We start from the raw sequence: 230,686 nt of genomic DNA, 5'->3' as shown, positions 1-230,686 counted from the left end.
TGCTTTAATCAGCCCCACATGGACACCAGCAGCCTTGGCCACAATATAAGCCTGATAGGCTTTATTGGTCTCCTTAATCAATTCCCCGCCGGATTGACGGGCAGATTCCATCTGATATTGCCGGTCACAGGTAAGGATGTCCTCACCGGTTAATTTGTCAAAATCAATATTCAGGCTCTCAAACGTATCGCCCTCAAAGTTGACAGGCCGGGCGAAAGTGTATACTTCCGCTCCGGTCTCCTCCAGTTCTTTTGTTCCCATCGTGCACTCTCCTTATAGACCAAGATTCTGTTTGGTAGCCGCAAGGTAATCCACATCGTATACTTTATGAATATAGTTGTACTTATCAATTTCCAGTACCTGGACACCATCCAGGGTGACCTTCAGATAGTTAACCGAGAAGTTGTTGGTAGTATCCATTGCTGCTCCAGTCTCCAGATTACCGAGTGTCAGGCCGAGCGGTCTCGCCCGGACGGTAACCTTAAACGGCACCTCGCGGTATTCACTTGTCGCGGTATCAAACGTCTGAATGGAAGCACGCAGGTCCAACGTGTGGACCTTCGGTGCCAGCAGAGAGGCTGCCGCCTTCTCGATCGTGCGCCATTTAAGCGCCAGACTCATCGCTCCTGTGTACCCTGGAGAAGGCGCCGCCATTTCTCCGGCAATCCCGCCCCCTTTGATGGTATCTACCAGGTAAGTAATTTCCGGCAAAGTCGCGGTTGCTGTTCCCAAGTAATCGACGGCATTCAAATACACCGAATAATCAATAACCCGTTCTGATCTGTTTGGCATGATTGCTCCTCCTTCTACGCTACCAGCGCAGCCAAGTATGTTGTGTCGTATTCAAGCAGGAATGAAATTTCCTGTGCTGGTCCAGGCGGCGTAAGATGCAGGTGGAATGTAATTTTACCCGCCATCAGATCTGTCACCGGGTTCTCGGATTCATTGAACTCTACCCGTCCGCCCAACAGTGCTCCTGATGCCGTGAGGCCATTCAGCCAAATGTTAACGGAATCCGTAACCGCTGCTACCAGCCGCTTGTTCATCGGGTCATCCACCTTCTGCATGTAGGTCAGAATCAGACTGTTGCCAATCCAGTTGAACATCCGGCGGACCGGAATAAAGCTGTCTTTAGGATCGGTTACGCCTGGATATGCAGCGGTGTTGTTCCCCCAGCTTTTCCAGCCGCTTGTTCCCAGATTAAGTGCGGTTACAATGCCTGCACTGTTCAGGAAGCTGGCCTGGTCAATTCCGAGGAATTGGCTTGTCCCGTCAGATAGTGCAGTGCCATCCGCCTGTAGAGGCTTATTAGAAGGCGATACAAAAGGGATACCTCCATTATCGGCATCCGCCGCGGCAATAAGGCCGGCAAGCTGAGTGGAGAAATGATATTTCTTCTCCCCAAGCGTCAGCATCGGATAGGCGGCAACTTGCAGAGCACCCGTGTAGTTATTGTTGGCTTTCCATGTACCGGCCTCTGTATAAGAGCAGGATGGATCAATATCCGTCAGCGCAATCGCCTTGAAATTCCCATTGATATTCCCGGCTTTCGCCTTCATCACTGCACCAACCGCAGGCAAATGCGACCAGCCCGGAGCCAGCAGCAGATCCGGAAGGATACCGAAACGCGGGTAAGCTTGATGAACCAGCTCAAAACCGGTATATTCACCGGAAGATGTTACGCCCCCAATGATATCCTCAGCTTCTACAGCACCAGGGTCCAGCTTGTCATATCCAATAGAAAGTTGATCAATGCTGGATGCAATTGCACCAGAAGCCTTCGTTGTGACTAACACATGTCCATTCTGATCAAAAGCAGCTGTATAATCCTTACCGGATACATAAGTAGAAGTACCATCTGAAGATTTAACAATCAGTGTAGGCAGTAGTACCCCCTCAGCCTGCAAAGTTGCCAACTGGTTACTGACAACTACCGCTGCTGGAGCAACCGTTGTTTTGTGGATAGCCGGGTCAAGCACATTAACCAGAATCATGGGGGCTCTTTCGTACAAGGCAAAATGAGAATACACTAACTCGCTCAGCGTATATTTTGACCAGTCGTCACTATATCCCAGAGCTGCCACGGCTTCTGCGTAGTTATTCACAAGCACTGGAGTATTAACAGGTACAGCTGAAGTTGCCATATGGAGGGGAGCTGTACCCACCGCAAAGGGAATACCGCTTGTTGCTTTTGCGGGAGCCAGAACCGAAGTTGATTGTTCAATAATGCTTACACCATGTTTAAATGACATTGATTAGATCCCCTTTCCTAGAAGCCTTTGATAGACTGTATATTCTGCGGTTCCTGCTTGAAGAATTCGCTCCTGCACTGCGGTCATTTCCTCAACCGGAACAATCAGTTCAGCCACATCCGGCTGTTCAGCCATCAGGGGCGTTAAATAAGATGGAATGCCCGACCGGAATACGGTCGCTTGCAGCAGTTGGCCGCCACGCAAGTTAGGACCCAGATAAATTTGTATGGGCTCCTGCCCGGTTTGAGGTTGGTCATTATTTTCAATAGAATTCACAATACTACCTCCTGTCGAATTTGGGGCAATGCCCAGGTTGTTGTAAGTTCGCCCCTCCACACTGCTGAAGGGTGCTCTTCGTCAAGCTTCCATGTCCAATTGGCTTCCAAACTGAATTTCTGCTCAAGAACTCGTTGGCGCAATAGCAGGATACGTACCCGCTCCATCAGATTAAGCAGCATAATCAAGCCAGTATCATCTTCGGAATGGGTTCCAAACTGAAGTTTAATTTGAATTTGCCCGTGACCGGAATCTCCCTCACCCTCAGCAGGCCGAAGCATAATAACCGGAGATACCGGATTTACGCTTGTATTCGGCGGAAGATATCCCAGCAGAACTGGGGGCACGGGCTGCGTATCATCAGCCAATTCCTTTTGCAGAAATTTCTGGATTGCCATAAGTAACAGCGTAATGGTCACTTTCGCCCTCCTTGTATTTAGAACTCATTTCTGAACCGTGCGGGTCGCACGTAACGGATTCATGATGATTAACCTTCCTTCTATTTATTAGGGGCTTTCACTAGACAAACCCATTATTTATATTTCGTGCAGCGTGCTTCATCTGAGAAGTGAACCAAATTCGTCTATTACGGAACTGATCTTTTTTTGCGCACGCTGGATATATTCACTTACGCTGCCTGCCGAAATCATGAGCATTCCAGCAATAGCCACATGCGAGAATCCTTCACCGTTAGCCAGCATATAACACTCCCGCTCCCTTCTGCTTAACAGCCCGAGAACATGTTCCAGTTGAAAGCGCTGATCCTCCGATATGCCCTCTGAAGGGATCGCCTTGAAACGGCCAGTGAAATTTTGCATACGAATAGGCTCTAAGAGAATTTCCCGCTCGTAACCCGCACGCCGTTCAATTCCCCGTTTATTCCCCGGCCGGCGACCACTGCTCAGCCACTCAATCACATACTTGCAGTCACTGACCATTCCGGCGATCACCTTCTTATCATCCGCGTCCGCACCTTTGTACAACTGTTCTACACCTTTTAATGATCTTTGGTATTCCGGAAGCATTCTTAGACCGTAATCAGAATGGAGTAATATCCTATCCTCCTGCTCAATCATGCTCATGTTGATTCCCCTCTCTCATAAAAATTCCGCAAATAAATACTCAATTTCGTATTTTTTATTTATATTATGCTCAATTTCGCATTATGTCAAGCATTTCATCCTCTTAAATACGAAAATGCATATTTACTTTTCCCTTCAATCTCTCTAAAATAAAAGAAGATAATACGAAGTAGCGTATATCGGTTATTATGAGGAGGACTGTGTGTGCAGCGGGCTGAAGTCTTAAAGCGATTAATTGAGGAAACCGGCCTGAACACCAAGGCTTTTTCAGAAAAGGCAGGAATTCCTTATACTACGCTGAGGTCCATTCTAATGCGGGGTGTCGGAGGAGCTTCTGTTGATAATGTTCTTAAGGTATGCCGTGCCTTAGGGATCACTACCGAAGAAATGGATCGTCTGGCCAATGGATCAACAGAAGGAGACTCTGCTTCACCAATGTCTGAGCTGTCTGAGTTCGAAGCTTTTTTAAACAATCCGGAGCATGGGCTATTTTTCAAGGATTATCTGGATGCACCGGATGAGCGTAAGCGGGAAATGTTAACCTTCTGGCAATTTATCAAAGACCAAGAAAAGAAAAAAGCCGACTCTTAGACACCAATTAAAAAGTAGAACACATCGTGGTTTCAGCCAACGGGCTGATTCCGCATATCCATATATACGAACATACATTCTATTTCGGAGGTATAATATGTTTATTCATTATACAAAAACACATTTGGAGCATTTCGTGGAGAACCTCTACATAACCCATTCGATTCTGCAACCGGAGGACATCACAATTCCTAAGTTATCAGAAGAGTTAGATGTGCTTGTTAATTATGCGTCGATTACAAGCCGTGCTTATGAGTCCTCATTAGGTGTACGTTATATACTTCTGGATAATCGGGATTCTCCTATGAAGCAGCGGTTTAATTTTCTGCATGAGCTATGCCATATCCTGAGACACGCCGGCAATCAGACGGTAATGCCTGTCCCCTTCATCAAAGCACAGGAGGAGGATGCTGAGAAATTCGTTCTTTATGCCACCATGCCCTTTTTTATGCTTCGAACGTACAGTTTATCCGATGAATATTCTATTGCAGTTCAGCAGATTTCAGAGCTCTTTGGTGTACCCATAGATATGGCCAAAAGCCGGTTTGATCAAATCTTACGTCGGGAGTATGAAGGAGAAATGTGGCCTAAGAGGAGAAAAGAGCATCAGTATGCCTTTTATCAAGCTGAAGAGGAATGGTGCCAAGCTTCGGATCAGCCGGCAGTCTTTGCTTATTATGATCCTCACAGCACTTTGGATGGCCCCGATCAGCTTATTGTCTGTCTTGATCAGCACACGTTATCTACACGAACTGAATGGAGGATTCCTTTAGAGGAGAGATTTCAAGAAATTGAGCTGGATGCCCTGAGGAATTTAGAACTTGCGCCAGCCGCAAAGGGAGATCTGATCTGCTTCGATGGACAGCTTACCTTACAGCTTCACCAGCTTGTACACAGGTATGGTTCATCCAAACGAAACTTTGTACTCCAAATGAGAGATGTTGAACAGATCTTTGAAGCGGATCAGAGTACGGTGCGAAGATTTTTGTGAGCAGATATAAACAGTTTCTCCCCTGGTTAAATGTAATAATCTTCCACTGAAAAACCTGGCCGCTCCTCCGATGTAAATCAAAAAGCCCTAGATCACTGGGCTACCGACTGACAGAACATAAAAAAAGCTCCCAACCATAAAGGCCAGGAGCTTCCATTCCTTGAACAAGGAAATCTTAACGTTTCGAGAACTGTGGAGCGCGACGAGCAGCTTTGAGGCCGTATTTCTTACGTTCCTTCATACGTGGGTCACGTGTCAGGAAGCCGGCTTTCTTCAGCGTACCGCGATATTCAGGGTCTACTTTGAGCAATGCACGGGAGATCCCGTGACGGATTGCGCCAGCTTGACCGGAAATGCCGCCACCATGTGCAAGCACGATTACATCGTAGCTGCCCAGAGTTTCAGTCAGGTTCAAAGGTTGTCTTACGATCATTTTCAGTGTTTCAACACCGAAATATTCGTCCATCTCACGTTTGTTAATGACAATGCGTCCTTCACCCGGTACAAGGCGAACACGTGCTACCGAATGTTTACGACGACCTGTCCCATAGTATTGTACTTGTGCCATGAAACTGTCCTCCTTTATTCTTATCCGCGAAGTTCGTAAACTTCAGGTTTTTGTGCTGCATGTGGATGTTCAGCGCCTGCATATACTTTGAGTCTCAGCTTCATGTGATTACCTTGACGAGTCTTAGGAATCATGCCATGAACTGCGAATTCAATCATACGCTCAGGTTTGGTCTTGATCAGGTCTTCTGCAACAGTAACCTTCAAGCCGCCTGGGTGCATCGAGTGACGGTAGTATTTCTTGTTTTGCATTTTCTTACCTGTGAGGTGAATCTTCTCAGCGTTGATAACAATTACGAAATCACCAGTATCAACGTGTGGAGTGAATTGCGGTTTGTGTTTGCCGCGGATTAGGGCAGCGGCTTCGCTTGCCAAACGGCCAAGTGTTTTGCCTTCGGCATCAATGATGTGCCAATTGCGTTCAACTTCGTTCGGCTTCGCCATGTAGGTGGTACGCATGAATGTTTCCTCCTTGTTCTCGTACGAAAATCATCTGTTTCGTATATCTTGTTTCGCGATTGAATTACAATTTAGTGAGTTAAAAATACTTATTTGTTGGCATTTCCTTGATCGGGGCTGTGGGATAGCCATCAAGAAAACACAACTTTTATATTACAGTATAAACATGACAAGCGCAAGCGATTTTTAAACATTCAGTACTAATTTTTATAAAAAATATAGTGCCGGCCGTTTAGTCCTCCATCTCGTCATATTCCACACTCCAGAGTGCCAGCCCCTTAGACACAGCCGTAGGTCCGGCCGCTGCACGATCACAAGCCGCAAGTATTAGAGGTATTCTATCTGCGCTGATTTTACCTTGGCCCACCTGCATAAGCGTCCCCATAATAATGCGTACCATATGCTGCAAAAAGCCACTGCCTGTAATATAGGTATGGATCACTCCCTGGTCAGAAGAGCCTGGGCGGCACATGCTGCGGTCTACTTCAAGATAAGCCTCATAAATGGTCCGCACATGCGAAGTCTTAGTGGACTTCCTGGAGGCAAACGAGGTGTAATCATGGGTACCCAGCAGCGCGCTTAGCCCCTGCTCCATCGCAGGAACGTTCAGCTTCATCGGATGATGATGCTGCCAGCGCCGCTGAAACGGGTCCGGGAACCGGTTGCCGTTAATCGTGTACCGGTAGGTTTTACGCTTCGCCCCTCTACGGGAGTGGAACGAGAGCGGAACCTCAGCGGCCTCTGTAACCACGATGTCCTGCGGCAGCCTGGCATTCAGAGCCAGACACCAGCGCTCCAGCGGAATCTGGGAGGAGGTTATGAAGTTAAAAGGTTGGCCATAAGCATGCACCCCCGCATCAGTCCGTCCTGAGCCCGTGATTTTGAGCGTCTCACCGGTCAGATGCTGAATAGCATGCTCCAGCTTGTCCTGAATCGTATTGCCCTGAGGCTGGGTCTGAAAGCCATCATAGTGGGTGCCGTCATAATTGACTTTCATCAATAGATTGCGCATTTCATTCTCCTCTTTCAAAAAAAAGAGCCCCGGCGGGAGCTCCTTCTACTCTATACAAGGTGATTCCCGCGGTTATTTGCACGGCAGGGTAATATGCCCTGCAGTACAATAACGTTAAATACGTAAAGCGTACATCCGGAAATCATAGCTTGTGAAACTACGCGCGGTCTACCAGTTCAAGATAAACCATAGGCGCAGCATCGCCACGGCGAGGTCCCAGCTTCAGGATACGAGTGTATCCGCCTGGACGCTCTGTGTAACGTGGAGCAATGTCAGAGAACAATTTTTGGATTGCATCTTGTTCACCATCTACAGTCTCACGACGAACAAATGCAGCTACTTGACGGCGAGCATGAAGATCGCCCTTTTTCGCTTTAGTGATCAGTTTCTCAGCGATGGAACGAACTTCCTTCGCTTTGGCTTCTGTTGTCTGAATACGTTCGTATAGGAACAGATCCGTTACCATATCGCGGAACAAAGCTTTACGCGCGCTGGAATCACGGCCCAATTTTTGGTATGCCATTTGTTTTCCCTCCTTCACTCAAGTCTCAAGAACTCCGGGGTCCTATTCTTCTGTACGAAGTCCCAAACCAAGTTCCTCAAGCTTCTCTTGAACCTCTTCCAAAGATTTGCGGCCCAAGTTACGAACCTTCATCATATCTTCTTCAGTTTTCGTAGTCAGCTCTTGCACAGTATTAATACCGGCACGTTTGAGGCAGTTGTAGGAACGGACAGAAAGATCAAGCTCCTCGATCGTCATCTCAAGTACTTTTTCTTTTTTGTCTTCTTCTTTTTCAACCATAATTTCGGCGTCTTTCGCTTCATCCGTAAGACCTACGAACAGAACGAGGTGCTCGTTCAAAATTTTGGCTCCAAGGCTAACGGCTTCTTCCGGTCGGATACTGCCATCTGTCCAAATTTCCAGCGTCAACTTGTCGTAGTTAGTCACTTGACCAACACGGGTATTATCAATACCGTAATTCACACGTGAAATAGGAGTGTAGATAGAGTCAACTGGAATTACACCAATTGGCTGATCGTCGCGTTTGTTCCGGTCCGCTTGGACGTAGCCGCGACCACGGCCTGCAAAAATGCGCATGTGCAGTCTCGCGCCAGGTCCCAGCGTTGCAATATGAAGATCCGGGTTCAGGATCTCAACATCGCTGTCCGCACGGATATCACCTGCGGTAACGATGCCTTCTCCTTCAGCATCAATCTCGAACACTTTCTCTTCATCCGAATGAATCTTCAGAGAAAGAGCTTTAAGGTTCAGGATGATTTCCGTCACATCTTCCATTACGCCGGGAACGGTCGAGAACTCATGCAGAACGCCGTCAATTTGGACCGAAGTCACTGCGGCTCCCGGAAGGGAGGAAAGCAGAATCCGGCGAAGCGAGTTCCCCAGAGTCGTGCCATATCCACGTTCCAGCGGTTCAACTACGAATTTCCCATAGGTCCCATCATCATTGGCTTCTACGGTCTCAATCTTCGGCTTTTCGATTTCTATCACGAGTGTACCCCTCCTTCAAACGTCGCTCCTATATGAAACAGTCACCCCATCAGGTGTATCATGTAGTATGCCTAAACACCTATTATTAGCAGATGCGTCAGAATTATACCACAATCACAATTCTGATTGTACTAAACGCGGCGACGCTTCGGCGGACGGCATCCATTGTGAGGAACTGGAGTAACGTCTTTAATGAGGTTTACTTCAAGACCAGCGGCCTGAAGGGAACGGATGGCTGCTTCGCGGCCCGCGCCCGGTCCTTTAACCATAACTTCAACGGACTTCATGCCGTGTTCCATAGCTGCCTTAGCAGCTGTTTCGGCTGCCATTTGCGCTGCAAATGGAGTCGATTTACGGGAACCTTTGAATCCTTGACCGCCGGAGCTTGCCCAGGAAATTGCATTTCCGTGAGGATCCGTGATCGTAACGATAGTGTTATTGAACGTGGAACGGATATGTGCCACGCCAGACTCGATATTTTTCCGGTCGCGACGTTTCGTACGTACGACTTTTTTCGGTTTAGCCATTGTCTCTTATCACCTCTTCTTATTTCTTTTTGTTTGCTACAGTACGACGCGGGCCTTTACGGGTACGAGCATTGGTTTTGGTACGTTGACCGCGAACAGGCAATCCACGACGGTGACGAACACCGCGGTAACAGCCGATCTCAGTAAGACGCTTAATATTCAAGGAAATTTCACGACGAAGGTCACCTTCAACCTTAACCTCTTTGTCGATCGTTTCACGCAGTTTGCTGACTTCATCTTCCGTCAAATCACGGACACGTGTGTTAACGTCAATGCCTGTTTCATTAAGAATTTTCTGGGAAGTCGTTTTACCGATTCCGAAAATATAAGTCAAGGCGATCTCAACGCGCTTATCACGTGGCAAATCCACTCCAGCTATACGAGCCATTTTACGCTACACCCCCTTCTTAACCTTGTTTTTGTTTGTGTTTCGGATTTTCGCAAATTACCATAACAGTCCCTTTGCGGCGGATGACTTTGCATTTTTCGCAAATGGGCTTTACAGAAGGTCTTACCTTCATGTTAATTACCTCCTCAAAGTTTTGCGAAGCAAAACTTTTGTTGTAGTTCCCATCTATTTACGGTAAGTTATACGGCCTTTTGATAAATCATAAGGCGATAACTGCACGACCACTTTGTCTCCGGTTAGGATACGGATAAAGTGCATCCGCAATTTCCCGGACACATGGGCAAGTATTTGATGACCGTTCTCAAGCTCAACCTTAAAAGTTGCGTTAGGCAACGGCTCAATGACCGTTCCTTCTACCTCAATGACGTCTTCCTTAGCCACAGTTAGTCTCCTTTCTCATTAGCACTTTGTCCAGCGGGCTGGCCATACTTCATCACTGCAAACCGCAGCTTTCCGTTGGTGACCCGGCCGGTTTCTTCCAAACTGTCTACAATCTCACTGCTGATGAAGGGTATGAGCTCCAAGTGCTGAATATTCTTCTTCTTTGGACTGTCAAACTTACGTTTGTCCCCATCAGCAATATATACAAATCTGCTATCTACAACTGCGATAACAACGGCAGCCTCTCCGGCATCCTTGCCTTTGAGAATTCTCACGATTTGACCAACCTGCGGGCTGCTCCCAGTATTCACGTGAAGATCACCTACGCATTCAGTTTTGTGAAAATCTCCATGCCGTCCGGTGTAACTGCTACTGTATGCTCGAAGTGAGCGCACAGTGAACCGTCTACCGTAACGACCGTCCAGTTATCATCCAGTGTTCTGACATAACGTTCTCCAGCGTTAACCATCGGCTCAATGGCGAGTACCATACCCGGCTTCAGACGTGGTCCGCGGTCCGCTATGCCATAGTTCGGAATTTGCGGTTCTTCATGCAGTTCTGCCCCAATGCCATGACCAACATACTCGCGGACAACGGAGAATCCGGCGTCTTCAATGTATGCTTGAATTGCATGGGAGATTGTAAACAAGCGCACATCCGGTTTGACTAACGCCAGTCCAGCGTACAGGGAGCCTTCCGTGACATCCAGCAAACGCTGAGCCTCTTCGGAAATGCTGCCCACCCCGTAGGTCCAGGCGGAATCACCGTGATAACCACGGTACTCTGCACCGATATCCAGCGTAACGATGTCGCCTTCTACCAGTTTGCGTTTCCCTGGAAATCCGTGCACCAATTGTTCGTTGACTGAAGCGCAAATGCTGGCAGGAAAACCGTTGTAGCCTTTGAAAGACGGCAAAGCACCCTGACTGCGAATGTACCCATCGGCGATTCTGTCGAGCTCACCTGTAGTAATGCCTGGCTGGATAGCTTCAGCAATAAGACGGTGACTCTCGGCAACAATTCGACCAGCTTCCCTCATAAAGACAAGTTCCTGTTCGGATTTGCAAATGATCATTACATTAACCCCGCAGCATAGATACGATTTCAGAAGAAACGACATTGATTTCGTTTTCTCCGTTGACCTGACGCACAAGACCTTTATCGTCATAAAATGCAAGCAGCGGCGCTGTCTTGTTATCATACTCATCCAGACGCTTGCCTACACTTTCTTCGTTGTCATCCGGACGCTGATACAATTCTCCGCCATCAATGTCGCAGATGCCATCTTGCTTCGGCGGGTTGAAAATTAAATGGTAGGATGTTCCGCATACTGAGCAGATCCGGCGTCCGGTAAGACGCGCCATCAGCAGTCCGCGGTCCACATTCAAGTTAACAACGTGATCCAGTGAAGTTCCAAGCCGGCTGAGGATTTCTCCCAGCGCTTCCGCTTGCGAAAGGGTTCTTGGAAAGCCATCCAATAAAAAACCTTTTTCGCAATCGGACTGCTGCAGCCGTTCTTCGACGATTCCAATAGTCACATCATCAGGTACAAGCAAACCTTGATCGATGTAAGATTTAGCCTTCAGCCCGATCGGCGTTCCCTGCTTGATTGCCAAGCGAAAAGCATCACCGGTCGAAATATGCGGAATACCAAGTTCTTTAACAACAACTGCGGCTTGTGTTCCCTTGCCTGCCCCAGGAGGGCCCATGAATAAAATGTTCACGATTCTCTTCTCCCCCCGAAAGTTCGCCACCAAGCAAGAAACAGCACAATAGGTACCGGGAAGTTTAAAGCCTTAGGTACTTCTCCGGAACCTATCGCCTATTTATTGATGAAGCCTTTGTAATGGCGTTTGATCAATTGGCTCTCGATCTGCTTCATGGTATCCAGTGCAACACCGATAACGATCAACAGTGCCGTACCACCAATCTGCACTTGCTTCGGTAACCCGGATAACGATCCAAATAATACTGGCAATACAGAGATTAATGACAGGAACAGCGCACCGGACATGGTCAGACGCGACATTACTCTAGTCAGATACTTCTCAGTTGCCTTACCTGGACGTATACCTGGAATGTATCCGCCATTCTTTTTCATATTGTCAGCCATTTGCTGCGGGTTCATCTGGACAAACGTATAGAAGAATGTGAATCCGATGATCATGACTACATACAGCAGCATGCCGAGCGGCTTGGTATGATCCAGATTGGCCGAGACCCATTTAGCCCAAGTGTGGGTGGACCAGAAGCTCGATAAAACGATCGGGAATTGAAGCAGCGAAACGGCGAAGATAACAGGAATTACACCAGCCGCATTAATTTTAAGCGGAATGTGCGTATTCTGTCCACCGTACATTTTGTTACCGACTACGCGCTTGGCATATTGTACAGGGATTTTACGGATACCTTGTTGAACAAAGATCACCCCGACAATAATCGCAACAACCACGATCAGTACAATAACGACTTTAAGAATATTCAGGAACATCTGACCCGGCTGGATGAAGCTTGATTGCGCCGTAGTGGTGATATATCCCGGAAAGGCGGCGACGATTCCCGCAAAAATCAGGATCGAAATCCCGTTTCCTATACCCTTTTCAGTGATCTGCTCACCTAACCACATCAAGAACGATGTACCCGCCGTCAATATGATCGCAATAAGCAGGTAATCCGCAAAGGTTGCATTTGGAATCATCTCAGTGCCATAAATCCGGTTAAACCCGATAGATGTGGCAAACGCTTGAATCAAACCTAGCACTACTGTGCCGTAACGCGTAATTTGCGCCAGCTGCTTTTTCCCGTGTTCCCCTTGCTTAGCCCATTCGGCAAACTTAGGGACAACATCCATCGAAAGCAATTGAACTATGATGGATGCTGTGATATACGGGTAAATGCTGATCGCAAAAATCGAGAAGTTTTTGAGCGCTCCGCCCGAGAAGGTGTTCAAAAGACCCATCAAAGCGTCTCCGCCCTGATTTGTTGATTCCAGTACTTCTTTGTTCACACCGGGAACCGGTACAAACGAACCGATGCGGTAAATGATCAGAACGAACAGGGTAAACAGGATCTTTTTGCGCAAATCTTCAACATGCCATATATTCTTAAGCGTCTTGAACATTAGATCACCTCGGTTTTACCGCCGGCAGCTTCGATTTTCTCTACCGCAGATTGAGAGAACTTATTTGCTTTGACAGTCAATTTAACAGCCAGTTCACCGTTGCCGAGAATCTTGATGCCGCTCTTAGTGTTGCTGACAACACCAGTTTCAAGCAAAAGCTCAGGAGTTACTTCTGTTCCTTCTGCAAAGCTATTCAGATCTTCCAGGTTCACAATCGCGTACTCTTTACGGGTAGGATTGACGAAACCACGTTTAGGCAGACGACGATAGAGTGGGTTTTGTCCACCCTCGAAGCCTGGACGTACACCACCGCCGGAACGGGAGTTTTGACCTTTATGACCACGGCCCGAAGTTTTACCGTTACCGCTACTTGGTCCACGACCAACGCGGTTGCGTTCTTTCCGTGATCCAGGAGCTGGAGCAAGTTCATGTAACTTCATCGTTTGCACCTCCTTATGTTTGTTAATTTATGCGAGGCTGTTTAGCCTTCAATTTCAGTAACGGACAGCAAGTGGCTCACTTTGTTGATCATCCCGCGAATTGCAGGAGTGTCGTTGTGAACCACGGACGAGTTGGTTTTGCGCAGGCCGAGCGTCTTAACAGTAACACGTTGTGTTTCTGGACGTCCAATTACACTGCGTACGAGGGTAATTTGCAATTTAGCCATTGACGTTCCCCTCCTTAACCGCGTAATTCTTCGACAGATTTGCCGCGAAGCTTCGCGACCTCTTCAATGCGCTTCAGACGGGAAAGACCCTCTAAAGTAGCATTGACCATATTCATGGAATTCGAAGAACCCAAAGATTTTGTCAAGATATCGCCAACGCCTGCCAATTCAAGCACCGCACGAACCGGTCCACCAGCGATAACGCCGGTACCTTCGGATGCTGGTTTCAGCAGAACGCGTCCTGCGCCGAAATGTCCAGTAACCAGGTGAGGAATCGAAGTTCCTACGATTGGAATGTGGATCAGGTTTTTCTTGGCGTCTTCAATGCCTTTACGGATGGCATCCGGAACTTCGCCGGCTTTACCGATACCAGCACCAACGTAGCCGTTGCCGTCGCCCACAACAACAAGTGCACTAAAGCTGAAACGGCGTCCGCCTTTTACAACTTTTGCAACACGGTTGATGTGTACAACTCTTTCTGTCAGTTCTAAACTGTTCGGATCTACACGCAAGTCGTTAACCTCCTTTTAGAAATATTCTAGAATTCAAGACCAGCTTCGCGAGCTGCGCTAGCCAGAGCCTGAATCCGTCCATGGTACAAGTATCCACCGCGGTCAAATACAACCACTGCATAACCCTTTTCTTTAGCGCGCTCAGCGATCAGTTGACCCACTTTGCTTGCAGCTTCAACGCTGCCGCCATTTCCGATTGTAGCACTCAATTCCTTATCAAGTGTGGAGGCAGATACGATAGTAACGCCAGTCACATCATCGATCAGTTGAGCGTAGATGTGTTTCGAAGAACGGAACACATTCAAACGTGGACGCTCAGTAGTACCCTGGATCTTCTTACGAACACGCAGGTGTCTTTTGAGACGAGCCTTGTTTTTATCCTCTTTTGTAATCATGACTTCCCTTTCACTCCCTTCAGTTTGCCGTAAACAGCTTCACTTTAAGATGCACGGGGTATCTTACAATTAAGGTAGAGCTGGTTATTTCTTCTTACCAGCTTTACCTTCCTTGCGGATGATACGCTCGCCTTCATATTTGATACCTTTACCTTTGTATGGCTCAGGTTCACGTACGGAACGGATTTTGGCAGCGTAAGCGCCAACGCGTTCTTTGTCAATCCCTCTAACGATGATCTTCGTGTTCGCAGGAACATCGAACTCGATACCCGCTTCCGGTGTAATTTCAACCGGGTGGGAGTAACCAACGTTCAATACGATTTTATCTCCGGATTTGCTTGCACGATATCCGACCCCAACCAGTTCCAGAGATTTCGAGAAACCTTCAGTCACACCACTCACCATGTTGTTGACAACGGAGCGGGTTGTGCCGTGAAGTGAACGATGCAATTTGTTGTCCGACGGGCGAACAACAGTGATTTCGTTATTTTCAACTGTAATCTTCATGTCTTTATGAAGCTCACGAGTCAAAGTGCCTTTAGGACCTTTTACTGTAATAACGGCGTTGTCCAAAGTGACATCTACACCGCTAGGTACTGCGATTGGTTTGCGACCAATACGAGACATGTGTTGCACCTCCTTATCTTGTGACGTTTATTACCAAATGTAGCAGACAACTTCTCCGCCGGATTTAGATTGACGAGCTTCTTTGTCGGTCATAACTCCCTTAGATGTGGAGATAATCGCGATTCCAAGGCCACCGAGTACACGAGGTACTTCATTGCTCTTGGTGTATACGCGAAGACCTGGTTTACTGATTCTTTTCAGACCAGTGATAACGCGTTCCTGGCTTGGGCCGTATTTCAGGAAAATACGGATAATCCCTTGTTTGCTATCTTCAACGAATTCAGCATCACGGATGAAGCCCTCACGCTTCAAGATGTCCGCGATTTGTTTTTTCATAGTAGAAGCAGGCATTTCTACTGTCTCGTGACGCACAGTGTTGGCGTTACGAATACGAGTAAGCATATCTGCAATAGGATCAGACATAGTCATGTGTGTAAACCTCCTTCCCGTTTATAAACTTCTTACCAACTTGCTTTTTTCACGCCAGGAATCTGGCCTTTATAAGCTAATTCACGGAAACAAATTCTGCAAATTTTAAACTTTTGCAGTACCGAATGTGGACGACCGCAACGCTCGCAACGTGTATATGCACGTACTTTGAACTTAGGCTCGCGTTGTTGTTTAACTTTCATTGAAGTCTTTGCCACTTAGACTGACACCTCCTAAACATTTTCGGAGAAATGGATGATTCTTATTTTGTGAAAGGCATTCCCAGCTGATTCAGCAGCTCACGGGATTCCTCGTCCGTCTTAGCAGTCGTTACAATAACGATGTCCATACCGCGAACCTTATCCACTTTGTCATACTCGATTTCAGGGAAGATCAATTGTTCTTTAAGACCCAGTGTGTAGTTACCGCGGCCATCGAAGGCTTTGCTGGAAACACCACGGAAGTCACGAACGCGTGGAAGCGTTACGTTGATCAATTTATCCAGGAAGTAGTACATACGCTCGCCGCGCAGTGTTACTTTAACCCCGATCGGCATATTTTCGCGCAGTTTGAAACCGGCGATGGATTTCTTTGCTTTAGTGATAACCGGCTTTTGACCAGAAATCAGTTGCATATCGTTAACTGCAGCGTCAAGCACTTTGGAGTTTTGAACAGCGTCACCTACACCCATGTTGATGACGATCTTCTCGATCTTAGGCACTTGCATAACTGTTGTGTAGTTAAACTTCTGCATCAAAGATGGTGTAATTTCATTCAGATAACGTTCTTTCATTCTTGCTGCCATGAAGATTTACCTCCTTTCATTAGGACTGTATTAGTCGATAATCTCTCCGGATCTTTTTGCTACCCGAACCTTCTTACCGTTATCTAGTACTTTATAGCCGATGCGCGTAACTTTCCCGCTCTTCGGATCAATGTGCATTACGTTGGACACATGGATCGAAGCTTCCTGCTCGATGATTCCGCCTTGCGGATTCAGCTGGTTAGGCTTCTGGTGTTTCTTCACCATGTTCACGCCTTCTACCAGGACGCGGTTTTCACGAGGATAAGCAGCGATGACACGGCCTTTTTTACCTTTGTCTTTCCCGCTGATCACAAGCACCACATCATCTTTTTTCACGTGCAGTTTATTGTTATGGGATTCCAGAACTTTTTTAACTCTAGGCATTGATTACACCTCCTATAACTACCTTTTCAAGTACAACCGAGTATCACTCGGATTTTTAGATTACTTCCGGTGCCAAGGAAACGATCTTCATGTAGTCCTTGTCGCGAAGTTCGCGAGCAACTGGTCCGAAGATACGTGTTCCGCGCGGGCTTCTGTCGTCTTTGACAACAACAGCTGCATTTTCGTCGAATGCGATGTAAGATCCATCTTTACGGCGTACCGAACGTTTTGTACGAACAACTACCGCTCTAACAACATCACCTTTTTTGACAACGCCGCCTGGTGTTGCTTGTTTAACGGAACAAACGATCAGATCGCCGATTGCTGCTGTACGGCGTCCAGTACCACCCAGTACGCGGATACACATCAGTTCCTTCGCACCAGAGTTGTCAGCCACATGCAAACGTGTAAATGGTTGAATCATTATTATTTTCCTCCTTCCGGAAAGGGATCTGCTTCATGTTTTAGATGATTACCGCTTTTTCAACCACTTCAACCAGTCTCCACCGTTTGTCCTTCGACAATGGACGAGTTTCCATGACTTTCACGACATCACCAATTTTAGCTACATTCTCTTCATCATGTGCCTTGAATTTCTTCGTGGACTTGATGCGTTTGTGATACAGATTGTGCTTTTTATAGGTTTCAACAGCAATTACGATGGTTTTATCCATTTTGTCGCTGACTACTTTACCGATCAGCACTTTACGTGCATTACGCTCTTCGCTCATAATTAGCCTCCTTCCTGATTACGGATTATGCATCCGCCGTCACTTAACTAATCCCAAGTACTCTTTGATGGATAACGGTTTTAGCACGAGCTATTTCCTTACGCACATCACGAATCCGAGTCGGGTTATCCAGTTGGCCTGTTGCCAATTGGAAACGGAGATTGAAAAGTTCTTCCTTGAATCCGGCGATTTTCTGTTCAATCTCAGCAGTGGTTAAGTTGCGAAGTTCATTAGCTTTCATTTGCTTCACCACCCAATTCTTCACGTTTCACAAACTTAGTCTTTACAGGCAGCTTGTGAGCGGCAAGACGCATCGCTTCACGAGCGATTTCTTCCGACACGCCTCCGAGTTCGAACATAATCTTACCCGGTTTAACTACAGCTACCCATTTCTCAACGTTACCTTTACCACTACCCATACGAACCTCGAGAGGCTTCTGAGTGATTGGCTTATCCGGGAAAATCTTGATCCAAACCTGACCGCCACGTTTGATGTAACGTGTCATTGCGATACGTGCAGCTTCGATCTGACGGTTAGTGATCCAAGATGGCTCCAGTGCCTGCAAACCGAATTCGCCGAAGTTAAGCTCGGTTCCGCCTTTTGCCATACCCTTCATGTGACCGCGTTGTTGCTTGCGGTGTTTAACGCGCTTTGGTACCAACATGATTAGTTGCCTCCTTCCTGAGCAGCTTGTTTCTTAGCTGGGGGAAGAACTTCTCCACGATAAATCCATACTTTTACGCCGATACGGCCGTAAGTTGTATGTGCTTCAGCTGTTCCGTAATCGATATCAGCACGAAGCGTATGAAGTGGAACTGTTCCTTCGCTATAACCTTCTGAACGGGCAATCTCAGCGCCGCCAAGACGTCCGCCAACCTGAGTTTTAATACCCTTTGCGCCGGAACGCATAGTTCTTTGAATCGCTTGTTTCAGAGCACGACGGAACGATACACGACGTTCCAGCTGTTGTGCAATGCTTTCAGCAACAAGAATAGCATCCAGTTCAGGGTGTTTGATTTCATTGATGTTGATGTGTACTTTCTTACCGCCGGCGATAGCTGTAACTGCGCTGCGAAGTACTTCTACTTCTGCTCCGCCTTTACCAATTACCATACCTGGCTTGGCAGTGTGAATTGTAACGTTCACTCGGCTTGCCGCTCTTTCGATCTCGATGCGGGAAACAGAGGAATCTTTCAACTTGCCTTTAAGGTATTCCCGGATTTTGACGTCTTCCATTAAAAGAGTACCGAAATCTTTGCCTGCATACCATTTTGATTCCCAATCGCGAATAATACCGACTCGGAGTCCGACTGGATTTACCTTTTGACCCACGTGTTATCCCTCCTTATTTCTCAGATACCACCAAAGTAATGTGGCTGGTACGTTTATTGATCCGGCTTGCGCGGCCCATGGCGCGCGGGCGGAAACGTTTCATTGTAGGACCCTGGTTAACGAAAACTTCGCTTACGAATAAGCTGTTAACGTCCATAGAGTAGTTATGCTCAGCGTTCGCAATCGCCGAGTTCAGTAGCTTCTCAACAACCGGAGAAGCGGACTTCGGAGTGTGGCGAAGAATTGCAATTGCTTCCCCCACTTGCTTGCCGCGAATCAAGTCAACAACCAGTTTCGCTTTACGAGCGGAAATCCGCACCGATCTTGCATGTGCTTTTGCTTCCATTGTTTTCCCTCCTCTCAAACGAAGACGTTAATTATCTTCTGGTTTTCTTATCGTCACCCGCGTGGCCTTTGTAAGTACGTGTTGGCGCGAACTCGCCCAACTTGTGACCTACCATATCTTCCGTTACGTATACAGGCACGTGTTTGCGGCCGTCATATACACCAAACGTATGTCCGATAAACTGAGGGAAAATGGTTGAGCGACGGGACCAGGTTTTTACTACGACTTTCTTGTCTGTCTCGTTCAAATCCTCAACTTTTTTCAGCAGGTAGCCATCGATGAACGGCCCCTTCTTTAAACTGCGACCCATGTGTGAATCCTCCCTTCATCCGGTTCTTCAAAACCGCGAATCGACGCTTCGCGCTTAACTAACTTGCCTGAAGCGTCTTATTTTGTGCGGCGACGAACGATATATTTATCAGATGCTTTGTTTTTCTTACGCGTTTTGTAGCCGAGGGTTGGTTTGCCCCAAGGTGACATTGGCGATTTCCGTCCGATTGGAGCGCGGCCTTCACCACCACCGTGTGGGTGATCGTTAGGGTTCATGACAACACCGCGTACTTCAGGACGACGTCCGAGCCAGCGGCTGCGTCCGGCTTTACCAATCTTGATCAGTTCGTGATCTCCGTTACCTACGGCTCCGATAGTCGCACGGCAAACGCTGAGGATTCTGCGAACCTCACCCGAGTTCAAACGAACAGATACGTATTTGTCTTCTTTACCCAGCAGCTGAGCTTCAGTACCGGCAGCACGAACCAATTGTCCGCCTTTGCCTGGTTTCAACTCGATGTTGTGGATAACTGTACCTACCGGGATGTTGATCAACGGAAGGCTGTTACCAATTTTGATATCCGCAGCAGGGCCGGACTCAACTTTATCCCCAACTTTAAGGCCTTTAGGAGCGATGATATAACGTTTCTCTCCATCAGCATAGTGGATCAAAGCAATATTGGAAGTACGGTTCGGGTCATACTCAATTGTAGCAACGCTACCTGGTATGCCGTCTTTAGTCCGTTTGAAGTCGATGATACGGTATTTACGTTTGTGTCCGCCGCCATGGTGACGAACCGTAATTTTACCTTGGTTGTTGCGTCCAGCATGCTTGAACAGCGGGGACAGCAACGATTTCTCTGGCTGGTTTGTTGTGATTTCTTCAAACGTAGACACAGACATGTTGCGTCTTGCCGGAGAGGTCGGTTTGTACTTTTTGATTGGCACTATAGTTTCCTCCTTACTTTAAGAGTATTATTCTACCGCTTCAAAGAACTCAAGCGGCTTGCTGTCCGGGCTAAGCTTCACGATGGCTTTTTTCCACTCCGGAGTATAACCGGAATATTTGCCATAACGTTTCAGTTTACCAGGTACGCGCATTGTGTTCACACTAACGACTTTTACTTTAAAAATAGCCTCGACAGCTTTTTTGATTTCGGTCTTGTTAGCACGGATATCCACTTCAAAAGCGTACTTCAGTTCGCTCATGTATTCGGATGTGCGTTCCGTAATCACTGGACGCTTAATTATATCACGAGGATCTTTCATTACGCGAACACCTCCTCTACCTTCAGAACTGCTTCTTTAGTGATGATCAGTTTGTCGTACGTCAGTACGTCAAGAACATTGATGCCGTCAGCCGCTACGAATTTCACCCCAGGGATGTTACGAGCGGAAAGTGCTACATTGTCATCATAGCTAGGAGCTACGATCAGGGCTTTGCTGCCCACTTTAAGGTTGTTTAGAATCGCTGCGAATTCTTTCGTCTTCGGAGCATTCAGAGTCAAGCTATCCAATACGATAATGTCATTCTCAAGTACTTTTGAGGACAACGCGGATTTGATGGCCAACCGGCGAACCTTCTTAGGCAATTTCCAGGAATAGCTGCGTGGTGTTGGTCCGAAGACTACGCCGCCGCCTTTCCATTGTGGAGAACGAATGGAGCCTTGACGAGCACGACCTGTACCTTTTTGTTTCCAAGGTTTACGACCGCCGCCACGCACTTCAGAGCGTCCTTTTACTTTGTGTGTACCGCGACGAAGGGAAGCTCTTTGCATAAGTGCAGCTTCATGCAGCACATGTACATTCGGTTCGATACCGAAAACTGAATCACTCAGTTCAACTTCGCCAACTTCGTTACCACTAGTATTGAAAAGTGTTACTTTTGGCATTTCATGTTCCTCCTTTCTTCAGTAATTATTTCTTAACGGTTTCTTTAACTTTCACGAAGCTGTTTTTCGGGCCCGGAATAGCGCCTTTAACCAGCAGTACATTACGTTCTACGTCAACCCGGATGATTTCAAGCTTTTGAACCGTTACGGTCGTGTGACCCATATGTCCTGGCAGGCGTTTGCCCTTAGGAACACGGTTAGCCTGGATGGAACCCATCGAGCCTGGTCTTCTGTGGTAACGCGATCCGTGTGCCATTGGTCCGCGGCTTTGTCCCCAGCGTTTGATGTTACCCTGGAAGCCTTTACCCTTCGAAGTACCTGTTACGTCAACAAACTCGCCTTCAGCGAAGATGTCAGCCTTAAGCTCTTGTCCAACCTCGAGTGACCCGAGGTCAACACCGCGAATTTCGCGAACGTAGCGCTTAGGTGTTGCATTTGCCTTTTTGGCGTGACCCTGTTCAGGCTTGTTGGAGCGACTTTCCTTTTTATCGGAAAAGCCCAACTGCACTGCTTCATATCCGTCGATATTCAGGTCTTTCTTTTGCAGTACCACACAAGGTCCAGCTTCGATAACAGAAACCGCGATTACGTTACCTTCTGGAGTAAACACTTGAGTCATACCGAGTTTTTTTCCTAAGATACCTTTCAATGTTGACACCTCTTTTCTTTTCCTGGTTACTTAATGAATTACAATTTGATTTCGATATCTACACCGGACGGTAGATCCAAGCGCATCAAGGCATCCACAGTTTGTGGTGTTGGGTTCACAATATCGATCAAACGTTTGTGAGTCCGTTGCTCAAACTGTTCACGGGAATCCTTGTACTTGTGTACCGCACGGAGAATGGTAATGATTTGCTTCTCAGTTGGCAGCGGAATCGGCCCGGATACACCAGCACCCGAACGTTTTGCTGTTTCAACGATTTTCTCTGCGGATTGATCAAGAATTCTGTGGTCGTATGCTTTCAAGCGAATACGAATTTTTTGCTTTGCCATTTTAGTCCCTCCTTCTATCGCCCAATTTATTATCGGACATACTCCGTGAAAATTTTCCGACGTCGACCTCATGGCAAAGGGGCCGGGTGTGTCAGTAACCTCTCACATCATCGCAACGTCTCAGAACAACATTTATTATTATATCTAATAGGCGGCTATATTGCAAGAGCCTTTGCAAAACAAATCACCTTTTCCAGAAAAAAAGTTAAAAAAAACAGGGTTTTATCTGAAAATTATTAATCACTGATTTCAGCGAGCTGAATTAGAGCCTCCATCTCCAGAATATTCACGGTTCTTTTGTGCATAGCGATGATCTTCAACGCTTCCAGCTTGTTCAGTTTACGGCTTAGGGTCTCGGCAGTAGTGCCGATCATCGCTGCCACTTCTTTTTGCGCCGACGGGAGATCTACGGAATATCTCAGGTTTTGCATGGTCACTGCTGGTTCTGGTAGATTCCTCGTATATAAGTAGACCAGCAGCCGGGCTAACCGCTTTTCCACTTCAAACATATGCAGTGCCCCTGCTGATTCTTCGGCCAGATGCAGCTGCTCGCTAACAGACATCAGGAAGCTGAACGCGAGGCCCGCATTCTGCTCCAGCAGAGGAATAAAATCCTTCCGGTGCATCTGGCAGACCACTCCGCTCTCAATAATCTCCGCCGTTACATCATTATTTTTATTGTGAAGCAGGGCAAACTGCCCGAAATAATCTCCGGGAAAAAGAAAGCGGACAATATGCTGCTTGCCTTCTTTACTGTTCTTCGTCAATTTGATCAGACCGCTCTTCACCACATACAAAGCTTCAGAAGGCTCGCCTTCTCTGCAGACCTGGCTGCCCTTTTTATAGGAATGGGATTCTGTAATTGATTCAATGATAACCAATTCTTCATCGGATAAACTCCTGAATACCGGAACCTGGCGCACACAGGCATGAGAGCTGCACTTATTACAATCCATACATCATTCCTCCTCTACTGTCGCTTATCCCACCATATCAATGATCGAGGCACTATCGGGTGACTGGACGCACAGTTTTTCATTAAACTTGATCTATATCAAGGATTAATGTGCCGGCTGTCTATACAATAGGTTCATAGAGAGAAAAGGAGTTGATGGGCTTGCAGCAATACACTTTTGATGATATGCGCCAGATGGATCGGACAACTCTGGGCAACATGGTACCCCTTGAGCTATTCCGGACCATCCGCCTTATTGGAATGAACCAGGGATTGCCGTTAGGCGGAAAGGGAACGACTGTTACTATTGGCAGAAAGATTGGCGAGAGCCTGCCTGTCCATTCCGTGGAAGAGCTGCTGCAGTTCTTTGAAGAGCTCAAAATCGGAATTCCCCGGATTGTTCATTCCGATGAGCACAGAATTAATATTGCAGTTGACGATTGCTTCTGCAAAGGACTACCTTCGCTTGAAGATGAAAGAATGGTCTGTGATCTAGAGGGAGCTATCATTGAAGGTGCTCTGTGCCGAATTCTCGGCCGCAAGGTTTCAGTGAAGGAGATCAAATGTAATGTCACCGGTCATGAACACTGCGAGTATGAAGTTAAGCTTTAAACAATATTTTAATGAAAGCAGGGATTTATAATGGAAAAGAAAACATTAGCTGAGGCAGTGCAGTATCAAGAGGAGCGCTTTACCAAAAAAATCATTTTCCAAAAAGGGGATAGTGTTGTATTCGTGCTAAACTTCATGCCTGGGCAAAAGCTGCCTGTTCACAAGCACCCCGGAGCAGATGTATATATCCTCGCCTTACACGGTGACGGTACAATCCATGTTAATGAGGAAGAATTCTCCTTCATCCAAGGAGAGACCATCTACATTGCAGGTGACGAGTCATTCGCTTATACGAATAATAGTTCATCCCCGTCCAGTCTGCATGTCGTTCTGTCCAAGCTGCCTAATGCTGAGTATGCGAAAGAAATCTAATTCAAAATCTTTGTGATAACAACAAAACAGGCCCCCTTCAAATGAAGGGGGCCTGCCTTATGTTCAGTCTATCCTAACGGATAGAGCCTGAATTATTTCTGGATGGAAGCTACGGAACCGGCACCAACTGTACGTCCGCCTTCGCGAATGGAGAATTTAGTACCTTCTTCAATAGCGATTGGGGAGATCAGTTGAACAGTTACGGTGATGTTGTCACCAGGCATAACCATTTCAGTACCTTCTGGCAGGTTGATGATGCCAGTTACGTCAGTTGTACGGAAGTAGAACTGTGGACGGTAACCAGTGAAGAATGGTTTGTGACGTCCGCCTTCTTCTTTAGTCAGAACGTAGATCTGAGCAGTGAACTCAGTGTGTGGCTTAACAGAGTTCGGCTTAGCCAATACTTGGCCACGCTCGATCATGTTACGGTCTACACCACGCAGCAGTGCGCCGATGTTGTCGCCCGCTTGTGCGGAATCAAGCAATTTACGGAACATTTCCACGCCAGTAACTACAGACTTCTTAGTTTCTTCGTGAATACCAACGATTTCGATTTCTTCTCCGACTTTAACTGTTCCGCGTTCTACGCGACCAGTTGCCACAGTACCGCGGCCAGTGATGGAGAATACATCTTCGACAGGCATCAAGAAAGGCTTGTCAGTCTGACGTTCTGGAAGCGGGATGTATGTGTCGATCGTTTCGAACATTTCAACGATCTTCTGTGCATACTCGCCATCAGGGTTCTGCAGAGCTTCACGAGCAGATCCACGAACGATTGGAGTGTCATCGCCTGGGAAGTCGTATTCGCTAAGCAGATCGCGAACTTCCATTTCAACCAATTCAAGCAACTCTTCGTCCTCTACCATGTCGCATTTGTTCAGGAATACAACGATGTAAGGAACGCCTACTTGACGGGACAGCAGGATGTGTTCACGAGTCTGTGGCATAGGGCCGTCAGCTGCGGATACAACCAGGATTGCTCCGTCCATTTGCGCTGCGCCAGTGATCATGTTTTTAACATAGTCGGCGTGTCCAGGGCAGTCTACGTGAGCGTAGTGACGGTTAGGAGTTTCATATTCAACGTGAGCGGTGGAGATAGTGATACCGCGTTCGCGTTCTTCAGGAGCCTTATCGATTTGGTCGAATGCTACAGCAGCACCACCGTATTTTTTGGACAATACAGTTGTGATTGCAGCAGTCAGAGTTGTTTTACCATGGTCGACGTGACCAATAGTACCAATGTTAACGTGCGGTTTGTTACGTTCAAACTTTGCCTTTGCCATTTGAACAGTTCCTCCTTATTGTGGGGTCCATATATTTGAGCCGTCCGCCTATTTGCAGTTCTAAGGTGACTTAAGTGTTATACCCGGACGGCAAGTTAAAAATTAAGCTTATTCTCCGCCTTTGTTCTTGGCTACGATTTCTTCAGCAATGGATTTAGGTACTTCTTCATAATGAGAAAGTTCCATTGAGAATACGCCGCGTCCTTGAGTACCGGAACGGAGTGTTGTGGAGTATCCGAACATTTCGGAAAGAGGCACCTTTGCACGGATAATCTGCGCACCACCACGGGAATCCATACCTTCGATCCGACCGCGACGGGAGTTCAGCATACCCATTACATCGCCCATGTATTCCTCAGGAACAGTTACTTCCACTTTCATGATTGGCTCAAGCAGGACAGGCTTACACTTGTCTTTAGCTGCTTTGAGGGCCATCGAGCCGGCAATTTTGAACGCCATTTCGTTGGAGTCAACATCATGATAGGAACCATCTACGATGGTAGCTTTAACGTCTACAAGCGGGAAGCCTGCAATAACGCCGTTTTTCATTTGCTCTTCAATACCGGCAAGTGCAGGAGCGATGTATTCTCTAGGTACAGAACCACCGACAACTTTACTTTCGAATTTGCTGCCAGTACCCGGCTCGAGAGGTTCAAATTCAACCCATACGTGACCATACTGACCGCGACCGCCGGATTGGCGAACGAATTTACCTTCAACGCGTGCTGGTGCTTTGAATGTCTCACGGTAAGCAACCTGTGGTTTACCCACGTTGGTTTCTACCTTGAATTCGCGGCGCATACGGTCGATGATAATATCCAGGTGAAGCTCACCCATACCTGCCAGGATTGTTTGGCCTGTTTCTTCATCAGTGTGAGCACGAAGAGTAGGATCCTCTTCAGTCAACTTTCCGAGAGCAACACCCAATTTATCTTGGTCAGCTTTGGTTTTTGGTTCAACTGCGATTTCGATAACCGGATCAGGGAAGTTCATGGATTCCAGGATAACCGGATGTTTCTCATCACAGAGTGTATCGCCAGTACTTGTGTCTTTCAGGCCAACGGCTGCCGCGATATCACCGGAATATACAATGGAGATTTCTTGGCGGCTGTTCGCATGCATCTGCAGAATACGGCCGATACGTTCACGTTTGTTCTTAGTAGCGTTAACTACATAAGAACCGGATTCCAGGATACCGGAGTATACACGGAAGAACGTGAGTTTACCCACATAAGGGTCTGTCATGATTTTAAATGCCAGTGCAGCAAATGGTTCTTCATCCGAAGAGTGGCGAACCGCTTCTGTACCGTCCTCCAGATGACCTTGAATAGCCGGTACATCCAGTGGGGATGGCAAGTAATCAACAACAGCATCCATCATGAGCTGAACGCCTTTGTTACGGTAGGAGGATCCGACAATTACAGGGAAAACCTTAACTTCACATACGCCTTTGCGCAGTGCAGCTTTGATCTCGGCCACAGTGATTTCTTCGCCTTCCAGATACTTCATAGTCAGATCTTCGTCAAGTTCTGCAACCTTCTCGATCAGTTCAGTACGCAGAGTCTCAACTTGCTCCAAGAATTCAGCAGGAATATCAGTAACTTCGATGTTCTGACCCAGGTCATCCTTGAAGATGTGAGCTTTCTGCTCAACAAGGTCAATGATTCCTGTGAAGTCGTTCTCGGCACCAATAGGCAGTTGAATGGCAACTGCATTGGCTTGCAGGCGGTCACGCATGCTGTCGATAACGTTCAGGAAGTCTGCACCGATGATATCCATTTTGTTCACATATGCGATCCGGGGAACGCCGTAACGGTCAGCCTGTCTCCATACGGTTTCGGACTGAGGCTCAACGCCCTCTTTCGCACTAAATACACCAACTGCTCCATCCAATACACGAAGGGAACGTTCAACTTCAACAGTGAAGTCAACGTGCCCAGGGGTATCAATGATATTGATGCGGTGACCCTTCCAAGCAGCGGTTGTAGCAGCGGAAGTAATCGTGATTCCGCGCTCTTGCTCCTGTTCCATCCAGTCCATTGTAGCAGCGCCCTCGTGAACTTCACCGATTTTGTGCGTACGGCCTGTGTAGAAAAGAATCCGCTCTGTGGTAGTAGTCTTACCAGCATCAATATGTGCCATGATCCCGATATTACGTGTATTTTTTAAGGAGAACTCTCTTGACATGAAATGGATCTCCTTCCAAAATAGAAGTTATTTGAACGACTGCAATCCTACCAGCGGTAGTGAGCAAACGCTTTGTTCGCTTCAGCCATTTTGTGTGTATCTTCACGTTTCTTAACGGAAGCGCCTGTGTTGTTGGAAGCATCGATAATCTCAGCCGCCAAACGCTCTTCCATAGTCTTCTCACCGCGGTTGCGTGAGTAGTTTACAAGCCAACGTAATCCCAAAGCAGTACGTCTTTCAGGTTTAACCTCAATAGGTACTTGGTAGTTAGCACCGCCGACACGACGAGCTTTAACTTCCAATACAGGCATGATATTCTTGATGGCTGCTTCGAAAACTTCCATCGGCTCTTTACCTGTACGTTCTTGAATCAACTTGAACGAATTGTACAAAATGCTTTGAGCGACACCTCTTTTACCACCCAGCATAATACGGTTGATCAAACGAGTAACCAACTTGCTATTATACAATGGATCTGGCAATACATCTCTTTTAGTAACTGGACCTTTGCGTGGCATGGATATCCCCCTTTCTTATATGGTTATTATTCTGATAAGCTCATCTTATTTCTTGACTTTAGGACGTTTCGCACCATACTTGGAGCGAGCCTGCATCCGGTTAGCAACACCTGCAGTATCCAGTGCACCACGAACGATGTGATAACGAACTCCTGCAAGGTCCTTAACTTTACCTCCGCGCAGCAATACTACACTGTGCTCTTGAAGGTTATGTCCGATACCCGGAATGTAAGCAGTCACCTCAAGACGGTTCGTCAAACGAACACGGGCATACTTACGAAGTGCTGAGTTTGGTTTACGTGGAGTCATTGTGCCTACACGAGTGCATACACCGCGTTTCTGCGGAGCGCTCAAATTTGTAGCCTCACGCTTGAGGGCGTTGAACCCTTTTTGAAGAGCGGGAGATTTGGATTTTTCGATTTTGGCTTGACGGCCTTTACGAACCAATTGATTGATAGTTGGCATGTTGTGCCACCCCCTTCCTGAAATGATAGTCAATTTACAAACATTAAGTCCACAGACCCAGGTGGTTCATAAAAAGACAAATGAAAAGTCCTTGCTGCCGAAGTGTACCCCGGTACAAAAACGTTCTCTTGCTGCTATTGTTTTAAGACGGCTGCCATCGCAGCACCAACTTCTATACCGCAGGCCTTGCCCAAATTCAGCATCGTGTCCACATACGTGACCTTCACACCTTGTTTGTTGCAAAGCATTACAATTCTGGAAGTAAGCCGTTGATCTCCGTCCTCTGCCACATAGACTTCTGCGGCTTGGCCCAACTCCACCGCCTTGACGGTTTGCTTGGAACCGATCTTGACCTGAGCATCCTGTAACCCTCTGTCATCAGTCATGAATCATTACCTCCACTGAATAAGAATGACAAGACTACTCACGCACCTTAGACATATTAGCATCCTGAGCACATGATGTCAAGAAAAACGACAATAAATTTATTAATAATCACAGCAGACAGCCGCGTCACACCCGATTTCTGCGTGACGCGGATACTGCTTGCCATGAGTATTCAATTATTCAGCGGGTACCGGCTCCAAAGCTTCTTCATTGCTTTCAGCATTCGGGTCGCTCAGCTTCACATTACGGTAACGATTCATGCCTGTACCTGCAGGAATCAGCTTACCGATGATTACATTCTCTTTCAGACCGAGCAGTTTATCCACTTTACCCTTAATAGCTGCATCTGTTAAGACGCGGGTAGTTTCCTGGAAAGATGCCGCAGACAGGAATGAATCAGTTTCCAGGGAGGCCTTGGTGATCCCGAGCAGAACCGGTTTGGCAACTGCTGGTTCATTTCCGGCAAGAATAGCTTCCTTGTTGGCTGCTTCATATTCATGAATATCCGCAAATGCACCCGGCAGGAGACTGGTATCTCCGGCATCGATAATACGGATTTTGCGCAGCATCTGCTTGATCATAACTTCAATGTGCTTATCATTGATTTCAACGCCCTGGTTACGGTATACACGCTGTACTTCTTGCAGAATGTAGTTCTGTACCCCGCGGATTCCTTTGATACGCAGCATTTCTTTAGGGTCAATAGAACCGTCTGTTAACTCATCGCCGGCCTCAATCTCCTGGCCTTCGCTGACACGCAGACGGGAGCCGTAAGTGATGGAATACGTCTTGGACTCTGCTTCACCCTGGACTTCGATTTCGCGGCGGTCCTTGGTTTCACGAATTTCCTTAACTACCCCGTCAATCTCACTGATTGTAGCCTGCCCTTTAGGGTTACGGGCTTCAAATAGCTCCTGGATACGCGGCAAACCTTGCGTGATATCGTCTCCGGCTACACCACCGGTATGGAATGTACGCATAGTAAGCTGTGTTCCTGGTTCACCGATGGATTGTGCGGCAATAATACCGACAGCTTCCCCGATTTCCACGAATTTACCTGTTGCCAGGTTACGTCCGTAGCACTTCTTGCAGACACCGTGACGGGCACGGCAGCTGAGTACAGAGCGGATCTGCAGCTTGGTAACACCAGCATTCACGATCTCTTCAGCCTTATCCGAGTCAATCAGATCGTTACGGTGAACGATGATTTCCTTCGTCTCCGGATGACGGACGGTCTCGAAGGAATAACGGCCTTCAATACGGTCGTAGAGATCCTCAATGACTTCCTTACCATCCTGAATCCGGCTAACCATGAAGCCTTTATCAGTACCGCAATCTTCTTCACGGACAATAACATCCTGCGCTACGTCAACCAGACGGCGTGTCAGGTACCCGGAATCCGCTGTACGCAGCGCTGTATCGGCCAGACCTTTACGCGCTCCGTGAGTAGAGATAAAGTACTCGAGGACGGTTAGGCCTTCACGGAAGTTCGCTTTGATTGGCAATTCAAAGATCCGGCCCGAAGGTGTTGCCATCAGACCACGCATACCACCAAGCTGGGTGATCTGCGATTTGTTACCACGCGCCTTGGAGTCGACCATGAGCATGATGGAGTTGAAGCGGTCCATCGATTTAAGCAATACGTTAGTCAGATCATCCTTGGTCTTCGACCAAATCTCGATAACGCGGTCATACCGCTCATCATTGGTAATCAGACCGCGGCGGTATTGATTCGCAACCACATCAACCTTAGCTTCGGATTCCTTAAGAATGGTAGCTTTTTCCTCAGGCACGATAACATCCGATACGGCAACCGTAACACCGGAACGTGTAGAGTACGTAAAGCCTAGTTGCTTAATTTTATCCAGAATCACTGAAGTCTTGGTGGTGTGATACGTCTCAAAGCAGCGGGCGATAATGAGGCCCAGATATTCTTTACCTACAGCACTGGCCTCCGGAGCAGCCATGATCAGTTCGCGGACATCCGCACCCTTTTCATAGATAAAGTACTTCTCAGGAGTTCCCTGCAGCAGGTTAGTTTTGGTAGCTTCGTTGATATACGGGAAGCTGCTTGGATAGATTTCGTTGAAGATAATCTTACCCACAGTCGTGATCAGCAATGCATTCTGCTGCGCTTCTGTGAAGCTGGTTTTTCCCAGAGCCTTAACAGGAATGGCAACACGTGCATGCAGACCAGCAGTTCCGCGCTGATAAGCAGAGACTGCTTCATTCACGTTACGCAGGATCATCCCGGTACCCTTTTCTTCCTTGTTGTCCATGGTCAGGTAGAACGTACCAAGGACCATATCCTGAGAAGGGGTAACGACAGGTTTGCCGTCTTTAGGGTTGAGGATGTTACCGGACGCCAGCATGAGAATACGGGCTTCTGCTTGAGCCTCAGCGGACAGAGGAACGTGTACCGCCATCTGGTCACCGTCAAAGTCGGCATTGTAAGCCGTACATACGAGCGGGTGAAGACGGATTGCGTGACCTTCTACCAGAATCGGTTCGAACGCCTGGATACCCAGTCTATGCAGCGTAGGGGCACGGTTCAGCAGAACCGGATGCTCTCTGATTACCTCTTCAAGCACATCCCATACTTCAGGACTTACGCGCTCAACCTTACGCTTCGCGCTCTTTATGTTGTGGGCAAGCCCTTTGTTAACCAATTCTTTCATTACAAACGGTTTGAACAGCTCCAGTGCCATCTTCTTAGGAAGACCGCATTGGTACATCTTCAGGTAAGGTCCTACGACGATAACCGAACGGCCGGAGTAGTCAACACGTTTACCGAGCAAGTTCTGGCGGAAACGTCCCTGTTTCCCCTTCAGCATATGGCTAAGCGATTTGAGCGGACGGTTACCTGGTCCTGTTACAGGACGGCCGCGGCGGCCGTTGTCAATCAGCGCATCTACAGCTTCCTGAAGCATACGTTTCTCATTCTGAACGATAATGTCAGGAGCGCCGAGGTCCAGCAGTCTTTTCAGACGGTTGTTCCGGTTAATTACACGGCGGTACAGGTCATTAAGGTCAGACGTAGCAAAACGGCCGCCATCGAGCTGAACCATTGGACGAAGCTCCGGAGGGATAACCGGGAGTACATCCATGATCATCCAGTCAGGCTTGTTGCCGGAGTTGCGGAAGGCCTCAATGACTTCCAGACGTTTGATCGCCCGGTTGCGGCGCTGGCCCTGAGCGGTACGCAGCTCTTCTTTGAGGAATTCCAGTTCTTTATCGATGTCGATATCCTGAAGCAGCTTTTTGACGGCTTCTGCACCCATGCCGGCCTGGAATCCGTAGCCGTATTTCTCACGGTAGCTGCGGTATTCTTTCTCGGACAACAGCTGCTTCTTCTCCAGCGGAGTTTCCCCTGGATCAGTTACAACATAAGATGCAAAGTAGATAATCTCTTCGAGCGATCTAGGAGACATATCCAGCGCCAGACCCATACGGCTTGGAATACCTTTGAAATACCAGATATGAGATACAGGAGCTGCCAGTTCAATGTGGCCCATACGTTCGCGGCGGACTTTAGCGCGGGTAACTTCCACGCCGCAGCGGTCGCATACTACGCCCTTATACCGGACGCGTTTGTATTTACCACAGTGACATTCCCAGTCCTTTTGCGGTCCAAAAATACGTTCGCAAAAGAGACCCTCTTTTTCCGGTTTCAATGTACGATAGTTAATGGTTTCCGGTTTTTTAACTTCTCCGCGGGACCAAGAACGAATTTTTTCCGGGGAAGCGAGCCCGATTTTCATAAATTCAAAATTGTTAACGTCCAACAAGGAGCAACCCTCCTTAACCTATATCCTGATTTAGTCCCACAGCCCTCTCTTGACACTGAAGTCAACAGAGGGCATGGTCCTTTGTGTAATCAAATTAGTGACTTGCTGGTGAACTACTCTATGCCGACTTCTGCGCCCTCCAAATTGAGGCTCAGCTTATCGCTTGACGTCTCGTCCTCATCGTCCAGTTCCTTCATCTCGATCTCCTGCTCGTCGCCGCTGAGGATTTTGACATCCATACCGAGCGACTGCAGTTCCTTGATCAATACCTTGAACGATTCCGGCACACCCGGTTCTGGAACATTTTCACCTTTGACAATGGATTCGTACGTTTTCACACGGCCGACCACATCATCGGATTTCACGGTCAAAATCTCTTGCAGTGTATACGCCGCGCCGTAAGCTTCAAGCGCCCACACTTCCATCTCCCCGAAACGCTGTCCGCCGAACTGAGCTTTACCGCCCAGTGGCTGTTGTGTAACGAGTGAGTAAGGACCTGTAGAACGGGCATGAATCTTATCGTCAACCATGTGCGCGAGCTTGATCATGTGCATGACACCGACAGTAACCTCGCGCTCGAAGCGCTCGCCTGTACGTCCGTCATACAACACAGTCTTACCATTACGCTGCATTCCGGCTTCTTCCATCGTATCGAACACGTCATACTCACGGGCTCCGTCGAATACCGGAGTAGCCACGTGGATACCCAGACGCAGTGCAGCCATACCAATATGGACTTCAAGCACCTGTCCGATGTTCATACGGGAAGGAACGCCCAGCGGGTTCAGGACAACCTGTACCGGCGTACCGTCCGGAAGGAACGGCATATCTTCTTCTGGCAGGATACGGGCAACGACACCCTTGTTACCGTGACGTCCGGCCATCTTGTCACCTTCAGAAATCTTACGCTTCTGGGCGATATAGACACGAACCAGTTGATTCACGCCAGGAGGCAGCTCATCGCCGTTTTCGCGTGTGAATACTTTGACGTCAACGATAATACCATCACTACCATGCGGAACGCGCAGGGAGGTATCACGAACCTCACGGGCCTTCTCACCGAAGATCGCATGCAGCAGGCGTTCCTCAGCAGTCAGCTCAGTTACACCCTTCGGAGTAACCTTACCTACCAGAATATCGCCGGCATTGATTTCCGCACCGATACGGATAATTCCGCGCTCATCCAAGTTGCGGAGCGCCTCTTCACCGACGTTAGGAATATCACGTGTGATCTCTTCAGGTCCGAGCTTCGTATCACGGGCTTCGGATTCGTATTCCTCGATGTGGATCGAAGTGTATACATCTTCCTTCACCAGCTTCTCACTCAGCAGGATCGCATCCTCGTAGTTGTAGCCCTCCCAAGTCATGAACGCAACGACTACGTTGCGGCCAAGCGCAAGTTCGCCCATTTCTGTGGAAGGTCCATCTGCCAGGATATCACCTTTTTTGACGATATCCCCACGTTTCGCCAGTGGACGCTGGTTAATACAGGTACCCTGGTTCGAACGCATGAATTTGTGTAATTTATATTTAACGATATCGCCTTTAACTTCCTTGCCCTCAACTGCCTCAACACGGCGCAGCCAGATTTCATTGGCAGAGGAGCGTTCGATAATACCGTCATATTTGGAGACAATACATACGCCGGAGTCTTTAGCAGACTTGTGCTCCATCCCTGTCCCTACAAGCGGAGCCTTAGGAATAAGAAGCGGAACGGCCTGACGCTGCATGTTCGATCCCATCAGTGCGCGGTTGGAGTCATCGTTCTCAAGGAACGGAATGAGCGCCGTTGCGACGGATACGACCTGTTTTGGCGAAACATCCATGTAGTCTACACGGTTGCTAGGCATAGTAGTAATGTTGTCTGAATCTTTGTTGTATCGAACGATAACCTGGTCTTCCTTGAAAGAGCCATCCTCATCGATCAGTACATTCGCCTGTGCAACTACATAGTTATCTTCTTCATCGGCAGTCAGATAATCGATTTGCTCAGTTACCTTGCCTGTCTTCGGATCTACCCAACGATACGGAGCCTCGATAAAGCCGTATTCATTGATGCGGGCGAAGGTGGACAAGGAGTTAATCAGACCGATATTCGGACCTTCCGGAGTCTCGATAGGACACATACGGCCATAGTGACTGTGATGGACGTCGCGGACTTCAAAGCCTGCGCGTTCACGGGTCAGACCACCAGGTCCAAGTGCAGACAGACGGCGCTTATGCGTAAGCTCGGCAAGCGGGTTCGTCTGATCCATGAACTGGGACAGCTGAGAGCTGCCGAAGAACTCTTTGATGGACGCGATAACCGGACGGATGTTGATCAGTGCCTGCGGCGTAATTGCATTGGCATCCTGAATCGACATTCTCTCGCGGACTACGCGTTCCATACGGGACAGACCGATACGGAACTGATTCTGCAGAAGCTCACCTACAGAACGCAGACGGCGGTTACCCAGATGGTCAATATCATCCGTGTTGCCGATACCATGCAGCAAATTAATAAAGTAGCTGATTGAGGATATAATATCAGCCTGAGTAATATGCTTAACCGATTTATCAATGTTGCCATTGGCGATCAGTTTGATGATACGGCCTTCTTCGATTGGCGAGAATACGTCAATGGTCTGAAGCGGAATATCTTCGCTGTCCATTACACCGCCGGTTACACGGTAGTTTTTGGCAGCCATACTCTTCTCGAAATAAGGAATCAGCTCATCAAGCAGGCGGCGGTCCACCATTTGGCCGGATTCTGCCAGGATTTCTCCGGTAGACTCATCAACCAAAGGCTGTGCCAGACGCTGATTGAACAGACGATTCTTAATATGCAGCTTTTTATTGATTTTGTAACGGCCTACATTGGCCAAATCATAACGTTTCGGGTCAAAGAAACGTGCGACGAGCAAGCTCTTGGCATTATCAAGTGTAGGTGGTTCGCCCGGACGCAGACGCTCGTAGATTTCAATAAGCGCCTTCTCCGTGGAATCCGTGTTGTCTTTATCCAGCGTGTTGCGAATATATTCATCATTGCCAAGCAGTTCCAGAATTTCAGCATCACTGCCGAAGCCCAGAGCACGCAAGAGGACTGTTACCGGGATCTTACGAGTCCGGTCGATACGGACATACATGATGTCCTTAGCGTCGGTCTCAAGCTCCAGCCAGGCTCCGCGATTCGGAATTACTGTGGCGGTGTAAGTTTTTTTGCCGTTCTTATCCACTTTTGTGCTGAAATAGACGCTTGGAGAGCGAACCAACTGGCTGACAATAACCCGTTCCGCACCATTGATAATAAAAGTGCCGGTTTCCGTCATCAGAGGGAAATCTCCCATGAACACTTCCTGCTCTTTTACCTCACCGGTCTCCTTATTGATGAGACGCACCTTCACACGCAGAGGAGCTGCATATGTTACGTCCCGCTCTTTAGCGTCGTCAACCGTGTACTTCGGTTCACCCAGGCTGTAATCAATGAACTCTAGCACCAAATTCCCTGTGAAATCCTGGATCGGCGAGATGTCCTGGAACATTTCCCGCAATCCTTCCTCCAAAAACCAATCATAAGATTTTTGTTGGATCTCGATCAGGTTCGGGACCTCGAGTACCTCGTTAATTCTCGCATAGCTCCGCCGAGTGCGTCGACCATACTGAACAAGATGTCCTGCCAACTTTACTCACCCCTCATGTCTACTCACTTAAAAATTGATTGCGAACCCTTGTTTGGACCCGTATAATGGAACCATATCACAAGGATTCAGCCATAAATACAGAAAAGCCCCTTATCGAAATCTTTCGAAAAAAGAGCACATCTATCCACGGCCAAAATACTCCTTATCCAGTAGATTTGCCCAAAACGTGCGTATTATACGTCACCAGGCTACAGTTCATGCGCTATTATCTATTGCCCCGGCGACCTTCGCCGTGACAGGAACATAGAGAACGGAATTCGCAAAAACCTGCCGTGCGGCATGCGCTTACCGGGCGACAATATATCACTTGACATTTCAGCAAACTAAAGACATGGAGCCTAGCTTAATACTGACATTTTATAATAATACCACTGCGGACATCGCATGTCAATGAGTATTATTATTTATTTCTGAGCTTTTAAGATTCTATAGCCCTTGTCTTTCCCCACTTCTTCTACCACCGGAAACATACTCTCCAGCTTGGCAACCGCCGACGGCGCACCCTGCTTCTTCTGAATGACAACCCACAGACAACCGCCCTCATTCAAATGCTCATACGCCTGTTCAAAAATCGCATGCACTACGGCCTTACCGGCGCGGATCGGCGGGTTGGTTAGAATCACATCGAAGGTCTGCCCCTCTACTACCGATAGCACATCACTTTCCATCACCGTAACATTGCGGATTCCATTATGCTGCGCATTCTCGCGGGCAAGCTCTACCGCACGGCTGTTGATATCAATCATCGTCACATGTCCCTTGGAAGCGAGATACGCCGCACTAATCCCTATAGGCCCGTAACCACAGCCCACGTCCAGTACCTTCGCATCCTCCGGAATTTCCATCGCCTCAATCAGAACACGACTGCCATGATCAATATCCCCTTTAGAAAACACACCGGCGTCGCTGGTAAAGCGGAGGCGTTTGCCTCTCAGCTCCGTATCGATGCTCCGTCTGTCATGACGCGCTTCCGGCTGCTGCGAGTAATAATGCTGCGACATACCATCCTCCCTTTCACGTTGAACTACAAATACCTGCAAGGCTCCCTTATAGAGCAACCCCCTTGAACAAGTTCAAGGGGGTTGCAGGAACCGGAGAGAATAACTTCTGCTCCGGGGCAGTACCTATTGAATCAACTTATTTTACTTCTACAGCTGCGCCTGCTTCTTCCAATTTTGCTTTAGTAGCTTCGGCTTCTTCTTTGCTTACTTTTTCTTTGATTGCTTTTGGAGCGTTATCTACAACTTCTTTAGCTTCTTTCAAGCCAAGACCTGTGATTTCGCGAACGATTTTGATTACGTTGATTTTGGAAGCGCCAGCGCTTGTCAAAATTACGTCGAATTCGGACTGTTCAGCTTCAACAGCTGCTACAGCGCCGCCAGCTGCTACTGGAGCTGCTGCAGTTACGCCGAATTCTTCTTCGATTGCTTTTACCAGGTCGTTCAGTTCCAGTACGCTCATGCCTTTAATTTCTTCTAAGATAGTTTCTTTGCTCATGATTGAACCTCCATTATATTTGAATTGGTTTGTGGTCTTGATTATGAAACCAGAAGCAAAGGCTTACGCGCTTTGTTCTTCTTTCTCAGCAACAGCTTTAACTGCAAGCGCGAAGTTGCGCATTGGAGCTTGAAGCACGCTAAGCAGCATGGAGAGCAAACCATCGCGGGATGGCAGTTCAGCCAGTGCTTTCAGTTGGTCCGCATCGATAACTTTACCTTCTACAACGCCGCCTTTCAGTTTCAAAGCGTCGTTCTTCTTAGCGAAGTCATTTAGAATCTTAGCTGCTACTACCGCATCAGTCTCGCTGAATGCGATCGCTGTAGGACCAGTTAGGACAGCGTCCAGATCAGTCAGCTCAGCTGCCGCAGTTGCACGGCGAAGCAATGTGTTCTTCAGGACTTGGAACTCAACGCCAGCTTCACGAAGCTGCTTACGCAGTTCAGTCACTTGCGATACGTTCAATCCGCGGTAGTCTGCAACAACAGTGGAGACACTGTTCTGCAGTTTGCTAGTAACAACATCAACCGCATCCTGTTTTGCTTGGATTACTTTTGCATTTGCCAATTGTATACACCTCCTGAAAATTTATGTCACGGCGATTCTTCCGGAGAAACCGCGCCGTTCCTACGCAGGCATTAGAAAAGCCTCCGCAGATTCACGAAGGCTTGATAAAACGGAAAGTTAATCAGGCGAGCCTGGCACTTTTTGTTTCTATCACAACACCTCGGTAGGAAATTAAGCCCTACGGCACCTACTGTCTACGGTAAGCATATTCACATTTAAGATTGATCACCTTAATGTTCACAACTGTTATAGACTATCAAAGATTACTCTAGGAGTCAACCTTTAATTATCTGAAAGCAGCTGCGTTCACACGAGCACTAGGTCCCATTGTGGACGAAATAGCGATGCCTTTAAGGTATACACCTTTGGCAGCAGCCGGTTTCGCACGGTTCAGAGCGTCCATAAGAGCTTTAAGGTTCTCGTTCAATTGTTCAGCGTTGAAAGACACTTTGCCGATTGGCGCGTGAATTTGGCCCGCTTTGTCAAGACGGTATTCGATCTTACCAGCTTTGATTTCTTGAACAGCCTTGGTAACGTCGAAAGTAACTGTACCTGCTTTAGGGTTAGGCATGAGACCTTTACCACCGAGCAGACGACCCAGTTTACCGACTTCACTCATCATGTCAGGTGTAGCTACGCAGACGTCGAATTCGAACCAGCCCTGTTGAATCTTGTTGATCATGTCAGCATCACCAACAAAATCAGCGCCAGCAGCTTCCGCTTCCTTCGCTTTTTCACCTTTTGCAAATACAAGCACGCGTTGTGTTTTGCCTGTGCCGTGAGGCAGGACAACAACACCACGAACTGCCTGGTCTTGTTTACGCGGGTCTACACCCAGACGAACTGCTGCTTCAACGGTTTCGTCGAATTTGGCAGTTGCCGCCTTTTTCACAAGCTCTACAGCTTCTGAAGGCTCGTAAGTCGCTTCGCTGTTGATCAGCTTCGCGGATTCTTGGTACTTCTTACCATGTTTAGCCATGAAATGTTCCTCCTTTGTGGTATTAGCGGAAATTCCTCCCACATATTGCGGTCATGAATGACCGGTTCATCGAATACATATTAGTCTTCGATTGTGATTCCCATACTGCGGGCAGTACCTTCAACCATACGCATTGCAGCTTCAACAGATGCAGCGTTCAGATCGGGCATTTTGGTTTCAGCGATTTCACGAACCGCTGCGCGGCCCAGCTTCGCTACCTTTTTCTTGTTTGGTTCGCCGGAGCCTTTTTCTACTTTTGCAGCGATGCGAAGCAGAACAGCAGCCGGAGGAGTTTTGGTGATGAAGGTAAACGAACGGTCTTCAAACACTGTAATTTCAACCGGGATGATTAGACCAGCCTGGTCGGCAGTACGAGCGTTGAATTCCTTACAGAATGCCATGATGTTGACACCCGCTTGACCTAACGCCGGACCTACTGGAGGCGCTGGATTCGCTTTCCCTGCAGGAATCTGCAGTTTCACCATTTTAATAACTTTTTTAGCCATGAGTGACACCTCCTTGCGTAAATAGTGGTATTCGAATGCTAAGCAGCATTCTCCCACAAGAAACCCTTGTGCTTGTTATATCTTCTCCACTTGAGTGAAATCCAACTCCAGCGGGGTTTCCCGTCCAAACATGTTGACATGCACCTTGATCTTGCTTTTGTCAGCCAAAATTTCTTCCACAGAGCCCACAAAATTCGCAAATGGACCGACCATAATACGTACGGATTCCTTAATTTCGAAATCAATCTTCGCTTTAGGTTCAACCATGCCCATATGCTTCAGAATCTGTTCAACCTCTTCGGGTAGCAGAGCGGTAGGCTTAGAGCCCGAACCAGTTGAACCGACAAATCCGGTAACGCCCGGCGTATTGCGGACAACATACCAAGAATCATCAGTCTGAACCATTTCGACCAAAACGTAACCAGGGTAAACTTTACGCATGACAGTTTTTTTCTTGCCATCCTTGTTTACCAGCTCTTCTTCCATAGGAACAAGAACGCGGAATATTTTGTCTTCCATGCCCATGGACTCAACGCGTTTTTCCAAATTGGCCTTGACCTTATTCTCATACCCGGAATAGGTATGAACAACATACCATCTTTTTTCCATATCAAGCCACCTGGGACCTCTCTAAATAATCGCTTCAATCACAGCGGAAATACCGATGTCCAGAACCCAGAAGTAAAGAGAAATAACTACAATTGTACCGAGAACGATCAATGTATAGTTCTTCAATTCTTTACGGCTAGGCCAGCGAACCTTTTTGAGTTCACTCCAGCTCTCAGTGAAAAAGGAAAACAAAGACTTGAAACTACGTTTCACGCCGACTACACCTCCAAAAGACTATCTGGTTTCGCGATGAGGAGTTTGCTCGTTACAGAACTTGCAAAATTTCTTCATCTCCAAGCGGTCGGGGTGATTTCGCTTGTTTTTGGTTGTTGCATAGTTTCTTTGTTTGCAACTTGTACAAGCCAAAGTGATAATTACCCGCATGATGTGCACCTCCCGAAGACGTACTTCTAATCATCAAATTAGAAGACGTAGATATTGATTCAAAAAAAAGCCGCGAATTTAGGCCTACCTAAAACACTTTAGCATAATATCAATGTCTGTGTCAACGAAAGTTTCCCCCATCGCACTGGGTAATTCCGGGTGCTGTAGCCTTATGCCATAAGTCATCTTTGATCCTGCTTCTTCCTTTGCCACTAGCTGTCTTCCATAATCATTATGCTGCAATTCGCTTGTGTATAAACCTGCCATCCACCAACGCTTCGCCTATCGCAAATTCGCCGTATCTAAATCTAGCGGACACTAAAAAAAGACTCGAGTTCCGAGCCTTCCTAGTCATTATATCATTAATTGTCACGCACTTCCAGATATCTTTCCAATTTACGTTTCACTCGCTGCAAAGCATTGTCAATGGACTTCACATGCCGCTTCAAATCCTCGGCAATCTCCTGATAGGAACGTCCGTCCAGATAGAGCATCAGAACCTTGCGCTCCAGATCACTCAGAATCTCGGCCATCTTATCTTCCAGTCCGATGAACTCCTCCTGGTTGATAATCAGCTCTTCCGGGTCCAGCACCTGACTTCCGCATATCACATCCATCAATGTCCGGTCGGAGTCCTCATCATAGATGGGCTTGTCTAACGAGACATATGAATTAAGCGGGATATGCTTCTGGCGGGTAGCGGTCTTAATGGCGGTTATAATCTGACGGGTAATGCACAGCTCGGCAAAGGCCTTGAACGATGACAGCTTGTCACCCTTGAAGTCACGGATGGCCTTGTATAAGCCAATCATGCCTTCCTGCACAATGTCTTCACGATCTGCCCCGATCAAAAAATAGGAACGAGCCTTGGCACGCACAAAATTACGGTACTTGTTAATTAAATGCTCCAATGCGCCACTGTCGCCACCACGGAAGATCTCGACAATTTCTTCATCACTTATGAAATCATACTCGGACAGCATTAATTCCTTGAGGTCGACACTCACCAAGAATCCCCCCGGCTGCAACGCAAGACACATCGTTACTTCTCGAAATATAGGAACAGTATATATTATGTTACCTTACACCGTCAACCGGATTTGTCCAAAAACAATCTTCAATAACATATTATGTCATTTTGTTGCAGGGGGCAACTGCTATTCCTGTCCTACTGTCTGCGCCAGTCCTCCAGCCGTTTACGCGTCTCCGGCGGCAGCTTGTCTTCCAGCGAGTGACGGGTCCCGCTCACGCTTCCCGGCTCAATGGCCTTCTTCACCTGCTTCTGGCTCTCCTCAATTTCAAGCCTAAGTTCCCTGGCCGAAATCCGGAGTGCGCCCTGGGCAAAAACGACATGCTGCTCCACAAAATCGCTGGTGGCTACCGAGATCTGTCTGCGGCGGTGCGTGAATTCCCCAACGAGCCGTTCGATGCATTCATCTGCCGTTTCCTTCTCCTTGGTGAAGAAGACCTGGATTTTCCCTTGTTCAAACGATCTGCCCAGTCCCGGCACACGGTAAGCATCGAACACAGCAATGACGCGCAGCCCGGAGAATGCCTGATAATCGGCCAGCATATCGAGCAGCCGGTCGCGTGCCCCCTGCATACCGGTCTGCGACAATGCCGCAAGCTCCGGCCAGCCGCCGATCATGTTGTATCCGTCCACGAGCAGGATATCGCGCCAGTCTGCCATAGTTATCCCTGTTCTTGGCGGCGGCGGAGTACCTCGTACATGATTACACCCGCTGCCACCGAAGCATTCAGAGAGTTGATTTTTCCGGCCATCGGCAGCTTAAGCAGCACATCGCATTTCTCACGGATCAGGCGGCCCATCCCTTTATTCTCATTGCCAATCACCACGGCTACCGGTCCGGTGACAATATCCGATCCGAACAGATTCTGATCGGTATCCACATCCGTGCCGACTACCCAGACTCCCAGCTCCTTCAGCCGGTCAATGGTCTGTCCGAGATTTGTTACGCGGGCCACGGGCACATATTCGACTGCACCAGCCGAGGTCTTGGATACGGTGGCAGTAATCTGCGCGGAGCGGCGCTTCGGCACAATGACTCCGTGCACACCTGTGCAGTCAGCCGTACGCAGGATAGACCCGAGGTTATGCGGATCTTCAATTTCGTCCAGCAGGAGCAGAAACGGCGGTTCTCCCATGGCTTCAGCAATTGCCAGAATATCAGCAACCTCCGTGTAGGCAAAAGGCGCCGCTTGCGCCACCACTCCCTGATGCTGAACGCCCGGTGCGAGCTGATCCAGCTTGCGCTTGTCCACATGCTGAATGACAATGCCCGCCTTGCGCGCTTCCGCAACGATTGGTGCGGTCAGGTGCTTTTGCGCAGTCTCGGCGATCCAGATTTTGTTGAGTGTCCGTCCCGCTCTAAGGGCTTCAAGCACCGAATGTTTGCCGGCCAGTATTTCTTCTTCCGTTCTCAATTCTTCCATTGTTTTATCTCCTGTTCTGTATACTCACTTGGGGCGGTGCATCATATATTCGATACTGCTGTGAACAAGCTCCTGGATTCTCGCCTGCTGTCCGGTGTAATATAAATACCCGATCATGCATTCAAAAGCGGTGGCGTGGCGGTATTCCAGCACATCCGCATTTTTGGGAATGCTGCCGGATTTGGCGTTGCGTCCCCGCCGTACCACATCCTTCTCCTCCTCGGTGAGCACCGGGTCCAGAAAAGCAAGAATGGTGCTCTGCGCTTTGGCGGAGACCAGCCCGGTCGCTGACCGGTGCAGATGCTGGGGGCGCAGATTGGGCAGCGAGATCAGATACTGCCGGACTGCTACTTCGTAGATGGCATCTCCCGCATACGCAAGGACGATAGGCGGCAGCAAATGGGCCGGCTTGGAGGGTTCATACGGAAACCAGGCGCGGTTCAGATCAAACAGCCCGTTCATTTACGCCGCCACCGCATTCCCTGTGGAGTATCTTCCAGCAGAATCCCGAGCGCGTTCAGTTCATCGCGGATTTCATCCGACCGGCTCCAGTTCTTATTCTTGCGCGCTTCCGCACGCTCCGCAATCAGGCGTTCCACCTCTTCGCTCGCCACTTCTTCCTCTGCCTCTACCGTTAGGCGAAGCACCGCATTCATCTCGGCAAAAGCCTTCAGCAGCACGGCGAAATCAGCCGGATTCGCCTCAGGATCAGCAAGCGTAAGGTTCGCCAGGCTCACCCAGTCGAACACCGCCGTAATAGCATCCGGCGTATTGAAATCGTCCTGCATCCGGGCATGGAAGTTGCTAAGGATAGCGGTCAGCCGCTCCGTAACCTGCAGACTTGCCTCACCCTCTGTCCCCTCCGCCGCCAGCTCAAGGCGGTGCTTCACATTGCCTTCGGCCAGAGCGATCCGCTCTACGCTTTTCTCAGCAGACAGCAGTGCCTCCTCTGTGAAGTTCAGCGGATTACGGTAATGGCTGGATAGCATAAAGTAACGGATAGCCCCCTGCTTGAACCGCGCACGGATATCCTTCACGAGTAGACCGTTCCCGAGCGACTTTGACATTTTCTCATCGCCGATATTCAGAAAAGCATTATGCATCCAGTAATTCGACAACGGTTCACCCGTCAGCGCTTCAGTCTGGGCACATTCGCATTCATGATGCGGGAATTTCAGATCCTCTCCGCCGCCGTGAATGTCGATCGTCGTCCCCAAATATTCGCGCACCATCGCCGAGCATTCAATATGCCAGCCGGGACGGCCCTCTCCCCATGGACTGGACCAGTGTACTTCGCCCGGCTTGGCTGCCTTCCAGAGTACGAAATCCTCCTGGTTTTCCTTGCGCGAATCCACCTCGACACGGATACCGAAGCGCAGCTCCTCCAGATTCTGGCGGGACAGCTTGCCGTAATTGGCAAATTTGCCGGTACGGTAATACACATCTCCACCGTTCTCATACGCATAGCCTTTGTCTTCAAGCTCCTTAATGAACTCGATAATCGTATCCATGCTCTCCGTAACACGCGGATTCAACGTCGCCGGCTTCACGCCAAGCCCCGCCAGATCCTCCTGGTAGGCGGCAATGAACATTTCCGCAACCTCGGCTACGGTGATGTTCAGCTCCTCTGCTTTGCGGATCATTTTATCATCCACATCGGTGAAATTCGTCAGATAGCGGACCTCATTCCCAAGCGCCTCCAGGTAGTTGCGCACCATGTCAAAAACGATGACTGGTCTTGCATTCCCGATATGCATATAGCCGTAAACCGTGGGTCCGCAGACGTACATCTTCACCTTATCCGGCTCCTGCGGTACAAATTCTTCCTTCGTGCGCGTCATTGTATTGTAAATGTGCAAAGCCATTCTTGTCCCAACCCTTTCTATTGTCCCCGGATTCCTGAAATGCCGGTGCTCTTAAATTTCGTAATCGCCGATATATTGCTGGCTTTCGAGCCGCCGCTGTTCCTGCTTCTGCTTATCTTCAGCACCCATCTGTTCTCTTAGCTCCTCGATTTCCTTCTGCAGGAACTTGAGGGAATCAATCAGCGGGTCTGGCATCTTGGTATGATCCAGCCGGTCGGATACACGCTCCCCGTTACGTTTGACCACACGCCCGGGATTGCCGACTACCGTACTGTTGTTAGGCACTTCACGCAGCACGACTGCGTTAGAGCCGATATTAGAATTATCGCCGATTCGGAAGGAACCCAGTACTTTGGCACCAGAGCCGATGACTACATTATTGCCGACGGTAGGGTGACGCTTGCCCTTCTCTTTGCCGGTTCCCCCAAGTGTAACGCCCTGATAGATAATAACATCATCGCCAATCTCACAGGTCTCACCAATGACAATACCCATTCCGTGGTCAATAAACAACCGGCTGCCGATAACCGCGCCCGGATGAATCTCCACTCCCGTCATGAACCGGCTCATCTGCGAGACCATGCGTGCCAAGGTAAACCAGCGGCGTTTGTAAAAAGAGTGGGCCATCCGGTGTGCCCATATCGCGTGAAGCCCGGCGTAGGTGAAGACGACCTCGAACCTGCTGCGGGCGGCGGGATCATTGTCGAATACTGCCCGAATGTCCGACTTGATATGCTTAAACATCACGGTTCTCCTCTTCTCTGAGATGCTATATTTCAACAAAAAACGCCCCTGCAGCATGATAGCTGCAGAGACGTTTAACCGCGGTCCCACTCTGCTTGAACATTCGAATACGTGAGAGCTGTTAAACTTCGCAGCCCCTATATCCGGTGTTCCTCTTGGTGTCTGTAACGGCGACTGCCCGGCACAGTCTACAGCCCCGCACAGGGACATTCAACCATGCAGCTCCCAGGTGCATCTTCAGCGGCAGACAAATGAATAACTCCCAGCCTTCAAGGGCATTCGCCCTTAAGCGGTTATTCTCTCTGGCAATTGTCCGGATACGCCTACTTTTCCTGATCCCAGCTATTCTTAATATTCTTCTATCTTAGCGAAAAGACACAGAACTGACAAGGGTCTTCTCCCCTTGTATGTCCCTGCTCTAAGCGCCTTTGATTTGTGATTTCAGGCGTTCTATCACCCGGCTGCGGCCGAGCAGCGCAATCGTTGCATTCAAGTCACGGCCATGCATCTGTCCGGTAAGAGCGACACGAATCGGCATAAACAGCGCTTTGCCTTTGTGTCCGGTCTCCTTCTGCACTTCCTTGATCAGAACAGCCATATGCGGAGCGCTGAAGTCTTCGGCAGCCTCCACTTTGGCCAAAAATGCGGACAGCACTTCGGGAACCTGGGCTTCGGCAAGCACCCCTGCCGCTTCGGTCTCCAGCTCCAAAGACTTGCGGAAGAATAGCTCGGAGAGCGCGACAATATCCGATGCGGCTGTCATTTGCTCCTGGTACAACGCAACCAGGCTCTCCGCCCAGCTCTGCTGCTCCTCACTGAGCGCCTCAGGCAGACGGCCCGCCTTCTGCAAATGAGGAATCGCGAGTGCCGCAATCCGCTTAGGATCGGCATGCTTGATATAGTGATTGTTCAGATGCGCCAGCTTGTTCGTATCGAACACTGCCGGGCTTTTCGACAAGCGGTCTGCCGTAAAGATCGAGATCAGCTCTTCCTTGGTGAAAATCTCTTCTTCTCCCTCAGGCGACCAGCCCAGCAGGGTGATGAAGTTGAACAGAGCTTCCGGCAGGTAGCCCAGCTGATCGTACTGTTCAATAAACTGAATGATCGATTCATTCCGTTTACTCAGCTTCTTATGGTCATCGCCGACAATCAGCGTCATATGGCCAAAGAGCGGAGCCTCCCAGCCCAGTGCCTCATAAATCATGAGCTGGCGCGGGGTATTGGAGATATGATCTTCTCCGCGCAGCACATGGGAGATAGCCATCAGATGGTCGTCCACCGCTACGGCGAAGTTATAGGTCGGAATACCGTCCTTCTTCACGATGACGAAGTCGCCCATTTCTTTGCTGTTGAACGAAATGCTGCCTTTTACGATATCATTGAAGGTATAAGTGCGGTCTTCCGGCACGAGAAAACGGATGCTGGCCACGCGGCCCTCCGCCTCAAAGGCCAGGCGCTGCTCCTCGGTCAGGTTACGGTGTTTGCCGGAATAACGCGGGGTTTCGCCGCGTGCCGTCTGCTCCTCGCGTTCGGCCTCCAGCTCTTCCTCTGTGCAATAGCAGCGGTAAGCCAGGCCGCGGTCCAGCATATCCTGCCAGTAGACACGGTATAGATCCAGACGCTCAGTCTGGCGGTAAGGCCCGTATTCGCCCCCAACATCCACACTTTCATCCCAATCGATTCCCAGCCACTTCAGATACTTCAGCTGGCTCTCTTCCCCTTCTGCAATGTTGCGTTTAAGATCCGTATCTTCAATCCGGATAATGAATTTGCCGCCCAGATTGCGGGCGAACAGATAATTAAACAAGGCTGTTCTGGCATTTCCGATATGTAAATGTCCCGTAGGGCTCGGTGCGTAACGCACCCGAACTTGATCCGCCATGGGTTTCCCTCCGCTTCATATTGGTTAAAATTAGGCCTTTACTTGCGCTAAAGCCATCTCACGATGATATCACATCTTGCAGCAGACAGACAATAGATTGGGCGGCAATTCCCTCTCCGCGCCCCGCGAAGCCCAGCTGCTCAGTCGTTGTTGCTTTTACATTCACCTTCGCTACGTCAGCGCCCAGCGTGCGGGCAATAATCTCCGTCATCTGCGGAATATAAGGTGCCATCTTCGGTTTTTGCGCAATGATGGTTGAATCGATATTCCCCAGCCGGTATCCGCGCTCACGCGCAAGTGCCCATACCTGCTCCAGCAGCTTCAGGCTGTCAGCATCCTTGAAGGCCGGGTCTGTATCCGGAAAATGTCTGCCGATGTCCCCAAGGCCCAGTGCTCCCAATATAGCGTCGCTTACAGCATGCAGCAGCACATCCGCATCGGAATGCCCCAGCAGCCCCTTTTCATACGGAATGCTAACCCCGCCGATAATACACGGCCTTCCCTCGACCAGCTGGTGTACATCAAATCCTTGTCCTACAGCAATCATCTGTGTTCCTCTCCCCTGCTTCTTACTGTGAATTCAGCGAAATCCAGGTCCTCCGGCGTCGTGATCTTAATATTCATATAGCTTCCTTCTACAACTGACACGGTAATCCCGCTGCGTTCCGCCAGACTGGAATCATCGGTTCCGACAAAACCGTCCCGCTCTGCCTGCTCATAGGCCGACAGCAGATCGGACAAACGAAAAGTCTGCGGGGTCTGAATCGCCCACAGACTTCGCCGGTCCGGCGTTGACAGCACCTTGCCTTCACTGTCTACCTGCTTAATCGTATCCTTAACCGGTACTGCAAGCACCGACGCTCCGGCGGACTGCGCCCGCTCGTAGCAAGCCTCTATCTCACTATCCTGCACGAATGGCCGTACCCCGTCATGAACCATGACCCAATGGGTCTTAAGTTCCTCCAGTCCGCGGCGAACCGAATGCTGGCGCTCCGTCCCTCCGGGAATGACTGCAACCACCTTATCCAGCTTGAAGGCTTGTACCCATTGCTTACAGCGCTGCATATCCGCTTCCCCGGTGACAAGCACAATCTCGGAGATTAGCTTATGCCGCTGGAACACCTCCAGGGTATGCACGATAATCGGCTTGCCCTGCAGCAGCAAATATTGCTTGCTCTCTGCCGTTCCCATCCGGGTTCCTCTGCCTGCCGCTACGATAACGACGCCAACACTGTTTGACATGCTTTCGGCTCCTGTCTTTCTTTCACGTATACTCCCATCATAACGTGTTTGGCTGGCATTTCCAAGCCCGAAAGGACACTGCCGGAAGCCTTGACTGAACTTATTGTGCTTTTTCCAGAAGCTTCGGTTTGGCAAAAATCATCCGTCCTGCCGATGTCTGCAGCACGCTCGTCACCAGAACCTCCATCGTAGTGCCGATATAATCCCGGCCGCCCTCCACCACAATCATCGTGCCATCGTCCAGATAGGCTACGCCTTGTCCATGCTCTTTGCCGTCCTTAATGACCTGAACAATGATCTCTTCGCCCGGCAGAACCACCGGCTTCACTGCATTTGCCAAGTCATTAATATTCAGCACCGACACACCCTGCAGCTCACACACCTTGTTAAGGTTGAAGTCGTTGGTAACGACCTTGCCGTGCAGTACTTTCGCCAGCTTGACCAGCTTGCTGTCCACTTCCGAGATCTCCTCGAAATCCCCTTCATAGATCAGCACCTTGACGTCCAGTTCCTTCTGAATCTTATTTAGAATATCGAGCCCTCTGCGCCCGCGGTTACGCTTCAGCAGATCCGATGAATCCGCAATATGCTGCAGCTCCTCCAGTACGAACTCAGGAATAACAATCGTGCCTTCGATGAAGCCCGTTTTACAGATGTCTGCAATCCGCCCGTCAATAATCACACTGGTATCGAGGATTTTATGCTCCTGAGTTCCACGCTCCTCAGGTTCAGCAGCGCGTGCCCAGCGTCCGGTGTTCCAGAGCGAAGCCAGCTCCTCCTTCTTTTCCAGCCCGATCCGCAGGCCCATATAACCCAGAGCAAGCGTAGCAGCTACCTGCAGCAGCTCCCCTGCTTTGCCCAGCCAGGACATAGCGGGGTACAGCAGCAGAGACAGCAGCAGACCTCCCGTAAGCCCTGCTGCGCCTGCAGCAAGCTCATTCATCGGGATACCCGAGCAATACGCAACCATCTCCCGCAGCTTTGAACTTGCCCATTCCGCGCATAAAGTCCCCGCAATCAGAAAAATAATGGCACCCAGCACCGCAAACAAAATGCTTCCTTCCATAGGCAAGCTATCCTCCAGTTTCCCAAGGCCTACCGGGAACCCTCTTTCTGCCGCGTGATATAGCGAATAACCGGACCAGGCTCCACAACACCCGGCAAGTATTAAAACAAACTTTTTCCACATAACCTCGCACCTCCTTTTATTCATCCATCAATCCTCTATACCTCACCAGTATGTTCCAATTTTTAGGACAATAATCCGAGGGAACGTTATTTTTTCTGCAAGCCCGGAATTTCCATTGGACTCTGTTGCCGTAAACTGCTATTCCTGGTTGAAAATGAGGGAGGCCCTGGCATATAATGAACTCAATTCGAACCCAGGGGTGAATGGAAAATGAGCGCACCAAGTTTACAGGCCTTTCAGGATCAAGTCTCCGAACTGCTGCTCCGTCACCGTAGTCTTCTGGATGTCATGTCCAAGAATGGACAGAGCAGTGCTTCCGTCAACCGGGCCGTCGTCAAAGCCATTACCGAATGCGGCTGCATTCAGCTGCATGCCACCAAGCAGGTCTTCGAGCCCACTCTAGGACTTGAGCAAGCCAAAGAGCTTGCCGGGACTCATCTGGCAGGAGAGCTGTGTGAGAACTGCCGGGAGGTCATTGGCTCCGAGCTGGGCCGAGAGCTGTTCTACATGTCTGCACTCTGCAATTTGCTTGCTATCAACATGGACGAGGTTGTCGCCAAGGAATCGCAGAAATGCGCAACACTCGGGTTGTTCAACTTGTCCTGAGCAGACCGTCCGTGCTCTCCTTCATCCATTCCGCCAGCTCCGAAGGCCAGTATTCCGTATACTTCCCTTCCCGCAGGCAGCAAAAAGGCATTGCACTCTCCTGATATTCAGGAAAGGCAATGCCTTTTGTACTTACCGGTCTATGAATGAAATAAGTTCTGAAGAAGAGCTAACCGTTCTTGGAATGATATACCTTATCTTCCGCGCGTCTTCTGCGGCGGCGTTGCCGCCGGACCTTAAATAATCCTAAGCTCTGTCTAAAGCCATACAAGGCATACAGCGCCAGCAGTCCAAAGATCAGCTTGGCAATCTGTTCAGGGAAGACCACCGCAACAGCTACAGCGATCACGATAACTACAGGTGCGCCTATAACCGCTTTTTTGGGAAAACCGATCTTCTTGAAATTGGGATACTTCACTGTGCTGACCATCAGATACGACAGCAGGAGAGTAGCCACAATCATGAATGGTGCAGATACATCCTTATGGAAAAGTGCAAGAGTGGCCAGAACACCACCCGCAGCAGGAATCGGCAATCCTACGAAATATCCCGGAATCCCCGGGCGGACATTGAACCGGGCCAGACGCAAGGCTCCGAATACAGGGAAGATCGCTGTGACCGTCCACCCCAGTGCAGGATTCAGCTCCTGCAGACTTGTTAAATACATAATCAGCGCAGGTGCGACTCCAAACGAAACTACATCAGATAAAGAATCCAGCTCCTTGCCGAATTCACTTTCACATTTCAGCGCACGGGCCATACGGCCATCCAGCCCATCGAGCAGCATCGCGATAATCACCATGATAGCGGCCATGCTCAGCTTACCGTCAAACGCCATCATGATACCAAACATTCCAAGCATCAGATTACCAATCGTAAAAAGACTTGGAATTGATTTTTGTATCATTTCTTCACCTCAATTTTCCTACTTGTACTGCATGGGACTGCAACATTACGTGATTGTATGGTATTTACATTTGTCTGTCAATAAGAACTTGTTTCTGGAGCCGCTTCAGCCCGTCCTGAATATTACGTGCGCGAACCTCGCCAATGCCGTCTACTTCATCAAGCTCAGCTATGCTTGCCGTCATCAGGTTAGGCAGCATTTCGAAGCGTTCCACCAAATTGTGGATGATCACATTCGGCAGCCTTGGGATCTTGTTCAGCAGGCGGTAACCGCGCGGAGTCACAGCTTCTTCGGAGGAAATGGCTGTTGAGGAATAGCCCAGCAGACGGGCAATATGGTTGTCATCCATCAGTTCATCATCGCTGCTGCGCTTCAGCCCGGCAATGATCTCACGGATCTTCTCCTCCTGCTCTTCTCTGGCATAGTCTCTGTACAGCAGCCATGCTTCTTCCTCTGTATTTCCAACCAATTCTTCCATCTGCATACTGATCAGCCGGCCTTCATTGCCAAGCTCGTTGATGTAACGCTTAATTTCCATTTTGATTCTCAGAACCATCTCCACGCGCTGGATTACACCGACGACCTCGGCCACCGTCACAATCCCTTCATATTCGGAAGCGGACAGGTTGGTCAGCCCTTGTGTCAGCACGGCTTTGTACTTCTCCAAAGTCTGAATCGCCTGGTTGGCCTTGGCCAGAATGGCGCCAATTTCCTTGAGCGCGTAACGAATGGAACCCTGATACAGTGTAATAATATTCCGGCGCTGGGAAATGGAAACGACGAGCTTGCCGGTCTGCTTCGCTACACGTTCAGCCGTCCGGTGCCGGATTCCTGTCTCGATCGAAGAGATGGAGGAATCCGGGATCAGCTGCGTATTGGCGTACAGAATCCGCTTCAGATCCTCGCTCAGAATAATCGCTCCGTCCATTTTGGCCAGCTCGTATAAATAGTTTGGTGAAAAATCGCAGTTAATGGAGAAGCCGCCATCGACAACCTCCATAACCTCCGGACTATATCCGACAACAATCAGTGCCCCGGTCTTCGCTCGAAGCACATTCTCCAGCCCTTCCCGGAAAGGTGTTCCGGGTGCAGCCATTCTAAGCAGATCATTCATATTATCTGATGGATTATATTCTTTCATGTCCCTGTGCCCCCTAATCTAACGCGACCGCTAGTGCCTGTGCTACTGTGCTGACGCCTATAATCTGGATATCCTGCGGATGCTTCCATCCTTTCAGACTCTTCTCGGGCATAATGACCCGCCGGAAGCCAAGCTTGGCCGCCTCTTTCACCCGCATCTCTGCGCGTGATACCCCTCTCACCTCACCAGTAAGCCCTACCTCCCCGAAAAACACATCATACGGCTTGGTCGGAAAATCACGGAAGCTGGAGGCAATGCTGATGGCGACAGCCAAATCCACCGCCGGCTCATCCAGCTTCACCCCTCCCGCAACGTTGAGGTAAGCGTCCTGATTCTGCAGGAACATGCCCATCCGCTTCTCCAGTACAGCAATAATCAGCGCCATCCGTTGATGATCCATACCTGTGCACATTCTGCGGGGCGAAGGGAAATGTGTCGAAGCAACCAGCGCCTGCAATTCAACAAGAACGGGTCTTGTGCCCTCCATGCTGGCGACCACCGCTGACCCGGCCACTCCAAGCGGGCGCTCGGACAAGAACAGCTCCGACGGGTTCTCCACCTCAGTCAGCCCGACTTCCCCCATTTCAAAGATCCCGATCTCGTTGGTGGAGCCGAAGCGGTTCTTCACCGCCCGCAGCAGACGGTACGTATGATGGCGTTCCCCTTCAAAATAAAGGACACAATCCACCATATGCTCCAGCATACGCGGGCCGGCAATAGCCCCTTCCTTGGTTACATGCCCTACAAGCACCGTAGCAATTCCCCGGATCTTAGCAATCCGCATGAATCTTGTCGTACATTCCCGCACCTGTGCTACACTGCCCGGCGCACTGGTTACTTCCGGCATAAATACAGTCTGTATCGAGTCAATGACCAGAAATTGAGGCTGAATCTGCTCAATGGCTTCCTCAATGCTCTCCATATTCGTCTCACACAGAACATACAATTCCGCAGACAGCGCTCCGAGGCGGTCGGCCCGCAGCTTGGTCTGCCGCACAGATTCTTCCCCCGAAATATACAGCACGCGCAGCCCTTGTGTAGTCAAGGCATGCGAGGTCTGCAGCAGAAGTGTCGATTTCCCGATTCCGGGATCGCCTCCCACCAGCACCAGCGAGCCGGGCACGATCCCGCCGCCAAGCACGCGGTTAAGCTCTCCGATGCCCGTCAGAATACGCGGCTCCTTGTCACTTTCTATATTTATGATCGATTGCGCCTTTTCTTTACTCTGAAAAATAGGTGCATTCATGCCTTGTGTTTTGACGACGCTTTCCGTTTCCTCTACCATCGAGTTCCATTCCTGGCACCCCGGGCACTTCCCGAACCATTTCGGCGATTCATAGCCGCATTCGGTACAGAAAAATTTTGTTTTAGGTTTAGCCATGTGCACTCCTTACCGTCCGAACTTGCTAAAATTGCGGATATTTTACTCTTATTCAAAGTTTACCATTTCTGCACACTGAACGGAAGGACACTTAAGATCTAGTTTTCATTTGCGTCTTCTTTTAGGCGTGTCTAGGTATGCCTGAGGGGCGGAAGCAAAAAAAGCTCCCGCCCCTCTATACGGAGGAGCGGGAGCTTTGTTTCATTTTACGGAACAATTATTCAGTTTCGACTGTTTTCTCCAGAGAGACCTCGGCCCGTGCTTCAACGGTGGTTACGACCAGTTCGCCGTTCACCTCATCAATGTTAAGGGAATCCCCTTTCTTGATGTTTCCTTTGAGCAGTTCTTCGGAGAGACGGTCTTCGATATGCTTCTGAATCGCCCGGCGGAGCGGACGGGCACCGAAGGCCGGATCATAACCCTCTTTGGCCAGGAACGCTTTGGCGCCATCGGTGAGCAGGAAGTCTACATCATACTCACGCAGACGCTTGCGCAGCTCGTCGGACATCAAGGTAACGATCTCTGCGATATGCTTCTCCTCCAAAGAGTGGAACACGATGATCTCATCGATCCGGTTCAGGAACTCAGGCCGGAAGCTCTTCTTCAGCTCTTCCATAACCTTGCCCTTCATATTGGTGTAATCGGCGCCTGCATCTTGAACTGCCGTGAAGCCAAGCGTCGAATTCTTCTTGATCGCCTGTGCCCCGACATTGGAGGTCAGGATAATCAGGGTATTGCGGAAATCGACCACGCGGCCTTTGGAATCGGTCAGACGGCCGTCTTCCAGCACCTGCAGCAGAATGTTAAACACTTCAGGGTGGGCCTTCTCGATCTCATCCAGCAGTACAACCGAGTAAGGCTTGCGGCGCACCTTCTCTGTCAATTGTCCGCCTTCTTCATACCCAACATACCCTGGAGGCGCTCCGACCAGACGGGAAGTGGAATGCTTCTCCATGTACTCGGACATGTCGATGCGGATTACCGCATTCTCGTCACCGAACATCGCTTCGGCAAGTGCCCGCGCCAGCTCGGTTTTACCAACCCCGGTAGGTCCGAGGAAGATGAAGGAGCCCATCGGACGTTTCGGGTCCTTCAGTCCTGCACGCGCCCGGCGGAGTGCCCGGCTGACCGCCTTAACGGCCTCATCCTGGCCGATAACACGTTCATGCAGCAGAGCTTCCATATTCAGCAGACGGTCCGTCTCTTCTTCCTTCAGCTTACTGACCGGAATGCCGGTCCAGCTGGCAACCACCTGTGCGATATCCTCAGGTGTAACCTGGGAATCGGTGCGGCCCTGCTTTTCTTTCCACTGATTCTTCGTAGTATCCAGCTCTTCACGAATCTTCTGCTCAGTATCGCGCAGTGCAGCAGCCTTCTCGAACTCCTGGCTCTGGACTGCGGAATCCTTCTCCTTGCGGATATCATCCAGACGCATTTCGAGTTCCTTCAAATTCGGCGGAATGGTGTAAGAATTCAGTCTTACCTTGGAGCCCGCTTCATCAATCAGGTCAATGGCCTTGTCCGGCAGGAACCGGTCTGGAATATAACGGTCCGACAGCTTGACAGCTTCCACAATGGCTTCATCCGTAATTTTCACCCGGTGATGGGCTTCATAGCGGTCGCGGAGGCCGAACAGGATCTGAACAGCTTCTGCAGGAGAAGGCTGATCCACCGTGATCGGCTGGAAGCGGCGTTCCAGGGCAGCGTCCTTCTCAATATATTTGCGGTATTCATCAAGCGTTGTAGCACCGATGCACTGCAGCTCACCACGGGCCAGGGCGGGCTTCAGGATGTTGGAGGCATCAATCGCGCCTTCCGCACCGCCTGCTCCGATCAGCGTATGCAATTCATCGATGAAGAGCACGATATTGCCTGCTTGGCGAATCTCATCCATAATTTTTTTGAGGCGGTCTTCGAACTCACCGCGATATTTCGTACCGGCCACTACAGAACCCATATCGAGGGTCATGACACGTTTGTCGCGCAGTGTCTCCGGAATTTCATTGTTGATGATCTTTTGAGCCAGACCTTCGGCAATCGCCGTTTTACCGACCCCGGGCTCACCGATCAATACCGGATTATTCTTGGTCCGGCGGCTGAGTACCTGAATGACACGCTCAATTTCCTTGCTGCGGCCGATCACAGGGTCGAGGTTACCGTCCTTGGCATATGCCGTAAGATCGCGGGCCAGTCCGTCCAGCGTCGGCGTGCTGACATTAGCCGGAGCCCCGCTGTGACTGGAGGTCGCTTCACTGCTGCCCAGGAGCTGCAATACCTGCTGTCGGGCCTTGTTCAGGCTGATGCCGAGATTGTTCAGCACACGGGCTGCTACGCCTTCTCCCTCGCGGATCAGACCGAGCAGGATATGCTCTGTTCCTACATACGTGTGACCCAGCTTGCGGGCTTCGTCCATGGACAGCTCGATGACCTTCTTGGCACGAGGAGTATAAGCGATGTTGGTCGGTTGTTCCTGACCTCTGCCAATCAGCGTTTCCACTTCATCCTGTATCTTCTCCAGACCCAGACCAAGTCCGATCAATGCCTTAGCGGCAATGCCGTCTCCTTCACGAATCAGTCCGAGTAAAATATGCTCTGTCCCAATGTTGTTGTGTCCCAAACGTACGGCTTCTTCCTGCGCCAGCGCCAGCACCTTTTGTGCGCGTTCCGTAAATCTTCCAAACATCATATCTCCTGCACCTCCACGGATAATAAATATCTATAATTAATGTTGTGATCCCAGTGTCTCCCGGAGCAGCTTCGCCCGGTACATATCGCGTTCAGTAGGCGACAGCTCGTCACCGAACAGCTTTTGCAGAAAGCCCGGCTGAGTCTTAACATTCAGCTCATTGAGCACTGAAATCGAAGGCCCTTCCAGAATCCCCAGATCTACACCAAGCCGCAGATCGGAGAGCCGCTGTGCCGATTCTTTCAGTTCCATCACAGCAGCATAGGCCAGAATTCCGTAAGAGCGCTTGATACGGTCAGTAATCCGCAATGCGGAATCCGCCAGCAGGCGTTCACGCGCATTCCGCTCATGCTCTATAATCTGGGTGACTACGCTGTGAAGATTCTCAATAATCTCATTTTCGGTCTGTCCCAGCGTAATCTGGTTCGAGATCTGAAAGATATTCCCTACTGCTTCGCTGCCTTCACCATAAATCCCTCTAACGGTAAGCCCCACCTGATTGACTGCGGATAAAATGCGGTTGATCTGATGCGTCATCACCAAGGCCGGCAGATGCACCATAACCGAGGCTCTCAGCCCTGTTCCCACATTGGTGGGACAGCTTGTTAAGTAGCCTCTGCGGTCATCGAAGGCGTAATTGACAGCAGCCTCGAAAATATCATCGATGGCGGTTGCCCTTACCCAGGCTTCTCTGACCTGCAGCCCCGGGAACAGGCATTGAATGCGGAGATGATCCTCCTCATTGATCATAATGCTGACCGACTCGTCCTCATTAAGAATGACTGCCCCGCCTTTGGAATCATCCGCCAGGTTAGGACTGATAAGGTGCTTTTCTACCAGCACTTTTTTGTCCAGCTCACCCAGCTCATCCAGTCTCAGCAGTTCAAAGCTGCCGAAATCTGCAGAGGCATCGCCCTGAAATACAGGGGCAAGCTGCTCCAGCACCTCCTCCGACTGCTCTGTTGTAGCGAGCAGCGGGAAAGGAAGGTGCTCCAGATTACGGGCGATACGCATACGGCTGCTGATGACAATCTCCGAATGACTGCCGCCGCAGCGCATCCATTCACTAAGTGCTTGTTCGGTATACCGGAGACTTGACATGCCTGATCCCCCCTATATATCAAAGACTTTACTCTTGTGGCAATTCTTTTTCAAGCTTGCGGATTCTGTCCCTCAGCTCAGCTGCGGTCTCGAACTCCTCCTGCACAATACTCTGCTGTAATTCCTGCTTCAGCTCGTCAATCTGACGCTTGCACATAATCTGTGCGCCAGCCCGCTTGGGAAGCTTGCCGACATGTGCTGTACTGCCATGCACCCGTCTGAAGAGCGGGTCAAGCGTACTGTCGAAATACTTATAGCAGGAGCTGCAGCCGAACCGTCCCAGCTTGCTGAACTGTGAATAGGTCATGCCGCAGTTTTCACAATGCAGACCCTGCACACTTTGTGCTGCTGCTGATTTGCCCTTGCCCGAGCCTTCCAGATCCAGGAGACCGGAAAGCAAGCTGTGGATTGAGAAGCCTCCCGCAGTTCCGGGAATCAGTTCACCCTTCTCCCGCGCACAGCTTTCGCAAATATGAAATTCCGTCTTCTCCCCGTTCACGATCTTCGTGAAGTGGAGTGTAGCCGGTTTGACGCCGCATTCCTGGCATAGCATGAGCGGTGTCCCTCCTTACCATTTGACAAATTATTTGCCCAATAAAGAGATTAGCATAGCCTTCATAAGCTTGGCACGAATCTCATCCCGGTACGGCAGATTAACCGTCAGGCATTCCCGGGAAACCGCAGACCGCATCAGACACGCTTCACGTTTGGAGAGGAAACGGGCCTCCTCCAGCTGATAAATCAGCCCTTCGGCAGAATTCTGATCAATATCATTCCCTATCGTGGAGTTCAGATGTGCGTATAAGGCCACATTCTGAGGCAGCTCATAGCGCTGAATCCGGATATATCCGCCCCCGCCCCGTTTGCTCTCCACCACATATCCCTTTTCCAATGTGAAGCGTGTACTGATGACGTAATTGATCTGTGACGGGACACAGGAGAACTGGTCCGCCAGATCATTGCGCTGAATTTCCACCGTACCTTCGGGACTTTCATGCAAAATATTCTTCAGATATTGTTCAATAATATCGGAGATATTACGCATCACTCATCCTCCAGTGTGTAAGCATTGGTTAAATCTGTGCTGCGCCAACGCCTGCCGCCCAGTGACATGCTCTTAAGAACTTAACCCGGGCAATGCAATAAGAATCGGCTGTAATAGCCTCTGCACTGCGCTTTTCTCTAAATGTTACATTCCTGAGAACGATCCTATCCGGCCTGCGTTGACTTTGACTTTCTTTGACTTTTTCATATTATAACATATTCTCACTGAATTCCAAGGGGTTACTCTTATTTTTTACTTTTTGGCTGTAATGTATTCCGGTTGCCTGCTTAGTTCACTGAATTGGGGCGTTATGTATAGGAAAGCTCCTCCGCTTCCAAGGGAAGAAGAAGAGCCGTTCGCTGTCAGAAAAAATCGAATAATGCCGTCTCGGCCTGCGGAATCAGCGCTTCAAGCCAAGCAGTCGCCTCAGCAGTCCCGGATAATTGTCCGTACTTTGCCGCCTGAAGCGGACGTTTGTATCCCATCAGCAGCACAGTAAGCGTGCCGATACTGCATTCCAGGTCAGCCTCTGACCGCTCGCCCTGAATCTGGATAAGCGTCGCCTCCCCGTGCTCCGACACCGTCCACCGCCATAACCCGTTGTTCCAGGGCGCATGCTTATCTTCAATATAAAGCACCCGCTCCCGGTCACCCTCCGGCACATTGAAGGTCACGTTCTCCACAAAAGCCTTAGCATTGACGATTCGCGCCATGAAGTATGGATAATTCTCCTGTGCAATCCGCGGATCAGGAAGGAGGAAGGGCAGAATATCGTCAGCAGGCACCAGCTTCAGCTGTGCAGCCGTTATCATGGAGTCATGATTGGCAAGGAAGGTCCACAAGCCCTGGCGGGCAAGCTCGTTCCCATAGATGAACTCATCTATGACCAGCTCCTGCTGCACTATTTTATACAGCACATAGCCTTCCGGTTGACCCTCCTCTGAATAAAACACACAGGAATGCGTATCGTCATCAAGCACACTTTCCTTCCACCAGGTCTCAGTGCGCTGGAGAGTCCCGTTATACCTCATGGCGAATTGGCCGTACAGCTGCTGGAATACTGCAAGATCAGGAGTATCGCGTTTCACGCTGCCCTTAATCTCCTTCTTGTGCGGGAACTTCCCTACCGGAAGAGTGTACTTCTTATATTCACAATAGATCTCCCATCCGAATTTACGGTAAAAGGGAATCAAGAATGGATGCAAAAAGGACAATGTCTGACCGGCTTCGTTCATTGTCTGGAGCGCATGGGTCAGCAGATGGGCCACATACCCCTGCCGGCGGTTCTCCGGCCAAGTAGCTACACCGGCGATGCCCCCCATAGAAACGGGCTTGCCTTGTATATATACCTGTAACGGAAGAAGCGTCAGCTTCGCACCGATGCTGTCCCCTTCAAAAATCGCCCAGGTTTGTTCCGGTTTGAATTTTTCCTTGGCACGTACTCTATCTTCTGCTGAAACCTTATATTTAAAAGCATATTCGGACAAGCTCAGGCTGTCCTCAAATTCTCCTGCACGTAATTGCCTGATTTCCATTCTGTTCCCCCCGTTACATTTCATAAATTAGCTCCAGTTATTTGCTTAATAGAGAGTATAACAAGCGAAGCCGCCAGATGCTAATAGAGGCTTGTCATCAGCTGCAAAAAGAATAGTTATCCACAGCCTTTGCACAGCAACGCAAAAAACCGGAAAGAGATTCTTTCCGGCTGAAATGAGTTATCCACGAATACGTTTTATCTATCCACAATATTCACTTTTTATCCACAAAATCGGTGTATTACTTATGTTTTTTCTTGACTCATCCACAATATTATGCGTTATGTCCCCATAATCCGGGGATCAATTTGTTCCTGCAAAGGTATCCACATGTGCGCAACTTTTCTGTACTTACTGAAATTTATCCACAGCTTTTCCACAGCCCTGCCCGCACGCAAAAAAACCACTGTCGATTGCTCAACAATGGCTAATGTGTGCTTGGCAACGTCCTACTCTCCCAGGACCCTTCGGTCCAAGTACCATCGGCGCTGGAGGGCTTAACGGTCGTGTTCGGGATGGGTACGTGTGGAACCCCTCCGCTATCGCCACCAAACGGGCATTTACAGCGTAAATGCTTCAGGAATTTGATTCCTGAAAACTGAATCCGAAACGAATCTGCGTGATAGAAATTTTGGATAAGCCCTCGACCGATTAGTATTGGTCAGCTCCATGCATTGCTGCACTTCCACCTCCAACCTATCTACCTCGTCGTCTTCAAGGGGTCTTACTAATTGGGAAATCTCATCTTGAGGGGGGCTTCACGCTTAGATGCTTTCAGCGCTTATCCCGTCCGTACGTAGCTACTCAGCCATGCTCCTGGCGGAACAACTGATGCACCAGCGGTACGTCCATCCCGGTCCTCTCGTACTAAGGACAGCTCCTCTCAAATTTCCTGCGCCCACGACAGATAGGGACCGAACTGTCTCACGACGTTCTGAACCCAGCTCGCGTACCGCTTTAATGGGCGAACAGCCCAACCCTTGGGACCTACTTCAGCCCCAGGATGCGATGAGCCGACATCGAGGTGCCAAACCTCCCCGTCGATGTGGACTCTTGGGGGAGATAAGCCTGTTATCCCCAGGGTAGCTTTTATCCGTTGAGCGATGGCCCTTCCATGCGGTACCACCGGATCACTAAGTCCGACTTTCGTCCCTGCTCGACTTGTAGGTCTCGCAGTCAAGCTCCCTTATGCCTTTGCACTCTGCGAATGATTTCCAACCATTCTGAGGGAACCTTTGAACGCCTCCGTTACTCTTTAGGAGGCGACCGCCCCAGTCAAACTGCCCGCCTGACACGGTCCCCGTACCCGATAAGGGCACCAGGTTAGAACCTAGATACGATCAGGGTGGTATCCCAACGGCGCCTCCGCAGAAGCTTGCGCTCCTGCCTCCACGGCTCCCACCTATCCTGTACAGATCGTACCCAAATTCAATATCAAGCTGCAGTAAAGCTCCATGGGGTCTTTCCGTCTTGTCGCGGGTAACCTGCATCTTCACAGGTATTAAAATTTCACCGGATCTCTCGTTGAGACAGCGCCCAAGTCGTTACGCCATTCGTGCGGGTCAGAATTTACCTGACAAGGAATTTCGCTACCTTAGGACCGTTATAGTTACGGCCGCCGTTTACTGGGGCTTCGGTTCACAGCTTCGGATTGCTCCTAACCGCTCCCCTTAACCTTCCAGCACCGGGCAGGCGTCAGCCCGTATACTTCGCCTTACGGCTTCGCACAGACCTGTGTTTTTGCTAAACAGTCGCTTGGGCCTTTTCACTGCGGCCCCCTCGGGCTATTCACCCTACCGAGGCACCCCTTCTCCCGAAGTTACGGGGTCATTTTGCCGAGTTCCTTAACGAGAGTTCTTCCGCGCGCCTTAGAATTCTCTTCTCGCCTACCTGTGTCGGTTTGCGGTACGGGCACCTTCTCCTGACTAGAGGCTTTTCTTGGCAGTGTGAGATCATGACCTTCGCTACTGTAATTTTCGCTCCCCATCACAGCCCAGCCTTACGGTGTGCGGATTTGCCTACACACCAGCCTCACTGCTTAGACGGACATCCATCAGTCCGCGTCACTACCCTCCTGCGTCACCCCATCGCTCATAGCGGATTACGGTGGTACAGTAATTTCAAACTGTTGTCCTTCGACTACGCCTTTCGGCCTCGCCTTAGGTCCCGACTTACCCTGAGCGGACGAGCCTTCCTCAGGAAACCTTGGGCTTTCGGCGGATCAGATTCTCACTGATCTTTTCGTTACTCATACCGGCATTCTCACTTGTATGCTGTCCAGCGCTCCTTACGGTACACCTTCAACCCACATACAACGCTCCCCTACCCCAGATGCAAAGCATCTAGCCATAGCTTCGGTGGTGTGTTTAGCCCCGTTACATTTTCGGCGCAGAGTCACTCGACCAGTGAGCTATTACGCACTCTTTCAATGGTGGCTGCTTCTAAGCCAACATCCTGGTTGTCTGTGCAACTCCACATCCTTTCCCACTTAACACACACTTGGGGACCTTAGCTGATGGTCTGGGCTGTTTCCCTTTTGACAATGGATCTTAGCACTCACTGTCTGACTCCCGGCAAGAAGTAAATGGCATTCGGAGTTTGACTGAGCTTGGTAACCCTTGCGGGCCCCGCACCCAATCAGTGCTCTACCTCCACCACTCCATTCACCGAGGCTAGCCCTAAAGCTATTTCGGGGAGAACCAGCTATCTCCGAGTTCGATTGGAATTTCTCCGCTACCCCCACCTCATCCCCGCATTTTTCAACATGCGTGGGTTCGGGCCTCCAGTGCGTGTTACCGCACCTTCACCCTGGACAGGGGTAGATCACACGGTTTCGGGTCTACGTCCACATACTAAATCGCCCTATTCAGACTCGCTTTCGCTGCGGCTCCGGCTTCTCACCTTAACCTTGCATGTTAAACGTAACTCGCCGGTTCATTCTACAAAAGGCACGCCATCACCCATAAAAAGGGCTCTGACTTTTTGTAAGCACACGGTTTCAGGTTCTATTTCACTCCCCTTCCGGGGTGCTTTTCACCTTTCCCTCACGGTACTGTTTCACTATCGGTCGCCAGGTAGTATTTAGCCTTAGCAGATGGTCCTGCTGGATTCATACGGGGTTTCACGTGCCCCGCACTACTCGGGATCCGTCTCGGAGAGAATACCATTTCGGCTACAGGGCTTTTACCTCTATCGCGGGCCTTTCCAGACCTCTTCGCCTACCATATTCCTTTGTAACTCCATGTGAGACGTCCCACAACCCCAAGAGGCAAGCCTCTTGGTTTAGGCTGTTCCGCGTTCGCTCGCCGCTACTGACGGAATCACTATTGTTTTCTCTTCCTCAGGGTACTTAGATGTTTCAGTTCCCCTGGTCTGCCTCTGCGTATCCTATGTATTCAGATACGAGTAACTGCGAATTACCACAGCTGGGTTTCCCCATTCGGACACCCCCGGATCAAAGCTTGCTTACAGCTCCCCGAGGCAGTTTCGTTGTTCGCCACGTCCTTCGTCGGCTCCTGGCGCCTAGGCATCCTCCGTGTGCTCTTAGTAGCTTAACCAATCGCTCCGGTATTGGCTCATTCGCTCATCTTGTTTTGAATAGCGCACCCGGATTACTCCGTATGCTAGATTATTCAAAGCTAAAAGTCGCTCACCATCCAAAACCATCGCTTAGCATTACTAATTATTGAAACTTGTTTACACAAGTTCAGCTTAAAGGAATGTTCTAAAACGCAAATTCGTTTCGGTATCCAGTTTTCAAGGATCAAGTTGTATCCAATATTTTAGACATACAAATAGATGAAGTTTGTTGGTGGAGCCAAGCGGGATCGAACCGCTGACCTCCTGCTTGCAAGGCAGGCGCTCTCCCAGCTGAGCTATGGCCCCGCAAATTCCATCAAAACCGAACAAATGGAAACGCTCAAGGCTTTACGAAGTAAAGCCTGCTTCAGGAAGTTAACTTCCTGAAGACTTTTATTTGAATGTCTTCATTGCAGAAGACGATTCTCCATAGAAAGGAGGTGATCCAGCCGCACCTTCCGATACGGCTACCTTGTTACGACTTCACCCCAATCATCTACCCCACCTTCGGCGGCTGGCTCCCTTGCGGGTTACCCCACCGACTTCGGGTGTTGTAAACTCTCGTGGTGTGACGGGCGGTGTGTACAAGACCCGGGAACGTATTCACCGCGGCATGCTGATCCGCGATTACTAGCAATTCCGACTTCATGCAGGCGAGTTGCAGCCTGCAATCCGAACTGAGACCGGCTTTGCTGGGATTGGCTCCACCTCGCGGCTTCGCTTCCCGTTGTACCGGCCATTGTAGTACGTGTGTAGCCCAGGTCATAAGGGGCATGATGATTTGACGTCATCCCCACCTTCCTCCGGTTTGTCACCGGCAGTCACTCTAGAGTGCCCAGCTTCACCTGCTGGCAACTAAAGTCAAGGGTTGCGCTCGTTGCGGGACTTAACCCAACATCTCACGACACGAGCTGACGACAACCATGCACCACCTGTCTCAACTTTCCCCGAAGGGCACCTGATGCATCTCTGCTTCGTTAGTTGGATGTCAAGACCTGGTAAGGTTCTTCGCGTTGCTTCGAATTAAACCACATACTCCACTGCTTGTGCGGGTCCCCGTCAATTCCTTTGAGTTTCAGTCTTGCGACCGTACTCCCCAGGCGGAGTGCTTACTGTGTTAACTTCGGCACCAAGGGTATCGAAACCCCTAACACCTAGCACTCATCGTTTACGGCGTGGACTACCAGGGTATCTAATCCTGTTTGCTCCCCACGCTTTCGCGCCTCAGCGTCAGTTACAGCCCAGAAAGTCGCCTTCGCCACTGGTGTTCCTCCACATATCTACGCATTTCACCGCTACACGTGGAATTCCACTTTCCTCTTCTGTACTCAAGTCACCCAGTTTCCAGTGCGACCTCAGGTTGAGCCCAAGGTTTAAACACCAGACTTAAATAACCGCCTGCGCGCGCTTTACGCCCAATAATTCCGGACAACGCTTGCCCCCTACGTATTACCGCGGCTGCTGGCACGTAGTTAGCCGGGGCTTTCTTCTCAGGTACCGTCACTCCGGTAGCAGTTACTCTACCGGACGTTCTTCCCTGGCAACAGAGCTTTACGATCCGAAAACCTTCATCACTCACGCGGCGTTGCTCCGTCAGGCTTGCGCCCATTGCGGAAGATTCCCTACTGCTGCCTCCCGTAGGAGTCTGGGCCGTGTCTCAGTCCCAGTGTGGCCGTTCACCCTCTCAGGTCGGCTACGCATCGTCGCCTTGGTGGGCCGTTACCCCACCAACTAGCTAATGCGCCGCAGGCCCATCCCCAAGCAGCAGATTGCTCCGCCTTTCATTCTCTCCTCAGGAGAAGAAAGAAATTATCCGGTATTAGCTACCGTTTCCGGTAGTTATCCCAGGCTTGAGGGCAGGTTGCCTACGTGTTACTCACCCGTCCGCCGCTAAGTTTGAAAGGAAGCAAGCTTCCTCTCAAACTCCGCTCGACTTGCATGTATTAGGCACGCCGCCAGCGTTCGTCCTGAGCCAGGATCAAACTCTCCAAATTGGTATTTAGAAAGAGCGATTGCTCATTTTGAAACTGACGATTCATTGAATGAATCTTGTAAAAATTAAAGCGTTCCATTTGTTCAGTTTTCAAAGAACTTGCTCCCGGCATTTCAACATTAAGTCTCTTGCGCAGGAATTAGATCATATCATTTTATTTCGTTTGTTGTCAACTTATTTTTCTTCCGCCGCTCATTTCAGCGTCGGTGTCTCATAAGCACAAGAGATAATATATCACGTGTTCCAAGCCTTTGCAAGCTTTTTTTTAAATGAAGATTAGTCCCCCTTTTTTTGAGCTAATAATGAATAGTTGACCGCTGCCCTGCACAAATTGATTCCCATAATACTTCATTTGTCGTTACAATAGAATTTATCTTCATATCCATTGATAACTAACTTATTAGCTGTTTCTGAAAGGAGTTCAAATGTCCAACAAGACCCTGCCTCAAGCACCTCCCGTCCCTTTGGGGGAATCACGCAATCTGCAGCAGACTACCATTTACCGCATTTTGCTCGCTGTCAGCTTTGTTCATTTATTCAACGATTCCATTCAGGCATTGATTCCGGCGATGTTCCCTGTACTAAAAGATAACCTGGTGCTCTCCTATGCCCAGATCGGCTGGATTGCGTTCGCGCTGAACCTCACCTCTTCGGTGATACAGCCTATTATCGGCTTCGCCGCTGACCGTAAGCCCCGGCCGATTCTGCTGCCGCTGGGGATGTGCTGCACCTTTGCCGGAGTGTTCCTGCTCGCTTTTGCCGGTAATTATGTATTAGTGATTGTGTCCGTAATGCTTGTAGGCTTCGGATCAGCTGCGTTCCATCCGGAAGGCATGCGCGTGGCTCATATGGCTGCCGGTCAGCGCAAGGGGCTGTCGCAATCCATATTTCAGGTGGGCGGCAACGCCGGTCAGGCCTTGGGTCCTCTATTAATGAAGTGGGTATTCATTCCCTTCGGTCAGATGGGTGCTCTCGGCTTCACCGTCATCGCCGCTGCCGGAGTCGCCATCCAAGCCTATGTGGCCCGCTGGTACCGAGAGATGCTGGATGCCGGATACACCTTCCGCAAAAAGTCGGCAGCCCGCTCCATCGACCCTGCCCGCAGCAAACGTATTCTGATTACAACGGTTATTCTGGTCTTCATCGTATTCGTGCGATCCTGGTACGGCGCCTCCATCGGCGGGTATTATGCTTTCTATTTAATGGACAAATACGGGATGACACTGGATAAGGCACAGATCTATATCTTCATCTATCTCGCTGCCGGCGCTGTCGGTACTTTCTTCGGGGGCCCGCTGGCAGACCGCTTCGGCCGCCGCAATCTTATTCTGGTGTCGATGATCGGGACGGTACCGTTTGCGCTGGCCCTGCCTTTTGTGAACCAGTTCTGGGCGGCTGTGCTGCTGATTATCTCCGGGTTCATTCTGCTATCCAGCTTCTCTGTCACTGTGATCTACGCGCAGATGCTGTATCCGGGCAATATCGGGACGGTCTCGGGTCTAATAACCGGCCTTGCGTTCGGGCTTGGCGGAATTGGTTCTGTCGTGATTGGGCATCTGATCGACACGATTGGAATCGCCACGGTGTTCGTGGCCTGCGGCTTCCTGCCGCTGCTCGGCCTGCTGGCTCTGCTGCTGCCCGGTGACAAGAAGCTGGAGGAATGGGCTGCCGAATAAACACAACTATTCATAGCATCGAAAGAACCTTGGAGAACATAGCAGCCGCAAGCCCGCTGCCGGCAGTCATATAGTTGTCCGGATCAGAGTGGTCGAAGCCCATCCATACCGCTGCGGTCCATCTGGGGGTATAGCCTACAAACCATAAATCCCGGTTGGCTTTGCCGGGAACTCCCGGCAGATCCAACTGCGTGGTTCCTGTCTTACCGGCGACCGTAACCTCCATTTGCGCCCGTCTGCCCGTCCCTTCACTCACCGCCTGACGGAGCATTCCGGTCATATCCGCTGCGGTTCGCGCCGAAATGACCTGCTGCGGCGCAGAGACATGCGAGTAAACTACCCGGTCCTGCGTATCCCTGATGCTACGTACCAGATATGCCTTGTTATGAATACCTCCATTCGCAAAGACAGTGTATGCTTGGGCCATCGTGAGAGGGGAGACGCCGCCATGCAGACCTCCAAGGGCAATAGCCAGATGATTGTCCTCTACCCCGAGTTCCACCCCCAGCTTGGCAGCAAACCCGCGGGCGTAGCTGACCCCCACCTGATGCAATAGCCATACCGCAGGGGCATTAATGGACTGCTTCAGGGCTACCCTCATGCTCACCTGCCCACGGTATACTCCGTTCAGGTTAGCGGGCCTGTAGCTGCCATAGGCTGTTTTTACGTCAGGCAGGAGACTGTCCGGCGTATATTTGCCGCTCTCCAGCGCCGGTCCATAATCTATAATGGGCTTGAGCGCGGAGCCTGGCTGCCGGGAAGGCGTCACGGCTCTGTTCAAACCGCCTATACGCGGGCTTCGCCCGCCCAACAGTGCGGCCACTTCACCGGTCCGCTGGTCCATGATGACCATGGCTGCTTCTGCTCTCTGGTTTTTGCCATCCGGCGGAAATGCCTCTTCCTGTGAGAAGGCCCGCTCCATAGCCCGCTGCGCCTCAATATTCATGCCCGTAACCAGTGTATATCCTCCTGTGCTTAGCTCCTTTTTCGATAATCCTGTCTGCCGCATCGCTTCCTGAATTGCTGCATCCATATAGGACGCCCCGACAATCTCAGTCTTATCCTTAACCGGAGGTACGTAGGTGCTCTTCATTGCTGCCGTCATCTGCCCGGTTGTTATCAGCTTGTGCTGCTGCATTATCCGCAGGACCAGATCCCGTCTGCCTGCTGACAATTCAATGTTATCTGCCGGGTTATAGATGGAAGGCCCTTTAGGAATAGCCGCCAGTGTCGCGATCTGTCCAATCTCCAACTGCTTCAGATCAGTTATACCAAAATAACGCTCCGCTGCAGATTTCACCCCATATTGCCCTTGCCCCATATAAATTTGATTAAGATACAGCTGCAAAATCTCATCCTTCGATAACTGCTTCTCCAGCGCCAACGCTATTGAGGCCTCGTTCAGCTTACGCAGCAGATTCTGCCCCCGGTTCAGATACAACCCCCTTGCCAGCTGCTGAGTGATGCTGCTTCCGCCCTCCGATACCCCCATATGTACGGTATTGTTGACTAATGCACGGGCTATTCCCTGGTAGTCCAGACCTTTATGGACGTAAAAACGGCGGTCCTCTACAGCAATAAAAGTATCTATGAGCAGCTGCGGCATTTCTTCTAGCCCTGCTTTGATTCGATAGCCCGTTTCAGGCAGCGGTATTCTCCGCAGCACTGTTCCATCAGAGGCCATAATGACACTTGATTCCGGTAAAATCATCTTCTCCGGATAACGGTCCAGCATCAGCTTTCCATACTGACTCATATAAATCATTCCTGCTAGCATGAGAATGGCAAGGAAGACTGTCAGATCAAAAACGGTATAGCAGATACGTAGCAGTAATCTCCGTCTTGTTCCCATACTCATACCTGCCGAGTCCAATGCTCCAGAAGCTTTTCCAGTCCCAACGCCTCGTGCTTAGCCATCACCAGATGCTGCAGAACTGTACTGGGGATGGTACAGACCTCTTCCTCTGACTCCGCTACTGTCTGTTCCAGCGTGCGGATCAACGCCCTCGTCCGCAAAATAAGCGCTATGCACTCTTGTGCATCCGGCTCCGGCATTTGTATTTGCGGTGCAGGGGCCGCTGCTGGACGCAATCCGGCCTGATGAATCCGGCGCAGACTAGCGGCCAGCCATCTGAATTCCCCACCCGATTGCACCTCAAGGTCCATAAGCTCACAGGAGCCGTTAACCGCCAGTTGTTCTGCGGCGCGCAGCAGCGCGGTGGTATCATTGGCTGCTTTTTGTGAACGGAGCAGGAACAGCCCTGCACATACAACGGTGAACATCATGAAAGCCGCCGGTCTTGTGCCGATATGATTGATGATCCAATGCATGGAACGGACAAACAGCGCAGTCGATTCCGGCGTATACCATGAATAGAGCATAGTAAAAATCCCCCGCATAAGCAGCAACAGCAATGCACTAAGCAGAGTGCTACCGCAGAATATGTAGAGGTAAAGTGTGCGGATCGTGTGTATTTTTGACATCAGCCAATTTCTCCTGCCTCCCCGGGTCTCATCCCATAGCCCAAGGATATCGGCTAAATCTTAAGAAACACCATTGCCACTTCTTAAGAAATACTGAAGATTGTCAGGAGGATACCGGAAATCGGGTAACAAAGTCAGTCCGGGATCTGGTGCTGTGAGCCGTAATCTCCCCATGATGCCTTTCCACAATTCCCTTGGCAATCGCCAGACCTAATCCCGATCCCCCGGTAATCTGCGATCTGGAGCGCTCCGCCCGGTAGAACCGCTCAAAAATATGTGGAAGATCCCCCTCCGCAATCATCTCGCCGAAATTGCTGATCCGCACAACTGCATCGTTACCTTCACGGCTGAGTCCAATCTCAAGACGTTTTCCGTCCTTCCCGTACCGGATCGCATTGGCAATCAGATTCTCATACGCACGTACCAATTCATAAGGAGCCGCTTCAATCCATAGCGATTCGGTATCATCCTGCAGCTCATAAGTCATGCCTTCACGGGTCAGTGCCGGAACCGATTCCTCCGCAAGCTGGCGCATAAATGCTTTGAGATCGAGCCGCTCCAGCACTAACGGCAGTCTGCTGCTGTTAACCCGCGTGTATTCAAACAAGTCGTCTATCAGCTTGCGCAGCACCAATGACTTCTGATAGGCAATCCCTACATAGTAACGTATCTCCGTCTCTTCCCGGCAGCGGTCCTGCTCAATATATTCTAAAAACCCAAGCACTGAGGTCAACGGCGTGCGGAGATCATGTGATACACCGGTAATCAGCTCGTTTTTAGACTCAACAGCCTTGCGTTCTTCCAGCAGCGAATGCTGTAGCCGCTCAGACATAATGTTGATATTCTCTGCAAGTACCCCCAGCTCGTCCGACGTTCGAACCTCAATCCTGTGCGATTCATCAAGCTTCGTGATCTGCTGGATACCGCTGGTGATCTCTTCGAGGTACGAGACGATTTTACGCGTATAGATGAAGAAGAAAATCAGGAAGCTGGCAATCCCGACAGCAGTCATCAGCGGCGCTGAACCGATATGGTTGATGATCCATTTCAAAGTAAGCGAGTACAGCGCGGAGGGCTCCGCCGGCTCAAGATAAACTAAGGAATTGACCAGCCGATAGCCGGCCAAAAGCAGAGCTGCCCCTGACAAAATGCTCAGCACAAAGGCCCAGATAAACTTCCAGCGGATGGTGCTTATATATTTGGTGTTCACTACAGTTCCCCTCAGCTTTCAGGATGGATGATCCAGTTTGTAGCCAATGCCCCATACGGTCTGCACATAACGGGGCTGCTTTGCATCCAGCTCGATTTTGTCGCGGATATTGCGGACATGCACCATCACGGTGTTGCCACCATCCAGAAAAGGCTCATTCCACACTTTCAGATAAATCTGCTCCATACTGAGCACCTGTCCCTGATGCCGCGCCAGAAGTTCCAGGATAGAAAACTCGCGGGGTGTCAGCTTCACCTTGCGATTGTCCACACTTACCTCATGCCGAAGTGTATCTATCAGCAAATCTTCAAAGATCAATTCGTGCTCATTCGTTCTGGCAGAAGTACCGCGATTCAATTTATGGTAACGGCGCAGCTGCGATTTGGCCCGCGCCACCAGTTCCAGCGGATTAAACGGCTTGCCCACATAATCGTCTGCACCGATGCTGAGTCCAAGGATTTTGTCCATATCGGCATTCTTGGCGGAGAGCATAATAATCGGCATGTTGCGTTCTTCACGAATCTTCATGCAGGCGGCAATCCCATCCATTTGTGGCATCATCACATCCAGTATAATGAGATCCACCTCTTCCTTGCCAAGGCATTCAAGCGCCTCCCTTCCGTCAAATGCCTTAAGCAGCCGGTACCCCTCATTGCGAAAATAGATATCCAGCAGTTCCACAATTTCCACTTCATCATCCACCAGCAGTATCGTTTCTTGGTTCACGGGCATTTAATCCTTTCCTCAGCTCTTTCCATTAGTCTATAAGAAAAAGTTCAGCGAAGGCAACCATACGGCCGGGCTTAATCGGGGTAATATTATTCAGCGGTGTTTTTTTGCGGTACAATTAGTTAAAACTTAAATTAATAATGATGTTGGACACTTATTCATCAACGGGAGGGGCTGCAGATGAAAAAAATATTGACCGGCATCCGCAAAGGATACGGCAAGAAGCTCGTCTCGATTCACCAGTGGAATGCCTGGCTGGTCTTAATTCTTGCCGTTAGCGGTCTGATGCTGGTGGGCGGCTTCTGGAGAGAGCTCCTGGGCGAAGGCAGAGTGTGGCTGAAATGGGGTCACATCGTGTTCGGTCTGGCGCTGTTGATCCCTGTGGTCTATTATCTGCTCCTGGCGGCGAAGCACTGGAAGCGGCTCAAGGGTAAACCTGCGCAAAAAGCCAACGTCCTCTTCGTGCTGACGCTTTTGATCGGCTGGCTGGTCTCAGGGGTTGTGCTCTGGCAGTTCAGGCTTGCCGGGCCGAGAGCAGCGAATACTGCGTTATTCATTCATGATCTGCTGACCTGGGTCGGCCTGCCAGTCATCATCTATCACTCCATTACCCGGGTGAAATGGTTGAAGGAGCCCAAGAAGCGCACAATTGTGGCAGAAGCTGTACCTGTAAAAGAGACCTCTTCTCCCGCAGGACGGACGCGACGCGCGGCTCCTTCTGAAGCCCAGCCTATGTATTCACGCCGCGGGTTCATTAAGGTGGCGGTAGGCGCAGGGCTTGCCGTCACGCTCGGCCCTACTTTTGTCCGCTGGATCGGTAAATCCCTGCAGTTTCCGGGTACAGCCGACTATGCTGCAACCAATGCCAATGCATTGATTCCCGACCCTGTTCCGCTGGCAGAATCAGCACCCCCTATCGGCGGGGGAGCCGAGGGCAGCTTTCGCGTATATACGGTCACGGCCATTCCCGCGTTCGATAACTCCAACTGGTCTTTTACCATTGATGGCCTGGTGGATAAGCAGCTGAGCTGGAACTGGGAAGAGTTCATCAAGCTGCAGCGCGAGGTGCAGGTCAGTGATTTTCACTGCGTGACAGGCTGGTCTGTGTACAAAAATACATGGGAGGGCCTCCCCCTCTCGAAGCTGCTCGATATGGCCGGTGTGCAGCCTGGGGCCGTCATGGTCAAGTTCTACTCAGGAGACGGTGTCTATACGGACTCCCTCACTCTGGATCAGGCGAGGATGGACGATATCATGGTGGCCGTGATGCACGATGGCAAACCAATCCCCAATCAGCTCGGCGGGCCGGTTCGTCTCGTTACTCCGCAAATGTATGCCTATAAATCAGTCAAATGGCTGAACCGCATTGAGTTAATCAATGAAGATTATGTCGGGTACTGGGAACAGCGGGGGTACGATAAGGATGCCTGGCTGCCGGGTGCGAAACGGGTATAATGTTAGCTTCTGCCCTCTATTCAGAACAAAAACCTCCTTTCCCAATTAGGGAATTGGAGGTTTTTTTGTTCTTGCTTAATGGATCAGAGGCTTTTGAAGGAAGCGTCGTACAGGCGGAACATGGTTTTGTAGCCGGATTCGTCAATCTTGATTCCGACATCCAGACGCCCCGATATTTCCAGCGGACCTGAGGTGTGGCGGAGCTTGCTGCCTTCAGGAACAAACACGATCATAATCTTGTTCCAGTAGGTCTCATCCCCATTATCGAACGGACATTCTGCACCTGGTTCGGGAATAAGCAGGAACCAGTTTTTCTCAAAAGAAAGAACCTCACCCATGAATCCCTTAATGGTAACCTGCTGTCCGCTGAGATCCCAGAAGTGCTCTGAGGGCCGGGTCTGATCGTCTCCGTCAAAAAAACCGTTCCAGTCTATGGCTGTATTCCCTGTGGAGGCAGCAACCACGGTAGCCGTTGCTGCCGCAGACGGTGAAGGCGATACGCTCAATGCCGGAGCAGATCCAGCCTTGACGGGTTCTGCTTCATCTCTGCTCCCCCTGGTATCCTTAGACACTCCCGCTGGGCGGGGGCTTTGTACAGAAGATGAGGCTGCCGGACTCGGAGTAGTAGTTACGGTCTTCCCAGGGGTCTTCCGGGAAGCCGTCTCAACAGGTGCAGCAGCAGGCGATGGAGACGGCTTGAACGTAACCGTCACCTTGGATCCGGCATCCGCACCTTTGGATGGAACAGCAGACGCAGCAGCTCCGCCCTTGGCAACTGGAACAGTGGCCTCCGGAGAAGGGGCCTGCGGGGAAGGGGATGCGGATATCTGTGCTTCCACCGTGACTTCCGCAGTGCTCTGCGGAGCTTCCGCCACCGCCGCAAAGGACTCCCCGTTCCCATTAGTAGCAGTATTCTGGCCGCATGCCTGAAGCAGCAGCATACCTGTCACAGCTCCTGACAGCAGAAGCATTCTTCCTTGTAGTCGTATCAATTGAACGTACCTCCTATGATTTGAACAAGGCGAGCGGATGCATCCGGTACATCCGGAAGGCCGGTCCAAGCGAGGACAGCAGACCTATAGCCAGCGCCCCAAGCACAATAAGCCAATGCTCCGGTGTCCAGTGATAGGGCTCGATTTGAATGCCCGCCTGCGAGAACAGCATATCCCTCAGCAGATAGGCACCTAAATGACCGGTCACAAGCCCCGCGATAAGTCCGGTTGCCGTTACCAGCAGGCCTTCTGTGGTCAAGGACAGCCATACGTAGGCCCGTGATTTTCCGAGAAGACGCAGAATTCCGACATCCTTGGTCCGCTCCGAGGCTGCTGCAACAAGCGATAATAGAATCGCAATACCTGCGAGCAGCACACATATGGCCGTCAACATCCCAAGCAGCCGGGAGCCCTGATCCACTGCATTCAACACATCGGACACAGCCTTGCTGGTATACACCGCCTGAATACCGCTGCTGCCATCGAACGCCTGCTTCAAATCATGGGCCCCCAGCAGACTAGCCGGCTTAACCAGCACTGCCGTAATCTCCCGCTCCTCAGGCGCCAGCCCATGTACAGCCCAGGCATAGTCCACCGTTGTAAAGACCGCACGGTCATCCGGAGTATGGAGTTCTGGAAGAATACCCGCTACCCTGTACCGAAAATCTCCATGGGCATGCCCGCCTGATTCTCCGGCTGCATGCTCCTCCTCATGACCCTCCTCATGCTCAGGAGCTGAGGATTCGTGGTCTTCTCCCTGCACCAGTCCATGCGCCCCCGCAAAGGTATCGCCTATCTTCAATCCCAGCGACCGGGCGACGTAAGAGCCTACAATCGTCTCTCCAGTATCGGCATACATCTTGCCTTCCTGTAGTCTGCTGCCGCCGTAACGGGTGAAGAAGTACCCGGAATCTATCCCGACAATTGGATAGCCCTTGTAGTTGTCGCCCGTGGTCATTGCATAAGCGGCTTCCACAGACGGGTCCTGCCGTGCCTCATCCAGCACAGCAAGCGGGATATTCCCGGTTGGTGCGCCGATATGATAAAAGGTATTGAGTACCAGCTGTGTCTCACTGCCCGCTGCGCCTATGACAAGATCAAAGGGCCCATAGCCTTTCTTGGCCCCCTGCTCTACACTCTGCCGGGACAAAACAAGCAAGACAATAAAGGCCACTGTAATGGCCACGGCGCACACGGTAAGCAGAGACAGGAACCGCCGGTGCAGCACATTGCGGAGGGTGAGCCAGAACAGGCTCATAGTGAAATCCCCTCCTTGTCCATCCCGCTGAACGAAGACCGCTGACGGGCTGATACCTCCCGGTGCACTTGGTTGATATCCTGAATGTTCAAGCGGTGCGGAAACCGTTCAGCCATATTGAGGTCATGGGTTACCACGATTAAGGTGTGTCCATGCGCTGCGCTAAGCTCCAAGAGCAGAGAGGATATCTCATCGGCCGTCTCCCAGTCCAAGCTGCCTGTCGGTTCATCTGCCAGCAGAAGCGGCGGGTGATTGACCATGGCTCTTACAATGGCAACGCGCTGCTGCTGCCCGCGTGAGAGCTGGGATGGCAGATGCCTTCCGCGGCCCCCCAGGCCCACCTGCTCCAGCCAGCCGTCCACTATGCGCCGTCTCTCCTTTTGCGGAAGCCGGGCCGTCATGGCAATCTCGACATTCTGCCGAGCGGTCAGCGAAGGAATCAGATGGAAGTCTTGAAGCACATAGCCTATAGCAGAAGCACGGAAGGCATCGCGCTTCGCCTCAGTTAACTCGTGAAGCAGCTGCCCATCTACGGTAATTCTGCCGCTGTCTGCACTCATAATGCCGCTGATCAGATGCAAAAGCGTGCTTTTACCGGACCCGCTGGGTCCGGTAATGGCTACACGCTCTCCTTTTTCAACATTCCACCGGGGGATATCGAGGATCGGCACAGCTCTGCCGTCCACTGTGAATTGTTTGGTCAAATTCTGAATCTGGAGCAATAGGAGCCACTCCTATCTGAGCACAATGCGTTCGGACAGCGCATCCCAGGTTAAGGTCGTGCCCTTCAACTGGTTGAACGCACTAAGCGGAAGGTAGAGTACGTTGTTATCCACATCCACCGTGTATGCGGCCGCTTTACTGTTCAGCTTCGCTGTTTTACCGGTCAGGTCGACTTCAATCGTATTCTTTCCAATAGTAAGCTTGGCAGCAGAAGTGCTCCCTGTATAGGTTCCTCCAAGCGCCTTCACCAGAGCCTGAGCCGGATAGAGCACTTCATTGTCGCGGCTGATTTTGAATTTCGGATAAACATATTTCGACTGCAGCTCTGCGGAACGCTTGTTCAGATCCAGTCCCAGTATTCCCGCTCCCATAGTTGCGATCTGCGTGTTGTCAATCTGCCCCTTTACCTTGTCAGCAATCGGGCCATACGCCCACACCCCAACATCCACCGCAGAGTGGCCGTGACCCGACCAGCCGACCAGCAGGCGCTTGGAAATCACTGCATTATATGCGCCTTCCCGTTTGTACGAAGAACCGTCACCGTTCGTAATCTGGGTAACTTCCTCATCCGTCAGATCTGTAATCCAGGTGTTTGCGGTTACGATTTTGCGGATCTCTTCCGGTGTCTGCGCTGCTTCAAGATCCGCTGCCAGCGTCTCAGAGGAATGCTTCTGCTTGTTCCACAGATCGATGTTGATCTCATAGATATTGTCACGTGAGAGTGAGAGGCCGCCTGTCTCATGGTCAGCCGTAACCACCACGGAGGTGTTGCCGTTTTTCTTCGCAAAATCAACGGCTGCCTTGAAGGCTGCGTCGAAGTCGAGTGCTTCCTGCACGAGGGTCGGCAGATCGTTGGCATGACCGGCATGGTCGATACGCCCGCCTTCAATCATCATGACGAAGCCGTCTTTATCCGTGGACAGAATATTCAGTGCCTTGGAGGTCATCGCTGCCAGGCTCGGAATTTCCGGAGTGCGGTCTGGAGTATAAGCCACATGGGAGTTGCCGAACAAGCCTAAGACCTTGGTATTCTTGGAAGTGAGTGCATTTAAGGCTGTGGTATTCTCAACGACCGTGTAGCCTTTGGCTTTGAAGTCAGGCAGCAGGTTCTTATCCGTACGCTTGCCCTTCTCATCCTTGGTCAGGAAGAACTGCTTCCCGCCGCCCATCAGCACATCCACTCCGCTCTCCAGATACTGTGAGGCAATCGCCGATTCATTGTCACGGTTACGGACATGGGATGCGTATACGGCTGGTGTGGCATGGGTGATACGGGCAGTGGTCACAAGGCCGGTGGCCTTGCCCGCGCTCTCCGCAGCTTCGATAATAGAAGCAAAGGGCCTCGAGACATCCTCATTCGAGACGCTGATGCCCGCGTTATAGGTTTTATGGCCTGTAGCAAATGCAGTACCGGCTGAGGCGGAGTCTGTGACGATCCCGGATACGATTTTACCGCTGTCCTCTCCCCGGTCTGCATATGTAGTAGCTTGTCCCACGTAGTATGGATCGAGGTTCAGGTGCTTGACACCCTTGGTATATTGCTGAAAATATCTTGCCGCAGACACTTGGGCCGGGCCCATGCCGTCGCCGATCAGAACGATAAGATTCCTAGACTGGGCCTTGGCAGCACCCCCGGAATTAGCCGGGCTCTTGGCCGCACCTGCAAGGGTTGCTCCTGATACTACGGCTGCGGCCAATCCTCCAAAAATCATGCCCCTCATTAACTTGTTCATCATATACCCCTTCCTCATTGTGACGGTTCTAATCCCAAGCTTACCTTGGAAAGATTAACTAACTGTCAAAATAAGTATGGAGTTGTATTAAATTATCAAGTGTTCACACGTACATAAAAAAGCCCTGTACCCCACCGCCGTCAGGCAAAGGAGTTACAGGACTCTCTATACACTCTATCCGTTGATCGTTCTCACTTTACAACTCCAGCAAGCGAATCAGCTCATCTTCATCTTCGATGACCTTGACCCCTAGTTGCTGCGCCTTGGCCAGCTTGCTGCCCGCCTTCTCCCCGGCGATGACCAGGTCGGTCTTCTTCGAGACGCTGCCGGATACCTTGGCTCCCAGAGCTTCCAGGCGTTCGGCAGCTTCTTCGCGGGTCATTTTGTGCAGCGTACCTGTGAGTACAACGGTTAAACCGCTGAAGTAAGAGTTGGTAGCAATTACACGCGGAGCTTCTGGAGCCTTGGCCTCTACCCCCAGCGCCCGCATACGGTCAATGCTGACCACTACGAACGGATCGGCAAAATAGTTCACGATGCTCTCCGCCACAATCCCCCCGATATCCGGCAGCCCGGCCAGCTCCTCCGCTGTAGCAGACATGACGGCTTCCAGGCTGCGGTAATGGTCGGCCAGCATTCTTGTTGTAGCTTTGCCGGTATTAGGAATGCCGAGCGCATAGAGGAAGGATGCCAGATCTCTGCCCTTGCTGTCTTCGAGTGCCTTCAGCAGATTCGCTGCCTTCTTCTCTCCGAACCGTTCCAGCTTCACCAGCTGGTCGAAGGTTAGCTCATACAGATCCGCAGGCTCCCGTACACTAAGCTCCTCATGCAGCTGAGCCGCCGTCTTCTCACTGAACGTCTCGATATCCATGGCATCTCTCGATGCAAAATGAGTAATCCGGCTGACAATCTGCGGCTTGCAGTCAAGCTTGTTGTTGCAGAACAGATGAGCGCCGCGCATCTCCAGCGGGAATCCACAGGCCGGGCACTCCTCAGGGAATAGGATCTCCCCGCCGTCACTCTCTTCTGTCACCTTGCCCAGAATCTCTGGGATAACATCATTGGAGCGGCGGATGAACACCCGTGTGCCCAGTGCGAACTTCAAATTCTTGCGCTCAATATCGCCCACGTTGTTAAGGGTGCAGTTCTGCACCGTAACCCCGGCTAGTTCTACAGCCTCCACCCGCGCGAGCGGAGTCACTTTGCCGGTACGTCCGACATTCCAGCTTACAGATTCCAGAATGGTTGTGGTCTCTTCCGCCTCGAATTTATAGGCAACGGCCCAGCGCGGGAACTTGTCGGTGTACCCCAGCGCCTCGCGGATGCGGAAGTCCGTGACCTTAATCACTGCTCCGTCAATCAAATAATCCAGACCGGAACGGCTCTCTTCAATCTCTGCCAGCTGCTCGGTCACATCATCGAAATTGCTGAAGTAGTTGAGGTAAGGGTTAACCTTGAACCGGTTGCTGCGCAGGAAATCCATCATCTCTTGGTGATCGCCGAACTGTACGCCCTCTGCATACCCCACATTATAAAAGAAAGCATTCAGCCTGCGGTCGGCCGTCATCTTGGGATTCAGGTTGCGCAGCGCACCCGCAGCACCATTGCGTGCATTCTTCAGCGGCTCTGCTGCGCGGGTATTATAATCCGCCAATACAGACAAATTCATAATTCCCTCGCCCTGCACTTCAATAACGCCTTCCTTGAACGGAATATTCAGCGGAACGGACTTGATCGTCTTCACCTGAGCCAGAATTCCCTCACCTGTCACCCCGTTGCCGCGGGTAGCTGCTTGTACAAGCGCCCCGTCACGATAGGTCAGGTTCAGCGTCAAACCATCGAACTTCAGCTCCACGGCATAACACGGCTCCGGCAGCGGATTGTCCGGGTTCTTGGTGTTATAATCATTCACCAGCTTCAGCACACGGGTGTTCCAGGTACGAAGCTGTTCAATGTTCTGTGCCTTATCCAGACTCCACAGCGGTGCCAGGTGGCGGTGCGGTGTGAACCCCTTCAGCAGCTCCCCGCCTACCCGCTGGGTCGGAGAATGCGGCAACACAATTCCGCTCTCCGCTTCCAGTGCTACCAGCTTATCGTAGAGAACATCGTATTCCTTGTCGCTGATCTGCGGGGTATCCAGCGTATAGTAGTGATAATTGTATTGATTCAGCTCGGCAACAAGTTCTTCCATCGTGAACATAATATCCATCCGGCACATCCCTCCGTCAAATGGGTTTCCTACGGTTAGCGTGATCCAAAAGCACTGCCGTTAATCGCAAGCTTGATTTATTCAACTTTGGTGATCGGCGCAAAGCCGGCCAGCAGGCGCTTGACGCCTACCGGGGCCGGGAAAGCAATCTGCAGCTCCGTATCGTTGCCGCTGCCCTTCACGGCTACAATGGTGCCGATGCCCCATTTGCCGTGGGACACCTTGTCGCCCGCCTTGAAGCCTCCGGCCTCCGCAGCCGCCCCGGCCCCGCCCGTCGTGCGCTGCGCGCCTCCGGTCGTGACCACAACACGGCCCGCGCCAGGTACCGCGCTTGCCGAGCTGCCGCTGCCGAAGCTGGCGGACCCGCCGCCTCCCGGCGCGTTCCCGGCAGCAGCGGTGCGGCTGCCGAAGTTCCCCCGGCCGCCTCCGCTTCCGCCGAAGCCCCGGCCGCCATAGGCACCGCCTGCCTCCGCGCCTCCGCGCCGGAAGCGGTCCGATTCACGGACGGTATCTTCCTTCAGCTCCTCCGGAATCTCCTCCAGGAAGCGGGACGGCGCATTCGCGTTCGTCCGCCCGAACAACGTGCGCATCCGTGCGCAGCTGAGGAACAGCTGCTTCTCCGCACGGGTAATGCCCACATACGCCAGCCGGCGTTCTTCTTCCAGTTCATCATTGTCCTGGAAGGCACGGCTGTGCGGGAACACCCCTTCCTCCATCCCGATGATGAAGACAGTCGGGAACTCCAGCCCCTTCGCGCTGTGCATCGTCATCAGCACCACCGCATCACTGCGTTCCTCATCATCGTTCACGCTGTCGATGTCCGCGATCAGTGCCAGATCGGTCAAGAAGGAGACCAGTGACTTGTCTTCATTATTCTTCTCGAATTCCATCGTAACAGACAGGAACTCGTCAATGTTCTCCAGGCGTGAACGGGACTCCAGCGTATTCTCATTCTGCAATTCAAGGCGGTACTGGGACAACTCCAAAATCTTCTCCGTCAGCTCTGTCACCGAGAGGAATTCCACCATCCGGTGCAAGGCTTCGATCATATCGTAGAATTCCACCAGCGTATTGCGGGTCCGTCCGGCGAACCCTAGATCATCCACTGTCTGCAACGCCCGGAAAATCGAGACGCCCTGAGAAGCAGCCGCTGCCGCCAGCTTGCCAACGGTTGTATCCCCCAGCCCGCGCTTAGGAACATTAATAATTCGCGTCAGACTGATATCATCATCAGGATTAGACAGCAGGCGGAGATACGCCAGCAGATCCTTGATTTCTTTACGGTCATAGAACTTGATCCCTCCGACAATCTGGTAGGGAATATCCGATTTGATCAGAATTTCTTCTATTACACGGGACTGGGCGTTTGTACGGTACAGAATCGCATGGTTCTGGTAAGCCTGTCCCTGCTTCACATTCTTGGTGATCTCCCCGGTGACGAAATATCCTTCGTCGTGCTCGGTGTCACCGCGGAACACCTTGATCTTCGCGCCTTCATCGGAGTCGGTCCACAGCTTCTTCGGCTTGCGGCCCGTATTGAGGGCAATCACGCCGTTGGCGGCATTCAGAATGTTCGAGGTGGAACGGTAATTCTGCTCCAGCAGAATCGTCTGGGCTTCGGGGTAATCCTCTTCGAAGTTCAGGATGTTCGAGATATCCGCCCCGCGCCAGCGGTAGATCGACTGGTCACTGTCCCCGACCACGCAGATCCGGTGGTGGCCTTCAGCCAGCATCCGGCAGAGCATGTACTGCGCCCGGTTCGTATCCTGATACTCATCGACATGAATATACTTGAACTTCTTCTGATAGAAATCCAGTACATCCGGCTTCTCCTTGAACAGCTCGATCGTCTTCATAATCAGGTCATCGAAATCCAGAGAGTTGTTGCTTCTCAGCCGGTGCTGGTATTTGGTGTATACCTTAGCTACCAGGCCTTCAAAATAATCGCCAGCCTTCTGCTCATACTGCGCCGGTGTAATCAGCTCATTCTTGTTCGTGCTAATGACGGCCTGGATGGCCTTCGGCTCGAACTTCTTGGTATCAATGTCCAGATCCTTCATACAGTTGCGGATGACAGACAACTGGTCAGTCGAATCCAGAATGGAGAAATTCGAGGTGAAGCCTATCTGATCAATATCCTTCCGCAGAATCCGCACACACATGGAGTGAAAAGTGGATACCCAGATATCCCGGCCCTCCGGCCCCACCAGCTTGGAGACACGATCCTGCATCTCCCGGGCAGCCTTATTCGTAAACGTAATCGCCAGAATCGCCCAAGGCGGTGCCTTGCGGTTCGCGATCAGCCAGGCAATCCGGTGGGTCAGCACGCGGGTCTTGCCGCTGCCTGCGCCAGCCATGATGAGCAGGGGGCCTTCAGTTGCTTCTACAGCCTGACGCTGCGGGGGATTCAGACGGCTTACGGCGTCTTGTATGTTAACAAGTTGCATGTGTTACATGCTCCTTTCTGAATTTAAGCTATATCAAGAGGCACTTAAGGTTTGAACTCTAAGCTTGGTCGTCACTGCGGTGAACATTTGGACTTCCGGCCGCTGTTGTCACCTGATTTCCTTGATTTATCCGCTCTTCGCGGTTGAAATCCGTTGACAAAGGCGGTCGCTATCGCTCCTACAGTTCCAAATTTCCCCTCCGCTTCTTTTTGCTTTTCGTTAATTTCTTCAGTGCTTCTTGTATACGCTAAAGATCTATCAATTCTACCAGTCCATCTGCGGGGTATCCCGTACAGCCTGGACCGTCAACAGCGCTTGTTCCACATTACTATAAATAATATTGCCGACCACTACTGTATCACATAGCGCGGCTACATGCATGGCTTCCTCTGCACCTGTAATTCCGCCTCCATAGAAAAGCTGGCTGTGCTCAACCACTTCCCTGACCTCGCGCACAATCTCCAGATCTCCATAGCGTCCGCTATATTCAAGATAGACCACCGGCAGGTTCATCAGCTTGTCTGCAATCTGCGCATAAGCTCCCGCACCAGCCGCATCCAGCGAACAGTCCGCACCGGTCAGGCGTGCTACCGAGGAATCGCTGTTCAGCACAATATAGCCCTCTGTCAGCAGCAATTCCCATGGGATCAGACTGCCGAAGCGTTCAATGGCCCGGCGGTGATGGCCGAGAATCCATGAAGTATCGTCAGTGTTGAGCACCATGGGAATCATATACAGGTCAAAACCGGGCACAGCGGCCTCCAGATCCGAGATTTCCAGTGCACAAGGCAGATCATACTGCCGGATTCTCTCAAGCAGACTCACTGTATTCTCATAAGTCACGCCGGTAGAGCCGCCTACGAGTATCGCATCGGTTCCCGACTGGCAGACAGCGGCCAGCTCCTTATCACCAAGCACACGGTCCGGGTCCAGCTTGAATACATGCCGCCACGGCCTGATCATTTGCCGCATCTCGTTCATCTTTGCCCATCCTCATTGTTCATCTAAGTGAATATACACACTCCTGCGCACGCAAAATCCGTATCTCTAGTCTAAGTCAGCACGAAGGGGGGTGTCAATTTAAAAGAGAACAAAATGCGAACATTTTTTCGCATATTTGCCTTAGCCTTCTCCTCAATCAGCGGAGACCCTTGATCCGGTTCAAATCATTTTCCGGGACAAAATCAGTGTAGAATCCGTAGACGCCTATCCGGGAGAGCTCCACAATTTCCTGCTCATCGTTTACGGTATGCACATAGACCCTGGCGCCTGCTTTTTTCAAGTTACGTACGAAGCTCTTGGTAGCCCTGGTTGTTGGCATGGTGATATCCACGCCAGTCTGCTTGACGAATTCAATGATCACCTCGTCGCTGTCCTCTGTCTGGTATAAGGTAAAGATGATCTCAGGAAAAGCGTACACCTGCTTCACAACCTCCAGCATCTCCCGGCTGTAAATCTGCGGAACAATCCGCTCCAGCAGCGCAGGGTCCTTCTTCCGGGCGGCTTCCACAATCAGCTCAAATTGCTTCGTTACCTGCTCCGGTTCCAGCTCCTTCGTGTCCGTTACAATATACGTGTCCGGGTAGAGCTCCATCAGGTTGACGATTTTCTCAATATCCAGCGGAGAGTAGAGCTCCAGCACCGGGCTGTTCATCACTTCATCGTGAGTCAGCACCTCCCCCTGCTTGTCAGGAGGCAGTACCTCCTCTTGCCCCAGCTTCTTGCTCATCCCCGTAGTCCATTCATGGCGGGCCACCAGCTGTTCATCACTGGTCAGCAGCAGGTCCGCCTCAAAGATCCGGGTCCCCTGCTCATAGTTCGCAATAAAAGCGTCCTTGGTATTGGTATACGCCTTGTCATTGATTCCGCCCATGGCATGGGCAATGACTCTGTGGGCCGCGAAGCCTGTAGCTGGCTGTTTTTCTTTTCCTCCAAGCATCAATACAAGCAAAAGTGTAACAGCCCCGATCATAGTAATAGAAGCAATAAGCTTTGTTCTCTTCATGATGGCAGTCTCCTTTGCAAGTAGTAGAGAGTCGGCTGAAAAAAGCAAAAACGGCTGTGTCATCCTCAAGGGGCAGCAACCGTTTTTTAGCGGAGAATAGAATATAGATAAGACCGTGTATTAATAAGCGTTCTTAAACCCATTACGAATAGTCTTGGCAATAATCCGGATATCGAACAGCAGAGACCAATTCTCGATATAGAAAATATCATGCTTGATCCGGTCCTCAATCGAGGTATCCCCGCGCAGACCGTTACTCTGAGCCCAGCCGGTAATCCCCGGCCGCACATGATGCTTAACCATATACTTCGGAATCTCGCCGCGGAACTGCTCTACAAAATAAGGGCGCTCCGGCCGGGGACCAACCACACTCATCTGCCCGAACAGCACGTTGAAGAATTGCGGCAGCTCATCCAGACTCGTTCGGCGGATAAACGTACCAAAGCGGGTCCGGCGCGGATCTTCCTTCGTGCTCCAGCCTGTGTCCACCTCACCGTCCGTCTGCATTTTCATGGAACGGAACTTGTACATCATGAAATTACGGCGGTTCAGCCCCACCCGCTCCTGCTTGAAAATCACCGGTCCCGGTGAAGTCAGACGCACTCCGAGCGCAACAATCAGCATCACCGGAGACAGCATAAGAATGGCGAACAAGGCGAACACAATATCAAACGCACGCTTTGCCATTTTGTTCCCGGCCATATCCAGCGGAATATCGCGCACATTAATCATCGGCATCCCGGCAAAGTTATCGAAATACGGACGGGCCGGCAGGTAATCGAAGAAATCGGGAATAATCAGCGTCCGCATCCCGGCTTTCTCACAAGTTGCAATAATAGCCGGGTATTTCGAGTGGGCATCCAGCGGCAGCGCCAGAATCACCTCATCGACAGGAAGCATCTCCAGCATAGCCTCCAACTGATCCACTGTACCCAGAATCGGCTTATACCGCTGCTCCTCAATGCCATCCCACTGATGGAAGTCATCCAGGAACCCGATAGCCTCATAGCCCAGCTCCGGATACTGCTCCAGGTTGTTATAGAATCTTTTACCCAATGTGCCTGCACCAAGAATCAGAACGAACTGGCGGTTGAAGCCTTTTTCACGCAGTGACTTCAGCATCTTCTTCAGCACATAACGGTACAGCATAATGGATAGAATATTGAAGCCCATGTAGATCGCCAGGTATTGCCGGGAGATATCAATCTCCCTCAGGAAGAACATCAGGCCCAGCAGGATAAAGATGCCCATGGCATGAACCTGAAAAATCTTGATGAATTCATCAATGAACCGCTTCTTCCGCTTAGGCAAGTATAGAGACACTACAATACCGATCAGTACGGCTATGGCCCCATAGATAATACTCCAGTACCCATAGGATTCTATAGGCAGCGTCCGGTAGGATTCCAGTAAGCCGCTCTTGAACTTCAGCCACCAGGCCGCAAGGAAGGACAACTGGATCACGATAAAGTCGGCTACCATATATAGTTGGGTCAAAAACTTTTGATTCCGGCGAATCATAATCTCACCTCAGCCTTCGATTCATTGCGGATACCGGCTTCCCCGGGAACATTCAAACTCTGTGCGGGTGTAGGTACCTTACGAGGGGCAATCAATGCGTTGCGCAGCAGCGACAGAGTGAACTTAACGCCGACGCCCGCATAGACCGCTCCATTTATCATACTGTTGTAGCGGCTGCTATAATGCTTCTTATGAAATAAAATCATGGCCCGGTGAAACTCATACACAATCTTGAATGGTCTGCGGCGCGCGCTGCCACCCTTCAGATGTACGATGGACGTCTGCGGATAATAATAAATCCCCCAGCCCGCTTCCTTGATCCGGTAACACCAATCCAGATCCTCTCCATACATGAAAAAGGTCTCATCCAGCCCGCCCACCTGCTCAATCGTCTCCCGCCGCAGCAGCATGAACGCTCCAACCAGACAATCTACCGGATATTCATCGTCCGGGTCCAGATAACCGAGCTGATAGCCGTTAAACTTCGGACGGTCCGGGAACAGCTTGCTGAAGCCAAAGGCATAATAAAAGGACGCAGACGGTGTCGGAAACCCTCTCCGGCAGGCCTTATCCAGCGACCCATCCGGCAGAATCACCTTACACCCGGACGCGCCAAGATCCGGACGGCTATCCATGAACGCAAGCATGGTCTCCAGCGTATCCTTACGGATCACTGTATCCGAATTGAGCAGCAGCACATAACGCCCGGAAGCGACCTCCATCCCCTGGTTATTCCCCTTGGCAAAGCCTACATTCTCCGAATTGGCGATTAACAGCACCTCCGGGAACTCCTTGCTTATCATCTCCACCGAGTTATCCTGGGAGTTATTATCTACTAGAATAATTTCATAGGAATACCTTGTCTCCGAATCATACACCGACCTCAGACAATCCATCGTCAGGCGGCATGTGTTGTAATTTAGAATCAATATACTAACATCTACATTCACTGCTATACTCTCCTGACAAATATATTGACATTCCCGAAGTTTAAATATTGGGATTCTTAAGTGATTAAACCGAAGTGTATTTCTACTATCGGAGTATGACCTTAAGGTGAGGCTATGTCGTTAGCCCTCCTAAGACAGTGCGTTTAGCATCTTAGGCTGATCGGCTATTACCACCAATCACAGGCGCGTGAATGATATTCATTGCACCGACTTTATCACGATGTGTGTGAAACCCGCATAGGCATGAATATTTTCTATCTGTCGCTTTATTTAGTGCAGAGCAAGAAGGACATTTTTGAGATGTATACGCAGGATCTACGTATTCCACTTTTATTCCAGCCATATTTGCTTTGTACTCAATAAATTGTGCTAAGCGATAGAATGACCATGTATGCAAGTTTTTTTCGTTTTTACGACTTGTTCTTGTCGTTTTCCTGATATTCGTTAACTTCTCTAAGTGGATGACAGACACTTGATTCTTGATGGCAAAATTGATAATTTGCCTACTTGCTTTGTGGTCTTTATCTTTCATCCATCTTTGTTCTTTATTATCAAGTCTACGAATTGCATGTAGTTTTTTCTTCTGTCCTAATACTTTTCTCACACTACGAAACTTGCGTTTCCTATATTTATTCTCTCTACCATTCCCAAAAAAAACTGTCTTTCCTCCGCTAGTAACTGCCACGGCAGGGACCTTCAACCCCAAATCGACACCCATTACATGTTCGCCTGTTGTTATCTCTGTGGGAACTTCAAGTGAAACCTGCGCAAACCACTTTCCTGATTTTTCAACAATTCTCATTAGACCACATTTTGCATGTTGAAGGTACTTCTTATCCCTTTCTGTCAAAACAGCAGGAAAAACTGTCTTCTTCACTATATTATTTATAATTATTGGAAAAGCAATGGAAGAATCCCTAATGGAATAGTTTTGATTGTTGATATAATAGGTTGGCTTCTTTAAAATTGGGCGCTTCCTGTCTTTCTTTACTTTCTTGAATATGCTCTTAGCATCACGAATAGCTTGATTAATCACAGCAGAAGGAAGTGTAGCTTCTACATGTTTTGTCGTGAGCTTTGGGAATGCCCCTTCTTGCTCTGCTTGTTCAGTTAATAAATTTATAACTCGAATATATTCTTTACTCAAGGTTTTCAATTCGATGGAGCTATTTGGAAAGAATCTAATCTTTATGGTGACTGACTGCAAGGTCCTCTCCTCCCATCATGTTATTGTTCGACGTAATATTTCAAAAAGCTTATAATCTATCGACAATTATTATAACATGAAAGGCACATCGATAGGCGGAGCCTGTTTAGGTTTTTTTTACATACTTAGTATGATTTATATCAACCTTGTTTGCGCTTGACCCTCTCCTGAATATATCGGCGCTTGCGCTTAAGGGCAGCTCTCTGTGCGAAAAAGGATCTCCAGGCTCCCAGCAGCTTTGGCTCCTTCAATAGGGAGTAGCCGTGTGCGGCAATCTCATAAGGAAGAGAATTTAACAGAGTAATCAGCAGCGTGCGGGAGGGCTCGTTCTTGTATATCATTTTATACCGATTAATGTAGGAAATCCGCTTGATGAACATCGCCTTGCCGCTCCGGCCCGACGTCTTCCACCCCCGCTCATGGTAGCCTATCGCTTCCGCATCATAGTAGGCCTTCCAGCCGAACAATTCCGCACGCCAAGCCACATCCACATCTTCCTTATACGCAAAAAAATCCGCGTCGAAAAACTCCCCCTCCACGCTGATATCCTCAATCATCCGCCGCGCGTACATCGCCGCTGCACCGGAGACACCGAATACTTCACCAGACTCATTCCACTGGTCAGCAGGCTCTCCCGCTCCACGATCAAACGCCCGCCGCGCCTTATTCATCCGCAGTCCGGTACTATCCACGAGCGAATGGTCCGCCTTCAGCAGCAGCTTGCCTGTGGCACTCCCGATCCGTGGATCAGCCTCCATCCTGGCGACCAGCTTGGAGATATAGTCCGGGGCCAGCGTAAGGTCCGGGTTCAACACCAGCACATAATCCGTCGTAGTCCCGGCAATCGCCTGATTGTGTGCGGGGGCGAAGCCGGTGTTATGTTCATTTTCCAGAAGGACTAGGTTAGGGATAGAAGGGCTCTCCGAACTTCCTGCATAGTTGGCTGAAGCTGTGGTACGTGATGAGATTACTGCTGCGTCTACGGAGTGTAACGGATCGATACGCATACGCGCTGATCCCTGAGTAAGCTCATGATAGAACGCCCTAACCTTCTCCGCCGATCCATCCGCGGACGCATTATCCACCACCACAATCTTTTTGACCGGATAATCCTGATTGAGCACAGCCGACAAGCATTCCGCAATATCATCTGCGCTGTTATAAGTAACAATATGCACACTAACCGTTTTAAGTTTCATGGGGTACCTCGAATTCCATATATTCATTGTTTGAGCCTGTTACTCCCCATTATAACGAAAAGAGAGGTGCCGGGCTATGGAAGGTTGCTCAATACAAGAACCCCCTAACCATTAAGATGGATTAGGGGTTCTTTAACATATCCTGTAACTACTTCAGCTCCAGCAAAAAGTCTCTCAGCCCTTCACGCCATGGACGGATATCCCGGAACCCGTTGGTACGGATCGCCAAATGCTCCATCACCGAGTTACGCGGGCGCGGCGCTGGACGGGGGAACTGCTCCGTAGCACAAGGCTCAAGCTTCGCCGTGAACTTTAGACCGAGTAATTCTTCAGCTTCAGCGAAGATCGCCTGAGTGAACTCATACCATGTGCAGGAATCACTGTTCGAGGCATGGTAGACTCCATACTTTTCCGTCTGGATCAGCTCCAGCAAGAATCTGGCCAAGTCCACAGTGTAGGTAGGCGAACCTTTTTGGTCGTCGACAACCTGCAGCAGCGGCTTTTCCTGTCCCAGCTTCAGCATCGTTTTGACAAAATTATTACCATATTTGCCGTAGACCCATGAGGTGCGTACGATGAAATACTTGGAGGATAACGACTGGACCAATACCTCTCCAGCACGCTTGGACTTCCCGTAGATACTCTTAGGATCGGTATTATCATATTCATGGTAAGGCTGTTCTCCCATGCCATCGAACACATAATCCGTGCTGATATAGACCAGCTTAGCCCCTGCCTTCTCAGCAGCGAGCGCCACATTCCGGCTTCCTGTGGCATTAATAAGGTACGCTGCATCCACATCAGTCTCAGCTGCATCCACAGCCGTATGAGCCGCACAATGAATGACCGCGTCGGGAGCGAACGCACCAATCGTCTCTTGGCACTGGTCCAGATCGGTAATATCCATCTCCTGACGGTCACAGCCCAGCACCTCATACCCCTGCCCTTGAAGCAAAAGCATAAGATCCTGCCCAAGTTGCCCGCCAGAGCCTGTGACAAACACCTTCATCTTCGCCATTACAGAGAATCCCCAAGACGGGTACCGTACTGGAGTGCGGCATATTTCTGGTATTCGCCAGACTGAATGCGGGTCCACCATTCCTTGTTATTCAGATACCACTGAATAGTTTCCTTAATGCCGGTTTCGAATGTGTGCTTAGGCTTCCAACCCAACTCATTCGTAATCTTCGTTGGATCAATCCCATAACGGCGGTCATGCCCGGGACGATCCTGAACATACGAAATCAGCGAATCCGGCTTACCGAGCTCTTGAAGCACCGTATTCACGATATGCACATTCGTCCGCTCATTGTTGCCCCCAATGTTATATACCTCACCATTCACACCTTCATGGATAACCAGATCAATTGCGCTGCAGTGATCCTCAACATACAGCCAGTCACGGATATTCATTCCGTCTCCATACACAGGCAAAGCCTGATCTGCCAGCGCACGCGAGATCATTAGCGGAATCAGCTTCTCCGGGAACTGATAAGGACCGTAGTTATTCGAGCAACGGGTAATGTTCACCGGCAACCCAAAGGTTTCGTGATAGGCACGCACCAGTAAATCTCCGCCTGCTTTACTTGCAGAATACGGGCTGTTCGGCGTCAGCGGTGTTTCTTCCGTGAACAGATCTGTAGCACCAAGCGATCCATAGACCTCATCCGTGGACACTTGAACGAACTTAGTCACACTATATTTCTTAGCCGCATCCAGCAGCACTTGAGTACCCAGCACATTCGTCTTCACAAACACTTCCGGCTCCAAAATACTCCGGTCCACATGCGACTCCGCCGCAAAGTTAACCACCACGTCTACACCGTCACCGATTAGCTTATCCATCGCCGCTACATCGGTAATATCCGCCTTCACAAACGTATAGTTCGGATGATACTCAACAGATTTCAAGTTCTCCAGATTCCCCGCATACGTCAACGCATCCACATTGACGATCTGATAATCTGGGTGTTGCTGCAGCATGTAGATTACGAAGTTGCTGCCGATAAAGCCGGCTCCGCCGGTGATTAGGAGTTTCATTTGTTGACCACCTTTTAGTAGTAATGATAATTGAAACGCTGTAGCGTAGCTTACAACTCAAAGTTCAGTTCTGCATCCTTGAGAAGTGGAAGACGCCGGTCTTTGTCGGACAACACCGGATTCGTAGCCGGCCAGTCAATCCCCAGCGCCGGATCATTCCATAGTATGCCACGGTCATGCTCAGGGGAATAATATTCGTCCACTTTGTATAGTACTTGGGTGTTGGGTACGAGCGTGCAGAATCCGTGGGCGAACCCCCTAGGCACGAGTAGTTGACGCTTGTTGTATTCGCTGAGAATGACCCCGACCCATTGCCCGAAGGTAGAAGAATTGCGGCGTACATCCAGGATGACATCATAGATCGCACCACTTAGCACACGAATAAGCTTCGTCTGTGCCTTAGGGTTTAACTGGTAGTGCAGCCCGCGGAGTACGCCAACCTCTGCTGAGAGAGATTGATTGTCTTGAATGAAGTTAAAGTTAACCCCAGCTTTATGCATGATTTCTTCGTTATAGCTCTCCATAAAAAAACCCCGGTTGTCGCCATGGACAACCGGTTCGAGTAGGCTCGCGCCTTGAAGTTTTAAAGGAGTGACATTCATAATGGAGCTCCTCCTCATATCTAAAGTTTCAGCTTACCAAACGCTTCATCAAAAATAATATTCTGCGCCAGCTCATTTGCTCTAGCCAACGATGCATGGGTACCCGCGTCAGTCCACCAGCCATTCAGAACATCATAGGTAAGCTGATTCTTCATAATGTATGCATTATTTACATCAGTTATTTCAAGTTCACCGCGACCGGAAGGAGTCAGTGTCTTAATAATTTGAAAAACCTGACTATCAAACATGTATATGCCGGTGACCGCATAACTGCTCTTTGGAGCCTGCGGCTTCTCTTCGATTGAAAGAATCTTACCCTCTTGCAGCTCAGGAACACCGAAACGCTGGGGATCTGGAACCTTTTGGATAAGGATTTTCGCTCCTTTTCCTTGCGTACGAAAGTTCTGGATGTATGGAGTAATGTCGTCTTCAAATACATTGTCACCAAGAATAACAACGCTCTGCTCTTGCCCGACGAATTGCTCCGCCAACCCAAGGGCCTGTGCGATGCCGCCTGCTTCGTCTTGGACTTTGTACGTAAATGAGACATTCATAGTAGTACCGCTTCCTAACAAGTTCACCACATCACCCATGTGCTCCTTACCAGTTACAATCAGGATGTCATGTATACCAGCCTGCTTGAGCTTATAGATGGAGTGAAAGATCATAGGATATTTACCAACAGGGAGCAGGTGCTTATTGGTTACTTTGGTTAAGGGATACAGGCGGGAGCCTGTGCCTCCGGCTAGGATTATGCCTTTCATAGAATACTATCCCCCTGACACCATAATGTTCCTAATCTGAAACAATTATTTATTGAGTACTTTTAACTGAATTGATTTTGGTTCATTATCCAAATTCAATTCTTCTTTTACTAAATATAATGGTCTACGCTTAGACTCATTATAAATTCTACCAATATACTCACCTATAACACCCAAAGTAACCAATTGCACCCCACCAAAAAACAGAATGGCAACCATCAGAGAAGGATAACCTGGCACAGGGTTACCTAAAGTTACAGTAGCTATAACTAGATAGGAGGCATAGACTAATGCCATAACAGCAATAATAAGACCTAGATAAGTAGCTATTTGTAATGGTGCAAATGAAAAAGAGGTAATTCCTTCAATTGCAAAATTCCAGAGTTTCCAATAATTAAAACTACTTTTCCCTGCATATCTTGCTTCTCTATAATAAGTTATACTTGTTTGTTTAAAACCAACCCAACTAAATAATCCTTTCATGAATCTGTGTTGCTCAGGAAGTTGATTCAATGCTTCAACCACTTGCTTTGTCATTAATCGAAAATCACCAGTATCTGCTGGAATCTCAAACCTTGTCATTTTCCCCATAACTCTATAGAAGGTATGTGCAGTAGCCTTTTTCAACCACGTTTCCCCATCTCTTTTCAGACGAGTAGCATAAACTACATCATACCCTTCTTTCCATTTCTCAATTAGTAATGGTATTACTTCGGGGGGATCTTGTAGATCAGCATCAATAGGTATCACAATATCCGCCTTTGAATAATTCAACCCTGCAGACATTGCAATTTCTTTACCAAAGTTCCTAGATAAGTTAATAACTTTAACACGAGTATCAATCTTTGACAGGAGACGAAGACGCTCCATTGTGTCATCCTTGCTTCCATCATTTATGCATATTATATCGTAGGTATAATTATTACTCTCCAAAACCTCAGTGATTTTCTCATAAAAAAGAGTGACATTCTCCCCTTCGTTATACATTGGGACTATAATTGATAGATTAAAGCTATTTGCTTGCATAATTATACCTCTCTTTTAAAAGCATTTTAGAATATAAGACTTTTACTTCTAGTTTTATTAGCAAAATACTAATTACTATCTAAATCAATTTAATCATCTAAGAGTTGATATATTAATTATACAAACAGCTTATTATGAAATAAAAAACAAAAAGTCTATATTCTATTTTTCCACAGAATCAATCCTTAAATTTTCAACAGCAACTCCTAATATTCTTTGGTCTTCACTCATATTTAAACTTTGAGGAGACGACGCATTAGGTATTACCATTACAATTTTAAGTTGATTAGTAATAATACTTTTAGGAATATCAAATCGATATATATCATTATCCTTAATACTTATCTCTTTAATTTTATGATTATTTGCATACACAATTAATTTTTGTTCTTTTATGTCTCCTCCAATAAGTGGCGACATTTTTATTGAGAATACTAGATCTGTTTCAGGCTTATTCAGAATAAATTCTAAATCAGATTGCTTTCCTTCAGTCCATGTACTTTTTTCTTCAGTTAAGCTCCAACCTGCACCTTTAAATAGACTTGAATTTCCACCTGCACCAAATTCTACAACAGTTCCAACTTTATATTTAAAGCTATATAAATCCATATTCAAGTTGTTAAGTTGTGGGTCTAGTGCTCCATTCGGAATGTATAAATTATAACCATCAACTGATAAAAATAAATCATTGTCTTTTTTAATTTGAAAAGATTGTTTGACTAAAGAATCATTAATTATATATATACTATTAGATTCCCAAATACCTTTTTTAAGATTGTCCATTAATTTTTCATTATACGCTTCTTTCTTTTTAAAGTCTTCCCTTGCAGTATAAACAGCATTTATCGTCATATTTTTTTTTGCCGCAAGCATTGAGAAAGCAACATAATCTTTGCTGACCTCTGCAGGAACAAAGATAATATTCTTATACCTATCGTTGTTCAACTTCTTCCATACATCATCTTTCAAAGGACTTTCCCATGTTACCTCACTGGAATACATTGTATGAAATTCATTGAATTTCCCCGTAAGATCTGCAAATTGAATTGATAATGCTAAAGCTAGAAAAATCAATGCTCCCCTAGTTCTCATTGTTTTTAATAATGAAGACAATATAAATATAATCAACAAATAATATACTGGCCAGAAAAACCTTCCAGTTGCTCTTATTATACCGCATAGTTTTAATACTGCTTCAGGTAATGGGATAACAAATAATGTTCTACCCGAAAAGGTTATAACGTTACTTAATGAAATTATTGTAAATATTATCGCTAAACCTATTAAACCCTTTTTCCCTCTAATACTTATTTTCCCTTTAGTAAGAGTTATATAAATTGAGCAAATTAGCAGGATTAAAACTCCAATTCCCAGATAATTAAAACCTTCAGATTGTTCAGGTGTTACTGTTAGTTGATCTTTCAGAAAATAATGTGACCACCCTAAAGGATTAAATAACGAATTGAGATTCATTGAATAAATACCAAAACCATACATTGATCCCGATGAACCTAAATAAAAGTATCCTATTAACCAAAGCGTAGTTAAAATAAGAATCCCTGCAGAGAAAAAGTATAAAAACGTCATTCTCAAATTTATTACTTTGGTAAATAGCATTTCTAATACTTTTATTACAAAAATTAAGAAACACATAATAAATAGATATGGATGTATTAACAGGCTAATAAACAATAATAAAAGCCATTTCCGATGCTTATAAAATGATCCAAAAAGATATAAAGAAGCCAAAATTATCCAGTGGCCCATTAACGCTTCATGCCCATACGCGCGCATTAACATTATTGGACTCATAATAAAAAACATTGTTCCAAGTATTTGTAATGATATGTTTTTGGTTAAATTCTTCATCAGTAGTAGGCTAAAAACTCCCTGAAGAACATAACAGGTCAAAATCCAAATACCTAAATATTGAAAATTTTCTGGAAGAAGCCCATTTACCATCTTAAATGGAAAAGCAAAAAGGGGCACAGAGTCCATAAAAGTAATAGTAGTTCCAATGGGAGTATTTAATGAGCTTATAACTGATGGTGGAAAGGTCCATGGATCATTTCTAAAAAAGTGCCATCCCAGAAAGTGCTGCGCAGGGTCAACTTTAGTTAGAAGCCAGTTAAGGGCTGAGGTATTTAATACTTTTGGACTTAAAACAGTCAGAAAAAAAATTGCTCCTAATCCGCCACTAATTATAACTCCGATAGATTCAAACCATCTTTTTTCTAGAAAATCTTCTTTAAAAAAAACAAAAAAAGTACTTATTAATAAGGCAAGGCCGAGAGATGTATATATTGCCCCATACTTCAAACTAAATACTAGAACCATAAATAATACAATAAGAGCGGAAAACACCCTTTTTTTATATAACATATTAAAATTCATATTTCCTCCAAGGATTTTGATTGAAAAGTTATTTTTTTATGACCAAAAAAACCCAATATAGTATAGAATCCTGAGGAAATAAAAATACTCAAGTTCTTTTCTAACCATAAATTACTAACATAATGCTCTAAGTACTTTTCAACATAAAAACCTAGTGAATAAGCAACTATAAATGAAAATAAAGAAACTAATACAAATTTCGTTAGACTTTCCTTGTTACTGCCTGTGTAATTGAATGTGAAGCTTTTATTTAGAAAAAAGCTTACTATAACACCAATTAAATTACCCAAGGAAATAGAAATTAAATAATTTAATTTTAATATGTTAAATAATAAAAGAACAGTTGATAGTCCAACAATAGTATTTATAACACCAACGATTATATATCTTAAGAAGGTGTACAATTTTACCTTATCCATTCTATACTCCCAACTCAAAAATTTATTTCCATTAATTAAGTCATTCTTAAATCCTATCGGACACATAAAAAGGTGATAAAAGATTATTCTATCAAAGACCGTTAAAACTTAAATATCCCCTTTATTCCAAAACTTCAAATAGATAAGCCGAAACATGATTAATTTGACTTTGATCTGATATATTTAAACCAAATTCTATAAGTCTTTGTGAGAGGAGATCACAATAGTTGAGTTTAAAAAGATCTTCCTCATCAATGCCCTCAAATTTCATAATCCCATTCAGTATGCTATAAGTGATTTTTTTCCGGTTTAAATAATTCAAGGCATAAAGGGAAGATTTCAAAGAATAATTTTTTCGTTCTTTTTCATCCTCAAGCAAAAACCTCAATTTTTTTTTAATTTCATTCACTTCTTTTTCTTCATCTGCATAACTTATCTTGATGATTGTGTCATCTGGCAACTCTGAAAACCATCCAATATCTGTAACTAATGTTGGTTTACCAAATAATAGGGCGCGAATCATACTAGCTGATGTTTCACCCATATAAGGAAATCTTAAGTTTACGACTATATCAGAAAGTTTCATCAAATCATCAAACTCTTCAATAGTTGTAAATCCAGTTTGAATAACAACAGATTCAAGTTTATATTTTTTTATATACTTATTAATATAATCTCCTTCTCCAACTAATAGATATTTTAAATTCTTAGTATCCATTTGAGAAAGTGCAAATAAAACTTGATGTATTCTTTTAGATTCAGCAACAAAACCGAATGAGGAAATAACTAAGTCGTTGGCATTAATTCCATATTTACTCTTCAAACGATTTACTTCTTCAGTTAAAAGCTTATCATTGTCTGCAGGACCGATTTGGGGGATTACCCAACAGTTTGCTGTACTAGAAACTTTAAGAATTTCGTTTCTTGAATATTCAGAATGAACCATTATTCCTTTTGCATGTTCTATCAATGTTTTATTTAATGGTAACTTTTCAGGTGATTTAAACTGCAGAGGGGGAATATCTTCGCTTAAAATCGACTTCATAAAAGCCGCATCCTTAACCCCACCATTACTTTCAGCTTCATTGATTAACAATTGAGGGTCGTCTAAAGTTTCCAGAAAATATCCAGTTATCAAATAATAAAGAACTAGATCATGTAAGATTACGTACCCATTATACTTTAGAAAAACGTCATAAATATGTGAGTGATAATAAGGGTTATTGCCGATGTTATAGATTACAGCATCATACTTTGGTAAGTTTGATAGTAAATCCGGATACGTAATATAATCGTAGATTTCATAATTCGATTCCAAACCATAAGGTACAAAACCTGAAACCCATATATCAACAATTGCTTTTTCAGATAGTGCTTCCACTAAATATTCTGAGTAATCAGATATCCCACTTTTCAAGGGATTAAACGGACTAAAATATGCTATTCTCATGTTATTAACCTTTCGATAACATAATTCCAATCAACTTTTAATTCCTCCAATAATCGCTTCCCATTTAAGCCTAGTTCTCTAGCTTTATGTTTGTTCTTATATAAAAAATCAATTTTCCCAGCCAACTCTTCAGGCCTTTCTTCCATCACAAATCCTGTATGTTCATTCTTCACAAATTCCAGTGGTCCACCTGAGTCGAAGTGAGTTAGCACTGGTTTCATAGCAAAAAAAGCCTCAAGTGTAACATATCCGTAGTCTTCTTGATAGGGCCCATTATAAATGGCAAGTGCATTGGCGTAATATTTTCTTTTCTCTTCCTCTGTAATAAAGCCTACAAAAACAACTCTATTTTCAAGTCTGTTTTCTTTAATGATGCTCTGTATTTTTTGCTTATAACTTTCATCCAATGCCCCAGCCAAAACAATTTTAATATTATCATTGCAGTATTTTAGAGATTCTATTAAGATATGTTGTCTTTTGATTTCAGTTATTCGCCCAGGATAAAATATATAATCATCAAAGTCATTACAATAGAATTCTTTGTGATTTGAAGGCGGATGATATAAAGGGATAGAGTCTAAACCATTATACTTCTTTAATCGATCAGTAACTGTATTAGAAATTGTATATAAACCTTTACTTTCGGCAAGGAATTTAGTGTCATTTTTCACAATGATATCCTTAACCCTAGATCCATCCTCCATCTTATCCAAGTCTCCGTATTCAGTCCCCCATAATTCATAGGCTTGTCGATGTTGATGTAACATCCATGTTACTTTATGATGATGTTTAACGTAATACATTGGAAATTTTAAAGCGATAAGTTTATCGATCTTCACACCATTTACCTCGGTTAGATCTATCATCCTAGAAGAAAGAATACTATCCATAATACTTGATGCTGGATACCACTTAAATGGCATGGTTATTATATCAGCTTCATATCCGCGCTCCGTTAATTCTCTTAACAAATTTGAGGCTAGATATTCAGCCCCCCCTGTAATAAAAGGGATCTGCACAGTAGCAATCGCAATTTTCATATTTATGCTCCTATACGTAGATAATTATCAATATAATCTTCAAATTTCATCTTCAATACATCTAATGAAAATCTTTTTTGAAAATTCTCAATCCCTTGAAGTACAAGGTAGTTATAGATCTCTTGATCATTTGCAATAGTATGAATCACTGAGGCAAGGTACTCTGGATCGAATTTGTCTGTTACGATTTGGTTTTCTCCTACTGTTTCTTTTACTGCTGCACGGTTCAAAGCAACAATAGGCTTTTCAAAATACTGAGCTTCTATTAGAGGAACTCCAAAACCTTCGTGTTCACTTAAACAAAGAAAAATATCACAACCGACAAAAAAGGATTTTAACGTTTCGGCAGATATCTTATTTGTAAAAATAATGTTTTTATCTAACTGATTTGATTGGATCAGATTCTCTATTTCTTGATTATAAAGATTTATTTCTTGATCATATCCACCAATAATCCAGAATTTAATATTCATATCATATAATTTCCTGTAAGAGTTTACTACATGACAAATATTTAAATGTCCTTTATTAGGAGCCACTCTGCCAACAAATAAAACATTAATACATCCATTACTTTTCAAAAAAGAAATCATTTCTTCTTGTTCCTTTACTAAAGAAGATAAGATCTCTATTTTGTGAAAGGGTGCTAATATTGATGTTTCCTCAATATTAACACCTAAATCTAAAAGTTCTTTATTATTGTATTCAGAATCACTTAAGAAGGAGAATTTCGGATTTCTCACTAGCCGTTTAGTTTGTTCTCTACCCAATGTAGTAAGCTTTGTATAATTATCACTGTATTTTTCAAAAAAAATGGGCGGCGTTATATTATGATACTTCATAATCAATTTACAGTTAGATTGATTTATTATCTCCTCGCCAAGCTTCCAATATATACTGTGATGATATATAAGTACTGTTGATTTTTCGTTGATTTTCTTCTTTAAAAGTTCATAATTTAGATTAACAATATCCTCAGTTGAGTTGAAATTTTCGCAAAACACCCACACACTTATACCTTTATTTTTAATGATTTTGTACATCTCTTGTATATCATGTCCTATAGCATCGCCATCACTAATAGTTTGATGTAGAATAATAAATTCCATTGAGAACAATCCACCATTTTCTTTATTAGAATACTTATCTCCATGCAATTAATGCATAGTCTTGATACCCGTACAACATTCCATATAAATCCCCAATTGCTCGGTTGATCTCTTCTGAGTTCTCAATATTTCCAATCTGTGGAACATTAATATGCTCCACTGGACTAACATTTTTCCTCTCAGTTTTATGAAAACCAATTTCCTTAATTACAAAGTCTAATGTTTCAGGATGCACAGGTTTCGTGTGAGTCGGGTCTATATAAAACCAGTTACTCATGGCGTAAACGCTTTGAGCATTTATAGTTTCTATAATTACTTTACCTCCGGGTTTTAAAGCATTCAACATAAGACCCAATAATTCTGTATATTGTTCAAAGGTCAAATGTTCTATAACTTGGCACATAGAAATACAATCATAGGTCTGAGGAGGAACAGCTGCTAAATAATCAATTGCATCTGCATATTGAACATTGAACCCTCTATCAATGCAATACTCTACCATATCTTCATTGATATCTATGCCATTCACACTTATTCCATTATCAGTAAGTAGCTCAATGAACTCACCTCTACCACAACCTATATCTAGCACCTTATCAGTAGGAAGAATATATTCTAAATATTGCTTTTGACGCTCTTTAATTGAACTTCTTGATCCTCTAAATCTGTTTTCGAACAACAAATAATCCATGCTATAATTATTTTTTTGTTCTATAAGGGTACTTTCCTCTGGTAGTACTTTATTATGAATTAGAGCCGGCCCTTCTATAGAAGATTCATTTTTCTTCAATTTCCTTCTGACAAAGCTCAACATCTCGTTAGTACTTTCAATCTTTTCATAAATATTTTGTTCTTTTTCACCTAAGATGTTCTTAAGTTGTTGTTGATTATTATGTTCTATAGAAAGTTGCTCTTTCAAAGCTGCTATGTGATCTAAAGCAACAGAAAGCTCTTTTGTAAGCCCCTCTATCTTGAGGTTCAGGAGAGAATCACTTGTATTTTGTTGAACTATGAAATCATTGATTGTCTGTGCCAATGTAGCACTGTCAGCAGTTAATTGTTTTTTTTCTCTAATCAATTGCTCATTGGATTTTACTAATTCATCAATTTTCTCAGCTATTAAAGCATCATTGAGGGAAACTCCATCTAAAATTTCTTTAGTGAACTTTGAACTTTCTTTCATAAAATTCAAAGTTCTTGTTACGCTTGCATTAAAACTTTTTTGTTTGAAAAATAAGGGGTTGATATACCATCGTAGAAATTTGCGAATGATTTTTTTCCCTGAAACGATTATTTTACCAAAATTACCTCGATGACTTGTAATCATGAATTCAGAATCAACATTCCAGCCTCGATTAACTTGTTCTAGTTCAGTAGCTAACTGCATCTGTAACTGATGATACTCAGTTGATATAGTGTGTGTAGATTCCATCTTCTTTGTACTCTTAGCAAAACTAAAATTATTATTGATTCTTGATAAAACATCCTCAAAGGTCAATTCTTTTCTTGACATATTAATCACCCTTTACGAAAATTCACGGTTGTCTCGAGGTAGCTAACACCGTTAAAATAATTTTCTTTTCCTGAAATAACCTGAAACGTTGCAGCATGATCATACCAATCATAATTTTTTGTTAAATGATCACTTTGATCATGCACTGCCACTGTAATGTTATAGGTCCCAGGGCCTAGATTAGCATCAAGATGAAATTCAGCAATGATTTTTTCATTTTCTCGGCAGCTTATAGACTCATTATTTAAATAATAGGTATTAGTGCCAAATATATCATTTCCGAGACGATCTCTTATTATAAAGCCTACTGTAGGCTTGTTCACCTTTTTGTTACAAATCATTTCAACCCTTAACGTTATTTCATCTCCAACCTGAACTGCAGACACCTGCTTTTCAGCCAATAATATCTTAACTGCAGAAATACTAATATCTTTATTTCCAGATCGAGTTATTAACTTTTTATTATGCCCAATACTTTGGTTGATTTCATTTTCAGCTTCTCGCTTCGCGATGATTGCATTATAATAGTCAAGGATTTCGTCAGGGTGACCATCTTTAATCGCAACTCCTTGATCTAAAAGTATAGCTCGATCGCATAAATTTTTCACCGCTGAAGGATCATGTGATACAAATAGTAAGGAGGTGCCTTCTTCCCTGAATTTCCTAATCCTACTAAAACATTTGTGTTGAAAATAACTATCACCTACCGATAAGGCTTCATCAACAATTAGAATATCCGGTCTAACCGCTGTTGCTGTCGAGAATGCTAGCCTTACAGCCATACCACTTGAATAGGTCCTTACTGGTTCATTGAGATAATCACCTATCTCTGCAAAATCAATAATATCAGGTAATAAATTATCAATTTCCGCATTATTTAGACCCATTATTTGACCTAACATATAAATGTTTTGAATTCCAGTAAAATCCGGATGAAAACCAACGCCAAGTTCAAGAAGGGCTGCAATTTTACCTTGCACTGTTACGGTTCCATTTGAAGGATACGTTGTGCCGGTGAGAATCTTTAGTAGAGTACTTTTCCCAGCCCCATTATGTCCAATGAAACCAACTGATTCACCTTGATGAACTTTAAAACTTATATTTTTCAACACTTCTAAAGGTTTATGCTCATTTTTTCCTGTAACCCATTCTTTTACCCTTGCCCACTTACTAGGGTATCTTTTATATGTTTTAGATAGATTATTAACACTAATGATTTCCATCACAATTCATCCACCATTTCTTTATCCAGTTTTTTAAACGTGTAATATGCGATAAGTAAAAGAGCTATCGCTATTCCGGTAACAGGTAAAAGACTGGAGTAATTAGGCGCCTTATTGTATAAGAATATAGAATGGAACCCTTCAGTAATAGGAACCATTGGATTCCATTTATAGATTCCTTGCATCCCCTCAGGTACAATTGATTTGGCGTACACAATTGGAGTTAACCAAGACCAAAATTGTAGTACAATGCCTAAAAAATGTCCCACATCCCGGAAGAACACATTTAAGGTTCCAACAATAAGGCCTAATCCTAAAGCAAACAATTGTTGTATTATCAAAAGAGGAAATACGTTCAATATTTCCCATCCAGGCAACTCACCAATAATCAATAAAAAAATAATATATAGAATAGAAATTATCAAAAAGTTTATAGTCACTGAAATAACAATAAAAATTGGCAAGGAGGTCCTTGGAAAACTGACCTTCTTTAGCAACGAACCCTGATCCAAGAAAATGCTCTGAAGACGTAAGAGGGTTTCATTGAAATAATTCCAAGGAAGTAAACCGGCACACAAATAGATACTATACGCTAAAGTATTATTTTCACCCGGAAGGCGAGCACCCATTATTTGAGAAAATATCAACGTATATACAAGTATTATGGCAAGAGGTTGTATTACGGACCAAACTGAACCCAACACAGAATTTAAATACCTAGATTTAAAATCTCTCTTAACCATACCTAAAATAAAATTCCTATAATTCCATAGCGACTTGAAAATTTCCCTCACCTCCACCGATATAACAATTTACATATTACGATAATAGTTCAATATATTAAGTAATGACTCTTTCAAATCCATTTTAGGATGCCATTGGGTATCCCTTGATATTTTTTCGTTAGAGCCTACAATAAATTTATGTTCTATCGGTCTAAATTTAGATGGATCAACCTTAACTTCAATATGGGATTTTGACAACGCAACAAATTCAAATAATAATTCCTGAATTGATACCCCTCTACTGGAACAAACATTATAAATCTCACCGACACACCCATCTTGCATTAACATATAGTATGCATTCACAATATCTTTAACATCTGTAAAATCCCTAACCGAATCTAAGTTGCCTACCTTAATAGCTAAATCCATCTTACCCTTCTCAATATCCACAATTTGTTTTGCGAAGTCTTGTGTTACAAAACCTTCTGATTGTCTTGGCCCAATATGATTAAATGGTCTCACATGGATGGCTTGAATTTGATATGCTGCAACATATTGTAGTACAAGTTGACAAGCCGATAGTTTACTAACCCCGTATGGATTTTTAGGGTTTGTCACATGCCTCTCATCAATAAATTCCAGCACTTCAGAGGAACTGCCATATTCCTCTGAAGAACCAATGCTAATAAGTTTTGAATAAGGTGAGTGTTCTTTAATAGCATTCAAAATATTAAGAGTTCCAATAGTATTATTTAAAATTGTAGCTTGAGGATTTCCCCAAGCCAGTTTCACATTGCTTTGGCCTGCAAGGTGGATTACATGCGTTGGTTTATAGTCTTTTACTACCTTATCAACGTCGTCAGTATTTAATATATTCATATTTACAATATTCGCATTATCCATTGAATTTCTTGCAGAACCAAGAAATTCAATGTTGTTATGAATCAAAAAATCCATCATGTATTGACCGACAAAACCAGTTGATCCAGTAACTAATACTTTCATATTACTTAACACTTGTACTTGCTTTAATTTTCTCCATATCACTATCAACCATCATTTTAACCAGTTGTTCAAACCCAACCTCAAGCTCCCAGCCCAGTTCTTCTTTAGCCTTTGTACAGTCACCTAGCAGCAGGTCCACTTCAGCAGGTCTAACAAACTTTTGATCCACTACAACATAATCTCTCCAGTTCAAACCAACGTGGCTAAATGCGATTTCTACAAGCTCTTCAATAGTATGAGTCTCGCCAGTCGAGATCACGAAATCATCAGCTTTATCCTGCTGTAGCATCAGCCACATTGCTTTAACATAATCACCAGCAAAACCCCAGTCTCTCTTAGCATCCAGGTTACCCATACGAAGTTCAGTCTGGAGACCCAGTTTAATTCTGGCAACAGCGTCTGTAACTTTGCGGGTTACGAATTCAATACCACGGCGTGGCGACTCATGATTAAACAAGATACCGGAGCAAGCATACATATTATAGCTCTCTCTATAGTTAACAGTGATCCAGTGACCATAAACCTTGGCAACACCATATGGACTACGCGGATAGAATGGTGTTGTTTCCTTCTGTGGCGTCTCGACCACTTTACCGAACATTTCACTGCTTGAGGCTTGATAGAATCTTGCTTCCGGCTTAGTCAAACGAACAGCTTCGAGCATATTAGTAACTCCAATACCTGTTGCCTGTCCTGTTGCTACAGGTTGAATCCATGAGGTTGCCACAAATGATTGAGCAGCCAGGTTGTAAACTTCATCAGGATCAGAAATTCTAACAGCATTAATCAATGATCCAAGATCCAGCAAATCCCCATCAATAAACTCTATATCATTTTTAAGGTGCTCGATGTTCTCCATAATCGGCATACTCGTTCTACGGCGCAAGCCAAACACCTTATATCCTTTAGACAGTAGAAGCTCTGCCAAATATGATCCGTCTTGTCCTGTGATTCCTGTAATTAGTGCACGTTTAGTCATTTTCAAAATTCCCCTTTATGTTATATAAATTAGAGATTAAACATTAGTTTAATCAAATTACAAATATTGCTCAAGCTTCTGCATACGCAGTTCTTTTAGCAAGAGTTTAACTTCTTGGGCTTTATCCTTAGTGCAGATCAAAGTAACATCTTCAGTATCAACAATAATTAAATTCTCAATCCCTAAGGTAGCAATCAGTTTGCCATTGCTTTCTATAATACAGTGTTTAGTATCAAGATTTAATATATTTCCCTTTATAACATTTCCATTCTCGTCCAGATCACTGATCCGTTCCAGCGCCGTCCAGCTACCCACATCATCCCAGCCGAACACACACGGGATTACATAAATATTATTGACCTTCTCCATAATGCCATAGTCTATCGACTGATCAGGCATCTTTAAAAATTCCGAGCGGATAATTGCATCCCGATCTTTTGAACCCAGAACCGTTTTCATCGTTTCCAAGATATCATGCATGTCTGGCATCAGCTCTTGTATGTAGCTTCTAATCGTTTCAATCTTCCAGACAAAAATCCCGCTATTCCAGTAAAAATTACCTGATTCCAGATAAGACTGGGCTGTAGCCAAATCAGGTTTCTCGACAAAATTATTCACCTTATGAACGAACAGTTCATTAATTTCCTGTGACTGATTACTGCTTTCAATGTAACCATATCCTGTCTCTGGATAGGTTGGCTGAATACCAAGAGTCACAAGATTACTATTTTCTTGAGCTACCTCAACTGCAGTTTCCAATATCTTAACGAAGCCTTCTTCGTTTTCAATAATGTGATCAGAAGGGATAACAATCATTGTGCTGTCAGGAAAGCGATCTTCAATAATAATAGACGCTAGTCCAATACAAGGCGCTGTATTTCTGCCCACCGGTTCAATGATAATATTCTCATGAGGTAAATGCGGAATTTGAGCCTTAATTAATTCAGCGTAAAGTTCATTAGTGACAATGAAGATTTGATTGATCTCAATCAGTTTTTCTAATCGGGCAATAGATTGTTGAATCATTGATTTACTACCTGATATATTCAAAAATTGTTTGGGAAGATTGGTCCGGCTCTTAGGCCAAAATCGTTCCCCTTTGCCACCTGCCATAATAACTGCTGTAATTGTCATTTCATCCTCCAAATTTCCACAAAGAAATGTAATCCAATCTTTGCTTAATCATTTCTCCCACTGCTTTAGGGGAGTAATTCTGTTTTATATGTTCTTCAGCTTTAGACGATATCTCTGCATAAAAGTTCTTATCGTCACAAAGTCTACGCATATAACGGCTCGCATGTTCAACATCAGGATCAGCCCAGTGCTGATTCGCCTTGTATGGGCCATGATCGTGGTTAAGCTGTTTCAGGGAATAGTCAACCAGACATGAGTTATTGTGGCTCATAAAATCAGTATTGGAGGACCAGTTCGTGCCTATAACTGGCTTACCTAGAAACATCGCCTCTGCCAGACCAAGACCAAAACCTTCACTTCGATGAAGAGAAACATAGCTGTCTATGACTGAAATCAAAGCATTTGTATCATTCCTGGATAAGGTTTTGTCGACCAAATAAATATTCTTATACGACCCAATCAAGTGATATAGTTCTTCAAGTTCCTTTGAGCCTTCCTCCGCACTGTTCACCTTAATAACAAGACCAACAGATTCATCATTAGAATTAAATGCAAGTTGAAAAGCTTTAATGGAGGCTTGGGGATTCTTCCTCTCCTGATAGCTCTTTAAATCATACATGGAGAGAAATAGAAAGGTTTGCTCCGGTAACCCAAAATAGCCTCTATCACGCATATCAGCAATATTCACTTCAATACTGTGAGGTATTTTAACTACTGGCACCGGACTTTTCATTGCAATGGAATCTACTACAAATGTCGAAGGAGCCCATATCTCATCTACCAGATTAAAGCTTTCCTTCCACTCGTCGGGGAAATCTGGAAGCTCCCAATGCCAGAACCCTATATTGTATCGATCCTTAAAAATCGAGTTCCCGTAATGAGCGTATATTTCAATCATTTGTTCGGCATTAATATGAAACACATTGAGATTAAATTCGGGTTCCTCTATTTCCTTGTGCATCCAAGTCGTATCACTCATACGCGCCGAGTTAGTGCCTGTGAAATTTATTATCCCAAAAGGTATTTCGACAGCATTTATACTTTTAGCGGCGATTCTGCAAGATTCTCCAATGCCCATTTCCGCCCTTGAATATCCCACTAGATTAATACCTGATACATTTCCCTTAATAGAGCTTGCATCACCATTTTTATCGATCGGAAAAGCAGTTTTAAGCAGTTTCTGTTTGATACTTTGTCTCTTTTCGAAGGGGAAAATCTTAACTGCAATTGGTTTTAATTTAACTGCAAGTCGGTAAAGCCTTTTATAGAGCAGGGATTTAATACTACTCATATCTAACAATCAACCTTATATTGAATTTCATTCATAAAGCCCCCATAATATGTCTAGGTGAAATCACCACGTAACTACAATATAAAAACCACAAAAAAACGAGCAAAGTAGCCCTGTGATAATTCTATATGCTAAAATATCCTCGTACCTACAGATAAAGGAGATTAAAAACGTGTCGAAACCAGTATACGGTAAAAATGCGGTTCAGTCGAGAAATGTTGAAAAGATATCCAGTTACATATGGGCGTTAGCGATAGGGTTTATTGTTTTTTTGGTCTGGGCCCCGTTTCAAGTGGGATTATTTAATGGGCAGCAGATTGACTTTGAGAAGCCGGTCTATCTGTCTTCACTCCTAAGCAGCCTGTTGCTGCTGGTGTGGGTAGGCCTATACTTCACCAAGTTCAAAATGGAGGGACAGCGTGATGCGCTGGCTGTGGCCTCGCTGCTGTTGCCTGCTACCTACGCGTTGTCGCTTATTGGCGCTGCTTCGCATTATATGGCGATGAATCTGCTGTTTGTACAGAGCATGTATGTCGCAATATTCATTATAGCGTTATATTTGCTCCAGCAAAAGCAACTAAATGTTGTCATTCAAAATGCGATTCTGGCGATTGCTTATTTCATCGTCGGTTTTGGTCTGCTGAACTGGCTTGGCAGTTGGAAATTCGCTGGTGGGCTGGTAGGCTGGTTCTCCAATACGGTGCGTGGTGGTAAATATTTGGATGCCGTCATGACGGACTCTAACGGGCTGCGTCTGACCTCAATTTTCCAGTATGCCAATACTTATGCTGCCTTCCTCATGGCCTTCCTGTTCGTGGCGGTATATGCCCTGGTCCGCTCCAAAAAGTGGTACGGCACGCTAACGCACAGTTTCATGCTGGTTCCGATTATTGTATCTCTGCTGCTGACCTTATCCCGTGGGGGACTTGTCATGCTGCCTGTAGTGTTCATCCTGCTCCTGTTGTTCCTGAAGCCTGCGCAGCAGATTCTCTGGATTATTCATCTTGCCCTGTCTGGCCTCGCGGCCCTGCTGGTTACTAACCCGTTGACTACTCTTGGAACGGAGCTGAACACGGCGTATACCTCATCGGCAGCACTTAAGGCTTGGGCCTACCTGCTTGGGGCCTCTGCGGTCGTTGCAGCTCTGAGCTGGGTAATTCAAAGGTTTGCGGCGCCATGGCTGCAGAGCAAGCTGGGAGGCTCGGAAACTCGTAAATTTACCGGAATGTGGATTCCACTCGGCTCAGTCGTAGCTGTAGCTGTCGTTGTTTTCCTGCTGATCGGAACAGGCTTGAAAAGTGTTTTACCAGATAATATTGAGACACGGCTGGAGAACATTAACTTCAAGCAGCATAGTGTACTCGAACGCTTTACTTTCTATAAAGATGCTATGAAGGTAGTGAAGGATTATCCGGTTCTCGGATCGGGTGGGGGCGGCTGGTCTGCTTTATATGAAGAGTACCAGAACAATCCTTATGTGAGCCGTCAGGTCCATAACTTCTTCTTGCAGTATTTGATTGAAGTCGGCATTGTCGGGTTCATTGTGTTTATGGGCTTTATCGGATTTATTTTCTTCAAATACATCCGTGCCTACCTGAAGCGTGACAAAGATGAGTTCCATAACGGATTCTTCTTCTACATTATTGCGCTGTCTATCCTTGTACACAGTTTGCTGGACTTTAATATGAGTTATGCGTTTATGGGTATTCTGGTGTTTATCGGTCTGGCTGGTATGGGCGCTGTAATGGATAACAAACCGCTCCGTCAGAGCTGGAATAAAGCCGGCATTCGGATGGGATACATGGCTGTACTGACCATCGGGACGATATTCATACTGTTCCTGTCGATCAACTACATCGGGTCGAGCGATGCTGCTCTCAAGGGTAAAAATTTAGTTACTGTGAGTACTTCCTATGAGGAGATCAAAACTCCGTTGGTCAAAGCACTTGATGCCCGTCCATACCATCCGGAAGCAGCATTATACTTGTCCTCTCTTGACATGCAGGTATTCAAACAAACTCAAGACGAACAGTATCTGACTGAAGCGTCCACTGTGTTGACCCGTGCTTTGAAAGATGAGCCTTACAACAAAAATCTATTGGCTCAATTGGCCAGCTATTACGATCTGAAGGGTCAACCAGATTTGGCGTTGGCTGTATACAATGATAATGCTTACAAGTTCAATTGGGATATCACGTGGTATGAGTCAATGATTAACCGTGCTCAGACGCTTGCTGCCGCGGCTAGTGGGCAGAAGGATGAGGCCAAGAAACAGGAATACCTCACCGCCGGGCTGGATGCGTACAAGCATGTGGTGGATGGCGTAGAGCATTTAAAAACCTTGCCTCCTGAGCAGCTGCAGGGCCGTCCGTTCTCGGTTACAGCTACGATGGCATTGAACGCTGGCAGACTTCAGTTACTAGCAGGCAATAATGAGGCTGCAGCCACTTCCTTGAAAATGGGCTTCAACGATCAGTACTCCGATGTCATTAATAGCGCAAGTCTCTGGGATACCAACTGGTATAGCTTGCTAATTACTCGCGCTTACGACTTGGCTCAACAGGCCTACACTCAGAAGAATGATGCCGATAAGACACTACATTTGGAGATCGGACAGATAGCCTACAGACAAGTAAACTCAGATCTCCAAGCGAAAAATATTCCACCTGCTATTACGCTCAATGCTGGAAAGATTGAAGTTATGTCTGCACAAGAGCAGCCTCCAGCACTACAGACGGCCATATCCACTTTAAAGTCTGGATTGAGTGAGGATTACAGTGATCCAACTAACCGTGAGATTGCACGTTGGTACTTAGCGGCACTTGCAAAATCAGGAAGCGACCAAGATCAGGTGGTCTACGGAAAACTGATTGCAGCAGATCCTGCAGAAGCTGATCGGGTGAATGAAATTGTTAGCACTAGCTTTAAGAACCTTCAATAACTAAAAAAAGCGAGCCACTGTCTGAGTACAGTCGCTCGCTTTTTTTCATACTACTTGGTGAACAGCCGTTCTTCCTGCTCAATAACTTCCTTTAAATACTCCAGCAGTCCTTCCTTAAGCTCCTCATGCTGAAGGGCGTAGTGAATGCTTGTCTGGATAAAACCCATCTTCTCCCCGACGTCATGCCGTCTGCCTTCGAAATCATAAGCAATAATCCGCTCTACTTCACTTAAACGAGAAATAGCATCTGTAAGCTGAATCTCGCCGCCTACACCTACCTGCTGCTCACCCAGCATATCGAAGATACGCGGAGTCAGGATATAACGTCCCAGAATCGCCAGGTTGGATGGAGCATCCTCACGCTTTGGCTTTTCTACAAGCCGGTTGGCTCTGTAGACACGTTCAGCTATTTCAGAACTGTCCACTACCCCGTAGCGGGATACTTCTTCCCACGGCACAGGCTGTACACCAACAATGGAGGATCTATATTGATCGTATACTTCGATCATCTGCTTCAGGCAGGGCTTGTTCGACTCCACGATGTCATCCCCCAGCAGGACGGCGAAGGGCTCGTTACCGATGAACTTCCGCGCACACCAGATGGCATGTCCGAGGCCGCGCGGTTCTTTTTGACGAATGTAGTGGATGTCGGCCATCTCGGAGGATTTGCGCACCGATTCCAGCAGCTCCCACTTCTGCTTCTCTGCCAGATTAAATTCCAGTTCAAATGAATTATCGAAATGGTCTTCGATTGCACGTTTGCCTTTACCCGTCACAATAATAATATCTTCAATCCCGGAAGCAACCGCTTCTTCAACAATATATTGAATCGTTGGTTTGTCTACGATGGGCAGCATTTCCTTGGGCATCGCTTTGGTCGCAGGCAGGAAGCGGGTTCCCAGACCGGCAGCGGGAATGATTGCTTTACGGATCTTCATCTCATGGCTCCTTTAACAGATATACTCATAATCTCAATTATAACAGTTCCTGTTGATTTTGGGCAGTATACTAAGGCAGGGACACACAGGGACCGACCGTTCCGGGTGAACAGCCAGCGTTGACGGTCTCATTGGATGTTGATATAACAGCACTATGCAGACAATTTGATTCGAAAAGGAGGTTATCCATGTTAGACTTATCCAGTCCAGTATGGAAAGAGCTTCACGGCCCTTTTGGCTCTTCGGAAGCGGTCCCTGGCTTGCTGCAACAGTTGCAGGAGGACTACACCACAGAGGTTAAAAATGAGCTGTACTGGGAGCATCTATTCCATCAGGACTCGATTTACAGCATCACTTATGCTGCATTGCCTTATTTGGCGCAGCTTGCCAGGCAGTCAGACGATCCCGAAGTAAAAATGGATATCTACGCGACCTGCGGGATCTTAGTGGCAAATCAGTTGACAGTCCACAGCGGAAATCTTCCTGCTGAATTTGCACATCAGAACCCGCTGCTTGCTGAGGAGCTTGTCCAAGAAATTTATACGACCTACCTAACTGCCGTTGAACAACTGGGCATGCTGTCAGAAGAGATCTTTCGCTATGCGGAGGGGGCTCAAAAGGATGATCAGGAGAAACGATACATCCTAGCCGCAGATGCTGCTTACCGGGGAGATCAGGCGGTTGCAGGTATATTGTTGACTTATTCGGAAGGCGACGAGTACAACGCCGCCTGTCCAAGCTGCTATGAAGAAATGTATATTTGGCCAAATGAGAACAGCCCCGGTATGACCGCCTATTCAGACGATCCGGTGTTCAACGGCAAGGAGAATGGTCAAGCTATTACGCCTTCCGAGATTGGCAGTGTCCGGCCGGAAGACAGCCCGTTAGCACGCCTGTGGCAAGCAGCTCATACCATCAAGAACGTTCAGCTCCTGGAGCAATTGCCTTATCTCTGCGGTCATGTGAACTGTCCGGCTTGCGGTGAACAACTGGAAATTTGGCCGGAGCTGTTCCCGTTGTGAGAGATGTATCTGGGTAAAAGTATTGTTGAAATGGAGCCAGGATGCAAAAAAAGACCCGGAAGAACAGCGAAGCCATCTGGTTGGATGGCCCCGACTTCTGCCGGGCCTTTTTTTATTATGGCCTTAGCCAATTATATGCGTGAAACAATCGAAACCAGCCCTTTTGGGGTTGGGCCTGATTCATTTACTTCGCATTCACTAACTGCCCACGGGTTACCCCGAGCTGGTTAGTGGCCTTCAGGCTTTTCCAAACCTGGGTGCCGGAGATTTCGCCACGCAGTGCACGGCTGTAGAGGCTGATGACCTCTGCGACCTGCTCTGGAGTCTCCTCCAAGAACTCTACGCGGAAAGAGGATACTCCCAGCTCACGGAAGTTATTGAGGTATTCAGCGCCTGACTGCTCTACCGCGTTATAGACGGTGTTGCGGCAGCCTTCGTCCACACGGACGGGATGGGACATGCCGATCCGGTCCTGCAGCGAGGCCCGCTGCTCCTCACAAGGACGGCCACAGTTGGTGTAATCCGTGCCTTCGCTCATAAAGGTACAGTAGACGCAGTGTTCTGTATGGAACATCGGCAGATGCTGGTGGATGACAACCTCCATACGGGAGGTGTCGCTGTGCCCGAGCAGATCGACCATCTGCTGGATGTTCAGGTCATACGACGGTGTCACCCTGTCACAGCCCGCGTCCAGGAACAGATCCACAGCCCGGTGATTGGCGATATTCAGCGAGAAATCGCCGATCAGCCGGGGATGTGCAGCCTCCGGGTGCTCCATGCGGTGACGCAGGTAATAATACAGCGCGCCGGTGTTACGCACCAGCACAGCATCCGGCTGCAGCCGCAGGATGTTAGCATGGTAGCCGTTCTCGTTCGGCATATGGATGCGCGGGGTGGCCAGCGCAATGCTGGCCCCTGCTGCCCGCACAGCATCTACTGCCGCCGGGAACTGCTTGATGAACTCGAAATCGGCGTATATATTCGTTACGCCGGCTTCGAGCGCAGCCTGCACCTGCGGCAGGCTGCGGCACAGCGCGGTGAGCTCCGCATCACCGCTGCCCACAACCGCTGCGGCGCCCCTGCGGGAGGCGCCGCCGTAGACCTCTACCTCCCGTTTCACATACACGGGAGGCTTCGGGCGCTCGCCCGCAAGCAGTTCCACCGCCTGGCGGCGGATGCTGTTCAGCTCGCGCATGGGTACGATCACGTCGCCTTGCAGATGTGACTCCAGCGCTTCAAGCTGGAACAGGGTCCCGCCCAGGCGGCCGAATTGTTCTTCCAGCAGCGCGGTATCCATCGGACGCTTCTGCGCTGTCTCCAGCGCGAGCTCCGAATCCACACGGACAGTGACGTTCTTCTGAACGTCTGTCCACCAGGTCGTCAGCTTCTCGCCTGCGCAGCCCTGCACCCGCACATGAACCGGGAATACCCGGTACGGCTTCTCGGTCTCGTACGACTGCCGTAGCGCCTTGTCGAGCGCCGGGTCGTTCGTCTTCCAGATGCGGTCCCCCACATGCAGACGTCGCAGATCTACGTCATTCCGGCCCGGAACGATGTCAACAATCCATCCTTCGCCAGCTTCACCCTCCAGCTTGACGCCCTTGCGGCGCAGATCATAGACGCGGCCGCCTTCTTCCTTCTTCGTCGGATCTCCGGCGTCGAACACAATCCCGTCTCCGCGCTTCAGCGGAGCATTAATGCGGCAGACTACACCATCGCGCAGGATCTGCTCCACGGTGCCCAGGTACACCCCGCGGCTTTTCGGGAAGGTACCATCGACTAACTTCTTATTATTAGTGCCTTCAAGGAAACCGTTCGTGAACCCGCGCGAGAAGCTCTGCTGCAGCTCACGCATATCCTCCTTCGAGGTAGGCGTCCAGTTACCTTCAAAATACTTATCGATCGCCTTACGATACTTACTGACCACATTAGCGACATACTCCGGGGTTTTGAGCCGGCCTTCGATTTTAAATGAGGTTACTCCTGCTTCAATCAGCTCCGGCATCAGGTCGATGGCAGCAAGATCCTTCGGCGACAGCAGGTAAGTCACATCACCCATCGGCTTCACTTCACCGTCAATCATCAGATCATACGGCAGACGGCAGGCCTGAGCGCATTCCCCGCGGTTCGCCGAACGTCCCCCCCCACATTTCGGAGGTCAGACACTGGCCCGAATAGGAGACACACAGCGCACCATGCACGAATACCTCCATCGGCAGGCGGGCTTGCTCGCCAATCGTGCGGATCTGCTTCAGATTATTTTCACGGCCGAGGACTACACGTTCCAGCCCCCATGGTTTCGTGAATTCCACCGCTTCCGGTGAGGTGATCGTCATCTGTGTAGAACCGTGAATCGGGAAGTCCGGCGAGATCTCGCGGATCATCTTCACCAGCCCCAGGTCCTGAACGATAACGGCATCCACACCCGCATCCACGCAGGCATCAATCAGTCCCTTGGCATCCGGCAGCTCATTCTCGAACACCAGTATATTAAAGGTAAGAAACCCCTTCACTCCATAGCTGTGCAGAAACGCCATAATCTCCGGCAGCTCGTCCATCCGAAAGTTGTTCGCTCTGGCCCGTGCATTGAATTTCTCTACGCCAAAAAAGACAGCATCCGCCCCGTTCGCCACCGCTGCACGCATGCAGTCCCAATCTCCCGCCGGAGCCAGCAGCTCTACGTCTTCTCTGCGTATCCCTTGCTCTTTCATTTATATCCTCCCAAACCGCCTGTTCGGCGGGTCATTTACAGCTTTTTAACTTATTAATTGTATCAAATATCACACCTCCGCGCCATCTAAATGGCAAGAATTATATGAACACTTCTTTCGTCAGCACATACAAAAAAAGAATGCCTCCTGCCAAAAATGGCAATTCAGGCATTCTTCGTATACCCTCCTACTCCCCCACCCACCCAAACGACCCCAGCACCCGCTCCAGCACCGCCTGCTGGCTCGCCGTAGCGTTGGCGGCGTTCAGCGTGACAGTGAGCGTATAGACCACCTCATTGCGGCTGAACACAATGATCTTCTTGCCCACCGGGATGCTATTCTTGGTCTGCTCTACTGTGAGTATGGTGGCTGGCATACCGGCAAAGGTGGTTTCTGTGACGTTTTTTATCTGCGGACCCTTGGGATCTTGCTTGGTGTTCTGGTAGTAGCCCTGCAGCTGGCCGACGGCATATTCCGGCGTAACCTCGGGGCTGGCATAGAGCTGGAACCGGCCGCCGGTGAAGCGGTATTCCACGCTCTGGCTCTCAAACAGATCCTGAACCGGGCTCCACAGCCGCGGAATCTCGAGCTTATAGCCGTAAGTCTTGGAGGTTTTGGTGACCGACTTCTGGCTGAGCTGGGTATAATCCTCTGAAGCCAGGCGTCCAAAGTTACTCTTGGTCTGCGCAAAATCAATATCAATCGAGTTCAGCACCTCTGTGAAGCGCGCCTGATCACTACTCTGCCCCGGCCCGGAAGCCGCAACATATTCAAAATAATAACGGTACCCGTTCTTCAGCAGCAGAATCTGATATTCGGTACTCCACCCGCTGCCCGGGTTAAGCCCGATCTCGTTAATCAGCACCGGTTCACCGGAGACCTTGCCCGCTACGCTGTCCTTCAAGGTGTAGGCCTCAGCCACATAGGTGTCACGGAGCTGTGACTGCAGTTCCTGGTTCCAGCTTGCCAGCGTAGAGCCCGCAGGGGCGGAGCTTACTTTTACACGCAGATAACTCCCCTGTTTGCCCGCATAGTAAAGCTGCTGGTCATCCGCACTCCAGTCGGCAGGAACCTTAAGCGCAATCCCGTAATCGTCGTTGTAGCCTTCGCGCAGCCCGTTGCGGATGGTGGACAGGTCGCGGATGCTCCGGTCGGATGCGTCAAAAGAGGGCTGAAAAGAATTCAGCAGCGCCGCAAATTTGCCCAGGTCCTTATAATTCGCTGCATTATCATCTGTCAGATAGATCTCATACAGCCTGCCTCCGGCATAATATTGCCTGCCCTCCCAGAGCGCGCCGCTCGAATCCTTGCTCACAGTCCGGGCATAAGGAACCTTGGCCGTAGGTACAGCCTCCCGGTCCAGCACAGTCTCCCCTCCCCCCTCCGAGGAGCGGACCAGATTCTCCAGCAGCCCTTCGGGATCAAGCGGAACGGCCAGCGGCGAAGCATGCACCTCCAGATAGTACCCGTTCTCTGCACTCGTAAAAGTCGCTACGCTCTCATTCCCGCCGCTGTCGCCTACCACAAGCCCAGGCGGATAGTTCATGCTCCACTCCAGATAACTGTTGCCGATCCGGGTTTTGCCGGCGTCACTGTCAATCCCGCTCTGCGCTTCAACGCCTACAACCGCTACCGGAGGAGATAACGCAACCAGTACCCCACCGCCCTCCGCTGGAGCCACCCGCGCGCCGAGCACTTCAGCCACGAACCTCAGCGGCACCATCAGCACACCTGATACCATACGCGGGGGCGCGGCGAGTTTGATTTTGACGCCATCCTTCCAGGCAGTCGTGCTACCTATCGTCATTGCACCGGTATGCGGGCCGTACATAACTTTCACCACATCATCGCCTTGCAGGGAGACGGTGCTGCCGAAGGCTTTTTTGAAAATCCCCAGCGGGACCAGCAGCGTTCCATTCTCCGAAAAAGGCTTCGGAATCGTAACCGGCTTCCCGTTAACCGTTGCGGAAGTACTGCCCGCTTGAAGACTAAGCTGTAGCAATCCCCCCTCCGCCGCCTGAGCCTTTCCCACAGGAAATAGGCTGAGCAGCAACAACAGGACTACAATAACTGACACTCCGCGCCGTAGATGTCCCGCCCTGCTGCCCGGCCCGGCTGTAACTACCGCCTCCTCACTCTGTCGTCTGATCATCGGTCTCCCCCTCCGTCTTAGCGGCGTTCACCAGAGGGTCACCTTGTCCAAGAACAAGGCTTCTGGCCACGATATCGCCGTCACTCTGCATCAGCAGCTTGACCACTGCCCCCGGCTTGTACTGTCTGAATAACTCATTAACATCGACAAGTGAGGTAACCCGGTGTCCGTCTATCGCATAGAGGGCATCGCCTGACGTGATCCCTGCCTTGCGCGCTTCTGCCGTAAGCACCTTCGTCACCGTCAATGGCTCCTGCACCGGCAGTCCGACAATCACGGGCCAGCTCTCCTCAAGCTCCACTCCAAGGCTCGGACGCCGGACCTCTCCATATTGGAGCAGCTGATTCATGATGTACTTCATCGTATCTGCGGGAATCGAGAAACCCATATTCTCTACACCCACAGCTGCGAACTTCATACTGTTGACCCCGAGTACCTCCCCCTTCATGTTAACCAGCGGTCCGCCGCTGTTGCCGGGATTGATCGCCGTATCGCTCTGAATCAGCCGGTACGCCGCATCCACCGAACGGTTGAGACCGCTGATTACACCTACAGTAGCCGAATTTCTCAGGGAAAAAGAGATCGGTGTCCCGATCGCTATCACCTTCTCCCCTACCTGAAGATTGGCGGCGCTGCCTGCGAAGGTTGCGGGTTTTAAGGCTTTGGCTTTGATTTTTACCAATGCAAGATCACTGAATTCGTCCGAGTATGTATCTGTGATGTTATAGCTCGTCCCGTCTGAGGTGACCACTACTGCCTTCTCCAGCCCAGCCATAACATGGGCATTGGTAATGATCCATCCGTCTGCGCTGACGATAATCCCGGAGCCGTGGGTCAGATTGTAACGGTCATCCGGCCCGCCGGTTTCTCCGCCCGTTTTGCCGATAATGCCGACTACAGACGGCGAGACTTTGCTTATGATTTGCGGAACCGGATCTGCTGCTGCAGGCTGGCTCCATTGTCCCTTACTCTCCTTTTGCACAATACCTGCTTGTCCGCCCTTCATTACGTTGACAGCCGTGCCTCTATCAGCCGCTAATGCTCCTGCCTCTCCGTAGCCCACCCCATGAATAACACCGGCTGGACCTATGATTCCCGACAATGATATCAGCAGAATACCCGGCAGTACCACACTAGCCCGGACAATCCCGCTCCTCCCTATTCCCATGGCTCTCCCCTTCTTTCCTGCGCTCGAAGCATATAAATTCTTATCTTCAAAAAAAGACGCCTTTAGGATCGCCGCAGGCGGTAAAGGTGTCTTTAAGATGAACTTGCATTTGAGGTTATGTGTGCTCTACTCTAGCTGAACCAGTTCATAATCATTGCATAATCGGATACCACAAAAACCAGCAGGCTTACCACTGCAAAACCGATGGCAAATTTGTTCTTCTGCGGAGCTCTAAGCAGCCGGACCACACCGATAAGTATCAGGATCGTGAATACAATCATAAACGCATCGAAGGTATGAAATTTAGACGGTTCTTGCGCGGCAGCTTCTGCAAGCAGCATGGCAATCCCTCCCTGAGAGTGTTGTCAAGCAAGTTTCTCTAATCCATATCACCTTCTATGTTATCGTTACCATTTCCGTCACGCAATAGAAATATTTTAAAAACGGTGTATTTGTCACAAAAAATATTCCTGATGGCTAAAACGCGCCTCGAATTGGCGATATTTATCATTGACCGCTGTTGTATCTTCAGTTTTCAATGAGCCCATCCACCTCAATCCAGCCTACAGCTGCTGCTATTCAATCAACGCAAAAGCTTCTCATTGAATCTTACGGCGGACATGCTTTAATTATGCGTGTTTGATTTGGCTGGCCTTTGTGGACTTAGTGGACCGGATAAGCGCTAAATCACTATCCACCATCATCTTGACCAGATCCTCAAAGGCAACCTCTCTTCTCCAGCCGAGCTTTTCCTTAGCCTTGGTACTATCACCTAATAGCAGATCCACTTCTGCTGGTCTGACAAACTGCTGATCCACTACAACATAATCTTTCCAATTCAATCCTACATGACTAAATGCGATATTTACAAGTTCTTCAATTGAATGGGTCTCTGCCGTAGAAATGACAAAATCATCCGCATTATCCTGCTGAAGCATCAGCCACATTGCTTTTACATAATCGCCTGCGAAGCCCCAGTCTCTTTTGGCATCCAGATTCCCCATCCGGAGTTCCGTTTGCAGACCCAGCTTAATTCTCGCAACAGCATCAGACACTTTACGGGTTACAAATTCAATGCCGCGGCGTGGAGATTCATGGTTGAACAAGATCCCGGAGCAAGCAAACATGTTATAGCTTTCTCTATAGTTAACAGTAATCCAATGACCATAAACTTTAGCAACACCGTATGGACTTCGTGGATAGAAAGGGGTCGTTTCTTTCTGTGGTGTTTCTAACACTTTACCGAACATTTCACTGCTTGAGGCTTGATAAAATCTGGCTTCCGGTTTAGTTAAACGAATCGCCTCGAGCAAATTGGTAACGCCCATTCCAGTGGCCTGAGCAGTTGCGACAGGTTGAAGCCATGAGGTGGCTACGAAAGACTGAGCAGCCAAGTTGTACACTTCATCCGGGTCCGAGAGGCTCACTGCTCTCATCAGAGATCCCAAATCAAGCAGATCCCCTTCTATAAACTCTATTTCATTCTTGAGATGCTCGATATTATCCATTATTGGTATACTTGTTCTACGGCGCAAACCAAATACTTTATAGCCTTTGGATAACAGAAGTTCTGCCAAATATGATCCATCTTGTCCTGTAATCCCTGTAATTAGTGCATGTTTTGTCATTTTACGATCTCCTTTTTCAAAGGTAGTTGAGCTTACTCATACCTATTAACAAAGCCTGAATAATATGTCTAAGCGCTTTCTTGTCCGGTATCCTTACAAAGTGGACTAATTGACGCTCATACACACGCTCTACTCCGAATCCATCTCAAGACTCGGTACACATTATTTAGAAAGAACGGTGACCCCTGCTTGAAATACATCGAATTCGGAATCGGAAACACATGGTGGGTGCGAACAGAGATTGAACAGCCGGATGGCACGGAGGTCGAAGTACAGGGGATCATCCGGCCAGTTATCTTCCGTTCCTGTTACATTCGAGTCTGGATTGGAAGAATAGTCTGGATTGCGGACTCACGGGAAGGGATCAAGCGGGGATCTAAAGCTACCCGCCGGTTCAAAATCATCTTCGGCATCCGCAGTGAGTTGTAGCGGGAAGCAGATAATGACAAATGGTGACCGGCTAACATTTCTGTTGTGTGCGTTTTTGCTTACCGCCGGAGTGCGAGTGTTGGGGGTATTTAAGTTGAATTCGTACATTTAATTTGGCGAAAACTTTGCAATTATAATAAATAGTTGGAAAAACAACACTTGTTGAACCCGATTTTTAGGAATTTACAGAGTTCCAGGGAGAGAAGTGGACTTTTTCCAACTACGTTCGTCCAACACACCGTTTCAGCTGTATTAAGTGCCTTATTTCCAATTAAGTTTGCTCTACAACTTAGAAACTCAATCGAGGGCATTCTGACTCTCCAAAACGTATGAACCGCGTGACATTGGCCGCAATATTAAAATACCCCATGCCTCTTCTGTAAGAAGGGACATGGGGTATTCGGGTTAATGAGGTGATTAGACTACACCGTCTCAGACGTCTGCAGTTCCATAGCCTGCGTACGTTCCGTATCACGGATCAGGACAGGCTTCAGGTAGCGGCCCGTGTAGGATTCTTCAACACTGATCAGCTTCTCTGGTGTTCCGGTAGCAAGGACAGTACCGCCGCCGCTGCCGCCTTCCGGCCCCATATCGATGATATAGTCGGCTGTCTTGATGACATCGAGGTTATGCTCGATGACCAGAACCGATTCGCCGGAATCGACCAGGCGGTGCAGTACCTCCAGCAGACGGCCGATGTCATCCACATGAAGACCGGTTGTCGGCTCATCCAGGATATACAGCGTCTTGCCGGTACTGCGTCGGTACAGCTCGGAAGCCAACTTCACACGCTGGGCTTCGCCGCCGGACAGGGTGGTTCCCGGCTGGCCGATGTTGATGTAGCCCAGACCTACATCCAGCAAGGTCTGCATTTTGCGGTGAATCTTCGGAATATTCTTGAAGAACTCCGTGGCATCCTCCACCGTCATCTCCAGCACATCCGAGATGTTTTTGCCTTTATATTTCACTTCCAGCGTCTCGCGGTTATACCGTTTGCCTTTGCAGACTTCACAAGGTACATAGACATCCGGCAGGAAGTGCATTTCAATCTTGATAATGCCGTCTCCACGGCACGCCTCACAGCGGCCGCCCTTCACATTGAAGCTGAAGCGCCCCTTCTGGAAGCCGCGCACCTTGGCCTCATTCGTCTTGGAGAACAGATCACGGATATCATCGAACACGCCAGTGTACGTAGCCGGATTGGAGCGTGGAGTACGTCCAATGGGGGACTGGTCAATTTCGATGACCTTGTCCAGATTCTCCAGGCCGCGGATTTCTTTGTGCAAGCCGGGACGGACCTTGACAGCCTTGTTAAGCTGGCGGGCCAGACTCTTGTAGAGAATCTCGTTAATAAGCGAAGATTTGCCGGAGCCGGATACCCCGGTTACCGCAGTGAAGACGCCGAGTGGAATTTTTACATTCACATTCTTCAGGTTATTCTCCTTCGCTCCACGGATCTCGATCCAGCGTTCATTATCCGTTGGCCGCCGCTTGGAAGTCACCGGGATGAACTTGCGTCCGCTCAAGTATTCACCGGTCAGGGAACCGGGGTCTTTCATAATCTCCTCCGGGGTCCCTTGGGCAATGACCTGGCCGCCGTGTTTGCCGGCCCCCGGTCCAATGTCGATAATATAGTCAGCCGCCATCATGGTATCCTCATCATGCTCAACGACGATGAGCGTATTCCCCAAGTCGCGCATATGGGCGAGCGTAGCAATCAAGCGGTCGTTATCCCGCTGATGCAGGCCGATACTTGGCTCATCCAGAATATAGAGGACACCCATCAGACTGGAGCCGATCTGGGTTGCCAGCCTGATACGCTGGGCTTCCCCCCCGGATAACGAGCCGGCTGCCCGGCTAAGGGTCAGATAATTCAGCCCCACATTCACCAGGAAACCGAGCCGGCTGCTGATTTCCTTGAGGATCAGATTGGCAATCGCTGTTTCTTTCTCACTAAGCTGGAGTTCTGCGAAGAAGTCCAGGCAATCCCCAATCGAAAGATCCGTCACATCGGCAACGTTCCGCTCGTTGATGGTCACGGCCAGAATCTCTTTTTTGAGCCGCTTGCCTTTACACGAATGGCAGGGCTTAGCGCTCATGAAGCCTTCAATGAACTCACGGATTCCTTCGGAGGCTGTATCGCGGTACCGGCGTTCCAGATTCGGAATAATTCCTTCAAACGCAACCAGGGCGTCTTTGCGCTGGCCGAAGTCGTTCTCATACCGGAAACGGATCTTCTCGCTGCCCGTTCCGTGGAGCAGCTTGTTCATATGCTCCGGGGAGAGGCTGCTAACCGGTACATTCTGCGGAATCTTGAAGTGCTCGCATACGGATTTCAGGAACTGCGGATAGTAGTTCGACGTACTGCCTGTCCAGGCCAGGAAAGCTCCTTCTTCAATCGATTTCTCTGTATCCGGGATCAGCAGATCGGGATCGACTACCATATTCATCCCCAGCCCGTCACACTCAGGACAAGCCCCGAAGGGGCTGTTGAAGGAGAACATGCGCGGAGCCAGCTCTTCGATGCTGAATCCGCAGACAGGACATGCAAAGCTGGCACTGAACAGCAGCTCTTCCTGGCCCATCACATCAACCAGAATCTGACCGCCGGACAGCTTCAGCGCAGTCTCCAGGGAATCGGTAAGCCGGGTCTCAATATCATCCTTAATTACAATCCGGTCAACGACAACCTCAATCGTATGCTTCTTATTCTTCTCCAGTACAATATCTTCCGTCACTTCGCGCAGCTCACCGTCCACACGTACACGGACGAAGCCTTGCTTCGAGATATCTGTGAACAGACCTTTATGCTCACCCTTACGGCCGGAAATGACCGGGGCCAGAATCTGCAGCCGGGTCTTCTCCGGGTATTGCATAATCCGGTCGACCATCTGTTCCACGGTCTGTGAGGTAATCTCTATACCATGATCCGGACAGTGCGGATGGCCGATCCGGGCAAAAAGCAGCCGCAGATAGTCATAGATCTCGGTAACCGTCCCTACCGTGGAACGCGGGTTACGGCTCGTCGTCTTCTGGTCAATCGATATGGCCGGGGAGAGTCCGTCGATGGAATCTACATCCGGCTTCTCCATCTGGCCCAGGAACTGGCGGGCATAAGCAGACAAAGACTCCACATACCGGCGTTGTCCCTCGGCGTAGATGGTATCGAAGGCCAGGGAGGATTTACCTGAACCGCTCAGTCCCGTTAGCACGACGAAGCGGTCACGCGGAATCGTTACGTCGATGTTCTTGAGATTATGGGCCCTTGCGCCCTTGATTACTATACTTTCATGTGCCAACGGTACCTCTCCTTTAAGGGGAATTTAAAATGGAAAAACATTACCTTTCGATCCCTCCCAAACCCTCCCTTCCAAGGGAGGGCCCCAAGGGTTGCACCCTCTGGACACCCGCAAGCTCGGCGGAAGGAATTAGGTTGGTGAATGGACGACTACTGGGGCAATGGGCCCGCTAACCCCTACGGAGCCGCTCCTACGATTAGAGCGATTCGGCTCGCTGTGGCTTGCCGACAACGCTGTCCCTTCGGGATACGCGCTAAGAAATTAACTGCGGGCTGTTCCTGCGGAATGCGCAAGAGCTTAACGGCACGCTGTCCCTTCGGGATACGCGCTCAGAGCTCAACTGCGGGCTGTTCCTGCGGAATGCGCAAAGAACTTAACGGTACGCTGTCCCTCCGGGATGCGCAAGGGCATGGCCCCTTTATCTTCAAAAGGAACGGCCTGAGTAGCGCCGTTCCCTGGATCGTTAACTTCAGCGCCGGGTTACTCTGCCCGCAATTCAAGCAAGGCATCGCGCAGTTCGGCGGCGCGTTCGAATTGCAGGTTCTTGGCGGCGTCCTTCATCTCGGCCTCCAGACGCTGCATCAGGCTCTGTTTGTCTTTCTTGTTCAGCTTGCCGCCGACACCGGTGAGGTAATCGGCCTTGGACTCGGCCACCTTGGTCGCCTCGATGATATCGCGCACCTTCTTGTTGATGGTCGTCGGGGTAATCCCGTGCTTCTCGTTATGGGCGATTTGAATCTCGCGGCGGCGCTGGGTCTCGCTCATTGCCTTCTCCATGGAGTCCGTAATGCGGTCCCCGTACATAATGACCCGGCCCTCTGAGTTACGGGCAGCACGGCCTATCGTCTGGATCAGCGAACGCTCGGAACGGAGGAAGCCTTCCTTATCGGCATCCAGGATCGCAACCAGCGACACCTCCGGCAGGTCAAGACCCTCTCTGAGCAGGTTAATACCGACCAGTACGTGGAATGTGCCCAGACGGAGATCACGCAAGATCGCCATCCGCTCCAGCGTCTTGATATCTGAGTGCATATAACGTACCTTAATGCCAATCTCCTTGAAGTAGTCCGTCAGGTCTTCAGACATCTTCTTCGTAAGGGTGGTAACGAGTACACGCTCATCGCGTTCTACCCGGTCACGGATTTCATTGATTAGATCATCGATCTGCCCTTCGGTAGGACGCACTTCAATGATAGGATCAAGCAGACCGGTAGGACGGATAATCTGCTGAACCATAGTATCGCAATGCTCCATCTCATAAGGGCCCGGTGTTGCGGACACATATACAATCTGGCTTACCTTGTCTTCGAATTCCTCGAATTGCAGCGGACGGTTATCCAGCGCAGACGGCAGGCGGAAGCCATGCTCCACCAGGACGGTCTTACGCGCACGGTCACCGTTATACATCGCCCGGATCTGCGGCAGCGTCACATGGGACTCGTCAATCACAATCAGCATGTCATCCGGGAAATAGTCCATCAGCGTATAAGGAGTCGCTCCCGGCTCACGGAAGGTAAGCGGACCGGAATAGTTCTCGATCCCCGAGCAGAAGCCGACTTCCTTCATCATCTCGATATCATAACGGGTCCGCTGCTCCAGCCGCTGAGCCTCCAGCAGCTTGCCTGCTTCACGAAGCACAGTCAGCCGTTCCTCCAGCTCACGCTCAATATTGACCAGTGCTACACGCATCGTCTCTTCCTGGGTTACGAAGTGAGACGCCGGAAAAATCGCGATATGATCGCGTTCGCCGATCAGCTCGCCTGTCAGAACATCAATCTCCGTAATCCGTTCGATCTCGTCTCCGAACAGTTCTACCCGGATCGCATGCTCGCCCTGGGATGCCGGGAAGATCTCAACCACATCCCCGCGCACACGGAACGTACCGCGCACGAAATTAATATCATTGCGCTGATACTGGATATCTACAAGCCGGCTCAGAATCTGATTGCGCGGCTTCTCCATTCCTACACGCAGCGAAAGCAGCAGGCTTCCGTATTCCTGCGGCGAACCGAGACCATAAATACAGGACACACTCGCTACAATAATAACGTCACGGCGTTCGAACAGCGAGCTGGTTGCCGAGTGGCGGAGCTTGTCGATTTCTTCATTTATGCTGGAGTCTTTCTCAATGTAGGTATCGGAGGAAGGAATGTACGCCTCTGGCTGGTAGTAATCGTAGTAACTGACGAAGTAATCCACGGAATTGCTCGGAAAAAATTCTTTGAACTCACTCGCCAGCTGCGCAGCAAGCGTCTTATTGTGCGCAATGACCAGCGTCGGGCGGTTCAACTTGGAAATCACTTGTGCGATGGTAAAGGTCTTGCCTGTACCTGTCGCTCCCAGCAGCGTCTGGTGCTTCTTGCCCTGCCGGATGCCGTCCAATAACTCTTCTATGGCATGAGGCTGATCGCCCTGGGGTGTATACTCGGACTCCAGTGCAAAAGTCTTCGTACTGACGACAATATCACTCATTTGCCCGTCTCCCCTCTATCGTCTAGAATATATGAATATATTATAATTTTAACCCTAATCATCCTTCATCCATACCAAGCTGAAAAATATGGAAGATAGGAATGCACGTTCCCGTTTATTATACAGCGTTGCCCAGACTGTTGCAAACCATAATATATAGAAATTTAAGGAGCCTGAATTTATGGATTTCATTACAATACTCGGCCTGCTGGCCGGAATTGCCGCTATGATCGGCGGTTTTCTGTGGGAAGGCGGCAGCCTGTCCGGCCTGCTGCAGCCCAATGCAGCCCTGATCGTATTCGGCGGTACCCTTGCGGCGGTGCTCATCAGCTTCCCGGCGTCCAAGCTCCGCACTATTCCGGCGGCGCTCCGCTTGGCTTTTGGCCGGCAACGGGATACCAGCCGGGAACAAGCCGAAGAGCTGATTGCCATGGCTGCACTCACGCGCCGCGGCGGTGTTCTCGCCCTGGAGAAACGGGCAGAGGAACATCCGGATCCCTTCACCCGTGAAGGCCTGTTTCTGATTGTCGACGGCAATGACCCGGATCAGGTCCGGCAGATCCTGGAGCTTGGGATGGATGCCAAAGAGCTGAAATATGAAGGGTACGCCAAGATTTTCGAAGCCGCAGGCGGCTATGCACCAACCATGGGGATTATCGGCACCGTTATGGGGCTGATCCGGGTTCTGAGCAATTTAACGGACCCTTCCAATTTGGGCGCGTCGATTGCCGTAGCTTTTACAGCAACACTCTATGGGGTAGCCAGCGCTAATCTACTCTTTTTACCCATTGCCTCCAAAATCAAATCCCGCAGCCAAAGTGAGCTGGGCACCATGGAGATGCTGCTCGTCGGCATTCTGTCCCTGCAGAACGGGGATCACCCGCATCTGGTCCGGCAAAAGTTGGCTCCCTTCCTGACAGACGCTCCTAAACGCAGCATCGGCACCAGCCCGGGGGAACCGCTATGAGGCAAAGAAACCGCCGGCAGCCCCGTACCGCCGCTGGCAAGGAGAGCCGGGACCGCTGGATGATTACCTACGCGGATCTGATCACGCTTCTGCTTATTTTTTTCGTGATTCTGTATGCTATGAGCAGCCTGGATTCGCAGAAGTATGCCATTGTCAGCGGATCCTTATCGGATACCTTCAGTAGCGGAAGTGCAGTGCTGGAAGGCGGAAACGGCGTGCTGGAGGGCAATCAGGGAATCACCGGGAATGCCGTTTCGAAGGGGAACACTGAAGGCGGCGGAACGGCTGGCGGTCCTTCTGCTACAGGCTCCGCGAATGCGGGCGGGCTGAATGGAACCGGGGCAGATCATCCTGCAACCGGACAAACAGGAAACGGGGAGGGACACCAGCCGTCAGCGCGCGAGCTTGCTTTTCGGGAACAGGAAGCGAAGCTGGCTGCTCTTATGGGCGTCATCACCCAGTATGTGGAGGAGAATAACCTTGGGGAACAGATTTTTGTGGCCGATAAACCGCAGGGCATTGCCATCACGCTGAGTGACCGGTTCCTGTTCGATGCGGGTAAGGCTGAGTTGAAATCCCCTGCCTTCCCTGCACTGCGCCAGCTATCGGGCCTGTTCCGCGGCATCGGCGCCACGATCAGCATCGAAGGCCACACCGACAATGTTCCCGTGACGCCCGGATCAGTCTATAAAGACAACTGGGAGCTATCCGGCGCCCGTGCGCTGTCCGTCCTGCGCTTTTTTCTGGACAAAGAGGGGCTGAGCCCTGATACCTTCCAGTACGCGGGTTATGCCGATACCCGGCCTGCCTACGATAATACAACCGCCGAGGGAAAGCAGCGGAACCGCCGGGTTGAACTAATTGTGCTGCGTCAGCTTCAGGAGGAAGAATAGCACGTAATTGCGAGCGAATCAGCTCAGATACCGGCAGGCGGCAAAAGCATATATCCATTTGCTAATAAAGGAGATAGACCGCTATGCAGGATACAAACGGAGCGGCGTCGGAGGCCGCAGGGTTCTTCAGGTTTTTGCGGCTGGCAGTTTCGCTGATCATGATCATTATTGCCCAGGGGATGCTTACCCTCTTCGTCGGATTTTTTGCCGCCTTCATGCAGTTCTTCTCCTCCCGTTACTTCTGGGGAGACCTGGCCCGCGTCTATCCGCTGGACAAGCTGATTGCAATTGGCGCTGATTACCTTATTGCCGGAGCTCTCTTCGCCCTGGCTTGGTTCGGGGTCTGGTGGATGCTCTACGGCTTGTCCGGGAATGGGCGTATCCGCTGTTTCCCCCTGCTTTTGCTGAGCGCGTATTCGACGTTTCTTCTCCTCTTTGCACAAGTCAATCCGGTCTATAACCCGGAAGCCATGATCCCCAGTTCTGCCGGGGAAGCGACATTTATCGTTTGTATGGGGATGTCGGCTGCTGTGCTTTTCCCGTTTTATTCAGCCGGGGTGTATTATTTCGTGCTCAAGCCCGCCACCCGTCCGCGAAAAAGATACCGTTTCCTGCTGCTGTGCTCTGTATTTTCCATTGCGGGTCTGGCTCTTCTGCCCCTGCTGTGGCAGCTGGCTCCGGGCCTTTATCCCGGTCTGCTTAGCTTCCCGGAATAAGATACAGACGCAAAAAGACAGACCTCTCACATTAGTAACATCTAATGTAATAAAGAGAAGTCTGCCGTATTCAGCGCTTTCGCGGATAAGCTAACTTTTATTCCCCAACGAGTTCCTTGTACGCAGCCGCATCCAGCAGGCCGGTTACTGCCTCTGCGAACTCTGCATCAAGCTCCAGCTCAAAAATCCAACCGTCCCCGTAAGGCTGGTCATTGATCAGCTCCGGGCTGGCCTCCAGCGCATCGTTGATCTTGGTCACCTTACCGGATACGGGTGAATATAGCTCCGATACGGTCTTCACGGATTCGATACTGCCCACACTGTCGCCTGCGGAGATCGCCGCGCCCACTTCCGGAAATTCTACAAACACGATATCGCCCAGCAGATGCTGCGCATGATCCGTAATCCCTACACGTACTACGCGTCCCTCGCCCTGCTGCGCCCACTCATGCTCTTCGCTGTATAGCAGGTTGTCAAGCACTTCACTCATTCCAAGCCGCCTCTTTTCCGTAATTGGAGTTCTAAATTTAGTTATAGCCTAAGTTATCGGCTTGCCTAATGTCAATATAACTGACAGTAAAATTAAATTTGTCAACTTTTTGACGTTTTTTTGATTGACAGGGCGGAGGGTTACCCGGTTTAATGGAGTCAGTAGAAAAACATATGGTTTGCGAATGATGGCATAGGGAGAGACTGTCTCACAGGAAGACAGCGCCGAAGGAGTAAGCCCGGGATGGGTGAATCTCTCAGGCAAAAGGACCTTTGCCGGACGCATCTCTGGAGAGCATCCGGGTGCCTGCGCCGCAGGCTTCACGGATCACCAACGGGGAAACCTGCGCGGCATGGCAGGGTAACTCTCAGGTACCAAGGACAGAGCGAAAGTCCATTTATGCATACGTGCATAATGGCTTTCGCCTGTCCTTTTTCGTATGTAATCAGACCAAGGGAGTGACAAGATGGAGTCTTTGAGAAGAACGCCTTTTTATGATCTCTATGCCGCTTATGCGGAGTCCAGATGTATTGATTTCGGCGGCTGGGAGCTGCCGGTGCAGTTCACAGGCATCGTGAAGGAGCATGAAGCCGTCCGTGAACGGGCCGGACTGTTCGATGTCTCGCATATGGGGGAATTCATGGTTACCGGGAACGGCGCTGAAGCCTTCCTGCAGAGAATGACCACCAATGATGTCACCCGCCTGGAAGACGGCGCAGCGCAGTACACCCTGATGCTCTACCCAAGCGGCGGAGTGGTGGACGATCTGCTTGTATACCGGCTGGGCGGGGAGCGTTACATGCTTGTCGTCAATGCGTCCAATATCGACAAGGACTTCCAGTGGCTGCAGGAGCATCATACCGCTGAATTCAGCGGGGTCACCCTGCAGAATATCTCGGATGAGACGCTGCTGCTCGCGTTGCAGGGTCCGCTGGCAGAGACGATTCTGGCCAAGGTCACGCAGGTGCCACTAACAGAGCTTAAGCCGTTCCACTTCATCGAACACGCTGAAGTCTGCGGCGTCACCGTCCTGCTCTCCCGTACCGGATATACCGGCGAAGACGGCTTCGAGCTGTATGCCCCCGCCGATACAGCAGCAGCACTCTGGAACGGTCTGCTGGCCGCTGGCGCTCCGCATGGCCTGACGCCTGCCGGCCTGGGCGCACGTGATACGCTCCGCTTCGAAGCCAAGCTGCCGCTGTACGGCCAGGAGCTGTCGGCGGAGATTACGCCGCTTGAAGCCGGTGTCCAGTTCTTCGTGAAGCTGGACGCAGGGGACTTCATCGGCCGCGATGCCCTGCTGAAGCAGAAGGAAGCCGGCCTGCCCCGGCGTCTTGTGGGCCTGGAGATGATCGACCGCGGCATTCCCCGCTCCCACTATCCCGTGTACGCGGACGGAGTGAAGATCGGTGAAGTTACGACCGGCACCCAATCCCCTACCCTGAAGCGGAATCTCGGACTCGCCCTGCTGGACGCTGCCTATACGGAGCCGGGCACAGAGGTGTACGTGGAGATTCGCGGCAAGCAGCTCAAGGCTGCCGTCATCAAAGCCCCATTCTACAAAAGAAGCCAAGGAGTGAAGCCGCAATGAAGCACCGCTATCTGCCTATGACTGAGCAAGACCGCGCAGAAATGATGGAGACCGTAGGCATCCAGTCTATCGATGAGCTGTTCGCCGATATTCCGCAGTCTGTCCGTTACCAGGGGACCCTGCCGATGTCCGGCGCCCTGGACGAATATGCACTGCTTCGCCATATGAAGGGGCTCGCAGACAAGAACGCCGATTTCGACACTCACACCAGCTTCCTCGGCGCCGGATTATATGACCACCATGTTCCGGTCGTGATCAACCATGTGATTTCCCGTTCGGAATTTTATACCGCCTACACCCCTTATCAGCCGGAGATCAGCCAGGGTGAGCTTCAGGCCATCTTCGAATTCCAGTCCTATATCTGTGAGCTGACCGGGATGAAGGTCGCCAATGCCAGTATGTATGACGGCGCAACGGCCCTGTCCGAAGCGGCTGTGCTGGCCGCAGGCGCAACCAAGCGCAAGAAGCTGATTGTCTCCCGTACCGTTCACCCGGAAGCGCGCCAGGTGCTGCGCACCTCCGCCAACGCCTGGGGCCTGCAAATTGTAGAGATTGACTATGCTGACGGGGTAACGGATCTCGCCAGGCTGGCCGAAGCCATTGACAGCGATACCGCTGCTGTTCTGGTCCAGTCCCCCAACTTCTTCGGCGGGATTGAGGATCTGCGCCAGATTGAGCCGCTGATCCATGCGGTCAAGGGACTGATCGTGGTCAGCGCGAACCCCATTGCACTTGGCGTATTGGAGTCCCCCGGACGGCTTGGCGCAGACATCGTAGTCGGCGACGCGCAGCCGCTGGGTATCGCCGCCTCGCTGGGCGGCCCTACCTGCGGATTCTTCGCGGTGGCTGAGCCGCTTATGCGCCGGATGCCGGGCCGGATCGTCGGCCAGACGGTTGACCGGAATGGCAAGCGCGGCTTCGTGCTGACCCTGCAAGCCCGCGAACAGCATATCCGCCGGGAGAAGGCGACCTCGAATATCTGCTCCAACCAGGCGCTTTTGGCGCTGTGCGCCTCCGTCTACCTGTCCGTGATGGGCAAGGAGGGCATGCGCGAGGTAGGTGAGCTGAACATCCGCAAGAGCCACTATGCTGCCGGGCGGCTGGCTGAAATCACCGGTGCAGAGCGCGTCTTCACTGCCCCGTTCTTCAATGAATTCGTCCTGAAGCTCCCGGAGGGCAGCAGTGTGAGTGCGGTGAACTCCAAGCTGCTGAAGGAAGGCTATCTGGGCGGTTATGACTTAGGCCGGGATTATCCCGAGCTGGCCGGACATATGCTGGTGGCCGTAACGGAGAAACGAAGCAAGACCGAAATTGACGAATTCGCAAGCGCACTGGAGGGCTGTGTATGAAACCGGAACAAAGTCTGATTTTTGAATTAAGCCGTCCCGGCCGCTCGGCCTACTCCCTGCCTCTGTGTGATGTGCCGCAGGAAGAAGGTCTTGACTCACTCATTCCCGGAGGGCTGCTGCGCAGTGAGCCGGTTGTGCTGCCGGAGGTATCCGAGGTGGATGTGATCCGCCACTATACCGCCCTGTCCCGCCGCAACTTCGGAGTCGATAACGGCTTCTATCCGCTCGGCTCCTGCACGATGAAATACAACCCGAAGATCAACGAGGATGTCGCCCGCTTCCCCGGACTCTCCAAGATCCATCCGTACCAGCCGGAGGAGAGCATCCAGGGTGCGCTTGAACTGATGTACACGCTGCAAAAGGATCTCGCCGCCCTGACCGGCATGGATGCCGTATCCCTGCAGCCTGCTGCCGGTGCCCACGGCGAGTGGACCGGCCTGATGATGATCCGCGCCTACCATGAGAGCCGCGGCGAGATCCGTTCCAAGGTCATCGTGCCCGATTCCTCGCACGGTACCAACCCGGCAAGCGCCGCAGCCGCCGGCCTTGAGACAGTCACCATCCCGTCCAATGACAAGGGTATGGTTGACCTTGAGGCGCTGAAGGCAGCTGTCGGCAGCGACACTGCTGCGCTGATGCTCACGAACCCGAGTACCCTCGGACTCTTCGAGACGCAGATCGTCGAGATCGCCGCGATTGTCCACGAAGCGGGCGGACTGCTCTATTATGACGGAGCGAACTCCAACGCGATTATGGGCATCACCCGCCCGGGCGATATGGGCTTCGATGTCGTGCATCTCAACCTGCACAAAACGATGAGTACGCCGCACGGCGGCGGCGGGCCGGGAGCCGGACCCGTCGGCGTGAAGGCGAAGCTGATCCCGTTCCTGCCGCAGCCTACTGTGGCACAGAACGGGGACGGCAGCTTTACGCTGGACTGCGGCGGGCCGGAATCGATCGGCCGCGTCAAAGCCTTTTACGGCAACTTCGGGATTCTCGTCCGTGCTTATGCGTATATCCGCACCTACGGTCCTGACGGCCTGCGTGAGGTGTCCGAGAACGCCGTGCTGAACGCCAACTATATGATGCACCGGCTGGCTCCTTACTTCGAGATTCCCTTCCCGGGCGTCTGCAAGCATGAATTCGTCATGTCCGGCAAAAATCTTAAGCAATACGGTGTACGTACCCTCGATGTAGCCAAACGGCTGCTCGACTTCGGTTATCATCCGCCTACCGTCTATTTCCCGCTGACTGTAGAGGAATGTATGATGATTGAACCGACCGAGACGGAGAGCAAGGAAACGCTCGACGGCTTCATTGAGACAATGATCCGAATCGTTAAGGAAGCCGAGGAGACGCCAGAGATTGTCATTAACGCACCGCATACGACTGAAATCAGCCGCCTGGATGAGACGCAGGCCGCGCGTAAGCCGGTACTCAACTGCTCCTGCGGTTAACCTTCTACCAGGGAAGCTAGGCTTCTAAATCAAATAGCCGGGTCAGGGATACCTCAGTATCGCTGACCCGGCTATCTTTTATATGTATCCGAATACGGAATTGCCCGCTACGGCGTAAGGCGCTTCACGAACTGGAAGCGGTCATTCACCCGCATTTTACTATAAATACTCTTCAGCATATTGCGCACGGTGCCTTCACTGATGCCCAGATCGCTCCCGATGTGCAGTGCGCTCTTCTCCATCAGCCACAGCCTCGCCACCTCCTGCTCCCGTGCGGTCAGCTTATATTCCAAGAGCGTAGCTTCCAGCCGGTACCGCTGCATCTCCGGGTTCTTCTCCATCCACTTCTCCATGATATTCTCGGCAATCTGCTGTACGAAGGGAATGGCGAACTCTATCGGCTCTCCTCTATTAAAAGAAATATCAACATACCCGTAAACGCTATCATCATCCTGCAGTGGAGCGCATACACAGTTCCAGTCCCGGAAGGTCTGATCCGTATGCTCCGTTCCCCGCACCACCCCGATGCAGTTCATCTCCATCGCCAGCGATACGGCATTCATTCCCGCCTGTTGCCTGCTTAAGCTGACCCCCGGACGCAGCTCCGCCTGCTCCATCTCCGCCCGTGTCTCCGAAGAAGAATAGACCAGCTCCAGAATGGTCCCCGCCTTGTCCGTCAGGAACACCACGTATGGAATGGAGAGCAGCTGGCTTAATTTGTTCATCTCACTGCGGATCGAAGAAATCATAGCTCTATGATAGATATGCTCCCTGGATTCTTCGGAAGAACCCGCCGCAGACATCACTCCCTGGGCATGGGCCTTAGTTGCATCCAGAGGCCGGAAGGCTTCAAGTTCGCTAGCTTCTAAATCCCCAGGCATACTCCATGCTCTTGATTGATTAAAGACTCTCACAAACGATCCCTCCATATTTACCAATTCCTATATTATCAATTTTAAAAGAAAGCATTATAACATACAATTACGGAATAATGAACATTCAGTATTGGATCTGTAAATCCCCGCGTTAGCGCTGTAAAATGTAGAAATCTGTTCATCTTATATTTCTACATAATTCCAGGAGGTTCGACATGCTTCGCATTGGCTATCTATCGACTGCCCTCAATCTGGCTACCGCCATGGTATCCTTCCTGCGCTTTGGCAGTAATTATGCCCTGTTCATTATGGCCAGCTATACACTCTTAACCCTTGCGGGATACCGGCTGCTGCAGAATAAAAGGACGCTGCATCTGATCCCTCTGCTCACCTTCAGCTGTTCATTCCTCTTATACAACGTGACCTATGTATTGTTGAAGCAGATTAACCTCGTAGACCTGTACGCAGTAGACTGGAGACTTGAGGTTCAGCTGGCGCTTCCCCTGCTGGTAGGGTTCGCCGTCCAGACTCTCCTTAAGCGCAGCGGTAAATCCCGGTTGGTGTAGGCTATCCGGGGTTACCGCTTTTTTTTGCAAAATCGACCTAAACTGATAGTTTTCGACATCGGCTCAGTGATATATTTACTCTTACGTCTTTCGATCGCTGAGGATTCAGATATTTTCTCCGCAGTCATCTGCGGTAACGCTTTCAAAGTAATGAACAGGAGGGTTAAGCTTGAGTATGATTGAAGCCAGAGGACTGAGTAAGTCCTTTATGCAGGCGGTGAAGGAGCCCGGTCTAAAGGGAGCGGTGAAGCATCTGTTCCTGCCCAGGCATATTGAGAAGGTGGCGGTCAAGCCGCTGGATCTGAGCATTGAACCAGGGGAGACGGTGGCCTACGTGGGACCGAACGGTGCCGGTAAATCGACCACCATCAAGATGCTGACCGGCATTCTGATGCCTTCCTCCGGGAGTATCTCGGTGAACGGGATCAATCCGTACCGCAAAAGAATGGAAAACGCCGCCCAGATCGGCGCAGTCTTCGGGCAGCGCACCCAGCTGTGGTGGGATATTCCGATTGCCGAGTCCTTCTCGCTGCTGAAAGATATCTATCAGATTCCGGATGCCCTCTACAGGAAGAACATGGACTTGTTCACCGAAATGCTCGGGATGAGCGAATTCATCCATCTGTCCGCGCGGAAGCTCTCGCTGGGTCAGCGCATGCGTGCCGATCTGGCCGCTGCCCTGCTGCATAATCCGCCGATTCTGTATCTTGATGAGCCGACGATTGGCCTTGACGTATCCGTGAAGGAGAAGATCCGCGGGTTCATCAAGCAGATCAACCAGGAGCAGCAGACGACCGTGATGCTGACGACCCATGATCTGGGCGACATTGAGGATCTGTGCAAGCGGCTGGTCATTATCGATCACGGCGCGATCATTTATGACGGTACGCTGAGCGAGGTCAAAGCCCGTTTTGCCAAAAACCGCGTCATCTTCTTCCAGGTACGCTCCCCTATGCCGGAGTTGTACAAGCTCCTGGAGCAGAGTCCCGGGCTGAAGCTGGAACAGCAGAGCAGCCAGGAGTTCTCGGTCACTTTTGACCGGTATGAATATACCGCCAGTGAAGTGGTCAGCCGGGTGATGAAGCATGGGGAGGTACTAGATTTCCGTATGGAGGATACCCACATTGAGCAGGTCATTAAGGCTGTCTATGACGGCCAACTGGACTTGAACGAGCACCGGGGAGCAAGGGGGCAGGCGCACCATGACGACAGCAGCCCGGCTTAACAAATACAGAAGTATTGCCAATCGTTCTCTGCAAAATGTGATGGCCTACCGGAACTCCTACATCATTAATTTGCTCGCAAACTCCATTAATCTGGTCGCGATCTTCTTCCTCTGGCAGGGAATCTATGGCGGGCGTGAGGCGGTGGGCGGCTACTCCTGGGATCAGATGAAAACCTATCTGCTGGTAACCTTCCTGGCCAATTCCGTCTTATCCTGGTATTCCGAGACCGCCATCTCCGGCAAAATCCTGGACGGCAGCGTCGCCATGGACCTGTTGAAGCCGATTGATTTTCAGACGGCCCGATTCGCTGAGACCTTAGGTGCAAGTCTGCTGGAGGGGGCGATGAGCACAATTCTGCTGATCGTGTTCGCCACCTTCCTTACCGGAGTAACCTTCCCCCACTCGCCGGTCGTCTATCTGCTGTTTGCGGTCAGTCTGCTCTGCGCGGTTGTGGTCAAATTCGGCGTGGTCTATCTGGCGGCTCTGTTATGCTTCTGGTCGACGGGGTCACTAGGGATTGTCTGGACGCGGATTGCGCTTACTAACCTGCTGTCGGGCGCGCTGGTGCCGCTGGCCTTCTTCCCGGATTGGCTGGAAAAGCTGGCGCTGCTGCTGCCCTTCCAGGCCATCATTCATACGCCAACGATGATCTTCCTGCAGCAGGCAGATACGTGGGAGAGCCTGCGGCTGATCGGGATTCAGCTCTTTTGGGGGGCAGCGCTCTGGATGGCGGGCAAAGCCATGTGGAACTGGGCGGTCCGCCAGGTGACCATTCATGGAGGCTAAGGCGGAAGGAGGACGCAGAATGAAAATATCGCAAATGCTCTATCTCTATAGAAGGCTATATGTGCAGCAGCTTAAGGCAATTCTGGAGTATAACAAAGACTTTTATATCCTAATGTGCTCGGCGGCCTTGACGCAGGTTCTGGGATTCGTGTTCCTGTGGGTGATTTATGACCGGATTCCGGACATTCAGGGCTGGCAGTTCTGGGAGGTCACCTTCATGTACGCCATGATCTTCCTGACGGAGGGGGCGGGTTCGCTGTTCTTCGAGGGAAGCTGGCGGTTGGGCAGGCTGGTCAACACAGGGGAGCTGGACCGTTATCTGCTGCGGCCGGTGCCGGTGGTTCTTCAGGTGTTCTGCACGGGGATTGGGATTAACGGACTCGGCAATCTGCTCATCGGCGGAGTGATCATCTGGCAGTCGCTCATGCACAGCCCTATCCACTGGACTGCGGGTAAGGCCGCTATTCTTATCCTGCTGTTCGTCACAGCGGTGATTATCAGGGTATCCATTAATCTCATGGGCAACTCGGCGGCCTTTTGGATTCGCAATGCCGGGAATGCGTTCCCGCTGATGGTGCATAATCTGTCAGATCTGGCTAAATACCCGATTACCCTGTTTCCGCAGGCGATCCGCATCTTTATTTCGACGGTGCTGCCCTATGCGTTCATCAGCTTCTACCCGGCAACCTATATTTTCGGCAAAAGCGGCTGGTCCGGCTGGTGGCTCCTCGCCCCTGTCGCAGCTATCGGAAGCGCAGCTGCGGCTTACGGAGTATTCCGGTACGGGTTGTCCCGGTATGAGAGTACGGGGAACTGAGGGGTGTGGCGGGTGTGGCGGGTGTGACAGTGTGGAGGTACGGCAGTCCACCGCTCACTTGCGGCGGGTTCCAGCGGTATGTCAGTCCGCCGCTCACTTGCGGCGGGTTCCGGCGAGAGGTGGGGTAGCTGCCAGTAACCGGGGCAAGGAGAATGAGGTGCTGGGGGTGATGAGGTGCAGAAGTGCACCTTATTGGCTGGATTGGCGCGCATTTGAGGATTTCAGGAGCACTAATGCTCCTCATTCAGTCATTTAGCCAACTATCTACGAATTCAGGGGCACTAGTGCACTTCACTTGCCCATTTTGGCGTATGTTCGCTGAAATCAGGTGTATTAGTGCACTTCAATCGGAGCAATACTCTTCTTCAACCAAACTTGGCAACATTCCATTCCACTCACCAGTCCGCTTCCGGCCGCATCTGAGGGATTTATCCCTCTCATTCCACTCGCCAACCCACTTCCAGCAACATCTGAGGGATTTATCCCTTTCATTCCACCCATCCGCCCACTTCCGGCCACATCTGAGGGATTTATCCCTTTCATTCCACCCATCCGCCCACTTCCAGCCGTATCTGAGGGATTTATCCCTCTCATTCCACTCGCCAACCCACTTCCAGCAACATCTGAGGGATTTATCCCTTTCATTCTGCTCATCCGGCATACCTCCGCCTGCCTCCGCCAACCTCCCGAATCACTCCCCTCTGATTTTCAGTATCTTACTATATTAAAAAACCTCCCTTTGGTTACCTGGAAGAAAAACTCCAGATACAAGGGAGGTTTTACTCTACTTCGTTCTACTGTGCAACAAATTGCCGCTTATCGAGGTCCAGCTCATAACTCTGTGGTCCTGGTCCCGGTTCGCCCCCGGCACCCTGTGGCAAGTGCACCACTAACTGTTCATTCTGGTTGGCCGGGAACGGCGGCAGCTCGGAGTAGACCAGTGTATCGTGTATGATCTCCCCTTGCTTGAAGGATAACGGAAATATTTCTCCCCTCTCCTTCTCCCTGGCAAAGGCGTAAGCAACCAGCCCATGTCCCGATTTATATTGGGGAGCAAGCAGATAGACTTCTGCCTTTGCAAAGGAGACCACGGCAAATTCCAGCACACGGTCAGTTGGCTGTACGAACAAGAAGGCAGGCAGCTTAAGCAATACCTGATCCTGCTTCCCCGTCCGGTATACAATAGAGTAATCAGCCTGATAGGTCTGCTCCCCTTCGAGACCGTAATTGCTGGATACCTCCAAGTGGCCCCGCTCCTCGGGGCCGCTTGCGATCATCAGCAGCTCGCCTTGCCCGGCTGCGCTTCTCGCGCGGATGGTTCCCGCAGCATTAACGGAATCAGCAATTACCAGATTGCCCGGAGCTTCGGGCTGAACCTGATTTAACAAGCCAGCCGTAGCTGCCGGAACCGCTGCAGAAGCAGTTGGTGCAGATGACACAGTCTGTGCAGAAGCAGTAGGAGTTGCAGACGGCGATGCAGAAGCAGACGCTAAGGCAGATGGAGCCGGTTCTGCCGCCCGAGTACCGGTGACGGTTGTATTTTGGCTGCTGCATCCAAGCAGCAGGCTAAGCGACAGGACCGCGCCCGCTGCCAGTGTTGTAGCTGTAGACCGGATTGGACTCATTCCCCTCTAATCGTTTTTTGAGTACAATCCATTATATAAGATTATCACGGTCCACAAATTTAGAGATTGTCTTATTTCCTTTAAAAAATAGTCACCGGAACATTCCCTTGAGCAGCGGCGGCGTGGCGAGTGTGGTTACCATTACAGCAATAATCACGCTGGTAAAACACTGCGGCAGCAGCAGTCCGCTCGCAAGACCGGTGGCGGCTATAATCAGGGCGACTTCGCCTCTGGAGATCATGTCTGCGCCGATAATGAGCGAGGAACACGTATTGAACCCGGTCCGCCGAGCTTACTATTTTCACTCCTTTTCTCCTAAAAAACACGTAAAACGACAAAGAGAAGCCTGCGTGACAGGCTCCTCCTAATAACACTGAAATATTCAGCTCACTTCAAACGATTCTCTCCAAGATAGCTCCAATGAATATTGCTGTAAACCGGACTACTTCAGATAAAAGACCTCACGCAGCGGCACCATCGGAACCGCGTCGTTGAAATCAAAGGAACCTTCGACCATCTTCGAGGTGATCGCATTCCAGCGGTTGCAGGCATCACTCCCGGCAATATAGGCGAACGCAGCTTCCGTATCATCACATTCAAAGCAATAGAAGAACTGGTTGCCGTTCTGAAAAATCGAATAATTGCGGATGCCCGCCTTGCTGTGCTCCTCCAGAATCTCCGGCCACGGCTCCAGATGCATCTGTACGTATTCCTCCAGGCATTCCTCTTTCACCTTCCAGGTCCAAGCCAGCTTATTACTGCCCATCCTAGCATCCCCTTGTCATATATTCCTTTGATCCGATCATATCACATAATTATATAGTTTGAATATGTCTGATTTAGACATGGAAGGTAGCTAGGATACGCTTGTTCTCAGGTGCTGATTCCCGCTTCATTCGGACGGAGAATGGCAGAGCCAATCGCCAGCAGAACGGCAGCCATCAGGCCAAGGATCGCAAACGGCAGCCACAGTTCATTCCAGCCGCCGCCGGTTGCGGCAATGTCTACCGCCTGAATGGCCCACTTCTGCGGTGTAAAGTTGGCCAGCTTCTGCATATATTCCGGCATGATGGAGACGGGCCAGAAGCAGCCGCCCAGCATACAGGTCGGGGTAAGAATCAGCGAATTCAGCATCCCCGCATTCCGCGGATTGCGGATCAGGCCTGCAACGGTGCTGGCGATGCCCATAGATACCAGCATGAAGGCCGCCAGAACCAGGAAGTAGAGAAAGAGCGGCATCTCGTAATCGTAACGGAGCACCCATTTTCCCAGGACCAGCACGACAAGAATCTGAATCATTCCTACAAGGAAGCTGCCCAGGAAGTTGCCAAGCGCAATTTCGTAAGAACGGACCGGCGCGCTGAACATGCGCATCATGGTACGCCCTCTGCGGTCATCTGTGATCTGGGAGACGGAGCTGGTCACCAGTGCCATCAGGAACATGAGCGTCATCCCTGTAACCACGCCCAGCGTCTGCCGCGGATAGAGATCATAATCGGTGCGGGTGCCGACCACGTTGTGCTGCTCCGACTGCTTCAGCACAGCAGCGAGCTGCGCCTGCATATCGCCTGTTCCTCCGCTTGCGGCAGTAACGGTATGCGCTGCTTCGGCAATCTGAGCGGCAGTGGCGGTGATCTTCAGCTTCATCATGATTGAGCTTTCACTTGCCCGCAGCTCATAGATGCTGATCTGCGGCGGCTCCCCCGCCAGTAAGGCGGCAGTGTACCCCGCAGGAATGAACACCCCCACGGTTCCCTCCTGCTTAATGGTCGCTTCCTTCAAAACGGCCTCGCTGCTGCGCGGCTCGAACCTATATTCTCCGGCCTGCTCCAGCTCCGTAATCAAATGTCTGCCGGCTGCCCCCGTATCCGAGTTGGCATACAGCACAGTTGCCGGTCCCTCCGCCATCCCTCCGGTAAGGGAGATAATCGCTGCCACCACTACGCCGGGAAGCAGAATGAATACCATAAGCCCCCTGAAGGTGCCAATGCTTCGTCTAATCATATTCCAGGCAATAATTAATATTTTATCCACGGTAACCCACCTTCCGGTATGAGACAATCACTGCCGCGAATAATGCCGCGCTGATGAAGCACATCACCCACAGATTCGGCAAAAGCTGATCCAGACCGGAATGCAGCATCATCCGGATGAACGCCTGCTGCACCCAATGGTTGAGCGTGAATGCACCTGCGCTGTTCACCCAGGAATCGGGAAGCGGCGCCATTCCACCGCTGACGAAGGTCATCACTATAGTCAGGACACTAATGATGTTCGTTGCAGTCGCCGAGGTCCGGCTGAAGAGGCAGATCAGTACGCCCAGCGTCATGGAGGCGGCAATCATCAGCAGACAGAACAGCAGCAGCAGTCCCGGGCGGTTGCCCCAATAGACCCCGAACAGCCAGTCAGACAGCAGAATAATCGTAAGGCACTGCAGGATGCTGACCAGGCCTACGCCGAGTATTTTGCCAATGAACAGATGACTGTCTTTTACCGGCATGGAATGGATTCTGAACAGCGTATGGTTCTCTTTATCGTTAAAAAGTGAGGCTGCCACAGTAAGTCCGCTGTACATCAGGAACATCAGCAGCATGGACGCCGCATAGAATTGGGCCGCCGAATAGGTCCTCCCGCCATTGTTCAGATCTCCCAGCACCACCCCCGGCTTCCCGGCAGGTGCCGAAGTCGCTGTAAGCGCCTGCGGCCCAAGCGTAACGGCTGCCGCCTGCTTATAATTCAGCTCCATCAGCAGATTGTCGAAGGCTGTTCCCGCTACCCGGTTATCGTCATGGCTCCTGCCCAGAATGAACTCCAGGCTCGCCTTCTTACCGCTCTGCACCTCCTGGTCAAAGCCCGGAGGGACAATAACGCCATAGGCAAATTTACTGGTGCGCAGCCCGCTCTCTGCGGCTTCACGGCTCTCTGTCTTGACAGGAATAATGAGCCCCTTCACCTCAGGCGTCTCCAGAAAAGCTGTAAGAATCGCTGATGCCTCTGCCCCTCCGCCTCCGTTATTCACAATAGCTACTCGTACAGGCTTGATCTCATCTGCCCCCTGTACTCCGACCACCCCGGAGAGCGAAGCGCCCAAGAGGAAGATCAGCACCAGCGGCAGCAGGAACATATTAAGCAGCAATGTGCGTGAACGGAGCTGCCTGCGCAGCTCAAACCCCATAATGATCCAGATATTCACACCTATCCCCCCTCTCTAGTCCCGCAAGGTCCGGCCGGTCAGACTAAGGAACAAGGTCTCCAGATCCGGCTCTTCAATATTCAGGGAGGAAATGACCCCTTCGTGCTTGGAGAAAATAAACAGAATATCCTGGAGCGCACTTTGCGAGGAGGGAAGATACAGCTCAATCGCATCCTGCACCGCTTCTACCCGGTTGATCCGGGGATGCTGCCCCAGTTCGTTCATTAAGGCAGGGGTGACGCCCGCTGCCTTCACAACGATTTTCTCCTCGTGGGCCACCCGTTCGCGCAGCTCGTTCTCCGTACCGCAGGCAATGATATGCCCCTGGTCCATAATGGCTACCCGGTCACAGATCGCAGCTACCTCCTCCATATAATGGCTGGTGTAGATCACCGACGACCCCATCTTATTCAGAGCCTTCACGGATTCCAGAATATGATTGCGCGACTGCGGATCAATGCCGACTGTGGGTTCATCCATAATAATCAGGCGCGGCCGGTGCATGATGGCGCAGGCGATATTCAGCCGTCTTTTCATCCCTCCCGAGAAGGTGGACGGCTTATCCTTGGCCCGGTCGCTAAGACCGGTGAACTCCAGCGCTTCCCGGGTCCGCTCCTTCAGCAGCTGTCCGCGCAGCCCATAGAGCCTGCCGAAAAAGCTTACATTATCGGTTGCCGACATATTCTCGTATAATGCCAGCTCCTGGGGCACAAGGCCAATCCGCTTCTTCACCTCAAGCGGCCGCTCTCTTACGGACAGCCCGTCGATCCGGATCTCGCCGCTGTCGGCTTGAAGCAGCCCGCAGATCATGCTGATGGTCGTGCTTTTTCCGGCACCGTTCGGGCCCAGCAGGCCGAAGATTTCACCCTCCTGTATATTGAAATTCACGTGATCCACAATCAGCTTACCGTCATATCTCTTCACAACATCGCTCAGTACTGCAAGTGCCATTGCCGATGCCCCCTATTCCTTCATTCTCGTATTCTTATTGTACAGTAGGGCAGGCACAGCCGAAGGTACTAAAGGTCATGATCCGCAGGTGACGAAAGTCATCTCCTGAAGAGCAGTACTCTTATGCTAAGATGGATGTACCTGAGAAGCATGTTGAAGAATAAGCGATATTTTATCTAAAAGGATGAGCCTACTTGACCAGAGAACTGATACTGCTGCGCTATAGCCTGCTGATCATCCCGGCGATCTTCTCGATTCAAGTCTATGAATTCGCCGACTATGACAGGTTCACTCTGCATTTCATGCTGCTGATGCTGCTGGTCACACTGGGTGCAAAGACATCCGGATCTCTCGCCGCACTGACCGGAGGCATGGAGCTGGTCCTCACTGCCTGGCTTTGTTATGAATACGGGCCGCTGATGGTTTTTCCGGCCTTGTCTGCGGTGATCTCCTATTCCCGGCGGCAGCCCAAGAATACAGCCCTTACCTTCTTCTGTATTCATCTGGCCCTGCTGAATGCTGCCCTGCTGAATGCGGCTCCGGCAGTGCTTGTGTTCACGAACCTTACCTTCCTGCTGGGTGCCGGCCTGAACCTGCTGCTGCTCCGGACAGGGCGCGGGCGTGCCGATACCTTATTCCTCTATGATGAGCTGCGCAAAAAGCATTTCGAGCTGGAAGAAGCACGCGCAAGGCTGCTCCAGTTCACCTCGCAAATAGAGGTGGCTGCGCAGGCAGAAGAACGTGTGCGGATTGCCCGTCAGCTGCATGATGACATCGGGCACCGGCTGATCCGGGTCAAGATGATGACCGAAGCGGCCATCCACACCCTCCCTGCCGCACCGGAAACGGGACTGCAGATGATGAACCAGATCCGGGATCAGCTCTCGGGCAGTATGGACGATATGCGTGCGGCGCTGAAGCGGATTAACCCTGCTCCGCAGCTTGAAGGAGCCTATGCGCTGGACCGGCTGCTGGAAGAAGTGGGCCGCGATACAGGTATTGCCACCTCCTATATGGTGCAAGGGATTCCTTATCCGCTCTATCCGAGCCTTCAGGTTGTGCTGTACACCAATGCCCGGGAGGCCATCACCAATGCACTGCGGCACGGGCAGGCCAGCTCCGTATGGGTGGAGATCACCTATACGGAGCATGAGGTGCGGATGGAGACCGGCAATAACGGGAAGCTGCCCGAAGCTGAACCGCTGAGCCGTCTGCCGGGCAGCAGCGGGATGGGCATGAAGGGCATGAGCGAGCGCTGCTCCATGGTGGGCGGGACGCTGGAGCTGCGGCTGGAGCCGCAGTTCACGGTTGTTACCCGGCTGCCGGTGTATCGGCAGCCGGAGAGAGTGCTGCGCTGAACGGGGAGTAGGGGAAGGGGGCGGCTGCTCCCCCTCTGCCAGAAGCAAGTGGAAAAACGCATCTTAATTTCACAGGTTCCGATGATTTTGGGAAATTGGTTGGAAAAACTGCATCTGCTGTTGCTGGTTGTGATGCTGACGGACGAATTGGGAGTAATTAAGTGTCGTTTGTCCAACTGTTGTCCCCAGAGAGGGCATTTGCTAATCAGCAAGTGTTGTAAATCCAACTATTTTCCCATGCTAGAACATCAACAAACTGATCTGCTGTCCTACTATTCGCTCGTACTGTAGCAAGAGATGGAGCTTACCTGAGAGTTCGCATACACTCATCAAGTTCGCCGGGACGGGCAGCGGGAGAATATTCACAGATAAGAGGTGCTGAACCATGATTAGAGTATTGATTGTTGACGATGATTCTTTTATCCGCGAGAGCTTGAAGGTGTTGATCGGGATGGATGCCGGTATCGAAGTGGCTGGAACCGCAGGCGATGGACGGGAGGCTCTGTCCTTGCTCGGGGAGCTGCCCGGCGGAGCGGATGTTGTACTTATGGACATCCGTATGCCGGGCTGTGATGGGGTGGAAGGTGCACGGCTGATCAAAAAAACTTATCCGGCAGTAGCCGTCCTGATGCTGACGACCTTCGATGATGACGAGTATATTATTGAGGCTCTGCGCGCTGGAGCCAGCGGATATCTGCTCAAGAACATCCCGCCGGACCGGATCATTCAAGGCATCAAGACCGTACATGAGGGCAATATGCTCATTCATCCCGAGATCGCCCGTAAGCTGGCCGGCTTCCTCCAGCCATCCGCGCGTCAGGAAGCCTCCGAGTCGGCTCAACCGCTTGCTTCCTATGGCCTGACCAAGTCCGAGCAGGCAGTCGTTACCTCCATTGCAGAGGGACTCACCAACAAGGAAATCGCCGCCAAGCTGTTCCTGAGCGAAGGCACCGTCAAAAACTATATTACCGACATCCTCAGTAAGCTCGGCGTACGCGACCGGACACAGATTGCGATTCTGTACCTGAAGACAGAGCGGGTGAACCCTTGAGCCACAGAAATGCTATCTCTCGCCAATTCTGAGCGTTTCCTCTCACGGGCCGCTTATATGGATCGCATTGTTGCACATTTCGCAGGATCCTTCTAAAGTGTTACGGGCTACGGGTACATTGGAATTCCGGTGCTAAGTGCGATCCACTCCGTCCGAATGTGGTCGGTTTTTCGATTACATTTGGTCCATATGCCTCACACCACTCCCTTAACAGGTATAAATTTAAAAGGCCCGTTCTCTCTGAACTTAGTTCAGAAAGAACGGGCCTCTTTAACCTTCCGCGCCAGCAGCCGCTGGGGGAACCAATTACGTTGGTAATCTACGATCAGACGCCGTCAGACACCGGCAGATTCCTGCTTGGTCTCTGCCGGAGAGGTCTGCTTAGCCTCTGCAGGCGGCGTTTTCTTCGTCCGGCCCAGCCGGTCACCCTGCACGCCCCGCTGGCGGATGCCTGTGCGCATCCCGATGATGCTGAAGATGCTGGACGGCTTGGTCTCTGCGGTGATGCCCCCGTCCGGGTCCGGCACCAGAATGATGCCGAGCTGATGATGGTCCCCGGCATAGATCGCGCGCTGCAGATACTTGCTCTCGCCTTCGCGGTTCTGCACCTCCAGCTTGCAGAACGCGGGGTTCATGCGCAGCGCCTCATGCAGCTGCGCCGCGCTGGTCAACAGGACCCCGTTGACCTTCAGCAGGATCTCGCCGGGCAGGATGCCCAGCTCCTGCGCGGGGCTGCCCTGCAGCACGGCCAGCACCTTGCGGCCGGCCGGGGGATGCACGAAGACGGGGCTAAGGCTGCGCTCCTCCAGAGCGCTGTACCAGCTTAACCCTTCGTGCAGCGCAATAGCCGCGAGCGCCGCGACAACCGTCAGCGGGCTCCATAGGTCCGCAAGCAGGCTGAGGCCGAGCAGGACGGCGCTGTAGACCAGCAGCCGTCCGAACGTCCGGGCCGCCTTGCGTCCGGGCAGCATGCCCTGGGTCATCTCGCTGAAGCCGATGATGACCGGCAGCGAGACCAGGCCGAGGCCCCCGCCCAGCAGCGGATGCCACGGCAGTTCACCGATTCCACTGCCTGCGGGAATCAGCACGAACAGCGGCAGCGGCCAGAAGGCCTGCAACTGGTAGCCGCCCACCACCTTGCCGCGCTTGCCGGCAAGGAACAGCGGCGTCGCCAGCCGGGGTCCCTGCCAGCGCGCCAGCAGCGCCTCGGCCACGTGCAGCAGCGCGGCGAGCGCCAGCAGCGCGGGGATGTCCATCGCCCGCACGGCACCGGCAACCGTTCCGGCGACTCCGCTCTGTAGCGTCCCCGGGAAGAACGACAGGACAAACTGCACAATTCCAAGCACGCCTATGGCATACGCAAAGCATAAGTAACGCACCCGAAACAGCATTAAGACAAGACTGACCACCCAGATACAGGCTACAGCCGTATAGGTCACTGAGACTCCCAGTGCAACTGCGGCAAGGGAAACAAGCAGCCCCATAAGTCCGCCGGTCCAGACGGTCCGCCAGGTTTCCGTTCCCCAGCTATGCAGCTTCACATGAATAAGCTTCCGCTCCAGGACCACCTGCCTGCGGTAATACAGGGCAATAAATACAATAGCGATATAGTAATAGGGCTGCATCAGCAGATGAAGGACTGCTGTGCCTAAGCTGGTCAGCAGCTCCGGGAAGACATTCAACGGTTCGCACACTCCTTTTCATAGCCTAGAGGATAATTATAGCGCGAAGCATGTAAATTCTTTTCTTGTAAAGAAAAAAAGAAGGCTGAAATCAGCCTTCTTACTTTTTCGACGCCGCAGCCTTGATTTCCTTCTGAATTTCTTCGATCCCCTTATTCCGCTGATTGTCATTCACCGGATCTTGGATGACCTTGATCAGCGCCAGCTCCAGCGCTTCAGCGGTCTTGGCGTCAATCGAGCCAGTCGACTTCAGCTTGGCTGCGCTCTGGAATTTCTTGACCGCTTCTTTGGTCCCGGCATCGAAGTAGCCGTCCTTGCGGCCCGGCTTGTAGCCTAGCCCGTCTAGCATGGTCTGTGCACTTTTGACATCTGCATTGTTCATATTATATTGCAGCGTAACGCTCTTGTTAATCGGCGCCACCGAGAAGTAATCGGGCTGGGCTACGGCGATATCCGGCTTAATGCCCTTGCCGTGAATCCAGGTGCCGTCAGGCGTAAGCCACTTGGCAATCGTAATCTTCAGCAGGCTTCCGTCACCGAGCTGCTCCTCGAAGCTGGTCTGCACGGTTCCTTTGCCGAATGAATTCTCTCCGATCAGCTTGGCTCCGGCCGATTGCTGCAGGGCTCCGGCCATGATCTCCGAAGCGCTCGCGCTGCCTTTGTTCATCAGCACGACTACCGGATACTTCTTGCTTGATCCCTTAGAGGTGCTGATCTCGCGCCGCTTGTTCTTATCTTCCACCTGTACAATGGCTTTGCCGGAAGGTACGAACTGCTCAACCATCTCAATGACGACTGGCAGCACACCGCCCGGGTCATTGCGGACATCAATAACGAGTCCCTTCATGCCTTGCTTCTCCAGCTTCGTCAGCTCTTCCTTGAACCGCTCCGAGGTGTTCTGTGAGAACTGCGTAACCTCGATCACACCGACATGCTCCTTCTCCATCTTCGCATAGACCGTCTCCAGTCTGACATCATCACGGGTGATGACGAATTGCAGCGGCTCTGCTGTTCCGGTCCGCTGGACCTTCAGGGTAGCCTTGCTGCCCTTGGGACCGCGGATTTTGGCTACAGCCGCATTCAGCTCCAGCCCTTCCAGCGATTCACCGTTAACGGAGAGGATCACATCCTTGGCTTGAATGCCGGCCTTCTCTGCCGGTGAGCCTTTAATAGGGGAGACTACAACGACCTTGCCGTTATCGGAGGAGACTTCAGCGCCAATCCCCGAGAAGGAGCCTTCAATGCTCTCCTCGAACCGCTGTGCCGTCTCCTTGCCCATGTAGTTTGAATACGGGTCGCCCAGTGCTTCCATCATTCCGTTGACCGCACCGTCAATCAGCTTCTCCCGGTCGACCTTCTCATAATAATTGCTCTCGATCAGGCTAAGAGCGGTACCCAGCTTCTTCGATTCCTTCTCCTGTAGTCCGGCAGTCTGCAGGACCGTCGCCAGCCCTTCACCTGCGGCTTGTCCGAATACCTGCACATAACCGGTCACGCCCAGGGTCAGCAGACTGCCGCACAGCAGTGCCGCGACGATCATAAAGGCCGCAGTGCTTTTCTTTAACATGATGTTCCCACCGTCCCTTCTTGTCCATCTTAACACCAGCATGGGCCCGTTCCATGAGAAACGGCATCTCTTCCAGTATATGCCGCAGCATGAAAATATATTTATCAGTTCAGCCAAACTTAAAATTTATCCGCTAAGCGCGCTTACAGATAAGGCATAGGATTTACCGGTTTCCCGTTGATCCGCACCTCAAAATGCAGATGCGGGCCGGTAGAACGTCCCGTTGAGCCGGATTCCGCAATCTTCTGCCCGCGCTCCACCCGTTGTCCCTGGCTCACCTTGATACCGCCTTCGCGGATGTGACCGTACAGCGTCCATACCCCGCCGCCATGGTCAATAATGACACAATAACCATAGCCGCTATACCACTGCGCTAACACAACCGTACCGGAATCCGCCGCGTGAATACTCGTACCCTGCGGCACTGCGAAGTCCGTACCGGTATGCAGCTTGCCGACCTCATGCGTCACCGGATGGGTCCGGTAGCCAAAAGGAGAGGAGATCCGCGCGTAGCCCACCGGCCGGAGATAAGGACCATCTCCGCCGGAATATTCCTCTACACTCGCAACGGAGGAGCTGTCGCCGCCGGAAGACTTGGAGGCCTTCGCCTTCTCCGCCGCCTTGGCTGCGGCTAACGCCGCCCGGCGCTGCGCCTCAGCCTTCGCTGCCGCCGCTCTGCGCGCCGCTTCCTCCGCCTTAATCTTGTCCTTCTGCGCTTCCAGCGCGGAGCGGCTGCTGGCGAGCTCTACCAGCTTGGCATCCTGTTCGGCGGAGAGGACCTCCGAATTCTGAATCTCCTCATCGTAATACGCGATGAGCTCCTGCTTCTCCGCTTCCTTCTCCTTCAGCATACTGCGCTGGGCTTCCAGATCGGTATACAGCTGCTTCGCCGTGGCATATTGCCCTTCCAGCTCCTGCTTCTTGGTAATCACCGTCTGCTTGTCCAGCTTATGCTGCACCAGCAGATCCTGATCCTGATCCACGATCATCTTCAGGGAATCGGCCCGGTCCAGGAAGTCGGAGAAGCTGGTTGAGGACAGCAACACATCCAGATAGGAGACTGCGCCATCCGTGTACATCAGACGGACACGGGATTCCAGCAGCTTTTCGCGGGAGGCAACACGCGCCTCCGCCTCATCCAGCTCCGTTGCCGTCACGGTAAGCGACTTCTCCGTGCTGGCAATTTTGCCGGATATCGTGGTCATCTCACCCTTCACCTGGGCAATCTGCCCCAGCACATAGTCCAGATTCAATGTGGTCTTATTCTTATAGTGCTTCGCTTCCTGATTGCGGGAGTCCGCTTTCTCCTGCGCCGCCTTGGCCGCCTGGACCTCCTGCTGCAGCTGCTTCAGCTGCTTATCGATTTCGGCAACACTTGTTTTCTTCGCATATCCGTCAGAGGGCCCGAACATTGTGACAGCCAGCAATATAACGGCCATTCCGGCAGCTATTCTTTTCAACTTGCACTCTCCGTCCTTTGTTCAAAGATGTGAATCATACAGGCTATACCTTCAAGAACTTGCGGATCGACACCGTGCTGCCCCATACGCCAATCAGTACACCGAGGCCCACCAGCAGACCGCACAGCAGCAACCAGATATTTTCGAATGGAATCAGTTGAAGCCCCAGCATCGGATCTCCCTTCACGGAAGCCACCAGACTGCTGTAACCGGCGTAGAGTGCACCAGAGGTTACCACTGAACCAATCAATCCGATCAGAGCGCCTTCGATAAAAAAAGGCCAGCGGATGAAATAATTCGTCGCGCCCACGAGCTTCATAATGCCGATTTCCTTGCGGCGGGCCAGAATCGTTACCCGGATGGTATTCGAGATCAGGAACATCGACATTAGCGCCAGTCCCGCTACAAAAATAAACCCGATATTCCGCACCGCCTTGGTCACCTTGAATAAAGTCTCTACAGAGCCTTTACCGTAGTTCACCTTGTAGATCGGCTGCTCTTCATTCGTCTTGTTCAGTGCTTCTATCTTCTCCGCTACAAACGGAACCGTGGTCGGCTCAATGACTTCGACGAGCAGCTTGTCCGGCAGCGGATTATTATCTTCATCGAATCCTTCCAGGAGCTCGGCGGCATCCGGCCCCATATCTTCACGGAATTCCTTCAAGCCCTGTTCTTTGGAGACGAACTCCACCTTGCTGACTTCCGGCATATTGCCGATTTCGTTTTCCAGCTTCTCCCGCATCTTCTGGTCCGTATTCAGCGTCAGATGCACATTGATCTGCACCTGGCTGTCTGCTTTGTCCGCAATTTGATTGACGTTGAGCACCAGCAGGATGAACACTCCGAGTACGAAGAGAGAGACAACGATGGAAGTGATGGACGCCACCGACATCCAGCCGTTGCGGAATACGTTTTTGAAGCCTTCCCGCAAATGCCGCAAGAAGGTTTTAAAACTCATAACCGTATTCCCCTCTCAATTGGTCTCTGACGATCGTTCCATTCTCAATCGCAAGCACCCGTTTGCGCATTTTGTTCACAATATCCCGGTTGTGGGTCGCCATAACGATCGTGGTGCCGCGGAAATTAATCTCATCCAGCAGCTGCATAATGCCCCACGAGGTCTCCGGGTCCAGATTGCCGGTAGGCTCGTCCGCAATAATAACGGAAGGATTGTTGACGATAGCTCTGGCAATCGCGATCCGCTGCTGCTCTCCCCCTGAGAGCTGTGAGGGCTCACGCCCCGCCTTGCTGCGCAGTCCCACCAGATCGAGCACTTCATTCACACGCTTCTTGATAATCTTCTTCGGCGCCTCAATAACATCCATCGCAAAAGCCACATTCTCATACGCCGTCATCTTCGGCAGCAGCCGGAAATCCTGAAAGACCACACCGATATTGCGGCGCACATATGGGATCTTACGGGGCTTCAGCTTGCCGATATTGAACCCGCCTACAGAGATCTGTCCTTTGGTTGGCGTTTCTTCTCTATAAATTAATTTCATGAACGTTGATTTCCCTGCGCCGGACGGTCCGACAATGTAGACGAACTCATTACGGTCGATTTTGACGGATATTCCTTGCAATGCATGGGTCCCGTTAGCATAGGTCTTCCATACATCCTGCATCTCAATCATTTTCTCACTTCCCGATTCTGACATCTTCCGCCGGGCCACTGGGCCGGGGGAGCTTCCATAAACTGCATGATTATCGCAGGCGTATCTATTGTAACAAATCCATAACCCCTTGAGTACCCGAAAGTTTTACCGAATCCTTACATATACATAAAAACATCAGGTTTCGCCCCATAGAAGGAGAGATTACTTATGAAAAAAATACACGCCGCTCTCATCGCGGGTTTCAGTCTGATGCTGGCCGGTTCGCTTGCTGCCGGAGGGCTTCATCTGTACGGCAGCCAGCCCACCCTGCCCGCAAACACCGCTATCGCAGGCTGGGAGGTAGGCGGAATGAACATTGCTGACGTAGCGGCCGGAATGGATGCAAGACTTCAGGCGCTGGAAGCTACTCCACTCATGCTGAAGGCAAAAAATAATGCCGGACTACAGGTTACCCTAAAGCAGGCAGGCGTGACCTATGAAGCCGGGGATTTCCTTCAGGCGCTGAAGACACTGACGGACGGCACGCTGATGGAGCGGGTACAAGCCCGGCGCAACTGGTCCGGCAGCTGGAATATGGACATTCAGTTGCAGACTTCGCAGCTTAGGAGTCTCTTGAATCCCGAGTGGGAAAAAGAAGCCTTCGGCGTTCCGGTCGATGCGGTCCGGCAGATCACCGGAGATGACCGGGTCGTATATACGCCGGGCACCTCCTCCTACGAGGTGGACTGGCAGGCGTTGGAGCTTGCGATGCAGGCGGCGGTGCCCACCCGGTTGGCTGCTGACGGCAAGCTTCAGGATCAGCAGATTCAGCTGGAGATCCCTCTTGCCGTCAAGCAGCCGAAGATCACGCTACAGTCACTCAAGGATCAGGGCATTGACCGCAAAATCGTCCAGTTCAGCACCTCCCTCGGGGCCAGCGGCCCCGGACGCAGCTTCAATGTAGAGGCCGCCGCCAAAGCCGTGAACGGCACGGTTCTGCCGCCGAATGCGGTTTTTGATTACGGAAAAGCGATCCAGAAGGCCCAGACCGAATACGGCTTCCGCGAAGCCCCGGTCATCGTGAACGGCAAGCTCCAGCCCGGCACGGGCGGGGGGATCTGCCAGGTCTCCAGCACCCTGTATAATGCTGCGCTTCGCTCGGGCCTTGAGATCGTAGAACGGCGCAACCACTCGCTTCCGGTCAGCTACCTGCCCAAGGGGCAGGACGCCACTTTTGCCGAGGGATATATTAATTTCCGCTTCCGCAACAATACCGGCAAATATCTGATCATCAAATCCGAAGTCCAGGGGCGTACGCTGACCATCAAGCTGTTCGGCACGTTCCCGAAGAACGTCACCTATTCCATTGAATCCAGAACCGTCGAGGTATTGCCCCCCACGGATAAATATGTGAGCGATGCCTCGCTCCCCAAGGGCGGAACCCGGGTACTGCTTGCCGGCAAAACCGGTTATGTAGTTGAAACTTACATTACCCGCCATGTGGATGGTAAAGCTGTAGAAAGAAATCTGCTTTCCCGCGATACCTATTACGCCCAGAAACGTGTCATCGCCATCAACCGCGGCGGGATGAGCAAGTCCGATCAGCCCGAATCCCCGCGCAGACAGCTCGTCGAGGACGGAGTGAAGGTGCGGTAACGTCTATTCCCCCTGAATGTACGGCAAACAGAAACGGCTGTGCTCACCTTGTGACAAGGTCGGCACAGCCGTTATTTTTATGAAGTGCTGGACTGAGCCTGAAGCCTCTGTTGCTTAGAAAAGGGTATCCGGCGACATATCAATTCTCCAGTAGCCGTTCACCTTCTTCAGCTTCACTGTTACTACTTCGGAAGACCCGTTCGGTCCTTCCGCAGGTACAGTAAGTTCGAACACTGCCGCCTGTGCAGTCTTGGAGACCATCCGTGCAGTCGCTCTGGTGAAATCAAGCGAGTTGCCCAGATCAGAATTGACCTGTGCCATTCTGCCCTCATGCTCCAGGAACTGTGTCTGTGCATAGAAGGCGGCCGCATTATGCGTGAAGCCCTTCTTGATGTAGCTCATCAGCTGCTGCTTCGTGCCCAGATCGCTCGACAGATAGCGGTACTCCACTGTTTTATAAGTGAACAGCTCCGGGCTGAATACATTGCCTCCCCGGCTGGCATACGTGTATAGCTTCTTGGCATGAACCACCAGCGGAACAACGCTCCGTTCCGTGAGGTTGTTAATGGTAGCCGGCCCTTCCTTGCCCGGTGCAGACGCCGCAACCGTTCTAACGCCCTCAATGCTTGCCACCGGCGAAGCCGCAAGCGCTCCGCCCCCTGCAGAGACAAGACCCAGTGATAATGCCAGTGAACCGATCATCCATTTTTTGTTCATCATGAACGCCTCCTCATATTCCTGTTGGGTAGTTTGACCACTGCTTCTCTTCAACTGCTGCGATAAGTACTATATAACTTACGATAGCCCGTAAGCTGTAATACCCAAACCACCCTGGGGTATAAACGGATAATGGGGGAAAAGCGTAAAAAAACTCTGCCCCCGTGTAGTCGGGGGCAGAGCTCTATAGTTATCAACTGTTATTTATTTCCGCTTATGGATACCTGAGTGGAATTGCCGGCTGCAAGTGCCTGATCTTCAGTTTCAGGATCAATGGCATCTTCAAAATAGGCTGTAAACGAAACGTTCGCCGTTATAATTTTAGAAGAACCTCCTGCACCCCCGCCGTCCGAGGACCGCTGAAATGTTAATGTATCGACATTCACTACGCGGGGCAGCTGTTGCAGCGCAAGCAGCCATTTGCTGATACTCGAATAATCCCCCTCGACTACAGCCGTCATAGTCAGCGGCTTGACCGCAGGATATACCGCCGTACCTGAACCTGTCATGGTCTGAATCGGATTCTCTTGGCCTATACTGAAATTGACATCCTTTAGCTTCGCCCCGGATACTGATCCGATAGAGCGCAGATCCAGAATCATTTGTTCACTGTTGTCGCCTTTCGGAAGCTGGGTGAGCAGTGCAGCCTCTTCGGCTTGCTGTGAGGTGTCGTTCTTGCGTTCATTAATTTTGCTCTCAAGCAGACTATTCTGTTCATTCAACTGGCTGAGCTCCGATTCCTGATCTTTGACAGTTCGGCTGGTAGGCTGTAGACCAAGCATGAAGAAGGCGAACAGCAACAAAAACAGGATTAGAACGCCCAATGTAATAGGGGACCTGTATTTATTAATTTGTTCCACTGCCATCCCCCTCCCCTGACGCTGCCTGTTGGTCTATTCCAGCTGCTGTATCGTTAGTCTTTGTTTTTAGTAAGCTCACATGGTAAACCGCAGTATACGTACCATATCCTGAGACCGAACCGGACTGTACGGTGGTATCCCCTTCTGTCAGCTTCTGAATTTCGGCTCCCTTGGTGAAAGACATTTTGCGCAGATTGGCCAAATAAATAGAGGAAGCTTCCATACTCGGCACTCTTAACGTGAGATCAATGGAATCATGGTACGTATAGTTTATACTTCGCAGTAAGCTATCCTGCGGCAACCCCGAAGATAGCTCATTCAATACAGGTACAATAATTGTTCTATATGCAAGAATTTCATCCACTGCAGCCTTTCTGTTCAGTGTTCCGGACACTCCATTTATCTTGGCGAGTTCGCTTTGAAGCATCAATGAGCGGTCCTGGGCACCCTGAATTTGTTGCTCATTCTCTGTAATCTGCCCTTTATTTGTTGCAAAGAATATACCGACTCCTACCACACCGACCAGCCATATTCCAACAAGAGCAACAGCAACATATGGGAAAAGAATGGCCTCCCGGTCTTCCCGCGGCAGCAGGTTAACGGCAAGGGTATTACTATCCTGCAGGGCTGCCCCGGCGGCTACACGATAATCATTCAGCTCAGGATCAGGAGCACTGTCACCCGTGACATCTTCCAGTCCGATAGTTGTAACCTCAAGCTCCGTCAAGGATTGTTGCAGTTCCTCGAGCAGCTGGTTGCGAATCTGTAGAGGGCCTGTAATCAGGACATTTTGAATTCTCGTGCTTCCGTCATGAAGACTGTATTGATAAAAGTTCAGCATGCGCGATATTTCAGCGGTGATCTCCAGCATCCGCCCAGGCGCAAGCAATCCCCCGGCCAGGCTAGCTGACGTTGCCGCAACTTCTCTCATATATTCTATCCCAGCTTGTACAGTGGGCTGTACTCCGCTGTTCAAATCCATTTGATTAATGGTTCGGATGAACACCGGATTACCGCTGCGGAACATATATACGTCAAGAACATTCTGCTCGATATTAATAAGCATCGTATCCTCAAACTCTGCCTTGCGGCCAATACTCAAGCTACGGGCAAGTGCTGTTGCCGCAATCTCCACAGTAGCAACCCGCAGACCCGCTCCTTCAAGCACATCAATATAGTCTTGAATCGGCTTACGGGGAGCAGCGAACACCAGGAGATGACTGTTCTCCTCATCTACATCAATTGTGACATAATCATAAACAGGGCTTTCAAAGGGCAGATGCAGTCCCGTCTCCACCTCCAGCTTCACAAGCTGCTCTACCTGCTTCGGATTCGTGCTGGGAATACTCATTTTACGGATGATGATCTGTGATGGCGGAATCGACAGCGAGACCCGTTTACCGCGCAGTCTCTCAACCTTCACCCAGTGCTTGACAGTTTCCAAGAGAGCTTCACGATCGGCTACCTGATTCTCAACAATTAATCCTGGCGGGAGCGGAAGATAGCGCTTCTTACGTACTTCCCATAACTTTTTGTTCTTAAAGCTGATATAGCGGATTCCCGTCTGCTCAATCGCAAGACCGGCCACCGGGTTCTGAAGTCCAAGCATAAGCCATAAGCCTCCTAATGAATAAGCGAGAGATACCCGCCGATAATCTCTGAACCGTAACCGTAAGCAAGTAATCCTCCCAGAGCAAGCCAAGGACCAAAGGGAACGGGCTGCCCGCGCTTAACGATACCCGTCAATTGGAGTGTACCGCCAACCAGTGTACCTAATAGACATGCTGCGAAGAAGGCCAACAGCACATTAGGGAACCCTATGGCCAGTCCCAGCAATGAGAATAGCTTGAAATCACCCATACCCATTCCGCCGAACCAGGCAAAGGGTAGAATGATCGCTCCTCCAACAGCAGCACCTAGAAAGAATAACCATATCGATCCATCAACATTCAATAGAGTGAGCACTAGCAGGAATGGTGTGAAAAATAGCAGGATTTTATTCGGTATCAGCATATATTTGAGATCAGCCACCGTTACAATAACAGCCACACTTGATAATACAATCGCCGTCACACCTTTAACAGTTACGCCGAACTCCAGATAGGACCACAAGAACAGCAGTCCGGTCGCAAGCTCACCTAGCGGGTACAGCATGGATACTTTGGCACCGCAATGCCTGCATTTACCACCGTTTGCCAACCAACTGAGTACCGGTACCAAATCCCGCGGCTTCAGGCGTGTTCCACAACCGGTGCAGTGCGAAGGAGGATGATTGAGCGATTCTCCCGCTGGCACACGCAGAGCGACAACGTTATAGAAGGAGCCTAATATTAGCCCGAGCAGCGTGATATATACAGCGATAACGATGGTCATAGTCCATTCCTTTTGTGTAAAGTGATTTGTAAAAAAGGAACCGGAATGATCCGATTCCTAGATAATTAAGTAAGATATCGTTGATTACTCAAATAATCTTTAAGAATTTGGTGTTGGCGCCGGTGTAGCTGGACTTGACTTTAAGACCTCTGAAGCTGTATAGCTACCTCCAGCCTCCTTACTAGTTCCAGTAGTGGGAACAGATGGTTGATCAGCAGAACCAAGCGGCTTTGGCGCTATTTGAACTGAATCTAACTGGCCTTTGTCAGTGAAAATAACAACACCGCCCTTAATAGTGGCTTTTGAACTTGGAAGACTCAAGTCAGTATCCAAATACCCTTCTCTCTGCATTTCAGCAATAGTAACATTTACACCAGAAGTATCAACGAACTTACCATCTTTTTCACCAGCGATGTAAAGTCTCGCCGCATCATAAATTTGCCGGGCTGTAGCTACGTCAGAGTCTTTTTTTGTATCCGAAATAACATTCCCGATCAAAGGAATCGCAATAACCGCAATAATCCCCAAGATAACGATAACTGCCAATAATTCGATCAGCGTAAAGCCCTTCTGGCCTTCCTCTTTACTCAATCTCTTCTTGATTGCATTTGCTAACATTTGATTTCCTCCTAAAATGTATTTTTAAAGGTCTGGATGAGTGCTTGAATTCGTTGTATCTGCATTCGTCAGTACGAAGGCTATCTGCCCCCGCCCGGCGTCACCCCTCTCAAAGATGTCATCACATATTGCTATAGATACTGAACATTGGCAGCATAATGGCTGCTACAATCACGCCGACTACTCCCGCCAGGAAAGCTATCAATAACGGCTCAAGTAAAGACTTCAGCCGGTCAACAGTGTTTTCCACATCCATCTCATAGAAATCTGCTATCTTGGACAACATCTGGTCGAGCGCACCCGTCTCTTCGCCTATGGCGATCATCTGTGTGACCAGCGGCGGAAAGACCCAGGCTTTTTTCAAAGGTTCCGACAGAGGCTTTCCTTGTCTGAGTGAGTCTCCTGCGCTGCGAATGTACTTTCCAATTACCTTGTTGCCCGCAATTTCTTCAACAATCGCCAGCGATTGCAGGATCGGCACTGAACTGGCATACAGCGAAGAGAAGGTTCTGGTGAACTGCGCAATAGAGCCCTTCTGATTAAGCTTCCCGAACACAGGCACCTTCAGCTTGGCATAATCCAATGCGTAGGCCCCCTTCTCTGTACGCTTCGTTATCTGAAAGGCTACTATGATCACAATCAGACCGATCAGCCAAAAATACCATTGCCCTTGTATGCTCTTACTAAGCACAAGTACCATCTTGGTGATAGCCGGAAGCTCTGCATTCATCGACTCGAACATAGTTACGAACTGCGGAACGATAGCCCACAGCAGATAGATAACAGCGGCCACCGCCATAACGCCAACGGTGATCGGATACATCAGCGCAGATTTAATTTTCTCTGTGGTGGTATGCTGTTTCTCAAAATACATTGCCAGCCGTTCCAGCGTTCCTTCAAGGTCCCCGGTTTCCTCACCCGCCCTTACCATACTCACGAACAAATGCGGGAATATCTTTTTGTGATCCTGTATAGCTTGTGAGAAAGCTATTCCCCGCAAAAGACTGGAACTGACGTCCTGCAGCGCTTTGGCCAGCGGCTTGCTGTCTGTCTGCTCCGCCAGAATTCGGGTCGCATCAACGATAGACACACCTGCACGGATTAACGTGGCGAACTGGCGGCAATAAATAATGAAATGAATGGTTTTCACCGGATTACCGATATAAATCTCCATCGACAGGATAGAGTTTTTCTGCTCATTCAGTGAGAAAACAGTAAGTCCCCGCTTGCGGAGTTCCTCCATGGCAGTGGACTTATCTTGTGCCGTAAGCTTACCTTTGAGCTGTTTGCCCGCCGAAGTCTTAACCTGATATTCAAATTGAGGCATCGGAACTCCCCCCCGCAAGATAGGTTTTAGCTGCCGATGTATCAATTAGCCCTCTAGCCAGGCATTCACGGATGTTCATCTCCAGCGTATGCATCCCCTGAGCTTTACCCGTCTGCATGATATTCTTGATCTGATGTGTCTTCTCGCTCCGTATCATATTCCCGACTGCAGGCGTATTAATCAGAATCTCAGTTACACTGATTCGCCCCTGACCTTGAGAGCGGGGGAACAAGCGCTGGGAGACTACTGCCAGCAATACGGAAGCCAGCTGCAAGCGGATTTGGTTCTGCTGATGTCCGGGAAATGCATCGATAATCCGGTCAATTGTCTGCGGTGCGTCTGAGGTGTGCAGGGTTGCCATGACCAGGTGGCCGGTTTCAGCTGCGGTTACCGCTGCCGATATCGTCTCCAAATCGCGCATTTCTCCAAGAAGGATGACATCGGGATCTTGCCTGAGCGCCGCCCTAAGGCCGGTTGGGAAACTGGCAGTGTCGCTGCCAATCTCTCGCTGATCGATAATGCAGGTCCCATGGCTATGTAAAAATTCAATCGGATCTTCCAGCGTAACAATATGTTTACGTTCACGGCTGTTAATATGATGGATCATTGCTGCTAATGTAGAGGACTTGCCGCTCCCTGTCGGGCCAGTTACCAGAATCAGCCCCTGTGGCTTCAGCGCCAGTGATGAAAGTATCGGCGGAAGCGCCAGCTTCTCCAGGGTCGGAATATCTGCCGGAATACTCCGGGCAGCAATACTGATCCCCCCTCGCTGACGGTATACGTTCACTCGGAACCGGACTCCGCCTTCTAGCGGGTAAGAGAAATCATACTCACCCGCCGCCCGGAATTCAGCTTCTCTCTCGGGACCGAGCAGGTCAAGGGCCATCTCTTCAGCCTCGCCGGGACCAATGAGTGCTCCCTCCACATTCTCTAGCCTGCCGTCAATCCGCAGCACAGGAGGTGAGCCTACGGAGATATGCAAATCAGACGCTCTGGAGGAGTGAGCCAAGTGCAGAAGCTGTATTATCGTTCTAGTTGAAACTGGCAATATGTCTCCCCCTAATCATTAATGGGATACTGTCTCCCGCAGCACTTCCTGCAGAGTGGTCATCCCCTGCGATACTTTAAGCAGACCATCTTCCATCAGTTGGACCAGTCCGCCTACTTTGGCAGCGGAGCGCAGTTCTTCTACCGAAGCGGAGTCGGTAACCAATTGCCGCATATGATCATCAATAGTCAAAACCTCATGGATGGCAAGCCTGCCCCGATATCCGGTAGAGTTGCAGCTTCCACAGCCGCTTCCCCGGTGAAGGATATCCGTTCGGAGTCCGTAGCGTTCAAGCATAATCGCTTCCTGCTGGGATGGCTTATAGGTCTCCTTACAGTCTGTGCAAATTTTGCGCACCAGCCGCTGGGCAACGACACCGATCAATGACGACGCAATCAGATAGGGCTCGACACCCATATCACGAAGCCGGGATATGCTGCTTACAGCATCGTTAGTATGTAATGTTGACAGTACCAAGTGTCCTGTCAGTGAAGCTCGGACCGCAATTTCAGCTGTTTCGGTGTCCCGTATCTCCCCTACCATGACAATATTGGGGTCTTGACGGAGTATAGAGCGCAATCCCGCTGCGAATGTAAGGCCAATAGCTGGATTAACATGTACCTGATTAATTCCTTCAAGCTGGTACTCCACAGGATCTTCAACCGTGATAATGTTAACCGTCTCCTGATTCAGTTGGCTGAGCGCGGAATACAGTGTCGTAGTCTTTCCGCTGCCTGTAGGCCCTGTAATGAGCATGATTCCATATGGGCGGCCAATCATTTCCTTGAATGTGGCTGCATTGCCTTCACTGAACCCCAGCGTATCCACTGCCTTGATACCTGTACTGAGATCCAGCAGCCGCAGTACAATTTTCTCCCCATGCATCGTCGGCAATGACGACACACGAATGTCGATCATCTTGTAGTCGAATTGCATTTTGATACGGCCATCCTGGGGAAGGCGGCGTTCCGCAATATTCAGCCGTGCCATGATTTTGAGTCGGGCTGTAATAAATCCCTGCATCTGCTTGGGAATCAGCCGCTCGGTACGAAGCGTCCCATCAATCCGGTAGCGGATAAGCAGGTTATTCTCGCCGGGATCGACATGTATGTCGGACGCCCGCAATTGAACCGCCTGTTGGATCATCTGATTAACAAGCCGGACAATGGGAGAATCCTCGTCCGTAATTTCTGTCTCCGTAATCTCCTCCTGTGTCGGCAGCTCAATCAGCATCTGGTTCATAGAGTCGCGCATACCATAGTGCCGGGCAATAGCACGCTGCAATTCGTCTCTGGTAGAAATGGCCGGTTCAATCCGGAATCCCGTGCTCATCCGCAAATCCTCAATTGCGAAATAATCCAGCGGATCTGCCATAGCTACCATTAGCTTCCCCCCCTCTTTCAAGAAAGGGAGAACCTGATACCGCTTGGCCATACTTTCCGGAATAATCTGTGTAATCGCCGGGTCAATATGGTATTTATGCAAACTGACATGAGGGATACCCAACTGGAATTCCAACACCTCAATCAATTGCTGCTCTGTAATGTATCCTTGTGAAATCAGCAGGTCACCTAGTTTACGTTTGGTCTTGCGCTGGTCTATCAGCGCCTCCTGAAGCTGTTCCTCTGATATAATTCCGTTCTCTACCAGCAAATCTCCCAATCTCTTTTTTATGATTGCCAACCGCAGCTCATCTCCATGCCATGTGGATTATGTAGATTATCGGTTCATATGTGAATCAAAGTACCCATTTTAAATTTTTATAATAAAAATTTAGATAATCAACTTTAAAATATAATTCTAAAGACTCAAATATAGGGGTATATTTACACATTCCCTCATTGCCTATCTGTGAAATTTATCCTAGAATGATATATAGCATATTATAGGTGATCTTACAATAATTTTAGGGAAAAAATGCAATTTTGACATATGAAATACACTATTCAATCTATTTTTTCGATAAACGGAGGAATTGATGATGAAGGAAATGTTTAGACGGAGAAAGTTGGTCTTTTTTTCTGGGGCTTTTGCATTGATAGTAATGCTAGTTGTACTAGTTCAGGTGTTCAGTCCAGATGTGGAGGCCTCCAATAATAACTATCCGATAAGCATTCTTGAGGTCACTGATCCAACTAGTAGCAGTCTAAGTTCAGGCGGCAGTGAACTGGAAGAAATCAAGAGACTTTCTAATGTCAACGTAGAGACTATGACCATGAAAAAGTTCGTGTCACTGCGTGAGGACTGGGATGGAAAGTACGATGCAATTTACATAGGCCGCGGAAGCTTCAATAAGCAATTGGTTGCAAGCACTGTGAACACTAAAGATACCGACCGGGATAAAGCCCATAATACGCTCGCTGTCCAGAATGATATCACGGGTCTGAAGGCACAAGAAATTATCGATTACTATATCAATAAAGGGCTTTATGTATACTTTCAAGAGGATACCTTTGCAGCTCAGGATAAAGATAAGAATCTTCAAGGGAAACTCTATGCCTCTTTTAATATCTACCGTTCCTCTATGGGTGCAAAGAGTAATGTCATATTTCTCACAGATACTACCCGCAGCAGCCTGATAACCGCAATTAAGACCCGTACTGCACCAACAATAACTGGCCTAATTCGGCGTCCGCTGCTTACAATTTCTAATAAATCAAAGATCAAGAGTTACCTGGCTAATCCTAATGAGACTTATGGACCAGGCGACACCATAACATTCGCAATTAAACTTGATAATGTCCCTAATATTGCTGCCACCCCTGCCAGGGTTCGATTGTATATGAATATGGATTCTTCCATTCCTATGACAGAAGAGCATGTGGTTGCCTCACTTGAGCTGAACTCAACTGAAGGAACGCTCCAATACACACTACCTGATACTTATACCGGACTGCTTTACTGGAAACTGGAGGTCACTGATACCTCAACCAACCTCAAATCCTTTGATAGGGACATCATTCGCTATACTGGCATTAAGCCGGTCATCAATGTTCTTCAGGTCATGCCCTCAGGCCGTTCTGACAGCTCGCTCCGCAATAGTCTTAACATGAATCAGAATTACTTGGATACCAGCAACTATCAGCTTTCTATTTCTACGATGAACGTCGACAGGTTTAATACTTATATCACTGAGCATGCCAAGGATCCACAGCGTGGTCTGAACGGTGTTTATGATATGATCGTCTTCGGTTTTCAGGATATGTATGACCGGGTAACCAATCCAATGCTTTCAAAAGAGGCTGCCCAAGCAGTCTATGATTTCGCTAATACGACAAAACAAAGCATCATGCTCACCCATGATACGATTTTCATTGATGACCCGAACGATTCAAATTTCTGGGGTGATTATTTCCGGATACCCGTTGGACAGACTATAAGAACTTATCTCGGGGGAAATGCAGTAAATACATCCTCCAAGGTTGTTCCAGTCAATAACGGCTTACTAACGCAATATCCTTTTAACCTCAATAATGCAAACAATACCTACTACCCTGTTGCTGATACACATGATCAATTTTTCATGCTGGATCTGGAACGGGCCGATGTAGTACCTTGGTATAACATAAAGAGTGAGTCTGGGAAAACTCAGCGGGATGTTGACGACAGCTATAACCACTTTTACACCTACTCTGTAGGAAGCATTACTTTCTCTGGTACAGGACATAGCAAGAAAGGAGATATTAATAGTAATATCAAATTTCCGGACTGGGAACAAAGGCTTTTCGTCAATACCATGTACAGGGCTTTTGCCGGGGCTAACCATGCACCAGAGATCACAGTGAACTCCCCTGCTGATAGCAGTGTCATCCCGTCCTATGCCAATGAATTACTGGTAGATTACAGCGTAAGAGATTTTGATCTGAATGACCGCAGCCTGAAAACCTCCATTCGCTTTAAAACGGGAGGGAATTACATAGATAATATCGGGGTTAATGATTTGAACCTTCAGTCTGGACGGACCATCAGCCGCTCCTTTACTAATCCGCTTCCGAATGGCGGAGATCTTCAGATTGAAATTAAAGCCTGGGACAGTCATGGTGCGCTGGCAACCAAAACGGTTAACGTAACGATCAAACCGGCCACCTCCAGTCTGATAGCAACACAATCCTTACCCGCAAATATTATTGATGGCCACATTGTAAGGGGGGAACAGGTTGCTGTTACCTATACAATCACTCCAAAACCGATCCCATTCTCCCAAGCCCAGATTACGGAAAATGTCGGCGACAGCCAGATTATTTCTAATGTTATTTTTAAAAACAATCTTCCATCCGGGCTGGAGATTGTTGGATCATCCTCACCGATTAACCAAACAGGCACGGTAGAATCCGGCTATAGCATTACAAAAAAATTAAATGATATCCGTTATACCCTCCAGACTGGAACAAACGGCATTAAGACATTTGTTCCCGCTCCAGGCCAGGAGGTTACTTTCTCAATTACAGTATCTCCGCAAAAAGGCGGGGACTTCACATTGAATTCAGCTACTCTGCAATATGATGAAATTCATGCTACAGCTAACGATTCACTTCTTGGAACCGGAATGGATTATAATCTCATTGTTATCAATAATCAAACAGCTGCTACGATCAATAATCTCTCTATTAAAGGACGGGTGGCTGTAAGCGGCGATGTCGATTTCCGCAATATTAGCGGGGGTGCCACTATTTACGGGGATAACGCTAACGGCGATTATTCTCAGAATGCTCTAGTAGTAGGCGGAAGCTTGTACTATAACAACAATATCACTATCAACGGTAATGCAGTGTACAGCGGTACTTATTATTACAGCGGTGCTGCAGACACCCAGTCTATCAGAGGAAAGGTTGTGAAGGGCTCACCTGTTGACTTCGCTTCGCTTCGGGACCGGATGACGAGTCTCTCAGCCCGACTCGGTAAACTGACCAATAATGGATCAGTAGAATCCGCGTATGGCACAATTAAACTAACAGGCACGGGTGATGCCAAACTATTTGTATTTACCGTTCCGGCTGCTATGGTTGCTTCCGCTTCGAGCTTAAATATCTCTGTCCCATCAGGCTCTACTGTCTTAGTCAACACTGGCTCAGACAGTGATATTGTCAAAATGGCACTCAACACTAATCTCAGCGGAGTCGATGCCGCCCATGTTATTTACAATTTCCCAAGTGCTAAATCATTGGAATTGCACTATACCCTGAAAGGAACATTCTTGGCTCCAAATGCTACTGTCAGTTTTGATAATGGAGAGCTCACGGGTCAGGTAATCGCAGGTTCCGTTACGAAGATGACGACCTTATTGTACTCACCTTTTAGCGGAACAATCCCGGTTAATGATGTCCCTGTCCCTGGCACGGCGGTATTTTCACCAGAGTTAAAACTGCATGCGGCAATCTGGGTTGAGAAAATTACGCTGCCGCCAACAGATATCCTGCTGAATGATAACCCTTTGCGGATTGTTCCTTCAGAAATTTCACCAGCGGATGCGACTAATAAGGTATTAAGCTGGAGTTCAGCCAATCCTTCAATTGTGTCCATTGATCCCATAAGCGGAGATATTACCGGTAATAGAACAGGTTCCGTTGAAATTACAGCTGCAGCTACAGACGGAAGTGGAGTGACAGGAAAAGCTATAATTACCGTCAAGAACCGCAGCCTGAGGATTGAAGGCGGAGATAGTCCGGTCAGACCTGATTCCAATGTCGGGCTTATAGCCATTTATAACACAATCCTGGAGAAGCAAATTACCTATAGCTGGAAGGTTTTTGATGTAAACGGCAAAGATGTGAGTAGCTATATCCAGGCTACCGCTGAGAATGCTACATTTAATGCACCTGTATCCGGAAAGTACAAGGTTCAAGTCTACGTCTCCAGCGACAAGGCTGATCATGTTTCTTCCAGCAAAATCATAACCGTGAAAACTCCGCTTGAGGCACTGACCATTTCGGGCACCGGGAACTCGATACCAACCAAAGGTTCTCTTACTCTTACGGCAATTCTAACACCAGTAAATGCAGACGAGACATCCTTGGAGTGGAGCTTCCTCAATCCGAACGATAGCCAATATGCTGAGCTGAAGCCCATTCCCGGAACGAACCAATGTCAACTGGTAGCAAAAGATGTTCCTAACCATACGGTTCAGGTTATAGTACAAGACAAAACTAGCGGGATCACCAGTCTGCCTTATGCTGTAAATATTACCGGTCTTATTAGTCTCGAATTCAGCCAGTTCAGCCACACCATATATGTCGGTGATCCTGCCTTTAATCTGGCGGATCTGCTATGGACAATACCACGCACCTTTTCCTTGGCATCGATTCTGAATGACTTAACTTGGACTAGCAGTGACCCTGCTGTTGCCTCGTTTGCCAACATCCACACAGGATCAATCACGGGGAACAAAAAAGGTACAGTGACGGTGACAGTCACCTACGCCCCTCCTGGAACAACTGAGGTTAAAGCAAATATCGAAGTGATTGTAAAAAAACGTGAAGCAAACCTTAATGAGGGAGACCTCTACTAATCAACTTTGGGTAAAGATCTTATGTCAAATAAAAAGACCTTCTTAGCTCCGATCGTTACAGAACGGATGAGAAGGTCTTATTTTGTCTTATATCAGCTAACTCTCTTCATCAATTTGTTGGATTCGTATCAGAAGCTCTGGGAGGTACACTTATCAGCCTCATCGGACTGACAGCTATATTCACTTTGCGGACCCGTGGCAGACTGGATTGCTGATCGGTGTAAACCCTGTGATTGTAAATCACCCGAAAACGTTCCCTTGCTCTTGGCTCTGTAACTTGGGGTTCCGAGAAGATCAACTGGCTGGGAAGTACTGCGTCAGGCGGTTCAGATGTATTGCCCAACACCGCATTCACTGTCAAATCTCCTTTTGAGAAAAATCCGCCTTTCAACCAAAATATTGAACCTACCCCATAAAGTTTAGCTTCAGCATCTGTATAAAAAAATGCATTCATTTCATCTGGATCTGCATTGGAAAAGGCATCAATCCGGTTTACCAGCACCGGTCCCTTGGAGATCAGCACTAATTCCTTCTTATCAGTACCCGTTCCTAAGCCGCTAATTACAGCATCCTCCACTGTAGTTCGTCCCAGCACAAGCATCGTAGAATCGAAGGACACGTTGCCTTTAATCTTTACATCACCCGTGACTAGAATGTTTGCTTTTATATATAGTGGATCGAAGTCAGCTTTATTATTTGTAATATCTAGGTTGCCGTCTATCACAATCCATTTTGGAACGGCACCCCTTTTAGCTGTCTCTTCAAAAGTCAGGCCGTAGAAGTCATTCCCCTCAATAGTGAGATTACCGTTAACCCGAAAGGATTGATTCAGGTTCATGAAGGATTGGTGATACGCAAGAAGCTCCCTCTCATACTGATCAAGCCTTGCCAGATAATCTTGATCGCTCTCTTCTTCATCTTGTGCAGGTTTCTCGGGAGGAGAAGTTACTGTCTTGGCATTAATAAGACTCCCTGTCTGAAGCCACTCGGTTAGCTCACCTGTACTTTTTTGGTTAAGTTGTTTCCTCAATGCCTCAGCGGCATTGTCATTTGAAGGCGATGTGGCTTCAACGAGCTTATCAATAAAGGACTCCTCTACATTAATTTGCACAAACTTTTTCTGCTCTTTAATTTTAATCTTGTCCAAACTAATCCCCATGATATCCTTAACGGTTTGTTTCATATCGGAGCTATCAGCCAATATTTTGGCCTCTCCCCCGTTTCCTGAGGAATCAAACACATGGTATTCAATGTCCTTAAGGGACTGAACAAAGACTTCTCCCAGATTCGCAGCATCTATTCCATTAGGCTGTATCTGCGGAAACATTGTTGATTTTTTTAGCCCGGGATCACCCAGATACTTATAATCTGCCCTGTTAGAGATAACCAGCTTATTACCTGCATAAATATTACCTTTCAGCACTGGAGCCCCATTCAGATAGACGTTCTGCTCAGAACCAAAGGCATATTTCAAAAAATCAGGGTAGGTGTCGATCGTAATTCTCTGCTGCAGTGTACGTTGCACTCCATTTACCAGTGCTGAAGCCTCCACATCAATATAGTATTGTCTTAGCTGACTATCGAATTTCTTATCTTTATACTCAATGTAATCAATCATGCCACTGCTGTTAACGCCAAGCTCTGTAGATACATTAAGACCTTTCTTGTCTAACCCGCTTAGAATATTCTCTAGCTTGTCAGGATTAATATCCGTAATTGGGGACAGCTTGGCCTGGATAAACGCGGTGGCCTCATCCAGGCCCTTTTGCGCCAAATGAAGACTTTGCACATCATTCTCCCTGGTCTCTGTCCGTACAGCTCCACCAACAGTCGCACTAAGTACCCCCATCCCAAGAATCGTAAGCAACAGCACGATGAACATTACCAGAACCAGGGCGGAGCCACTCTCGGAACGAAACTGCTGTACTCCAACTCTGTTTCCATCCTCTCGTGAGAGACTTTTCAGCTTAAGAATCAAAGCCTTGCCTTTAGAAACCGAATTGGCTATCCACATGTAGCTCCTCCTCCTCTGATGCTCCACCTTTATAATTTAACTTAAGCTGGATTCGCACCAATCCGGATTCATATAATGCATTAAGATTGGACCTATCCTCATCTACCTTAGTAACTGCTATGGTTGACCCTGCTAATGCTGAGTCCAAATGAAGTGCCGCCGTGCTTCCCGGACCAATCCTTGAGTCCCCAATTTGAATATCATCGCCGTCAACCTGAATACGCAGCGGATCACTATCAGTTCTCAATAGCATAATTCCTGAATTCGTACTCTGAATTTCCTCAGGTCCATAGGTATATAGCTGTGTAATAATTGAAGACATCACAAGATCAGCTTCATCACGCAATCTATTTTCCACCGTAATTTTATGATAGCTTCGGAAACCAAACGTAGTCACGGAGCCAATGATTCCGGCCACAATGGCAAATAGACTGATGGCAGCGATCAGTTCAATTAGAGTAAAACCATTCTCGCGCTCAGCTGTATTAGCGAATCTCTTCATTGCTGATATATCCCTCCACCTCTACGGGTGCTGATAGGCTTCCCCCGGAATCACGGGTAACCACTACCTTGACTGGAAGCAAGTAGTTTCGTAAATCATTTTCACCTGTATTTACATCTAGCCCCTTTTGATAAATAACATCAATACTGTAATCCGTTCCATTTACTTTGGGGTGTAGTACATGAGACAGGGTTTCCGTGTTAAACGCCTTACGGTAAGCGGCTCCCTCATCACTGATAGCATCACCACAGTCTCCAATCTTGCAAACATCAGCAGAAAGTCTTTCTGTTGTATCTCTGAAAAACTCCACCGTCTTATCAAAATCCTGCTTCTCCATATAAAACAAAGCGTTCCGCGCCAGATTGACCATGATCGTCTTGTTCTGGTTGGACTTGGAATAGGTCATGGCATTGGTAAAATAAGAAGTCAGCACCAGGGACACTATCGACAAAATGACGATGGCGGCCAGCACCTCGATCAAGGTGAAGCCCGCTTCCTTGCTCCGCTCGCGGCTGCGGTTCCATGGGTCTTTCCAGGACATTGTGTTCGCTCCCTATACTCTATTAGATTCAATTATGGGCTTATCTGTGTCTTCAGTCCTGTGTCCTTGCGTGTTTCTATGAATCTTTCTACCTACTTCCATTATATTCTTTCTCCTCCGGCAGCAGCAATGCTTGCGGACAATAAATCTGGAGAAATCTACAGTTTATATCAGGTAGGGGCTGTGCTATCATGTGGGCAGAAAGGGGATACGTAAATGGCTTTGATTGAATGTAAATTTTATTCGGAGGTGCTGGGGCTCAGTACTTCGATGACTGTCATTCTGCCGCAGCAGACCACTACGCAGATCGGAATGAGCAATGTCTCCAAAGGAACCTTACACCCCACCCTGTACCTGCTGCACGGCCTGTCTGACGATGATTCGATCTGGCTGCGCCGGACCTCGATTGAGCGTTATGTAGCGGAGCTGGGTATCGCTGTTGTTATGCCGCAGGTCCACCGCAGCTTCTATACGGATATGGAGGCGGGCGGCAAGTACTGGACCTTCATCAGTGAGGAGTTGCCAGCGCTGGCCCGTTCCTTCTTCCCTTTGTCAGCCAAGCGCGAGGATAACTTCGTGGCGGGATTGTCGATGGGCGGATACGGGGCGATGAAGCTGGGACTGCGCAAGCCGAAGGATTGGGCCGCTGCCGCAAGTTTGTCGGGAGCACTCGATATGGCACATAATTTCTTGGACTTTGAAGATCCATCGCAGAAAACCAAGGATTATTTGCAGATTTTTGGGGACAAGGACATTGCGGGCACTCCGGAAGATCTGCTCTGGCTGCTTGAGGAAGTGAACCGCTCCAAAGGGCCGAAGCCGCTGCTCTATCAGTGCTGTGGAACCGAGGATTTCCTCTATGAGGACAATCAGGTCTTCCGTAAGGCCTGCTCCAAGACCAAGCTGTCTCTGACCTATGAAGAGGGGCCGGGCGAGCATGAGTGGGGATACTGGGATGCCAAGATCCGCGATGTGCTGAAGTGGCTGCCGCTAAGCAAGTAGAATCATCCAGATTGTAAGCGGATACGGGTCATTTCCATAAGCTTCTATCTGGGGTGCGGAGAATATAAGATTACCTCTCGAAAAAAAGACTGTCCTACCGCATCTAACCGATGCTGAGTAGAGACAGTCTTTCGTTTAAAATATAAGAATTTATATGTTGCACACGATAACTTATACTTCTATTTCTCGCTGAAACGGTACCGTCCTTTAAAAGGACGGCAATGCCGTTTCCACTTATCCGCTAGTTTCGCCTTCAGGCTCCACCAGGCTTACTCCGCAGCATGTCCATGCTGCTTCACCCATTCACCCGCAGCAACCAGGTCCGCTTCGGCCCGCCCGATGGCAGCCTGTACCTGAACCGTGGCGGTACCGCCGTAGACATTACGGGCGTTCACCACGGCCTCCGGCTGGAGCACCGCATAGATCTGGTCGTCGAACAGCGGCGAGAACTGCTTGAATTCGTCCAGCGTCAGATCCAGCAGGAACTTGCCCTCGTTGATGCAATACAGGACGGTCTTGCCGATCACCTCATGCGCCTGACGGAACGGCAGGCCTTTGCCTACCAGGAAGTCGGCGATATCGGTCGCATTGGAAAAGTCCGTATTCACCGCTTCGCGCATCCGCGCCTTGTTCACCTTCATGGTGGAGATCATCGGTGCGAACAGCTGCAAGGCCCCTGTAAGGGTAGCAACGGTATCGAACATGCCTTCCTTGTCTTCCTGCATGTCCTTGTTATAGGCCAGCGGCAGCGACTTCAGCACGGTCAGGAGTCCGATCAGGTTGCCGTAGACACGGCCTGTTTTGCCGCGTACCAGCTCCGGCACATCCGGGTTCTTCTTCTGCGGCATGATGCTGCTGCCGGTACAGAAGGCATCGTCCAGCTCCACGAAGCTGAATTCGGTGCTGCTCCACAGTACCAGCTCTTCGCTGAGCCGGGACAGGTGAGTCATCACGAGCGATGCATTCGCCAGGAACTCCACGATGAAGTCGCGGTCACTGACCGCGTCGAGACTGTTCTCATAGACGCCATCGAAGCCAAGCTGTTCAGCCACGAAGTGGCGGTCGATCGGGAACGTCGTTCCCGCCAGCGCCCCAGCGCCCAGCGGCAGCACGTTAATCCGCTTGTAGCTGTCGGTCAGGCGCTCCGCATCGCGGCGGAACATCGACACGTAGGCCAGCAGATGATGCGCGAACAGAATCGGCTGTGCCCGCTGCAAGTGAGTATATCCTGGAACGATAGTCTCCAGGTTATCCTTGGCCTGCCCGATTAGCGCACCCTGCAGCTCATGCAGCAGCGCTACCAGCTCCACCACGCGGTTACGCAGGTAGAGGTGCATATCTGTAGCCACCTGATCGTTACGGCTGCGTCCGGTGTGCAGCTTGCCGCCGACCGGGCCGATCTCTTCGATCAGGTTCTTTTCAATATTCATGTGGATATCTTCATCAGCAACCGAGAACACAATCTCCCCCGCACGTACCTTGTCCAGTACCTTCGTGAGCCCGTTCTTGATCGTCTCGACATCCTCCTGCGGCAGAATTCCGCATTTGCCCAGCATCGTGACATGTGCCAGACTGCCCTGCACATCCTCTTCCGCCAGCACTTTATCAAATTCGATAGAAGCCGTATATTCCTCTACCAGCTTGTTCGTCCCTTTGGTAAAACGTCCGCCCCACAGCTTACTCACCAGTTGTTCCTCCTTGATAGACGTTAGAAGGGCCGCCCCTGTCCGGTTGGGAGGAACGGCCTTCTTGTGCCCGCTTTTATAGTCCTACTTATTTATTGGATTCCGCTACGCCTGCCGATACCTTCAGACGAAGGGCATTCAGACGGATGAAGCCGGTCGCATCGCCCTGGTCATAGGCCTGGGTAGGATCTGCCTCCATGGTGGCGATATCCGGGTTGTACAGGCTGACCGGACTCTTGACGCCGGCGCCGATGATGTTGCCCTTGTAGAGCTTCACGCGTACCGTACCGGTCACGTTCTTCTGGCTCTCCTTCACCAGGGCCTGCATCGCAATCCGCTCCGGTGCGAACCAGAAGCCGTTATATACCAGCGTACTGTAACGGGTGATCAGGCTGTCACGCAGGTTCATCACTTCACGGTCCATGGTGATCGATTCCATTTTGCGGTGAGCGGTGAACAGAATGGTTCCGCCCGGAGTCTCATACACACCACGGCTCTTCATGCCGACAAAACGGTTCTCGACCATATCCACGCGTCCAATCCCATGCTTGCCGCCCAGCTCATTTAGCTTCTCCATCACTTGCAGCGGGGATAACGCTTCGCCGTTCAGCGCTACGCAGTCACCCTTCAGGAAGTCCAGCTCCAGGTACTCGGCTTCATCCGGAGCATCCTCCGGAGCATTGGAGAGCAGGAACATTTCCTTGTTCTCCGGTGCGCTTGGATCGAACCACGGATCTTCCAGCACGCCGCTCTCATAGCTGATATGCAGCAGGTTGCGGTCCATCGAATACGGCTTGGCCGCAGAGGCTTGTACCGGAATACCGTTGGCTTCGGCGTAAGCGATCATCTCGGCACGGCCCGGGAACTGGTTGCGGAACTCTTCCAGGCGCCAAGGCGCGATTACCTTAATGCTCGGCGATAATGCCGCAGCGTTCAGCTCGAAGCGTACCTGGTCATTCCCTTTACCTGTAGCTCCATGGGCAATGGCTGTTGCGCCTTCGGCGATAGCGATATCGACCATGCGCTTGGCGATCAGCGGACGGGCAATGCTGGTGCCCAGCAGATATTGTCCCTCATAGAGTGCGCCCGACTGGAACATCGGGTAGATGAAGTCATTCGCGAACTCGTCGCGCAGATCATCGATGTAGACTTTGGATGCGCCGGTAGCGAGTGCTTTTTCCTCGAGACCGTCCAATTCTTCCTTTTGACCAATATCCGCTGTAAAAGCAATAATCTCCGCATCATACGTTTCTTTCAGCCACTTCAGAATGACTGAGGTATCCAGCCCGCCGGAATAGGCGAGTACAATTTTTTCTTTTGGCATGGGGTGTTTAGCTTCCTTTCGGTGTGGAGGGTGATAAGATCAACTTCGGCTTTAAAAACGGGTTTTGAACGTCACTACAGAGAATATTTGGACTTCCGGCCGCTGTTGTCTACAGATTTCTTGATTTGTACCGCTATTCGCGGATGAAATCGTAGACAAAGGCGGACGCTAACGCTCCTACAGTTCCAAAATTCCCTTCAGATCCTCCCCAACCCTCTTATTAAAGTTCCCGTTGATCTTATATATGTGTTGTGTATATAAAATTAAATACTTTACCCCAGCGCCTTGCTGGGGGTGGTGCGCTACATCTAGCCCATCAAAGCCGCCATAAGCGCCTTCTGCGCATGCAGGCGGTTCTCCGCCTGATCGAAGATCACGGAGTTCGGGCCGTCGATAACGCCGGTGCTGACCTCTTCCTCCCGGTGGGCCGGCAGGCAGTGTAAGAACAGATAATCGCTCTTCGCGCCTTTCACCAGCTCCTCGTTGACCTGATAGTCCTTGAACGCCGCTTCACGCGCCAGCTGCTCGGCCTCGAAGCCCATGCTCGCCCAGACATCCGTGTAGATGACATCTGCGTCCTGTACTGCCTCCTGCGGGCTGCGGGTCACAGTGATGACTGAGCCTGTCTCCTTGGCGATCTCACGCGCCTCAGCCACGACTGCCTCGTCCGGCTCGTAGCCTTCCGGTCCAGCGATAGAGACATGCACACCCAGCTTGGCGCCGCCGATCAGCAGAGAATGGGCCATATTATTGCCGTCGCCGATGTACGCCAGCTTCAGGCCTTTCAGCTTGCCCTTGTGCTCGTATACAGTCTGGTAGTCCGCCAGCACCTGGCAGGGATGCGCAAGATCGCTGAGGCCGTTGATTACGGGAACTGAGGCATAGCGCGCCAAATCTTCCACTTTATCATGGCCGAACGTACGGATCATGATACCGTCCAGATAACGCGACATGACCTGGGCCGTATCACCAACCGTCTCGCCGCGGCCCAGCTGGATATCATTTTTGCTCAGGAAAAGTGCATGTCCGCCCAGCTGATACATCCCCACTTCGAACGACACCCGGGTACGGGTAGAGGATTTCTCAAAAATAAGGCCGATCGTCTTCCCCAGCAACGGCTGGTAGACTTCACCGTTCTTCTGCTTGCGCTTCAGCTCAATCGCGAGGTCGATCAAATACGTGATCTCCTCCGGGCTGTAATCATTCAGCTCCAGCAAATCACGGCCTTTGAGCTGTGCGGCAATTGCATCTGTAGCGCTTGGTGTAACCTGACTCATCAATTTGCCTCCCCGCTTACTTTGTTAGCATAAGTATGAATTAGTTCCGATAGGATGTCCACCGCCTGATCAATCTCATCGGTGCTTACATATAGATTAGGCAGCAGCCGAATGACATTCGGTCCGGCCTGAACGAACAGCAGTCCGCGCTTCTGTCCGGCAAGCACGATCTCGGCCACCGGCTCCTCGCATTCGATGCCGATCAGCAGGCCTTTGCCGCGAATCTCCTTCACAAAAGAAGTATCCGCCAGCTTCGCTCTCAGCTGTCCGCTTAAGTAATCGCCCATCTCCGCCGCCCGCTCGGGCAGCTTATCTTCAAGCATGGTCTCAATGGTCGCTTCCATCACCGCTGCCGCCAGCGGGGTGCCGCCGAAGGTGCTGGCATGGCTGCCCGGGCTGAAAGCCTCGCGCAGATAGCCTTTGCCGAGCATCACACCGGCCGGGAAGCCGCTCGCTACCCCTTTGGCCAAGGTGAAGATATCCGGCTCAATGCCGTAATGCTGATGAGCAAACAGCTTGCCCGTACGGCCCATGCCGGTCTGCACTTCATCCACGATCAACAGCAGCCCGTGCTCCTTGCACAGCGCAACAACAGCATCCAGGAACTCCTGCTGTACCTCAAGCACACCGCCCTCGGCCAGCACCATCTCCAGCATGATCGCTGCCGTATGTTCAGTAATGGCGCCTTTCAACGCGTCCAGATCATGCAGCGGCACCGTCTTGAAGCCCGCCGGAAGCGGCAGGAAGCCTTCCTTGACCTTGGCCTGCCCAGTGGCTGTCAGTGTAGCCAGCGTGCGTCCATGGAAGGACTGCTCGAACGTAATAACCTCGTAACGGTCTGTACCCTGCACCTTCTGATGATACCGGCGCGCCAGCTTGATGGCCGCTTCATTCGCTTCCGCCCCGCTGTTGCAGAAGAAGACCTGATCCGCACAGCTATTCTCTGTCAGCAGCGCAGCTACCCGGTCCTGGCCCGGAATGTGGAACAGGTTCGAGACATGCCACAGCGTATCAATCTGCTCCTTCAGCTTCGCGCCGACCTTCTCCGGCGCATGGCCCAGACTCGTTACCGCAAGTCCGCACATGAAGTCCAGATACTTGTTACCCTGCTCATCCCATACCCAGCTGCCTTTGCCTTTGACCAGACTAATATCATATCTGCTGTATGACGGGAATACCGCACTCAGCTTGGCAGGAGCGGCCCCCTGTCCGTTCGTTCCTGCTGAACGCTCCTGCGGCGCCCCTGTCAAAGAATTCTTGTCCGTTTGCGTAAGCTCACTCATTCTTAGTCACTCTCCCACCATGCTGCTGCCGGCTACCCGTCAGCGCGTCTAATTTTCACTTGTCACTCTACCTGAAAATCCAACTCATTATTCTATCCATGCCCCGGTTTCTGCACATCTGTTATCTTACAATCCGCGTCCCCAGCGCCTCGCCCTTCAGCACCCGGCTGAGTACACGCGGCTCTTTGCCGTCTACAATAATAACCTCGGACACCTGACCCTGGATGCAGTCCATCGCGGCACGCACCTTGGGAATCATTCCGCCGTAGATTTCACCATTCTCAATCAGCGCTTCGATCTGCTCCACTGTTACGGAAGGAAGCACGACCTTCTCCCCGTCCACCGTCCGCATAATGCCCGGCACATCCGTAACCACGATCATGCTCGGTGACCCTATATAAGAAGCCACCGCCCCGGCGGCGGTATCTGCATTGATGTTGTACCGCTGGCCTTCGCCATCTACGCCCACTGGTGCAATAACCGGAATATAGCCCATCGCGAGGATACCCGTCACAATCTCCGCCTGGACTCCGCTTACCTCTCCCACCAGACCGACTTCCTGATGATTGGCCACCGGACGAGCCGTAATCAGGTTGCCGTCAACGCCCGACAACCCGAGTGCCTGCCCCCCGCTGGCCTGAATTCGGCGGACAATCGCCTTGTTGATGCTGCCGGACAGGGTCATCTCGACCACATCCAGCACCTCTTCCGTCGTTACCCGCAGGCCGTTCACGAACCGGCTCTCAATGCCGAGCTTCTCCAGATTGCCGGAGATCGCCGGGCCGCCGCCATGCACGATTACAGGCTGAGTCCCGCTGACCTGAAGCTCACGCAAATCCTCGAAGAACGAATCCGGCAGCGCCGCCAGCGTACTCCCCCCGCATTTCATTACGAACAGCCCGGCGGCCCCCGCCTGCGCCTGAGGCTCTATCGGTTCTACTGTCATCTCCCTGCCCCCTCTGTACCAGCTTCTACACGCCTCTGCACAGATTACGTGCGGTAAGCCGCGTTAATCCGCACATAATCATAAGTCAGGTCACAGCCCCAGGCTGTAGCCTGCCCGCTGCCGTCTGACAAGGTTACCGTGATCAGCACGGTATCGCTTTTTTGCAGATAATGCAGTGCCTGCTCCTCATCAAAAGCCACCGGACGCGAGCCGCGCAGCACCTCGATCTCACCCAGCTTAATATCCACCCGCTCCGGTGAAACCGGAACGCCTGCACGTCCTACAGCCGCAATAATCCGCCCCCAGTTGGCATCCGCGCCGAAGATCGCCGACTTCACCAGGCTTGAGCCGACCACGGTCTTGGCAATCGCCGCCGCAGCCTCATCATGCACCGCCCCGCTCACCTGCACCTCAATCAGCTTCGTGGCCCCTTCGCCGTCACGGGCAATCGCCTTCGCCAGACTCTGGCACACATGAGTGAACGCCGCTGCAAAAGCTTCCCAGTCCGCATGCAGACGCGTCAGCTTCTCATTGCCCGCAAGTCCGCTGGCCATCGTGACCAGCATATCGTTCGTACTGGTGTCACCATCCACTGTAATCATATTAAAAGTAGAATTAGTAGCTGTGCGCAGCAGGCTGAGCAGATCCTCGCCATCAATGAGCACATCAGTGGTCATGAAGCCCAGCATCGTCGCCATGTTCGGGTGAATCATCCCGGAACCCTTCGCCGCACCGGCAATAATAACCTCAGTACCGCCTACCGTTACTTTTACACAGCTTTCTTTTTTAACCAGATCGGTGGTTAGAATCGCCTGGCTGAATTCCTCCGCACCGGCAGCGCCTGCGTCCATCTTCTCCGGCAGTCCGGCAATCCCGCTGCGCACACAATCCATCTTCAGCAGTTCCCCGATCACACCTGTGGAAGCGACAGCGACATCCGTCTCATTCACGCCCAAATAACGGGCAGCAGCCGCACGCATCTCATACGCATCCGCCTCGCCCTGGTCCCCTGTACAGGCATTGGCATTGCCGCTGTTCACGATCACCGCCTGCAGCGTCCCGTCCGCCAGACTCTCTCGCGTAACCTTCAGCGGAGCCGCCTGAAACACATTGGTCGTATACACCGCAGCCGCCGTAGCCGGCACCTCACAGAGAATCGCGGCAAGGTCATTGCGCTCTGTTTTTTTGAGACCGCAGTGCAGGCCGCCAGAAGTGAAGCCCTTAGGTGCAGTAATGCTCCCGCCTTCTACGACGGTATATAGTGGTTGCTCACTCATGATATTGTTTGACCGCTTGCACTTATGGATACACTGGTGTGTAACCAAGCCCGCGGGTTTCCTCCCATCCCATCATCAAATTGAGGTTCTGAATCGCTTGCCCTGCGGCGCCCTTAACGATATTGTCGATAACCGACACAATAGTAACCCGTCCGGTACGCGCGTCTGTGGCGAAGCCGATATCGCAATAATTCGATCCGCTGACTTCCTTCGTTGCCGGAACCACTCCGGGTTCACGCACCCGCACATACGGCCTGCCTGCATAATAGTTACGGTATAATTCCACCAGTTCCTGTTCGCTATGTTCACCAATCATCCCGGCATACATCGTGCTCATAATCCCCCGGGTCATCGGCACCAGATGCGTAGTGAACGTTACCGTGACCTTTTCCCCCGCAATATCGGTCAGCACCTGCTCAATTTCCGGAATGTGCTGATGTTTGTTGATTTTGTAGGCTTTGAAGTTCTCATTGATCTCGGCAAAATGTACCATCAGGCTCGTTCCGCGCCCTGCCCCGGACACCCCGGATTTCGCATCAATAATGATACTATCCGGCTTGATCCAGCCTGCCGCAAGCGCCGGAATCAGCCCCAGCAGCGTAGCTGTCGGGTAACAGCCCGGGTTCGAGATGAAGTCCACTCCGGCCGCACGTTCGCCGTACACCTCACATAAACCGTATACCGCCTGCTTAAGATAAGCTTCCGGAGGAGCCGGGTGCTTATACCACTGCTCATACTCCGCGCCATCCTTCAGCCGGAAGTCCCCGGACAGATCGACAACCTTGAGTCCTGCCGCAAGCAGCCCCGGCACCAGCTTCGCACTCACTCCCGAAGGGGTAGCAGTGAATACAACATCCGCCCGGCTTGCAATCTCTGCTGCATCTACGCCATCCAGCTTACGCTGCACCACTCCCGTCAAATGCGGAAAACCCTCCTCAATCGGCGCACCCGCACTCGAAGAGGAAATCACTGAAGTAATCTCTATATCAGGGTGGCCCTGCAGCAGCCTGATCAGCTCCACGCCCCCATAACCTGTTGATCCGACAATTGCCGCTCTCAGCTTGCCTGTCACTGTCATCCCCGCTTCCCGTTTCTCATTTCTATCATTATCGCCTGACTTGAACCGTTCTGCAAATATGTATTATTATACGACCGAATTAATATAAATACAACATGTTACGTTAACTTTATTCAGGCAAAAAGAAAAGCGCAGAGCCCCTATGGGAGCCTACGCTTCTCTTTTAAACCCTTCGCCCAGCACTTCGTGAGCCTCTGTAATAATCACAAAAGCACCCGGGTCCACCGAGCGGACAATCGCCTTCAGCCTGGTAATTTCATTCTGGCCTACTACGACCATCAGCACCGTACGGTTGTCACCGGTATAGCCGCCTTGCGCATTCAGCTTGGTCAGCCCGCGGTCCAGATCATTCAGAATCGCCTGCGAGATATCCTCAGTCTGATCCGAGATGATATAAGCAACCTTCGTGGTGCTGAAGCCCACCTCCAGCGCGTTGATCACCCTGCCCGTGACGAACAGCCCGATCAGTGCATACATCGCCTGCTCCATCCCCAGCACAAAAGCCGCCAAGGTAATCACCGTACCATCCAGCAGCACGACAGACAGCGAGAAGCTGAAGCCGGTTAGCTTTTGAATAATCTGCGCCGCAATGGTCAGTCCGCCTGTAGAGCCGCGCCCCCGGAAGACGAGGCCCAGGCCGAGGCCCACACCAATTCCTCCATAGATAGAGGCCAGAAGCGGATTCGTGGTCGGCACAGGCCCGTCCTTCGTCAGGAAAATAAACAGCGGCAGCACAAAGCTGCCCAGCAGAGAGCGGATGCCGTACTGTTTACCGAGGAAGATCACGCCGAGAATGAAGAGCGGAATATTAAGCGCCCACTGGGTAAAAGCAGGCTCTGCCCCAAACCAGGCCTCCGCCAGTACCGACAGCCCCGACACCCCGCCGGAAGCAATCCGGTTCGGGAGGAAGAACAGATTGAACGCCAGCCCTGTGATCAGCGAGCCGATTAGAATTAGCGCAATATCCACCGTATGACGCAGCGGCCCGTTCAGGGGGATAAGCGGAGGTTTGTTGCGTGAATTGATTTTTTGCATCGCTATAGCCTGCTCCTTTATGTTCAGAAAAAAATCCCTACACCTCCGAAGACGCGTAGGAATGTGATTACCTTTATTCAGCTTCCGTTTTAATCTGGCTCCGCAGATACCCGTCAATGAACCCGTCCAGATCGCCGTCCATGACTGCACCAACGTTGCCGGTCTCTACCGAAGTGCGGTGATCCTTCACCATGCTGTATGGATGGAACACATAGGAACGAATCTGGCTGCCCCAGGCAATCTCGGATTGTTCTCCGCGGATCTCGTCCAGATGTGCCTGCTGCTCCTGAATTTTGCGCTCATAGAGCTTGGATCGCAGCATCTTCATTGCCTGCTCCCGGTTCTTGATCTGTGAACGCTCGTTCTGACAGGTGACCACCACACCGGTTGGCATATGCGTAATCCGCACCGCCGAATCGGTAGTATTGATGTGCTGACCGCCCGCGCCGCTGGCCCGGTACGTATCAATCTTCAGGTCTTCCGTACGGATATCCACCTCAACGTCGTCTGCAATCTCCGGTACCACATCGCAGGATACGAAGGAAGTATGCCGTCTGCCTGAGGAGTCAAAAGGCGAAATGCGCACCAGCCGGTGCACGCCCTTCTCTGCCTTGAGGTACCCATATACATTGTGGCCCTTAATTAACAAAGTTACACTCTTGATTCCCGCTTCATCGCCCGGCAGATAATCCAGTACATCTACCTTGAAGCCCCGCTTCTCCGCCCAGCGTGTGTACATGCGCAACAGCATCTGGCCCCAGTCCTGAGACTCGGTACCGCCAGCCCCCGGATGCAGCTCCAGAATGGCATTCAGCTTATCGTAAGGCTGATTGAGCAGCAGCTGCAGCTCAAACTCATCCACTCGGGCGCTTATGCTGCGGATCGTTCCGGCTGTCTCTTCCGCCAGTTCGTCGTCGCCTTCCTCATCGGCCAGCTCCGCCATCATGGCAGCATCATCATAGTCCTGCTGCAGCTTCTCGAATTGGTCAACCACCGATTTCACGGCATTCATCTCGCCAATCACGCTCTGCGCCTGATCGGAATCATCCCAGAACCCGGGAGCCGCCATCTTCTCTTCGAAGTTCGCTATCATCTCCAGCTTCAGGTCTAAGTCAAAGTGACCCCCTAAGGTTGGTTAATTTCTTGCCCATTTCACGCAGGTCCTGCTTCACATTAGGATCGATCAATTGGATCACATCACCTTTCAAATTAAAATATTGCGCCGGGCTGCCGGTTTGGGCTCACCGGCATGGACGGGCATCTATGCTGCTGTTGCTTCGCTTCATCAGCCCCATGGCCAGGTGTACGCCGTAACTGCGGGGAATGTTTGGACTTCCGGCCGCTGTTAGGATTGAATTTCCTCATTCAAACTGCTCATCGCAGTAGAAATTCAATCCTAAAGGCGGACGCTGACGCTCCTACAGTTCCAAACTTCCCCTCCGTTACTTCCACCTCAGCCATAAAACATCCCGAAGCTCCCGCCCTGACGCACAGCTGTGCGTCCCATACCACTTCAAGCCCAAAAAAGCAGCCGGGCCGCAAACGGGGGAGTCCCCCGGGCCCAGCCGCTTTTTATTGTCATTATAACCTAAGTGCCCGTGAACAAAACCGGAAGAGCCGTGTGGTGAAAGGTATTCGCAGCTTCATGTCTGCTCATTATTTCACCGGTTACTACCAGAACCCGGCCGTAACTCTGTTTCTCTTACGCCTGGCCGTGGCAGTTCTTATACTTCTTGCCGCTGCCGCATGGGCATGGATCGTTACGGCCGACAGTGGACTCCACATGCACCGGACGTTTCTCGGCAGGTTCTGCGTTGGTGGAGATCTTGTCTTCCTCCACTACCGATTGCCGCTCCTGATTCGTCTCGATGTGCGCCTTCATAATGTAGGTCGCCACTTCCTCCTGAATGTTCGCTGTCATGGCGTTGAACATCTCGAAGCCCTCAAATTGATATTCGCGCAGCGGATCGGTACCGCCGTAAGCACGGAGGTGAATCCCTTGACGAAGCTGATCCATGGCATCGATATGATCCATCCATTTGCTGTCTACGGAGCGAAGCACAATGACCTTCTCGAATTCACGTACCAGCTCCGAGCCAAGACGCTCTTCGCGGGCAGCATATTTCTCAAGCACACGGGCGAAGATAAATTCGATCATTTCTTCTACTTCTTTGCCCCACAGATCATCGCGGGTCAGCTCATCTTCTTCAAGAAGCTTGCTGTTCACATAATCTGCAACCTCTTGCAGCTCCCAGTTCTCCGGGATATCGTCACTACAGTGGGCATTCACAATACGGTCGATAACCGGCTTGATCATTTCCACTACGATGTCTTTGATATTGTCCGACTCCAGAATTTCGCGGCGCTGCTTGTAGATAATCTCACGCTGCTGGTTCATGACGTCATCGTATTGCAATACGACTTTGCGAATGTCGAAGTTGTTGCCTTCTACCCGCTTCTGGGCAGATTCGACGGCCTTGGTAATCATACGGCTCTCAATCGGCTGATCTTCCTCGAATCCCAGACGATCCATCATGTTCAGCACGTTGTCCGCACCGAAGCGCTTCATCAGCTCATCCCCAAGGGACAGATAGAACTGCGTGGAGCCTGGGTCGCCCTGGCGACCAGCGCGTCCGCGAAGCTGGTTATCGATCCGGCGTGATTCATGGCGCTCTGTACCAATAATATGCAGACCGCCCACATCGGTTACGCCTTCGCCCAGTACGATATCCGTACCGCGTCCAGCCATGTTCGTGGCAATCGTTACGGTTCCCGGCTGACCGGCATAAGAGATAATTTCGGCTTCGGCCGCATGGTGCTTCGCATTCAGTACCTGATGTCTTACACCCTTGCGCTTCAGCATTTCCGATACGCGTTCAGAGTTCTCAATCGATACCGTACCTACCAGCACCGGCTGATTCTTCTTGTGACGTTCCACAATTTCAGCAACGACGGCGTTGAACTTGCCGTTCTCGCTTTTGTAGACCACATCAGGCATGTCAATTCGTTGATTCGGCTTATTCGTAGGAACCTGAAGAACCTCAAGACCATAGATCTTCTTGAACTCCTCTTCCTCCGTCTTCGCCGTACCTGTCATGCCGCCCAGCTTACGGTACATCCGGAAGTAGTTCTGGAAGGTGATCGTAGCCAGCGTCATGCTCTCATTCTGAACTTCGATCTCTTCCTTCGCTTCAATCGCCTGGTGCAGCCCGTCACTGTAACGGCGGCCCTGCATCAGACGGCCAGTGAACTCATCGACGATCATAACCTCGTCTTCATTCACCACATAATCGACATCCCGGCGCATAATAGCGTTCGCCTTCAAGGCCTGTACAATATGATGGTTCAATGTAACATGGCTATGGTCATACAGATTCTCTATCCCAAAAGCACGCTCAGCCGTAGCCACGCCCTTCTCAGTGAGCGCTACAGACTTCACCTTGATATCCACGGTGTAATCCTCTTCGGCAGTGAGCTTCTTCACGAAACGGTCTGCTGCATAATACAGCTCCGTCGATTTCTCAGCCTGGCCAGAGATGATCAGAGGGGTCCGCGCTTCATCAATAAGGATGGAATCGACTTCGTCAATAATACAGAAGTAGAGCGGGCGCTGTACCATCTGTTCCTTATAGAGCACCATGTTGTCGCGCAGATAGTCGAACCCGAATTCATTATTCGTGCCGTACGTAATATCGCAGGCATATGCCGCTTGCTTATCATTATGGTCCATGCCGTTCAGGTTCACCCCAACGCTCATGCCCAGAAAGTTATAGATTTGTCCCATTTGCGCACTGTCGCGCTGAGCCAGATAATCATTTACGGTGACGACATGCACGCCTTTACCCAGCAGCGCATTCAAATACACCGGCAGCGTTCCAACCAGTGTCTTGCCTTCCCCGGTCTTCATCTCGGAGATCCGGCCTTCATGCAGCGCCATACCCCCAACCAGCTGAACGTCAAAATGCCGCATGCCCAGCGTCCGTTTGGAAGCTTCGCGTACGGTAGCAAAGGCCTCAGGAAGAATCTCTTCCAGGGTCTCACCTTTCTCAATACGGGCGCGGAATTCCGCTGTCTTCGCCTGCAGCTCTTCATCCGTAAGCGATACGAAATCCGGCTCCAGCCCATTAATTACTTCGACCGTCTTCATGAGACGTTTGACATCCCGTTCATTAGTGTCGCCAAATATTTTCTTAACAAGTCCTAGCATGGTTAACCCCTTTCATGCAACACAGATGGTGGAACCGAGCCCATCCTCATAGATTGAAAGGGCCATATATGATTTCGATTCCGCTGCTTCATAAATTGTAACAGTTTGTAAGAGAAGCCGCAATACAAGCCGCCCTAACCTTATTCTGTATAATCCCCTTACAAGAGGACAGAAGATGGCATTTTAATGAAACTTCTATATATACGCACAAGAGCCCTATTCGCTTCAGGCGAATAGGGACTCGTCTAATTGTCCACGTTAGGCTGAACCGAAGCCCTTGCTTATTCCAACAATTCCCGGTCCAGAGGTTAGTTCTGCTCGATCAGACCGTACTTGCCGTCATCGCGTTTGTAAACTACGCTCACTTCGGAAGTGTCAATGTTGGAGAACACGAAGAACGTATGTCCAATCATGTTCATTTGCAGAATCGCTTCTTCCACATCCATAGGCTTCAAGGTGAACCGTTTGTTCCGCACAACCTCAAGATCATCATAATCCTGTTCCTGCTCTTCAACAGCAACGGCGCTGCCCGAACCTTCAACGAACAAGGTCTTCAGGCTGCCTTCCTGACGGAACTTGCGATTAAGCTTAGTCTTGTGCTTGCGGATCTGACGTTCCAGCTTGTCCACTACGGCATCGATGGATGCATACATATCATCGCTGCGGTCTTCCGCACGAAGCGTCACACCAGCTAGAGGAATTGTCACTTCCACCGTATGAAGGCCGCGAACGACGCCAAGCGTCACATATCCTTCAGAGGTAGGGGGTGCTTCGAAATACTTCTCAAGTCTGCTGAGCTTCTTATCAACATAGTCTCTCAAAGCGTCGGTCACTTCAATTTGTTGACCTCGAATGCTGAATTTCATAAGGCACTCCTCCTTTGTTTACTTTTCCATTATAGCAAATTGTCAGGGCTAAGTAAAAAACAAATCATGACAGACTTTACATTCACCTAACAATAGATGTAACAGACCTGCCGTAACAACAAACGGCCCGGCTCGAGCATAAAGCCGCCCTCGCCGGACCGAATACTGATTGCTGTATTATTTCACGCTGAAGCCTGGATTATGAATGATTCCATTCATCAAGATTACTTATTTCGTGTGAATACGCAGAAGCTCTACAGGTGACAAGGTGCCATTAGAATCAGTGATAAAGAAGACTTTATACGCTGTATTGGCAGTGAGTCCAGTCAGGTTAATACTGTGTTTCACAACTGGATTACCTGTAAGAGTACCAGCCCAAGGCGCTGTTAATGTAGCACCCGCACTGTTCTGTGCGTTAGCAATCTGCATTGCCGTTGGATCAGCATCTGTTGCCTTAACCACCACATATTTCAGAGGGGTTACCGGTGTACCCGTCTGCCCGTAAGCAGCATATACATCCGCAGACACTGTTGTTACATTGGTGATCCCTACCTGAGCGACCGACCATGTGCTGCCTGGTGCTGTTTTCACTTGAAGCGGCGTTACGCCGGACCAGTTACCAGAAGCGTCAGCCAGGGCAACGTAAACGGTATAATCCGTATTTGCAGTCAGACCATACACCGAGAAAGCAACGGATGTGCCGCCTGTAGCCGCAACTTGGCCGAAATGAACGCCTGCTGTTGTAGCATTAATCAGTCCGTCTTTCACTTGTGCTGCAGTTGGTGCGGTTACGTTCATGCTGTATGGAGCAACTACATAATACACGGCTCCTGTAACAGAAGGCGTAACATATACATCAGCGGTAACAGAACCTACATGGCCGTAAGTCACGTTGCTTACAGACGGCAAGGTAACGCTACCGCCTCCACCGCCGCCTCCGCCAGTGCCGCCACCACTACCGCCGCCAGGAGCTGGAGTAGCTGTTGGGCTGGTGCTTGGCACAGGTGTTGCAGATGGAGCCGGTGTTGCTGTCGGTGCTGGTGTAGGCGTTACTCCGCCTGTAGCCGGCTTATGCACAACTGAGTTGCTTATAATTCCCACCGCTTCGGCACGGGTAAGGGATTTCTTCGGACCGAAGGTTCCGTCAGGATAACCGTTAATGATCTTCTTCTCAGCCGCTGAGGCTACGGCCACCTTGGCCCAAGCTGCGATCTGAGCATTATCCTTGAACTTAAGCGGAGTAGAGCTTGTACTCAGCTTAAGCAGCTTGGCAGCAATAACTGCTGCTTCCTGCCGGGTGAGCGGGTTGTTGGCCCGGAAGGTATTATTCTCATACCCGCCAATATAACCGGCCTTCACAGCTTTAGCCACTTCACTGTAGACCCAATTGGATTTCTTCACATCCGTGAAGTTAAGAGTAGCTGCTTCGGTGAACCCGAACAGACGATTAATCAGTGCCACATATTCACCACGGGTAATTGCCTTATTCGGCTTAACCGTTCCGTCAGGATAACCACCCAGGTATCCTTTATCCAGCCAGCTCTGCAGTTGCTTCTGCGCCCAGTGTCCTTGAATATCCTTAGGTGCAGGCGCTGCGGACACACTTCCCAGTGATCCAAGCAGCATTGAAATACCAAGTACTCCGGCCGTAAGGCCACGCCACAATTTCTTCATTCTTTTGTTCATCCTCCTGTGAGTTTGATGGGCATAGGCTTCACTGCATGACTTCTTACCAAAAGATCTTTCGGAAGCATACGCCTAAGCAATAATGAGAGTGCAGACTAGGCAACAAAAAAGCCCAACGGTTTCTATTACCCATATTTTGGAGGATGTTAACATTTTTCCGTAACTAATTTTTACAAAGTGTCCAATTTAGGACTCTTTTCATCTCGAAATGTAGGCCATTTACTCGAAATTGAGAATATTTATAAGAAGAATGTAAGAACAGAGTCATACGGTCCCTCCTTACAAAGAACACCTCTCGAACTCTTATCCCCAGCTTTATGCACAGTTTATCCACAACAGACAAAGTCACATCATTAGACAAAAGCAACTTCATTCACTGCATAAAAAAGACCCAAGGGAGATCCCCTGGGTCTAACGCTAGCGTTGTCTCAATTGCTAACCATCTACCATATATGTAGGTCGGCTTCGCCGGATGATTATAATTTGATGACGTTAGCTGCTTGTGGTCCGCGTGCGCCTTCAACGATATCGAACTCTACGGATTGGCCTTCATCCAAAGTCTTGAAACCGTCAGTTTGAATCGCGGAAAAGTGTACGAATACGTCGCCACCATCGGAAGTTTCGATAAAACCATAACCTTTTTCTGCGTTAAACCATTTAACTTTACCTTCCATTGACTAAACATTCCCTTCGTCATCAGATGAACGTGAGTCTTGCTCACAATTCGACTATACCACCGCAGCTTCTCTATTGTCAATTGGAATAGTAAATGATTACTTTCAATAATTTACCAGGGTACAATCGGCATCAGAAATGGATAGAATTCGGTAATATAAGTTACAAAAAAAGGAGCAGACGCTTGTAAATACCCGTCTGCTCCCCTATTGAAACAGGAGAAAATCTATTATTCTATCTTTATTTTTTACGGTCCATCAGGAAGCTGTCCGGGGTGTAGGCGGTCTCGTAGGCGCTGCGTTGGATTTTAGCTAATTCTCTATGTTGAAGCCAATTGGCAGCCTCGCCTTTGAGTTGCTGCATTCTTTCAATTATTTCAGGATCTCGTCTTAGGACTGCCTTCAGATGACTCTCTTCCTCAATAGAGAGAGCAGACTGTCCACTAAATTTTTCTCGAATGGAGTCAATCAAAACCTGACGTTTCTCAACAAATTCCTCTAATTCCTCGAAAGAGCAAGTATTTAATCGATTAGTGATATTCAATGTAATATCAACCAATATAGCGACTTGTTTATCCATACGTGTTGTTATTTACCGGCATCTTAGAGGCTTCCATCCAAGTTAAGCGAAACTCAGTTAAATACCCCAAGGCCTCTTCTGCATGCGATTTCTCCTTCTTTACATTCGCTTGGATAAGCAAGTAATTAATATATTCATAAAGAGAGAGCAAACTGTTGGATATCTCGTAAGAAGGATTCAAAGTCGACATCAATTCACTGATAATCAGTTGAGCTTTGCCTAGATTCAAGTTTGCCTTCTGATGATTCACCGAATCAATCCCCTCGATACCAGCCCTGACAAATCGGATTGCTCCATCAAACAACATTATAAGCAACTGCGCTGGGGTCGATGTGTTAACCGATGATTGACGGTATTTTTCATAAGGAGAATTTATCATTTATGTCACCTTTCAGTTCAAATTAATTAGAGAATAAACTACTTAAACTTGAAGACTGAGAATTATATTTATTCATCGCAGTTTCCATAGCTGTAAACTGTTTATAATATCTAGTTTCTAAATCGCTAAGACGATCCTGCAATGAATTAATACGTGAGTTATAATCCTTTAGCATCCGTCCCATAACACTTTCCGTTTTGTAGGCAAAATTAAGGTCAGTTGAGAATTTTGATGTACCCGCTTTTAACACGATTTTATCTAAAGCTTTGTCTGCTGCAGTAGATAGTCCCCCAAAGATTCCTCCGTTCACCTCAAGCGCAGAACCACGGAATGTATCGCTTACTTTTTGTGGATTATCCAGGATAGCCTGTTTAAGTTTATCCTCATTCAGATAAAGCTTCCCATTTTCATAATATTGCCCAGTAGTAATTCCCATCTCACTAAGAGCACCAAGTTTACTAGTTATTGCTGTACGCATATCTGAAATTGCAGTTTGAAGAATAACATCTCCTTTGAGCAAACCACTTTTCGCTTTCTTCTCCCACAATTCTATTTCCTTCTCGCTCATTGCTTCCTTTTGTTCATCCGTCAGAGGAGTGAAACTTCTGTACTTTTCTTCCCCTATAGTTGTAGCCATTGTGTTGATAAGTTCATTATACGTTTCTACAAAAGCTTTAATTGTCTCAACAGATTTATCAGCATCAGCCTGAGTCTTAATCGTAGTAACTCCGCCCGTAGTGTCGCTTTTAGCAAGAAAAGTAAGCGTAACACCATTGACAGTTAGAGAATTTGAAGTACTGGTATAAACCTCAGCAGTAGCAGACTTGCTGCTGGTAATTTCGACTTTTGCTTCTTGGGCTTTAAAAAATGATGCGCTTGTATCACTATAATCCATCTTTAACAGAGTAAGGAGTGAACCACTGACCTTTTGACTTTCAATCAAGTTATCTGTTCCAAACTTATTGGATGTAATCGATAACTTACCACTCACTTCATCGAAGGTGGCTTTGATAACTCCTGAGCCACTATTTATTCTAGCCATAGCTGTTGAAATAGTATCATCCTCAGTAAAAGTAATACTTTCTCCACCATCTACAACAAATGTTAGTGGTGATGTCGCTCCACTCAGATTAATCAACTTGGTACTGAGTGTAACTTTACTTTCATCAGGACTCTTCGAAGTATCAATAGTAAGTTTTGCGGCCGATTCTAATGAGGATTTAGTTGCAAGCTGTGTCACCTTAACCGACATATCCACCCCATTAGATGCCGAGCTAGCCTCTGCCCGAACAGCAGTCGTATTGCCTCCCAGAATTGCTTTTTGAGTGTTCATTTGGGTTGAAGTATTCCACTTAATAAGTTTATTCATTTTTAGATCGACTAATTTAGCATTAAATTCTCTGTAGCTGTCCCGCTGCCATTCCATTAATGTCTTTTGTTGGTTCAGCTTATCCAGTGGTACGCGCTTAGCTGCCATCATTTTTTTAACTACACTGTCGATATCTAATCCTGAAGAGAATCCGCTAACTCTCATCACCATTCATAATTCCTCCTTATACTTTTTCATCAATAAGAATGCCGGCTATTTCCATCATCTTTGCCACAAGATCCAGCGTTTTTTCTGGTGGAACCTCTCTTATTAACTCGCCTGTTTCTTTATTCATTACCTTTACCATCAGGGCATGAGTTTTCTCATGTATGCTTATCTCTAAAGAGGTGGTTGGCCCTTCTAGCGCCTTTACTGCACGAGCAATAGTTCGGATTAGCTGCTCTTCTCCAACCGGCACCTTGACTCCCTGCTTTTCCATAGCAGTTAGTTCCGAGGCACTTGTAACTTGCGCTATCCTATTATTCACGTCTTTGTTTGAGGCTGATTCATTTCTCACATTACTAATGCTCCGCTCTACCGATTTAGCGGATAGAGAAAACTGAACGTCCATTCCCATAACCTCCACGGAAACTTGTATTTAGTTTATATATCGGTATTAAAGAAAGGTTATTAAAGTATTTTAATTAATTCTCCTGATTTTTGTATTTAGCTGAAACTGAAACAACACCGTAAAATATCAAAATAAGAAGAAAGAATAGGAATCTCCAGTACGAAAGGTTTGCAGCACTAAGAATTATTCTCCTAATATAATGCTACATATTCTGTCTATCTCTTCTACTGAAGCTCAGGATTTAGCGGTAATGTTAATATCTGTTAAGCTATATAAAGAGTTCACCTCGTCTCATCCCATTGGTTTGGTTTTGTCACATAACCTATTCGAGATTTGAGGAGGTACTCTTTTTTCTATGCCTAAATGTCTTGCTACTACTAGGGGTTCAAAGCCGGGGTCAGACTGACTACAGTTGCGGGATTTATGAAATTGATTCAATTTCAAAACAATTATATTTAAAATAAAACAAAAAGCCACACTTGCTTAAGAGTGGCTTTTGTCTATTTGTACTTCTTCTTAATATTTTATAATAATTTAGCCCTATACTCATGATAAAATTCACCACTCTGACTGTAACAGCATGCAGCTGCCATAAGTGCGCTTAATAATCCAAGAACATTAAGGAGGTACTTTTCCAGTGCTTGTCGTAAAAAATTGAAACCGCAGCCCTGATTTTTATTATCACATTCCCTTTAGTTGCGTTTTCTCCATTTCTGTTATAAATGGATTTTCAATCAACTCACTATAATTTTCATGTAAGGTTTTAACCATAAATTCATATGTCTCTGAACAGTCCGTATTATTGTATTGCTTTATTTTTTGACACATAGAGATCATATACGACCATTCGGAATACCTGACTCTAGATGTAATACCAGGTACGTTTTTACAGAGGTATTCTGTACGTTGACGAAAAGCAGAAAGGTACTCATTTAAAATTCTTGGTGAAAGTACATCAGTCTGGATAAAACTAGTCATATTACTTCCATGCTTGGTAAAACTATAAAGTGGTTTTCCTTGCACAACTACAATGTTAGCTTTGGCAAAAATCTTATAAATGATGTGTATATCATCCACAATCACATTTTCTTTAAAATGTATACCATCAAATAATGTTTTGCGGAAAAGCTTTGTTGGCGGTGCCACATTGTATTTTTCGCGTTTTAATAATTCATCCAGCCCCTGCACTTTATCCAATATTAAAAGATCATCAAATATAAAATACGGCTCTTTCCTACTAGAAAAATCATTCCAGCTACCGCACATGGCTATATCAGCATTATACTTAGTAGCCAAGCCCCATAGAAACTCAAGCATCTGGGGTTCGCAGCAGTCGTCATCATCAACAATGGTAATAAACTCACATGAAGCTACTTCTAGTCCCTTATTTCTGCCAACAGGTGCTCCACGGTTTTCTGTGATAGGGATAAGTCTAATTCTGCTATCTTGCTCAGCATACTTATTACATATTATTTCGCTACTATCTGTAGACCCGTTGATTACCACAATAAATTCAAAGTCAGTAAATGTTTGTGAGAGTATGCTTTCAATTGATCGGGATAGAAACTGTGCTCGATTATACGTGCACATTATGATGCTGATCTTAGGCATTTTTAGCGACATTGGCAGCTTCCCCATTCTATCCACAATATATCAGTAAATTTTGCTGGAAAACTGAGAATCATGCAACCCTAGTTCTCTAAGTTGATTTATAATTGAATTTGCAACGCTATCACTTTGAACCGACACTATCACAAATATGCTACTCAGACTTTCGGGAGGCATTCTTTTTAGGATATAGGGTAAACTTACAGGCAACCCGTTGATGATGCATCCTTCTTTTTTCTCACTATTATCAATAAATCCTTTCACATCATACCCAGCATTTTGTAATATTTTCGCAGTTCCTTCACCATTATACCCAGTGGGGAATACATAGATCTCCCTGTTCCCTTTTCCATGTAACAATTCCACTGTAGTTTCTATAACATAAGTTCGGTACAAACAAATTCCAATGTATGCACCATACCCCCTTACTAACTCATGTAAAGATTGTCTCCGTGATAACTCAGCGATCAGTGGAAAAATGTCCATGTTGGATTGAATGATCATAGCTATTTCACGTAACTCTTCTCTAAGGAATGTGCTACAACGTGTTGAGAATAACCCCAGTAGGAAATCGATACGGGAATACAAAAATTCAGAGCGAGCATCCTCAAATTTTTTCTCGTTGAGAAAACGCAACAAATGGAAAGCAACCACTAAGTGAGACTTACTGTGCAAATAACTTTTAGTTGAGGTGATTGAACCCATAGCTCTTGGACGGTAGCAGTAAAAAGGTTCTTCAAGTAAAGCAAATGTATTAGCGCAGCATATCACTTTGGGAAACCATTCCTCATCCTCTGAATGATACCCTTCAGGAAATGTTATATTATTTGAGATTAAAAGTTCTCGGTTTACAATGATTTTCCAAGGTGTACATAACAGATTAGGGATAGTGAGCAAGTATTCAGACATTTGGCTGGAGTCACTTTGAATAAATACTTCCGGGTTGAGCGGTACATCTTTCGTAATGAACGCCCCTTTTTCCGGTATGCTAATAAATTGCCCCATTAGCACACTTGGAGCACAATCTCGGAGTTTATCTGCAATATGCGAGAAGATACCGTCTATATAGTAGTCATCATTATCACAGAAATGTACATATTTCCCCTTAGACATATTTAAACCTATATTACGCGCCACTGCCGGAAGACTATTAACCTCTAGGTGAATCACTTCTATTTGCTCATATTGTGCTGCATAAGCATCGCAAATATGACCACTATTATCTTTTGAAGCATCATCAATTAAAATTATTTCATAATCGCTGAACGCTTGATTTAATATACTTTCAAGGCATTCTTCTATATATTGTTCTGCATTAAACACAGGAATGATGATACTTAACAGCGGCATAATTCATCACCTCATAAGAAATATCTACAATCAACGATGGGCTTTCCAGGGTACTTCTTATCTATACCAACAAACTGCTCCCATGCAGTGACCAGAACAAGGACGTCCGATTGGTCACCTATAACTTGAACATTATCACAGTAACTAACCTCGGCGAAATTGTACTCCCTGGCAAAGCATTCATTCGCCACAGGATCAAATCCAATAAGGTTTGTATAACCTGCATCCAATAGAAGTGAGATAATCTTTGCTGAAGAACTATCCCGAACGTCGTCTGAACCAGGTTTAAAAGACAACCCTAGAATACCTATCTTGTCGGAAGGCTTTGCAACTCTCATGATTTTAGCTGCCATCGACTGAGGCATCATATTATTTATGGCAATAACATTTTTAAGCATCAGAGGTTCGTACCCTTTTGACATGGACTGTGCATACATGGCAACTGTATCTTTCGGCAAGCAATACCCACCATAACCACACCCAGGATAAACATAAGATGACATGCTAGCCCCACCCCAACGGCGATCCATGTGCAAAATGTTAAAAGCCTCTTTAATTTGAATATCTCCGATTGTATCGGCGATTTTAGACATTTCATTTGCATAGCTAATCATACTTGCTAGCATTGTGTTGGATAAATACTTAATATATTCACCAGTATTTAGCGAAACAGCAAAAAAGGGACTATTGAATCGGCTATACAAGGAACGGAGCATCTCCTCACCCTTATGATCTTCAACACCACAAACGATACGATCAGCATTTATCGCATCATCCCAGCACTTCCCTTCCCGCAAAAACTCGGGGTTATTAGTGACACTAAACCTATCCCCGGGAAGTAATCCTTGAGCACTCAAATACGGAATGACTCGTTCAGACGTTGTGGACGGGGGTACAGTAGATTTTACAACGATCACACGGTGCTTACCATCGTGTAGAACATTAGCAAACATATCAATAGCAGAATAAATATATTTTAAATCCGCCTCTCCATTTTTACCGGTTGGTGTTCCGACACATAAAAAGACAAATTCACTATTCCTCACAGAGTTTTCTGCATCATCTGTAAGGATGAAATTCCCATGGATATTTCGAAGCAGTGCATCATCGAGTCCTGGTTCAACAAAAGGAAGCTTTCCGTCATTAATCAACTCCACCCTATGTGCATCTACGTCGAAGCCATATACTTTATGTCCTTTTTCAGCAAATGCCAGAGCAGATGTGAGCCCTACAAAACCAAGCCCAAACACTGTAATTGTATAACTCATTTTAAAACTCCTACTAGTTTATAGTTTAGCTAATTTCAAATATCGCCACTCATTGCCCGTATTTTGTACCTTCTAAGTATACCTTTTGCATACGTGGGGCTACGTTTGACACGTCATATTCCATCAGCCGTGTTAGATTAACCTTTCTGTCTTCAGGTTGTTGAATTTTGGATAGAATATAATCAGCCCAATATGTTGAACCTTTATCTAGAGGGATATAATCAACCAACCCCATGTCAGGTTCAGGTTGGCATACATCAGATACAATACAGGGAATACTTGCTGCTTGTGCTTCAATGAGTACAATCCCGAAACCTTCATATATAGATGGCAGTAAAAAACAATCTGATGCTGACAATGCTAGTGGAATACTGGTATTACTTTCAAGCATTGTTACATAATTATTCATATCAAGTTTTTCAATATATTCTCTAATCTCATTTTCAAGCGAGCCAGGGCCTGTCAGCATTAAATGAAGGTCATTTCTTACGTTCAACATTTTTTTAAAAGTTTCCAGTAAGAATAATTGATTTTTTTGGGGTGTATATCTTCCGACATTAATAAAGTTTATATTTTGAACTCCAATGTTTAATTCCAAGCACGCTTCATTTCTATTGCAATGATCCCTAACAAAATCGTGGATCGCTACCGGATATGGAACGATTTCTGACCGCTTGTCTTCTAAAATGTTTTTCCCGAATTGGTACTTAGAAGCTGCTTTAGAACATCCCCAAATATGGGTTGCGTACTTCCTGCAAATTGTTAATTTTAATTTTCTTGTTAATTTCCTCACTAAACTAAGACGTTGTTTATCGTCAATTCCAGTATTATTACTGTGAGCAATTCTTACCGGAACCCCTGCCATCTTAGCTGCTATCATCAAAAAACCTTCAAGCATGGGATGAGCTATGTGCACCGCGCAAAAAGGTCCCTTATCTTTTAAAAGCCTATAAAAGCTATAAATATAATAAATATCCATAGAAAAGTTCCACTTTTTATTACCATTATGCTTTCTGTTTGCAAACAGATTGAATATTCTACCACCATATCTCTCTATTTCTGCATGGAAATGTCCCGTTTCAGGCTTTCTTACTGCAAAATCAATTAAAAGCTGTCTATGCTCAATACCTCTATATACCTGTATTATTGCTGTCTCTATTCCGCCTTTATCAATTGGCAAGCCATTCACAAACAGAACTCTCTTAGGTATGTTGATCATGACGCCCCCTTGCCTATTATCAAACAACCGCATAACAAACGGTTTCGTACATACTGATGTTATAGTGTCTAAGATAAATTTTATATTCAGGTACAAGCTGTTTCAAAAATAAGGGGATTTCTACAATATCTAATGGTTTATGATATACGCATATTGCAAGTTTAGGCTTATATTTTTTAATGGTCTCTTGCGCACCTTTTAAAGCCTCAAGTTCTGCACCTTCGATGTCCATCTTTATAAAAGTTACCGGTTTTCCATCAAGTAGCTCATCTATCGATATTACTGGGATTTCTACAATACCATTCTCACTTACACCACTTGAACCATCATTTACCGCATTAAAACGGAGAACATCCCTTTTACTCCATAGTCCACAGGTCAGTAATTGGATATTATCATACTTAGAGCTTATCTCAAAATAATCCTTATACTTACTTTCCTCAGGTTCAAACGAGTAAATCTGCTTAAACATACCGTTTGTCTGTTTTAGAAATTCTAGTACTGTATCACCAGTATAAGCACCACCATCTATAAAAATTTCTTCCTCAGAGAGAGAAATGATTTTCGGGTCGAAATATTGAGGGGTTTTGCTTCTCAAGGTAAGAAGATATTCATGATTCCCAGAGATACAACAATTGAGTCTATCATAAAAGATGTCCTGGGAAAGCTCATCAGAAAGCGCGTCATAGGTTTTGGAAAAGTATCCACAATTTTCAATTATTAAATTATAATAGTCTTTTAATTGGTCATCTCTAAATCCCTCTAGAGCCATTACTAGTCTTTCTTGAAGTTGAAACTCCTTTATCTGCTGATAAATCTCATCATAATAATCCAATGACGTTATAGTAATATGGCAGTCTCTATAGTTTGTCTTTAGTTCCTCAGGATTGATCACAGGTATGCCTTCTACGGTAGTCCCCCATTTTGACGGGTTTCCATCACAAAATACAAAATCCTTAAATAGATCCTTCATGGCATTCAAGTAATAAACTCCCCATGATCCGCTTCCATACAAAATTAATGGCCTTTGATTATTTATGGAGTCATTTGCAATTAATTCAGATAATCGGTTTGACCTGCTTTCTAATCTCTTGAGTGAAAATTGATTTATCACTTACAGTCACACCCTCATAATTTACTCAACCACAGCATAACAAACAGTTTCAGTCAGACCATAATTATAATGTCTCAAATAAAATTTATACTCAGGTACAAGTTCTTTTAAATACATCGGTATCTCCACAATATCCAGTGGTTTATGATATACGCATATAGCAAGTTTCGGTTTGTATTTTCTTATGGTTTTCTCCGCGCCCTTCAGTGCTTTAAACTCTGCTCCTTCTATATCCATTTTGATAAAAGTTACAGGGTCCCCACCAAGAAACTCATCAATGGAAGTCACTGGAATTATAGTATTACCTATTTCACTTATTCCACTAGCCATATCATCACGTGAAGAAAATTTAAGTTCTTCCTTTTTATCCCAAAGTCCATAAGGTACAAGATTAATATTATTGCTAGAAGAGAAATTCTTTAAAAAAATCTCATGTTTACTTTCCTCCGGTTCAAAAGAGTATACTTTTGTATACTGCCTATTCGTTTGCTTAATGAATTCCTGAACCGTATCTCCTATATATCCCCCACCATCAATAAATATCTCTTCATTTGATAAAGAAATTATCTCTGGCTCAAAATATTGAGGTGATTTGCTTCTCAAAGGAGTAATATACCTGGAGTTAGCACTGATAATGTAATTTAATCTATCGTGAAATAACCGCTTAGAATAATCGTCAAATAACAAGTTATAAGTAGTTGAAAACTTCTCGATGTTTTCGTGAATTAATTCATGATAATCTTTATATACGTGCAACACGTCGTAATCATCTGTAATAACAGAATATATTGATTCATCTAGCAAAATTTTTAGGTTATTCTCCTTCAATTGAAGACGGATTTCATCGTAAAATTGTAAAGAGGTAATTATAATGTAGCTATTACTATAATTGTTTTTTAATTCATCAAAGCTAATTACCAATACATCATCAATACTTGTTCCCCATTTGTTTGGGTTGTTATCACAAAAGTATACCTCTACTACCATGTCCATTTTTTTTATCAGATCTAAATAATACCTTCCTATGAATCCCGAACCAAATAACACAATTGGTTTTCGATCTGTAGTTAAAACTTCCGAACACTTCTGTAATAAAATATCAATCTGATTTGACTCCTTGGTCAGCATATCAACCGAAAATTCATTCACCATTGATATTCACTCCTGTCACATTCCTGTAAATAAAGCAGGTACCTCTTAATTCCCTCTTCAATATGAATTTGCGGCTCATATTCAAGTATTGTTCTTGCCTTTGTGATGTTCGGACAGCGGCGATTAGGGTTATCCGTCAAATAATCCTTATCTGAATGAACTTTATACTCAATGGTACCATTGTAACCAAACTGCTCATGAGCTATTTTTTTGTAGAGTTCGGCTAATTGCAAAATAGTAATCTCCGGTTTATCCGAACCGATATTGAATACATCAAATTTTCCATATAGAGCACACTTAATGTACCCTACTGTGGCATCGGGAATATAATCAAACGTACGGGTCGGCTTCCCGTCAGAATAAATCACGATATTCTCGTTATCTATTACAGCCTTTGCGAAATCCGCTACTACCCTTTGATCATTAATTCTCATCCCGGGTCCATAGTTATTAAACGGACGAACAACAGTGATCGGCATATCATATTGCTTCGCAAAATTATAACAGAGTGTTTCTCCAAAACGCTTTGATTCATCGTAGCAGGCTCTCGGTCCACAAGAATTTACATTTCCCCAATAATCTTCCGTAGTTGGAATTTGAGAAGAGTGAGGGTCGCCATAAATTTCACTGCTGGAATAAAACAAAAAGCCTTTAATATGTTTAGTTTTAAAGAAATCAAGCAATCGACGAAGACCAGTGACATCGGCATCCATAGTTTCAATGGGATGTAGTCGATAATAGATGGGAGAGGCGAGTGATGCCATGTGGAAAACAAGATCTGCATCACCGGCAAAGTCAAAATCACAGGAAATAACATCTAAAGTACGCAAATCAAAAAGTGGATTTTCTATAAAGCGCTTCATCCAGTTTGGCTGCCCAAACATAAGTTTATCAATGCCATAAACTTTTTTAACACCAAGCTGTTCACCGTGTGCAGCAAAGAAATGAAGCAAGGAATATCCCAGCGAGCCTGCAAATCCAGTGATTAAGATCGTTGTACCATATAATTTTTGCTTATATTCCTCTGACATCGATTTATAAATAAAACCCATATCTTCTCTGGTTATTTCTGGCATCCACATATCAATGCCCCCTCTCAAACAATGATATCCTACTCCCACAGCTTCCAAGGTGCTTTGTTGTTTCTCCACAGGTTCTCAAGTACGCCTTTATCTCGCTGCGTATCCATACACTGCCAGAATCCAAAATGCTTATATGCATTTAATTTGCCTTCATGAGCAATTTTAACCAGCGTATCAGCTTCAAATACTGTAGTGTCGTCCTCAATATAGTCAAACACTTGGGGTTCTACAATCATAAAGCCGCCGTTGATCCAGCCCCCATCCTCAACTGATTTTTCAACAAAACGGTCAATGCGGTTCGTCGCTTCATCAATAGCGAGAACCCCAAAGCGCCCACCTGGTTGAATAGACGTCATAGTAATATAGGCTTCGGAGTTTATATGGTATTGTTTGAGTTGATTTAAATCTACATCGGCCACTCCGTCACCGTAAGTAAGCATAAATCTCTCATCGCCCACATATTTTCTTATTCTTTTTATTCTACCGCCTGTCATCGTATCCAACCCAGTGTTCACTAGTGTAACACGCCATGGCTCGGTAACATTATTATGTACCGTTAACATGTTTTGATTAAGAAAATCAAAGGTGACATCTGAGGTGTGAAGATAATAATCAGCAAAAAACTCTTTTATAACATAACCTTTATAACCAAGACAGATTACAAAATCATTATATCCAAAGTGACTATAGCTCTTCATTATATGCCATAGAATAGGCTTGTCACCAATTTCAATCATAGGTTTCGGTTTCAAATGGCTCTCTTCGCTTATTCTCGTCCCATATCCACCAGCTAAAATTACAACTTTCATCTCACTCACGCCTTATATTGGTATTTAAAGAGCATTAAGTTCAGTTTTTATATGTTGCCGTTGCGTTTCATCTACACATAAATCCAAAGCTGTTTGATAAAGGCTCCTAGCCATATCCTTCAAACCAACATTTAGAAACGCCAAAGCTATTAACTCCATTGAGTTACATTCATATGGATAGAACACCTTTAAAACAATAGCAGTTTCAAGTGCTGGCAACAATTCACCCATCAAAATCAGTATATATAACTTGTAGTATAGAGCATCATAATCAAGAGGATGAGTTTCAAGAACGTCCAGTAACAATTCTACCGCTTCTTCGTACTTCTCATCATAGATACTTCTTTCCATATTCAGTTTAACTTGTGTTAACTCATCAAGTTGTATTTTCGAACCAAGTTTAGTCAGTGATTGTTTCAGCAAGATGAAATTGTTATCCGTTAAATTTTGGTCACAAATAATTAGTGCCTTTTCAGAATCTCCATTCACAATTTCTCGTAATAAGTCAGGCTGTGAGGCAAGAAACTCGCATGGAATACCATTACTTTCCGATTCAGCAAGTGAATCTTTTCCAGTAGATTTAAAGAAAGGGTATAACAATGAGACACCGAAATGGTTTTTATTGTTTATATCACATATTGAGGATAGATAAAGTAGAAGGGCATCTTGTTTATTATCTCCAGCAGAAGTAATCATTTTTATAGATGAATAAAGCCTATAAATAAAGTGATTCATTGCTAGAGGTATCTCAAATTCTTCAATATCCCCCACTTTTTGATCAACAATATCTTTCACTTTTATGAATAGATTGTCCCAAAGATCATTTTGCCTAAGCACTTGATATACGAACTCATCGGATATAATCATCTCGATAGCTTCCAACCTATCTTCTATGGAAGCTGATTTAGCATTCATTGCTATTTTCACACAGTCCTTTATCGATTCTAGGAACACAGAAGCTATAAACTGTAAGTTTGAATCGTTAAGTTTGTTCCAACTCCTTAGTAATTCCTTGCTCTCTTCAAAAATAGTCTTATAATCTAGATACCTATTTTTATTCAGCTGTGAATTATAGAACGAATTCTGTCTCATTCTGTAGTAATGAAGTGGTTTATTTATTCCCACGACTGAGTGTGCAAAACTTAAACAATCAAGGCAAAATAGAGTGTCGAATGCGTTTAATAGAGTAAGCGGTTTTTCTACTGTTCTATAATTGCTTTGTTTCATTGCTAGAGGCAACTTAAAAAGCTTTCCCCACATTGATCTAAAACTACTGTAAATTTGGGGCAGCAAATCACCCAGAGTGGTTAAATCTTCTGTATAAAAGTCAGGGGGACAACGCACACTCCTTTTATGGGGGTTTTCCTCTAGAAACATTGTTGTTCCAGCAACTACAATATCTGCATTATACTTTATTGCAGCGGCGTAAAGTTCCTTTAGAAAATCAGAATGAATGTAGTCATCACTATCCAACGCACACCAGTATTCAGCTTTACTACTGTTAAGATACTCAATATAATCAGGATTCCAAGGTTCATTATATAAAAAAGTGTTCTTTTCATTTCTAAAAAGTCGTATTCTACTATCTCTCTTGGCGTATTCTTCGAGCAACATGCTAGTTCTATCAGTCGATCCATTATCTACAACTATCCACTCAAAATCTATAAAGGATTGATTTAGAACACTTTCCACACATTCCACAATATACTCTTCCACATTAAAAGCCAGTGTCTGTAGAAGTACTGCTGGCGGCTTTATTAGATTCACCTTACTTCTCCTTTGGGTTGTTGAGACTGGCAAAAAATCACCAATATCCTTTATGAAATGATGTGTCTTCAATAGTCTTCATTCTACTTACATTTTACTGTAACTTCTTAATTTAGTTGTTTGGAGTACTAATATACATAATATATCGGATAAACGTAGCCCTTTTTGCAGTTATTCTCTTTGGAAAAATGGGGTGGATTCGCACCTAGAAAATCAATCTCAGCATCCAATACAAATATATAATCGCAGGAAGCATTGTGATTACTAAAATTCCTTGCTCTGCAAAGCTGCCTATCCATTGGAAAGGGATATTTTCGCCTCACTCTTTACAACAAAGAAAATATCTCCTCCAAATTATGTTCACGATTAGTTAAAATAAGTATGATCAATCCAAGTAACTACAGGAAATTTTCGTCTAATTTCATTTTTCATAATACTCATTCCTTTAATATCATTTTGCTTCTCGTAGCATTGGTAATAGCGCTCATAAGTGCTATAGACAGGTTTTAAGTCCATGAGTTTGGTATAGAATAAATGAGCATCTTCGAGATAGTTACTTTGAAAACAAAGATCACCAAGTAATGTAATAACCTTTATATTATTTGGTTGCTCGTCATATAGCTTGATCAAAATATCAATTGCTACCTCTGTAAAACTATAATCCGCGAGTAAAAGGCATATGTTGTACTTCGTTTCTACGCTTCCCTTCAAAAGGAGCCCTAACACACTTTCAAAGATTTCAAATTCCTGCAGTATGATAAGATGACGGCAAACTTCAATAAGCAATTTTTCTAAACCTGTAGTTAATCGAACATTGGAACTATCTTGTCTGTTGACTAAACTCATTAGCACGTCACTCTCTCTGTTGCTTAAATTCAAAAGTGGACGCGCTCTACGAAAGAGGGCAGAATCCTTAAGAATAACAGAAAGTAGAAGCAGATCTTCTCCCGCTTCAACAGGATATGTGGTAATATCAGACCATTGTTCACGTGCCTGCTCATATTTTTTATCAAATTGTAAAGACACCGCGATAATATGAGGTGGTGGTTTGATATTAAATTTCCCCACATATTTCCTAAGCAACGGGTGTCTCAAGACGTATAGGGTATCCAGCAACAGCCTTAAATCATTAATATTCTGAACATTATATATGAACTCTATATTGTGATAGACCTCCTGAACAGGGAGATTTGCTTTCGTTACGATTTCAAAATACTTTTTCAAAGCCGGCGAGTACGTTTTCTTTTCTCGTAGGACCTGAACCGTCTCTTCATAGCTTTGAGTTATTTTTCTTTGCTTGTCATATATTTCAGCCAACATAAACCGGGCTTTATAACCTCCTGAACCTTCAGATATCATCGTTCCTTCTGTTTGATTTCCAATGAGGAGACACTTCTTGAATGATAATATCGCTTCTTCCTGATAACCGGCTTCCAAGAGCATTTGTCCTTGAACATAACGCATTTCAGAATCCGAAGGAAATAACTGAAGCGCATCCTCTATGATTCTTAAACCGTCTTCATGCTTATCCAACTTTCCCAGACTCGAAGCGAGAAAAGACAGCAGATCCGGCAAAAATGCTTTATCTTTACACAAAGGGTAGGCTTGTTGAAACAGTTTAACCGCTTTCTCTGTTTCACCAAGAGCTACATAAGTTCTCCCCATATTAAACAAATTGTATCCACTAGGATTCTCATTAACAGCCTTAATCATGATAGGAAGATTTCTTTGCAGTTTATCCTTCTCTTCTATCGTCTCTTTGTTGTAGCCCGTATGGTGAAGGAGCAGATTCGCATCTCCTCCAACGAAAGAATAACGTTTATCCAATACATTAATATGTTCATGCAGATGACTCTCGAAATAAAGCTGATCATTATTCTTAAATAATCTTACTGCCTTATGTGTAAAGGTTTGCGCATAGGATATATAATTTTTAATTTCCAATAAGAAATAATCTGCATCTGAAACAATTTCCTTATAAATATCAGATTTCTCATCCAGATATTCATCCGCATCCATGATAAAAATATAATCACAGGTTGCTTGTTGAACACTATAGTTTCTTGCCTCGGAAAAACTGCCAGTCCATTCAAAGTAGTGAAGGTTTGAAGTAAACCTAGTTGCAATCTCTATAGTCGCATCTTCTGACCCAGTATCTACAATAATAATTTCGTCCACTTTGCCGATAACACTTTCCAAGCAACGTGCAAGTGTGTTCTCTTCATTCTTTACAATCATGCATAGTGATACTGTTCTATTCATCGAGGTATCCTCTCATCATTTCAGAAATTAATAATTATACTCTAATTATCGGCCTTTTTTCATAACAAAATAAGATGCATGATGATTAAAAATTTATTAATTCTATTCTTTAATTGTATTGAGAAAACCAAGGCGCTGTTGGGCAATCTTGTAATTGTATTCAGCTGAAATTCGATAATATGTTTTTGCTTTGCCCAGATTACCTGTAGTTTCATAGAATACAGCAAGGTTATAGGCTGCCAGGAAACTGCCTGTTCCTTTAACACTTTCGTATTTTGTAGTATCTCCTACGGACAGACATTTCAAATATGACTCTTCTATTAAGGGGAAATATTCAAAATACTTATCTGTATCACTAAACACCAGCTCCATAAAGAACAACCCACTAGCGAAAAGGAAATCTGGATAGTCGCTTAAGTTATGCGTCTCTTGTTCAATTAGAGTAAGCCCTCGTTCAAAATTGTTCAGCCCCAAGATTGTATGTAAATACTCAATCACTACTTGAGGTTTGTAACCATCATTATTGGTGATTGTGTTATAACATTTTGTTAGGTACACATTAGCTTTAGCATATTCTTTTATTATCCGGTACTCTTTACCCAGCTGGAATAGTGTATATGAATCACCAGGATTCTGTTCTAACTCCACTTCTAGCATCTTAATATTACGTTTATACTTCTCAGACTTAAAATATCCGTCATGATACACCTCAATAGATACGTTTTTTCTTGGAAGATCAGAAACAATCTGCTCATGTATTTTACCGTTGTAGAATGATCCTTTGGGAAACAATCGGGTCACATAAGCCTTCGATTCTCTGAGCTCTCCATTATAATCAAAGCTGTTAGTAATTTGGATTCGACCTAGGGCATCATGCTTACGTATGAAATCGTCTATTTCCTTCCGGGAAGCATGTGTAATCTGATCATCTGCATCCAGAACTAATATCCACTCACCATTGCACTGCTCTAAAGCATAGTTTCTTGCACTCGAGAAATCATCATCCCAAATGTAATCAAAGATCCGTGCTCCAAAGGTGCTTGCAATCTGCTTAGTATGATCTGTAGAACCTGTATCAACGATTACGATTTCATCAACGACAGATTGTACACTCTGCAGACACCTTGCAATTTTTTTCGATTCATTCTTTACAATCATAGCTAATGATAACATCGGCCTCACCTCACTTAGTTTCTACCGTGCATTCGTAGGTTCAAAAAAAAAAGACCTTAGATAAACTAAGGTCTCTATTCAGACAGTGAAGATTAACGGAGCAATTGAAGAACACCTTGTGGCTGTTGGTTCGCTTGAGCAAGCATCGCTTGAGCTGCTTGTGCAAGAATATTGTTCTTCGTTTGCGCCATCATTTCTTTGGCCATGTCCACGTCACGAACACGGGATTCTGCTGCAGTCAGGTTCTCCGAGGAAGTATTCAGGTTGTTGATTGTGTGTTCCAAACGATTCTGAACAGCACCCAGTTTCGAACGTTCTGTAGATACTTTTGCAATGCCCGCATCAACAGCTGTCAGAGCTGTTTGCGAATTAGCCTTAGTCTTCAAATCACCTACAGCAGTCATTAATGCTGCAGCATCCATATCGGCAAAGGTATAAGAAATCTTTTGCCCTGTGTTAGCGCCCACTTGGAAGTCCACAGCAGTTGTAGCGCCATTCCAAAGTTTCTGTGTATTGAATTCGGTATCATCAGAAATACGTGTAATCTCAGTGGCCAATGCCTGATACTCTTGGTCAATAGCTTCACGGTCAGCCGTAACGTTCGTATCATTGGAAGATTGAACAGAGAGTTCTCTCATCCGTTGCAGGATGGAGTGAGTCTCATTCAATGCACCTTCAGCTGTTTGGATCATGGAGATGCCATCTTGAGCATTACGGGATGCTTGATCCAGACCACGAATTTGTCCGCGCATTTTCTCAGAGATTGCCAGACCTGCAGCATCATCTCCTGCACGGTTAATCCGAAGACCGGAAGACAATTTCTCGATGTTCTTACTTGTGTTGCTTGTATTGATTGCCAATTGACGGTGAGTGTTCAGCGCCGTAACATTGTGGTTAATGATCATATTGATTTCCTCCTTGAATGTAACTTCCACATCCTTGTGGAAGGTTTATAGATTAGAGTTGAACCTTAGATTAACGAAGCAGTTGAAGAACGCCTTGCGGCTGCTGATTCGCTTGAGCAAGCATTGCTTGAGCTGCTTGAGCAAGAATGTTGTTCTTTGTCTGACTCATCATTTCTTTAGCCATATCCACATCACGAACGCGGGATTCTGCTGCAGTCAGGTTCTCAGAGGATGTATTTAGGTTATTAATCGTATGCTCCAGACGATTCTGAACCGCACCCAACTTCGAACGTTCTGTGGATACTTTACCGATAGCCACATCAACAGCAGCCAGAGCTGTAGATGCATTGGCTTTTGTCGTCAAATCACCAACAGCAGTCAAAGTAGTTGCATCCATAGAAGCGAATGTATACGAAATTTTTTGTCCAGTATTAGCACCAACTTGGAAATCCACTGCTGTGGTAGAACCGTCCCACAGCTTCTGCGTATTAAATTCCGTGTCTTTAGAAATACGTGTAATCTCAGTTGACAATGCTTGATACTCTTGATCAATAGCAGCGCGGTCAGCCGTAACGTTCGTATCATTGGAAGACTGAACAGAAAGCTCTCTCATCCGTTGCAGGATGGAGTGAGTCTCATTCAATGCACCTTCTGCCGTTTGTATCATGGAGATTCCATCCTGAGCATTACGGGATGCTTGATCCAGACCGCGAATTTGTCCGCGCATTTTCTCAGAAATAGCCAAGCCAGCAGCATCGTCCCCTGCACGGTTAATCCGGAGACCGGATGACAGCTTCTCGATGTTCTTGCTTGTATTGCTAGTGTTAATTGCCAGTTGGCGGTGAGTGTTCAGCGCCGTAACGTTGTGATTGATAATCATGATAATTTTCCTCCCTGAAATATACTGGTTCCACATCCTTGTGGTAACAAGGATCCGTTAAGGTCGGCCGCCCTGCGGGATCTTCGTCTAAATTATATATCGTCTTTAAACCCTCATGAGTTTAGAGTAATCCGGCAAATTTCCACATATTTATTTTTGATTATTTTGATGTCATAAAGAAAAACCGGAGGTAGCCCTAAGCTACCACCTGTTAAAGTCTTATATCCATATTAATTTTTCGCCTCACGTAATCGTTCAATAAGCGTGTTAATCTCTAAGGGAGCAGGTGCTGCCGATTCCTGATTGGATTCCTTAATGGATAGATATATTTCTTTACGAAATATATCTATATGACTGGGAGCTTTTATACCAACTTTGACTGTATCCCCCTCTACACTTAAAATTGTAACTTCAATCTGGTCCGTTATGATGATACTCTCGCCTTTTTTTCGAGAGAGAACGAGCATATTAAACACCATCCTTTCCATCAATACTTGGAGACAACGCTAATAAGCTGTGCTTAGTATGATAAGGTGTGTTGTGCAGTACAATCTGCTTGCCTACTCGTTCTTCTGGATTAAGCACAAGAGGAGCAAGCAAATTAATCGTAGACTCCTCCACCTTATTCTTCAGGGTTATTACACAACGTACGATTAGTTGGTTATTAATCTTTAGTTCCTTTGCTTCAGCGTCAGGAAGATCAAACTCATAAGACGGATAGAAGACAAAAGGGTCACTAAGCAGAAAGGACAAGGCCTTATCTTTCGTCGACTGTAAATACCAGAAAGAATGATCAGGGGTAGAAATTAATGCGAAATCAGTTTCCTCTTCAAATCCGGGAATCCCCTTTGAAAAATGAAATACATGTTCCTCATCCACTTTCATTTTCCCCCAAGACAGTGTATCAATAATCATCTGTTTCCACTCCTTCGTACAATATTAAACAAGAAAAGCCGTAGAAGCGCTATCCGGCACAACTACAGCTCACAAATTACCATTTCAAATTCACTTCAGGCGGAATGAACTGAATAGATGCATACTGCCTCATATATATATCCAGTTTACCTCTTGTATATTCAATATCAGGCCGACGAACAACTACATCTATCTTTATCGCTCCCCTCAAAAACTCAATCCGGGGGCTTCTCGTTTCAAAATGAATATCCACATTATCATACGAAGCGGGGCCACGAATTTCAGGAAACGAAACAGAATTCCAATCCCCCCCATACAATTCTGGAATAGAGTTTCCAGGTTTAAAGAATTCAGCCATTCGATTCCCCTGCTCCACTCGACGCGCAATGCCTTGGAGGTAAATTTGCTCAATACCGGAATATATGCGCCTATTCACCTCAATAAGACTCCCGCCATTATAGGCAGCCAATGCTTTGGATTGATCCACAGACATTTCAGGTTTAAACTGCTGGATATCCCACTGCCCTCTTTCGGATGTAATGTTTAGCTCTGCTTGGTGTTGAATAATTGAGAATTCCCCCATGTCAGAATCAATACCTATCAAACCAGGTGTCTGACGTATTTGAACTACTGACAGTTTCAACAGAGAGCACCTCCATTATCTTATGAAATCAACGAGAGTTGTAGATATAATCTTAGCTCCAACAGATAGTGAGGCATTGTAGATGTTCTCTTGAATCTTGGACTTCATAATAAGTTCTTCGTAGTCCGCATCCTCAGTCTTAGCTTGAAGGTCTGTCAAGTTTAAATTCAAATCGCTCAAACGATCCTGCATCAACTCTACGCGATTAGTCTTAGCACCTATTTCAGAGCGGGCTGACAAGATGGTCTCTACGCGAGTGTCAATTATATCAAGTTGTCTGGAAACCGCTGTAATGTTACCAGTTTTCAATCCTTCTGAAATACTGTTTATTATAGAAAACAGATTATCTGTTTCTCCTGTATATCCAAAAATATCGTTTCCTGTCATATTAATAGGTAATTCCACACCCTCACCTACAATATATTGAATTTGTCCTGGGTCTGTTGTAATTACCTTAGTAGTATCGTAGGTGCCATCAGCCCGCTTGGCAAAATCATAAGGTTTGGTAGCATACTGTTCACCATTGAATATATACTTTCCGTTCAGCTTGCTGTTCGCTATATCCACTAGTTGTTCTTTAAGTTGCATCACTTCTTCATTAATACTATCCAAAGCTGACTGTGGATTACTGCCGGTAGAAGCCTGAACAGTAAGCTCCCGCAAACGTTGAACAACATCCCCCGCCTGTCCCAACACCGTATCGTTATAATTCAGCCAGGACAGCGCGCTATCCACGTTCTTCGTGTACTGCTCATTAGAGGACAGCTCGGCGCGGTAGCGGAGGGAATAGGTGATGCCTACCGGGTCGTCGGAGGGCTTGTTGATTTTGCGGCCGCTGGCCAGCTGGAGCTGGGTCTCGTTCATGGTTCGTGCATTGCGGTTCAAGTTAAGCAGCAGCTGTGAGCTCATCATATTGGAGGTGACTCTGATCATGGTATGGCCTCCTTATCTTCCGACTGTGCCGGTAGAATTAATCAATTTATCAAGCAGTTCATCATAGGTGGTCATGAAACGTGCAGCAGCACTGTAGGCATGCTGGAATACGAGCATATTGGACATTTCTTCATCCAGCGACACACCGCTTACGGATTGGCGGCGGGAATTCACTTGCTCCACCAGATAATCGGCGTTACTCGCCTGGCGTGTGGCCTCTTGAGATTGGATACCCAATTGTCCAACCATGGAGCTGAGATAGGACCCGACTGTACCGGTCTTAGTACCATCTGCTGTAGCGAAAGTATTGTTATCCTTCATATTGCTGAACAGCAGCGCCAGTGTATTATTTCCTTTTACTACGGATACATTGCCTGAGGTATCTGTAGTAGTACGCAAGGAAGTAGCAAACAGCGTGGGATCTGCAGCGATTTCTGGATTCAGCTTAAGATTGGCAGCAGTGATCGCTTCTCCGGCTACCGCAGAGGTGAAGAACGGCCGGCCCGAGGTCCCGTTGAGCGCATACCCCAGTTGGTGGAGACCGTTCAGACCTTTGACTGTTGTTCTTAGATCACCCGGCAACGGGATAGGTACCGCGCTTCCTGCTGAAAGAGTTGTTTTGGTGCCATCTGCATTAATAATCTCTGAATCCTTGAGCACAGTCGTTCCTGCGGGCAGGTTAGAGCCTGACGGTATGGTCACCTGCACTTCACCATTGGCAATGGTATTGGCCATCGCGTCGAGCTGCTTCCTGTAATCTGCTACATAGGTGTTTTTGGAGAAAAGCATCCCATAAGCTTCACCAGCCTTCAAATCGCCGGAGGCGAAGGCGGTATTAAGAAACGTACTGTCTACAGCCGCAGTCACGGTTGCTCCTTGAACTAACGGCTGTGTGCCCAGTGAGATGTTATATCCGGCATCTGTATCCAGAATGGTGATGTTAGCAATCTTGGACAGCTTGTCCGTCAACAGGTCGCGCTGGTCGCGCAGATCATTGGCTTTGTCGCCCATACCTTCTATCTTGGAAATGGATTGATTGAGGTCAGCGATAGAGCTGAGGTAGCTCTGAATCTCTTTGCCTTTGACGTCAATGTTGGTACTGAGATCGCGGTCCAGATTGCTGAGCTGTGTACTCATATAGTTCATGGCATCCGTGAGGGCCTGGGCTGTCTGAACGACGATCTTGCGGGCTGTGGGATCTTCCGGATTCTTACTGAGGTCCGACCAGGATTTCCAGAAGTTATCCAGTACGATACGGACACCGGTATCTGAAGGCTCATTCACAATCGCTTCCAGCTTATCTAAGGTATCCGACTGAATGCTCCAGTTCCCGCTTGCCGAGTTCTCCCCGCGGAATTGATCGTCCAGGAACATCTCCCGAATCCGCTCAATGGAACTGAATTCAACCCCTGTTCCCAGTTGCCCTGGCATCGTCGAGTTATTCATACCATAGGCTTCAATCGGGATGGCCGCCTTCATATTCACACGCTGGCGGGTATACCCCTCCGTGTTGGCGTTGGCAATGTTGTGGCCGGTGGTATTGAGCGCCGCTGTCTGGGTAAACAGGCTTCGTCTTGCGGTCTCGATGGAGTGGAATGTGGATGTCATGCTACTTGTTCCTCCCTTGTGATTGCTGCGGTGAGCGCAGCTCAGCGGATAACCTGATTATCCACGGGCATCAAAAATACCCGGCCGAGTCACACTGCTGCCCTTGTCGGACGGATGATGGTATGTCATTTCCTGATTTGGTCTTCCGACCAGCAAATCCAGGGAATAATCTATAAAGGTAAGCGACTGCTCAATCAGCTTCTGGTTCAGCTCATTGGCCTTTTTTAATTGCTGCAATGTGCCGGAAAGCTTCTGCTGAATCTGCAGCAGGCGCGATTTGTCATCGGGATCAAAGACAAGGCGGGACAGCTCGGTAAGATTCAGATTCAGATTGGAACGGATTCCAACCCCCTGCAAAAACTCGAAGGCTGCTTCTGCACGCCGTTCTTCCAGCTGTCCGATCACCTTCATCAGCTTGGACTCGCGGTTCAGGATATCAATAAGACCCTCCACCTTGTTGTCCATAATGGTCTGTTTCTTGACTGCGGCCAGATCCAGCATCTGCACATGCGCCTCGTCCAGCCGCTCAAGCAAGTCTAATAATGTTGTAAGTGCCATGGGTGTTTTCACCTAATTCTCGGAGGATTGCTTAAAGTAGGGGGCGAGTGTCTCGGCGAGCTTGGCTGCGTCAACCTGGTAGGTACCTGCGGATACTTGCTGTTTCAGGCTTTCGATCTTGTTCGCACGTTCAGTGTCAATCTTCCCGCTCTTCTGTGCCTGAAGCAGCTTGATGGCTTCATCCGAAATCGATACCTCATCCTTGCGTGTACTCTTCTTCATCTGTTCCTGCCTTTGCGATTCCGCACTTCGTTGGTATGGATTAATCGCATTGATTCGTCCGGCATCGTTAATTTTCATAACTTCACCTTCCTTCTGTAATAAAAAAGCCGATAATCTTTACTAAGTTTATCGGCCCCTGTTGAAACATTCTTTATAGCTGCAAGCGTTTTTTTGCAGAATTGTTTAGTTGCGGAACTTGTCCACCGCGCGGTAAGCGCCATCTGGAGCCTTCTTGGAAGCGCTCGAGTCTGCACTTTCCTTGGCTGCATTGGCAAGGTCCTTGGTCAGACGGCTGCGGCAGCTGTCGCACATATGCCCGTCCCGGATCAGGGTTCCGCATACCTCACAAGGGTACATCATATTAGGCGCATTGGCGATGGAAATCCGGCCCTCCCGGATAAAACGCGTAATTTCCTTGATGGAAATATCGGTGGCATCGGACAGTTCCTGTATGTTGGTGCCTCTATTTTTACGCAAATATTCTACACAGATTTCATATTCATGCTCTAACTCTTTGATGCAGGGCTGGCACAGGTTCATCAGGTTCTTGACATATAACCGGCCGCATCTCGGACAATTGTCTACATTCATTTCTACCGCGGCTCCCTTCTATCATTCTGCACAACTCATGAATCGCTTATGCTACTAAGATTACATGATCGCCGAAGATCCGTCTATGATTAGTATCGGTCAGGGAAGCGGTTTTATTGAATTCCAGAGCAGCAGCTGCTGCTAGGAACGGGCCCAGGTCAGAGAGTATATCTCGGCAGTACAATCCAGGCTGCGGCAGAGCTGCTGAAGCGCCCCGGCGCAGGCACGAATCGTACTCCCTGTAGTGTAGATATCATCGACAATGATGATTCGCAGAGTGTGCTGTTCACGCTGATGCGTCGCACGGGAATGCAGGTGTTCCTTCAGACTTTGCAGAACAACCGGATCTGTATTTCCGGCAAAAGCATGCTTCATATCGGCCAGGCGCTCCCTTCTGCTTTTGAAGCTCTGCTTGGCAGTGTGATGGGTGCGGACCAGCAGCGGAAGCTGGGGGACTCCTCTACGCCGGGAGACTGCGTCTGCCAGCCGCTCCGCCTGATTGAAGCCCCGCTCGGACAGGCGGACAGCGCTCACAGGTACAGGGACCAGGATATCGGCTTGCCACAGGTTAGAACAATTCCGAAGCTTTGATTGTAACAACGTGCGTGGTTCGCTGAAAAAATTACTTGCTTGTGCTCCATCTTGTGCTTGTCCGCTCTGTTCCTGTTGCAGCAGCGCATATGCCCTGTCCAGCATCAGACCAAGCAGGGGCGCAAGCCGCTCATTCCCCCGATATTTATACTGCCCAAGTATTTCGCGCATTTCACTAGTGTACGCTACTGCACTCCGGTTGCACCGGATCGGTAAGTGCCCATGGCTCCGGCTGCAATCGGGACAGCCCACATGACGTCCGCAGGTCTGGCACCGGGGAACGCGAATCCATGGAATGCTGCTCTGGCAGTGTACGCAGATTCCGGGCCATTCGGGGGAAGGACGGCCTCTGCGGCCGCAAAACAGACATTCCGGCTGCGAAGGCGCGATCAGGGAGCGGGCTTGCTTCATCCATGACGTCAGGTGACGCATTGTAATCCTCCTAATAAAATAGAATGTGCAGAGTTTAAAAGTACAGAGTGTATAGAACTCAAATTGTGGGAGCTGGGCATTCACAGCTATTTCCAAGAAATCCTCACAAAATCATTTGGACTTGAGATATCCTTGTCTGCGCGCAATGGCGTTCATACTGCGGATTTGTGATATAGCGGCGCGCTGCGAGCGGCTCCATTCTGTCGAAGCGAAGATGACGTTGCCTGCCGGATCATCCTTGGAGCGTCCCGCCCGGCCCGCCATCTGCACCAAGGCTGCTTCATCAAACAGTCCGCTGTCCGCATCCAGAATAAAAACATCACTATGCGGTACCGTAACCCCACGCTCCAGAATCGTGGTCGTTACCAGCAGGGAAATGGTGCCATCCCGGAACTTCAGCACCTTCTCTGCTCTCCCCGGGTCTTGAGAGGAGGTGCCCTCTATAGAAATTTCGGGAAACATCCGCCGCAGAAGCTGCAGCAGTCCCTCAATATGGGCAATCCGGGAGACGAAGAGGAAAATCTGCGCCTTACGGTCAATGGACCGCTGCAGCGCTGAACGCAGTCCTGCCGGAATTCTGCCCTGCTTCAGGCAGCGATGAAGCGGCGGCATCCGGATATGGCGCGGAACCGGCAAGGGGTGTCCGTGAAAACGGATCGGGACCCTCGCATGCGGCAATCTGCCGGAGCGGGCAAGACGCTGAAGCTCCGCAGGCGGCGTGGCGGAGAGTAGGATGAATCGTCCGCCGGGCTTGCAGACCTGCCTTGCAGCATAGTCCAGCATAGGATCGTTGTGATAGGGAAACGCATCGATCTCATCGATGATGACCAGATCGAAGGCCTGGTGAAACCGCAGCAGTTGGTGCGTGGTCGCCAGGGTGATCCGGCTGCGGCGCAAGCGGTCCTCGCTGCCTCCGTACAGCACGGCGGGGACATCCGCCGGGAAGGCTCTGGCCAGGCGCGGCGCAAGCTCCAGCACGACGTCGCGCCGCGGCGTGGCGATCAGCGCCCGGCCCCCGGCCGCGAGCGCCGCCTCCAGGAGCGGGAAGATCATTTCCGTCTTCCCCGCTCCCGTCACTGCCCAGAGCAGGAACCGCTCTGGGCCTCTTGCGGCGGAGCGCTTGCGCGGCTCCGCCAGGAACCCCAGCGCAGCGGCGGCGGCGGCCGCCTGCGCTGCGCTAAGCCCCCACCGGCGTGCCGCCACGGTGGGGGACACGCCGGCCGTGCAGCGCACGGCCGGCAGCGGTGCGCTGCGCAGCAGCAGCGCGCAAGCCCGGCTGCGCCCCAGTGCGAGGCAGGCCTCGCAATAGGCGCAGCCGGCAAGGCCGCACGCGGCGCAGGCCGTGCGGCCCGTGGGCACGCTGCCGCAGCGCAGGCAACGCGGCACTTCGCGGCGGCGCAGGCCCAGCCGCGCGGCGCCCGCAGGGCCCAGGACGGCGGCCGTAAGCCGCAGCCGTCCCTGGAGATAGGCGAGCTGCGCCGCAGCCCGCCAATGCTCCGCCAGTTCCGGGAGCTGCTCGGCCACCAGTGCCTCTGCTTCACCCTGAAGCAGAGAACGCCCGTCCAGTGCTGCGACCAGGCGGTCTGCTCCCGCTGCAAGCACCTCCATTTCCCTCCTCCGTAAGCTCTCCTGTTCGTTCCTTCGCAATTTTGTCCTCGTACTCGCCTGCACGCCGACCTGTTCGTTCTCTTGCCAATTCTCCCTCACATTCCCCTGTCCATCCGCCTGTTCGTTCCCCCACACACCCTCCAATCTCCCATACCTGCTCCATCCCCTGTCCTCCGGCAGCCTGTACACCTTAGCCTCCTCAAAAGGCCACCCTTCGCCCCGTCCCCCTCCAGCAGCCCGCTCCGCCCGGATCTCCGCCTTCAAAAGAACTGCGGCGGATTTCCGCCAGGCTGCCTCATCCCAGCGCCGCATCTGGTCCGTGAACTGGCAGGCTGCTGCCAGCTTCACTGCCCAGCCCAATGGCAGTGACCGGGAGAGCAGCACAACCCGGTCTGCCGCTTGGTTTTCCTGCGCTTCCAACTGCCCTCCCCAACCCTCACCCGCCCACCATAATTCATCCACCCCCAGATTTAACGAAATCCGGGCCTGCCACTCTCCACCCTGCTCCACCACATACACAGCCACCTTCAATCCCCTCGCCCCCTTATCCTCTGATGCACAACAAAAAAGCACACCGCCCCATTCCTGGAGAGTGCGCTTCACCCGTAACTTACATATTTTCCTGTCATTCGCCGTGCTTGGATGAGAATCTCCCGCTTCCCGGCAACCGCATCATCCGCAGCGGCAGCAGCGGCTCCTGAACCCGCAGATCCACTGTAACCCCCTGCAGGAGTGCATCCCTGTCCGCGAGACCGTATAACGGCACCGCAGGCGCAAATTCAATAGAAGAGTTGTAATAAGCCATCCGTGAGGCTACCGCCATGGTCCTGTCCTCTGAACCGTCATCCACCAGGGTGACCTGCAAGGGCCTGCCGATCCAGCAAGCATGCACTGCAAAGACCCTGAGATACCACTCCACCACGGCCTCATGATTACGGGTAATCAGAATATAGTGAAGCCGCTTACCAGTCCGTGCTGCTGCCCGGGTCTCTTCCCGATGATGCAGGAGTTGAACAAGGGCTGCTGCGGATGCATAAATAGAGATAATCCAGATTAACTGGGCGATCATGAAGATGCACCTCCCTCTTATACCCACACTATATGCCGGTGATAAAAGGACGGTGACAGCCCACTAGCGCGGGAGCCTCTCCCGCCAGTTTAACTTAGGGTACATATTTAAGTTAGCATTTTGCAAAATTCGAATAGAGTGCGGACTGAAACAATACTATGGCTGCAGCTCGCGGCTGCATACAAGTTATGTACCGTTTATAAGGATCATTAGGATTCTCCAAAACGCTCAGTTAAAAGTTTATGAGGGAAGCTATAAAGTTACCCAGCCATATTTGATAGAATTAATTACAGCCTGCGTGCGGTCATCCACTTCCATCTTTTGCAGAATACTGCTGACATGGTTTTTGACCGTCTTCTCACTGATAAACAGATACTCCCCGATCATCTTGTTGCTCTTGCCCTCTGCCATCAAGCGAAGCACCTCTGCCTCACGGCGGGTCAGCGGATTGTTATCGCCTGCAACGAATTTGACACCGGCTTCCTTCACAGCCGTCTCGGCCATAGCGCCAGTCTCGTTAAGGTATGTCATACGCCGCAGCTGATTAATCAGCTTGCCGGTCACCTTCGGATGGATAAAAGCATGTCCTTCGCATACAGAGCGGATCGCATTAATCAGCGACTCGGCTTCCATATCCTTCAGCAGGTATCCGTTCGCCCCCTTACGCAGCGTCTCAAACACGTAGCTTTCATCATCATGAATCGAGAGGATAATCACTTTGACATCCGGGAACATTTCACGGAGCTTTTGCGTAGCCTCCACGCCGTTCTCAATGGGCATATTGATATCCATCAGCACGATATCCGGCTTGTTGCCGTTGCAGAATTCAAGCACCTGGATGCCGTCCCCGCATTCGCCTATGACCTCGATGTCATCCTCCATATTCAAAATACGCTTAAGCCCTTCACGAAACAATTGATGATCATCGGCCAAAAGAACTTTAATGGGCGCTTTGCCAGAGTTTTGGTTCTCCATCACATTACTCCTTTCCCTTTTCCACATTCGTCGGAATGTGAATTACGATTGTTGTGCCCTGGTTCTCGGCTGACTGTATTTCCATTCTTCCCTCCAGCAATTCCACGCGTTCGCGCATACCCACCAGACCGAAGCTTTCCCGGTTGGCTTGTTCACTGATTTTTTTCACATTGAAGCCTAAGCCATTGTCTTTCACGACAATCTTGATCAATTGAGCCTGATAAGTAATCTCCACCAGCACGTAACTCGGATAAGCATGCTTCGCCGCATTGGACAGACCCTCCTGCACCAGCCGGTATACCGCCGCTTCCATCGCTGAGGACAAACGGTGCTCCTTCCCCCTGGTTTCAAAAGAGGTACGGATTTTCGTCTTCTCCTCATAATCATGCACATACTTCCGCAGAGTCGGAATCAGCCCCAAATCATCAAGCGCCATCGGACGCAGGTTGAAAATCACCTTGCGCATTTCTTCCAGGCTGTATCTTACCTGCCCCTTTAAGTCTATTACTTCGGCTTGTACCAACCCAAATTCCTGCTTTACCAGCATTCTTTCTACAATTTCCGTCCTTAGGACTAGATTCGCCAGCATTTGAGCAGGACCGTCATGAATTTCCCGGGCAATTCTTTTCCGTTCCTCTTCCTGAGCCAGGATTATTTTGAGTCCGATCATCTGGCGGTTCTTCGCAGATTCGACAATTCGCGTCACTTGACCTAGTTCTCCGGACAGATATTCCAGGACAACGCTCATTTGCGAACCAATCGATTCGGCACGCTCTACAGAATTTTCGACACTGCGAACCCGCATTTGCAGTTCATCGCGTCTGTTCCGCAGATAGGCCTCCCTCTCCCTCGTCATCATCAGCTCCAGCTGCAGCTCCGTCGCCTTCTCATAGGCAATCCGGATATCCTTCTCCGTGTAGCGGACAAAATCCCGGCTGACCTCTGTCAGCCGGATCCGGGAGCGGTGGTACTGCTGCTCCAGCTTGTCTACCTTTTGCAATGTTTCATCCGTTTCTTCCATAACCCGCTGCAGCTCTTTGTTGAGTGCAGCAAGCTCATCCCGTGCCACCTGCAATATTTCGAATATCTGATACTTGCTGCTCTCCATCACGTCGATGGTGTTCTTAATCACCCGATCTATTGCATCGGCCTGAAATTCCACGGATGCTTGCCCCATTTCTATCGAATCGTATTAAAGGCTTTCCTTTATACTAACATATCACGATTCGATAGTTACGGTCTTAGTGTTCTGTTCCCATTTTACAGTGAGTCCGAGCTGTTCTGTCACGAGTCTGAGCGGTACTAAAGTCCTGGCATTCAGGATCATAGGTGCTACTTCAGCACTCTGCCGCTTCCCGTTTAGTACGAATTCCTTCTTGTTCACGGTCAGATCCAGCGCCTTGGCGCCGCGAAGGACCATAATCTTCTTGGTCTTCGCATCCCAGACCGCATTGCCGCCGAACGCATCCAGTACATATTTTATCGGCACATACGTACTGCCGTCCTTCACAATCGGTGCGACATCAATCGGCCGCTTGGTGCCGTTAACCGTCATTGCCTTGCCGCCAATGCTCATCGCTGCCGTCCCTTTAGGCAATCCCGCCTCACTGGAGAGCGATGGCATCACGAAGGAAATATTATCAAAGGCCACTGTCCCTGTCTTGGCCCGTTCATCCTGGCCTTCTTCTACATTTACCACGTAAAGTCTCTTAAGGGAAGCTGGGAATTTAATCCCTGAGCCGGACAGATCGATATTAAGCGTCTTCCAGCCGTTCCAGTCGATAACTTTTGCCAAATCAATATAGGCCGTCTTTCCGCTGGCATCCGTCAGTTCGGCACGCATCCAGTTCAGGCTCATGTCCCCCATCACATCGACTGACATTGAGGTTGCTGCCGCCGGAATATCCTTGCCCTTTGTTCCGTTGAACTGGGCGTATGCGTACATTTTACCGGTGCCTGCACTCATATCATAGCTAAGCGATAACACCTTCGAGCCTGCTCGCTCTGCGCTGCCCGCAACTACTGCTGCTGTTCCAGTGACGCCTGCCGCATTGGTAGTGAATGCGAACGGATAATTGGCATTCTCGAAATCCTCCCAAGCCGTAGCAGCCGCAGTAGACAAGACAACTGCCGTACTGAAGCCGTCATAGCGGGCAATCGCATATCCGGTAGTTACGCCAGGATCGACAGCCTCCACCTTAAGCTTGCCATCTCCCACACTTCCTTTGAAGCCGATAAACTCCCACTTCAGTGCGGTTGCCGGAACAGCTATCGTTGCCCCGCTCTTCGACACTGCGCTAACCGGAACTGATACAGTGGCCCCTGCTTGCAGCGGTGCAGTTGCTGTACCTGCAATCAGGCTGGACAAATCTTCTCCGCCCAGAACGGTGACCTCGGTCTCCGCACTCGCTGTTCCGCTGGTCGCCTTCAGCTTGACGGTTCCCGGCTTGACGGCCGTGGCTTCGCCTGCATTCACAGTTACACTGCCGCCGCTTGCGGTCCAGGACGGATTAGCCGCTGCTACATCCACCGGATTGTAGTACGTATCATAGCCCTTCAGAGTGTAGGTGGCCTTTTGTCCGATTAACAATACCGAACTGCCGCTGATCTTGATCCCTTTCACTTCACCTTGCGGAGCAGAAGTATATACCCCCACGCCGTTAACGATTGTGCGCTGCTCCTTGCCGTATTCGGTATTGAAGGTAAGTGTAGTCGAGGTTTCAGCCAGCGGGCGGTCTACCATCGTTGTAGAGCCCCCTCCGTCCAGATTTATCCCTTTCCACACCCCGATATTCGTCATGAAGGATTGCAGCTCTGTCAGCGACAGACCCGCACTATTGCTATTCTTCTCGGCTGCAATGACATACACATATCTGCCATCCTGCGAATACCCCAGCGCTGTACGCGCCCGGTACCCGCCAATGCTGCTTGTAGAACGGGAGAACGACGACGCCTTGCCGTTATTGACCAAAATGGTATGTCCGCCGATCATCATTTGCAGCGTAGAAGGATCGAGCTCCTGCTGGGTGGTTTTGGAACGAAGCTTGTAAGCGCTGCTTAGCTTCTGTCCTACAACCAGATGGGCTTTAACGAACTGGGCAGCCAGCCCGTGCGTCCGCAGAATATAAGCCCCTTTGGGCACGGTCACCGGCAGAGCCGAATCCAGCGAGATCTGGGTAATGACATCATTCTCTACCAGCACCTCTGTCGGTGTAGTAGAGCTGCCCTTAGGGCGTTCCAGCGCTGTCCATGCATCTGTATAGATATAAGCAGCGTTAGCGTGACTGTAAGTCGAACTGCCGCCTTCGGGATTGTAGGCCCCTTTGTTGATGCCGGACAGCGGGAACTGGGAGCCATCCTCTGCGGTCAGCATCCCCTCAAATGTATATTCATCAATGATAGGTTTACGGTCCTTGGTTACTGCAAAAGCGTACATTCCGTTCAGCTGTGAAGGAGTAGACACCAGCACACCGCCGGATACCTGACCGCCGATCGGTGCACCTTCTCCGCCAGTATTGAAGTAATCCCCGTTCACCGCCGCGACTGCTCCTGTCTCCGCCGCCATGCCCCCGGTGCTCTGCCGTGTCGTCAGATTCCCGCCTTTGCCGGTCATTACATCCAGAGAGACGTACGGATTATTCAGATCGACACGAATGACGCTGGCCAGTCCTGTCGCACTCTTACCGGAACGCACCGTGGTAAATTTATATTTCATCATCATCGCCCCGGAAGTGATAACCTCTTCACTAAGCTTCGTCGCCGAGAAGGACGCTGCTGCTTGTGCTACCGGTGCAGGGCCTGCGCCCAGCCATCCTGCACCTTCACTCCCGACAACAGGCATGATCCAGATTACACCCGCCAGAGATGCAGCAATCCATTTTTTAGCAGGCGACCATTGATTTCCCCGTGTTTGCTCTGTACTCTTTTTCCCCATGAAAAGCTCATTCATTTCAGTGTAACTCTCCCATCTATTTGTACTCTTCTACCTCGCTATCAAGACCTGGATATCAGTTCATAGTAATAGACTATACCTTTAATAGACTGAATTCAGCTCGAAAAGTTGCGAAAATTGGAGAGAAGTAGCAGGTTTTACCGGCTGGGCGGAGCCACTGTGGTGCTGGATGTGCAGACAAAAAAACACCCGGCCTAAGGGCCGGATGCTCTGCTTAACGATACAGTTCACTTACAAATAGCCTGCCGATTTCAGCATCCGCTGCAGCATAACCGCAGCCTGCCCTCTGGTAGCATTGCCTTGCGGCTGGAATTGTGTGGTGCTGATTCCCTGAATGATCCCCGCCTTGACCGCCTTGGCTACAAATTCAATACTCTGGCTCAGAATTCTCGCCCGGTCCTTGAACGGGCTAAGCGTATCCATCACCGATGCGCTTAACGTTACAGGTTGCCCCGTATACTCCAGAGCCCTCACCATCATAATCGCCATCTGCTCACGGGTAATCTTATCCTCCGCACGGAAGGTCCCGTCCGTGTTGCCGTTGATGATGCCGGCTTTGGCGGCAGCGCCGATATAATTGCCCATTTGACTGGATGACTGCACATCTGAGAAGCGTTGCGCTGTCACGCTATCCCCTAGCAGACCTAGCCCTCTGCTCAGCATTACAGAAAATTCGCCCCGGGTGATGGCTTGGTCCGGCTTGTACTGGCTGCCATAGCTGTTGTCGATGATATTCTTGGCTGCCAGTTCAGAAACAGCCGTATTACTCCAGTGAGTTGCAATATCCGCAAAAGAACGCGTGGAAGAAAATGCTCCAACGATCTGATTTCCGCTGGTTAATGCACGCATTACTTTGTAAGTTCCTTTGGTAATGCTCGTTGTAGGCAGATACGCTGCATCGTAATAGGATTGGTCTAACCTTGCTACAGAAGTCTGCTCACTGCTATTGGGACTTGTTGTCCGGATCATATACTTCCCTGGTAAGCTAAGCGCAGTCTCATTCGCGTAATTTCCTGTTACAGATGCTGCCAGCCGAAGATCAGCCAAAGGCGTTATACTGGTTAGCCCCTGTGTCTGAAATCTTTGGACGAATGGAGCAAACGCCTCAGACGGCATTTTCTCTATGCGATAGATAAGAGAAATATTACTGCCGGTTGTATTTAGACTGGCTACGATTCCGTTGAGGTCTATTTTACCGAGATCAACACTATAGATCTGATCCCCATAACGAATACCAAATGATGAAGCCTTGTTTCGGTTGAACGCATCCATGAGTGGCTGTAGAGGTACAGTAACATAGGCTGCCAATTCGGTGGAAGGCACTTCAAACACTAGTGAAGCCGTGCCCTGAGCGTTTAAATACATATAACTGGCTGCCAGCTTATCTGCATTAAGACTGTATCTTTTCACATCCTGACTGTAGATTGAGCGGTCTGCTGCGATTACGGCGGAGTCAATCTTCAGTAGCGGGATTGCGTCTCCAAACTCGCTTGCCTCCAAGGTCCCCAGATAAGCTGGACGGTTCGCATCTGTTGGCACAGCAGCCGCCACACCTCCAGTAAGGTTCTTCACCGGAAGCTGCGAGAACGAAGCGAGTGCATTTCCGTTAAGATCCTTAATGAAGGATGTCCCCGTAGTATAGGATAAGTCAACTGTCTGCCCGCTGGCCGCAGACTCTGTCAGCATTAGTTTGAGGACATTGCCTGTTAGGGTATAGTTCTGCACCAGGGTATTTGTGCTGTTCAACCTGACGGCAAACTGCGAAGTACTCAGTGCAGAAGAAGTCAGCATACTTTGGACAAAAGTTACCGTCAGCTCATTACCGTTCACTGTTGCGCTGCTGATCTCCGATACTGTGATATCGCTCAGATCAACCGGCTTCAGGTCCACATACACAGCCCGGTTGCCGTTAAGATCAGTTAAGCCTTTTACGCCGGGGACATAGGAGACTGTTACAATTTGACCAGCTACCAGGTTATTTTGAAGTGTTAATGTCACACTGCTTCCACGTACTGCAACATTGGTGACGTAATTTGGGCTACCTCCCACCAGAACCGAGAATTGGCTGTTCATCGGAAGGTTGCTGTCAGATAACCCCTCATTGTAGTTCATTGTAATTTTCTTTCCTCCGCCCGTCGCATTCTGGAACACGGGCGGCACATCATCCTTACTATTGCGGATGTTAAACTCTGCGAAATTCGCAATATTCTGTCCCAGAGAACTAACCAGCGGATAGGAACCGGCGTAGTAGGATACCCGGACCGACTCCGAATTACCCACCTCAGAGCCTACAGTTAAATATAGGGTGTTGCCGCTGATGCTGATAGAATTCACCCCAAGCGAGTAGCCGTCAGTCGTGACCACAAACTGTTCATACGCATATGAAGAGACCGGTTTGAGCGTATCATTGAAGGTTAGTGTCACTGTTTTGCCGGTGATTCTACCTTCTTTGGGCGTAGGAAGCGCCGATTCTATGGTATTAGTGATCTGCTGTCCAGAAAAGGTAGCCGCAGCATTCCCGCTCGTATCCTGAATAGTCCGCACACCGCCGGTATAGCTGATTTTCACATTCTGGCCTACAGCGATGCCTGTGCTAATCACTACAAATACACTGTCCCCTTGAATATAGGCACTTTCAATGTTCCGGGTTTCCTCATTGACGGTTACCCCGAAGCTGGAAGCCAGCAGTGCCACAGAAGCGTTAAGCGGCTCATTATACCTCAGGCGGATCGTCCGGTTGTTCTCCAGCACTGCACTCGTCAGAGATGGCGGAGTCTTATCTATGGCTACAGTGCGGAAGCTCCATGACTTGGTGCCGCTTAATCCCTCATACTGTACGCTGGGGTCTGCTGCATCCGTGAACGTCCCTTTGGCGATGTCAATATAATAGATCGTATCCGATTCCAATGCTGCTGTCGGCTTGATTAAAAACTCCTTGGCAGAGGCGCCCTGCTGAACTGTCGCTGCCACTTTAGATCCATTGCTTTTGTACAGAACTACCCCGTTCGTGACGGTGCTATTATAAACAACATCCCGGTTGAAATTAACTGCAATTGTCTTGGAAATATCTACCGCCTCACTGCGGTCCGCTGGGGATAATGCGGCTACAGACAGACTTGTTAATGAAGCTGTTGTAAATGTCCAGGAGTACGGACCTGAAGCCGGAAAGAGATGCCCATCCTGATCATAAAAAGCCCCCTGCGGTATAGTCACTGTATATAGTGTACCGCTCAGTAGCGGTGAAGCTACTGAGGCTGGCAACAGAGTAATTGTCGAGCTTCCCCCACCAGTAACATTCGTTGAATTGACATTCAGCCATCTTGTTCTAGGGTCCCCTGCACCTGGAGAGACTGAAATCACTCCAGAAGCAGGACTCATCGGGCGGTCGAAGTACAGCTTAAGTGCTCCACTGACCGATGCACCAAAAGAGGCGTTGGCCGGAGCCGTAGATGCAGAGATAGTCCCCGTGCCGATCGTAGAAAAGCTCCAGCCGCTGCCGCTGGCTATCCCCTGATAGGTTGTATTATTAGCATCCTTGAATGCATAAGCGTCGATAAGCACATAATAATTCCCGCCGGACGCAAGCTTATTAGCCAGTGTCAACGTCACCGTTGTCGAGGAATCTGCACTCTGGAAGGCTACACCAGGTTCTCCATCTCTGATCGCAAACTCTTGTATAACCGCGTTATCCGCTGACGAGAGCAGCCTGACGCTGCCTCCTCCGGCTGTAAGGACTCCAGATAGGCGTATACTCAGCTCCGTTAAGCTACTCGCCTCTACCCTGGAATTGATGGCAGGAGTCATGCTACTTGCTGTAATCGCCGGATTTACCTCCGGGGCTGTCGTGAACTTCCAGCTTGTTGCCGCAGATTCATTGCCTGCACTATCCTTGAAAAGCCCCTTAGGCACACTCACGCTATATGTTTTGTATGGAGCGAATTTAAGACTGGAGCCTAGCTTGATCTCATAGCTTGACGAGTTTCCGATTAGTCCTGCACTTCCGACTGCAATTTCCGTAAATACCGTTTCGGCATTTACATCTGTAATGGTGATTTTCCCGGCTTGCGGGATCACCTGGCGGTCAAAGCTAAGCCCCAGCGAAGCCCCGGTATTTACAAAAGCAGACCCGTTCGCAGGAGAAATGCTGATTCCGAATTCCGAAGCGGCGTATACCGCTGATGTATGTATACCGATAACCGGACTGCCCAGACCAAGCAGCAGATGACCTGCAATAATAATAGCTGTGCCTATTCTTACCTTCTTTTTCATTCCTGATAAAGCTCCCTTCAGCCCCTCGAGCGTTTCTTGTATACTGTTATATTCGGCTAAAGGGCTTCCAAAGTTTAGAAGATGACGGCTGAGGGCACATCGGCTTGCTTTTTCCATAACAAAAAGCCCATATAATCCCCCCTGATGAGGGGTACTATATAGGCATGATTATGATTTGATGGCATTATGCAAACTAGCTCAATTCATTTGCTGAACTTTTAGATTCCGGACTGGGCTTTTAACAAATCCGCCTTATCCACGCGTTCCCAAGGAAGATCCACATCAGTACGGCCAAAATGTCCATAAGCAGCTGTCTGTCTATAGATAGGCTTACGCAGATCCAGCATCGAGATGATTCCTGCCGGACGAAGATCAAAGTTATCGCTGATCAGCTGAACCAGCTTCTCCTCACTAATCTTCCCCGTCCCATATGTATCTACATTGATTGATACAGGGTTTGCAACACCGATAGCATACGCCAATTGAATCTCGCACTTGTCAGCAAGGCCGGCAGCGACCAGATTCTTCGCTACATAACGGGCAGCATAGGCTGCTGAACGGTCCACTTTGGTCGGATCTTTACCGGAGAAGGCTCCGCCGCCATGACGGGCATAACCGCCATATGTATCTACAATAATCTTACGTCCAGTCAGACCGGCATCTCCCTGAGGACCACCAATAACAAAACGCCCAGTAGGATTAATGAAATATTTAGTGGCCTCATCCAGTAGTTCAGCTGGAACAACCGGAAGAATGACATGCTCTTTGATGTCTGCCTGAATTTGCTCAAGGGTGATTTCTTCTGCATGCTGGGTAGATACGACGATCGTGTCCACACGCAACGGCTTGTCGCCCTGGTACTCAATCGTAACCTGGGTTTTTCCATCCGGACGCAGATATTTCAAAGTTCCATCTTTACGGACTTCCGCCAGACGACGGGCAATTCGGTGGGACAGGGCAATCGGTAGAGGCATGAGCTCAGGCGTCTCATTCGTAGCGAACCCGAACATTAGACCTTGGTCACCGGCACCAATGTTAGCAGTCTCTTCAGCTAATGATGCAGGATCACGGTGCTCAAGAGCAGCATTTACACCTTGGGCAATATCTGCCGATTGCTCGTTCAACGAGCTAAGGACGGCACAAGTATTATAGTCAAAACCAAACTTCGCGCGGGTATAGCCAATTTCCTTAATAGTATTACGTACGATTGCCGGAATATCCACATATTCAGACTTGGTGCTAATTTCCCCGATGACAAGCACGAGACCTGTTGCTACAGCTACCTCACAAGCTACACGGGCATTAGGATCGTTAGCAAGAAATGCATCTAGTACCGCGTCGGATATCTGATCACAGATTTTATCGGGGTGTCCCTCCGTTACGGACTCAGAAGTAAACAGATGACGCCCTTTGATCGACATATACAACAACCTCCCATATTGTTGATCTGACACTGTATTCAAGGGGGCTCCCTAGTAGAAAACAGGCCAAATATAAGTAGTAGAATAATAATGGCCAATGCCTGTTTTATTCAAAAAATGAACCTTTTCCGAATGGAAAAGGTCTACGGCCTTCCTCAAAGGTCATATTATCTTATTTACCGGTGGCTGTCAATTGAAGCCAGTTATGCGAAAAGCGACTGCTCGGCCTGTTTGATCAACCGCTTTGTGATTTCCCCGCCAACAGATCCATTATCTCTGGAACTAAGATGTCCCAGATACGGCGTTCCTCCAGAAACCCCTGATCCACCTATGGTCCCCAGCTCAGAAGCAAACTCCGTGTCCATTCCACCACCGTACGAAGCTCCATATAATCCGAATTCAGAAGCAATTTCATATTGCATTTGTTTCAGCATTGCCCGGCTCTCTGGTACCACTGTGCGATTTGTACGTGCCATGTTACAGCACCTCCTGCGAATTTTTTTAAGATTACAGGTGGTATTGTGTACGAATTCCAAGGGCCTAAGTCGGCTCAATGTTTGTCAGCTGTGGGAATGAGTTCCGGGGTATAATGTTGTCCAATATAGGGCATTCTTTATATAGAAAGAAAAATGTCGATTGAAGTGAACTTTAACACAAGCTGTTGTTTATTTAAGAGTATATGCACCACGGACCATAACAACGATCTTCATCGTCTG

The 230,686-nt window shown here is 48.9% G+C and carries 211 protein-coding genes, 1 tRNA gene, 3 rRNA genes, 2 pseudogenes, 2 riboswitches and 1 other annotated feature (2 of these 220 running past the window's edge); of the genes and pseudogenes, 25 read left to right on the top strand and 192 right to left on the bottom strand.

Going from position 1 to position 230,686, the window contains the following annotated elements:
- From NST04_RS07485 to NST04_RS07460, 6 genes are all read right to left on the bottom strand, one after another.
- Positions 1–261, bottom strand: the 5' portion of a protein-coding gene (locus tag NST04_RS07485; RefSeq protein WP_341183749.1) for a phage tail assembly protein. 60 nt of this gene lie to the left of the window's left edge; the window shows 261 of its 321 coding nt (coding positions 1–261); it begins with the start codon at positions 259–261; its stop codon lies off the left edge, out of view.
- Positions 262–273: 12 nt separating this feature from the next.
- Positions 274–792 carry a phage major tail tube protein gene (locus NST04_RS07480; RefSeq protein WP_340751518.1) on the bottom strand — a complete coding sequence of 173 codons (519 nt, stop codon included), beginning with the start codon at positions 790–792 and terminating at the stop codon, positions 274–276.
- 14 nt (positions 793–806) lie between these two features.
- Positions 807–2,252: a phage tail sheath family protein gene (locus NST04_RS07475; RefSeq protein WP_341183748.1), complete on the bottom strand. Its 1,446-nt coding sequence runs from the start codon at positions 2,250–2,252 to the stop codon at positions 807–809.
- Positions 2,253–2,255: 3 nt separating this feature from the next.
- Positions 2,256–2,528: a hypothetical protein gene (locus tag NST04_RS07470; protein ID WP_341183747.1), complete on the bottom strand. Its 273-nt coding sequence runs from the start codon at positions 2,526–2,528 to the stop codon at positions 2,256–2,258.
- Positions 2,525–2,947: a hypothetical protein gene (locus NST04_RS07465; protein ID WP_341183746.1), complete on the bottom strand. Its 423-nt coding sequence runs from the start codon at positions 2,945–2,947 to the stop codon at positions 2,525–2,527. The genes NST04_RS07470 and NST04_RS07465 overlap by 4 nt, the downstream gene beginning before the upstream one ends.
- A 138-nt stretch (positions 2,948–3,085) precedes the next feature.
- Positions 3,086–3,610, bottom strand: coding sequence for a sigma factor-like helix-turn-helix DNA-binding protein (locus NST04_RS07460; protein WP_341183745.1), 525 nt, complete (start codon positions 3,608–3,610; stop codon positions 3,086–3,088).
- Between the two features lie 204 nt (positions 3,611–3,814).
- On the opposite strand from NST04_RS07460, the gene NST04_RS07455 reads away from it, so the two are divergent.
- A complete protein-coding gene (locus tag NST04_RS07455) occupies positions 3,815–4,201 on the top strand; it encodes a helix-turn-helix domain-containing protein (protein WP_341183744.1) in 387 nt (128 codons plus the stop codon).
- Positions 4,202–4,298: 97 nt separating this feature from the next.
- Positions 4,299–5,192: an ImmA/IrrE family metallo-endopeptidase gene (locus NST04_RS07450; protein ID WP_341183743.1), complete on the top strand. Its 894-nt coding sequence runs from the start codon at positions 4,299–4,301 to the stop codon at positions 5,190–5,192.
- Between the two features lie 175 nt (positions 5,193–5,367).
- On the opposite strand, the gene rpsI is transcribed toward NST04_RS07450, so the two are convergent.
- The 35 genes from rpsI to NST04_RS07275 all read right to left on the bottom strand — a co-directional run bounded on the left by rpsI (position 5,368) and on the right by NST04_RS07275 (position 23,521).
- Entirely contained in the window at positions 5,368–5,760 is a 393-nt protein-coding gene (gene rpsI, locus NST04_RS07445; protein WP_036692433.1) for a 30S ribosomal protein S9, read from the bottom strand.
- Between the two features lie 20 nt (positions 5,761–5,780).
- A complete protein-coding gene (gene rplM / locus NST04_RS07440; protein WP_036692430.1) occupies positions 5,781–6,218 on the bottom strand; it encodes a 50S ribosomal protein L13 in 438 nt (145 codons plus the stop codon).
- 232 nt (positions 6,219–6,450) lie between these two features.
- Complete coding sequence (truA, locus tag NST04_RS07435) at positions 6,451–7,230, bottom strand: tRNA pseudouridine(38-40) synthase TruA (RefSeq protein ID WP_341183742.1); 780 nt, start codon at positions 7,228–7,230, stop codon at positions 6,451–6,453.
- A gap of 157 nt (positions 7,231–7,387) precedes the next feature.
- A complete protein-coding gene (rplQ, locus tag NST04_RS07430) occupies positions 7,388–7,753 on the bottom strand; it encodes a 50S ribosomal protein L17 (RefSeq protein ID WP_019908254.1) in 366 nt (121 codons plus the stop codon).
- Between the two features lie 42 nt (positions 7,754–7,795).
- Positions 7,796–8,740 (bottom strand): DNA-directed RNA polymerase subunit alpha, encoded by a 945-nt coding sequence (locus NST04_RS07425; RefSeq protein WP_036692422.1) that lies wholly within the window; start codon positions 8,738–8,740, stop codon positions 7,796–7,798.
- Between the two features lie 131 nt (positions 8,741–8,871).
- Positions 8,872–9,267 (bottom strand): 30S ribosomal protein S11, encoded by a 396-nt coding sequence (rpsK, locus tag NST04_RS07420; protein WP_020427052.1) that lies wholly within the window; start codon positions 9,265–9,267, stop codon positions 8,872–8,874.
- A gap of 19 nt (positions 9,268–9,286) precedes the next feature.
- Positions 9,287–9,655 carry a 30S ribosomal protein S13 gene (gene rpsM, locus NST04_RS07415; protein ID WP_036721817.1) on the bottom strand — a complete coding sequence of 123 codons (369 nt, stop codon included), beginning with the start codon at positions 9,653–9,655 and terminating at the stop codon, positions 9,287–9,289.
- 19 nt (positions 9,656–9,674) lie between these two features.
- Positions 9,675–9,788: a 50S ribosomal protein L36 gene (gene rpmJ / locus NST04_RS07410; protein ID WP_003322638.1), complete on the bottom strand. Its 114-nt coding sequence runs from the start codon at positions 9,786–9,788 to the stop codon at positions 9,675–9,677.
- A gap of 53 nt (positions 9,789–9,841) precedes the next feature.
- Positions 9,842–10,057: a translation initiation factor IF-1 gene (gene infA / locus NST04_RS07405; RefSeq protein ID WP_018753971.1), complete on the bottom strand. Its 216-nt coding sequence runs from the start codon at positions 10,055–10,057 to the stop codon at positions 9,842–9,844.
- A gap of 2 nt (positions 10,058–10,059) precedes the next feature.
- Complete coding sequence (locus NST04_RS07400) at positions 10,060–10,368, bottom strand: KOW domain-containing RNA-binding protein (RefSeq protein WP_341183741.1); 309 nt, start codon at positions 10,366–10,368, stop codon at positions 10,060–10,062.
- An 11-nt stretch (positions 10,369–10,379) separates the two neighbouring features.
- Positions 10,380–11,132: a type I methionyl aminopeptidase gene (map, locus tag NST04_RS07395; protein ID WP_341183740.1), complete on the bottom strand. Its 753-nt coding sequence runs from the start codon at positions 11,130–11,132 to the stop codon at positions 10,380–10,382.
- Between the two features lie 4 nt (positions 11,133–11,136).
- Positions 11,137–11,781: an adenylate kinase gene (locus NST04_RS07390; RefSeq protein WP_341016393.1), complete on the bottom strand. Its 645-nt coding sequence runs from the start codon at positions 11,779–11,781 to the stop codon at positions 11,137–11,139.
- A gap of 98 nt (positions 11,782–11,879) precedes the next feature.
- Positions 11,880–13,178, bottom strand: coding sequence for a preprotein translocase subunit SecY (gene secY, locus NST04_RS07385; RefSeq protein ID WP_341183739.1), 1,299 nt, complete (start codon positions 13,176–13,178; stop codon positions 11,880–11,882).
- Entirely contained in the window at positions 13,178–13,618 is a 441-nt protein-coding gene (rplO, locus tag NST04_RS07380) for a 50S ribosomal protein L15 (protein WP_036692409.1), read from the bottom strand. The genes secY and rplO overlap by 1 nt, the downstream gene beginning before the upstream one ends.
- 41 nt (positions 13,619–13,659) lie before the next feature.
- Entirely contained in the window at positions 13,660–13,845 is a 186-nt protein-coding gene (gene rpmD, locus NST04_RS07375; protein WP_019908243.1) for a 50S ribosomal protein L30, read from the bottom strand.
- A 14-nt stretch (positions 13,846–13,859) separates the two neighbouring features.
- Positions 13,860–14,357 (bottom strand): 30S ribosomal protein S5, encoded by a 498-nt coding sequence (rpsE, locus tag NST04_RS07370; protein WP_036652980.1) that lies wholly within the window; start codon positions 14,355–14,357, stop codon positions 13,860–13,862.
- 26 nt (positions 14,358–14,383) lie between these two features.
- On the bottom strand, positions 14,384–14,752 hold the full coding sequence (gene rplR / locus NST04_RS07365; RefSeq protein ID WP_036692407.1) for a 50S ribosomal protein L18: 369 nt from the start codon (positions 14,750–14,752) through the stop codon (positions 14,384–14,386).
- An 84-nt stretch (positions 14,753–14,836) separates the two neighbouring features.
- Positions 14,837–15,379 carry a 50S ribosomal protein L6 gene (gene rplF, locus NST04_RS07360; protein WP_036721827.1) on the bottom strand — a complete coding sequence of 181 codons (543 nt, stop codon included), beginning with the start codon at positions 15,377–15,379 and terminating at the stop codon, positions 14,837–14,839.
- A gap of 30 nt (positions 15,380–15,409) precedes the next feature.
- Positions 15,410–15,808: a 30S ribosomal protein S8 gene (gene rpsH, locus NST04_RS07355; protein ID WP_036692403.1), complete on the bottom strand. Its 399-nt coding sequence runs from the start codon at positions 15,806–15,808 to the stop codon at positions 15,410–15,412.
- A 32-nt stretch (positions 15,809–15,840) separates the two neighbouring features.
- Positions 15,841–16,026, bottom strand: coding sequence for a type Z 30S ribosomal protein S14 (locus tag NST04_RS07350; protein WP_036589425.1), 186 nt, complete (start codon positions 16,024–16,026; stop codon positions 15,841–15,843).
- 44 nt (positions 16,027–16,070) lie between these two features.
- A complete protein-coding gene (rplE, locus tag NST04_RS07345) occupies positions 16,071–16,613 on the bottom strand; it encodes a 50S ribosomal protein L5 (RefSeq protein ID WP_209878863.1) in 543 nt (180 codons plus the stop codon).
- 30 nt (positions 16,614–16,643) lie between these two features.
- Positions 16,644–16,997, bottom strand: coding sequence for a 50S ribosomal protein L24 (gene rplX / locus NST04_RS07340; protein WP_019908235.1), 354 nt, complete (start codon positions 16,995–16,997; stop codon positions 16,644–16,646).
- 55 nt (positions 16,998–17,052) lie between these two features.
- Complete coding sequence (gene rplN / locus NST04_RS07335; RefSeq protein WP_036680556.1) at positions 17,053–17,421, bottom strand: 50S ribosomal protein L14; 369 nt, start codon at positions 17,419–17,421, stop codon at positions 17,053–17,055.
- Positions 17,422–17,461: 40 nt separating this feature from the next.
- Positions 17,462–17,728 carry a 30S ribosomal protein S17 gene (gene rpsQ, locus NST04_RS07330; RefSeq protein ID WP_036692400.1) on the bottom strand — a complete coding sequence of 89 codons (267 nt, stop codon included), beginning with the start codon at positions 17,726–17,728 and terminating at the stop codon, positions 17,462–17,464.
- A gap of 43 nt (positions 17,729–17,771) precedes the next feature.
- Positions 17,772–17,969, bottom strand: coding sequence for a 50S ribosomal protein L29 (gene rpmC / locus NST04_RS07325; protein WP_019908232.1), 198 nt, complete (start codon positions 17,967–17,969; stop codon positions 17,772–17,774).
- The gene (rplP, locus tag NST04_RS07320; protein WP_020427064.1) at positions 17,959–18,393 is read right to left on the bottom strand and encodes a 50S ribosomal protein L16; all 435 of its coding nucleotides are present in this window, start codon (positions 18,391–18,393) and stop codon (positions 17,959–17,961) included. The genes rpmC and rplP overlap by 11 nt, the downstream gene beginning before the upstream one ends.
- A gap of 2 nt (positions 18,394–18,395) precedes the next feature.
- Positions 18,396–19,061: a 30S ribosomal protein S3 gene (gene rpsC / locus NST04_RS07315; protein ID WP_341016387.1), complete on the bottom strand. Its 666-nt coding sequence runs from the start codon at positions 19,059–19,061 to the stop codon at positions 18,396–18,398.
- Between the two features lie 13 nt (positions 19,062–19,074).
- Positions 19,075–19,407, bottom strand: a complete 333-nt coding sequence (rplV, locus tag NST04_RS07310) for a 50S ribosomal protein L22 (RefSeq protein ID WP_019908228.1) — start codon at positions 19,405–19,407, stop codon at positions 19,075–19,077.
- A gap of 31 nt (positions 19,408–19,438) precedes the next feature.
- Complete coding sequence (rpsS, locus tag NST04_RS07305) at positions 19,439–19,717, bottom strand: 30S ribosomal protein S19 (protein ID WP_036692395.1); 279 nt, start codon at positions 19,715–19,717, stop codon at positions 19,439–19,441.
- A 77-nt stretch (positions 19,718–19,794) separates the two neighbouring features.
- Positions 19,795–20,625, bottom strand: coding sequence for a 50S ribosomal protein L2 (gene rplB, locus NST04_RS07300; protein WP_036692392.1), 831 nt, complete (start codon positions 20,623–20,625; stop codon positions 19,795–19,797).
- A gap of 27 nt (positions 20,626–20,652) precedes the next feature.
- The gene (gene rplW / locus NST04_RS07295; protein ID WP_019908225.1) at positions 20,653–20,946 is read right to left on the bottom strand and encodes a 50S ribosomal protein L23; all 294 of its coding nucleotides are present in this window, start codon (positions 20,944–20,946) and stop codon (positions 20,653–20,655) included.
- Entirely contained in the window at positions 20,946–21,569 is a 624-nt protein-coding gene (gene rplD / locus NST04_RS07290; protein WP_036721837.1) for a 50S ribosomal protein L4, read from the bottom strand. Before rplD ends, rplW begins: the two co-directional genes overlap by 1 nt.
- A gap of 25 nt (positions 21,570–21,594) precedes the next feature.
- Positions 21,595–22,218 (bottom strand): 50S ribosomal protein L3, encoded by a 624-nt coding sequence (gene rplC / locus NST04_RS07285; protein WP_341016383.1) that lies wholly within the window; start codon positions 22,216–22,218, stop codon positions 21,595–21,597.
- 38 nt (positions 22,219–22,256) lie between these two features.
- A complete protein-coding gene (gene rpsJ / locus NST04_RS07280) occupies positions 22,257–22,565 on the bottom strand; it encodes a 30S ribosomal protein S10 (protein WP_017692074.1) in 309 nt (102 codons plus the stop codon).
- A gap of 236 nt (positions 22,566–22,801) precedes the next feature.
- Positions 22,802–23,521, bottom strand: coding sequence for a Crp/Fnr family transcriptional regulator (locus tag NST04_RS07275; protein ID WP_341183738.1), 720 nt, complete (start codon positions 23,519–23,521; stop codon positions 22,802–22,804).
- A gap of 155 nt (positions 23,522–23,676) precedes the next feature.
- On the opposite strand from NST04_RS07275, the gene NST04_RS07270 reads away from it, so the two are divergent.
- Together NST04_RS07270 and NST04_RS07265 are read left to right on the top strand one after the other, a co-directional pair.
- Positions 23,677–24,132, top strand: coding sequence for a V4R domain-containing protein (locus NST04_RS07270; RefSeq protein WP_341183737.1), 456 nt, complete (start codon positions 23,677–23,679; stop codon positions 24,130–24,132).
- Between the two features lie 30 nt (positions 24,133–24,162).
- A complete protein-coding gene (locus NST04_RS07265) occupies positions 24,163–24,504 on the top strand; it encodes a cupin domain-containing protein (protein WP_341183736.1) in 342 nt (113 codons plus the stop codon).
- A 92-nt stretch (positions 24,505–24,596) separates the two neighbouring features.
- On the opposite strand, the gene tuf is transcribed toward NST04_RS07265, so the two are convergent.
- The 25 genes from tuf to NST04_RS07140 form a co-directional block, all read right to left on the bottom strand.
- The gene (gene tuf / locus NST04_RS07260; protein WP_173140462.1) at positions 24,597–25,787 is read right to left on the bottom strand and encodes an elongation factor Tu; all 1,191 of its coding nucleotides are present in this window, start codon (positions 25,785–25,787) and stop codon (positions 24,597–24,599) included.
- Positions 25,788–25,895: 108 nt separating this feature from the next.
- Complete coding sequence (fusA, locus tag NST04_RS07255) at positions 25,896–27,974, bottom strand: elongation factor G (RefSeq protein WP_341183735.1); 2,079 nt, start codon at positions 27,972–27,974, stop codon at positions 25,896–25,898.
- 47 nt (positions 27,975–28,021) lie between these two features.
- A complete protein-coding gene (gene rpsG / locus NST04_RS07250) occupies positions 28,022–28,492 on the bottom strand; it encodes a 30S ribosomal protein S7 (RefSeq protein ID WP_020427074.1) in 471 nt (156 codons plus the stop codon).
- A 45-nt stretch (positions 28,493–28,537) separates the two neighbouring features.
- On the bottom strand, positions 28,538–28,957 hold the full coding sequence (rpsL, locus tag NST04_RS07245; RefSeq protein WP_036721853.1) for a 30S ribosomal protein S12: 420 nt from the start codon (positions 28,955–28,957) through the stop codon (positions 28,538–28,540).
- Between the two features lie 134 nt (positions 28,958–29,091).
- A complete protein-coding gene (locus NST04_RS07240; protein WP_036692367.1) occupies positions 29,092–29,343 on the bottom strand; it encodes a ribosomal L7Ae/L30e/S12e/Gadd45 family protein in 252 nt (83 codons plus the stop codon).
- A 177-nt stretch (positions 29,344–29,520) separates the two neighbouring features.
- On the bottom strand, positions 29,521–33,132 hold the full coding sequence (rpoC, locus tag NST04_RS07235) for a DNA-directed RNA polymerase subunit beta' (protein WP_076081733.1): 3,612 nt from the start codon (positions 33,130–33,132) through the stop codon (positions 29,521–29,523).
- 113 nt (positions 33,133–33,245) lie between these two features.
- On the bottom strand, positions 33,246–36,791 hold the full coding sequence (rpoB, locus tag NST04_RS07230) for a DNA-directed RNA polymerase subunit beta (RefSeq protein ID WP_341183734.1): 3,546 nt from the start codon (positions 36,789–36,791) through the stop codon (positions 33,246–33,248).
- A 425-nt stretch (positions 36,792–37,216) separates the two neighbouring features.
- Complete coding sequence (locus NST04_RS07225) at positions 37,217–37,813, bottom strand: class I SAM-dependent methyltransferase (protein ID WP_341183733.1); 597 nt, start codon at positions 37,811–37,813, stop codon at positions 37,217–37,219.
- 136 nt (positions 37,814–37,949) lie between these two features.
- Positions 37,950–38,309: a 50S ribosomal protein L7/L12 gene (rplL, locus tag NST04_RS07220; RefSeq protein WP_036721862.1), complete on the bottom strand. Its 360-nt coding sequence runs from the start codon at positions 38,307–38,309 to the stop codon at positions 37,950–37,952.
- A 63-nt stretch (positions 38,310–38,372) separates the two neighbouring features.
- Positions 38,373–38,876, bottom strand: coding sequence for a 50S ribosomal protein L10 (gene rplJ / locus NST04_RS07215; protein ID WP_341183732.1), 504 nt, complete (start codon positions 38,874–38,876; stop codon positions 38,373–38,375).
- Between the two features lie 64 nt (positions 38,877–38,940).
- Positions 38,941–39,094: a sequence feature (ribosomal protein L10 leader region), on the bottom strand.
- Between the two features lie 68 nt (positions 39,095–39,162).
- Entirely contained in the window at positions 39,163–39,855 is a 693-nt protein-coding gene (gene rplA, locus NST04_RS07210; RefSeq protein WP_036692357.1) for a 50S ribosomal protein L1, read from the bottom strand.
- 80 nt (positions 39,856–39,935) lie between these two features.
- Positions 39,936–40,361 carry a 50S ribosomal protein L11 gene (gene rplK / locus NST04_RS07205; protein ID WP_019908208.1) on the bottom strand — a complete coding sequence of 142 codons (426 nt, stop codon included), beginning with the start codon at positions 40,359–40,361 and terminating at the stop codon, positions 39,936–39,938.
- 75 nt (positions 40,362–40,436) lie between these two features.
- Positions 40,437–40,970: a transcription termination/antitermination protein NusG gene (gene nusG / locus NST04_RS07200; RefSeq protein WP_020427084.1), complete on the bottom strand. Its 534-nt coding sequence runs from the start codon at positions 40,968–40,970 to the stop codon at positions 40,437–40,439.
- Between the two features lie 21 nt (positions 40,971–40,991).
- Positions 40,992–41,183, bottom strand: a complete 192-nt coding sequence (gene secE / locus NST04_RS07195; RefSeq protein ID WP_036692354.1) for a preprotein translocase subunit SecE — start codon at positions 41,181–41,183, stop codon at positions 40,992–40,994.
- A 21-nt stretch (positions 41,184–41,204) separates the two neighbouring features.
- Complete coding sequence (rpmG, locus tag NST04_RS07190; RefSeq protein WP_074086515.1) at positions 41,205–41,354, bottom strand: 50S ribosomal protein L33; 150 nt, start codon at positions 41,352–41,354, stop codon at positions 41,205–41,207.
- 362 nt (positions 41,355–41,716) lie between these two features.
- The gene (gene sigH / locus NST04_RS07185; protein ID WP_036692348.1) at positions 41,717–42,361 is read right to left on the bottom strand and encodes an RNA polymerase sporulation sigma factor SigH; all 645 of its coding nucleotides are present in this window, start codon (positions 42,359–42,361) and stop codon (positions 41,717–41,719) included.
- Positions 42,362–42,522: 161 nt separating this feature from the next.
- Positions 42,523–43,044: an NYN domain-containing protein gene (locus NST04_RS07180; RefSeq protein WP_341016373.1), complete on the bottom strand. Its 522-nt coding sequence runs from the start codon at positions 43,042–43,044 to the stop codon at positions 42,523–42,525.
- Between the two features lie 2 nt (positions 43,045–43,046).
- Positions 43,047–43,808, bottom strand: coding sequence for a 23S rRNA (guanosine(2251)-2'-O)-methyltransferase RlmB (rlmB, locus tag NST04_RS07175; RefSeq protein ID WP_341183731.1), 762 nt, complete (start codon positions 43,806–43,808; stop codon positions 43,047–43,049).
- 24 nt (positions 43,809–43,832) lie between these two features.
- Complete coding sequence (locus NST04_RS07170; RefSeq protein WP_341183730.1) at positions 43,833–44,270, bottom strand: Mini-ribonuclease 3; 438 nt, start codon at positions 44,268–44,270, stop codon at positions 43,833–43,835.
- Complete coding sequence (gene cysS / locus NST04_RS07165) at positions 44,267–45,673, bottom strand: cysteine--tRNA ligase (protein ID WP_341183729.1); 1,407 nt, start codon at positions 45,671–45,673, stop codon at positions 44,267–44,269. The genes NST04_RS07170 and cysS overlap by 4 nt, the downstream gene beginning before the upstream one ends.
- 51 nt (positions 45,674–45,724) lie before the next feature.
- On the bottom strand, positions 45,725–46,417 hold the full coding sequence (gene cysE, locus NST04_RS07160; protein WP_341183728.1) for a serine O-acetyltransferase: 693 nt from the start codon (positions 46,415–46,417) through the stop codon (positions 45,725–45,727).
- A gap of 418 nt (positions 46,418–46,835) precedes the next feature.
- Positions 46,836–48,299: a glutamate--tRNA ligase gene (gene gltX, locus NST04_RS07155; protein WP_341183727.1), complete on the bottom strand. Its 1,464-nt coding sequence runs from the start codon at positions 48,297–48,299 to the stop codon at positions 46,836–46,838.
- Positions 48,300–48,357: 58 nt separating this feature from the next.
- Positions 48,358–48,846, bottom strand: a complete 489-nt coding sequence (ispF, locus tag NST04_RS07150; RefSeq protein ID WP_341183726.1) for a 2-C-methyl-D-erythritol 2,4-cyclodiphosphate synthase — start codon at positions 48,844–48,846, stop codon at positions 48,358–48,360.
- Entirely contained in the window at positions 48,843–49,541 is a 699-nt protein-coding gene (gene ispD / locus NST04_RS07145; RefSeq protein ID WP_341183725.1) for a 2-C-methyl-D-erythritol 4-phosphate cytidylyltransferase, read from the bottom strand. The genes ispF and ispD overlap by 4 nt, the downstream gene beginning before the upstream one ends.
- Before the next feature lie 100 nt (positions 49,542–49,641).
- Positions 49,642–50,730, bottom strand: a complete 1,089-nt coding sequence (locus tag NST04_RS07140) for a PIN/TRAM domain-containing protein (protein WP_341183724.1) — start codon at positions 50,728–50,730, stop codon at positions 49,642–49,644.
- A gap of 210 nt (positions 50,731–50,940) precedes the next feature.
- Between NST04_RS07140 and NST04_RS07135 the strand changes: the two genes are divergently transcribed.
- Complete coding sequence (locus NST04_RS07135) at positions 50,941–51,336, top strand: hypothetical protein (RefSeq protein ID WP_036692322.1); 396 nt, start codon at positions 50,941–50,943, stop codon at positions 51,334–51,336.
- Between the two features lie 169 nt (positions 51,337–51,505).
- On the opposite strand, the gene pssA is transcribed toward NST04_RS07135, so the two are convergent.
- The 12 genes from pssA to NST04_RS07075 all read right to left on the bottom strand — a co-directional run bounded on the left by pssA (position 51,506) and on the right by NST04_RS07075 (position 66,705).
- Complete coding sequence (pssA, locus tag NST04_RS07130; RefSeq protein ID WP_076081725.1) at positions 51,506–52,243, bottom strand: CDP-diacylglycerol--serine O-phosphatidyltransferase; 738 nt, start codon at positions 52,241–52,243, stop codon at positions 51,506–51,508.
- Positions 52,244–52,307: 64 nt separating this feature from the next.
- Positions 52,308–53,384, bottom strand: a complete 1,077-nt coding sequence (gene disA, locus NST04_RS07125; RefSeq protein WP_076161525.1) for a DNA integrity scanning diadenylate cyclase DisA — start codon at positions 53,382–53,384, stop codon at positions 52,308–52,310.
- Between the two features lie 13 nt (positions 53,385–53,397).
- Positions 53,398–54,765, bottom strand: coding sequence for a DNA repair protein RadA (radA, locus tag NST04_RS07120; protein ID WP_341183723.1), 1,368 nt, complete (start codon positions 54,763–54,765; stop codon positions 53,398–53,400).
- Between the two features lie 217 nt (positions 54,766–54,982).
- Positions 54,983–57,451 (bottom strand): ATP-dependent protease ATP-binding subunit ClpC, encoded by a 2,469-nt coding sequence (gene clpC / locus NST04_RS07115; RefSeq protein ID WP_341183722.1) that lies wholly within the window; start codon positions 57,449–57,451, stop codon positions 54,983–54,985.
- Between the two features lie 36 nt (positions 57,452–57,487).
- Positions 57,488–58,552, bottom strand: coding sequence for a protein arginine kinase (locus NST04_RS07110; protein WP_341183721.1), 1,065 nt, complete (start codon positions 58,550–58,552; stop codon positions 57,488–57,490).
- A gap of 28 nt (positions 58,553–58,580) precedes the next feature.
- On the bottom strand, positions 58,581–59,105 hold the full coding sequence (locus NST04_RS07105; RefSeq protein WP_341183720.1) for a UvrB/UvrC motif-containing protein: 525 nt from the start codon (positions 59,103–59,105) through the stop codon (positions 58,581–58,583).
- A gap of 30 nt (positions 59,106–59,135) precedes the next feature.
- Entirely contained in the window at positions 59,136–59,597 is a 462-nt protein-coding gene (locus NST04_RS07100) for a CtsR family transcriptional regulator (RefSeq protein ID WP_036721901.1), read from the bottom strand.
- Between the two features lie 362 nt (positions 59,598–59,959).
- On the bottom strand, positions 59,960–61,132 hold the full coding sequence (locus tag NST04_RS07095) for a GNAT family N-acetyltransferase (protein ID WP_341183719.1): 1,173 nt from the start codon (positions 61,130–61,132) through the stop codon (positions 59,960–59,962).
- A gap of 436 nt (positions 61,133–61,568) precedes the next feature.
- Positions 61,569–61,685, bottom strand: a 5S ribosomal RNA gene (gene rrf / locus NST04_RS07090).
- A 78-nt stretch (positions 61,686–61,763) separates the two neighbouring features.
- A 23S ribosomal RNA gene (locus NST04_RS07085) occupies positions 61,764–64,689 on the bottom strand.
- A gap of 252 nt (positions 64,690–64,941) precedes the next feature.
- A tRNA-Ala gene (locus NST04_RS07080) sits at positions 64,942–65,017 on the bottom strand.
- Positions 65,018–65,144: 127 nt separating this feature from the next.
- Positions 65,145–66,705: ribosomal RNA gene (locus NST04_RS07075) — 16S ribosomal RNA — on the bottom strand.
- The 16S, 23S and 5S rRNA genes sit together here with 1 tRNA gene alongside, the layout of an rRNA operon.
- 424 nt (positions 66,706–67,129) lie before the next feature.
- Here NST04_RS07075 and NST04_RS07070 point away from each other — a divergent pair.
- Complete coding sequence (locus NST04_RS07070; RefSeq protein ID WP_341183718.1) at positions 67,130–68,380, top strand: MFS transporter; 1,251 nt, start codon at positions 67,130–67,132, stop codon at positions 68,378–68,380.
- A 10-nt stretch (positions 68,381–68,390) separates the two neighbouring features.
- Here NST04_RS07070 and NST04_RS07065 read toward each other — a convergent pair whose 3' ends face one another.
- The 4 genes from NST04_RS07065 to NST04_RS07050 form a co-directional block, all read right to left on the bottom strand.
- Complete coding sequence (locus NST04_RS07065) at positions 68,391–70,136, bottom strand: transglycosylase domain-containing protein (protein ID WP_341183717.1); 1,746 nt, start codon at positions 70,134–70,136, stop codon at positions 68,391–68,393.
- Positions 70,137–70,234: 98 nt separating this feature from the next.
- Positions 70,235–70,864 (bottom strand): hypothetical protein, encoded by a 630-nt coding sequence (locus NST04_RS07060; protein WP_341183716.1) that lies wholly within the window; start codon positions 70,862–70,864, stop codon positions 70,235–70,237.
- A 103-nt stretch (positions 70,865–70,967) separates the two neighbouring features.
- On the bottom strand, positions 70,968–72,074 hold the full coding sequence (locus NST04_RS07055; protein WP_341183715.1) for a sensor histidine kinase: 1,107 nt from the start codon (positions 72,072–72,074) through the stop codon (positions 70,968–70,970).
- Between the two features lie 18 nt (positions 72,075–72,092).
- The gene (locus tag NST04_RS07050) at positions 72,093–72,800 is read right to left on the bottom strand and encodes a response regulator transcription factor (RefSeq protein ID WP_341151088.1); all 708 of its coding nucleotides are present in this window, start codon (positions 72,798–72,800) and stop codon (positions 72,093–72,095) included.
- A gap of 183 nt (positions 72,801–72,983) precedes the next feature.
- Between NST04_RS07050 and NST04_RS07045 the strand changes: the two genes are divergently transcribed.
- Entirely contained in the window at positions 72,984–74,258 is a 1,275-nt protein-coding gene (locus tag NST04_RS07045) for a molybdopterin-dependent oxidoreductase (RefSeq protein WP_341183714.1), read from the top strand.
- 83 nt (positions 74,259–74,341) lie between these two features.
- Here the strand turns inward: NST04_RS07045 and NST04_RS07040 are convergent, their stop codons facing one another.
- From NST04_RS07040 to NST04_RS06900, 29 genes are all read right to left on the bottom strand, one after another.
- Positions 74,342–75,250 carry a hypothetical protein gene (locus tag NST04_RS07040; protein ID WP_341183713.1) on the bottom strand — a complete coding sequence of 303 codons (909 nt, stop codon included), beginning with the start codon at positions 75,248–75,250 and terminating at the stop codon, positions 74,342–74,344.
- Positions 75,251–75,263: 13 nt separating this feature from the next.
- On the bottom strand, positions 75,264–76,508 hold the full coding sequence (locus NST04_RS07035; RefSeq protein ID WP_341183712.1) for an ABC transporter permease: 1,245 nt from the start codon (positions 76,506–76,508) through the stop codon (positions 75,264–75,266).
- Complete coding sequence (locus NST04_RS07030; RefSeq protein ID WP_341183711.1) at positions 76,505–77,212, bottom strand: ABC transporter ATP-binding protein; 708 nt, start codon at positions 77,210–77,212, stop codon at positions 76,505–76,507. The genes NST04_RS07035 and NST04_RS07030 overlap by 4 nt, the downstream gene beginning before the upstream one ends.
- 30 nt (positions 77,213–77,242) lie before the next feature.
- Positions 77,243–78,964 carry an alkaline phosphatase gene (locus NST04_RS07025; RefSeq protein ID WP_445667906.1) on the bottom strand — a complete coding sequence of 574 codons (1,722 nt, stop codon included), beginning with the start codon at positions 78,962–78,964 and terminating at the stop codon, positions 77,243–77,245.
- A gap of 196 nt (positions 78,965–79,160) precedes the next feature.
- Positions 79,161–81,173, bottom strand: a complete 2,013-nt coding sequence (gene ligA / locus NST04_RS07020) for an NAD-dependent DNA ligase LigA (protein ID WP_341183709.1) — start codon at positions 81,171–81,173, stop codon at positions 79,161–79,163.
- Between the two features lie 77 nt (positions 81,174–81,250).
- A complete protein-coding gene (pcrA, locus tag NST04_RS07015) occupies positions 81,251–83,620 on the bottom strand; it encodes a DNA helicase PcrA (protein WP_341183708.1) in 2,370 nt (789 codons plus the stop codon).
- Between the two features lie 264 nt (positions 83,621–83,884).
- Positions 83,885–84,592, bottom strand: a complete 708-nt coding sequence (locus NST04_RS07010) for a heptaprenylglyceryl phosphate synthase (RefSeq protein ID WP_341185201.1) — start codon at positions 84,590–84,592, stop codon at positions 83,885–83,887.
- A gap of 166 nt (positions 84,593–84,758) precedes the next feature.
- On the bottom strand, positions 84,759–85,625 hold the full coding sequence (locus NST04_RS07005) for a phosphatidylinositol-specific phospholipase C/glycerophosphodiester phosphodiesterase family protein (protein ID WP_341183707.1): 867 nt from the start codon (positions 85,623–85,625) through the stop codon (positions 84,759–84,761).
- Between the two features lie 120 nt (positions 85,626–85,745).
- On the bottom strand, positions 85,746–87,146 hold the full coding sequence (locus NST04_RS07000; RefSeq protein WP_036721088.1) for an undecaprenyl-phosphate glucose phosphotransferase: 1,401 nt from the start codon (positions 87,144–87,146) through the stop codon (positions 85,746–85,748).
- Positions 87,143–88,096, bottom strand: a complete 954-nt coding sequence (locus tag NST04_RS06995; RefSeq protein ID WP_340980491.1) for a glycosyltransferase family 2 protein — start codon at positions 88,094–88,096, stop codon at positions 87,143–87,145. Before NST04_RS06995 ends, NST04_RS07000 begins: the two co-directional genes overlap by 4 nt.
- A gap of 151 nt (positions 88,097–88,247) precedes the next feature.
- Positions 88,248–89,303, bottom strand: coding sequence for a transposase (locus tag NST04_RS06990; RefSeq protein WP_341183706.1), 1,056 nt, complete (start codon positions 89,301–89,303; stop codon positions 88,248–88,250).
- Positions 89,304–89,443: 140 nt separating this feature from the next.
- The gene (locus NST04_RS06985; RefSeq protein WP_341183705.1) at positions 89,444–90,502 is read right to left on the bottom strand and encodes a glycosyltransferase family 2 protein; all 1,059 of its coding nucleotides are present in this window, start codon (positions 90,500–90,502) and stop codon (positions 89,444–89,446) included.
- A 148-nt stretch (positions 90,503–90,650) separates the two neighbouring features.
- A complete protein-coding gene (gene rfbD, locus NST04_RS06980; protein ID WP_341185200.1) occupies positions 90,651–91,511 on the bottom strand; it encodes a dTDP-4-dehydrorhamnose reductase in 861 nt (286 codons plus the stop codon).
- Positions 91,512–91,519: 8 nt separating this feature from the next.
- Entirely contained in the window at positions 91,520–92,542 is a 1,023-nt protein-coding gene (gene rfbB / locus NST04_RS06975; protein ID WP_341183704.1) for a dTDP-glucose 4,6-dehydratase, read from the bottom strand.
- A 50-nt stretch (positions 92,543–92,592) separates the two neighbouring features.
- A complete protein-coding gene (rfbC, locus tag NST04_RS06970) occupies positions 92,593–93,144 on the bottom strand; it encodes a dTDP-4-dehydrorhamnose 3,5-epimerase (RefSeq protein ID WP_341185199.1) in 552 nt (183 codons plus the stop codon).
- Positions 93,145–93,164: 20 nt separating this feature from the next.
- Positions 93,165–93,908, bottom strand: coding sequence for a sugar phosphate nucleotidyltransferase (locus NST04_RS06965; protein WP_341183703.1), 744 nt, complete (start codon positions 93,906–93,908; stop codon positions 93,165–93,167).
- A gap of 45 nt (positions 93,909–93,953) precedes the next feature.
- Positions 93,954–94,934 (bottom strand): glycosyltransferase family 2 protein, encoded by a 981-nt coding sequence (locus NST04_RS06960; RefSeq protein WP_341183702.1) that lies wholly within the window; start codon positions 94,932–94,934, stop codon positions 93,954–93,956.
- A gap of 162 nt (positions 94,935–95,096) precedes the next feature.
- Positions 95,097–97,328: a DUF6311 domain-containing protein gene (locus tag NST04_RS06955; protein WP_341183701.1), complete on the bottom strand. Its 2,232-nt coding sequence runs from the start codon at positions 97,326–97,328 to the stop codon at positions 95,097–95,099.
- On the bottom strand, positions 97,325–97,747 hold the full coding sequence (locus NST04_RS06950; RefSeq protein ID WP_341183700.1) for a GtrA family protein: 423 nt from the start codon (positions 97,745–97,747) through the stop codon (positions 97,325–97,327). The genes NST04_RS06955 and NST04_RS06950 overlap by 4 nt, the downstream gene beginning before the upstream one ends.
- Positions 97,748–97,868: 121 nt before the next feature.
- On the bottom strand, positions 97,869–99,197 hold the full coding sequence (locus NST04_RS06945; RefSeq protein WP_341183699.1) for a glycosyltransferase family 4 protein: 1,329 nt from the start codon (positions 99,195–99,197) through the stop codon (positions 97,869–97,871).
- Positions 99,194–100,237 carry a glycosyltransferase family 4 protein gene (locus NST04_RS06940; protein ID WP_341183698.1) on the bottom strand — a complete coding sequence of 348 codons (1,044 nt, stop codon included), beginning with the start codon at positions 100,235–100,237 and terminating at the stop codon, positions 99,194–99,196. Before NST04_RS06940 ends, NST04_RS06945 begins: the two co-directional genes overlap by 4 nt.
- 2 nt (positions 100,238–100,239) lie before the next feature.
- A complete protein-coding gene (locus tag NST04_RS06935; protein WP_341183697.1) occupies positions 100,240–101,346 on the bottom strand; it encodes a glycosyltransferase family 4 protein in 1,107 nt (368 codons plus the stop codon).
- A 34-nt stretch (positions 101,347–101,380) separates the two neighbouring features.
- Positions 101,381–102,859 (bottom strand): methyltransferase domain-containing protein, encoded by a 1,479-nt coding sequence (locus NST04_RS06930; protein WP_341183696.1) that lies wholly within the window; start codon positions 102,857–102,859, stop codon positions 101,381–101,383.
- A gap of 5 nt (positions 102,860–102,864) precedes the next feature.
- A complete protein-coding gene (locus NST04_RS06925; RefSeq protein WP_341185198.1) occupies positions 102,865–104,082 on the bottom strand; it encodes an ABC transporter ATP-binding protein in 1,218 nt (405 codons plus the stop codon).
- Entirely contained in the window at positions 104,082–104,825 is a 744-nt protein-coding gene (locus NST04_RS06920; protein WP_341183695.1) for an ABC transporter permease, read from the bottom strand. Before NST04_RS06920 ends, NST04_RS06925 begins: the two co-directional genes overlap by 1 nt.
- A gap of 69 nt (positions 104,826–104,894) precedes the next feature.
- The gene (locus NST04_RS06915; protein ID WP_341183694.1) at positions 104,895–105,815 is read right to left on the bottom strand and encodes a GDP-mannose 4,6-dehydratase; all 921 of its coding nucleotides are present in this window, start codon (positions 105,813–105,815) and stop codon (positions 104,895–104,897) included.
- Position 105,816: 1 nt separating this feature from the next.
- On the bottom strand, positions 105,817–106,794 hold the full coding sequence (gene gmd, locus NST04_RS06910) for a GDP-mannose 4,6-dehydratase (RefSeq protein WP_341183693.1): 978 nt from the start codon (positions 106,792–106,794) through the stop codon (positions 105,817–105,819).
- Positions 106,795–106,851: 57 nt separating this feature from the next.
- Positions 106,852–107,928 (bottom strand): mannose-1-phosphate guanylyltransferase, encoded by a 1,077-nt coding sequence (locus tag NST04_RS06905; RefSeq protein WP_341183692.1) that lies wholly within the window; start codon positions 107,926–107,928, stop codon positions 106,852–106,854.
- A 1-nt stretch (position 107,929) separates the two neighbouring features.
- Complete coding sequence (locus NST04_RS06900; protein ID WP_341183691.1) at positions 107,930–109,219, bottom strand: glycosyltransferase family 4 protein; 1,290 nt, start codon at positions 109,217–109,219, stop codon at positions 107,930–107,932.
- 172 nt (positions 109,220–109,391) lie between these two features.
- Between NST04_RS06900 and NST04_RS06895 the strand changes: the two genes are divergently transcribed.
- On the top strand, positions 109,392–112,160 hold the full coding sequence (locus NST04_RS06895; protein ID WP_341183690.1) for an O-antigen ligase family protein: 2,769 nt from the start codon (positions 109,392–109,394) through the stop codon (positions 112,158–112,160).
- Between the two features lie 50 nt (positions 112,161–112,210).
- Here NST04_RS06895 and galU read toward each other — a convergent pair whose 3' ends face one another.
- Entirely contained in the window at positions 112,211–113,098 is an 888-nt protein-coding gene (galU, locus tag NST04_RS06890) for a UTP--glucose-1-phosphate uridylyltransferase GalU (protein ID WP_341183689.1), read from the bottom strand.
- Between the two features lie 131 nt (positions 113,099–113,229).
- Between galU and NST04_RS06885 the strand changes: the two genes are divergently transcribed.
- Positions 113,230–114,120, top strand: a complete 891-nt coding sequence (locus NST04_RS06885) for a hypothetical protein (RefSeq protein ID WP_341183688.1) — start codon at positions 113,230–113,232, stop codon at positions 114,118–114,120.
- Positions 114,121–114,304: 184 nt separating this feature from the next.
- Here the strand turns inward: NST04_RS06885 and NST04_RS06880 are convergent.
- From NST04_RS06880 to gmd (NST04_RS06860), 5 genes and pseudogenes are all read right to left on the bottom strand, one after another.
- Positions 114,305–116,831, bottom strand: a pseudogene (locus tag NST04_RS06880) (DUF3656 domain-containing U32 family peptidase).
- Between the two features lie 187 nt (positions 116,832–117,018).
- Complete coding sequence (locus NST04_RS06875; RefSeq protein WP_341183687.1) at positions 117,019–118,983, bottom strand: stalk domain-containing protein; 1,965 nt, start codon at positions 118,981–118,983, stop codon at positions 117,019–117,021.
- Positions 118,964–120,151: a S1C family serine protease gene (locus tag NST04_RS06870; RefSeq protein WP_341183686.1), complete on the bottom strand. Its 1,188-nt coding sequence runs from the start codon at positions 120,149–120,151 to the stop codon at positions 118,964–118,966. Before NST04_RS06870 ends, NST04_RS06875 begins: the two co-directional genes overlap by 20 nt.
- A 131-nt stretch (positions 120,152–120,282) precedes the next feature.
- Positions 120,283–120,492: a hypothetical protein gene (locus NST04_RS06865; protein ID WP_036721132.1), complete on the bottom strand. Its 210-nt coding sequence runs from the start codon at positions 120,490–120,492 to the stop codon at positions 120,283–120,285.
- 288 nt (positions 120,493–120,780) lie between these two features.
- Positions 120,781–121,779, bottom strand: coding sequence for a GDP-mannose 4,6-dehydratase (gene gmd, locus NST04_RS06860; protein WP_341183685.1), 999 nt, complete (start codon positions 121,777–121,779; stop codon positions 120,781–120,783).
- 189 nt (positions 121,780–121,968) lie between these two features.
- Between gmd (NST04_RS06860) and NST04_RS06855 the strand changes: the two genes are divergently transcribed.
- Positions 121,969–122,208 (top strand): DUF3977 family protein, encoded by a 240-nt coding sequence (locus tag NST04_RS06855; protein ID WP_341183684.1) that lies wholly within the window; start codon positions 121,969–121,971, stop codon positions 122,206–122,208.
- A gap of 422 nt (positions 122,209–122,630) precedes the next feature.
- On the opposite strand, the gene uvrA is transcribed toward NST04_RS06855, so the two are convergent.
- Both uvrA and uvrB read right to left on the bottom strand, forming a co-directional pair.
- Positions 122,631–125,507, bottom strand: coding sequence for an excinuclease ABC subunit UvrA (uvrA, locus tag NST04_RS06850; protein WP_341183683.1), 2,877 nt, complete (start codon positions 125,505–125,507; stop codon positions 122,631–122,633).
- A 480-nt stretch (positions 125,508–125,987) separates the two neighbouring features.
- Complete coding sequence (uvrB, locus tag NST04_RS06845) at positions 125,988–127,979, bottom strand: excinuclease ABC subunit UvrB (RefSeq protein WP_341183682.1); 1,992 nt, start codon at positions 127,977–127,979, stop codon at positions 125,988–125,990.
- Positions 127,980–128,160: 181 nt separating this feature from the next.
- Here uvrB and NST04_RS06840 point away from each other — a divergent pair, with 181 nt between their 5' ends.
- The 3 genes from NST04_RS06840 to NST04_RS06830 all read left to right on the top strand — a co-directional run bounded on the left by NST04_RS06840 (position 128,161) and on the right by NST04_RS06830 (position 130,555).
- A complete protein-coding gene (locus NST04_RS06840; RefSeq protein WP_341183681.1) occupies positions 128,161–128,946 on the top strand; it encodes a flagellar motor protein in 786 nt (261 codons plus the stop codon).
- Positions 128,943–129,839 carry a flagellar motor protein MotB gene (locus tag NST04_RS06835; RefSeq protein WP_341183680.1) on the top strand — a complete coding sequence of 299 codons (897 nt, stop codon included), beginning with the start codon at positions 128,943–128,945 and terminating at the stop codon, positions 129,837–129,839. Before NST04_RS06840 ends, NST04_RS06835 begins: the two co-directional genes overlap by 4 nt.
- Positions 129,840–129,922: 83 nt before the next feature.
- A complete protein-coding gene (locus tag NST04_RS06830; RefSeq protein WP_341183679.1) occupies positions 129,923–130,555 on the top strand; it encodes a hypothetical protein in 633 nt (210 codons plus the stop codon).
- A 97-nt stretch (positions 130,556–130,652) separates the two neighbouring features.
- On the opposite strand, the gene gcvH is transcribed toward NST04_RS06830, so the two are convergent.
- On the bottom strand, positions 130,653–131,045 hold the full coding sequence (gcvH, locus tag NST04_RS06825; protein WP_036721148.1) for a glycine cleavage system protein GcvH: 393 nt from the start codon (positions 131,043–131,045) through the stop codon (positions 130,653–130,655).
- Between the two features lie 184 nt (positions 131,046–131,229).
- Positions 131,230–131,327: riboswitch (glycine riboswitch) on the top strand.
- A 3-nt stretch (positions 131,328–131,330) separates the two neighbouring features.
- A riboswitch (glycine riboswitch) is annotated at positions 131,331–131,431 on the top strand.
- An 80-nt stretch (positions 131,432–131,511) separates the two neighbouring features.
- Here gcvH and gcvT point away from each other — a divergent pair.
- The 3 genes from gcvT to gcvPB are packed head-to-tail and all read left to right on the top strand — an operon-like array spanning position 131,512 to position 135,442.
- The gene (gene gcvT, locus NST04_RS06820; RefSeq protein WP_341183678.1) at positions 131,512–132,636 is read left to right on the top strand and encodes a glycine cleavage system aminomethyltransferase GcvT; all 1,125 of its coding nucleotides are present in this window, start codon (positions 131,512–131,514) and stop codon (positions 132,634–132,636) included.
- Entirely contained in the window at positions 132,633–133,985 is a 1,353-nt protein-coding gene (gene gcvPA, locus NST04_RS06815; protein ID WP_341183677.1) for an aminomethyl-transferring glycine dehydrogenase subunit GcvPA, read from the top strand. Before gcvT ends, gcvPA begins: the two co-directional genes overlap by 4 nt.
- Entirely contained in the window at positions 133,982–135,442 is a 1,461-nt protein-coding gene (gene gcvPB / locus NST04_RS06810; protein ID WP_341183676.1) for an aminomethyl-transferring glycine dehydrogenase subunit GcvPB, read from the top strand. The genes gcvPA and gcvPB overlap by 4 nt, the downstream gene beginning before the upstream one ends.
- Before the next feature lie 107 nt (positions 135,443–135,549).
- Here the strand turns inward: gcvPB and NST04_RS06805 are convergent, their stop codons facing one another.
- Positions 135,550–136,323, bottom strand: coding sequence for a LuxR C-terminal-related transcriptional regulator (locus NST04_RS06805; RefSeq protein WP_341183675.1), 774 nt, complete (start codon positions 136,321–136,323; stop codon positions 135,550–135,552).
- 209 nt (positions 136,324–136,532) lie between these two features.
- Here NST04_RS06805 and NST04_RS06800 point away from each other — a divergent pair, with 209 nt between their 5' ends.
- The 4 genes from NST04_RS06800 to NST04_RS06785 all read left to right on the top strand — a co-directional run bounded on the left by NST04_RS06800 (position 136,533) and on the right by NST04_RS06785 (position 139,712).
- Positions 136,533–136,883: a hypothetical protein gene (locus NST04_RS06800; RefSeq protein WP_341027288.1), complete on the top strand. Its 351-nt coding sequence runs from the start codon at positions 136,533–136,535 to the stop codon at positions 136,881–136,883.
- A gap of 175 nt (positions 136,884–137,058) precedes the next feature.
- Entirely contained in the window at positions 137,059–138,108 is a 1,050-nt protein-coding gene (locus NST04_RS06795) for an ABC transporter ATP-binding protein (RefSeq protein ID WP_341185197.1), read from the top strand.
- On the top strand, positions 138,086–138,895 hold the full coding sequence (locus NST04_RS06790; protein ID WP_341183674.1) for an ABC transporter permease: 810 nt from the start codon (positions 138,086–138,088) through the stop codon (positions 138,893–138,895). Before NST04_RS06795 ends, NST04_RS06790 begins: the two co-directional genes overlap by 23 nt.
- Before the next feature lie 19 nt (positions 138,896–138,914).
- The gene (locus NST04_RS06785) at positions 138,915–139,712 is read left to right on the top strand and encodes an ABC transporter permease (RefSeq protein WP_076161251.1); all 798 of its coding nucleotides are present in this window, start codon (positions 138,915–138,917) and stop codon (positions 139,710–139,712) included.
- Positions 139,713–140,045: 333 nt separating this feature from the next.
- Here NST04_RS06785 and NST04_RS06780 read toward each other — a convergent pair whose 3' ends face one another.
- The 7 genes and pseudogenes from NST04_RS06780 to NST04_RS06750 all read right to left on the bottom strand — a co-directional run bounded on the left by NST04_RS06780 (position 140,046) and on the right by NST04_RS06750 (position 145,481).
- Positions 140,046–140,366 carry a hypothetical protein gene (locus NST04_RS06780; RefSeq protein ID WP_341183673.1) on the bottom strand — a complete coding sequence of 107 codons (321 nt, stop codon included), beginning with the start codon at positions 140,364–140,366 and terminating at the stop codon, positions 140,046–140,048.
- Between the two features lie 140 nt (positions 140,367–140,506).
- Positions 140,507–141,337: a hypothetical protein gene (locus NST04_RS06775; RefSeq protein ID WP_341183672.1), complete on the bottom strand. Its 831-nt coding sequence runs from the start codon at positions 141,335–141,337 to the stop codon at positions 140,507–140,509.
- A 91-nt stretch (positions 141,338–141,428) separates the two neighbouring features.
- Positions 141,429–141,629, bottom strand: a pseudogene (locus NST04_RS06770) (cation:proton antiporter domain-containing protein); the annotation flags it as partial.
- A gap of 150 nt (positions 141,630–141,779) precedes the next feature.
- The gene (locus NST04_RS06765; protein WP_341183671.1) at positions 141,780–142,103 is read right to left on the bottom strand and encodes an L-rhamnose mutarotase; all 324 of its coding nucleotides are present in this window, start codon (positions 142,101–142,103) and stop codon (positions 141,780–141,782) included.
- A gap of 107 nt (positions 142,104–142,210) precedes the next feature.
- Positions 142,211–143,371: an ABC transporter permease gene (locus NST04_RS06760; protein WP_341183670.1), complete on the bottom strand. Its 1,161-nt coding sequence runs from the start codon at positions 143,369–143,371 to the stop codon at positions 142,211–142,213.
- Positions 143,364–144,530 (bottom strand): ABC transporter permease, encoded by a 1,167-nt coding sequence (locus NST04_RS06755; RefSeq protein ID WP_341183669.1) that lies wholly within the window; start codon positions 144,528–144,530, stop codon positions 143,364–143,366. The genes NST04_RS06760 and NST04_RS06755 overlap by 8 nt, the downstream gene beginning before the upstream one ends.
- 15 nt (positions 144,531–144,545) lie before the next feature.
- Entirely contained in the window at positions 144,546–145,481 is a 936-nt protein-coding gene (locus NST04_RS06750; protein WP_341183668.1) for an ABC transporter ATP-binding protein, read from the bottom strand.
- Between the two features lie 194 nt (positions 145,482–145,675).
- On the opposite strand from NST04_RS06750, the gene NST04_RS06745 reads away from it, so the two are divergent.
- On the top strand, positions 145,676–146,839 hold the full coding sequence (locus NST04_RS06745; protein ID WP_341183667.1) for a sensor histidine kinase: 1,164 nt from the start codon (positions 145,676–145,678) through the stop codon (positions 146,837–146,839).
- Positions 146,840–147,224: 385 nt separating this feature from the next.
- The gene (locus tag NST04_RS06740; RefSeq protein WP_341183666.1) at positions 147,225–147,890 is read left to right on the top strand and encodes a response regulator transcription factor; all 666 of its coding nucleotides are present in this window, start codon (positions 147,225–147,227) and stop codon (positions 147,888–147,890) included.
- A 335-nt stretch (positions 147,891–148,225) separates the two neighbouring features.
- Here the strand turns inward: NST04_RS06740 and NST04_RS06735 are convergent, their stop codons facing one another.
- The 5 genes from NST04_RS06735 to ftsE form a co-directional block, all read right to left on the bottom strand.
- The gene (locus NST04_RS06735) at positions 148,226–149,572 is read right to left on the bottom strand and encodes a PDZ domain-containing protein (protein WP_445667875.1); all 1,347 of its coding nucleotides are present in this window, start codon (positions 149,570–149,572) and stop codon (positions 148,226–148,228) included.
- A 100-nt stretch (positions 149,573–149,672) separates the two neighbouring features.
- Positions 149,673–151,139 carry a S41 family peptidase gene (locus tag NST04_RS06730; RefSeq protein ID WP_341183665.1) on the bottom strand — a complete coding sequence of 489 codons (1,467 nt, stop codon included), beginning with the start codon at positions 151,137–151,139 and terminating at the stop codon, positions 149,673–149,675.
- 143 nt (positions 151,140–151,282) lie between these two features.
- Positions 151,283–152,599, bottom strand: a complete 1,317-nt coding sequence (locus NST04_RS06725; RefSeq protein WP_341183664.1) for a murein hydrolase activator EnvC family protein — start codon at positions 152,597–152,599, stop codon at positions 151,283–151,285.
- Positions 152,600–152,642: 43 nt separating this feature from the next.
- Positions 152,643–153,557, bottom strand: a complete 915-nt coding sequence (gene ftsX, locus NST04_RS06720) for a permease-like cell division protein FtsX (RefSeq protein WP_341183663.1) — start codon at positions 153,555–153,557, stop codon at positions 152,643–152,645.
- Complete coding sequence (ftsE, locus tag NST04_RS06715; RefSeq protein ID WP_036721184.1) at positions 153,547–154,233, bottom strand: cell division ATP-binding protein FtsE; 687 nt, start codon at positions 154,231–154,233, stop codon at positions 153,547–153,549. The genes ftsX and ftsE overlap by 11 nt, the downstream gene beginning before the upstream one ends.
- Positions 154,234–154,422: 189 nt before the next feature.
- On the opposite strand from ftsE, the gene NST04_RS06710 reads away from it, so the two are divergent.
- The gene (locus NST04_RS06710; protein ID WP_341183662.1) at positions 154,423–155,850 is read left to right on the top strand and encodes a VanW family protein; all 1,428 of its coding nucleotides are present in this window, start codon (positions 154,423–154,425) and stop codon (positions 155,848–155,850) included.
- A 114-nt stretch (positions 155,851–155,964) separates the two neighbouring features.
- On the opposite strand, the gene NST04_RS06705 is transcribed toward NST04_RS06710, so the two are convergent.
- The 8 genes from NST04_RS06705 to NST04_RS06670 form a co-directional block, all read right to left on the bottom strand.
- A complete protein-coding gene (locus NST04_RS06705) occupies positions 155,965–156,570 on the bottom strand; it encodes a DL-endopeptidase inhibitor IseA family protein (protein ID WP_341183661.1) in 606 nt (201 codons plus the stop codon).
- Positions 156,571–156,767: 197 nt separating this feature from the next.
- Positions 156,768–157,427, bottom strand: coding sequence for a type 4a pilus biogenesis protein PilO (gene pilO / locus NST04_RS06700; RefSeq protein ID WP_341183660.1), 660 nt, complete (start codon positions 157,425–157,427; stop codon positions 156,768–156,770).
- Positions 157,414–159,036 (bottom strand): pilus assembly protein PilM, encoded by a 1,623-nt coding sequence (gene pilM / locus NST04_RS06695; protein WP_341183659.1) that lies wholly within the window; start codon positions 159,034–159,036, stop codon positions 157,414–157,416. Before pilM ends, pilO begins: the two co-directional genes overlap by 14 nt.
- 14 nt (positions 159,037–159,050) lie before the next feature.
- Positions 159,051–159,800: a prepilin peptidase gene (locus NST04_RS06690; protein ID WP_341183658.1), complete on the bottom strand. Its 750-nt coding sequence runs from the start codon at positions 159,798–159,800 to the stop codon at positions 159,051–159,053.
- 99 nt (positions 159,801–159,899) lie between these two features.
- Positions 159,900–160,418: a type II secretion system protein gene (locus NST04_RS06685; protein WP_341183657.1), complete on the bottom strand. Its 519-nt coding sequence runs from the start codon at positions 160,416–160,418 to the stop codon at positions 159,900–159,902.
- 121 nt (positions 160,419–160,539) lie between these two features.
- Positions 160,540–161,745 (bottom strand): type II secretion system F family protein, encoded by a 1,206-nt coding sequence (locus NST04_RS06680; RefSeq protein WP_341183656.1) that lies wholly within the window; start codon positions 161,743–161,745, stop codon positions 160,540–160,542.
- Positions 161,732–162,793, bottom strand: a complete 1,062-nt coding sequence (locus tag NST04_RS06675) for a type IV pilus twitching motility protein PilT (protein ID WP_341183655.1) — start codon at positions 162,791–162,793, stop codon at positions 161,732–161,734. Before NST04_RS06675 ends, NST04_RS06680 begins: the two co-directional genes overlap by 14 nt.
- Positions 162,794–162,811: 18 nt before the next feature.
- On the bottom strand, positions 162,812–164,476 hold the full coding sequence (locus tag NST04_RS06670; RefSeq protein ID WP_341183654.1) for a GspE/PulE family protein: 1,665 nt from the start codon (positions 164,474–164,476) through the stop codon (positions 162,812–162,814).
- 295 nt (positions 164,477–164,771) lie between these two features.
- Here NST04_RS06670 and NST04_RS06665 point away from each other — a divergent pair, with 295 nt between their 5' ends.
- The gene (locus NST04_RS06665; RefSeq protein ID WP_341183653.1) at positions 164,772–169,298 is read left to right on the top strand and encodes a DUF5057 domain-containing protein; all 4,527 of its coding nucleotides are present in this window, start codon (positions 164,772–164,774) and stop codon (positions 169,296–169,298) included.
- A gap of 109 nt (positions 169,299–169,407) precedes the next feature.
- On the opposite strand, the gene NST04_RS06660 is transcribed toward NST04_RS06665, so the two are convergent.
- From NST04_RS06660 to NST04_RS06650, 3 genes are read right to left on the bottom strand one after another with little or no spacing between them, the layout of a single operon-like run.
- Positions 169,408–171,312: a hypothetical protein gene (locus NST04_RS06660; protein ID WP_341183652.1), complete on the bottom strand. Its 1,905-nt coding sequence runs from the start codon at positions 171,310–171,312 to the stop codon at positions 169,408–169,410.
- Positions 171,287–171,814, bottom strand: a complete 528-nt coding sequence (locus tag NST04_RS06655) for a PulJ/GspJ family protein (protein WP_341183651.1) — start codon at positions 171,812–171,814, stop codon at positions 171,287–171,289. The genes NST04_RS06660 and NST04_RS06655 overlap by 26 nt, the downstream gene beginning before the upstream one ends.
- Positions 171,798–172,355 carry a type IV pilus modification PilV family protein gene (locus NST04_RS06650; RefSeq protein ID WP_341183650.1) on the bottom strand — a complete coding sequence of 186 codons (558 nt, stop codon included), beginning with the start codon at positions 172,353–172,355 and terminating at the stop codon, positions 171,798–171,800. The genes NST04_RS06655 and NST04_RS06650 overlap by 17 nt, the downstream gene beginning before the upstream one ends.
- Positions 172,356–172,571: 216 nt before the next feature.
- Between NST04_RS06650 and NST04_RS06645 the strand changes: the two genes are divergently transcribed.
- Positions 172,572–173,357 carry an alpha/beta hydrolase gene (locus NST04_RS06645; protein WP_341183649.1) on the top strand — a complete coding sequence of 262 codons (786 nt, stop codon included), beginning with the start codon at positions 172,572–172,574 and terminating at the stop codon, positions 173,355–173,357.
- Positions 173,358–173,626: 269 nt separating this feature from the next.
- Here NST04_RS06645 and argH read toward each other — a convergent pair whose 3' ends face one another.
- The 48 genes from argH to NST04_RS06405 all read right to left on the bottom strand — a co-directional run.
- Complete coding sequence (gene argH, locus NST04_RS06640) at positions 173,627–175,042, bottom strand: argininosuccinate lyase (RefSeq protein ID WP_341183648.1); 1,416 nt, start codon at positions 175,040–175,042, stop codon at positions 173,627–173,629.
- An 88-nt stretch (positions 175,043–175,130) separates the two neighbouring features.
- Positions 175,131–176,366: an argininosuccinate synthase gene (locus tag NST04_RS06635; protein ID WP_036694693.1), complete on the bottom strand. Its 1,236-nt coding sequence runs from the start codon at positions 176,364–176,366 to the stop codon at positions 175,131–175,133.
- A 308-nt stretch (positions 176,367–176,674) separates the two neighbouring features.
- The gene (argF, locus tag NST04_RS06630) at positions 176,675–177,643 is read right to left on the bottom strand and encodes an ornithine carbamoyltransferase (protein ID WP_341183647.1); all 969 of its coding nucleotides are present in this window, start codon (positions 177,641–177,643) and stop codon (positions 176,675–176,677) included.
- Complete coding sequence (locus tag NST04_RS06625; protein WP_341183646.1) at positions 177,643–178,926, bottom strand: aspartate aminotransferase family protein; 1,284 nt, start codon at positions 178,924–178,926, stop codon at positions 177,643–177,645. The genes argF and NST04_RS06625 overlap by 1 nt, the downstream gene beginning before the upstream one ends.
- Before the next feature lie 121 nt (positions 178,927–179,047).
- Positions 179,048–179,872 (bottom strand): acetylglutamate kinase, encoded by an 825-nt coding sequence (gene argB, locus NST04_RS06620; protein ID WP_341183645.1) that lies wholly within the window; start codon positions 179,870–179,872, stop codon positions 179,048–179,050.
- A gap of 44 nt (positions 179,873–179,916) precedes the next feature.
- Entirely contained in the window at positions 179,917–181,149 is a 1,233-nt protein-coding gene (gene argJ / locus NST04_RS06615; protein WP_341183644.1) for a bifunctional ornithine acetyltransferase/N-acetylglutamate synthase, read from the bottom strand.
- A gap of 22 nt (positions 181,150–181,171) precedes the next feature.
- Positions 181,172–182,227, bottom strand: a complete 1,056-nt coding sequence (gene argC / locus NST04_RS06610; protein WP_445667874.1) for an N-acetyl-gamma-glutamyl-phosphate reductase — start codon at positions 182,225–182,227, stop codon at positions 181,172–181,174.
- A gap of 150 nt (positions 182,228–182,377) precedes the next feature.
- Complete coding sequence (locus NST04_RS06605; RefSeq protein ID WP_036694686.1) at positions 182,378–183,262, bottom strand: YitT family protein; 885 nt, start codon at positions 183,260–183,262, stop codon at positions 182,378–182,380.
- A gap of 73 nt (positions 183,263–183,335) precedes the next feature.
- Positions 183,336–184,413, bottom strand: a protein-coding gene (gene prfB, locus NST04_RS06600) for a peptide chain release factor 2 (RefSeq protein WP_341185194.1) whose coding sequence is annotated in 2 segments (ribosomal slippage) — positions 183,336–184,376 and positions 184,378–184,413 — 1,077 coding nt in all. Because the reading frame shifts where the segments join, the coding sequence is not laid out codon by codon here.
- A 551-nt stretch (positions 184,414–184,964) separates the two neighbouring features.
- Positions 184,965–187,469, bottom strand: coding sequence for a preprotein translocase subunit SecA (secA, locus tag NST04_RS06595; RefSeq protein WP_341183643.1), 2,505 nt, complete (start codon positions 187,467–187,469; stop codon positions 184,965–184,967).
- A gap of 308 nt (positions 187,470–187,777) precedes the next feature.
- Complete coding sequence (gene hpf / locus NST04_RS06590) at positions 187,778–188,335, bottom strand: ribosome hibernation-promoting factor, HPF/YfiA family (protein WP_036721235.1); 558 nt, start codon at positions 188,333–188,335, stop codon at positions 187,778–187,780.
- A 228-nt stretch (positions 188,336–188,563) separates the two neighbouring features.
- Complete coding sequence (locus NST04_RS06585; RefSeq protein ID WP_339251794.1) at positions 188,564–190,009, bottom strand: S-layer homology domain-containing protein; 1,446 nt, start codon at positions 190,007–190,009, stop codon at positions 188,564–188,566.
- Between the two features lie 488 nt (positions 190,010–190,497).
- Positions 190,498–190,695, bottom strand: a complete 198-nt coding sequence (locus NST04_RS06580) for a cold shock domain-containing protein (protein WP_036721237.1) — start codon at positions 190,693–190,695, stop codon at positions 190,498–190,500.
- A 241-nt stretch (positions 190,696–190,936) separates the two neighbouring features.
- Positions 190,937–191,275, bottom strand: coding sequence for a hypothetical protein (locus tag NST04_RS06575; protein WP_339251796.1), 339 nt, complete (start codon positions 191,273–191,275; stop codon positions 190,937–190,939).
- Positions 191,268–191,654 (bottom strand): flagellar export chaperone FliS, encoded by a 387-nt coding sequence (fliS, locus tag NST04_RS06570; protein WP_339251798.1) that lies wholly within the window; start codon positions 191,652–191,654, stop codon positions 191,268–191,270. Before fliS ends, NST04_RS06575 begins: the two co-directional genes overlap by 8 nt.
- Before the next feature lie 22 nt (positions 191,655–191,676).
- A complete protein-coding gene (fliD, locus tag NST04_RS06565) occupies positions 191,677–193,194 on the bottom strand; it encodes a flagellar filament capping protein FliD (RefSeq protein WP_341183642.1) in 1,518 nt (505 codons plus the stop codon).
- A 13-nt stretch (positions 193,195–193,207) separates the two neighbouring features.
- Entirely contained in the window at positions 193,208–193,594 is a 387-nt protein-coding gene (locus NST04_RS06560; RefSeq protein ID WP_341183641.1) for a flagellar protein FlaG, read from the bottom strand.
- 681 nt (positions 193,595–194,275) lie between these two features.
- Positions 194,276–195,205 (bottom strand): glycosyltransferase family 2 protein, encoded by a 930-nt coding sequence (locus NST04_RS06555; RefSeq protein ID WP_341185193.1) that lies wholly within the window; start codon positions 195,203–195,205, stop codon positions 194,276–194,278.
- A 42-nt stretch (positions 195,206–195,247) separates the two neighbouring features.
- Positions 195,248–196,552, bottom strand: a complete 1,305-nt coding sequence (locus NST04_RS06550) for a glycosyltransferase family 2 protein (RefSeq protein ID WP_341183640.1) — start codon at positions 196,550–196,552, stop codon at positions 195,248–195,250.
- A gap of 11 nt (positions 196,553–196,563) precedes the next feature.
- Positions 196,564–197,820, bottom strand: a complete 1,257-nt coding sequence (locus NST04_RS06545; protein ID WP_341183639.1) for a UDP-glucose dehydrogenase family protein — start codon at positions 197,818–197,820, stop codon at positions 196,564–196,566.
- 49 nt (positions 197,821–197,869) lie between these two features.
- Positions 197,870–199,039, bottom strand: coding sequence for a glycosyltransferase (locus NST04_RS06540; RefSeq protein ID WP_341183638.1), 1,170 nt, complete (start codon positions 199,037–199,039; stop codon positions 197,870–197,872).
- A 19-nt stretch (positions 199,040–199,058) separates the two neighbouring features.
- Positions 199,059–200,153, bottom strand: a complete 1,095-nt coding sequence (locus tag NST04_RS06535; RefSeq protein ID WP_341183637.1) for an FkbM family methyltransferase — start codon at positions 200,151–200,153, stop codon at positions 199,059–199,061.
- Between the two features lie 21 nt (positions 200,154–200,174).
- Positions 200,175–201,305 (bottom strand): FkbM family methyltransferase, encoded by a 1,131-nt coding sequence (locus tag NST04_RS06530; protein ID WP_341183636.1) that lies wholly within the window; start codon positions 201,303–201,305, stop codon positions 200,175–200,177.
- Entirely contained in the window at positions 201,299–202,387 is a 1,089-nt protein-coding gene (locus NST04_RS06525; RefSeq protein WP_341183635.1) for an NAD-dependent epimerase/dehydratase family protein, read from the bottom strand. Before NST04_RS06525 ends, NST04_RS06530 begins: the two co-directional genes overlap by 7 nt.
- A gap of 29 nt (positions 202,388–202,416) precedes the next feature.
- Positions 202,417–203,196, bottom strand: a complete 780-nt coding sequence (gene rfbF / locus NST04_RS06520; RefSeq protein WP_341185192.1) for a glucose-1-phosphate cytidylyltransferase — start codon at positions 203,194–203,196, stop codon at positions 202,417–202,419.
- A 24-nt stretch (positions 203,197–203,220) separates the two neighbouring features.
- Entirely contained in the window at positions 203,221–204,963 is a 1,743-nt protein-coding gene (locus tag NST04_RS06515; RefSeq protein WP_341183634.1) for a glycosyltransferase family A protein, read from the bottom strand.
- Between the two features lie 366 nt (positions 204,964–205,329).
- Complete coding sequence (locus tag NST04_RS06510) at positions 205,330–207,225, bottom strand: glycosyltransferase (protein WP_341183633.1); 1,896 nt, start codon at positions 207,223–207,225, stop codon at positions 205,330–205,332.
- Between the two features lie 102 nt (positions 207,226–207,327).
- The gene (locus NST04_RS06505; protein ID WP_341183632.1) at positions 207,328–208,398 is read right to left on the bottom strand and encodes a glycosyltransferase family 2 protein; all 1,071 of its coding nucleotides are present in this window, start codon (positions 208,396–208,398) and stop codon (positions 207,328–207,330) included.
- A gap of 92 nt (positions 208,399–208,490) precedes the next feature.
- Positions 208,491–209,303: a flagellin N-terminal helical domain-containing protein gene (locus tag NST04_RS06500; RefSeq protein ID WP_341183631.1), complete on the bottom strand. Its 813-nt coding sequence runs from the start codon at positions 209,301–209,303 to the stop codon at positions 208,491–208,493.
- A gap of 70 nt (positions 209,304–209,373) precedes the next feature.
- The gene (locus NST04_RS06495) at positions 209,374–210,183 is read right to left on the bottom strand and encodes a flagellin N-terminal helical domain-containing protein (protein WP_341183630.1); all 810 of its coding nucleotides are present in this window, start codon (positions 210,181–210,183) and stop codon (positions 209,374–209,376) included.
- A gap of 230 nt (positions 210,184–210,413) precedes the next feature.
- Entirely contained in the window at positions 210,414–210,650 is a 237-nt protein-coding gene (gene csrA / locus NST04_RS06490) for a carbon storage regulator CsrA (protein WP_341183629.1), read from the bottom strand.
- Between the two features lies 1 nt (position 210,651).
- Positions 210,652–211,098 (bottom strand): flagellar assembly protein FliW, encoded by a 447-nt coding sequence (fliW, locus tag NST04_RS06485; protein WP_341183628.1) that lies wholly within the window; start codon positions 211,096–211,098, stop codon positions 210,652–210,654.
- A gap of 76 nt (positions 211,099–211,174) precedes the next feature.
- Entirely contained in the window at positions 211,175–211,741 is a 567-nt protein-coding gene (locus tag NST04_RS06480) for a DUF6470 family protein (RefSeq protein WP_341183627.1), read from the bottom strand.
- Positions 211,742–211,756: 15 nt separating this feature from the next.
- A complete protein-coding gene (flgL, locus tag NST04_RS06475) occupies positions 211,757–212,674 on the bottom strand; it encodes a flagellar hook-associated protein FlgL (protein WP_339251834.1) in 918 nt (305 codons plus the stop codon).
- 12 nt (positions 212,675–212,686) lie between these two features.
- Positions 212,687–214,282, bottom strand: coding sequence for a flagellar hook-associated protein FlgK (gene flgK / locus NST04_RS06470; RefSeq protein ID WP_341142668.1), 1,596 nt, complete (start codon positions 214,280–214,282; stop codon positions 212,687–212,689).
- A 57-nt stretch (positions 214,283–214,339) separates the two neighbouring features.
- Positions 214,340–214,840, bottom strand: a complete 501-nt coding sequence (locus tag NST04_RS06465) for a flagellar protein FlgN (RefSeq protein ID WP_341183626.1) — start codon at positions 214,838–214,840, stop codon at positions 214,340–214,342.
- A 12-nt stretch (positions 214,841–214,852) separates the two neighbouring features.
- Complete coding sequence (gene flgM / locus NST04_RS06460; RefSeq protein WP_036694667.1) at positions 214,853–215,140, bottom strand: flagellar biosynthesis anti-sigma factor FlgM; 288 nt, start codon at positions 215,138–215,140, stop codon at positions 214,853–214,855.
- A 105-nt stretch (positions 215,141–215,245) separates the two neighbouring features.
- Positions 215,246–215,653 carry a TIGR03826 family flagellar region protein gene (locus NST04_RS06455; protein ID WP_036694666.1) on the bottom strand — a complete coding sequence of 136 codons (408 nt, stop codon included), beginning with the start codon at positions 215,651–215,653 and terminating at the stop codon, positions 215,246–215,248.
- Positions 215,654–215,794: 141 nt separating this feature from the next.
- Entirely contained in the window at positions 215,795–216,676 is an 882-nt protein-coding gene (locus NST04_RS06450) for a ComF family protein (RefSeq protein WP_341183625.1), read from the bottom strand.
- Positions 216,677–216,787: 111 nt separating this feature from the next.
- Complete coding sequence (locus NST04_RS06445; RefSeq protein WP_445667905.1) at positions 216,788–218,809, bottom strand: helicase-related protein; 2,022 nt, start codon at positions 218,807–218,809, stop codon at positions 216,788–216,790.
- Between the two features lie 100 nt (positions 218,810–218,909).
- Complete coding sequence (locus NST04_RS06440; RefSeq protein ID WP_341183623.1) at positions 218,910–219,353, bottom strand: hypothetical protein; 444 nt, start codon at positions 219,351–219,353, stop codon at positions 218,910–218,912.
- Positions 219,354–219,605: 252 nt separating this feature from the next.
- A complete protein-coding gene (locus tag NST04_RS06435; RefSeq protein WP_036699238.1) occupies positions 219,606–220,328 on the bottom strand; it encodes a response regulator in 723 nt (240 codons plus the stop codon).
- Between the two features lie 4 nt (positions 220,329–220,332).
- Positions 220,333–221,490, bottom strand: a complete 1,158-nt coding sequence (locus NST04_RS06430) for a sensor histidine kinase (RefSeq protein ID WP_036699270.1) — start codon at positions 221,488–221,490, stop codon at positions 220,333–220,335.
- A 57-nt stretch (positions 221,491–221,547) separates the two neighbouring features.
- Complete coding sequence (locus NST04_RS06425) at positions 221,548–224,277, bottom strand: stalk domain-containing protein (protein ID WP_445667873.1); 2,730 nt, start codon at positions 224,275–224,277, stop codon at positions 221,548–221,550.
- Between the two features lie 234 nt (positions 224,278–224,511).
- The gene (locus tag NST04_RS06420; RefSeq protein ID WP_341183622.1) at positions 224,512–228,549 is read right to left on the bottom strand and encodes an Ig-like domain-containing protein; all 4,038 of its coding nucleotides are present in this window, start codon (positions 228,547–228,549) and stop codon (positions 224,512–224,514) included.
- 218 nt (positions 228,550–228,767) lie between these two features.
- Entirely contained in the window at positions 228,768–229,970 is a 1,203-nt protein-coding gene (gene metK / locus NST04_RS06415; protein WP_340751342.1) for a methionine adenosyltransferase, read from the bottom strand.
- A gap of 203 nt (positions 229,971–230,173) precedes the next feature.
- A complete protein-coding gene (locus tag NST04_RS06410) occupies positions 230,174–230,446 on the bottom strand; it encodes an alpha/beta-type small acid-soluble spore protein (RefSeq protein WP_341183621.1) in 273 nt (90 codons plus the stop codon).
- A gap of 189 nt (positions 230,447–230,635) precedes the next feature.
- A protein-coding gene (locus NST04_RS06405) for a hypothetical protein (RefSeq protein ID WP_341183620.1) crosses the window boundary here: on the bottom strand, positions 230,636–230,686 show its 3' end. It continues 519 nt past the right edge of the window; 51 of the gene's 570 nt are visible here — the last part of the coding sequence; its start codon lies beyond the right edge, outside the window; it ends in the stop codon at positions 230,636–230,638.

It is taken from the genome of Paenibacillus sp. FSL H7-0756 (assembly GCF_038006765.1).
In the GTDB taxonomy this organism is placed as follows: Bacteria; Bacillota; Bacilli; order Paenibacillales; family Paenibacillaceae; genus Paenibacillus_AQ.
This window is presented reverse-complemented; position numbering and strand designations above follow the sequence as displayed.

Excerpts from the sequence above, each read along its gene's own strand:
- NST04_RS07480 (WP_340751518.1), bottom strand. The coding sequence starts at position 792 with ATGCCAAACAGATCAGAACGGGTTATTGATTATTCGGTGTATTTGAAT.
- NST04_RS07475 (WP_341183748.1), bottom strand. The coding sequence starts at position 2,252 with ATGTCATTTAAACATGGTGTAAGCATTATTGAACAATCAACTTCGGTT.
- NST04_RS07460 (WP_341183745.1), bottom strand. The coding sequence starts at position 3,610 with ATGAGCATGATTGAGCAGGAGGATAGGATATTACTCCATTCTGATTAC.
- NST04_RS07450 (WP_341183743.1), top strand. The coding sequence starts at position 4,299 with ATGTTTATTCATTATACAAAAACACATTTGGAGCATTTCGTGGAGAAC.
- rpsI (WP_036692433.1), bottom strand. The coding sequence starts at position 5,760 with ATGGCACAAGTACAATACTATGGGACAGGTCGTCGTAAACATTCGGTA.
- rplM (WP_036692430.1), bottom strand. The coding sequence starts at position 6,218 with ATGCGTACCACCTACATGGCGAAGCCGAACGAAGTTGAACGCAATTGG.
- truA (WP_341183742.1), bottom strand. The coding sequence starts at position 7,230 with ATGCGCAATCTATTGATGAAAGTCAATTATGACGGCACCCACTATGAT.
- rplQ (WP_019908254.1), bottom strand. The coding sequence starts at position 7,753 with ATGGCATACCAAAAATTGGGCCGTGATTCCAGCGCGCGTAAAGCTTTG.
- rpsK (WP_020427052.1), bottom strand. The coding sequence starts at position 9,267 with ATGGCTAAACCGAAAAAAGTCGTACGTACGAAACGTCGCGACCGGAAA.
- rpsM (WP_036721817.1), bottom strand. The coding sequence starts at position 9,655 with ATGGCTCGTATAGCTGGAGTGGATTTGCCACGTGATAAGCGCGTTGAG.
- rpmJ (WP_003322638.1), bottom strand. The coding sequence starts at position 9,788 with ATGAAGGTAAGACCTTCTGTAAAGCCCATTTGCGAAAAATGCAAAGTC.
- map (WP_341183740.1), bottom strand. The coding sequence starts at position 11,132 with ATGATCATTTGCAAATCCGAACAGGAACTTGTCTTTATGAGGGAAGCT.
- secY (WP_341183739.1), bottom strand. The coding sequence starts at position 13,178 with ATGTTCAAGACGCTTAAGAATATATGGCATGTTGAAGATTTGCGCAAA.
- rplO (WP_036692409.1), bottom strand. The coding sequence starts at position 13,618 with ATGAAGTTACATGAACTTGCTCCAGCTCCTGGATCACGGAAAGAACGC.
- rpmD (WP_019908243.1), bottom strand. The coding sequence starts at position 13,845 with ATGGCTAAATTGCAAATTACCCTCGTACGCAGTGTAATTGGACGTCCA.
- rplR (WP_036692407.1), bottom strand. The coding sequence starts at position 14,752 with ATGATTACAAAAGAGGATAAAAACAAGGCTCGTCTCAAAAGACACCTG.
- rplF (WP_036721827.1), bottom strand. The coding sequence starts at position 15,379 with ATGTCTCGTATTGGTCGCAAACCAATCGCAGTACCTAGCGGTGTAGAT.
- rpsH (WP_036692403.1), bottom strand. The coding sequence starts at position 15,808 with ATGACTATGTCTGATCCTATTGCAGATATGCTTACTCGTATTCGTAAC.
- rplE (WP_209878863.1), bottom strand. The coding sequence starts at position 16,613 with ATGGCAGCAAGAATGAAAGAACGTTATCTGAATGAAATTACACCATCT.
- rplX (WP_019908235.1), bottom strand. The coding sequence starts at position 16,997 with ATGCCTAGAGTTAAAAAAGTTCTGGAATCCCATAACAATAAACTGCAC.
- rplN (WP_036680556.1), bottom strand. The coding sequence starts at position 17,421 with ATGATTCAACCATTTACACGTTTGCATGTGGCTGACAACTCTGGTGCG.
- rpsQ (WP_036692400.1), bottom strand. The coding sequence starts at position 17,728 with ATGAGCGAAGAGCGTAATGCACGTAAAGTGCTGATCGGTAAAGTAGTC.
- rpmC (WP_019908232.1), bottom strand. The coding sequence starts at position 17,969 with ATGAAAGCTAATGAACTTCGCAACTTAACCACTGCTGAGATTGAACAG.
- rplP (WP_020427064.1), bottom strand. The coding sequence starts at position 18,393 with ATGTTGGTACCAAAGCGCGTTAAACACCGCAAGCAACAACGCGGTCAC.
- rplV (WP_019908228.1), bottom strand. The coding sequence starts at position 19,407 with ATGGAAGCAAAAGCACATGCAAGATCGGTGCGGATTTCCGCTCGTAAA.
- rpsS (WP_036692395.1), bottom strand. The coding sequence starts at position 19,717 with ATGGGTCGCAGTTTAAAGAAGGGGCCGTTCATCGATGGCTACCTGCTG.
- rplW (WP_019908225.1), bottom strand. The coding sequence starts at position 20,946 with ATGAAAGATCCTCGTGATATAATTAAGCGTCCAGTGATTACGGAACGC.
- rplD (WP_036721837.1), bottom strand. The coding sequence starts at position 21,569 with ATGCCAAAAGTAACACTTTTCAATACTAGTGGTAACGAAGTTGGCGAA.
- rpsJ (WP_017692074.1), bottom strand. The coding sequence starts at position 22,565 with ATGGCAAAGCAAAAAATTCGTATTCGCTTGAAAGCATACGACCACAGA.
- NST04_RS07275 (WP_341183738.1), bottom strand. The coding sequence starts at position 23,521 with ATGGATTGTAATAAGTGCAGCTCTCATGCCTGTGTGCGCCAGGTTCCG.
- NST04_RS07270 (WP_341183737.1), top strand. The coding sequence starts at position 23,677 with ATGGGCTTGCAGCAATACACTTTTGATGATATGCGCCAGATGGATCGG.
- NST04_RS07265 (WP_341183736.1), top strand. The coding sequence starts at position 24,163 with ATGGAAAAGAAAACATTAGCTGAGGCAGTGCAGTATCAAGAGGAGCGC.
- tuf (WP_173140462.1), bottom strand. The coding sequence starts at position 25,787 with ATGGCAAAGGCAAAGTTTGAACGTAACAAACCGCACGTTAACATTGGT.
- fusA (WP_341183735.1), bottom strand. The coding sequence starts at position 27,974 with ATGTCAAGAGAGTTCTCCTTAAAAAATACACGTAATATCGGGATCATG.
- rpsG (WP_020427074.1), bottom strand. The coding sequence starts at position 28,492 with ATGCCACGCAAAGGTCCAGTTACTAAAAGAGATGTATTGCCAGATCCA.
- rpsL (WP_036721853.1), bottom strand. The coding sequence starts at position 28,957 with ATGCCAACTATCAATCAATTGGTTCGTAAAGGCCGTCAAGCCAAAATC.
- NST04_RS07240 (WP_036692367.1), bottom strand. The coding sequence starts at position 29,343 with ATGACTGATGACAGAGGGTTACAGGATGCTCAGGTCAAGATCGGTTCC.
- NST04_RS07225 (WP_341183733.1), bottom strand. The coding sequence starts at position 37,813 with ATGTCGCAGCATTATTACTCGCAGCAGCCGGAAGCGCGTCATGACAGA.
- rplL (WP_036721862.1), bottom strand. The coding sequence starts at position 38,309 with ATGAGCAAAGAAACTATCTTAGAAGAAATTAAAGGCATGAGCGTACTG.
- rplA (WP_036692357.1), bottom strand. The coding sequence starts at position 39,855 with ATGGCTAAACATGGTAAGAAGTACCAAGAATCCGCGAAGCTGATCAAC.
- rplK (WP_019908208.1), bottom strand. The coding sequence starts at position 40,361 with ATGGCTAAAAAAGTTATTAAAATGGTGAAACTGCAGATTCCTGCAGGG.
- nusG (WP_020427084.1), bottom strand. The coding sequence starts at position 40,970 with ATGGAAAAAAGATGGTATGTTGTTCATACCTATTCCGGGTATGAGAAT.
- rpmG (WP_074086515.1), bottom strand. The coding sequence starts at position 41,354 with ATGCGGGTAATTATCACTTTGGCTTGTACAAGTTGCAAACAAAGAAAC.
- NST04_RS07180 (WP_341016373.1), bottom strand. The coding sequence starts at position 43,044 with ATGGCAGACTGGCGCGATATCCTGCTCGTGGACGGATACAACATGATC.
- rlmB (WP_341183731.1), bottom strand. The coding sequence starts at position 43,808 with ATGGAAGAATTGAGAACGGAAGAAGAAATACTGGCCGGCAAACATTCG.
- NST04_RS07170 (WP_341183730.1), bottom strand. The coding sequence starts at position 44,270 with ATGAACGGGCTGTTTGATCTGAACCGCGCCTGGTTTCCGTATGAACCC.
- cysS (WP_341183729.1), bottom strand. The coding sequence starts at position 45,673 with ATGGCTTTGCACATTTACAATACAATGACGCGCACGAAGGAAGAATTT.
- cysE (WP_341183728.1), bottom strand. The coding sequence starts at position 46,417 with ATGTTTAAGCATATCAAGTCGGACATTCGGGCAGTATTCGACAATGAT.
- gltX (WP_341183727.1), bottom strand. The coding sequence starts at position 48,299 with ATGGCGGATCAAGTTCGGGTGCGTTACGCACCGAGCCCTACGGGACAT.
- ispF (WP_341183726.1), bottom strand. The coding sequence starts at position 48,846 with ATGATTGCTGTAGGACAAGGATTTGATGTACACCAGCTGGTCGAGGGA.
- ispD (WP_341183725.1), bottom strand. The coding sequence starts at position 49,541 with ATGTCAAACAGTGTTGGCGTCGTTATCGTAGCGGCAGGCAGAGGAACC.
- NST04_RS07140 (WP_341183724.1), bottom strand. The coding sequence starts at position 50,730 with ATGTGGAAAAAGTTTGTTTTAATACTTGCCGGGTGTTGTGGAGCCTGG.
- NST04_RS07135 (WP_036692322.1), top strand. The coding sequence starts at position 50,941 with ATGAGCGCACCAAGTTTACAGGCCTTTCAGGATCAAGTCTCCGAACTG.
- pssA (WP_076081725.1), bottom strand. The coding sequence starts at position 52,243 with ATGATACAAAAATCAATTCCAAGTCTTTTTACGATTGGTAATCTGATG.
- disA (WP_076161525.1), bottom strand. The coding sequence starts at position 53,384 with ATGAAAGAATATAATCCATCAGATAATATGAATGATCTGCTTAGAATG.
- radA (WP_341183723.1), bottom strand. The coding sequence starts at position 54,765 with ATGGCTAAACCTAAAACAAAATTTTTCTGTACCGAATGCGGCTATGAA.
- clpC (WP_341183722.1), bottom strand. The coding sequence starts at position 57,451 with ATGATGTTTGGAAGATTTACGGAACGCGCACAAAAGGTGCTGGCGCTG.
- NST04_RS07110 (WP_341183721.1), bottom strand. The coding sequence starts at position 58,552 with ATGTCAAGTCTCCGGTATACCGAACAAGCACTTAGTGAATGGATGCGC.
- NST04_RS07105 (WP_341183720.1), bottom strand. The coding sequence starts at position 59,105 with ATGCTATGCCAGGAATGCGGCGTCAAACCGGCTACACTCCACTTCACG.
- NST04_RS07100 (WP_036721901.1), bottom strand. The coding sequence starts at position 59,597 with ATGCGTAATATCTCCGATATTATTGAACAATATCTGAAGAATATTTTG.
- NST04_RS07095 (WP_341183719.1), bottom strand. The coding sequence starts at position 61,132 with ATGGAAATCAGGCAATTACGTGCAGGAGAATTTGAGGACAGCCTGAGC.
- NST04_RS07070 (WP_341183718.1), top strand. The coding sequence starts at position 67,130 with ATGTCCAACAAGACCCTGCCTCAAGCACCTCCCGTCCCTTTGGGGGAA.
- NST04_RS07065 (WP_341183717.1), bottom strand. The coding sequence starts at position 70,136 with ATGAGTCAGTATGGAAAGCTGATGCTGGACCGTTATCCGGAGAAGATG.
- NST04_RS07060 (WP_341183716.1), bottom strand. The coding sequence starts at position 70,864 with ATGTCAAAAATACACACGATCCGCACACTTTACCTCTACATATTCTGC.
- NST04_RS07045 (WP_341183714.1), top strand. The coding sequence starts at position 72,984 with ATGAAAAAAATATTGACCGGCATCCGCAAAGGATACGGCAAGAAGCTC.
- NST04_RS07035 (WP_341183712.1), bottom strand. The coding sequence starts at position 76,508 with ATGAGCCTGTTCTGGCTCACCCTCCGCAATGTGCTGCACCGGCGGTTC.
- NST04_RS07025 (WP_445667906.1), bottom strand. The coding sequence starts at position 78,964 with ATGAACAAGTTAATGAGGGGCATGATTTTTGGAGGATTGGCCGCAGCC.
- ligA (WP_341183709.1), bottom strand. The coding sequence starts at position 81,173 with ATGGATATTATGTTCACGATGGAAGAACTTGTTGCCGAGCTGAATCAA.
- pcrA (WP_341183708.1), bottom strand. The coding sequence starts at position 83,620 with ATGCAACTTGTTAACATACAAGACGCCGTAAGCCGTCTGAATCCCCCG.
- NST04_RS07010 (WP_341185201.1), bottom strand. The coding sequence starts at position 84,592 with ATGCGGCAAATGATCAGGCCGTGGCGGCATGTATTCAAGCTGGACCCG.
- NST04_RS07005 (WP_341183707.1), bottom strand. The coding sequence starts at position 85,625 with ATGAAGAGAACAAAGCTTATTGCTTCTATTACTATGATCGGGGCTGTT.
- NST04_RS07000 (WP_036721088.1), bottom strand. The coding sequence starts at position 87,146 with ATGATTCGCCGGAATCAAAAGTTTTTGACCCAACTATATATGGTAGCC.
- NST04_RS06985 (WP_341183705.1), bottom strand. The coding sequence starts at position 90,502 with ATGAAACTTAAAACGGTTAGTGTGCATATTGTTACTTATAACAGCGCA.
- rfbD (WP_341185200.1), bottom strand. The coding sequence starts at position 91,511 with ATGAAGGTGTTTGTCACAGGCTCTGGCGGGCAACTTGGGCAGGATCTT.
- rfbB (WP_341183704.1), bottom strand. The coding sequence starts at position 92,542 with ATGAAACTCCTAATCACCGGCGGAGCCGGCTTTATCGGCAGCAACTTC.
- rfbC (WP_341185199.1), bottom strand. The coding sequence starts at position 93,144 with ATGAATGTCACTCCTTTAAAACTTCAAGGCGCGAGCCTACTCGAACCG.
- NST04_RS06965 (WP_341183703.1), bottom strand. The coding sequence starts at position 93,908 with ATGAAAGGCATAATCCTAGCCGGAGGCACAGGCTCCCGCCTGTATCCC.
- NST04_RS06960 (WP_341183702.1), bottom strand. The coding sequence starts at position 94,934 with ATGCAAGCAAATAGCTTTAATCTATCAATTATAGTCCCAATGTATAAC.
- NST04_RS06955 (WP_341183701.1), bottom strand. The coding sequence starts at position 97,328 with ATGAATTTTAATATGTTATATAAAAAAAGGGTGTTTTCCGCTCTTATT.
- NST04_RS06950 (WP_341183700.1), bottom strand. The coding sequence starts at position 97,747 with ATGGATAAGGTAAAATTGTACACCTTCTTAAGATATATAATCGTTGGT.
- NST04_RS06945 (WP_341183699.1), bottom strand. The coding sequence starts at position 99,197 with ATGAGAATAGCATATTTTAGTCCGTTTAATCCCTTGAAAAGTGGGATA.
- NST04_RS06940 (WP_341183698.1), bottom strand. The coding sequence starts at position 100,237 with ATGAAAATTGCGATTGCTACTGTGCAGATCCCTTTTATTACAGGGGGG.
- NST04_RS06935 (WP_341183697.1), bottom strand. The coding sequence starts at position 101,346 with ATGGAATTTATTATTCTACATCAAACTATTAGTGATGGCGATGCTATA.
- NST04_RS06930 (WP_341183696.1), bottom strand. The coding sequence starts at position 102,859 with ATGTCAAGAAAAGAATTGACCTTTGAGGATGTTTTATCAAGAATCAAT.
- NST04_RS06925 (WP_341185198.1), bottom strand. The coding sequence starts at position 104,082 with ATGGAAATCATTAGTGTTAATAATCTATCTAAAACATATAAAAGATAC.
- NST04_RS06920 (WP_341183695.1), bottom strand. The coding sequence starts at position 104,825 with ATGGTTAAGAGAGATTTTAAATCTAGGTATTTAAATTCTGTGTTGGGT.
- NST04_RS06915 (WP_341183694.1), bottom strand. The coding sequence starts at position 105,815 with ATGAAAGTATTAGTTACTGGATCAACTGGTTTTGTCGGTCAATACATG.
- gmd (WP_341183693.1), bottom strand. The coding sequence starts at position 106,794 with ATGACTAAACGTGCACTAATTACAGGAATCACAGGACAAGACGGATCA.
- NST04_RS06905 (WP_341183692.1), bottom strand. The coding sequence starts at position 107,928 with ATGACAATTACAGCAGTTATTATGGCAGGTGGCAAAGGGGAACGATTT.
- NST04_RS06900 (WP_341183691.1), bottom strand. The coding sequence starts at position 109,219 with ATGAGTAGTATTAAATCCCTGCTCTATAAAAGGCTTTACCGACTTGCA.
- galU (WP_341183689.1), bottom strand. The coding sequence starts at position 113,098 with ATGAAGATCCGTAAAGCAATCATTCCCGCTGCCGGTCTGGGAACCCGC.
- NST04_RS06875 (WP_341183687.1), bottom strand. The coding sequence starts at position 118,983 with ATGATCAGACGACAGAGTGAGGAGGCGGTAGTTACAGCCGGGCCGGGC.
- NST04_RS06870 (WP_341183686.1), bottom strand. The coding sequence starts at position 120,151 with ATGGGAATAGGGAGGAGCGGGATTGTCCGGGCTAGTGTGGTACTGCCG.
- NST04_RS06865 (WP_036721132.1), bottom strand. The coding sequence starts at position 120,492 with ATGCTGCTTGCAGAAGCTGCCGCGCAAGAACCGTCTAAATTTCATACC.
- gmd (WP_341183685.1), bottom strand. The coding sequence starts at position 121,779 with ATGACAAAACATGCACTAATTACAGGGATTACAGGACAAGATGGATCA.
- uvrB (WP_341183682.1), bottom strand. The coding sequence starts at position 127,979 with ATGAGTGATATTGTCGTCAGTACGAAGACTTTTGCACTGGAGTCCGAG.
- NST04_RS06840 (WP_341183681.1), top strand. The coding sequence starts at position 128,161 with ATGGATTTCATTACAATACTCGGCCTGCTGGCCGGAATTGCCGCTATG.
- NST04_RS06835 (WP_341183680.1), top strand. The coding sequence starts at position 128,943 with ATGAGGCAAAGAAACCGCCGGCAGCCCCGTACCGCCGCTGGCAAGGAG.
- NST04_RS06830 (WP_341183679.1), top strand. The coding sequence starts at position 129,923 with ATGCAGGATACAAACGGAGCGGCGTCGGAGGCCGCAGGGTTCTTCAGG.
- gcvH (WP_036721148.1), bottom strand. The coding sequence starts at position 131,045 with ATGAGTGAAGTGCTTGACAACCTGCTATACAGCGAAGAGCATGAGTGG.
- gcvT (WP_341183678.1), top strand. The coding sequence starts at position 131,512 with ATGGAGTCTTTGAGAAGAACGCCTTTTTATGATCTCTATGCCGCTTAT.
- gcvPA (WP_341183677.1), top strand. The coding sequence starts at position 132,633 with ATGAAGCACCGCTATCTGCCTATGACTGAGCAAGACCGCGCAGAAATG.
- gcvPB (WP_341183676.1), top strand. The coding sequence starts at position 133,982 with ATGAAACCGGAACAAAGTCTGATTTTTGAATTAAGCCGTCCCGGCCGC.
- NST04_RS06805 (WP_341183675.1), bottom strand. The coding sequence starts at position 136,323 with ATGCCTGGGGATTTAGAAGCTAGCGAACTTGAAGCCTTCCGGCCTCTG.
- NST04_RS06800 (WP_341027288.1), top strand. The coding sequence starts at position 136,533 with ATGCTTCGCATTGGCTATCTATCGACTGCCCTCAATCTGGCTACCGCC.
- NST04_RS06795 (WP_341185197.1), top strand. The coding sequence starts at position 137,059 with ATGATTGAAGCCAGAGGACTGAGTAAGTCCTTTATGCAGGCGGTGAAG.
- NST04_RS06790 (WP_341183674.1), top strand. The coding sequence starts at position 138,086 with ATGACGACAGCAGCCCGGCTTAACAAATACAGAAGTATTGCCAATCGT.
- NST04_RS06785 (WP_076161251.1), top strand. The coding sequence starts at position 138,915 with ATGAAAATATCGCAAATGCTCTATCTCTATAGAAGGCTATATGTGCAG.
- NST04_RS06780 (WP_341183673.1), bottom strand. The coding sequence starts at position 140,366 with ATGAGCAGAATGAAAGGGATAAATCCCTCAGATGTTGCTGGAAGTGGG.
- NST04_RS06775 (WP_341183672.1), bottom strand. The coding sequence starts at position 141,337 with ATGAGTCCAATCCGGTCTACAGCTACAACACTGGCAGCGGGCGCGGTC.
- NST04_RS06765 (WP_341183671.1), bottom strand. The coding sequence starts at position 142,103 with ATGGGCAGTAATAAGCTGGCTTGGACCTGGAAGGTGAAAGAGGAATGC.
- NST04_RS06750 (WP_341183668.1), bottom strand. The coding sequence starts at position 145,481 with ATGGCACTTGCAGTACTGAGCGATGTTGTGAAGAGATATGACGGTAAG.
- NST04_RS06740 (WP_341183666.1), top strand. The coding sequence starts at position 147,225 with ATGATTAGAGTATTGATTGTTGACGATGATTCTTTTATCCGCGAGAGC.
- NST04_RS06730 (WP_341183665.1), bottom strand. The coding sequence starts at position 151,139 with ATGTTAAAGAAAAGCACTGCGGCCTTTATGATCGTCGCGGCACTGCTG.
- ftsX (WP_341183663.1), bottom strand. The coding sequence starts at position 153,557 with ATGAGTTTTAAAACCTTCTTGCGGCATTTGCGGGAAGGCTTCAAAAAC.
- ftsE (WP_036721184.1), bottom strand. The coding sequence starts at position 154,233 with ATGATTGAGATGCAGGATGTATGGAAGACCTATGCTAACGGGACCCAT.
- NST04_RS06710 (WP_341183662.1), top strand. The coding sequence starts at position 154,423 with ATGAAAAAAATACACGCCGCTCTCATCGCGGGTTTCAGTCTGATGCTG.
- NST04_RS06705 (WP_341183661.1), bottom strand. The coding sequence starts at position 156,570 with ATGATGAACAAAAAATGGATGATCGGTTCACTGGCATTATCACTGGGT.
- pilM (WP_341183659.1), bottom strand. The coding sequence starts at position 159,036 with ATGCTTGGACTTCAGAACCCGGTGGCCGGTCTTGCGATTGAGCAGACG.
- NST04_RS06690 (WP_341183658.1), bottom strand. The coding sequence starts at position 159,800 with ATGACCATCGTTATCGCTGTATATATCACGCTGCTCGGGCTAATATTA.
- NST04_RS06685 (WP_341183657.1), bottom strand. The coding sequence starts at position 160,418 with ATGTTAGCAAATGCAATCAAGAAGAGATTGAGTAAAGAGGAAGGCCAG.
- NST04_RS06680 (WP_341183656.1), bottom strand. The coding sequence starts at position 161,745 with ATGCCTCAATTTGAATATCAGGTTAAGACTTCGGCGGGCAAACAGCTC.
- NST04_RS06665 (WP_341183653.1), top strand. The coding sequence starts at position 164,772 with ATGATGAAGGAAATGTTTAGACGGAGAAAGTTGGTCTTTTTTTCTGGG.
- NST04_RS06660 (WP_341183652.1), bottom strand. The coding sequence starts at position 171,312 with ATGTGGATAGCCAATTCGGTTTCTAAAGGCAAGGCTTTGATTCTTAAG.
- NST04_RS06655 (WP_341183651.1), bottom strand. The coding sequence starts at position 171,814 with ATGAAGAGATTCGCTAATACAGCTGAGCGCGAGAATGGTTTTACTCTA.
- NST04_RS06650 (WP_341183650.1), bottom strand. The coding sequence starts at position 172,355 with ATGTCCTGGAAAGACCCATGGAACCGCAGCCGCGAGCGGAGCAAGGAA.
- NST04_RS06645 (WP_341183649.1), top strand. The coding sequence starts at position 172,572 with ATGGCTTTGATTGAATGTAAATTTTATTCGGAGGTGCTGGGGCTCAGT.
- NST04_RS06635 (WP_036694693.1), bottom strand. The coding sequence starts at position 176,366 with ATGCCAAAAGAAAAAATTGTACTCGCCTATTCCGGCGGGCTGGATACC.
- argF (WP_341183647.1), bottom strand. The coding sequence starts at position 177,643 with ATGAGTCAGGTTACACCAAGCGCTACAGATGCAATTGCCGCACAGCTC.
- NST04_RS06625 (WP_341183646.1), bottom strand. The coding sequence starts at position 178,926 with ATGAGTGAGCTTACGCAAACGGACAAGAATTCTTTGACAGGGGCGCCG.
- argB (WP_341183645.1), bottom strand. The coding sequence starts at position 179,872 with ATGACAGTAGAACCGATAGAGCCTCAGGCGCAGGCGGGGGCCGCCGGG.
- argJ (WP_341183644.1), bottom strand. The coding sequence starts at position 181,149 with ATGAGTGAGCAACCACTATATACCGTCGTAGAAGGCGGGAGCATTACT.
- argC (WP_445667874.1), bottom strand. The coding sequence starts at position 182,227 with ATGACAGTGACAGGCAAGCTGAGAGCGGCAATTGTCGGATCAACAGGT.
- NST04_RS06605 (WP_036694686.1), bottom strand. The coding sequence starts at position 183,262 with ATGCAAAAAATCAATTCACGCAACAAACCTCCGCTTATCCCCCTGAAC.
- secA (WP_341183643.1), bottom strand. The coding sequence starts at position 187,469 with ATGCTAGGACTTGTTAAGAAAATATTTGGCGACACTAATGAACGGGAT.
- hpf (WP_036721235.1), bottom strand. The coding sequence starts at position 188,335 with ATGAAATTCAGCATTCGAGGTCAACAAATTGAAGTGACCGACGCTTTG.
- NST04_RS06585 (WP_339251794.1), bottom strand. The coding sequence starts at position 190,009 with ATGAAGAAATTGTGGCGTGGCCTTACGGCCGGAGTACTTGGTATTTCA.
- NST04_RS06580 (WP_036721237.1), bottom strand. The coding sequence starts at position 190,695 with ATGGAAGGTAAAGTTAAATGGTTTAACGCAGAAAAAGGTTATGGTTTT.
- NST04_RS06575 (WP_339251796.1), bottom strand. The coding sequence starts at position 191,275 with ATGGATAAACAAGTCGCTATATTGGTTGATATTACATTGAATATCACT.
- fliS (WP_339251798.1), bottom strand. The coding sequence starts at position 191,654 with ATGATAAATTCTCCTTATGAAAAATACCGTCAATCATCGGTTAACACA.
- fliD (WP_341183642.1), bottom strand. The coding sequence starts at position 193,194 with ATGGTGATGAGAGTTAGCGGATTCTCTTCAGGATTAGATATCGACAGT.
- NST04_RS06560 (WP_341183641.1), bottom strand. The coding sequence starts at position 193,594 with ATGGACGTTCAGTTTTCTCTATCCGCTAAATCGGTAGAGCGGAGCATT.
- NST04_RS06555 (WP_341185193.1), bottom strand. The coding sequence starts at position 195,205 with ATGCCTAAGATCAGCATCATAATGTGCACGTATAATCGAGCACAGTTT.
- NST04_RS06550 (WP_341183640.1), bottom strand. The coding sequence starts at position 196,552 with ATGCCGCTGTTAAGTATCATCATTCCTGTGTTTAATGCAGAACAATAT.
- NST04_RS06545 (WP_341183639.1), bottom strand. The coding sequence starts at position 197,820 with ATGAGTTATACAATTACAGTGTTTGGGCTTGGTTTTGTAGGGCTCACA.
- NST04_RS06540 (WP_341183638.1), bottom strand. The coding sequence starts at position 199,039 with ATGATCAACATACCTAAGAGAGTTCTGTTTGTGAATGGCTTGCCAATT.
- NST04_RS06530 (WP_341183636.1), bottom strand. The coding sequence starts at position 201,305 with ATGGTGAATGAATTTTCGGTTGATATGCTGACCAAGGAGTCAAATCAG.
- NST04_RS06525 (WP_341183635.1), bottom strand. The coding sequence starts at position 202,387 with ATGTGGATGCCAGAAATAACCAGAGAAGATATGGGTTTTATTTATAAA.
- rfbF (WP_341185192.1), bottom strand. The coding sequence starts at position 203,196 with ATGAAAGTTGTAATTTTAGCTGGTGGATATGGGACGAGAATAAGCGAA.
- NST04_RS06510 (WP_341183633.1), bottom strand. The coding sequence starts at position 207,225 with ATGAATAGAACAGTATCACTATGCATGATTGTAAAGAATGAAGAGAAC.
- NST04_RS06505 (WP_341183632.1), bottom strand. The coding sequence starts at position 208,398 with ATGTTATCATTAGCTATGATTGTAAAGAATGAATCGAAAAAAATTGCA.
- NST04_RS06500 (WP_341183631.1), bottom strand. The coding sequence starts at position 209,303 with ATGATCATTAACCACAATGTTACGGCGCTGAACACTCACCGTCAATTG.
- NST04_RS06495 (WP_341183630.1), bottom strand. The coding sequence starts at position 210,183 with ATGATTATCAATCACAACGTTACGGCGCTGAACACTCACCGCCAACTG.
- csrA (WP_341183629.1), bottom strand. The coding sequence starts at position 210,650 with ATGCTCGTTCTCTCTCGAAAAAAAGGCGAGAGTATCATCATAACGGAC.
- fliW (WP_341183628.1), bottom strand. The coding sequence starts at position 211,098 with ATGATTATTGATACACTGTCTTGGGGGAAAATGAAAGTGGATGAGGAA.
- flgL (WP_339251834.1), bottom strand. The coding sequence starts at position 212,674 with ATGATCAGAGTCACCTCCAATATGATGAGCTCACAGCTGCTGCTTAAC.
- flgK (WP_341142668.1), bottom strand. The coding sequence starts at position 214,282 with ATGACATCCACATTCCACTCCATCGAGACCGCAAGACGAAGCCTGTTT.
- NST04_RS06465 (WP_341183626.1), bottom strand. The coding sequence starts at position 214,840 with ATGGCACTTACAACATTATTAGACTTGCTTGAGCGGCTGGACGAGGCG.
- flgM (WP_036694667.1), bottom strand. The coding sequence starts at position 215,140 with ATGAAAATTAACGATGCCGGACGAATCAATGCGATTAATCCATACCAA.
- NST04_RS06455 (WP_036694666.1), bottom strand. The coding sequence starts at position 215,653 with ATGAATGTAGACAATTGTCCGAGATGCGGCCGGTTATATGTCAAGAAC.
- NST04_RS06450 (WP_341183625.1), bottom strand. The coding sequence starts at position 216,676 with ATGCGTCACCTGACGTCATGGATGAAGCAAGCCCGCTCCCTGATCGCG.
- NST04_RS06440 (WP_341183623.1), bottom strand. The coding sequence starts at position 219,353 with ATGATCGCCCAGTTAATCTGGATTATCTCTATTTATGCATCCGCAGCA.
- NST04_RS06435 (WP_036699238.1), bottom strand. The coding sequence starts at position 220,328 with ATGGAGAACCAAAACTCTGGCAAAGCGCCCATTAAAGTTCTTTTGGCC.
- NST04_RS06425 (WP_445667873.1), bottom strand. The coding sequence starts at position 224,277 with ATGAATGAGCTTTTCATGGGGAAAAAGAGTACAGAGCAAACACGGGGA.
- NST04_RS06420 (WP_341183622.1), bottom strand. The coding sequence starts at position 228,549 with ATGAAAAAGAAGGTAAGAATAGGCACAGCTATTATTATTGCAGGTCAT.
- metK (WP_340751342.1), bottom strand. The coding sequence starts at position 229,970 with ATGTCGATCAAAGGGCGTCATCTGTTTACTTCTGAGTCCGTAACGGAG.
- NST04_RS06410 (WP_341183621.1), bottom strand. The coding sequence starts at position 230,446 with ATGGCACGTACAAATCGCACAGTGGTACCAGAGAGCCGGGCAATGCTG.